The following is a 225179-nucleotide window of genomic DNA, read 5'->3' on the forward strand; positions in this document are numbered from 1 at the left end:
CACGTCGATCGGCGCGCGCTCCACGGCCAGCAGCTCGCCCAGCAGCGTCGCCAGCTCGCCCAACGGGCCGCCGAAGCGGCCGCTGAAAGCGCCGGCCATGGCGCTGGCCTGGGCGTCGCTGGCTTCGTCGCCGACGAAGATCATCACGCGCTGGTGCCCGTTGTCGCGGTGGCCCTGATGGGTCGAGACGCTCACGGCGCGCTGGCCGGCCACGTCCACGCCGTCGATCTGGCCGGCTTCGATGACCCAGGCGAAGACGCCGGTGCACACGTCTTCTTCCGGCGCGCGGCCGGTCCAGCAGGGGCAGATGGTGTGGCAGTCGCACACCTCCAGAAACTGGCCACGCAGCGCGTAGGGCGCCAGGCGTGCGGCCGGGGCCTGCGGGCCGGGGCCGGGAGGGGACGTGTGCTCATTCATGGCGGTCTCCGCTTGCCGGTGGCGTCGGCGTTGCCGGCTGGTCCGGTGTCTTGCCCTCGGCACGCTTGTCTTCGGGGCTCAGCTCGAACATGGGCGCGCCGGGTGGGTGCATGTCCGGCATGTCCTTGCGGCGCCGCACCGGCTCGCTCGATGGCGCCTCCACCAGCGTGGCGATCTTGGGCGCCGGCAGGTCCGCCTTGGGCGCGCGCACCGGCAACGCGCGTTCGATGGCGCGGCGCTTGGGTCTAGGCCGGCAGAAGGTCGGCAGGCACTTGCGCAGCGCATCGGCATCGATGCCGGCACCTTCGGTCTTGCCCTCGCCCTTGCCGTGGTCCAGCAGGCAGTGCAGCAGCTTGCACAGGCGCTCGTCGCGCTCTTCCAGCCATTCGCCCAGCGGGTCGCCGGAGCGGGGCGGCTCGTGGCGCATGGCGCTCAGGCTCAGCGCGCGTTCGCGGGTGAACGGCACGCCCGACAGCGTGCGGCCGCGGGCCCGGCAGCGCAGCGCGTACAGGCCGGGCACGGGCGCGTGGATCTCGCCGCTGAACACGCCGGGTTCCACCTCGTCCAGCCGCACCTGGCGCGTGGCCGTGCCGCGCGGGCCGGTCACGTCCACCCACACGGCGGCGCGGCCCTCTACCGGCACGCCGTATTCGTCCAGCGTGGCGGTGACCAGCGCCGCATCGCCGGGCAGCAGCGGCCCGCCCTGGCAGGCGCAGTCGAAGCGCAGCGTGGAATAGGCGTGGACCAGGAAGTTGTAGGCCACGCTGCCACTGCGCAGTTCGCGGATCAGCGCCGCCTGGTCCTGCTTCTCGGTGCCGCGCAGCAGCTTGTCCACGCGCTTTTCGTCCAGCCGCAGCAGCGCGTGCCAGCGACCGGCGTGCACCTGCTTGCCCGGGTCGCCCAGGGGCAGCGGCAGGCGGTAGTAGCTCTCTTGCCGGCGCTCGACGAAGCTGCCCAGGGCTGCGGGCAGGTTCGGCGTCAACACGCTGCCGTCGGGCGCCTCCAGCCGCAGGTCGATGGCCGGGGCCAACGCGCTGGTGAGGATGGCGTCCAGCCCGTAGTCGGCCAGGCCGATGTCGAATGCGATGCGGTGCGTGGGGCCGAAGACCAGGTGGCCTACCGGGTCCAGCACCACCTGCGCGTTGCTGACGCCAGCCAGGATCTGCAGGAAGAATTTGGACAGGCGAAAGCGCTGGTCATCGTTCAGCGCGCCGGTCACCAGCAGGTAGTTGCCCGTGCCCTCGGCCAGCGCGTCGAGTGCCGATGTGCTGATTCCGCCGGGCATGCCCAGGCCCACGGCGTAGGTGGGGGCGGTGATGCCGGGCGCCACGGTGGCGATCATCGGCGCGACGTTCTCGATACCGTCGGTCAGCACCACGATGGCCTGCACGTCGTAGGGCGGCACGGCGGCGGCCTGGGCGTCGTCCAGCACCTCCTGCGCCTCGACCAGCGCGGCGCCGATGCCGGTGGCGCCGCGTGGCAGCAGGTCCGGGCCGGCCAGGATGGTGGCGGCCTGCGCCCGGCCCGATCCAGCCACCGGCGGCATGGGGCCGACGTCGGTCACGTCCATCAGCCTATCGACGAGGTGGTCGTAACCCACCAGGCCCAGGCCGTCGCCTTCGAGCATGGTGTCGACGAAGACCTCCACCGCCTCGACCAGCTTCTGGTGCTTGGTGGTGCCGTCGCCGGCGTTGCTGCTCATGCTGCCCGAGCGGTCCAGCGCCAGCGCCACGGCGGCCTTGGGCCGTGCGATGGTGTTGGCCGACAGGGCGATCACCCATTGCTCTGGCGTGCCCTGCTGCGCAATGGTGACGCTGCCAGCGGCCACGTCGCCGGGGGTGGTCGAGGTGTAGGCGATCCACACGCGGCCGATGGCGGGCGCATCGCCATGCTCGGCCGGCACGACCACGCTGGTGCCCAGCAGCGTGGTGGTGAATCCGCCCGAGGGGCCGGCGATGATCTCCAGGGTGACGGGCGCGCAGGCCCGCACCTCGAACACCACGGCGCGGTAGGTGGTGCGGCCGGCGCCGCCCATGCCTTCGGGCACATCCTGGAAGTTCAGCGACGGTGTCGTGAGCGTGACCTCGGGCGGGTCGCTGTCATACCAGAAGCCCATGCCGTGGTGGTCCAGCGTGCCGGCCACGGTGGTGGTGCCGCCCCAGGGCTGCATCGAGTCGTTGAGGTTGTGGCCGGCCGGGCCGCTGTCGCCCACCACGCCTTGCGGGTGGTAGGCCTCGGCCGGGTGCTCGCGCTGCCACTGCGCCCACAGGCGGTCGATGTTGCAGTGGTGCAGGAAGAACACCGGGTCGTTCGGAGACGAGGCCGGCAGCATCGAGCCGCCCACCCACAGGTGCACGCGGTTGTGGATCGAGCCCAGGCCCACCCAGCCCTCCAGACGGTTGCGGAACGAGGCGGCGGGCGAGGTGTTCCAGGGGCTGGTGTCGTAAGGCGTCTGGTCCAGGCAATCGGCCACCTGCGTGGGCGTGGGCAGCGCGCTGGCGTTCGACCCGAAGTCGCGCTGCAGGTAGGCCGGCCCGCCGCCCAGCGTGATGTCCCAATCGCCGGCGGCGTGCGCGAAGGGGCCGGTCATCACCGCGTTGTCGGCGCCGGTGCCGTCGCCACCCATGAAGTCGGCGCCCCAGATCGTGGCGGCAGCGCTGTTGTCCACCGTCCAGTCCCAATAGGGCAGCGTGACGCTGGCGTCGTGCTCCTGCAAGGCCAGTTCGTAGCGGCGCAGGTATTCGCGGTGCCACGGCAGGAACGCTGGCTGGCGGTGCGCCCAGCTGTTGCCGCCGGTCATCGAGTCGATGTGCTCCTGGATGAAGTCGTCATAGCGGCTGGGGGTGCCGGCAATGCTGGGCGCGGCTTTCAAGGCCAGCACGGCGTTGACGAACGCGGTGCGTTCGGCCGGCGTCAGCGACGCCTGGTTCTTGCGACAGCCCATGGTGTCTCCTGTTCCAGCGGGCACGTTCCGGCGGCCACCGTGCGGTGGTCGGCCCAGCGCCGCTGCTCGGTTCAATATAGGTCGCAGGCACCGTGGCGCAGGCCGCGCGTCATCGCTTTGGTGGATGCGCGCGCAGCCTGCATCTGCCCCCGGCCGGCCGCCGATCGCTCCGGCCTCCTACAGCGCGGCGCTGCCCTGGCGCCCACACTGCGGCAGCACCATTTCATTCTCAGGAGCACCCCCCATGGACCTCGCAACCCCCACGATGCACGACCTGTTTGCCCAGCTCGGCCTGCCCAACGAAGAAGCGGACGTTCAGGCATTCGTTGCCAAGCACCGCCCGCTGCCGGAGGGCATGGCGCTGGCCGACGCACCGTTCTGGACAGAGGCGCAATCGCAGTTCCTGCGCGAGCAGCTGCAGGGCGATGCCGACTGGGCCGAGGTGGTCGACCAGCTCAACGTGAGCTTGCACGTCTGACGCGCTGCAGCGGCTGAGCCCGCTGAGATGACGCGCTGACCTGCATCCGGGACCACCTGGCCGGTGTGCCCGGCGCCGCAATGGCACAGCCGTTGCTTGCACCAATTCCATGCACGCCGACGCACTGGATCTGGTCACCACCCCGCTCGAAGCAGCTGTGCATCCGCTATGGCAGCGCCAGCTGGGCCTGCTGCTGCAGTCCACCGGCGATGGCATCTTCGGCATCGATCTGGCGGGTCATTGCATGTTCATCAACCGGGCCGGCGCGCGTCTGATCGGCTACACGCCCGACGAGGTGCTGGGCCGCAACATGCATGAGTTGACGCACCACTCGCACGCCGATGGCACGCACTATGCCGACGAGGCCTGCCCGATCTTCAACGCCTTCCGCCAGGGCCTGCCGTGCCGCATCGACACCGAGGTGTTCTGGCACCGGGACGGCAGTGCGTTCGCGGTCGAATACTCCAGCTACCCGATCATGGATGGCGATGCCGTGCGCGGTGCCGTTGTCACCTTCGTCGACATCACCGAACGCAAGCGCGCCGCCGCCGCACTGCAGCGGGCGCACCATGAGCTTGAGCTGCGCGTGGCCGAGCGCACGCGCGAACTGTCGGCCGCGCTGGCGCGACAGCGCGAGCTGTCGGCCTATCTGGACGAGGTGCGCGAGCAGGAGCGCACGCGCATTGCACGCGAGGTGCACGACGAGCTGGGCAGCCTGCTGGTGGCGCTGAAGATGGACGTGAACTGGCTCGACAAGCGCCTGGCCGAGCAGCAGGCGCGAACCGCGAACGAAGCCGAGGCCATGCGCACGCGGCTGCGCAGCAAGTGCAGCAGCATGAGCCGGCAGATCGAGGTGGCGGTGGACAACGTGGGCCGCATCATCACGGACCTGCGCCCCAGCATCCTGGACCACCAGGGCCTGTGGGCCGCACTCGAATGGCAGGCGCAGGAGTTCGTGGCCTCGGCCGAGCTGCGGCTGGACTGGCACATGGACGTGGCCGCCGCGCCCGAGCCCGATGGCCCGCTGGCGATGGCCGTGTTCCGCATCTTTCAGGAGATGCTGTCCAACGTGGGCCGCCACGCGCAGGCACGCGCGCTGGCCGTGGTGGTGCAGGGCGATGCGCAGCAACTGACGCTGCTGGTGCGCGACGACGGCATCGGCGCGCCAGCGGCTGCGTTCGAGGCGGCCACGGCCTATGGCGTGATGGGCATGCGCGAGCGTGCGCTGCACTTCGGCGGGCACATCGCGATTGCCAGCACGCCGGGGCAGGGCGCCACCTTCGCGCTGGTGCTGCCGTTGCCGGCAGCGATGACTGCAGCGGGCAGAACATGAGCGTCACACCAAGCCGCCCCAGGCACGCGCGTGCGGCGCGCAACGCGGTGCGCCTGCCATGACCATCCGCCTGCTGATCGGCGACGACCACCGCATCGTGCGCGAGGGCTTGAAGCAGGTGCTGGCCGATGCGCCGGAGATGATGGTCGCGGCCGAGGCCGCCAGCGGCGCTGCGGTGCTCGCCGCCGTGCGCGCGGCCGGCGGGCGCGACGGGCTCGACGTGGTGCTGCTGGACATCGCCATGCCCGATGGCGACGGCCTGGGCGTGCTGCAGGCGCTGCGCGCCGAGTTCCCCGCGCTGCCGGTGCTGATGCTCAGCACCTACCCCGAGAACCAGTACGCCGTGCGCTGCATCCGCCTGGGCGCGGCAGGCTATCTGAACAAGAGCGCCGACCCGGACGCGATGCTGGCCGCCGTGCGCAAGGTGGCCGGCGGCGGCATCTACGTGAGCGCGGCCACGGCCGAGGCGCTGGCAGCCGCTGTGGGCAGCCGCAGCGCGCGCGCCGGCACCGATGCGCTGTCGCACCGCGAGCACCAGGTCTACCGCCTGCTCAGCGCCGGGCACAGCGTGAGCGAGATTGGTGCACAGCTGGGCCTGGCGGCCAACACCGTGAGCACCTACCGGGCGCGCATCCTGGAAAAGACCGGCACGCGCAACGACGTGGAGCTGGCGCTGTACGCGCAGAACCAGGGTCGCGGCGGCTGAGGCAGCGTTCGACGGCGCCGCCGCTGACACGCGTGTAGGGCTGGCACTACACGGCATGGTGCCGGCGTCTGCGATCTGGCGACGTGGCGGCTCCCGGACCGCCTGGCGGCGCAGATTGGCAAAGAGCTTGCAATGCGCTGTGCATCTTCGTTCGAAAGGTGCGCCATGCCGTTTGACTCCGACCCCTACGATGCCGACCGCCCGCTGCGCCTGTCTTGCGGCTGCGGCCGCGACCACAGCGCCGCCGAGCACGCGGCCGAAGCGGCTGAGGCCGCCGTGCAGGCCAGCGCCACCAGTGCCGCACGCGAGCTGCGCGAACGCAGCCGCGCGCCCGATGTGGAGCGCGAATCGCGCGCGTTCGTCGAGGCCGCGCTGATCAAGGCGCTGTTCCCGCAGGACGCGGTGCGCCGCCGCTTCATCCGCGCTGTGGGCAAGGGCACGGCCATGGCCGCCATCGGCAGCGTGCTGCCGATTGCCAGCCTGCAGGCCATGGCGCAGGACAAGGGCGCGCTGGAGAAGAAGGACTTGAAGATCGGCTTCATCCCGATTACCTGCGCCACGCCGCTGATCATGGCCCACCCGCTCGGCTTCTACCAGAAGCAGGGGCTGAATGTGGAGGTGACCAAGACAGCAGGATGGGCGCTGATCCGCGACAAGATGATGAACCGCGAGTACGACGCGACGCACTTCCTCTCGCCGATGCCGCTGGCCATCTCGCTGGGCCTGGGCAGCAACGCCATGCCGATGAACGTGGCCACCATCCAGAACGTGAACGGCCAGGCCATCACGCTGGCGATGAAGCACAAGAACAACCGCGACCCGAAGAACTGGAAGGGCTTCAAGTTCGCGATCCCGTTCGAGTTCAGCATGCACAACTTCCTGCTGCGCTACTACCTGGCGGAAGCGGGCCTGAACCCGGACACCGACGTGCAGCTGCGCGTGGTGCCGCCGGCCGAGATGGTGGCCAACCTGCGCGCCGGCAACATCGACGGCTTCCTCGGGCCGGACCCGTTCAACCAGCGGGCCGTGTACGAGGAGGCCGGCTTCATCCACGTGCTGACGCGCGACCTGTGGAACGGCCACCCCTGCTGTGCCTTCGGCACCAGCACCGAGTTCATCCAGAAAAATCCGAACAGCTTCATCGCGCTGTACCGCGCTGTGTTGACGGCTGCCGCCATGGCGCGCGACGCAAAGAACCGCGAACTGATCGCCAAGGTGATCGCCCCCGCGCAGTACCTGAACCAGCCCGAGGCCGTGCTGCAGCAGGTGCTGACCGGCAAGTTCGCCGACGGCCTGGGCAAGGTGCAGACGGTGCCCGACCGCGCCGACTTCGACCCCATGCCATGGCAGAGCATGGCGGTGTGGATGCTGACGCAGATGCAGCGCTGGGGCTACCTGAAAGGTGACGTCAACTACAAGCAGATCGCCGAACGCGTGTTCCTGCTCACCGACGCCAAGAAGCAGATGGCCGCTCTGGACCAGCCAGTGCCCGAGGGCGCCTACCCCAAGTTCAAGATCATGGGCAAGGAGTTCGACGCGGACAAGGCAGCGGCCTATGCGAAGAGTTTCGCGATCAGCAAGGCTTGACGTGAACTCGCTCACCGTGCGCGCGGGCCTGCTGTCCGCGCTGATCCTCTGCGTGCTGCTTGGCATCTGGCACCTGGCCACCACCGGGCCCAGCATCGGTGGCCCGTCGGCCGGCATGACGGCCGAGCAGATCGAGTACGCCAAGATGATGGGCCAGGACCCGGGCGCGTCCAAGAGCGGCGGCTTTCCCACGCTGGCGCAGATGGGCGCCACGGTGTGGGGCCACCTGGCCAACCCGTTCTACGACAACGGGCCGAACGACAAGGGCATCGCCATCCAGCTCGGGCATTCGCTGGGGCGTGTGGCGCTGGGCTTTGGCCTCGCTTGCCTGGTCGCCATTCCACTCGGATTCGTGATCGGCATGTCGCCGCTGATCTACCGCGCGCTCGACCCGTTCATCCAGGTCTTGAAGCCGATCAGCCCGCTGGCCTGGATGCCGCTGGCGCTCTACACCATCAAGGATTCGGCCATCAGCGGCATCTTCGTCATCTTCATCTGCTCGGTGTGGCCGATGCTGGTGAACACGGCGTTTGGCGTGGCCTCGGTGCGGCGCGACTGGTTGAACGTGGCCAGCACGCTGGAGGTGGCGCCACTGCGCAAGGCGTTCCAGGTGATCCTGCCGGCGGCCGCGCCCACCATCCTCACGGGCATGCGCATCAGCATGGGCATCGCCTGGCTGGTCATCGTGGCGGCCGAAATGCTGGTGGGCGGCACCGGGATCGGCTACTTCGTCTGGAACGAGTGGAACAACCTCTCGCTGACCAACGTGATCTTCGCGATCTTGTTGATCGGCATCGTCGGCATGCTGCTGGACCTGGCGTTCGGCCGGCTGCAGAAGGCGGTGACTTATGTGGAGTGACGTGCCCGTGTCTGTCGGCACGCCCGCGCTCCGCGCCACGCAACGAAAGGCGCAGCCCGTGGATGCTTTCCTGAAGATCGAGGGGCTGGCCAAGGCCTACGTGCCGGCGCGGCCGGTGTTCGCCGATGTGTCGTTCCAGCTGGCGCGTGGCGAGTTCGTCTGCATCATCGGCCACAGCGGCTGCGGCAAGACCACCATCCTCAATGTGCTGGCGGGGCTGGACACGGCCAGCGCCGGCCATGTGTTCATGGACGGGCGCGAGCTCGCAGGGCCCAGCCTGGAGCGCGGCGTGGTGTTCCAGGGCCACGCGCTGATGCCGTGGCTGACGGTGCGCCAGAACATCGCGTTCGCGGTGAAGTCGCGCTGGCCGGATTGGAAGCGCGACGCGGTGGATGCGCATGTGCAGAAGTTCGTCGCGCTGGTCGGCCTGCTGCCGGCCATCGACAAGAAGCCGAGCCAGCTCTCGGGCGGCATGAAGCAGCGCGTGGGCATTGCGCGGGCGTTCTCCATCCAGCCCAAGATGCTGCTGCTGGACGAGCCCTTCGGCGCGCTGGACGCATTGACGCGCGGCACGATCCAGGACGAACTGCTGGCCATCGTGCGGCAGACGCAGCAGACCGTCTTCATGATCACGCACGACGTGGACGAGGCCATCCTGCTGGCCGACCGCATCCTCCTGATGGGCAACGGCGCGGACACGCCCAGCAGCTACAAGCCCGGCGGCATCGCCGAGGTGGTGGTCAACCCGCTGGCGCGCGAACGCACGCGTGTAGGGCTGCACCACCTGGATGGCTACTACGAGGTGCGCAACCACATCGTCGACTTTCTGGTCAGCCGCGCCGTGGCGCACTGACCACTTTTTATCTCAACAACGGAGCCAACATGAACCGTCTCGAAGTCACCGAAAAGATCATCTCGACCAAGGTCGCCAAGAGCATCCAGTGGGCCGACGTGGCCAAGAAGGTCGGCCAGTCCAAGGAGTGGACGACCGCCTTGTGCCTGGGCCAGATGACGGCCACGCCCGAGCAGGCCAAGATCGTCGGCAAGATCTTCGGCCTGAGCGCGGACGAGCAGAAGTGGCTGCAGGTCGTGCCGTACAAGGGCTCGCTGCCCACGGCCGTGCCGACGGACCCGCTGATCTACCGCTGGTACGAGCTGGTCAACGTGTACGGCACCACGATCAAGGAGCTGATCCACGAGGAATTCGGCGACGGCATCATGAGCGCGATCGACTTCTCGATGGACATCGTGCGCCAGCCGGACCCAAAGGGCGACCGCGTGAACGTGGTGCTGTCGGGCAAGTTCCTGCCCTACAAGATGTACTGAGGACCAGCCTCAGGGGGGCGGTGTGGGAGGCCGGGTGCTGCGCCGGGGCGCTGGCTCCAGCGCGAGCAGATCCACCGGCAGCCCGTCGTTCCAGACGTCACGAAAGTAGGCGCGGTCACTGCTCACCAGGCCCGGCAGGGCCTCGCGCAGCGCTGCCAGTGCGCCAGCAGCGGTGCGCAGATCGCCGCTGTGTGCGGCGTACCAGGCTTGCTCCAGCAGCAGGCTGGCGTACTGCAGCCCGGGGTAGCGGCGCTGGCCGCCGCGGTGCTCGGCCAGCCGCGTGGAAGTCACCTGCACCCAGTCGGTCGCCCAGCCGGCGTCGGTGAAGCTGGCGTTCAACGGGCCCGCCAGGCCGGCGATGTCGGCCAGCGTCAGCGGTGCCAATGCGCGGAACTGCGCCAGCGTGGCGCGCGGTGGCGGCTGGCAACCACCGCGCGCGATGCGCATCAAGTAGATCGCATTCCAGGCCGAGCGGCCCTGCACGTCGGACAGGCTGCAGAGCCATTCGCTGAACGCGATCCACTGCACGGCGCGCGGAATCGGGTCGGCACCGCCCGCCACGTCCAGCCCGACCCGCTCGAACAGCCAGACCGCCATGCCCATGTTGGCGGCCACGTGCTGCGCCGCGTCGAAGGAATGTGATTCGAACGCGGCGGCCAGCGCACGGCCGAAGTGCTGAAGCGACTCCTGCGCCTGGGCCGTGGCCTCCACCGGTGCCTGTTCTGCGTACCCCAGCGCCTGTGAGCGGCAGGCCAATGCCCACAGGTTGCTCCACTCAAAGCGCACCTGCGGATGGTGGCGCAGCAAGGCGCCCTGGCCGGCGTCGGCCGCGATCCGCTGCAACTGCGCACGCGCCTCGGGCAGGTCGCGCGCCGTGTAGTGACACCACGCAGTCACGATGCCGGCCATCGCGCCCAGATAGTCGTGGCCGGCCACGTGCCGGGCCAGGCGTTGCCGCGCCAGAGCCTGCACACGTTTGCGCGCCTGCGCGTCGTCGCCGATGCGGCGCCACAGCAGCGCTTCGTTCAAGGTGACCAGGGCGCGCTGGAAATCGCTGCCGGCCAGTTGCGCGGCACGGCGCATGGCTTCGAGCGCGTTGGGCTGGCCGGCCGCTGCGTCGGCCGTGAGCGATGCGCTCCAGCGCCCCTGGCGCATGGCCTGCTGCGCCACGACCAGCTGCTGCCAGAAGCCGGCGTCTTGCAGGTGCACGGCATCGGGTGGCGCAGTCGCCGCGGCGTTGCGGGCCATGCGCATCGACCCCGCAGCCTGGGCCGGTGGTGCCGGATCGAGGCCCAGGAACGCGGCGTGTTCCGTCTGCGTGGCGGGCCGTCCCCCAACGACCAGGCGCAGCCGCCGGGCCTCGGCCTGCGGCAGCCAGAACGGCCCCTGGCTGCGCCGCTCGGCGTTCAGGAATCGAGGGTCGCGCGTACGGTCTTCGCCCCAGCCGACCTGCACGCCCCAGGCGCGGAAATCGCGGAACGCTCGGCTCACCAGCATGCGCACGGTGCGGGCGGCCGAAACCTGGCCGCGCAATGCTTCCAGCCGCAGCGGCTGGCCTTGCGCATGCGCATGCAGCAAGCGCACCAGCAGCCATAAAGACTGGTAGGCGGCGGTGCGGCCGTCCACCGTCTGCGGGGAGCACAGTTCAATCGTGACGCTAGGGTTTGACACGTGACAGAGGTTACACCTGTGCGCCAATGTCGCCCGCGCAAGCTTGGGGCTGCACAAGACGGTGTCTAGGATGGGCAGCGTCGCGACGGACTTTCCCTTTTCACCCTTCGTTCAAGAGACCTTTCATGTACGCCACTTTCTCTCATGCGCGGCGCGCGCTGCTGTGGGCTGCGGCCTGTGCCCCGTTCGTCCGCGCCGCTGGTGCGGCGCCCGCAGGCACCCTGCCGCAAGCGCAGGCCGAAGCGCAACTCGCGGCCCTGGAACACGGCTTCGCGGGCCGCATCGGCGTCTGTGTCATCGACACGGCCAGCGGCACGCAGCTCGGCCAGCGTGCAGACGAGCGCTTTCCGATGTGCAGCAGCTTCAAGGCGGTGCTGGCTGCCGCCGTGCTGGAGCGCAGCCGGTCCGATCCCGCGTTGCTGCAACAACGCGTGCGCTACACCCGTGCCGATCTGCTGGCGCATTCGCCGGTCACCGAACGCCATGTGGAGCAGGGCATGACCGTGGCTGCACTGTGCGAGGCCACCATTCAGACCAGCGACAACGCCGCTGCCAATCTGCTGCTGCAGCGCGTCGGCGGCCCGGCCGGGTTGACGGCCTACATGCGCGGGATTGGCGACGCACAGTTCCGGCCCGACCGGGATGAGCCGACGCTGAACACGTCGTTGCCGGGCGACCTGCGCGACACGACCACTCCGCAGGCCATGGCAGAGAGCTTGCGCCGACTGGTGCTGGGCGAAGCGCTGGATGCAGCCGGGCGCGCGCAGCTGGCCACCTGGATGCGTGGCACCACGACGGGGGCCACGCGCATCCGGGCCGGCATGCCGGCCGGCTGGGCGGTGGGCAACAAGACCGGCACCAGCGGCGCTGGCGCATACGGCTCCGCCATCGACGTGGCCGTGGTCTGGCCTCCCGCCCGCGCGCCGTTGGTGCTGACGGTCTTCACGACGCGCCTTGCAGCCAGTGCGCCGGCGCTCGACGCGCCGATTGCCGCTGCCGCGCGCATCGCTGTGCAATGGGCTACGGCGGCGTGACTGCGTAGCGCACGGCCCCGCTGCGCCCAAGCACGCCGGTGGGGCCGGCTTGCACCTGTGCAGGTGCGGCGCCCTCGGGGCGCAGTGTCATGCCGCGACGGCGAAACTTGACGAAGGTCAGGTACCAGAGCAACGTTCCCTAACACAAATGTTGCAGCTGCGCTGTAAGAGTTCGGGTATCGTCAAAACTTCTGCCCCAAAGCGGTTTGGAGCGGAAGAACCTATATCTATTCACCTAGAGTTTTGAAAGACAGCAGTATGAAAAAACTAGTTCTCTCGCTTGGCGTTGTAGCCGCCCAACTGTTCGCCGTTGGCGCATTCGCGCAGGGCGAAGTTGGCGGGGTCAAGCCCCCGCCTGCGGCCAAGAAGGTGCCGGCCGAGGAAAAGGCGGCAGCGCGCGCAGAGCGCAAGGTCGAAGGTGCTGCGGCTCTGAAGGAGCAGCCCCCCGGTGAGGTAGGTGCGGCCGACAAGCCCGTGACGGCTAAGAGGGTGTCGGCCGAAGAAAAGAGCGCTGCGCGCGCAGTACGGAAAGTCGAGGGCGCCGCTGCCCTGAAGAACGCCCCTCCGGGCGAAGTCGGCCCAACCAAGTAAGCCGTCGTTTCCGCAGGCGGTCCGCAGACCATGCGGACCCGCCGCAGCGGGGCATCGGCCGATACCGCCGAGGCGCATGCCAGGCGGCAGCGTCCCGCCGGTCAGGTGCGGTAGCCCGTGTCCACCCGGTCCAGCTTGCGCAGCAGCGACGGCCACACGAACTGCCCGCCGATGCCACCCGTCTGCACCTTCATCGCGTGGCCCACGCCCTCCAGGATGCGCGGGTCCACCTGCACCAGCGGCCCGCCGCCCGCCTGCGCGGCGATCTGGATCTGGCAGGTGTTCTCGAACGTGTACATCGACAAGAACGCGTCCGCAATCGTCTTGCCCACGGTCAGCAGGCCATGGTTGCGCAGCATCAGGTACGTGGCGCTGCCCATGTCGGCCTGCAGACGCGCCTTCTCGTCGTCGCGGATCGCCACCCCCTCGTAGCCGTGGTAGGCCAGCGAGGCCAGCACGAAAGTCGACTGCTGGCTGATCGGCAGCACGCCACCCTGCTGCGCGCTGACGGCGATGCCCGCGCGCGTGTGGGTGTGCAGCACGCACACCACGTCGTCGCGCACGGCATGGATGGCGCTGTGGATCACGAAGCCGGCGGGGTTGACCGGGTAGGGCGAGTCGATGATCTTGTTGCAGGCCTGGTCCACCTTGACCAGGCTGGAGGCGGTGATCTCGTCGAACATCAGCCCATAAGGGTTGATCAGGAAGTGGTGCTCAGGCCCCGGCACGCGGGCGGTGATGTGCGTGAAGATCAGGTCGCTCCAGCCATGCAGCGCGACGAGGCGGTAGCAGGCGGCGAGATCCACGCGCAGCTGCCATTCCTCGTCGCTGACGAGGCTGCGGACGTCGGTCGGGTGGGGGGCGTTCATGGCGGGTCTCCAGGGGTTGTTGTCCCCCCACTGTAGGCGCACATGAGAAGGCCGCGTGTCCGGCATTGGACACGCGGCCTCGGTACCCCCGGCCCTCTGGGCAAGCCCTGGGAAAGCAGTGTCAGGCGGCGACGGCCTGTGCTTGCGGCGCCGGCAGCAGCAGTGCGGCGGCGATGTCCGCCTCGCCCTGTTGCAGGGCCTTGGCGCGGGCCTCCGGACCCATGGCGATGCCCTCGGCCCGCACGAAGCGCAGGTCGGTGATGCCGATGAAGCCGAGCACCGTCTGCAGGTAGCTCTCTTGATGCTCCAGTGCACGGCCTTGCTCGCTGGTGGAGTAAACGCCGCCACGGCCCAGCACCGCGATCACGGTCTTGCCCTTGGCCAGGCCTTCGGGGCCGGCCGCGGTGTAGCGGAAGGTGCGGCCGGGCTGGGCCAGGCGGTCGATCCAGGCCTTGAGCTGGGTCGGCACGGTGAAGTTGTACAGCGGGGCGCCGATCACGACCACGTCGGCCGCCAGGAACTGGGCCAGATAGGCCTCGGTCACGGCGTTCTCGCGCTTTTGTGCGTCGGTCAGCGAAGCGTCCGTCAGCCCCAGGCGAAAGCCCATGGCGTCGGCGCCGAAGTGGGCCGGTGCGTCGGCTGCCAGGTCCAGATGCTGCACCTGGGTGTTCGGGTGGGCCGCGCGCCAGGCTTGCACCGCGCTGGCTGTGAGTTGGCGGGTGACGGAGGCATCGCCGAGGATGCTGGAGTCGATGTGGAGCAGTTGCATGGCGGGCTTTCGAGGTCGTGATGGGTGAATGGATTGATTGTCCCAGTGCTTCCTTTGTGCGATAAGTCGGCTAAATCGCAATGCATCGTTTCACCAGCAGGACAATGCCGCCATGCAAGACCTCAACGACATGCTGTATTTCGCCGAGGTGGCCGAGCGCGGCAGCTTTGCCGAGGCCGGGCGCGTGCTCGGCCTGCCCAAATCGCGCCTGTCACGCCGCGTGGCCGCGCTGGAAGAGCGCCTGGGCGTGCGGCTGCTGCAGCGCACCACGCGCAAGCTGTCGCTGACGGAGGTCGGCTCGCTCTACCTGCGCCACTGCCTGGCCATGCGCAGCGAGGCGATCGCCGCCGGCGAGGCGGTGCAGCGCATCTCGGCGGCGCCGCGCGGCACCGTGCGCGTGACGTGTCCCGTGACGCTGGCGCAGTCGGTGGTGGGTGACATCGTGCCGCGCTTCTTGCTGGACTACCCGCAGGTGCGCATCGAGATGGAAGTCAACAACCGCGTGGTCGACCCTGTGGAAGACGGGGTGGACGTGGCGCTGCGTGTGCGCCCCACGCTGCAGGACAGCGCCAGCCTGGTCGTCAAGCGGCTGGGTGTGGCGCACACGCTGCTGGTGGCCAGCCCGGCGCAGCTGGCGCGCCAGGGCGTGCCAAGCCAGCCGGCCGATCTGCAGCGGCTGGACAGTGTGGCCATGTCGGCCATCGACGGCCGCGCGCCGGTCACGCTGTATGGCCCGGGTGGTGCCGAGTTCGTGTGGCAGCGCCAACCGCGCTACGTGGCCGACGACATGGAGACGCTGCTGCGCGCCGCGCTGCAAGGCGTGGGCGTGGGTTTATTGCCCGACTACATGTGCCGCGAGGCGGTCGACTCCGGCCGCTTGCTGCCGCTGCTGCCTGACTGGTGCCCGCCCACCGGCATCGTGCACGCCGTGTTTGCGTCACGTCGCGGCCTGGTGCCGGCAGTACGGGCGTTTCTGGACCACCTGGGGCAAGCGCAGGTCTACTGAGCTTGGTGATGCCTTATAACTTTTTGATTGAAAGCAAACAAGAAAACAATCGTTTGTGCATAGCAGCAAGATCAGGACAATGCGCGGCTCTGTTCTGGGACCTGACATGACTTCTTTGCGCTTCTCCGCTGGCCGCACGGCCCGCACCCTGCTTGCCACTGCCTTGCTGGTCGCCGCTGGCGCCGCTTCGGCCCAGACTCAGCTGCTCAACGCCTCCTACGACGTGGCGCGCGAGTTCTACAAGGACATCAATGCCGCCTTCGTGCCGGTCTACAAGAAGGCCACCGGCAAGGATCTGAAGATCGACCAGGCGCATGGCGGCTCCAGCGCCCAGGCGCGCGCCGTGAACGACGGCCTGGCCGCCGATGTGGTCACCTTCAACACCACCACGGATGTCGACTTCCTCGCCTCCACCGGCGCCGTCGCCAAGGACTGGAACAAGCGCTTCCCGAACAACGCTGCGCCCACCACCTCGACCATGTTGTTCCTGGTGCGCAACGGCAACCCCAAGGGCATCAAGGATTGGGACGACCTCATCAAGCCCGGCGTGCAGGTGATCGTCGTCAACCCCAAGACCGGCGGCAATGGCCGCATGGCCTACCTGGCGGCCTGGGGTTATGTGCGCAGCAAGGGCGGCACGGACGCGCAGGCGGCCGAGTTCGTCGCCAAGCTCTACAAGAACGTGCCGGTGCTGGCCAAGGGCGGGCGCGACGCGACCACCATCTTCCTGCAGCGCAACACGGGTGATGTGGTGGTGACCTTCGAATCCGAAGTGGTCTCCGTCGACAACGAATTCGGCAAGGGCAAGGTCCACGCGGTGCATCCCTCGGTCAGCATCGTGGCCGAGAACCCGGTCGCCATCGTCGAGCGCACGGTTGCCAAGAAGGGCACGCAAGAGGTGGCCAAGGCTTACCTGGACTTTCTGTACACCGACGAGGCGCAGGAGATCGCCGCCAAGCACGCCATCCGCCCGACCTCGGCCGCCGTGTTGAAGAAGCACGCCGACGTGTTCAAGCCCGTGCGCATGTTCCGCGTCGAAGAGTATTTCGGCTCGCTGGCCGAAGCGCAGAAGGTGCACTTCAACGACGGCGGCCAGTTCGACAAGCTCTACACCGTTCGCTGAGCCGGCAGTAGCCCCCTCGACATGACTGCGGCAAGCCTGGCTTCCCCGGTGCCGGCGATGGCACCGGCGCGCGCCCGTGGAAGCAAACGTGTGCTGCCCGGGTTCAACCTGACCCTCGGGTACACCGTGCTGTACCTGAGCCTGATCGTGCTGATCCCGCTCTCGGCGCTGGTGTTCAAGACCTTCACGATGAGCTGGGACCAGTTCTGGGTCGCCATCAGTTCGCCCCGCGTGGTGGCGTCCTACAAGCTGACCTTCGGCGCCTCGCTGATCGCAGCGCTGGTCAACGTGGTGTTCGGCCTGCTGGTGGCCTGGGTGCTGGTGCGCTACAGCTTTCCCGGCAAGAAGATCGTCGACGCGCTGGTCGACCTGCCGTTCGCGCTGCCGACCGCTGTGGCCGGCATCGCGCTCACGGCGCTCTTGGCCGGCAACGGCTGGATCGGCCAGTACCTGGAGCCGCTGGGCATCCAGCTGGCGTTCAATCGCAACGGCATCGTCATCGCGCTGATCTTCATCGGCCTGCCGTTCGTGGTGCGCACGGTGCAGCCGGTGCTGGAAGACACCGAGAAAGAACTCGAAGAGGCGGCGATGTGCCTGGGCGCCACGCGCTGGCAGACGTTTCGCCATGTGCTGTTTCCGGCCATCGCGCCGGCGCTGCTGACGGGCTTTGCCATGGCCTTTGCGCGCGCGGTGGGTGAGTACGGCTCGGTCATCTTCATCGCCGGCAACATGCCGATGGTCTCGGAGATCACGCCACTGATCATCATCGGCAAGCTGGAGCAGTACGACTACGCCGGCGCCACGGCGGTGGCCGTTGTCATGCTGGTGATTTCGTTCGTGCTGCTGCTGGTCATCAACGCGCTGCAGGGTTGGCAACGCAAGAGGTCCGGCGCATGAACTCCAGCAACCTGACAACCAGACGCATCAGCACCACCGAGTCACCCTGGGTGCGGCGCACGCTGCTGGGCATCGCGCTGGTGTTCCTGGGGCTGTTCCTGGTGCTGCCGCTGGCGGCGGTGTTCACCGAGGCGCTGCGCAAGGGGCTGGACGCGTACATCGAAGCTTTGAGAGAACCCGACGCCTGGTCCGCGATCCGCCTGACGCTGATCGTCGCGGCGATTGCCGTGCCGCTGAACCTGGTGTTCGGCGTGGCGGCGGCCTGGTGCATCGCCAAGTACGAGTTCCGCGGCAAGGCCTTCTTGACGACGCTGGTCGATCTGCCGTTCTCGGTCTCGCCCGTGGTGGCCGGCCTGGTGTACGTGCTGCTGTTCGGCGCGCATGGCTGGATGGGGCCGTGGCTGGCCGAGCACGACATCAAGATCGTGTTTGCCGTGCCCGGCATCGTGTTGGCCACGGTGTTCGTGACATTTCCGTTCATCGCGCGCGAACTGATCCCGCTGATGCAGGCCCAGGGCAGCGACGAAGAGCAGGCCGCCATCGTGCTGGGCGCAAGCGGCTGGCAGACCTTCTGGCACGTGACGCTGCCCAACATCAAGTGGGGCTTGATCTACGGCGTGATCCTGTGCAATGCGCGGGCCATGGGCGAGTTCGGCGCGGTGTCGGTGGTGTCGGGCCATATCCGCGGCCAGACCAACACCATGCCGCTGCACGTGGAAATTCTCTACAACGAGTACCAGAGCGTGGCGGCGTTCGCCGTCGCCTCGCTGCTGGCCTTGCTGGCGCTGGTGACGCTGGTCATCAAGAGCATCGTCGAGTGGCGACACGAGCGCGAGATGCGCGCCTCCGCCGACGGCCCGCCCGAGCGGCCCCCTTCTGCCGCCGGCGCCGCCGCCTGAGCCCCATTTCCCAAGGTTGATCCATGAGCACCGCCGGGCCGCCCCCGAGGTGCTCGCTCCGAAGCCGTAGGCGAAGGTATCTAAATGAGCATCGAAATCCGCAACGTCAGCAAGCACTTCGGCGAATTCCGCGCGCTGAACGACGTCAGCCTGGACATCGAGTCCGGTGAACTGGTCGCGCTGCTGGGCCCATCGGGCTGCGGCAAGACCACGCTGCTGCGCATCATCGCGGGGCTGGAGACGGCCGACGCCGGCAACATCCTGTTCGCCGGTGAAGACACGACCGACGTGCACGTGCGCGAGCGCCAGGTCGGCTTCGTGTTCCAGCACTACGCGCTGTTTCGCCACATGACGGTGTTCGACAACGTCGCCTTCGGCCTGCGCATGAAGCCGCGCGGTGTGCGGCCCAGCGACGCGCAGATCAAGCAGAAGGTGCATGACCTGCTGGGCCTGGTGCAGCTCGACTGGCTGGCCGATCGTTTTCCTTCGCAGCTCTCCGGTGGCCAGCGCCAGCGCATCGCCCTGGCGCGCGCACTGGCGGTGGAGCCCAAGGTGCTGTTGCTCGACGAGCCCTTCGGCGCGCTGGACGCCAAGGTGCGCAAGGAGCTGCGCCGCTGGCTGCGCCGCCTGCACGACGACCTGCACGTGACCAGCATCTTCGTGACGCACGACCAGGAAGAAGCGCTCGAAGTGGCCGACCGCGTCGTCGTCATGAACAAGGGCCAGGTCGAGCAGATCGGCTCGCCGCAGCAGGTGTGGGACCACCCGGCCAGCCCGTTCGTCTATGGCTTTTTGGGTGATGTGAACCTGTTCCACGGGCGCGCCCACCAGGGCGAGCTGCTGGTCGAGGGCATGAAGATCGACGCGCCCGAGCACCACGCAGCCGACGACGCCAAGGCCTTCGCCTATGTGCGCCCGCACGACCTGGAGGTGGAGCGTTATGCGCCCGGTGCCACCGGCATCGTGGCCAAGCTGTCACGCGCCATCGTGGTCGGGCCGATCGCCCGGCTGGAGCTGACGCCTGAGCAGGGGAAGGGCGGCGACCAGATCATCGAGGCGCAGATGACCTCGGCCGAATACAAGGAGCGCGGCTACCGCGAAGGCGAGACGCTGGTCGTCACGCCGCGCCGCGCCAAGGTGTTCGTGGACCATGGGGCGGGGGTGTGAGGCGCACTCGGGTACCGTCGGAGCGCGTTCGCTTGGGGCGGCCCGGCGCTGCGCTCAGGCGAGCAGTTCGGCCTTCGGCAGCTTGGCTGCGCCCGCATCGAATGTCATGAACCGGGTCCTGCCCAGCTGGGCAGCACGTGCCAGCATCAGGCAGTCGGCGAAATCTGCTGCTGCGTGTTGGGCCCACACATACAGCGCTTCTTCCACCGTGGGTTCGTGCTCGAACGCCATGCCGCGCGTCTCCAGCAGTTGCGCGAATGCGGCCGCGATCGACGGTTTGTCGAGCTTGTAGCGGCTGCGCAATACCCATTCGGTTTCCAGCAGTACACACAAGACGATCAGCAAGCTTGTCGCCTGAAGTCAGCCCCAACCGTTCGCGGATTTCCCGCGGGACGGTGACTTGGCCCTTGCTCGTCAATGTGGTTTCAGGCATGGAATTTCCTTACGATTTTGAGTACCGTAATACCAACGCGCAAACGCGCAAGCACGGGTCGGTTGCCTCCAGGTCAAAAGGGGCCATCAGCCCCTTTGTCCGGTCCGGCCCAAGCCGGATCACATGAACATCACTTCTGATAAATCTGGTCGAAGCTGCCCCCGTCCGCAAAGTGCTCCTTGTCGGCCTTGGTCCAGCCGCCGAACGCCTGGTCGATCGTGAACAGGTTCAGCTTGGGCAGTTGCTTAGCGTACTTGGCCTGCGCCTTGGCGGAAATCGGGCGGTAGAAGTTCTTGCCGATGATGTCCTGCGCCTCTTCGCTGTAGAGGTACTTCAGGTATTCCTCGGCCACGGCGCGCGTGCCCTTGCGGTCGACGTTCCTGTCGACCAGCGTCACCGGCGGCTCGGCCAGGATGCTGAGCGAGGGGTAGACGAAGTCGACCTTGCTGCCGAATTCCTTCTCGAGCAGATAGGCCTCGTTCTCCCAGGAGATGAACACGTCGCCTTGGTTGCGCTGCGCAAAGCTGATCGACGAGCCGCGCGCGCCGGTGTCCAGCACAGGCACGTTGGCGTACAGCTTGGCCACGAACTCCTTGGCCTTCGCATCGCTGCCGTACTTGCGCTTGGCGAACTCCCAGGCGGCCAGGTAGTTCCAACGCGCGCCGCCGGAGGTCTTGGGGTTGGGGGTGATCACCTTCACGCCGGGCTTGACGAGGTCGTCCCAGTCCTTGATGCCCTTGGGGTTGCCGGCGCGCACCACCAGCACGACGGTGGAGGTGTAGGGCGCCGCGTTCTGCGGCAGCCGCTTCTGCCAGTCAGCAGGCACCCAGCCGCCGTTCTTGTGCAGCGCGTCGAGGTCACCGGCCAATGCCAGCGTGGCCACGTCGGCCTCCAGCCCGTCGATGATCGAGCGCGCCTGCTTGCCCGAGCCGCCGTGCGACTGGCGGATCGTCACGTCCTGGCCGGTCTTGGCCTTCCAGTGCGTGATGAATGCCTTGTTGAATTCCACGTACAGCTCGCGCGTGGGGTCGTAGGAGACGTTGAGCAGCGTGACGGGCGGTGGCGTCTGGGCGAAGGCAGCGGTGCCAGTGGTGAGTGCCAGCGCGGCGGTGGCGAGACGGGTGAGAACGTGGCGGCGGGTGCGCATGGGGGTCAGCTTTCGGTCGAAATCGGAAAGCGCCGATTCTGAAAGCCGCTCCTTCAAACAGGAACGATTGATTTCGCTTCTGCTTATGCCTCGCGGGTCTAAGGCGTGGCGAGGCGACGCGACGTCAGGCCACGACCCTGGCCATCTCCGGTGCGTGCAGCGCTTCTTCCAGATGCATGACAGCGGTCGAGGAGAGGTGCAGGCGCAGCACCCGCAGATCGTCGGAGGGGTCTTGCGAAGCGCGGTACGTCGCCAGGTCCACCAGCTCCCCACGTGCAATGCGTTCGCCCAGCACGGCGCTGATGGCGCACACGGCCATGCGCGTGGCGTGCATCGCGTCTGCAGCGGGCGCCGGCACGAAGCTGATCTGGCCGATGCCCCGGGTGTCGGCGATCGTCGCCTCGGGCAGGCCCCATTCCTGCATCAGCAGGCCGCCCAGCTCGCCGGAGGACAGGCCCAGCCGCTCTTGCTCGGCCAGTGCGCGTTGGGCCAGGCCCAGGCCGTCGGGCAGGGCAGTGACCGCGCGCTCGGCCTGGCGCCGCTGCAGCAGCGCGGCAGCGGCCAGGCGGCCCACGAACGAGAGCACCAGCTGCGTGGCCATGCCGGCAGCATCGGGCAGCCGCAGCTGTTTGCCCAGGTGCAGACACAGTTCGCTGGCGATGGCGCTGGCCTTCCACAGCGTGTCGAACTCGCGGCGCAGGGCCGGGTCCTTGGCCGAGATGGTCTCGCTCAACATGTACTGCACGCACAGGTTGCGCACCGTGTACAACCCCAGGAACGTGGTGGCCTGGCCGACGCTGGTGACGGCCTTGCGCAGGCCGTACAGCGGCGAGTTGACGGCGGCCATGACACGGGCGGCTACCACTGGCTCGCTCATGACCAGCTCGCCCAACTCTTGTGATGAGGCGCGGGCGATGAACTCGGGCGACAGCAGCTGGCGCAGGGCGCGCGGCGGGCGCGGGATGGTGCGCAACTCGCACAGCAAGGCCTCGCGCACGGGCGTCGGCAGCGTCTCGGGCCGTTCAAGGCGGGCGTCGACCGGCACAGACGCGCCGGACGCTACAACGAGGTTGGGCTGTGTACGTTCCGGAACGTTGGTGTACACGGGTTGCGTGTCGGAAAAGTCGGCGAGCGCTCTGACCCGCGCTCGCGGCGCCGGTGCCTGTGGCCGGCGCATCCACCACAGACCTATTGCTCCCAACACCACCACCACGGTGAGGACCACTTCAAGCATTTTGTGTTTTCTTTCTTGTCGCATGCCTCAAGGTGTGACCCTGGCGGGTCACGGCAGGCGCTAACGAATGTACACAACGAGGCGTGAAGCGTCGAGCGCAACGGGTGGGCGTGTCGCGCTGATAGCAACGCTGGGCTATGCGACGTGCAAGGCTGGCAGCGTGAGGGGCAGTGAGCCGGTTTTGACGCGCACGGTCGCGGTGCGGACGTCGTACGGCACCGGTGCACGGCCCAGGATGTGCGCCGCCACGGTGCGCACCTGCCGCGCGATGGGCTCGATGTAGCGGCTGGCCTGCCCGCCGATGCTGATGCAGTCGCCCAGTGCGTGGATGCGTGCATCGCTGGTGCGCAGGGTGATCGGGTCCACGGCGATGCCGCCATCCCACGCCAGGCCGGCGCTGTGGGCCAGCCGCCCCGGCGTGGCCAGGCCGGCGGCGGCCACCACATGGTCGGCGGCGAAGCGCTGGCCGCAGGCGGTGCTGACGCGCAGGCGCGTGCCCACGGCCTCGACCCCGCGCACCGACACGCCTCCGACGAAGCGGATCGGCAGGTCGCGCCAGGCCTGCAGCAGCGGTGTGCCGGCGAGCGCGGCGTCCCACCGGGCCAGTGGCGTGGCCTGCAGATCGAGCAGCGTGATGCGGTGACCGCCCAGGGCCAGGTCGTTCGCCAGTTCGCTGCCGACCAAGCCGGCGCCGGCGATCAACACTTCACGCGGGCCGGTGGCGTGCGCATCGCCCAGGGCGGCGCGCAACCGTTGGTAGGCGCTCAAGTGGTTGATGCGCCAGCACAGCGCCGCGGGCAGGGCCGGCGGCAGAGCGGCCTGCGCGCCGTGGGCCAGCACGAGGGTGTCGTAACGCAGCGGTCCGCGCGTGCTGCGCAGCGTGCGCGTGCCGGTGCAGATGCGCACGGCCTGCGTGTGGGCCAGCAGCCGCACGCGCAGGCGCTGCGCGGCGTCAGGCCCGCGCTCCTTCACCAGCGCATCGGGCGCGATGCCGCGCGCCATGGCGACCGAGAGCATGGGCTTGTCATAGCGGTCGCCGGCGCAGGCCGTGACGAGGGTGATCGGCAGACGTGCATCGGCCGCGCGCAGCTGCTCGGCCAGGGCCCAGCCGGCGCGGCCGGCACCGACGATCAGCACCCCGGGTGCGGCACGGCGGGCTGGTGCTGCGCGCGTGGCCGACGTGGGAACTGTCGCCCCCGTGCCGGCGGCGTTCACCGTGTCGGCTATCTGGGCCTGCGGCGCTATGTACGGTGAGAAATCTGACTTCGTCACGCCGCACAGCGGGCACGACCAATCGTCGGGAATGTCATCGAAACGCGTGCCGGCCACCAGCCCGCTGTCCGGGTCGCCCGTGGCCTCGTCGTACACATAGCCGCAGGCGTGGCAGATGTACTGGCGCCATGGGGCCAGCGCCTGCACCGCCTGGGCCACGGCGCTGTGTGGGCTGAGGGGCGTCGAAGTGGACTCGCTTTCGGCTGGTACTGCGGCTGCAGCGTGCGCTTGCGCCGTTCTGGCCGACGCGCCACTCTCTGGAATACCTTCGCTCTGCGTGCTGCGGTGCTGAGCGCCTTCGGGCGGCCGGGCGGCGCTCACGGCATCTCCTCGGCCGACAGCCGCGCGATCTCGCTGCGCAGGTGCTTGATGGCCGGCGTGACGATGGCCACGAAATGCGATTCGCGCACGCGGCGCTGCACCTCGGAGCTCAACAGGTAGCCACGCGCACCCTGGTGCAGCAGGGCAGATTGCGCAGCGCGCAGGCTCAACTCGGCGCCGTGCGCGCGGGCGTCGGCCACATCGATGAAGAACTCTTTGGAGCCATCGAACGGCGTGCGCGCCAGCGCCATCACGCGCGCCGTCAGTTCGTCCAGCTCGGCTTGCAGATCGCAGGGCCGCTCATCCAGGTACTGGTTCACGTGGCCCAGCTGCGGCTCGACCGCGCGCATGGAATCGATGGCGCCCTGCACCACGCCGATGGCCATGCCGCACTGGAGCATCACAAAGGCCGCGCGGATGCCGACGACCCAGGGCTTGGCCGGGTCGGCAATCACTTCGTCGGCGCTGATGAAGCAGTCCTTCAGCCGCAGCCCCCAGGTGCCCGTGCCCTCCATGGCCGAGAAGCTGGGGCAGTCGCGCAGCTCGACGCCCGGCGCGTCGCAGCGCAGCAGGAACATCACGTCGCGAGCGCTGCTGCCATCCGATTCGACCACCTGCGCAAGGGCACCGCAGTAGTGGCCCGGCCCCAGGTTGCTGACCCACGGCAGTGAGCCGTTCACCACGAACCCGCCCGCCACCGGCGTGGCCTTCAGCGCCATCGGTTCGATCAGCGCGTAGCTCTTCATCGGATTCGACATGGCGGTGCCGCCCAGGCCCGTGCCGCTGGCGTGGCGCTGCAGCACATCGCCCACCAGCGCCGGGTTGCCCGACTGCTCCAGGTACAGGCCGCACACCGCCTGGCACCACACCATGAAGCCGGTGGCGCCGCAGACGCGCGAGACCTCGGCCATGGCCTGGATCGCCAGGCCGTAGTCGCCGCTGCCGTGCGGCGCCTGCAGGTGGGCGCTCATCGCGCCGATGGCGCCGAGCTGGCGCAGCACGGCCTCGGGGTAGTGGCCTTGCCGGTCGATGGCGTCGGCCTGCGCAGCCAGCGGGCCGTGCGCGATGGCCCGCACGGCTGCCAGCAGCGCATCGGGGGGCAGCGCCTCGCGGGCGATGCCGGGGGGCAGGTCGGCGCGGTTCATCGCATCAGGCCAGTGCGATCTCGAACGGGATCGGGTTGCGCATGGAATTGGCCACCGGCGAATAGAAGTTGGCGTGCTGCACGATCTCGTCCAGCACTTCGCGTGGCGCATCGCCCTCGACCAGCACCTTCACGCGGATGGCCTGAAAGCCCATCTCCGGCGCCGTCTTCTGCAGCGCGCCACCGGCGCCCCAGGCGGCTGGGTTGCCGATGTCGCCTTCGAGAAAGATCTCCAGCCTGGTGAGCTTCACCTGCTTCCAGGTGGCCACCGCCGTGATGCCGACTGCCAGGCAGCCGCCCAGGCCCGACAGCACGATCTCGCCGGGTGCCGGCGCCGTGTCCTGCCCGAAGAGGTGCAGCGGCTCGTCCACCACCACCGGCGCGTGGTGGCCGACGGTGCTGAGCGAGCGGTACTGCCCCTCCATCACCGTGTGGACCTTGTTGGTGCCGCGCGAAGCGGGGTTGTGGCGGCCCTTGTCGGCAAAGGCGGCCAGGCCCTCGGCGTCGATCGGGCGCAAATAAGTCTTGACGGTCTGCACGGGGTCCAGGGTGGCGGTGGTCATGGGGAATCGGTCCTTGTGAGCGGTGAGGTAGCGGGTGAGATAGCGGGTGAATGCAGGGGTCAGGCGGCCAGCGCCAGCTTGGGTTTGGCTGTGGCGAACGGCAGGCCGCTCTCGATCGGCAAGCTGTCGATGCGCGACCACTCGTTCCACGAGCCGAAGTACATGCGCACGTCGGCAAAGCCGGCCTGCTTCAGTGCCAGGAAAGTGTTGGACGCACGCGCGCCCTTGAAGCAATACAGGTAGATCGTGTCGTCGGGGCTCACGCCCACGCTCGCGCATTCGGCCTTCACCTCGTCGGGCGACTTGAACACCGGGCCTTGCGCCGAGGGCTTCATGAAGCGGTACCACTCGACCCATCGGGCACCGGGCAGCCGGCCCTTGCGCGGCGCGAAGTCGCGGCCGTAGGGGCTGGAGCTGTCGCCGATCCACTCGTCCACATCGCGCACGTCGAGCAGCACCGTGTCGGTGTGCAGCGCGGCGGCCACGTCTTCCTTGGTCAGCATCACGTCGGCCATCGGCAGGTCGCTGGGGAAGGTGGCGGGGACGGCCACCGTCGGCGTGGTGGAGACAGGCAGGCCGGCCGCCTTCCACGTCGAAAAGCCGCCATTCAGCACCTTCACGCCGGGGTAGCCCAGCCAGGTCAGCAGGTAGTAGCCGCGGCAGGACTGGCCGTAGCCGCTGTTCATCGCGTCCTCGTAGAACACGGCCGTCTCCTGGCCTGAAAGGCCGGCCGCGCCGAGGCTGGCGGTGAAGCTGTCCTTCAGCTCCTGCAGGCCCTCGGGGGTCGACGTGGCGAGGAAGGTGAAGACCTCGCGCAGGTTGACCGCGCCCTCGATGTGGCCGGCCGCATAGGCGTCGGCGTCGCGCGTGTCGATGATGACCACGGGGCCGGCCTGCTGCAGGGCGAGCAGTTGGGCGGGCGTGATCAGAACGGAAGCGTCGGTGGCGGTGCTCATGGTGTCCTCTCGCAAAGGGGTGGAAGGCAATGTGCCTGCAGAGCCATTTGCAACCGCCGTGCCATGCCGCATGCGTGCGCTAGAGATCTCTGGAGAAGCCTTTCAGGGCTGGACTCGTCGCTATCAAGTCGAGAGCATCTGAAGGGCGGCGCGGCGAGGCCGATCGGCTGCGCCCCGCCACTGTGTCGACACAATGTCGACGTCGTGTCTGCATCGGGAGCTTGCGGTATCGTGGCTGCATGAAGACCACCCCACCGCCCACCGTGCCCCAGACGCCTGCGGCCGAGAACCCACCCAAACCAGCCAAGTCAGCCAAGTCAGCCAAGGGCGCCAAGCCGCCCAAGCCGGCCAACGGCACCAGCGTGCTGACCGACCGCCAGCTGTCCGCCCTGCAGCATGCCGACCCCAAAGCCAAGTTCAAGTTGGCGGACATTGATCCATCTGCCAAGCCGTACTCCAGTGGCGACAAGGTGAGCGACAAGGCCGCCGTCGAGGCGCTTGCCATTGAACTGGACACGCTGCAAAACCTCTTCTATGCCGACAAGCGCTTCAAGTTGCTGGTGGTGCTGCAGGGCATCGACACCAGCGGCAAGGACGGCACGCTGCGCGGCGTGTTCGGCCGCATGAGCCCGCTGGGCGTGCGCACCGTCGGCTGGAAGGCGCCGAACGACGAGGAGAAGGCGCACGACGTGCTGTGGCGCATCCACCGCCAGGTGCCGCGCACCGGCGACATCGTGGTCTTCAACCGCAGCCACTACGAAGACGTGCTGGTGCCTGTGGTGCACGGCTGGATCACACCCGAGCAGCAGCGCCAGCGCTACGCCCACATCAACGACTTCGAGCGCATGCTGGTGGATACCGGCACCATCGTCTGCAAGTTCATGCTGCACATCGGCAAGGACGAGCAGCGCGAGCGCCTGCAGTCGCGGCTGGACGACCCGGCCAAGCGCTGGAAATTCCAGCCCGAAGACCTGACCGTGCGCGCCCAGTGGGACGACTACCAGCGCGCCTACCAGGACGCGATCGCCGCCACCGGCACGCCCTGGGCGCCGTGGACCATCGTGCCGGCCAATTCCAAGACCCACCGCAACCTGATGATCGCCACGCTGCTGCAGCAGAAACTGCAAGGGTTGAAGCTCGCCTACCCGACTGGCGACCCGGCGCTGGTGGGCCGCAAGATCGACTGAGGCGCGCACCGGTGGACTGGACACGCTGGCGCGCGCGGCTGGTGCCGGTGGTCGTCGCCTGCCCGCTGTTCCTGCAGAACCTGGACACCTCCATCATGGCCACGGCGCTGCCCAGCATCGCCCGCGCCATGCAGGTCGAGCCGCTGCGGCTGAACCTGGCCATCACCGCCTACCTGCTGAGCCTGGCCGTGTTCCTGCCGCTGTCGGGCTGGTGCGCCGAGCGCTTCGGCGCGCGCCGTGTGTTCTGCTGGGCGATCGCCTTCTTCGCGGCCGGCTCGGCGCTGTGCGGGCTGGCAGATTCGCTGCATGAGCTGGTGGCCTTTCGCATCCTGCAGGGCCTGGGCGGCGCGATGATGGTGCCGGTGGGCCGGTTGATTCTGTTGCGCAGCGTGCCGGCTGCGCTGATGGTCAGCGCCATGGTCTGGTTCACCGTGCCGCCCACCATCGGCCGCATGCTGGGGCCGGTGGTCGGCGGGGCCATCGTCAGCTTCACCTCGTGGCGCTGGATCTTCTTGATCAACGTGCCGTTCGGCCTGCTGGCGATTGCGTTGGCGCTGGTGTTCATCGCGCCCGAGACCGAGCCGCGCGAGCCGCGCCCGTTCGACGCCATCGGCTTCGCGCTGATGGCGCTGGGCCTCACGTCGCTGCTGGGTGCGGTCGAGACGGCCGGCAAGGCCCTGGTGGCCGATGGCATCGGCTGGGCGGCGGCCGCCATCGGCGCGGCATCGCTGGCGCTGTACGTGTGGCGCAGCCGGCGTGTGGCGTACCCGCTGATCGACCTCTCCATCCTGCGGCACCGTACCTACCGCGCCTCCATCGTCGGCGGCACGCCGCTGCGCATTGCGATCGGCGCTTCGCCGTTTCTGCTGCCGCTGATGCTGCAGCTGGGGTTTGGCCTGTCCGCGCTGGAATCGGGCCTGCTCACGGTGGCCACGGCCATCGGCTCGCTCGCCACGCGCGTGGTCATGACACGCGTGATCCGCAACTTCGGTTTTCGTCAGCTGCTGACGGGCACCACCGTGGCGACCGGCCTGTGCTACGCCAGCTACAGCCTGTTCACGCCCGCCACGCCGCACCCGCTGATCTTTGCCACGCTGATGCTGGGCGGGCTGGTCAACTCGATGGGCATGGTGGCGCTGCAGACGCTGGGCTTCAGCGAGATTCCCCGGCCGCGCATGAGCCACGCCACCACGCTCAACAGCATGGCGCAGCAGTTGTCGCTGTCGCTGGGCGTGCTGCTGGGCGCCGGGCTGGTGAGCGCCACGGCGCGGTGGCATGGTGGGGATGCGGCGCATCTGACGGCACGCGATTTCTCGCCGGCGTTTCTCTGCGTGGGGCTGGTGACGCTGTTGTCGCTGCTGTGGTTCACGCGGCTGGGGGCGGACGCGGGGGCGGAGCTGCGGGGCAAAGGGTGAGCGCTGCGCTGCGATGTGGCGACCGCAGGCGAATCACTTGCCTGGGCGCCCGAGGAAGCGAGAAGGAGCTGGAGAGGCGCGGTCGCTGGCGACGGCGCCCCACCTCATTTCAGCGCGAGCCCTTCACGCACCCGCAGGGACAGTGCAGGCTCCACGCGCGCTGCGAAGGCGCGGGGTGTCGCGGAGCCTGATGGCGTCCAGCGCAGGCTGTGGCTGCCCAGGTCCAGCCGGCCCAGCGGCCGGCCGCCGTCGTGCAGCAGCACGATCTGCAGCAACACGGGGTCGTCCGCCGGCACAGCCGTGGGGCCCGTGTTCAGCATGAGATCGATGGCCTGGGCGACTGCTGCCGGCACATCGCTGCGGATGCGCGCCGGCCCGGCGCCGGGCAGCACCTGCAGCGCGGCCCAGCTGGCGGCTGCCAGTGCGGCTGCAGGCTCCTGCGCTGCTGCTGCTGCTGCTGTTGCGGGCGCCGCGCTGCGACTGCTCGCCAAATCGCTCTCGCCGAGTTGACCGCGTGGCGCTGCCGACGGCGGCGCGCCGGGTGTGGTCGTTGCTTGCGCGATGCGCGAAGACCGCACGTCGCCTTCCGGCCGGGGCACAGCCGCGCCGCGCAGCGCCGCAGGCTCGGGTGGCGGGCGCGTGGCGTCGGTGGCCGTGGCGTCCGATGCTCCGGCTGCGGACTGCTTGGCGCGGCTGCGTTCTTGCGTGGCGATGGGTGGCGGCGCCGGCATGTCGTCCGATGCCGCCGCCTTCGATTCTTCCCGGCGCATCGGCGCAGGTGTTGGCGGCCGGGGCTGCGCGGCGTCGCGCGCATCAGTGCGTCCGGTTGCGGGCGTGGGTGCACGAGCAAGGGGAGGAGCAGGAGCAGGAGCAGGAGCAGGAGCAGGAGCAGGAGCAGGAGCAGGAGCAGGAGCAGGAGCAGGCGGCCGTAACGGCGCAGCGGATGGAGCCGGTGCGACGGACACGGGCGGCGGCATGGCCGCCGGCAGGTCGCGTGTGCTGGCATCGGGTTGCGGGCCAGGCACCTCGCGGTCCCACCACAGGCCCACGACCACACCGGCCAGCAGCAACGAGGCGAAGGCGGTGTTCCAAGGCCGGCGTGCGCGCGGGGGCGATCCGAGCATCCGCTTCCACCAGGGCGATGGCGATACAGCCGTGGCCGCTGCTGCGACCGGCGCGGCGGCTTGGCGGGCCTGGCGCAGGATGGCCTCGCGAATGGCCGCCGGCGCGGCGGCGTGCGCGTCGGGCGCATGTTCCAGCGCCTTGCGCAATCGCGCGTCGCGCAGGTGCGTCGCCTCGGGCGCGGGCTTCGTCACCACGGTGCTCCCGGTGGCGCCAGGTAGTGCTGCATGCAGCCGCGCAGCTTGGCCAGCGCGTAGCGCAAACGGCTCTTGGCGGTCTCGAAACCCAGGCCCAGGCGTGCGGCCAGGTCTTCCACGCTGCTGCCGTCTTCGTGGTGCAACAGGAACACGGCGCGCTGCGCCGCAGGCAGCGCATCCAGGCACTCCAGCAGTTGCCGTCCGGCCGCGCGCCAGTGGGCCAGGTCGTCGGTGGCCGGGTGGGCCAGGTCCAGCGCCTCCTGCAGCCAATCCAGAGGGTCGGTGTCCGTGTCACCGTGCGGCGCGGCATCGTCGATGCTGTGTTCGCGGCCACTCGTGCGCAGCCGGTCCATGGCTAGATTGTGGGCGATGGTGAAGGCCCAGGTGCGCCACTGCGCACGCCCGGCGTCGAATGAGGCACGGGCCGCGATGATGCGCATCCAGGTGTCCTGAAACACCTCGTCCGCCTGCGCGGCGAGCCGCGTGCCGAGCAGCCGGCGCACGAAGCGCAACAAGGCCGCCTCGTGGCGCGCGTACAGCCGTTCGAAAGCGGCTTCGTCACCGCCTGCGTAGGCCTGCATCAACGCCTCGTCGGGCATGTCGTCTGTGGGGCGCGGCGGCATCGATGGATTCTCACACCACGTTCTACGGCGATCGGGCGCGCCTGGGGTTAACGACGGCGAGATTTTTCAACCCCGCACGGCGTGCCCGGCCGTACAGACATCCATCGCCACCACCGGAGCCATCGATGCCCACGCCCTTGTCCCTCGTCCTGCAACGTCGCCTGGCGGCCGTGCTGTGCACCCAGCTGGCGCTTTCGGCCTGCGCCGCGCAGCCCGGCCGCGAACTCTGGCCAGACCCGGCGCCGCAGCCTGTCGCCACCGTGCCGGTGCCAGACCTCGCGCCGCCCGGGGGCTTCGCGCCCCTGCGCCAACGGCCCAACTTCCAGGCGCCCAGCGCCGAGCACTGCGCCCGGCCGCCCCAGACGCGCGAGGTGCCCGGCCGTGCCGCGGGGCAGCGAGAGGAACTGCGCGGGGAACCGCGCGAGGCAATGCCCGGGGAAGCGCGCGCAGACATGTCGAGCGCGCGCTCGTCGCGCGTGCCTGCGCCGGCCGGAGCGGCACCGGCACCGGCATCGCCGGAGTCGAGCACCGCCGACCGAGATCGGACAGCGCGCGACGATGCGCTGTTCTCGCGCAAGCAGGCCCCAACCGAGGCCGGCATGGCACCCCAACGGCAGGCCGCGCCCGTGCCGGGGCCGGTGACCGCCGGTGTCGTCAACGACAACGCCGGCTTCGCCGAGTACCTGGCCTTTCGCGACCGCACCCAGGTGCCGCACCGCGCGCGCGACATCCGCGAGCGCACCTTGCTGCAAGTGCGCGATGCGCAAAGCCGCGGCGTGGCCGATGCCGAGGTGCTGGTGCGGTCTCCGCAGGGCCAGGCGGCCTGGGCGCGTACCGATGCGGCCGGCCAGGTGTGGCTGCACCCGGACGCATTCGACACCCAGCGTTCCCGCGTCTACGAGGTGACGGCGCGCCAGAACGGGTTGCAGACGCGCGGTTACCTGCAGCGCGGCCAGAAAAGCGCCATGGAACTGCGGTTGGACGGCGCCTCGCGCCCCGCCCGTGCGCGGCTGGACCTGGTCTTTCTGATCGACGCCACCGGCTCCATGGCCGATGAAATCCACAAGCTCAAGGCCAGCCTGCGCAGCATCGCCGACGAGGTGGCCGGCCTGCCGAGCCAGCCCGACCTGTGCTTCGCGCTGGTGGCCTACCGCGACCACGGCGACGCCTTCGTGCTGCGCAGCCACGATTTCACGAACGACCTGGGTGCCTTCCAGGGCGTGCTGAACCGGCTGCAGGCGGCAGGCGGCGGCGACTACCCCGAGGCCATGAACGAGGCGCTGCACGAGACCGTCCACCAACTCAGCTGGCGTGGTGATGGCGCGACCCGCATGGTGCTGCTGCTGGCCGATGCGCCGCCGCACCTGAACGCAGGCGGCCCGCAGTACGACGAAGACATGCAGGCCGCGCTGGGCAAGGGCATCAAGGTGTTCAGCGTGGGCGCCAGCGGCCTGGACCGGCAGGGCGAATACATCCAGCGCCAGATCGCGCAGTACACCGGCGGGCGATTTGTGTTCCTGACCTATGCCGATGCCCGGCGCCCCGCCAGCGGCCCTGGCCGGGAGACCGTGCACGACGTGCGCAACTACTCTGTCGACACGCTGGACCGCCTGATCGTGCGGCTGGTGCGCGACGAACTGGCGGCCTTGCAGACCACCGAGTGAGGTGTGCGCCAGTCTGTCAGGGCGCCGTGCAGGTGTAGTTCGCCGCCAGAGCCGCCGCTGCGGCACTGTTCGCCGGCCCGGTGTAGCGCGGGTACTGCGGATAGCGGCACAGCGGGCGTGTGAACTGTGCGTTGCCGCCCACCAGCTTGCTGGCCGTCAGCGTGCCTGGCGCCGTGCCGTCGCTGGCCCAGGCGTCCAGCGCGCTTAGCAGGTTGGCATCGTCGGCGCCCGGGCCACCCGCGCAGTGGCCCACGCCCGGCGCGATGTAGTAACGGGCGAAGCCGTCCATCGCCGCCTGGCCGCCCACGGCGGCGGTCGCGGCCTGGTAGTAGGCCGTGGTCGCCTTGTGGCTCAGCGCCGCGTCATTGCCGCCGTGCCACAGGATCAGCTTGGCGTTGCTGTTCATCAAGGGCCGTAGGTCGGTGTTGGTCGCGTCGTTCAGCGCTGCCAGCGCGTAGACGGCGTTCAGGTTGCTGTCCCAGGTGTAGGTCAGCGAATCCTGCGCCGGGTCGCGCGCCAGGTAGTTCTTGACTGTCGTGTCCTGGAACAGGAACTGCAGCGCGCCCTGCACGTTGCCACCGGGGCCGGTGACCCAGGCGGCCCAGGCACCGGGGTCGTCCTCGTTGCCGGTCAGCGCCCAGCCGGCGTTGGTGTAGGCGCCGCCGGCCCACGAGGCGGTGCCCGTCCATGAGGTGACGGCCGCCAGTTGCGCATCCGACAGGCAGCTGTCCCCGGTGTCCGCGCCACCGGCGCAGCGCAGCACCGCCGGGTCGAACGTGCAGGCCTGCGGGTTGGCCACCACGCCGTCGACGATGCCGTCGCCCGCATCGCAGGCGTTGCGCACCGCAGCGGCCAGCGTGGCCACCTTGGCCGCGCTGAAGCTGCCGCCCGGCGCCGCCAGCGCCTTGGCCGTGCGGTTGAACTGGCCCATGAAGCCGACCCAGTTGTAGGCCGGTGCGCGCGCGATGATGCCGTCGAACAGATTGGGGTTGCGCTGCGCCGCCATCAGCCCTTCGCGCCCGCCGTTCGAGCAGCCCTCGAAGTACGACTTGTCCGGCGCCTTGCCGTAGGCTGACTGCACCATCTCGCGCGCCGACGACAGCACCGTGGGCACCGAGAGCGAGCCGAACAGGTTGGCCGCGTAGGTGTCGTTCAGCGCGAATGCGGCCGACAGCAGGTTGCCGCTATGGCCCGAGTCGCTGCTCACGGTGGCATAGCCCTGCATGAGCGCACTCAGGTTGGGGCCCGCGAGGGCCGGAATGGCGCCGTTGTAGCCCCCGCCCCCGCCGTAGTGCAGCTTGCCGTTCCAGGTTTCGGGCAGGCGCAGTTCAAGGTTGAGCTGCGGCGCGATGGTGGCGTTGACCTTGCAGTACAGCGGCGTCGCGCCACTGGCAGCCACGGTGGCGGCCGTGGCCACGGTGGCGCCGCCCAGGGTTTTGCCGGCCAGCAGCGTGCAGGCTTGGGCGGCCGTCACGTCGCTGCCGGTGGGTGGGTCGTCGTCGTCACCGCCGCAGCCGACCAGGGCGGCGGCGGCGAGGGTGGCCAGGGTGAGTCGGAAAAGCGGTCGTGCTGAGGGGCTCGGCATGTCGTCTCCTGTGGTGATTTGTACGCGTACTGATGCAAATGGCACGCGGGGCTGATGGCACCGCAAAGGGCAGTCGCTGTGCAGCGGGGTTTTCCCGCGTAGTCCGCACTCGAACATTTGCTTACTTTTTGCGCGTCGGCTTGCCTGCTGCAAGCGACCACAGGAGGGCACTTGAGGCAGTGAATGAAAACTGGGAAGCGGCAGCGGAAGTGAGAGGAAACGCGAGGTCAGCGCTACGGCGCACTTGGGCCAAAATGAACGAAAAATGAGATTCGACCCAGATAATGAAAGAAAACGTGGCTCGCTGAAGGAAATATGGACGTCGTTGGCTACGCGTGGCTGCTGCAGCATCTGTCACTCACCGCATTCGAGATCGAGCGGCCGGCACGGGTGCGCCTGGTCACGCGTGTGATGCCCGCCGAAGGTCTGTTGGCTGTGCCCGCGCACGTGGCGCCTGCCGCAGGCGACGTGCTGGACCACCTGCTGTTCGCCCTCAAGCACGAGGGCACCAACCTGCAGGTGCTGTCCCAGGCCATCCCGCATGTCCCCTCGGACCGCATGCGCGCCGCCGTGGCGCAGACGCCAAACGGCCGCTACGTGCGCGTACTGGCCCACCTGTGGGAATCGTTCATGGGCCAGCCGCTGGTCGAGCAGCCACAGGTAGCGGGTCGCTATGTCGACGTGTTCGCGCCCGAAGAGTACGTGACCGGCCCGCCGCAGCGCGATCCCCGGTGGCGCGTCAACTTCAACGGCCTCGGCACGCCACGCTACTGCGCCACCGTGCGGCGCACGCCGGACATCGAGCGTGGCATGGCCGCCAACGTGCTGGTCCGTACCGACGCCTTCCTGCAGGGCCTGGGGCCGGCCCTGCTCGACCGCGCGCTGGAGTGGGCCTACCTGCACGAGACCGAGGATTCCTACGCCATCGAGCACGAGAAGCCGAGCGAAGACAAGGCCAGGGCCTTCGTGCAGCTGCTCCGGATGGCCCATCAGGCGCGACCGCTGACGGAGGATTACCTCGCGGAGCTGCAATCGGCCACCGTGATCAATCCACTCGACAAGGCCGTGCAGTTCCGCACCGAGCAGAACTGGCTGCGCGGCGCGGGCCGGGGCGCGGCCGGCGTCACCTACGTGCCGCCCTGGCCGGCCTTGCTGCCGGCGCTGATGGACGAGTGGATGCAGTTCGCCACCGAGGCGCCGCGCCATGTGGACCCCATCGTGGCGGCCAGCGTCGCCTCGTTCGGATTCGTGTTCCTGCACCCGTTCATGGATGGCAACGGGCGCTTGTCGCGCTTTCTGTTCCACCAGGCTTTGTGCGCGTCCGGTCGGCTTGCCCAGGGGCAGTTGCTGCCGGTGTCGGTGGCCATGAAGCGCCACGAGGCGGAGTATCTGGCCGTGCTGCAAAGCTACTCCAGGCCAGCACGCGAGCGGGTACAGGTGACCTGGATCGACGAGGGCGACTACCGGTTCGAGTTCAAGACCGACGAGGCCATCTTTCGCTACTGGGACGCGACACGCTGCGTCGAGTTCGGCTTCCAGATGGCCGAGCAGGCGCTGGATGTGGAACTGAAGCAGGAGACGATTTTCCTGGCGCGGTTCGACGCGGTGACGCGCCGTGTGGATGCGCAGATCGACATCCGCAACAACGACCTGGCCACGCTGGCCATCATCTGCCTGGATGGTGGCGGTGTGATCTCGAACAAGAAGCGCAAGCGCTTTGCCGAGCGTGTGCCGGCAAGCGTGTTTGACTTGTTGGAGGCTGCGGTCCGGGATGTGCTGGCTGCCGCCGGGGATGGCTCTGCAGCAGGGACCGCATAACGGTGGGCTGAACCCCGCACGCGCTCGTCATTCCACCCGCGCCACCACCCCCGCCGCCGCCAGCACGGCCACCTGCGCCTGCCCGCCCGCCACCATCACCACCCGGTCTGCCGACGCAATCGTCTCCGGCCGGTGCGCTACGATGATCCGCGTCAGTGCCAGGCTCTGCACCGCCTCGTTCACACTGCGCTCGCGTGCGATGTCCAGGTGGCTGGTGGCCTCGTCCAGGATCAGCACGCGCGGCCGGCGGTACAGCGCGCGGGCCAGCAGGATGCGCTGCTTCTGCCCGCCCGACAGGACGGTGCCCATGTCGCCCACCAGCGTGTTGTATTGCATCGGCATGGCGGCGATGTCCTCGTGCACGGCGGCCAGCCGCGCGCAGGCTTCGATGTGCGCGTGGTCGGGCGCGGGCTCGAAGAAGCTGATGTTCTCGCCGACGGAGCCTGCGAACAGCTGGTCGTCCTGCATCACGCTGGCCACCGCGCCGCGCCACGCCGCCAGGCCCACGTGCGCCAGCGGCCGCCCGCCGATCTCGATGTGGCCGGCGGTGGGCTGCAGCAGGCCCAGCATCAACTTGACCAGCGTGGTCTTGCCGCAGCCGGAAGGCCCGACGATGGCGACCGACTCGCCTGCCTGCACGCGCAGATTGAAGTCCTGCAGCACCCAGGGCTCGTTGTCGCCATGTCGGAACGACACGTTCTTGAGTTCGATGCTGACGTCGCCCAGCGTTGCGTCACCCGGGTCGGTGCCGGCGGCCTGCTCGGCCGGCGCCATCGCGATGTCGCCCACGCGGTCGGTGTGCAGGCCCAGCATGCGCAGCTGCAGCAGGTTTTCCACCAGCGCGGCGGTGCGCTGCATGAACTGCGATTTGTAGGAAACGAAGGCGTACAGCATGCCGACCGAGAACGCCGAGCCCTGCGCCACGTCCAGCACCAGCAACGCGCCCAGCCACAGCGTGACGGCGTTCTCGATGCCGAACAGCGCGCCCTGGCCGGTCTGGTAGATGAGGGCCAGGCGCTTGGCACGGATGCCGGCGTTGAACTCGTCCACCACCAGGTTCTGCCAGGTGGAGCCACGCTGCTCCTCGCGGCCCAGCAGCTTGATGCTCTGCATGCCGCGCACGCTTTCCAGCAGGTGGCTGTGCTGGCGCGCGCCGCGCACGATCTGCTCTTCGGTGGCCAGCCGCACCGGCGCATACAAGGCCACGCGCAGCGAGGTGTAGAGCACGGCCGCCCCCACGGCCACGGCCGCCAGCTGCGGGCTGTAGACCAGCATCATGGCCAGCGTGGTCAGCGCCATCACACCGTCGATCAGCGCCTCCAGAAAGCTGGTGGTCAGCGTGCGCTGCAGCACGCCGAGTGATTCGAAGCGCGACATCACATCGCCCACGTGGCGCTTCTCGAACCAGGCCATCGGCAGGCGCAGCAGGTGGCGCAGCAGCCGCGTCATCAGCTGCAGGTTCAGCTGCGTGCCCAGCACGATCAGCAGCCAGGCACGCAGGGCTGTCACGCCCGTCTGCAGCAGCGCCAGCAGCACGAAGCCGACGCCCAGCACGGCCACGAGGTCGCGGTCGTGCGCCACCAGCGCCTGGTCCACCACCCACTGCATGTGGAACGGGCCGGCGATGGCCAGCACCTGCAGCACGATGGCCAGCAGCAGCACCTGGCCCAGCGCGCCGCCCAGCCCGGGCAGGCTGCCGACCAGCGCCATCAGCCGCACGCGCTGCCGCTCGATGCGCGGCTGGAAGGCGGGCGTGGGCCGCGCCTCCAGCGCCACGCCGGTGAAGTGGCGCGAAAACTCCTGCAGCGGCAGCACGCGGCGGCCCACGGCCGGGTCGTGCACGACCAGCTGGTCACCATGGATACGCACGAGCACCACGAAATGGTTGAAATCCCAGTGCAGCACGCAGGGCAGCTGCAGCTGGGCCAAGTGGTCCAGGTCCAGCCGCAAGGGCCGCGGTGCCAGGTCCATCGCGCCGGCCACGCGCATCAGGTCGGAGAGCGTCGAGCCCTTGAGCGAGACCGCGTGGCGGCTGCGCAAAGTCGGCAGGTCGACGCGGTGGCCGTGGTGCGCGGCCAGCATGGCCAGGCACGCCAGGCCGCACTCCGCGGCTTCGGTCTGCACGATCACGGGGGTGTCGTGGCGCAGCGAGAAGTTCAGCAAGCCCATGGAATATCTCCGTGCTGCGCGCCCTGGGGCGGCACTGCGGTGGTCACACCCGGCCGGTCACCGAATAGAGGGGATCGAACAGCCACTCGACGATGCGGCGCCGGTCGATCCACACGTCCGCGTCGAACACCATGCCGGCGCGCAGCGCCATGCCTTCGCCGTAGGCCTGCACCTGCTGCGCCGGCAGGCGCACAGTCACGCGGTACATGGGCTCGGCCAGGGTCAGCGGCAGGCTCGTCTCGCCGGGTTGGATCACCGAGCGGCCCACCTGCAACACCTCTCCCACGTGGTGGCCGAAGCGCTGGTAGGGGAAGGCCTGGTAGCGCAGCGCGACCGACTGGCCGGTGCGGATGAAGCCGGCGGCGCGCGTGGGCATCAACAGCTGCGCCTGCAGCTCGGCCCCCGCCGGCAGGATGGACAGCAACGGCGCGCCGGGCTCGGCCTGCTGGCCAGGCACGACCAGCAGCGCGGTGACGGTGCCGTCGAGCGGCGCGGTGACGACCACGCTGCGGCGCACGTCGGCCTCGGTCAGTTGCTGGTCCAGCTCGGAAATCTGGCGGTCCAGCCCCGCTGCGTGGTTGCCGTGGCGCAGCGTGCTGGCGCTCAGGTCACTGCGCGCCGATGCCAGCTCGCTGGCCAGTGCGGTGGCGTTGCGCCGCAGGCTGGAGAGCTGCGCGCGTAGGTCGATCAACGCCTCCTGCTTCAGCTGCAGCGCGGCCTCGGACAAGAACTTCTCGGCCACCAGCGTCTCGTCGCGGCGCAGGCTGCGCTCGGCGCTGGCGATGCGGCTGGCGTGCAGGTCGAGCTGGTCCTTCGCCTGCGCCTGCTGCGTCTCCAGGCTGCGCACGCGCTGGGCGAGTGTGCTGGCGTTCAGCGCGTCGATCTCGGCCTGCTTCGCCTGTTCGCGGCGCAGGCTGTCGCGGCGCTGGGCCACGGCCTGGCGCACCGCCGTCTGCGTGTCGCGCTGGCCGGTGGTGGCGCGTTCGCTGGAGACGACCAGCAGCACCTCGCCCTGGCGCACGGCCTGGCCCTCGGCCACGCGCAGGCTGGCGATCTGCCCGGCCTGCGGCGTGAACACCTTGACCAGCCCCGCCGCCGGCGCCAAGTAGCCGGTCACGTGTTCCTTGCGTGTGTACTGGCCCCAGAAGCCGAAGGCCACGAGCAGCAGTGCGGCCGCCACGGCGCAGGCCACCAGCAGCCGGTGGCTGGGCAATGGCGCCAGCAGCACCTCGCCGGTCAATCGGCTGTGCTGGTGGCGCAGGGCTTCGAGGCGGAACATGGGAATCTCCTGGTCGGATCGGGCGCTGGGGCCCCGGGCCACTGTGTGGCGGCCCGGGGCCCCAGGCGCATCGTCGTTACGGGTTCAAGTAGCCCCAAAACACGCCGTCGACGTACAGCGCAGGGCCCGTGAAGCTGGTGGGGTAGAGCCTCATCGGCAGCTTGCCGCCGCTGACTTCCACCACTTGCTGTTCATTGAGCTCGACCATGGTCATCTCCCCTGCCTGGCGGTCACGGATGAGGAAGCTGCCGCGCGGCGTGACCGCCGTGACCGCACGGCAGCCTTGTGGCTAGAGCGAGACGGCCGGGTCGGCCGCCGCGCGCATCGCGTCACCGGGCGTGAAATTGAGCGTCGCCACCTGCGGGCAGCGCCGGCAGGCCGAGACGCCTTCCTGCGCCCACCAGCGGCATGTCGGCCGGATGGCGCAGCGCGGCAGGCGCTCCACCACGATGGGTGCCAGCGTGGCCGTCTTGCGCGCCAGACGGCAGATTTGCTCGCCACCGTCGAAGTGTTGGCAGGCGCCCTGCACGCAGGGCGAGGCGACGCGGAACACCTCGGCCGGATCCACCGGCTGCGCCAGCGCACGCACCTCGTCGGTCAGCGGCACGGCGTGCTCCAGGTAGTCGGCGCGCGGCGCGTCGGCCGTGCCGCCGACGACGGCAAACACGCGCGCGCCGGCCATGTCCGGGTGCGCGCTCGGGCACAGCAGCGATGGATCGGAGGCCATGGTGTTCGCCGCCTCAGAACCGCTGCATGCCGCCGACGTTGATCACCGGGGTCTGCAGCATCTGGCTGGCCTGTGCCAGCAGAGGGCCGGCCCAGTCACCGGGCTTGATCGTGAACACGGGCACCTGCAGCAACGGGCCGCGCATCGTCAGTGCGCCGCCGACCTGGTCGGCTTCCTCAGCGCTCAGTTCGGTCAGGGTCTGGCGTGCGGCCAGCGCGCGGTCCACGGCAGCGCCTGCCAATTGCGGCAGGTCTTGTTCTCTCAGCTTCTGTGATGTCGTCATGACGTACTCCTGTGGGTGGTGGTTGCAATCCGGTCACCGGTCCGGCCGCGCCGTGCGCCGGTCACCGTGAAGCAAGACTAGGTGCCACCCTGCGAAGCCACATCGTTAAAAGGCCGTAGTGAGATCGCCCTCGGCCGCGTCGGCACGCCGACTTCATCAGTTCTGACAACGCATCGGCGTCGGCACTCTTGCGGCGGCGCGCACTTGCGCTCAAGCTCAGGCTGTGGCCGGGCCGTCGTCTGGCCCGCACTCCGAGGAATGCCATGTCCAGCTCCCCCATTGCCGTGGCCCTGGTCGAAGACGAAGCCGATGTGCGCGAACGCTTCGTGCAGGCCATCGGCGCCAACCCTCAACTGCAGTTGCTGCAGGCCTGCAGCACGGCCCGCGACATGCAGCGCTGGCTGGACCAGAACCCCGTCGACGTGCTGCTGGTCGACCTGGGCCTGCCCGATCTGCCGGGGCTGGAGGTGATCCGCCACGCACGGCGCGTGCGGCCCGATTGCAACGTGATGGTCATCTCGTCGTACGCCGACGCCGCACACATGGTGCAGGCGTTCGAGGCCGGCGCCTGCGGCTACCTGGTGAAGGACGGCACGCAGGACGAGCTGACCCGCCACGTGCTGGACCTGCAGGCCGGCGGCTCGCCGATGTCGCCGATCATCGCGCGCCAGTTGCTGGCCCGCTGGCAGGCGCAGTCGCCGCGGCCCGCCCGCGCAGCACGTGCGCCGGTCGCCGTCGACGCGCTGACGCCGCGCGAGATGGAGGTGCTGCGCCTCGTGGCGCGCGGCTGCAGCTACCAGGAGACCGGCGCCTGCCTGGGCATCACCACGACCACGGTGCAGGCCCACGTGCGCAACCTGTACGGCAAGCTGGACGTGCATAGCAAGACCGAGGCTGTCTACGAGGCGCGGCAGCTTGGGCTGCTGGATTGGGCATGAGCGACGCGCCGGGCCGCCCCAAGCAAGCTCGCTCCCCCTCGGGGGGCAGCGAACCTCGCGCAGCGGGGAGCGTGGGGGCCACGTGCGAAGCGCCGGGCCGCCCCAAGCAAGCTCACGCCCCCTCGGGGGGCAGCGAACCTCGCGCAGCGGGGAGCGTGGGGGTGTTCGAATGAACCCTGGGCCGCTTCCTTACCCCGTCTCGGCCTGGGAGCGGCGCAAGGCGCGCGGCGCGCAGGGGCGTGCGGCCCTTGCCACGCGTGCCGGCATGGTGGCGCTCTGGTGCCTGCTGCTGTGGGCGCTGGCGGCGTGGCTGCCGGGCGGCGCGGCCGACACGGATGCGCGGACCGCATCCATCTCGCAGGCGCGCTTCGTGCTGCAGGGCGACGCCACGCCGCCACCCGACAGCGCCGACTGGGCAGAGGTCCCACTGCCCGACAACTGGTCGGCCACGCGGCGTGAGGCGCAAGGCATCGGCTGGTACCGCATGAGCTTCACCCACCACCCCGCCGCGCCTGGTGCGCAGGAGGGCGTCGGCATTCTGATCCGCCGCCTGTCGATGAACGGCGAGCTCTTCGTCAACGGCGTGCGCGTGCTGTCCGGCGGGCGCATGGCCGAGCCGGTCACGCGCAACTGGAACCACCCGTTCTTCGTCGAGGTGCCGGCCGCGCTGCTGCACGCCGGGCCCAACGTGCTGCATGTGCGCCTGTACGCGCTGCGCAATGCCAACGGCGGGCTGGGCACGGTGGAGGTGGGCGACGCGCCGTTGCTGCGCGAGCAGCATGCCAACGTGTTTGCGCTGCACGTGCAGGGCGCGCTGGTGTCGTGCGCAGTGGCGCTGGTGGCCGCGTTCATCGGCATCGTCTGCTGGTGGCGCATGGGACGCGAGGCGATCTACGGCCTGTTCGGCCTGGCCATGCTGGCCTGGGCCGTGCGCTATGCCAACTACTTCGTGCAGGACGTGCCGCTGCCGCCCACCACCTACGCGCTGGTCGTCTATTCGGCACAGGGCTGGTTCTTCATCTGCTTCACGCCCTTTCTGCTGCGCCTCACGCAGCTGCGCTGGCCGCGTGTGGAACTGGCGCTGGTGGCCATGGGGGTGCTGGGCACGCTGGGCATTTTTGCGGCCTTCCAGGGCTGGGTACCGCTGGCCTGGGTGATCGCGATCTGGCTGGCCATCTGGCTGCCGGGCTCGGCCGCGCTGCTGATCGTCTCCACGCGCCACGCGCTGCGGGCGCGCTCGGTGCCGGCGGTGCTGGCCGCGCTGGTGGCCTGGCTGTATGTGCCGCTGACGGTGCGCGAGCTGCTGATCACGGCCAACATCGTGCCGTTCGACGCCAGCTACATCGCGCACACCATGGGCATCCCGCTGGTGCTGCTGATCACCTGGATGCTGGTCGACCGCGTGGTCGCTTCGGCCGGTGCGGCGGCGCAGGCCGAGCTGGCACGCGCGCGTGCCGCCTTCGACGAGCGCCAGCGCATCACGCAGGACATGCACGACGGCCTGGGCCTGCAGATCGGTGCGGCGCTGCGCATGGCCGAGCGCGGCGTGGTCGACGGCCCCACGTTCGCCAGCGCGCTGCGCGCCTGCGCCGACGAGCTCCGGCTGATCGTGGACGCATCCGCCTCGGGCACCGGCGAGTTCGTCTCGCTTCTGGGCAATCTGCGCTTTCGCCTGCAGCCGCGGCTGGAGGCCATCGGCCTGCGCCTGCACTGGAACATGGACGCGCTGCCCGACACGCTGGCCCTGCCGCCGGCCATGGCGCTGCAGGTGCTGCGCATCGTGCAGGAGGCGATCCACAACGCCGTGCGCCATGCGCACGCCAGTGCCATTTATGTCGAGACCGCGCCCAGCCGGCGGCCCGGCCACATCGTGCTGGTCGTGCGCGATGACGGCCACGGGTACGAGCCCGCGGCCATCAAGCCGGGCCGTGGCCTGTCCGGCATGCAGCGGCGCGCCGACGAGTTGGGCCTGCGCCTGCGCCTGCGCAGCAGCCCCGAGGGCACGGCCGTGCAGATCGACATTCCCTTGGCGGGCGCAGGCATGCCTTCAGCCCCACCGCCCACCCCTGGAGACGCACCATGACCGCGTTCACACGCTGCCTGGCCGCCCTGTGCCTGGTGCTGGCCGCAAGCCCGGCCCCGGCTGCGGACGAACCCGCGCTGGAGCGCTTCACGCAGGTTCACCTGCTGACTGACAACGACGAGGCCTGGCAGGCCAAGCGCGCGCTGATCGCCAGCGCGCGCGGGACGTTGGACCTGGCCTACTTCATCGTCGAGGACGACGCCAGCACGCAGGCGCTGCTGCAGGACCTGGTCGACGCCGGGCGGCGGCAGCCGGCCGTGCGCGTGCGGCTGCTGGTCGACTGGTTCCAGACCTACCGGCAAACCGCGATGCTGCAGGCCCTGGCCGCGCACCCCGGCATCGAGGTGCGGCGCCGCGGCGCGCCCACCCCGGGCCTGCGCGCCGCGTTGCATGCGGCCGGCATCGACGGGCCGCGCTTCATCGCTGGGCTGACCAGCGCCAACCCGCATCTGGTGATGGCGGCGCTGACAGGCAGCCCGCTGTTTCCACCACAAGTCGCCACCGCGCTGGCCAGCCTGCAGCAGCAGCCGGCCGAAGCCCTGGGCGCCAGCGCCATGCGCATGCTGCCTGCGCTGACGCCGGCCGAGGGTGCGCCCTGGGCGCCGCAGGTGCGCCACCTGCTGGCCGAGCTGCACGGCTTCATGCACTGGACGCACCACAAGCTGCTGCTGGCCGATGGGCACTGCTTCATCATGGGCGGCCGCAATCTGGCCGACGCCTACCACCGCAATGCGCCTGGCAAGGCGCGCCCGTTCCAGGACACGGACGTGCACGCCTGCGACGCCAGCGGCACCAGCCACGCCCAGCGCACGGCCTTCGAGGCGTTGTGGGCCGAGGGTGTGGATGTGCAGCAGGCCGACCCGCTGGTGCTGGCGCAACTGCCGCAGCTGACGCAGCTGACGCAGCTGCCGCAGCCGGAGGCGCCGACGCCAACGAAGGAGCCCACGCAGCCCTCGCAGCCGGCGCAGCCGACCCCGGCCGAGGCGCAGCCGCAGGACGCGCCGCCCACCCCCGAGCCGCTGCGCGCCGACGCCTTCGTGCGCGTGCCCGGTCCGCTGCCCATGCTGCAGGGCTACCTGGTCAACAACCTGGGCGCGCCAGGCGGCGACACGGCCATCACCCAGGCCTATGTGCAGCGCATCCGTGCGCAGACCGCACGCGGCCGGGGTGTGATCGACATCGTCAACGCCTACCTGTTCCTGTCCGGCGAGAGCGAGAGCCTGGCCGCGCTGCGGGGCAGCCTGCTGGACGCCGCGCGCGCCGGGCTCACCGTCAACATCTACACCAACTCGCTGGCCTCCACCGACCTGCGGCCGGTCAACGTGGCCGCGTTCCAGACGCTGGGCGCGCTGATCGCCGGCGGTGTCCACGTCTACGAACTGCAGAGCGGCCTGGGTTCGCTGCACACCAAAGCGGCGGTCATCGGTGAGGAGTGGCTGTTGATCGGCTCCTACAACCTGGACCCGCGCAGCGAGCTGTACGACAGCAACAACCTGCTGGTGCTGCGCGACCCCGGCGGCCAGGCCACCACGGCCTTTCGCCAGGCGCGGGTGCATTGCGATTGCTGGACACGGCTGTCGCCAGAGGCGGCGCAGGAATGGCAGCGCCAGACCGAGCCCGCCGCGCGCATGTGGCGGCTGGTGCAGCGCTTGCTGTAGCGGCTGTGGGGGATCCGTGGTGGGGCAGGCCGGGGCGGCAGTCCGAGGCCGATGGCAGCGCCCCTACCGGCGCGCCTTGCGCAGCCGGTACCCGAACTGCCGCACCGTCAGCCCCAGCGCCTGCGCCGCGCGCGACTGGTTGCCGTTGTGCAACGCCAGCGCCTGTTCCAGCTGCTCGGCAGTGTGCGAATGCGCGGGCAGGTAGTCGCGCACCAGCGGGCCGAGCGGGGTGCGGGCGGCGCGCACGGACGGGTAGGGCGGCGCCGGCGGCACGAAGAGGGCGGCAGCGCCCGGCAGGAAGCGGCGCATCTCTGCCGTCGAGACATGGGCGCTGTCGGTCAGCAGCACCAGCCGCTCCACCACATTGGACAGCTCGCGGATGTTGCCCGGCCAGTCCTGCTGCTGCAGCAGGTCCAGCGCCGACGGCGTGAGGTGCACGTTGCGCTGGTGGGTCTGGTTGGCGCGGTTCAGGAAATGCAGCGCCAGCAGGCGGATGTCCTCGGGCCGTTCGCGCAGCGCGGGCAGGCGGATCGGGATCACGTTGAGCCGGTAGAACAAGTCTTGCCGAAAGCCCCCCTGCTGCGTGGCCAGGGCCAGGTCGCGGTGCGTGGCGGCCACCAGCCGCACGTCCACCCGGATCTCGCGCGTGCCGCCCAGGCGCACCACGGTGCCCTCCTGCAGCGTGCGCAGCAGCTTGGTCTGCATGGCCAGCGGCATGTCGCCGATCTCGTCGAGAAAGACGCTGCCGCCGTCGGCCTGCTCGAACCAGCCGGCGCGCGCAGCCACGGCGCCAGTGAAGGCGCCTTTCTCGTGGCCGAACAACTCCGACTCCATCAGCGCCTCGGGAATCGCCGCGCAGTTGACCTTGATGAACGGCGCATCGCGGCGCTGGCTGGCCAGGTGCAGCGCGCGGGCGAACAGCTCCTTGCCGGTGCCCGATTCGCCCAGCAGCAGCACACTGGCCTGCGATTGCGACACGCGCTCCAGCTCGTCCAGCGCGCGCAGCAGCGCGGTGGAGCTGCCAACGATGCCGTAGCGCGCCGCGGCCGAATCGAGCGCGTGCGTCAGCAGCGCGTTGCGCGTCTCCAGTGCGCGTGTCTTCTCCTGCATCAGATCCTGCAGCTGCAGCACCTGGCCGGCCAGGGTGGACAGGATGCGCAGCAGCGCCAGGTCGTCGTTCAGATGCCGCATGCGGCTGCGGATGCGGTGGCAGGCCAGCACACCCACGGTGCGGTGGCCGACCTCGATCGGCAGCGCCAGAAAGGCCACCGTCTCGGGCGGCAGCTGGGCACGCACCACGGCCCGCGCCAGGAACAGCGGCTCGGCGTCGATGTCCTGCACCACCATGGGTTGGCCGGCGGCCAACACGTGGCCGGTGATGCCCTCGCCTGCGGCGTAGACACCGCGCTCCATCTCCGCGCGCGTGAGGCCATAGGCGTAGCGGATGCGGGCCGGCCTGGCGCCGTCGCGGCCGGGCGTGCTGCCTGGCTCGGCCAGCACGATGCGCCCGCGGTTCAGGCCCAGCAGCTCGGACATCAGGTGCAGCATCTCGCGCAGCACGATTTCGGGCGCCAGGCTGCGCCCGATCAGGCGCACGACCTCGCCCATCAGCAGCAGCTCCTGCGCGCGCCAGGGCGGCTCGGGGTCTGCGGGCTTGGGCGAAAGGGCCATGGCCGGTCGGTGCAAGGACCGTGCCGTGTACCGTGGCGGTAGCGGTAGCGGTAGCGGTAGCGGTAGCTGCGGCTAGCGCCTTGCGGGTGGCTGCGGCGCGGGCACGGCGTTGACGACCGGCGGCTGGGCCATGAGATGGCTGAAGATGGCCAGCAGGTCGGCCTCATCGAGCTGGCCGATGGCGTGCCAGGGCATCGGCGGCAGGATCGGCCGGCCGCTGCCGGCGTGCTGGCCGCGGCGCAGCGCCTGCACGAAGTTCTGCGGTGTCCAGGAGCCCAGGCCGGTGGCGGGGTCGGGCGTGAGGTTGCTGGCGTAGCTGACGCCCCATGGCCCCCAGAACGCGGTGTTCACGTCCGCGCCGCCCCACAGCCAGCGCCCGCGCGCCACCGGTGGTGGCGGCATCTGCAGGTCATGCGGGTGGCCGGACAGGCCGCGCGCCAGGTCGGGCTGTGGGCCCTTGGGGCCGGCCGTGTGTGGTGCGTGGCAGTCGACGCAGCCGAAGGCCTTGACCAGATAGGCGCCGCGCAGCAGCGGTGAATCCGGCGGGGCGGCGTGGCTGACCGTCGACAGCGCGGCCAGCAGGGCGGCCACTGCGGCGGTCAGCATGGGCAACGAGGGCAACGAGGGCAACGAGGGCAGCACGGCCGGACGGCTTGCGCGGGGCGGGCGGTGGGGCATGGTGGGTTCGTCCTCGTAGGAGTGGCTGTACAGCGGTGGCGGCAGGGGCCGCGTCCTGCCGGCCTGGCCAGCGCGCATGGCGTGCTGGCCGTGGATGGGGGCTGCGCCACTACAGCGGCGGCAACCGGATGTCGGCGCTGCCGGGCCGCACAGCGCGGGGCTGCTCGCGCGTGGCATCGATGCAGCCGCCTTCGGCGTACACGCCCTTGGGGTCACGCAGGCGCAGCATGCGCTGCAGGATGGCGGCGACGGCGGCCGGGTCTTCCAGCGAGGCGGCCACGCGCCGGGCCACCAGCTTCTCGTCCATCGCCGGCGTGCCGTCGGCCCCGGGCACCACACCATGGCGCCAGTGGAAGATCTCCAGCGCCTTGCTGGTCAACGTGAAGGGCCGCCCACGCTGCCAGAAGTTGCTGAACAGCCCGCCGCCCATGTAGAGCACCCACGATCCCTCGTAGCCGGTGACTTCGGCCGAGCGTTCGTCGGGGTTGCGGAACCACAGCCGGTCGCCCGGCACGCAATAGCGCGGCGGCAGCGGCTGGGCCGCACTGCCGTATTCGTGCAGGAAGACGTCGCGAAAGCGCGCCGAGCGGATCGCGTCGTGCTGGCAATGGTCCTGCAGCCGGTCCAGCAGTGCGGGGTGGCATTCGCGCAGCTCTTCGGCGATGCCGAGCAGCAGCACGTACTCGGTGGCGCGGTAGCACGAGAACGAGAACAGCCGGCCCGAGACCTCAGGCTGCGTGGCGGTGCGCAGCGCGGCGATCAGGTCGCGGCCCGGGCGCAGCAGGAAGCCGCGCGGCGCGTCGTAGACCCAGTCTTCCTCGGGCCGCTCGATCGCCTTGGTGTCGAAGGACAGCGCCGTGCGGCTGGCGGCCTGGGCAATGCGCCGGCGCATGCGCACGGCCGAGATCAGCTCGTCCACGCTGGCAAACGCAAAGCACACTGGCGCGGCGAGCATGGCGACCAGCACTTCGCGCTCCAGGTCGTCGGCATCGGCGGGGGTGTCCAGGCCCAGCGTCTCGGCCAGGCCCAGCGTGTCGTGCTCCGGTGTCCACAGCGCGGCCAGCGCGCCGTTCAGGTGCAGCTGCAACGAAGAGGCGTCGGCTGAAAAGTTGCAGGCGTCGACCAGGCCGTGCTGGTGCAGCAGCTGCTGCACGGTGGCCTGGGCTGCGGGGTCGTGGATGCGGATGCCGGGCTGATCGGGCGAGGTCACCGGCCCATTGTCACGCTGGACAGCCTGCACCATGCAAGCCCGCTGCGCTAGAAACAACGCGCCCAGGCCAGAGCACCCGCGGAACTGGCTCTGCCAGGCCGCTGGGTGCGCGCCCCTTCGCGCAGCAGAAGGGGGGAGCGGCGCAGCCGCCTGGGGGGATGTTCTCCATCTACGCGAAGGTGATCCAGTCCGCGTGGTCCGGGTGGTCCAGATGCGGCAGCGTGTTGTAGGTCATCAACACATGCCGGCTCGGCGTGTAGACGAACTCGCTGACCGCGCTGTTGCGGATGCGCATGTTCAGGTCGATCGTCGTCTGCGGCGTGGTGCCGAGCACCATGCCCACGGCGGTGGAGATCGGCCCGCCGCTGGAGACCAGCAGCACGTTGCCCGTGCACTGCGTGCGCACGTGGTCCAGCACGGCGGCGATGCCGGCGCGAAAGTCAGCGTACGTGGGCATGCCGGCTGGCTGGCCCTGGCCCGCCATCCAATGCGCCAGGCCCTTGCGCAGCAGGCGAAAGTGGTGCTTGTAGAGCTCGGGCGTGTTGGCCTTGCCCAGCGGCTCGGGGTGCACGGTGGCGATCACGGCGGCGCTGTCGTATTCGTTCAGCCCAGGCCAGGCCGTGGGCGCGGGCGCGGGCGACAGGCCAGCTGCCTGCAGGCCCTGCTGGATGCCGTCCAGCGTCTGCGCATGGCGCCGCAGCGTGCCCATCAGCGTGGCCTCGAAGGCGATGCCCTTGAACGCGAAGTACTCGCCCAGTCGCACCGCCTGGCGCTGGCCCTGTTCGCTGAGCTGGTCGTAATCATCCGCGCCAAACGAGGCCTGGCCATGGCGCACAAGGTAGAGGGTTCCCATGCGACGCACTGTACGGGAGCGCGCCGGGCCGGTTTGTCCCGGCAGCGACGGGCCGCTTCAGTGGCGCCCCGCCCGGTGCTGGTGCGACAGCGGGTGCACCTTGTGGATCGGCGCTTTGGCCACGTCGTGCCGCGCTACTTCGCGCACCTCGTCCATCAGCGCGCGGGCGTCCCAGTCCACCGGCCAGCCCTTCCACAGCCGCAGCTGGCCGGCCACCAGCACGGCTTCGATCTGGTCGCGTGCGGCCAGGCGCACCAGCTCCCAGCCCAGGTCCCACGACGGGCACAGCTCGGGCACATCCAGATCCAGCACCAGCAGGTCGGCGGCAAGACCGGGCGCGATGCGACCGGTCACCTTCGACAAGCCGGCTGCATCTGCCCCGCCCGCGGTTGCGTGCTGCGGCCACAGCCAGCCGCCGCCGCAGGACGAGTCGCCGGTGGCCAGACCTTGCGTCAAGCGTTGCGCGGTCTCGCCTGCGTCCATCAACCGAAAGCCATCGCTGCGCGTGCCGTCGGTGCCCAAGCCGAAGCGGATGCCCAGCGCGGCCATCAGCGGCGCGTTGGCGACGGCGTTGCCTTTCCAGCTGCTGGCCACGGGGTTGTAGGCCACGGCGGTGTTGGAGTCGCGCATCAGCATCAGCTCGTGCGGCGTGACCAGCGTGGCGTGCGCCACCAGCGTCTGCGGGCCGAGCGCGCCGACGGCGGCCAGGTGCTCCATCGGCCGCTGGCCGCGCGCCACCAGCGAGCGTTCGACCGAAGCCAGGTGCTCGTTGACGTGGATCTGGAACACCACGCCGGCCTCGCCCGAGAGTTGGGCGATGGCGTGCAACTGCGCATCGCTGGCGGCCTCTGGCGTGGAGATGGCCAGTGAGGGGTGCAGCAGCGGCTGGCCGGGGAAGGCCGCCAGGTGTGCCTCGGCCTTCGCCAGCAGCGCAAGGCGGCCAGCCTCGTCGCCACCGGCGTCGTTGCAGGTCAGCGCCAGCACGCAGCGGATGCCGGCCTCGCGCGTGGCCTGGGTGATCGCGTCCAGCCCCTCCTTCGCGCGGGTGCCGGCATCGCAGACGGTGGTGAAGCCGCCGCGCAGCGCTTCGAGCGAGGCCAGCTTGGCCGCCAGGTGCAGGCTGCGCGCGTCCAGGCTGCCCTCCAGCGGCACCCAGATGCGGCGGAAGATCTCGGACGGCTCGCCGAACGCCAGCGCCTTGCCGAACGACTGCGTGAGATGGTGGTGCACGTCGATGAAACCGGGCATCAGCAGCCGCTGCGGCAGCACCAGCGGCACCAGCTGCGGGTGGCGCTCGCGCAGCGTGGCCAGCGGCGCCACAGCCGTGATGGTGCCGGCGGCGATGTGCAGCGCCTGGCCCTGCACCGGGCCCTCGTCCAGCAGCATCCATTCGGGGGCCAGCAGCAGCGCGTCGGCCTGCAGCGCCTGGCGCAACGTGTCGGGGTTCATGTCGTTCTCCGTCAGTTCAGAACTTGAGAGGCGATTGCTCAAGCGATTGCCTCTCAAACGTTCAATGTGTGAAGGGCGTACCAAAGGCCCAGCAGCACAAGCAGCCAGCCCAGGATGCGGCGCAGCTGCGCGATGGGCATGCGCGCCGCCAGCCGGTCGCCGGCCAGCCAGCCGACCACCAGCACAGCCCCCAACAGCACGCCCAGCGCGATGTCCAGCTGACCGGTCCACCAGTTCACCGCGGTGGCCGCCAGCGCGATCGGCAGCTGCACCGCCTGTGCCATGGCGATGGCCTCGCGCGTGGGCATCGCCAGCACCATCAGCACCGGCAACAGCAGGATCGGCCCGCCGGTGCCCGACCAGGCCGAGCCCAGGCCGACGGCCAGGCCGATGCCGGCCATCGCCATGGGGGAGAGCCGGCGCACCGCCGTCTCCGGCACCACGCGCCCGAGCAGGCTTTGCAACCCGCTGCCCAGCGCCAGCGCCGCCAGCGCCAGGTGCATGCCGGTGCCCGACACCCAACGCAGGCTGAGCGCGCCGAGCGCAGCCCCCAGCAGCGCCGTGGCCATCAATGCCAACAGCGCGCGGCGGTCTTGAACGGCAGTGCTGATCGGCGGCGCCACACGGCGGGCGGCCTGCAGCTTCCAGGTGGCGATCACGCCGGTGAACAAAAAGGCCAGCGTGGACGCAGGCACCGCCCGCGTCAGCGGCATGCCCTCCAGCGCGCTGAGGCCCGGCACGACCAGCACGCCGCCGATGCCCGTGAGGCCCACGCACAGGCCGGCGAACAGCGTGAGGGCGATGACGGCGATGCTCATGGGTGCACCCTTCGGCCTGCGGCCTGTCCCGCCAGGCGGGAGCGAGCTTGCTTGGGGCGGCCCGGCGCGGCGCTCATGACGGCGGGGCCTTGCGCGCAAGCGTCATCAGTCCAGCTTGATCCCGGCAGCAGAGACCACCGGCGCCAGCGCCTGTTTCTCCTTCGCCAGATACGCGGCGAACTGCGCCGGCGTCAGCGAGAACGGCTTCAGCCCCGCATCGCCCAGCTTGCGCTGGATCTCGGGCTCGGCCAGCACGGCGGCGGTCTCGACCGCCAGGCGCTCGACGATGGCGCGGTCGACCTGCGCAGGGGCCAAGAGGCCATACCACGATTCGATCTCCACGCCCTTCAGGTCGGCCGTCTCGGCCAGCGCCGGCACATCGGGCAACGAAGCCCAGCGCTGGCGCGAGCTGACACCGTAGGCCTTGACCTTGCCGTCCTTGATGAACGGCTGCGCCAGCGTCACCGGCAACACAGCCAGCTCGATCTGGTTGCCGGCCAGCTCGGTCAGCACCTGCGTGCCGGCCTTGTACGGCACATGCACCAGGTCCAGCTTGGCGCTCTGCTTGATCAGCTCGGCCGTCACGTGCATGGATGTGCCCACGCCGTCCGTGCCGTAGTTCAGCTTGCCGGGTTCCTTGCGGATCAGCGCCAGCAGTTCGGCCGTGGTCCTGGGCTCCATGGCTGGCTTGCCCACCAGCACGAAGGGCGAGACGGCCACCGGCGAGATCGGCACCAGATCCTTCAGCGCGTCGTACTTGACGGTGCCCGGTGAGACCAGCGGCGCCACGCTGATCGGGCTGGCCACGGCGAACAGCAGGGTCTGCCCATCCGGCTTGGCGCGCGCCGCCCGCAGCGTGCCGATGGTGCCGGCCGCGCCGGCGGTGTTCTCGATCACGAAGGGCTGCTTGAGCCGCTCGGCCAGGCGCGGCAGCACGATGCGGGCCGCCACGTCCACGCTGCCGCCGGCCGGGAAGGGCACCACCACCGTGACCGGCCCGCTGGGCCACGACCCCTGCGCGATACTCGTCGCCGCCGTGGCAGCCAGCACGGCGGTGAGGGCCGCCTTCATCCAGAACTTCGGTTGTTTCATGATCCACTCCAGAGCTGTCGAACAAAGAACGCACCACCATGGCGCGAATTTAACTTGTTATGACAAGTTAGAACAAGTAGTGCAAACACCATGCCAGGCCTGAAGCCGCGTGCCGCGCCGGTTGCGCGCTCGGGATTGGTGCATTCCGCCCAATCTTTGTATGCGCAGCTGCGCGACCGCCTGAAGGCTGAGATCCTGGACGGCCGCCGCCCGCCCGGCGACCGGCTACCGTCCGAGGCCGAGCTGACGGCGCAGTACGGTGTCAGCCGCATCACCGTGCGCCAGGCATTGAACGACCTGCAGAAGGAGGGCCTGGTGGTCAAGGCCCACGGCAAGGGCAGCTTCGTGGCGCAGCCGGCCGTGGCGCAGGACCTGACCCGCCTGCGCGGCTTGTCGGAATCGTTGGCCGGCGAGGGGCGCAACGTGCACGGCCGGGTGCTGGCCTTCAAGCCTGGCAAGGCCAGCGCCGAGGTGGCGTCGCATCTGGGTCTGGCGAAGGGCGCTGGCGTGATGCAGTTGCAGACGCTGCGCTATTTGAACCGCGAGCCGCTGTCGCTGAACCACTCGTGGATGCCGCTGGCCATCGGCGAGCGCCTGGCGCGCGCCGATCTGGCCAACCGCGACATCCTGTCGATCTACGAGAACGAATTGGGCCTGGCCGTGCACCACGCCGACCTGTCGATCGGCGCCGCGCTGGCCACACCGGCCCAGGCCCGGCAACTGGCCGTGGCGCCGGGCAGTGCCGTGTTGCAGGTCGAGCGTGTGGTGCATGCGGCCGATGGCGCGGCGCTGCATTACGAGCACACGGTCTACCGCAGCGACCTGTTCCGCTACCAGTTGACGACGGCGCGCAGCGGGGGCTGAGGGGGTGGTGATTGTTGGCAGATCCGGAGCCAGACGCCGGGGCGAGCCGACGTAGACTCGCCGCGGCATTTTCCGCGGCCCCCGGCCCCGTGTCGGCAGGCCATCCCATCCGGTTCCTGGTTGAGGAGACAAACCCATGCTGACCCGTCGCCACCTTTTGGCCTCATCCCTGGCCGTCGCCGCCTGCCCCATGGCTGCGCGGGCGGCCATGGGGCCGACCGACAAATTCGACCTGCTGATCCGCAACGCCAACCTGCTGGACCCGAGCCAGAACCTCAGCGGCCGGCGCGACATCGGCATCCGCTTCGGCCAGATCGAGGCGGTCGAGGCCGCCATTGCACCCGAGCGCGCGCAGCGCGTGCTCGACGCAGCAGGCAAGCTGGTCACACCGGGGCTGATCGACCTGCACGCGCACAGCTACCCCTACGGCTCGGCCATCGGCATCCCGGCGGACGAGCTGGTGGCGCTGCAGAGCACCACCACGGTCGTGTCGGCAGGCGATGCGGGGGCCAACAACTTCGCCGCCTTCCGGCGCTTCGTGGCGCCGGGCTCACGCACGCGGCAGTTCGCGTTCGTGCACATCGGCCTGGTCGGGCTGGCGGGCTTTCCGGTGCCCGAGCTGATCAACATCGACTACGCGCGACCCGAGCCTGCGGCCCGCGTCATCGCTGAGAACGCCGACATGGTGCTGGGCGTGAAGGTGCGCATGAGCGAGAACGTGATCGCGCGCCATGGGCTGGAGCCACTCAAACGCGCCATCACCGCCTGCGAGATGTCGGGCGTCCCGGCCAAGCTGATGGTGCACATCGGCGGGGTGTCCGAGCGGGCGTTGATGTCCCAGATCCTGGACCTGATGCGCCCGGGCGATGTGCTCACGCATTGCTATTCCGGCGCGCGCAACAACGCGGGTGACGGCACGAACATCGTGCAGGACGGCCAGCTGCTGCCGGCCGCGCTGGCGGCCAAGCGGCGCGGTGTCGTCTTCGACATCGGCCACGGCGGCGGCAGTTTCGATTACACGATCGCCGAGGCCGCCATCGCCCAGGGCTGCCCGCCGGACACGATCTCCTCGGACATCCACGTCTTCTCGGGCAACACGCCGGGCATGCCGTTCATGCCCTGGGTCATGAGCAAGCTGATCGGCCTGGGCTTCTCGTTGCCCGAGGTGGTGGGCATGGCCACCGCCGCGCCGGCCCGCGTGATCGGCCGCCTGCCGCGCCACGGCACGCTGCAGATCGGCGCGCCGGCCGATCTGTCGCTGCTGGATGTGGTGGAAGGCCCGGTCGAGTTCGTCGACACGATGGGCAACAAGCGGCAGGGCAAGCTGCACTTGAAGCCGGCCGGCACGGTGGTGGCGGGGGTGGCGTTCGGGCGGCCGTTCCAGTCGCCGTTCAGTGTGCGGTAGGCAGGGGCACAGGCGAACCAGGCCAGGTCGTGCTGGGGGCCGTTCAGTGTCCCTGGGCTGCCAGCACGCCGGCAAAAACATTGGCGTCCACATTGCCGCCGCTCATCACGGTGCCGACCACCTGGCCGCGCAGCGTCGCACGCTCTTGCAGCGCCGCCGCGAAGCCGGCCGCACCGGCGCCTTCGGCCAGGTTGTGCGTGTCCGCGTACAGCGCGCGCATCGCCCCGGCGACCTCGTCATCGCTGACCTGCACAACGTGGTCCAGCCCATCGGCCAGGATGACCAGCGCCTCGGCGTCGGCGACGCGGCAGGCCATGCCGTCGGCCAGCTGCGTGGTGACGGGTGCCTCGACCACGCGGCCGGCCGCCAGCGAGTCGGCATACGTCGTGGCGTGCGCGCTGACCACGCCGACGATGCGCACCGCGTGGCCCAGCGCGCGCTTGGCCGTGATGGCTGCGCAGGCACCCGAGCCCTGGCCGATGGGCACGTAGATCACATCGAGCTGCGGCACGGCGCGCAGGAACTCCCACCAGTACGTGGCCACGCCCTGCACCAGTGCCGGGTGGAAGCTGGGCACCATGTGCGCGCCGCGTGCGGTGGCCAGGCCGATGGCGTGCTCGCGGCTTTCCTGGAAGTCGTGGCCGTGCTCGATCAGCGTGACGCCCAGTGCGCGCATGGCGGCGTTCTTCTCGACGGAGTTGCCGTGCGGCACGACGATGGTGCAGGCCACGCCGTATGCGCGGGCGGCCCAACCGATGCTCTGGCCGTGGTTGCCGCGTGTGGCGCTGACGACCTCGACCGGCAGCGGGCCAGCGGCCGCCAGCTGCGCGAAGTAGTTCAGTCCGCCGCGGATCTTGAAGGCGCCGACCGGCGTGTGGTTCTCGTGCTTGATCCAGCAGTCGGTGCCCAGGCGCTGACTGGACAGGGCCCAGCGGTACTGTGGCGTGGCCGGGAAGGCCGCGTACACGTGTGCCGCTGCGGCTTCGATCTCGGCGCGCGTGGGCAAGGCGGAATTCACCGTGGCACTGTCGTGCAAAGCATTGCGTGGCCCCATGCCGGCGTGCGGCCTGGCATCGCTCACAGCTGCACCTGGCCTTCGATGCAGACCACCGAGCTGCCGCCGACCCACACCTGGCCTTGCGCATCGCGGCTGACGTGCACCACGCCGTCGCGGCCCAGGCAGGCGCCTTGCGAGGCGGTGTAGGGCGCGGTGAGGTGTTCGTCTTCCAGCAGCCACTGCGCCAGGCCGGCGTTCAGGCTGCCGGTGACCGGGTCTTCGTTGACGCCGATGGTGGTGGCAAAGGCGCGCACGACCAGTGCGGGCGCAGCCGGCTTGGGCGCCCCGCCGCCACCCGCAAAGGCGCGTGCCTCGCGGTTGGAGCGGCCGATCAGCGCCGGCGCGTCGTCGCTGGTCAGCGCCGCCACGCCGACCTTGTGCCCCAGAGTCTTGAGCATCAGATGGTTCGGCTCCAGACCCAGCACGGTGCTGGCGTCGGTCAGCAGCAGCGAGAACCAGACCGGCCCGTTGTCCAGCACCTGCGCGCTGACGATCTGCTGCGACTTCAGGCCCAGGGCTGCAGCCACTTGCGCCAACGCTGCGGGCGGTGGCGCACTGCGCTTGAGCGGCGGCGCAGCAAACGCCAGGCGCTCGCTGGCGCGCTGGATGCGCACCAGGCCGGCGCCGCACTGCTGCACCACCAGGCCTTCCTGGCGCGGCTGGTTGCCGGCGTGCAGCCAGGCGTGGCAGCTGCCCAGCGTGGGGTGGCCGGCGAACGGCAGCTCGCCACCGGGCGTGAAGATGCGCACCTGGTAGTCCGCGCCCGGGTCGGTGGGCGGCAGCAGGAAAGTGGTCTCCGACAGGTTGGTCCACTGCGCGAAGCGCTGCATCTCGGCGTAGGAGAGGTCGGCGCCATCCAGCACCACGGCCAGCGGGTTGCCGAAGTACGGTTGGTCGGTGAAGACGTCGACCTGGCGGAAGGGGCGGGTTTTCATGTCATGACAACGGTTGGTCCAGCACGCCGACTGCGCCGGGGCGTTCGGCCACGGCCTGGTACCAGCGGTCCAGGTGCGGGCGCGCCGTGCGGGTGAAGGGCAGGCCGATCCACCGGTGAACCTCGCAGGCCGCCGGGATGTCGGCCATGGTGAAGCTGTCGCCGGCCAGGTAGGTGCGTTGGGCGAGCTGCGCGTCCAGCAGGTCGAGCAGCGCCTCGGTCGCGTGGTAGGAGCGCGTGATGGCGGCATCGTCGCGTTGCTCGGCCGGCGTGCGGATCAACTGCACGAACGCGTCGCGCCCGGCCGGGTTCAGGGTGGTCTGCTGCCAGTCCATCCACATCTCGGCGGTGAAGCGTGCGGCCAGCGGCTCGGGGTAGAGCGTGCCGGCGGCGTGGCGCGCGCACAGGTAGCGCACGATCACGTTGGATTCCCACAGCGTGACGTCGCCATCTTCCAGCAGCGGCACCATGCCATTGGGATTCATGGCGCGGTATTCGGGCTCGGTCACCAGGCCGAAGTGGCCCCCGGCGTCGGTGCGCTGCGCGGACAGGCCCAACTCCTGCACCGTCCACACCACCTTGCGGACGTTGATGGAACTCATGCGGCCCCAGATGCGCAACGGCGTGCTCACAGCTGCACCGCCGCTGCCGGCTGGCCGCTGTGTTGTGCGTCCATGGCTTCGCGGATGGTGAGTGCCAGCGCGGCCATGCCGGTGTCGATCTGGCCGTGGCTGGCCGTCACGAACGACAGACGCATGGTGTTGGCTTCGGGCGCGTCGGCGTAGAACGCGGCGCCGGGCACGAAGGCGACGTTGCGCTCGACGGCGCGCGGCAGCAACGCCACCGCGTCCAGACCTTGCGGCAGGCGCACCCACAGGAACATGCCACCGGCCGGCCGGTTCCACTGCACGCCCGCGGGCATCTCGCGCTCCAGCGCGGCCAGCATGTGGTCGCGCTGGCTCTTGTAGAGCGCGCGGATGGTCGGCACGTGGCGGTCCAGGAAGCCGTCCTGCATCACCTGCGCGACCATGCGCTGGTTGAAGCTGGGGCTGTGCAGGTCGGCCGCCTGCTTGGCCTGCAGCAGTTTGGGATACAGCGCGGCCGGCGCCACCAGAAAGCCCAGCCGCAGGCCGGGCGCCAGCACCTTGGAGAACGAGCCCAGGTACACGCCGCCCTCGGGGTTGCGCGCGGTCAGCGGCGCCGGGGGTGCCTGGTCGAACCACAGGTCGCCATACGGGTTGTCTTCGACCAGCGGCACGCCGGCCTGCTGCGCTGCGGCAACGACGGCGGCGCGGCGTGCCTCTGTCATGCTGCGGCCCGTGGGGTTCTGGAAGTTCGGCAGCAGGTAGGCAAAGCGCGCTCTGTCTGCACCCTGCCCGGCCTTGGCGGCAAAGTCGTCGGCACGCACGCCCTCATCGTCGCTGGCCACGGCGACGGCGCGCGGCTCCATCGGGGTGAAGGCCTGCAGCGCGCCCAGGTAGGTCGGCGTCTCCACGAGGATGCGGCTGCCCTGGTCGATCAGGATCTTGGCGATCAGGTCCAGGCCCTGTTGCGAGCCGGTGGTGATCAGCACCTGTGAGGGCGACACGTCCCACGGCAGGCCGGCGGCCACCATCTCGCGCAGCGGGCCGTAGCCTTCGCTGGCGGCGTATTGCAGCGAGGCGGGGCCGTCTTCGGTCAGCACGCGTTCGCAGGCGGCGCGGAACTCCGCCACCGGGAAGGTCTTGGGCGAGGGCAGGCCACCAGCGAAGCTGATGATGCCGGGCTTCTCGGTGACCTTGAGGATCTCGCGGATCACCGAGGGGTTCATCTTCTCGGCGCGGGCGGCCAGGGTCCAGTTCATGTCGACGTCCTTGCAGCCTCTTGCTGCGCTTGTGGTGAAACAGGGGGTGCGGCGACGGCCGGGGGCCGGCCACTCGGCGCGAAATTCTTGCCCAGAACCACCGTGGCGACCACCGCGGCGGCAAAGCCCAGGGTCGTCAGGTCCAGCGGTTCGCCCAGCAGCGGCACCGCCGCCAGGATCGACAGGAAGGGCTGCAGCAATTGTGTCTGACTGACACGCAGCGCACCACCCAGCGCCAGGCCGCGGTACCAAGCGAAAAAGCCGATCCACATCGAGAACATGCCCACGTAGACGAAGCCTGCCCAGGCCGAGGTGGCGACAGGTTGCTGTGGCCACAGCAGCCAGGTGGCCGGCAGGCTGACCGGCAGCAGCAGCACGCAGACCCAGCAGATCACGCGCTCGGCCCCCAGCGCCGGTGTGGCCTGCGCGCCGTAGATGTAGCCAAAGGATGCGGCCAGCACGGCGCCTACCAGCAGCAGGTCGGCCCACTCCAGGCCGAAACCCCCGTGCTGCTGTGCGCGCAGGATGGAAAAGCCCACCACCAGCACGCTGCCCGCCACCGCGCAGACCCAGAAGCCACGCGCCGCGCGCTGGTGCAGCACCCACGCTGCGACTGCAGCCGACACCAGGGGCAGCAACGCCGTGACCACGGCCGCATGGCTGGCCGTGACCGTGCGCAGCGCGAAGGCCAGCAGCAGCGGGTAGCCGATGGCGTTGCCCAGCACCGCCATGCCCAGCGGCTTCCAGTGCTGGCGCGCGGGCACCGGTGAACGGCTGCACAGCAGGAACGCGGCCGACAGCACGCCGGCCAGCGCGGCCCGCCCCAGCGTGACGAACCAGGGCGACAGTTGCGGCGCTTCGGCGGTGCCGGTGGCCAGCCGTGTCATCGGCAGCGTGACGGCGAAGATCGCAACACCGAGCACGCCGAGCCACAGGCCCAGGGTTTCGTTCTGGACCGTCGTAGCCCCCACGCTCCCCGCTGCGCGAGGTTCGCTGCCCCCCGAGGGGGCGCGATCTTGCTTGGGGCGGCCCGGCGCGTCGCTCATGCCTGCAACATCCACAAGGCCGTCAGCACCAGCACGCCGGCCATCGCGCGGTTGAACCACAGCAGCCGCCGGCCCTGCGCCAGCCAGCCGCGCAGCAGTGCGCCCATCAGCGCGTAGGCCAGGTTGCTGAAGAACGCGAAGCACAGCATCAGCGGCAGCACCTGGGCCAGGCGCAGCCACAAATCGTCGCGCCCGGCGATCCAGCCGGCGACGATGGCCAGCGCCAGCATCCAGGCCTTGATGTTGACGAACTGCAGCGCGATGCCCTGCATGAAGCCCACGTTCAGCCGGCGCGCATCGGCCTCGCCCAGCTGCGCGCTGCGCGCCAGCTTGGTGGCCAGCCACAGCAGGTAGGCCACGCCGAGCAGTTTGATCGCCAGCGCCAGCGCCGGTTGTGCCACGACCAGCGCGCCGACACCGGCCGTGCACAGCAGCAGCACCAGGCCCCAGCCGGCCGGCACGGACCAGATGAAGGGCATGGCGTGGCGCAGGCCGTGGTTGGCGGCCAGGGCGGACGACAGGGTCGTGTTGGGGCCGGGCGAGAAACTCATCGCCGTGGCCAGCAACAACAGGGTACTCAGTTCGCTTGCATTCATGGGGAAGCAGACTCTATAGTCTGGACCAACACACTACCAATACAGTTGACCAGCGCAGCGGCGTAACTGTATTGCCCGCCAAGCCGGTACAACGCATGTTCTGAAAGGGCGCGCCATGCTGATGCGCACCGCCTCGCAATCGCTGACCGAACAGTTGGCGGCCCATTTTGCCGAGCGCATCGGCGACCGTCTGCTGGCCGCCGGCACGCGGCTGCCTTCGGTGCGCCAGTGTGCCGAGCAGCACCAGGTCAGCCCGGCCACCGTGGTGGCGGCCTACGACCGGTTGCTGGCGCAGGGCCTGGTCGAGGCGCAGCGCAACCGCGGTTTCTTCGTGCGCGAACAGCGCCCGGCGCTGCCCACCGTTGCGGCTGCTTCAGCGGCTTCGGCCAGCCCGCCCTGGCGGCGCCAGGTCGACGCGGCGGCGTTGATGCGCGGCATGTTCCAGGGCGGCAGCCAGCTGCCGCAGCCGGGCATCGGCGTGTTCCCCATCGACTGGCTGGCCGGCGACATCGTGTCTGCGGCCGTGCGCCGTGTGACGACGGGGCAGGGGCTGCAGGCGCTGTCGCTGCAATACGGTGACCCGGCCGGCGACCCGGGGCTGCGGCGCGCGCTCTCGCACAAGCTGGCGGGGCTGAACGTGCCGGCGGCGCCGGAGCAGATCGTCACCACGGTGGGTGCCACGCATGCGCTGGACATCGTGAGCCGCACGCTGCTGCGCGCCGGCGACCATGTGATGGTGGAAGAGCCCGGCTGGGCCATCGAGTTCGCGCGCCTGCAGTCGCTCGGCGCGGTGATCCTGCCCGTGCCGCGCCGCGCCGACGGGCCGGATCTGGAAGTCATGGCACGCTACTGCGAGGCGCATGCGCCCAAGCTGTTCGTCAGCGTCAGCGTGCTGCACAACCCCACGGGCTATTGCCTGTCGCCCGGCAGCGCGCACCGGGTGCTGACGCTGGCGAACACGCACGGCTTCCACATCGTCGAAGACGACACCTACAGCCATCTGGCGCCCGATCACGCCACACGGCTCAGCGCGCTCGATGGCCTCACGCGCACCATCTACGTCAGCGGCTTCGCCAAAATCCTGGCGCCCGGCTGGCGCGTGGGCTACCTGGCCGCGCCGACCGATCTGGTGGAGCGATTGCGCGACACCAAGATGCTGGCCACGCTCACCACGCCTGCGCTGTTGGAGCAGGCCATGGCCTGGTGCATCGAGCAGGGCCAGCTGCGCCGCCACGCGCAGCGGGTGCGCACGCGGCTCGACCAAGCCCGCGCCCGCAGTGTGAAGCTGGCGCGCGCGGCCGGCTGCAGCTTCGTCAGCGAGCCGGCCGGCCTGTTCGGCTGGGTCGACACTGGCGTGGACACCGAGGCCCTGGCCCAGCGCATGCTGGACGAGGGCTATTTGCTGGCGCCCGGTGCGCTGTTCCACGCCGGCCGCAAGCCCGGCACGCTGATGCGCATCAACTTCGCGACCACGCAGGCGCAGGCGGTGTGGAAGGTGTTCGAGCGGGTGCGGGGGGCGATGCCGTGAAGGCGGCTGGCGAATTCAGTTCCGTACGATCGTCATCACCTCTTTGCCGCGCGTGCCGCTCATGTTGTTCTCGTCCACTTTGCGCAGGTGCAGCTGCACATCCTTGCAGCCGGCGATGACTTCGGAAAACTTGAGCAACAGCGTGGCCTGATCCCCTTCGATCTTCTCGAAGACCATCGGGACCTTGCGGCCGGCACACAGGTTGTTCCGACTCGTGAACAGGGACTGCCAGCTTCCGCCAGTGGGCGTGATCTCCAGGTCCGACTGGATGGGGCCGACGTTCGCCACGTTCCAGGTCGCTTTCCAGCTGCCCACGAACGCGTCGGGCGACTGCGCCAGAGCGCAGGCGCATGCCAGCTGGGCCAACGCGAGCAACAGGATGCGGTGGATGGTCTTCATGGGCGGCTCCTCGTGGCGGTCGGCTGGCGCGACAAACGTGGGGCGCTTGAGCGACCGGAGCGCAGTGTGCTGCTGTGCAGGGCGGGGCGCATCCACTGTTTGCAGGACGAGGGGGCGCTCGCTCGGGGCATGGGCTGCGGATCTGGGACGGGTGGCCAACCCATTTGCAGCCCGGCCCGCGTTCTGTTGGCAGAGTACGGCCCTAGCGCCCCGCGTTGCCCCGCTTGCGCCAGTAGACGAACTCGTCCTCGTGCACTTCGAGATCCAGCTCTGAGACACGCGCCTGCAGCCGCTCCTGCACATCCGTCACGGCACGGTTGTAGAGGCTGGGACCGATCTCCTGAACGAAGAAGTCCAGCAGCGCGGCGGCCGCGATGTTGCCGATGCGCTCGTCGCGCTCTTCCTGGAAGTAGCGCTCGATCGAGGTGATGGCCTGCTGGCGCAGATCCTTGGGGAGGGCGATGGTCATGGTGGGCGGGAGGGAGTGCGGCCCGGATTGTCTGCCCGCTGTGTTGCGTCGACGCGGCCACGCGGGGCGCGCCGGGGATGGATGCGCCTGCAAGAGAGATTTTTCCGCCGTGGCCAAACCGCGTGCGGTCGATCAGCAATCTATTCACCGCAGATTTTGCGGCGAATAGACGCCACAATCGCCGCATGGACGACGCCGACGCGCTCTACATCCGGCAGGCCACCGACTGGCCGCACTGGCGCTACGACCTGGCGTCGCTGGCTGGTGCGCTGACGCGCGTCAGCCGCGCCCAGGGGCTGCTGTTGGGCCGGCTGGCCGATGCCGGCATGGCCCAGCGCGACCAAGCCAGCCTCGCGGCGCTGACGGACGACGTGCTCAAAACCAGCGAGATCGAAGGCGAGTTGCTGGACGTGGTGTCCGTGCGCTCGTCGGTGGCACGCCGCCTGGGCGTGGACATTGGCGCCCTCGCGCCGGTGGATCGGGGCGTGGAGGGCGTGGTGGACATGGTTCTCGACGCCACCGGCCACTGCGATACGCCTTTGAGCCGAGAGCGCCTGTTCGGCTGGCATGCGGCCCTGTTTCCCGAGGGCTACAGCGGCTTGTCGCGCATCAGCGTCGGCACTTGGCGCGACGACGCATCGGGGCCGATGCAGGTCGTCTCCGGGCCCATCCAGCGCCGCAGGGTCCATTTCGAGGCGCCCCCGGCGCAGAGGCTGGAGCCAGAGATGCAGCGCTTTCTGAGCTGGGCCGAGCGCGACAGCGGCGAGCCGGCGCTGCTGAAAGCGGCACTGGCGCATCTGTGGTTCGTCACGCTGCACCCATTCGACGATGGCAACGGCCGCATCGCGCGGGCCGTTGGCGATCTGTTTCTGGCGCGTGCCGATGGTGGCGCGCAGCGCTTCTACAGCCTCTCGGCGCAAATCCAGCGTCGGCGGCGCGACTATTACGACGTGCTGGAGCGCACCCAGAAGGGGACGCTGGACGTCACGATCTGGCTGGCCTGGTTCCTAGACGCGCTGCAGCAGGCACTGGACAGCGCACAGGCCGCGTTGGACGCAGTGCTGCTGAAGGCACGCTTCTGGCGCCGCTGGGGCGACACGCCGATGAACCCTCGCCAGGCCAAGCTGCTGAACCGCCTGCTCGACGGTTTCGACGGCAAATTGACGAGTGGCAAATGGGCAGCGATCGCCAAATGCTCGGCCGGCACGGCGCTGCGCGACCTCGGCGAGCTGGTGGCCCTGGGAGTGCTGCAGCGCACGCCCGGTGGGGGGCGCAGTACCGGCTATGAACTGGCGCCGCTCTGAGCGGCCGGCCTATCGCGCCTGATACGCCAAGCGCCAAGGCACGATTCCCCCCGGGCTGGTGCGCTCAGCCCGCCGCGTCCGCGCAGGCCACGGCCTGCGGTGGGCGCGAACCCGCCCGCGCATGCTGCAGCGCCCACGCGAACACCGCCAGCCCGGCCAGCGCCAGCAGCGCGCCGACCCAGCCGGTAGACGTCCAGCCCAGCCCGGCGCTGATCGCCACGCCGCCCAGCCAGGCGCCCAGCGCATTGGCCACGTTGAAGGCCGAGTGGTTCAGCGCCGCAGCCAGCGTCTGGGCGTCGCCGGCCACGTCCATCAGCCGCACCTGCAGCGCCGGGCCGATGGCCACCGTGGTGCCGATCAGGAAGATGTTGATGGCCGCCAGCACCGGGTGGTGCGCGGTGAACGTGAACAGCGCCAGCACCACGGCCGCCCACACCAGCATGCCGCCGATGGTGCGCATCAACGAACGATCCGCCAGGCGCGAGCCGACCAGGTTGCCCACCACCATGCCCAGCCCGAACAGCGCCAGCACCGCCGGCACCCAACCGATCGGCATGCCCGAGACTTCCAGCAGCGTCGGCTTCACATAGCTGAACACCGAGAACATGCCGCCGAAACCGATGGCCGCGATGCCCAGCGTCAGCCAGACCTGCGGTTTGGCCAGCGCGCTCAGTTCGCGCCAGGGGCTGGTGTTGGCCGGCACCGGCATGTGCGGCACCCACCGGTAGATCAGCACGATGGACAGCAGCGCGATGGCGCCCACCAGCACAAACGCCGCGCGCCAGCCGAACACCTGGCCCAGCGCGGCCGCGATCGGCACGCCGAGCAGCGTGGCGCCGGTCAGGCCCAGCATCACAAGGCCCACCGCCTGGGCGCGCCGGCCGGGCGGTGCCAGCGCAGCGGCCACCAGGGCCGCCACGCCAAAGTACGTGCCGTGCGGCAGGCCGGCGGCAAAGCGCAGCAGGTTCATCGACCAGTAGCCGGGGGCGGCAGCGCTGGCGAAATTGCCCAGCGCGAACACCGCCATCAGCGCCATCAACAGCGCGCGGCGGCCCATGCCGGAGGCCATCACGGCCAGCACCGGCGCGCCGATGACCACGCCCAGCGCGTAGGCACTGATCACATGGCCGGCCTTGGGAATGCTGACGCCGATGTCGGCCGCGACTTCGGGCAGCAGGCCCATGATGACGAATTCACCGGTGCCGATGGCGAAGCCGCCAACACCCAGCGCCCAGATGGCGCGTGCGAAACCAGGGGCGGCCACGCCGGGCGCAGTGGGGGCCAGATCCTCGGCCATAGGGGGTGCGGTACTCACGACGAAAAACTCCTGCGCGGCGCGCCGCCGGCTGGCGGCGGGGCCTGGGATAAGGGATAACCCGATGCTTTGAACTTACCACGGCTGCCGTTTTTGTGCAGCGCAGCAATGTTTCAGGATGGCTCTCGGGCCGCCCAGTGCACGCGTGTCCAGCGCCAGGGGTTCCAGCCCGGATGGCGCGCGAGGTGCAGCCTGCCGCCTGGCAATTCCCACCCGATGCTGGGCGGGCCGGCCCCCTCGGCGCCGGTGCTGGCGAAGGCCGGGGCGCCCAGATCGGCGACCAGCTGGCGTGCGGCGCTGTGGTGTTCCCACCACGGCACCCAGACCTCGACGGCGCGCAGTCGGCCGTCGGCCAGCATGGCCTGCAGGCGGGCGGCCGGCACGCCATCGGCGTGTGACAGTGGGGCTGCGCACAGGCGGTCGCCGTCTTCCACATCGTTGCAGCGCAGCGCTGCGCCGACGAAATGGCGCTGCAGCGCGGCCTCGTCCATGGCGGGCGACAACGCGCGGTAGCGGGCGGCCAGATCGGCGCCGGCCGGGCCCGACCACCAGGCGCGGTGGCTGTCGAACTGCCCGCGCCCGGCCCACAGCAAAGCTGCCAGCGCCAAGGCCAGCGCCAGCAGCGTCAGTACCAACGTGCGGCGCGGGCCTGTGCCGGCGGCGGCAGGGGAGGTGACGTCAGGGCTTGGGTGCCGGGCCACGTGGGCCTCCTGTCGCGCTCGCGCGGTGGGCGGTGGAGGCCAGCTGGCGCAGCGCATCCTCCATTTGCGCCGACAGCCTGGCCAGTTGTGCATCGGCGTCCGGCGGCAGATCGGGCTGGCGCTGCAGCACGGCAATCTCCAGCCGCAGCGACTGGGTCGAGGCGCTGCAGATGCGCTGGTACAGATCGACCAGCCGGCCGTTGAGGTCCCAACGCGGCACGCGCAGCGGCGCCAGCTCGGCCATGATGGCGTCGCACACCGGCACGATGGTCTGCGCCGCGTTCTGCAGAAAGACCGGCTTGCGGATCTCGCCGCGCTGCAGACGCTGGCTGTCCAGCGCCACGCGGCGGTAGGCCTGCTCGAAGCGGCGCGCGATGTCGGGCAGCATCTCCTGCGCCGCGTAGTTCTGCGCGTGCCAGACCAGTGGCAGCGGTGTGGCCGCCACGGAATAGGCCACGCCCGCAGCCGCTGCAACGCCCGCCAGCGTGGCCCGGCCGAGCCGCCGCCGGGCCGGCGCTTGCGGGTCGAACGGCGCCAGCAGCACCAGCCCCAGCAGCCCACCGCAGACCAGGCCGCCCACATGCGCGGCGTTGTCCACGTTCTGCTGGCTGAAGCCATGCAGCAGCGAATACGTGACGAAAAAGCCCAGCCCCATCCACAGCCGCCGGCGGCTCGCTGCCGGCACGTGCGCGCGGTAGTGCCAGCTGGCCGCCAGTAGTGCACCCAGCACCCCGAACACCGCACCCGAGGCGCCCACCGAGACAGAGGTCTGCGCCGCGTAGTGCAGGCTGGCCGCGCTGCCGGCCAGCGCCGACGCGAGGTAGATCAGCGCGAACTGGCCATTGCCCAGCAGCCGGCACAGCTGCTTGCCGGCCTCCCACAGGCCCAGCATGTTGAAGGCCAGGTGCACGATGCCGCCATGCAGGAAGGCGGCCGTCAGCAGCCGCCACCACTGCCCGTCCAGCACCACGGCGGAAGCGGCATTGGCGCCCCAGGCGAACAGCTGGGGCGACAGCGGGCGCGTCGGGCTCAGGCCCGAGGCCAGGTTCATGCCCCAGGTCAGCACATTGGCCGCCACCACGGCGTACAGCGCCCAGGGTGTGGGCGTCAGCGCGTCCAGCTGTTCTTCGAACGCGGCCTCGACGCGGGCTTCGCGGCGGCTGGCCGATTCGCCGGTGCCGGCGCGGAAGCGCATCAGGTCCAGCCGCGCGTGGATGGCGTCGAAGGCGATGTCCTGCTGGCGCGCGCTCAGCAGGTGCAGGCTGAGCCGCGGGCGCGCGGGGTTGCGGCCGTCCCAGAAGCGGGTGGTGTCCGGGTGCGCGGCATCGGGCGTGCGGTGCAACCGCAGGATGCCGCCGCGCTCCAGCGTCACATCCTCCAGCACCGCCCAGGGCACCGGCGGCTGCAGCGCCGCGCCGGAGATGCCGCGCCCGTCCAGCCGCAGCACCGGCTTGCCGCTCAGGGCGTGCCGCACCAGCGTGCGCGCCAGCCACACCACCGGCAGCGCCACGGCGCAGGCCGCCAACACCCGCCAGACGAGGCCGAATGGCTCCACGAAATCATCGACCGCAGTCATGATCAGCAGGCCGAAGCCCAGCAGCATGGCGGCCAGCAGCACGCTCTGGCGCCGGCGCGTGGGTGCAAATTCGAGGGGCGAATGCAGGCCCGTGTCGGGCGGCTCGGCCGGTGCCGGCGGGGCGGACATCAAGCGCTCACGCGAACAGGTCCGGCGCGGCCTGCGGCGGCGCAACGCCCAGGTGGCGGTACGCGGCTTGCGTGGCGATGCGCCCGCGCGGCGTGCGCTGCAGAAAGCCTTGCTGGATCAAGTAGGGCTCGATCACATCCTCGATGGTGCCGGACTCCTCGCCGATGCTGGCGGCGATGTTGTCCAGCCCCACCGGCCCGCCGTCGAAGCGCAGGATCACCGCCTCCAGCAGCTTGCGGTCCATCACATCGAAACCCAGCGGGTCCACGTCCAACATGGCCAGCGCACGGTGGGCGATGTCCTGCGTGATGGTGCCGTCGCCCTTCACGTCGGCATAGTCGCGCACGCGGCGCAGCAGCCGGTTGGCGATGCGCGGTGTGCCCCGCGCGCGGCGGGCGATCTCCTGCGCGCCATCGGGCACCGTCGGCACCGCCAGCAGGCCGGCGCTGCGGGTGACGATGCGGGTCAGCTCCTCCACCGTGTAGAACTCCAGCCGCGCCACGATGCCGAAGCGGTCGCGCAGCGGGTTGGTCAGCATGCCGGCGCGCGTGGTGGCGCCGACCAGCGTGAACGGCTGCAGATCGAGCTTGATGCTGCGCGCCGCCGGGCCCTCGCCGATCATGATGTCGATCTGGTAGTCCTCCAGCGCGGGGTAGAGGATTTCTTCGACCACCGGGCTCAGGCGGTGGATCTCGTCGATGAACAGCACGTCGTTCTTCTCGAGATTGGTCAAGAGCGCCGCCAGGTCCTTGGGCTTCTCCAGCACCGGGCCGCTGGTCTGGCGCATGTTCACGCCCAGCTCGTGCGCGATGATGTGCGACAGCGTGGTCTTGCCCAGGCCGGGGGGGCCGAACAGCAGCACATGGTCCATCGCCTCGCCGCGCTTTTTGGCGGCGCCGATGAAGATCTCCAACTGCTCGCGCGCCTTGGCCTGGCCCACGTACTCGTCCAGCAGCTTGGGCCGCAGCGCGCGCTCGATCGCCTCCTCGTTGGGCGAGGCCGGCGCGGCCGACACCACGCGGTGCGACGGTGGCATGGCGAAATCGTCAGTCTGGATGGACACGGAGGGCGGCGCTCTGGGCAAAGCGGGCACTATAGCCGGCTGGTTGTAACGCCAGTGGCGGGCGCTCAAGTCCGAGGCTGGGGCGCCGATAGTCTGGAGACTGCGGTCCCTGCCGCCGATCGATCCATGGCCCATCTTCGAACGCTCTCCATCTCTGTGCGCCACGCTCTCCTAGGGCTGGCGCTGCCACTGGCCGGCGCTGTGCTGTGGCCGGCACTGGCACAGGCGCAGGCACCCGCCGCCAACGATCGCCTGGCCCAGCAGCTGCGCGAGGCGGTCGACCGTGTGAACGCCAGTCCACCGCGCCCGATGGTGAGCAGCCGGTCCGGCGGCGCCGCCAGCGCCCCGGTGGTCGAGCCAGCCAGCATCACACTGAACATCGGCAAGGCCGGTGACGCCCGCGTGGCGCCGACCGCATCCGCGTCGGCTGCTCCTCCTGCCCGGGCTGCCGTCGCTCCCCGGGCCGCCGCATCTGCCGGGGCTGCCGCTTTCGACCCGGCTGCTGCGCCTGCGGCGCGGCCGCCCACGCCAGCGGCCCCGGCGATGCGAGCGGCCCCGGCCACCATGGTTCGCCCTGCGGCTGCTCAGGCAACGGCCACTGCCGGCCCAGGCGCTGCCAGCCTGGCCCCGGCGCGCGCCACGCCAGCCCTGGCGCCGCGCACCATCGCCGCAGGGCCCGCGGACCGCAGCGCCGATGAGCAGATCCGCCGCCAATACGAACGGGCCCGCGCCATCGCCAACGGCTTGCCGATCCCGCCTTCGGCCCGCCTGCCGCGTGACGCTCAGGCCGGCCCCAGCACCGCAGACGGGCGCGCGCCCGCCATGCCGCGCGAGCCGGTCGAGTGGTCCTACCAGGGCGCGGGCGGGCCGGCCGCCTGGGCCAGCCTCAAGCCCGAGTACGCGCTGTGCGGCAACGGCCTGCGACAGTCGCCGATCCACATCGAGCCCGGCGCCGCGCTGCAAGGCCCGAACGAGGCGCTGGGCTTTGACTACCGCACCAGCAGCGGCACGGTGCTGCACGATGGCCGCACCATCCGCGTCGAGGTCGAGGGCGACAACCTGCTGCAGGTGCGCGGCGCGACCTACCGGCTGGTGGCGTTCGACTTTCAGCACCCGGCCGAGGAGATGGTCGGTCACCAGGGCTTTGCCATGGGCATGCACCTGGTGCACCGCGACGCGCAGGGCCGCACCGCCGTCGTCGCCGTGCTGCTGCAGCCGGGCGAGGCGCACCCGTTCATCGACAAGGTGTGGACCTACATTCCGCTGGACGTGGGCGACCGCGTGCGCATGCCGGCCGGCGCGCTGGACATGCCGTCCCTGCTGCCCGCCGACCAGCGCTACTACCAGTTCTTCGGCTCGATGACCACGCCGCCCTGCGAGGAGGGCGTGCTGTGGATGGTGCTCAAGCAACCGGTGAGCGTGAGCGCTGCCCAGCTGCGCCTGTTCGCCCAGATGTTCCCGGCCAACGCGCGGCCGGTGCAGGCGCTGAACGGGCGCATCGTGCGCGACGCGCAGTAACTTCTTTCGCCCTCAGCCCAGCGTGTCGGCCCAGATGTTGCGGGCCCAGTGCATCGCGTAGGTGCCTTCGAGCTCCGTCGGCTCCACGCTGAGGCCGCCCGATCCCGCGATCGTTTTGAACGTCTTCTCCGCCGGCACGTACGCGTGGACGCTGGCGACATGAACGACCCTGCGGTCGTCGACGAAGCTGTAGCACGTGTTCGTCAGCATCGGCGCCGGGTTGGCGGCCCAGCCCGACAACTGCGCCACGATGGCGGCCGCCGCCACCTTGCCGTGGCTGTTGGCCATGTGGCCGCTCTTGGGCATGGCGGGGGCGATCTGGATCGAATCGCCGATCACGTGCACGTCCTTCGCGGCGGTCGATTCGAACGTCAGATAGTCCACGCCGCACCAGCGGTTGTTGGCCTGGTTGTTCAGCCCGGTCTGCACGGCGATGGCGCCCGCCCGCATGCCGGGCAGCACGTTGAGCACCTGGGCTTTGACGTCGTCGTGCACCTCGAACTTGACCACGCCCGTGCCCGCATCCACGGCGATGGCCCTGTGCTGCGGACGGTATTCGACGATGCCCTTGTACTGCTCGGCCCAGACCTTCTTGAACAGCGCCCCCTTGGACGTGACGTCGGGGTTGGCATCGAGGACCAGCACCTTGCTGCGTGGCTTGGCCGTCTTGAAGTACCAGGCCACCTGGCAGGCGCGCTCGTACGGGCCGGGCGGGCAGCGGTAGGGCTGCTCTGGAATGGTGATCGCGTAGACGCCGCCGTCGGGCATGCTTTCCAGCTGGCGCCGCAGGGCTTGTGTTTCGGGGCCGGCCTTCCAGGCCTGCAGAATCCTGCCGGACGAGGTCGCCGCCTGCAGGCCTTCGATGGTGTTGAACTGCAAATCCACGCCGGGGGAAAGCACCAGCTTGTCATAGCGGATCTGCGCGCCGCCCCGCAGCGTGACCGTCTTGGCCCGCGTGTCGATGGCGCTGGCCGCATCGCGCACGACCGTGATGCCGTGGTGGCGCGACAGCCCGCTGTAGGGCGTCGTGATCTCGGCCATCTGCCTGCTGCCGCCGATGACCAGGTTGGACAGCGGGCACGAGACAAACGCGTCGTTCGGCTCGATCAGCACCACGTCGATCTTGTGGTCCGACAGCAGCCGCACGTACTTGGCCGCCGTGGCGCCGCCGTAGCCGCCACCGACCACGACCACGCGGGCACTGGTCGGAATCGACGTCGTCGCACAGCCCGCCAGACCCAGAAGCCCGGCCGCCGTCGACGATTGCAGGAAGGTGCGTCGTTGCATGCGAATCTTCTCCTTCACTTGCGGGCCGCGAAGTAGTCGGCCAGCTGCGCAATCTGGGCATCGGAATAGCCCTTGCTGAGCTGGTGCATGATCGTCGCTGGGCGGGTGCCGCCGCGAAACGCCATGAGCTGTGACACCATCTGATCGCGCGGCATGCCGGCGATACGCGGCACGGCCGAGCCATCGACGGGCCGACCGTCGGTGCCATGGCAGTTGGCGCACGTGGCGGCCAGGCTGGCCACATACAGCGCTTGGGGGGACTGCGCGGCGGCCAAGGCCGGCAGTGCCGCCAACAGGGCGGCGGCGATAGATCGATGGATCACCGTGGAGTCTCCTTCTGCGATCGGCTGGGCAGGTTGTGGCGCCGATTACATCAGCAATCGGCGCTACCCGATGGCAGCCGAAACGGCGCACCAGCTGGGAAACGGCGCCAGCATGGTCGTTCCGCGACAAGCCCACCCGACCAAGCGGTTGTGCTCCACTCACGGGTCATCTGGAGCCGACATGCCGACACGACGAGACACTTTGCATCAATCCCTGGCGGTGGCCGGTCTGCTGGCGGCCACCGGCTTGTTCCCGCGCGATGCGGCGGCCTTCAACAAGGCGGCGTTTCAGGCGCGCAGCGTGGCCGACGCCACCAAGGCCTACGGTGGCGCGGCGCCTGTCGAGAGCAAGGAGGTCCTGCTCACCGCCCCCGAAATAGCCGAGAACGGCGCCGTGGTGCAGATGGCCGTGACCACGACGCTGCCCAACGCCCGGCACCTGCTGCTGCTGGTCGAGCGCAACCCCAATGCCCTCGTGGCCAAGTTCGACGTGACCGACGCCGTCGAGCCGAGCTTTGCAACGCGCGCCAAGATGGACCAGAGCTCGTACGTGTACGCCGTGGCCATCACGGCGGACGGCAAGGCCCTGTACGCCAGGAAAGACGTCAAGGTGACGCTCGGCGGCTGCGGCTGATCTACCGCGCCCACCGTACCCACCCGACACCAAGGAGTTCACCATGGCAGACCCCATGCGCATCCGGGCCCAGGCCAGCGGCAGCAACGCGATCGTGCGCGTCCTCATGAGCCACGAGATGGAGAGCGGCCAGCGCAAGGACACTGCCGGCAAGCCCATCCCGGCCTGGCACATCACCGATGTGACGGCGTCCCTCAACGGCAGGAAAGTGATGAGCGCCGAGTGGGGCCCCGCAGTCTCCAAGAACCCGTTCCTGCAGTTCACCGTCAGGGGCGCCAAGGCCGGCGACAAGGTCGCGGTGACCTGGAAAGACAACATGGGCGACACGCGTACCGACGAAGCCACGGTCGCGTGATGCATCGCCCGTCATGACGGCCCGCACGGCCTGCACGGCGCTCGCCGCGCAAGCCCCGGCGCTTGCCGCTCAAGCGCGGATGTGCGGCAACGCCCCCGGCAGCAGCAGGCCCTCGTGCAGCGCCACGTGCTCCAGGGCGCCCTCGAACTGCGCGCGGCAGCCGGCTGCCACCTGCCGCAGATGGTCGTGCAACGCGGCATCGGCCGGGCTGCGGTGCGCGCACTCGGCGCTGTAGGCCTCGAACTGCGACAACTGCACCAGCAGCTCGGCGACGTGGCGCGGGCATTCGCAGGCGATCGTCGAGGACTGGCCCGCAAACTCGGCCAAGGCGGCGTCGTCCCAGCGTCGTGGCGGCACGGTCTCTGGCAGGGGCGGCGGCGTCGCCGCGGACCCGTTCACCACCGGGTGCGCCGTGGTGGACAGTTGGCCCAGCCACGCAGCCAGCACCGCATCGGGTTGCGGCTCGCGCAGCAGGGCGGTGCCGGTGGCTGCCAGCGCGTCGCACACGGCGTTCGAACCGAAGCCGTACAGCACCGCCTTCGCGCCCGAGGCCAGCCCGGGCGACGCGTCCACGGCATCCAGCACGCCTGTGTGCAGCCGTGGCGCGTGGACCAGCACGGCGTCGATGGGCAATGCACCCGATGCGGCGGCGGCCTGCTGCGCATCGTCGAACGGCCCCAGCAGCTCCAACGGCCGGCCCAGCCGGCGCAACATGCCCGGCTGGCGCAGGCGCGCACCCAGCGCACGGCCGATCACCACCACGCGCCAGGGCCGTCCCAGCGCCGGCGCGGCCGTGGCCAGGCCTGCCTGCGTGGCGGCCAGCGCGCCGGCATGCGTGGCCGCCACGTGCTGCAGTTGCGGCAGATCCAACGGCGCCAGGCTGCCGATGGCGTGGCCCAGGTCCGTCAGCTGCTTGATCAGCGCGAGCCGCTGCACGTCCTCGGCCGCATACAGGCGCTGGCCGCTCGGCGACAGCTCGGCCTGCGTCAGCGCGTAGCGGCGCTCCCAGACCCGCAATGTGGCCACCGGCATGCGCAGCATGCGGGCGACCGCGCCACTGCGGTGCCGGGTGTCGGCGGCAGGCTGGCCGGGTGGCAGGGCAGGTCCGTTGGGGTTCATGCGAAAAAGGAATGAATCGTATTTGACCTGGAGTATCCGACAAATTTGATGGAATGAAGCGTGAATGACGCGCGCGCGCCCGGGTTGTGCGTAGGATGCGCCCCAGGTCAAGAAGCCGCCCCGTTGCTTCCGCCCCCAACAGGAGATTTCCATGCAGTTGCCCCTCGATCGCCGTGTGTTCATGATGACGCTTGCCGCCACCGGCGCCGCACTTGCCACCCAGGCCCAGGCCCAGACCCCGGCCATGGTCGACGAAAAAGATCCCCAGGCCGTCGCGCTCGGCTATGTCACCGACGCCAAACGCGTCGACACCAAGAAATTCCCCAAGTACGCCGCAGGCCAGAACTGCGCCAACTGCGCGCTCTACACGGGCAAGCCGGCAGACAAGGCCGGCGGTTGCCCGCTGTTCGCGGGCAAGCAGGTGGCTGCCGCCGGTTGGTGCAGCGCCTGGGTCAAGAAGGCTTGATGCGCGCTTGAACGCCCCACCAGCACGCCGCGCAGCTGACCCGGTCAGCGGCGCGCGCTGGTGGTGGCTTCACCCTGGTGCGGCCGCTGCGTGAGCGGCGCCACCGCAGCGGTGCCGGGAAGGCGCCGCTCGCTGGTCTGACCCAGCACCAGGCCTAGAGCCATTCCAGAACTCACGTCGGATCAGGCTCACGCCTCGCGCTCTGCGCGCGAGCGCATCCCCCAAGCCCACAGCTTCTCGCTGGGTAGCGGCAACACCATGAACCAGTGCTCCAACACCGCCAGGCTCAGCAGCGTGGCCACCAGGGCCGCGCCGATGGTGTCGAACGGGCTGGCCGCCGGCTGCAGCGCTGCCTGCCAGACCGCACCGGCCGCCAGCGTGCCGGCAATCACGGAGCTGGCGAACAGCGCATTGCTGGGCCGCTGGCGAAAGTAACTGTGCATGTAGCGCAGGTGCTCGGGCAGGAATTGCTCGTTCAGGTTGCGCACGCCCAGGAACACGTTCAGCTTGGCCGACAGGCGCATCACCCACAGCGCGAGAAAGGTCCACAGCGCCACCTGGTTGGGCTGGCCCCAGGTCAGCCAGAGGATCATGGCGCCCAGTGCCAGCAGCGCCAGCTCGTGCCACAGGATGGCCATGATCGCGTGGCCCACGCGGCGCCAGCCGCGCGCCTGCGGCGGGCAGGGGCTGCGGCGCGGGCCGGTCACGTAGCCCAGCAGAAAGCCCAGCTCCTGCCAGCCCCACACGGCGATGGCCGCCGTGAACGCCAGGTAGGCACCGGCCGTGCGGGTGTCGGCGGCGGTGGCCGCCACGCCGCACAGCGCCACACCCAGCAGCACCGTGGCCACACCCATCAACGCGCCATGCCAACGGCGCGGCAGGCCGTTCAGGTAGAGGATCACGCCCGTGCTGGCCCACCAGACGAGCAAGGTGTAGAGCAGCGGGGCAAGAAGCCGCATGGCGATTCGGATGGGGCGACGGTGGTGGTCTTGCGCGTGTCGGCGGGCGCGGGGCCTACCAGCTCGGCGCCACGCGCATGTCGGCCGGCAGTGCGTGCTGCTTGACCGGCCGCAGGTACAGGCGCAGGAAGCAGGCGCCTGCGCCCAGTGTTCCCCAGGCCTGTTGCAACTTGCCCACCACACCGCCGCGCTGCTTGGCCGCATCGATGCGGCGCGAGCAGTCCAGCAGCCGCTCCAGCCCGGCACGAAAGGCCGGGTGGTCGGTGTCCAGGCTGATCGGGAACACCTGCTGGCTGATCTCGGTCGTGATGTCGAACACCTTGTAGTCGTAGGTGGTCGGGTCCATGCCCAGCGCCTCGGCCAGCCAGGGACGGGTGTGGTCACGCACGTACATGGTGGCGTAGACGGCCAGCAGGAAGAAGCGCACCCACAGCAGGTTGGCGCCCTGCAGCAGGTGGGGCTGCGCACGCATCAGCAGCGCAAACGATTCGCCGTGCCGAAACTCGTCGTTGCACCAGCGCTCAAACCAACGAAAGATCGGGTGGAAGCGGCGCTCCGGGTGGCGCTCCAGCTGGCGAAAGATCGTGATGTAGCGCGCGTAGCCGATCTTCTCGCTCAGGTAGGTGGCGTAGAAGATGTACTTGGGCTTGAAGAAGGTGTAGGCCTTGGTGCGCTTGAGGTTCACCAGGTCCACGCCCAGGCCGAAGTCTTTCAGCGACTGGTTCAGGAAGTTCGCGTGCCGCGATTCGTCGCGCGTCATGTAGCGCATGAGCTGCTTGATCTCGGGGTTGTCCACGTGCTTGGCGATCTCGGCGTAGAGCACGCAGCCGCTGTATTCGCTGGTCAGCGAGCTGACGAGGAACTCCTGGAAATCGCGGCGCAGTTGCGGCGACCACTGCGCCGATGCGGCGGCCACTTCTGCAGCAAAAGCGGCGTCGCGCTGGAAGTGGTCGTGGTTGTTGTCGCCCTCGTACTCGGCCATCATGGTGTCCCACTCGGCGCGCACCGGGCTCACGTCCAGCTTGTTCATCGCCGCGTAGTCGGTGGTGTAGAAGCGCGGCGTCAGCACTGTCTCCTGCTTGGCCAGGCGGGCGGCGTCTTCGGGGGTGTGCAGCTCGGCTTGCATGGTGGGTCCTTGGCGTTCTACAGCAGTCGCGCGAACACGGCGGAGTTCACCGGTCCGAAGGATTCGAGGTCGACGCGGCGTTGTGTGGCCGGGTCGATCAGCGTCAACCGGCCATCGCTGCGGCCGATCAACTCGAAGGGAATCTCCGGGCCGATGCCCTGGCGCTTGCGCTCACGCACCAGGCCGCGCATGGTGCTGCGGATGAAGCCGCCGGTGCCGGCGACCACCGTGTCCAGCACCTGCCCGCTGCGGTCGTCGATGACCTGCAGGCTGCCGTCGGGCACATCGGCGAAGCGCAGGGCACGTTGCGCGACCGCAGCGGCGTCGGCCTGCTGGGTGATGTCGATGCCGGTGAGCCGCACGGCCGCCGTGGCCGCCAGGGCGCACAGCACCAGCACGACCATCGCCAGCAGCGGTAGTGGGGCCAGTCGTTGGGTGTTCATGGTGGCCTCTCAGGCGTGGGCGTGCAAACCGGGGACGGAGGAAGTGGGGGCGGTCGGTGTCGCCGGCGTCGCCGTCTCGCGCACCGGGCGGCGCGGCAACGGGTGTGCCTCGTCGCCCAGGGAAGCGCCCACCGGTGCAGCGACCGGTGCCGTTGCGCAAGCGCTGGCCTGCGCATGCGCCGCGCGCAAGGCCTGCGACAACTGCGCTGCGACGGCAGCCGCCTGCGCCTCGGGCAGCGCGCGCAGCATCGGCTGCGGCTGGCGCAGGTGCCAGGGGCGGGCATGCGGCCACAGATGCGGGTAGGCGATGCGGTCGTCACCGGCCAGGGTCAGCGCGATCTCGCCGCTGCCGGTGCGCTGGCGCAGGCTCGCGGCGGCGATGCGCTTGAGCGGCAGGTTGAAGGTGATGGACAGCACCACCCCGATGCGCATCACGACGCGCGCGCTGGTCAGCGTGTAGACGCTGGTGCGCGCCAGCAGCCAGGCCATGCCGGCGATCAGGCCCAACCCCAGGCTGATCGGCGCCAGCATGCCCAGGCAGCCCAGCAGCGCCGCGCCCAGGCCGGCGCCGTCGTACAGATCGCTCACCAGGCGCCACACCAGCAGCAGCGCGAAGTACAGCGCCACCTTGCGGATGTGCAGCACCTGTACGGCCAGCAACTTCGCATCGGGGCTGCCTTGCCACAGCAAGGTTTCGCCAGCCGGCAGCTCTTCCGGCAGGCCGTGCGTCGCCTCGAACTCGTGTTCGTGCGCGGGCTCCAGAATGTTGACGGCCTTCACAGCAGCGGCTCCTGCCGCTCGGCCGTGGCGTACAGCGTGCCGGCGCCGTAGTAGGCCATCACCTTTTCTTCTTCCAGCATGGTGACCTGCTCCGGGTTGCGCGTGCCGGGCACGTCGGCGAACTGGTGGCCGAGGATGGAGCGCACCAGCACGCGGCGCCGCTGCACCCGCGCGAAGTTGATCGGCAGCAGCACGCGGCGCCCGCCGGCCGTCTGCACCTCGACGTAGCGGAACAGCATCTCGGCGCGGTCGACCCACAGGTCCACCACCGTGCCGCCTTCCATCATGTCGGCGCCATAGACCGGCAGGCCGCGCGGGTCCACGTCCTCGCGCGCCACGCCGAAACCGCCAGCCGCGCGCAGCGGCACGATGCGGGCGTCGCCTTCGACCGTGCGGTCGGGCACGTCGGCCCGGTCAGCCCAGGCGCCGGGGCCTACGCCGGCCAGCAAGGGGTTGCCCGTCGGCTCCAGCGGCAGCCCGCGGTACACGCCTTCGTGCATCGGCGGCTGGTTGTCGCGCCGCGCGTTGGGTGCCTGCACGGTGCTGCCATCGGCCATGCGGTAGGTCTTCGGTTTGGGCACCGAAGGCCAGCCCTGGTGCGTAATCGACCCGGAGCGGTCCGACTCCAGCGGGTAACCCTCGCGCTTGTTCTCGCGGTGCAGGTAGTAGATGAGCCCCGCGAAGAACACCCAGAAGGCGTAGAGCACGATTTGGGCAACGTCGATGTAGCCCGTGATGGCACCAGTTTCCATGGAAAGCTCCTTCAGCCTGGGAATTCCGCCAGGCCGAAGCGCCTGGCAGGGGGGGAGGGGTCGGTGCGCGCCGCGCGGCGGCTGCGCACCAGGGGACCAATGGCGACCAGCGTGGCGAACAGCAACGCGATCTCCAGGTGGTAGACGGTGCTGTAGGGCACCGAGATATCGGTCATTGCAGGGCCCAGCAGCCCATGGGCACTGAGCCAGCCGAACAGGTCGCGCAGCAGTCCGCCGGCGGCCGTCGCCAGGCCGGCGCAACCAGCCTGCACGGCGCCCCAGGCGCCCAGTGCCAGGCCGGCATGGCCGTCGACCTTCAGGCCCATGGCGACGATCAGCATGCAGACGGCGAAGAGGCCGCCGCCCAGACCGATGCCGAAACTGCCGACACGGAACAATGCGGCCGACTGCAGCGGCGCGGCGAACACCACGGCCGCGAATGCGAAGATGCCGACCAGCGAGCCCAGCGCTGCCAAGCGATATGGATCGGCGCCCTGTTGCAGCTTGCGGCCCGCAAAGGCAAAGGCCAGCAGCGAGCCCAGTGCCAGCCCGGCCGTCAGCAGGCTGGTGGCCGCGACCGACAGCCCCAGCACCGTGGCGCCGTAGGGCTCCAGCACCACGTCCTGCATCGCGAATCCTGCTGTGCCCAGGCCCAGCGCCACCAGGAAGCGTTTGGCCTGCGGCTGCGCCACGAAGCGGCCCCAGGCGTGGCGGAAAGGCGCCTCGGCCGGAGCGGTGCTGCGCGTCGGGCTGCGGGCCTCCTGCTTCCACAGCGCGATGCCGTTCAGCACCACGGTAAGAATGGCCGCGCCCTGCACCACACCGACCAGCCGCGTCGGCGTGAAGGTCATCAGCACCAGGCTGAACACCACACTGCCCACCAGCATGCCGGCCAGCAGCATCACGTACATCAGCGCCACCACACGCGGGCGCTTCTCAGTGGGCGAGAGGTCGGTGGCCAGCGCCAGGCCAGCGGTCTGGGTCGTCTGCATGCCCAGCCCCACCAGCAGGAAACCGAGCGCCGCGGCTGCCTGCGGCACGCCGGGAATCTCGATGGCCGCCTGGCCAATGACACCGGCCGGCGCCATCAGCAGCAGCGCAAACGGCAGGATGCACAGGCCCCCGAACTGCAGCAGCGTGCCGATCCACAGATAGGGCACACGCCGCCAGCCGAGTGCCGAGCGGTGCGTGTCGGAGCGGTAGCCGACGAAGGCGCGCAGGGGCGCCACCAGCATGGGCAGCGCCACCATCAGCGCGACCAGCCCGGCCGCCATGCCCATCTCCACGATCATCACGCGGTTCAGCGTGCCCACCAGCAGGGCCGCCGCCATGCCCACCGAAACCTGGAACAGCGCGAGGCGCAGCAGGCGCGCCAACGGCAGGTCGGTACTGGCCGCATCGGCAAACGGCAGCAGCTGCGGGGACATGCGCGTCCACAGCTTGATCAAGGGGGCAGGCGCGAGGTTCATGGCTCAGCGTGCACGTGCCATCTCGCAGGCCTGCGAGGTGTAGAAGCCACTGGCAATGCGCTGCGTGCGGGCCTGTTGCCAGCCTGGCACGTTGCGTGACAGCTGCGTGCGCAGGCCGTGCACGCCCACGGGCACGATGGCCGGCGCGCGGTCGCCGCGCGGGAACAGCCGGCCGACGTTGTGCATGACGGTGAGCAGCGGCGTGCGCGGCGCCACCGTGAACACGATGCTGTGCCGCACGCGGCCCGACCAGCCGTGGACCAGCGCGGCGGCGTCATCGGGCTGGTAGTGGATCAGCGAGTCCATCGCCACCACATGGTCGAAGTCGCCATCGTCGGGCGCGCGCATGTCGCCGCTGCGCCAGGTGATGCGCTCGCGTAGCAGCTCCGCATCCGCCTCGGCATCACAACGTTCGCGGCCGAGCTGCACCAGCGTGGGCGAGAGGTCGATGGCCAGCACCTGGGCGCCGCGCCGTGCCGCTTCCACAGCCAGTGCGCCGGTGCCGCAGCCGGCGTCCAGCAGGCGCAAGCCGGTCATGTCCGTGGGCAACCACGACAGCAGCGTGCTGCGCATGCGGTCACGGCCCGCACGCACCGTGGCGCGGATGCCGCTGACCGGCGCGTTCGATGTCAGGCGCGCCCAGGTGGCGGCGGCCGTGCGGTCGAAGTAGGTTTCGATCTCGCCGCGGCGCTGCAGGTAGGCGTTCGCCGGGCCGCCCCTAGAACGCAGCGCCCCCTCGGGGGGTGGCGAGCGCAGGGAGACTGGGGGCGATGTATTTGGGGTGCTCATGATCAGTCGAATCCCAGCAGGTCGAACAAATCGCGGTCCTTGAGCGGAATGGCTTCGAGCGGCGCACCACCCAGATACAGGGCAGCCGCCAACCGCATGTACTCGGCCTTCACCTTCTCCAGCTCGGGGCTGGGCTCCATCTCGAACAGCGTGCTCTTCTTCAGCCGGCTGCGGCGGATCACGTCCAGGTCGGGGAAGTGCGCGGCCAGCGTCAGCCCGGTGCGCGCGTTGTACTTGTCGATCTGGTCTGTGTCCGTGCTGCGGTTGGCAATCACGCCGCCCAGGCGCACCTTGTAGTTCTTGGCCTTGGCGCCGATGGCCTGCACGATGCGGTTCATCGCGAAGATCGAATCGAAGTCGTTGGCGGTGACGATCAGCGCGCGGTCCGCGTGTTGCAGCGGCGCGGCGAAGCCACCACACACCACGTCGCCCAGCACGTCGAAGATCACCACGTCGGTGTCTTCCAGCAAGTGGTGCTCCTTGAGCAGCTTGACCGTCTGGCCGACCACGTAGCCGCCGCAGCCGGTGCCGGCCGGCGGGCCGCCCGCTTCGACGCACTGCACGCCGTTGTAGCCTTCGAACATGAAGTCTTCGGGCCGCAACTCTTCGGCGTGGAAGTCCACCGTCTCCAGCACGTCGATGACGGTGGGCAGCATCTTCTTGGTCAGCGTGAAGGTGCTGTCGTGCTTGGGGTCGCAGCCGATCTGCAGCACCCGCTTGCCCAGCCGCGAGAACGCGGCCGAGAGGTTCGACGAGGTCGTGCTCTTGCCGATGCCGCCCTTGCCGTAGATGGCGAACACCTTGGCGGTGCCGATGCTCACGTTCGGGTCCAGCTGCACCTGCAGGCTGCCCTCGCCGTCCAGCCGGCGTTTGCTGATGGTGCGGATCGGAAACTCTTCGACTGCGTTCATGCCGCTGCCCTTTCGACGAAGACACCTTCCAGGCGGTCTTCGAGTTCATCGCCGGCCTGGCGCAGGGCTTCGAGCGTTTCGGCGTCCGGCTGCCAGTACTGCCTGTCGCAGGCTTCCAGCAGACGGTTCGCCAGCCGCGCCGATGCGGTGGGATTGAGTTGGGCCAGGCGATCACGCATGGCCGCATCGAGCACGAAGGTTTCGCTCAGACGCTGGTAGACCCAGGGCTGCACCTGGCCCGTGGTGGCCGACCAGCCCAGCGTGTTGGTCAGGTGCACCTCGATCTGGCGCACGCCCTCGTAGCCGTGTTCCAGCATGCCCTCGTACCACTTTGGGTTGAGCATGCGCGTGTGGGTTTCGAGCGAGACCTGTTCGGACAGCGTGCGCACCACGCCGGCATCGCCCACCGTCTGGTCGCCGATGTAGACGGGCAGCGGCACGGCGGCGCCACCCGGCGCGCGCTTGGCGCGTTGCACCGCGCGGCTGATGCCGCCCAGGGTGTCGAAATACGTGTCGACCGTGGTCACGCCGAGTTCTACCGAGTCCAGGTTCTGGTAGGCCAGCTCGACGTTGCGGAGCACGCTGGCGAGCAACGCGGCCTTCTGCACGGGGCGACCGCTGCGGCCATACGCAAAGCCTTTGCGGCGCGTGTAGGTTTCGGCCAGTTCGTCTTCTTCGCTCCAGGCGCCGTTGTCGATGAGGCTGCCGACGTTGGCACCGTACGCGCCCTCGGCATTGCCGAACACGCGCAGCGCTGCCGTTTCCATGTCGCAGCCCTGTTCGCGCTGGTAGGCCAGCGCATGCTTGCGCACGAAGTTCAGGTGCTCGGGCTCGTCGGCCGATGCGGCGAGGAACGAGGCCTCGGCCAGCAGCTTGATCTGCGCGGGCAGCAGGTCACGGAAGATGCCCGAGAGCGTGACCATCACGTCCACACGCGGGCGCCCGAGTTGCTCGAGTGGCACCAGCTCCGCACCGGCCAGCCGGCCGTAACTGTCGAAGCGCGGCGTGGCGCCGATGAGGGCCAGCGCCTGCGCGATGGGGGCGCCTTCGCTCTTCAGGTTGTCGGTGCCCCACAGCACGAGTGCGATGGATTCGGGAAAGCCATGGCCGTCCTGCGCATGGCGCTCCAGCAGGCGCGTGGCCTGGATGGCGCCGTCCAGCACGGCGAAGCGGCTGGGGATGCGCGTGGGGTCGAAGCCGTGCAGGTTGCGGCCCGTGGGCAGGATGTCGGGGTTGCGCAGCAGGTCGCCACCGGGGGCCGGGCGCAGGTAGCCGCCGTCCAGCGCGTGGACCACGGCAGAGAGCTCGGTATCGACGGCCAGCAGGCGCGCCGTGTGGGCCAGCGACTCCATGTGCGCGCGGCGTTCGGGCTCGGCGGAGCGGCCTTCGGCCAGCAGCAGTGCGGCGGCGCTGGCGCCTGCGACCAGGCGTTCGATCAGGGCCTCTGCAGGGGCCTGGCCTGTCGGGAAGCTGGCCTCGGCGCAGGCCATCAGCATGCCGACGCGTTCGCTGGGCCTGGGCACTTCGCCCAGCACATGCAGGCCGTGCGGAATGAGGGTCAGCTCCAGCTCCTGCAGTTCTTCGCCGAGGTGCTGGGCCAGGGCTTCGGCCGTGGCATCCCACAGCGCGGCGCCCGCCGGCAGCAGGTTCATGGCCTGGCCTTGCGACTGCAGCAGCGGCGCCAGTGCGGCGCGCTCGGCCTGCGCCTCGGGTGGCAACGCGCGCCAACGCAGCAGGGATGCCTTCAGATCGACCAGTCCCTTGTACAGCCCGGCCTGCGCAACCGGCGGCGTGAGGTAACTGATCAAGGTGGCGGCACTGCGGCGCTTGGCCAGCATGCCTTCGGAGGGGTTGTTGGCCGCGTAGAGATAGAGGTTGGGCAGGTCGCCGATCAACCGATCGGGCCAGCAGTCGCCCGAGAGTCCCGCCTGCTTGCCGGGCATGAATTCCAGCGCGCCGTGTGTGCCGAAATGCAGCACGGCATGCGCGCCGAAGTCCTCGCGCAGCCAGCGGTAGAAGGCCGAGAAGGCATGCGTGGGCGCAAAGCCGCGTTCGAACAGCAGCCGCATGGGGTCGCCCTCGTAGCCGAAGGCGGGCTGGATGCCGACGAACACGTTGCCGAAGCGCTCTCCCAGCACCTGGATGTGCTGGCCGTCGCTCTGCTGGCGGCCCGGCGCGGGACCCCATTGCGCCTCGATCTCGGCCAGCCAGCGCTCGCGGCGCACATGCTCGTTGGCGGGGATGCGTGCGTGCACATTCGCCATGGCGCCGTGGCGTGCGGCATTGCCGACCAGCAGGCGCTCGCGCAGGTCATCCACGCTGGCCGGCATCTCCACCGTGTAGCCCTCGCGCTGCAGCGCCTGCAGCGTGTTGAAGAGCGAGGCGAACACACCGAGGTAGGCGGCGGTGCCGGTGTTGCCGGCATTGGGCGGGAAGTTGAACAGCACGGCGGCGATGCGACGCTCGGCCCGCTCGCTGCGCTTCAAGACCACCAGCCGGGCCACGCGCGCGGCGAGCATCTCGGCGCGGTCGGGGCAGGTGTGCATGTCGTTGTGGCCTTCGCTCTTCTCGAAGGTGCAGTGCCGGCTGCAGCCGGTGCAGGCGGTGCCGTTGGCGTCGCTGCGGCCGCCGTAAATCATCGGGCCGGTCGATCCATCCAGCTCGGGGATGGCGACCATCATGGTGGACTCCAGCGGCAGCAGGCCGCGCTCGGAACCACCCCAGGCCTCCAGCGTCTGGAACTCCACCGGCATCACCGAGAGGTAGGGCACGTCGAGCTGCGCGAGCAGCGTTTCGGCGGCCTTGGCATCGTTGTAGGCGGGGCCGCCGACCAAAGAAAAGCCCGTCAGCGACACCAGCGCATCGACGGTGACGCGGCCATCCTGAATGAAGAACTTCTCGACTGCAGGCCGCGCGTCCAGCCCGGTGGCAAAGGCCGGCAGCACCTGCAGGCCGCGCGCTTCCAGTGCGGTGATCACACCGTCGTAGTGGGCGGTGTTGCCCGCCAGCAGGTAGGAGCGCAGCATCAGCAGGCCGACCGTGCCGCGCGGCGGCTGGCCCGCCAGGGTGATCGGGCGCGGCAGACTCGCTGCGTTCTCGCTGATGCGCTGCGCCATGCGCGGGTGGTAGACGCCCAGCTCGGGGTATTCGGTGGGTTCGGCCGGCTTGGTCTGGCCGCGCAGGGCGGCGCGCGGGCCGCTGGCATAGCGGTCCACCAGCATGTGGACCAGCGCGGCGATGTTCTCCTGCGAGCCGGCCAGCCAGTACTGCAGCACCAGGAAGTACACGCGCACGTCCTGCGCGGTGCCGGGGATGAAGCGCAGGATCTTGGGCAGGCGGCGCAGCATCTTCATCTGCTGCGCGCCGGCACTGGCCTTGGACTTGTCGTCCCCGCTGGTGGCGGACTTGCCGCGCAGGCGCTTGAGCAGGGCCATCGGCCCGCTGACCTTGCCGTCCATCGAGAACTTGCCCATGCGCGTGAGCTTCATCACCTCGCCCGAGGACATGGCGCAGACCATCGCGTCGCAGGCCTCGCGGCGTGCGCGCAGCGCCTCGATGACAGGCAGGAAGTGCTCTTCCATGAAGAGCATGGTGACCAGCACGATGTCGCCGCGTGCGATGTCGTCGATGCAGCAGCGCAGGGCTTCTTCGTCGGTGGCCCAGTCTGCCGCCGCGTGCACCGAGAGGCTGACGCCGGGCAGCGAGCGCGCCAGCACGCCATGGGCACGCTCGGCGGCGCTGCGCAGGTGGCTGTCCATGGTGATCAGCACGACCCGCATCGGCACAGCCACCGCCACCGGCGCGCGGGCCGAGGCCACTGTCCTAACGACTGAAATGGGCTTTGGCATCGTAGAGGGTCTCGATGGTGATCAGGGGCAAGCCCTGGTCGATGGCATAACGCTCGGTGTTGCGCCGGGCCTTGCCCCGCACGAAGAAAGGAATCTTGCCCAGCTCGCGCTCGGCATCGGGGGCCCAGCGGGCGACGACGATGGGTTCTGAAGCCGGCGCGGGCATCGGGGGCGCGGCAGTGGCGGGAACAGGCTTCAGCGCAGCGCGCGGCATGTGTTCGGCTGCGACCGGCATCTGTTGGGCTGCGGCCAGGGGCGCCGGGACTGCCGGGAGCGCAAGCTCCGCAGCGGATGCAAGTTCTGCGACCGGAGCAGGCTCTGCGACCGGTGCCACTGCGGCCAGCTGCGCAGGCGCCGGGTTGTTGCGCGTGAGGTGCGAAGGCGCGGCATCTTCGTGGAATTCGAAGTCGCCCTTGAACATGTGCAGCAGGTGCTCTTCCAGGCCCATCATCAGCGGCTGCACCCAGGTGTCGAAGATGACGTTGGCGCCTTCAAAACCCATCTGCGGTGCGTAGCGCGCCGGGAAGTCCTGCACATGCACGGGCGCGGAGATCACGGCGCAGGGCAGGCCCAGCCGCTTGGCGATGTGGCGCTCCATCTGCGTGCCCAGCACCAGCTCGGGTGCTGCGGCGGTGATGGCGGCCTCCACATCGAGGTAGTCGTCGCAAATCAAAGGCTCCACGCCGTACAGGGCGGCGGCCTCGCGCAGGTCGCGGGCGAACTCGCGGCTGTAGGTGCCCAGGCCCACGACCTGCAGGCCCAGCTCCTGGCTTGCCACGCGCGCTGCGGCGATGGCGTGCGTGGCGTCACCGAACACGAAGACGCGCTTGCCGGTGAGGTAGTTGGCGTCCACCGAGCCGGCGTACCAGGGGCTGTGCGAGGCGGTGGCATCGACGCGTTCCATGGCTTCTTGCGGATCGATCCCGGCCAGGCCCGCCACTTCGGCGATGAACTCGCGCGTGGCCAGCACACCGATGGGCACCGTGCGTGTGTGCGGCTGGCCCAGCGTGCGTTGCAGCCAGGCGGCTGCCAGCTGGCCGGTCTCGGGGTACAGCACCACGTTGAAATCGGCGTGGCCCAATTGCGTCAGGTCGTGTGGGCTGGCGCCCAGCGGCGCGACCACGTTGACCTCGATGCCGATCTGCGCCAGCAGGCCGCGGATCTCCTTCAGGTCGTCGCGATGGCGAAAGCCCAGAGCCGTGGGGCCGAGGATGTTGCAGCGTGGTGCCGCACCGGCGACGCGTTCTACGCGTGTCTTGGGCACCAGGTTGCGCACCAGTTGGTAGAAGGTCTCCGACGCGCCCCAGTTTTCCTTCTTCTGGTAGGAGGGCAGCTCCAGCGCCACGACGGGGATCGGCAGCGCCAGCGCATGCGCCAGACCACCCGGGTCGTCCTGGATCAGCTCGGCGGTGCACGATGCGCCCACCAGCATGGCCTGGGGCTGAAAGCGCTCGTAGGCATTGCGCACGGCGTCCTTGAACAGCTGCGCCGTGTCGCTGCCCAGGTCGCGCGCCTGGAAGCTGGTGTAGCTCACCGGCGGGCGCGTGGCCTTGCGCTCGATCATCGTGAACAGCAGGTCGGCGTAGGTGTCGCCCTGCGGCGCATGCAGCACGTAGTGCAGGTCGCGCATGCCGGTGGCCACGCGCATGGCTCCCACGTGCGGGGGGCCTTCGTAGGTCCAGAGCGTGAGTTGCATGCTGTTGTGCTCTATGCGGCCAGCAACTGGCGGCGGTGCAGGGGGCGGCTGAACAGGCCGGCCAGATCGGCCGCCTGCTCGAAACCCTGGATCGGGCTGAACACCAGCTCGATGGACCACTTGGTGGTGTAGCCCTCGGCCTCCAGCGGGTTCGCCAGGCCCAGGCCGCAGACGATCAGGTCGGGGTTGGCGGCGCGGCAGCGGTCCAGCTGGCGCTCCACGTCCTGGCCCTCGCTCAGCACGGTGCCGGCCGGCAGCCAGGCCAGTTCCTGCGCCATGTGCTGGCGGTGCAGGTAGGGCGTGCCGACTTCGGTGAGCTGCATGCCCATCTCGCGCGCCAGGAAGCGGGCCAGTGGCAATTCGAGCTGCGAATCGGGGAAGAAGAAGATGCGCTTGCCGGCAAGCTGGCGGCGGTGCACGGCCAGGGCTGCTTCGGCACGCTGGCGGGCCGGGGCCATGGCGGCGAGCGCACGCTCCGGCGGCACGCCCATGGCGGTGGCGGCGGCCAGCAACCAGGCGCTGCTGCCTTCCACGCCGAGCGGAAAGGGCGCGGCCACGCGCTGGGCACCACGGGCCTCCAGCAGTCGCGCCGTCTCGGCCAGAAAGGGCTGGGCCAGCAGCATGTGCGTGTGCAGGCCGACGGCCGGCATGCTGCCTGCGCGCCGTGCGGGAAGGAAGTCCACACGGGTGATGCCCATGGCGGCGAGCAGGCGGCGGAACTGGTCCTCCACCACATCGGCCAGCGCGCCGACGATCAGCAGCGAGGGCGCCGTGTCCTGCGCCTCGTCCAGTTGTGGCACCAGGGCGGCGAGGCAGGCGTCCTCGCCCTGCGTGAAGGTGGTCTCGATGCCGCTGCCCGAGTAGTTCAGGACCCGCACGGCCCCGTGTTGCTGCGACAGGCGCTGCGCGGCGCGCGACAGGTCCAGCTTGATGACTTCGGAGGGGCAGGAACCGACCAGGAACAGCAGCTTGATGTCGGGCCGGCGCTGCAACAGCCGCGAGACGACCTTGTCCAGCTCCTCGTTCGCGTCCGCCAGGCCCGCCAGGTCACGCTCGTCGATGATGGCCGTGGCGAAGCGCGGTTCGGCAAAGATCATCACGCCGGCGGCGGACTGGATGAGGTGCGCGCAGGTGCGCGAGCCAACCACGAGGAAGAACGCGTCCTGGATCTTGCGGTGCAGCCAGATGATGCCGGTCAGTCCACAGAACACTTCGCGCTGGCCGCGCTCGCGCAGGATCTCGGTGTCGGTGCAGCCGGCCTCCACCTGGATGGGGATGACGGGGCTCACGGGGCGCAGTTCCGTCTTTGCGACTGCCGGCGCAAACGCCGTCGAGAACGCGGCTGCCGTAGCGGTAGCGGTCGTCATTGAGAGGGTTGCGGCGGCATTCATGCGGCCGCTCCCGCCGCCATGTCCAGCCGCGCCGCGCGCAGCTTCAGCAAGAACTGCGTGGCGTTGATCGCATACGCGGCATAGGCCGCCAGTGCCAGCACCATCTGCTGGTTGGCCGTTCCCCAGCCGTTCCACCAGGCCAGCAGGTAGGCCGTGTGCAGGGCTAGCACCAGCATGCTGAACACGTCCTCCCAGTAAAACGCCGGGGCGAACAGCCAGCGGTCGAAGACCACCTTTTCCCAGATGCAGCCGGTGACCATGATCAGGTAGAGCAGCGAGGTCTTGGCCAGCACGCTCCAGGCGGCCACTTCCTCGCCTTGCCCGGTCCACAGAAACCGCAGCACCAGGCCCAGGCTCACCAGGAACACCAGGAACTGCACGGGGGCCAGCAGGCCCTGCACGAGGGTCCAGCGGGTGGCATCGCGGCGCACGCGCTCGGCCGGCGTGTAGAGCGGCGCACGCCTGCTCGGATGGCGCGTAGGTGTGGCGGACTGCGATGCGGTAGGTGGCATGTGGCGAATCTAGGCTGCAAGCCAGCAAGTGTCAACTTGTATTGACGTTAAACAAAGTGGACACTTCCTAGGGTTTGCCCGCAGCTGGCGAAAATTCATTCAGAAAGTGCTTGACGGCACGCTTTGCTCCGAACGACATTGCACGCCGGGCGAACGAATCTGCTGAATCGGACGGCGCCCAGCCACCCGTTGTCAATCGCGGTTGACGCTGCGGGGCTGTTCATAGGCTTGATTGGCAGTGGCACTCTCTCGTGCACTGATGCACGGGGCGTCCGTTTTCGAACGGATGTCGGCGAGTCCGCAGAGCGCTGCTGTGAGTCCACCCGAGGAGACACGAGGTGGGTGCATTGAATCCTGATCGTTCCGGGCGCCGCAGCTCAGCGTCGCCTGGCTTCACTCGCGCAGACACAGCGGCGAGCCCTCCCACCACTTCGGGGGCGGCGCGTGCGCGTGCTGGCCCGCAGCTGGTGTCCGACAACAGCGGGCATGAGCAGCAACTGTCGCGGATCGTGGAGCTGGAGATCATCCCGCGCCTCTTGCTGATGCATGCCCACGCGGCGGCTGCGTCACGGCGTGTCGGCGTCACGATCACGTCCGCTCACGTGTCCACGCTGGCCGAACTGGCGGTGGACGATGACCCCTTGAGCGTGCCGCGCTTCGTACAGGCGCTGACGCAGGCCGGTGCCACGCCGCAGCAGGTTCTTCTGGAGCTGCTGGGCCCCTGTGCGGCGCTGATGGGCAGTTGGTGGTGCAGCGACGTGTTCGATTTCGCCGATGTGACGATCGGCATGTGCCGGCTCCAGCAGGCGCTGCACGAGCACGTCTCTCAGGCGCGGCCCGCCCTGCGCAGTGACGCGGCGCGCATCCTCTTGGCGGCACCGCCCGAGTCGCAGCACACGTTTGGCGCCGCGATCGCTGCCGAGTGTTTTGCCCATGCGGGCTGGGACGCGCAGTACAGCCCCGGGCTCAGCTGGCGTGCGCTCAGCGACCTGCTCAAGGGTGAGTTCTTCGACGTAATGGCACTTTCGTTGTCATGTGATGCGCAGGTGGCAAGTGTCAGATCTGGTATCGTCAAACTGCGTCAATCTTCTTGCAACCAGTCCATTGCCGTGTTGGTCGGCGGGCCGTTGGCCCTTGCCAGCGACGATCTGGATGCGCGATGTGGCGCGGACGGCATGGCGATCAGCGCCGGCGCTGCGGTTGAATTGGCCGAGCGCTGGCAAGCGCGCTTGGGCCGCGATCGTCATACAGCGGGCATCGGCTGAACTGGCGTTTACTTGTCAACCCCTGCGCGGCACACGTGTTGCCGCATGCCGGTGCACCGAAAGCGTTAGATGTACAACCGGAGCTCTTCCACTGCCACTGTGCCCGCTGCGCAGGCCCTGCACCTGACCGACGCGGACGCCGGCATGATGACGGCAGTGGTGGCTGCGGCGTCCGACATTGCCCTGGTGATCGATTCGCAGGGCGTGATCCGCGAGGTGGCGCTGGGCGCCGAGGCCGCGCAAGACCTTGCCGAAACACAACTGTGGGTGGGCCGGCGTTGGTCGGAAACCGTGACGGTGGAGAGCCGGCCCAAGGTCATGGCGCTGATGGCCGGCACGCACGGCGACGATTCGGACTTTGCCAGCCAGGCGGTGACCCGGCAGGTCAACCATCCCATCGGCGGCGGCCTGGATCTGCCGGTGGCGTACCGCGTCGTGCCGCTGCGCAGCGGCGGTCGTGTGCTGGCACTCGGGCGCAACCTGCGCACCCTGGCCGTCGTGCAGCAACGTCTGGTCGACGCCCAGCAATCGATGGAGCGCGACTATCTGCGCCTGCGCCATGCCGAGGCCCGCTACCGGCTGCTGTTCGAGGCTGTGGAAGAAGCGCTGGTGGTCGTCGATGTCGCGACGCTGAATGTCGTCGAGCACAACGCCGCTGCGGCGCGTCTGGTGGGGGATACGGCCCGGCGCATGGTCTCGCGGCCGGCGCCCGATCTGTTCGAACTCGAATCGCAAGCTGCCGTGCAGGCGCTGTTCTCGCAGACGCGCAATGCCGGCCGCGGGGAGGCGCATGGCCTGCGGCTGACCGCAGGCACGGAGGTGCGCATGGTCGGCTCCCTGTTCAAGCAGGACGGCGTCACGCTGCTGCTGCTGCGGCTGGTGCCGTCCAGCCCGGCGCAGGCGCGTGGCCAGGGCAGCCCTTCGCTGCTCGACATGGTCAACGCCATGCCCGATGCCTTCGTGCTGTCCGACATGGTCGGCCGTGTGCTGAGTGCCAACCAGGCGTTCGTCGACATGCTGCAGCTGCCTGCCGGCGAGCCCGTGCTCGGCCAGATGCTGGACCGCTGGCTCGGCCGCTCGACGGTGGACCTCAACGTGTTGATCGGCAACCTGCGCCAGCACGGTGTGCTGCGTCTGTTCCCGACCACGCTGCGGGCCGGTGACGGCCAGGCGACAGCGGTCGAGATCTCGGCCGTCGCCGTGGTCGACGGCCCGCAACCCTGCCTGGGCTTCACCATCCGTGACGTGGCCCGCCGGCTGCCGGCCGAGGGCCGCAGCCAGCGCCAGTTGCCACGCTCTACCGAGCAGTTGACCGGCCTGGTCGGGCGGCTGCCGCTGCGTGACATCGTGGGTGAAACCACCGACCTGATCGAACGCCTGTGCATCGAGGCGGCGCTCGAACTCACGCGCGACAACCGTGCTTCGGCCGCCGAGATGCTGGGCCTGTCGCGCCAGAGCCTGTACGTCAAGCTGCGCCGCTACGGCATCCACGACACGGCCGGCCGCGCCGAGTGATGTGTCTCGCCCGCGTTGCCGGGCCAGTGTAAATATCAGTTGACATTGAGAGGTGTCAGTCCAGAATGGACTGATGGCCCTGCCCAGCCCCTCTGCCGTCGCCGAGCTGCTCAAGCCGATCACCTGGTTCCCGCCGATGTGGGCTTTCGGCTGCGGGGTGGTGGCCTCGGGCATGCCGACCGAAGGGCGCTGGACCCTCATCGTGGCCGGTGTCCTGCTCGCCGGCCCCTTCGTGTGTGCCAGCAGCCAGGCCGTGAACGACTGGTTCGACCGGCACGTCGATGCGATCAACGAGCCGAACCGTCCGATTCCCTCTGGCCGTCTGCCGGGCCGCTGGGGTCTGTACATCGCCATCATCTGGACCGTCCTTTCGCTGCTGCTGGGCAGCCTGCTCGGGCCGGTCGCACTGCTGGCTGCCGGCGTGGGACTGCTGCTTGCCTGGGCCTACAGCGCCCCCCCATTGCGACTCAAGCGCAACGGCTGGTGGGGCAACAGTGCCTGCGCCCTGTGCTACGAAGGCCTGGCCTGGATCACCGGCGCGGCGGTCATGGCGGCAGGCGCGCTGCCCGATGGCCGTTCGCTGGGGCTTGCGCTGCTCTACAGCCTGGGCGCCCACGGGATCATGACGCTGAACGACTTCAAGTCCATCGAAGGGGATCGGCAGATGGGCATCGCCTCATTGCCGGTGCAGCTCGGCGTGCAGGGTGCGGCGCGTGCTGCGTGTCTGGCGATGGCGCTGCCGCAGGTGGTGGTCGTGGGCCTGTTGTGGCATTGGGATGCACCGGCGCACGCGGCGGGCGTGGCCGCGCTGCTGGCGGTCCAACTGGTGCTGATGCGCCGTTTCCTCGCGGCGCCGCTGCAGCGCGCCACTTGGTACAGCGCGCTCGGCATCAACTTCTTCGTCATCGGCATGCTGGTCAGCGCCTTTGCGCTGCGTGCAGGCGCCTAGCCCATGCCGCCTGTCATGTTCGGTTGGAGCGGCATCCTGCGGCTGGGCCTGGTCCAGATGGCGCTGGGGGCTGTGGTGGTGTTGACCACCTCGACGCTGAACCGCGTGATGGTGGTCGAGCTGGCGCTGCCGGCGCTGCTGCCCGGCGTGCTGCTGGCGCTGCACTACCTGGTGCAGGTCAGCCGCCCGCGCATGGGCCATGGCTCGGACCGGACGGGCCGGCGCACGCCCTGGATCCTCGGCGGCATGGTGCTGTTGGCGGTCGGAGGTTTCGCAGCGGCCCTGGCCACGGCCTGGATGGCCACCGCCCCGGCGGCCGGCATGCTGCTCGCAGCCTGTGCATTCGTGTCGATCGGCCTGGGCGTCGCAGCGGCCGGCACCTCGCTGCTGGCCTTGCTGGCCAGCCGGGTGCCGCAGCAGCGCCGCGCCGCTGCGGCCACCACCGTGTGGGCCATGATGATCGCCGGCTTCGTGGTCACAGCCGGCACGGCCGGGGCTTTTCTCGACCCCTACACCCCGCAGCGCCTGGTCGCGGTGGCAGGCGTGGTCGCGCTTCTTGCGCTGGCACTGACGGTGGTCGCGCTCTGGGGTCTGGAGGGGCCGGCGGCAGCAACCGGCGCACGCGCGGCACACGCCAGCGGCGGCTTTCGGATGGCGCTGCGCGAGGTCTGGCGCGAGTCGGACGCGCGGCGCTTCACCATCTTCGTGTTCGTCGCCATGCTGGCCTTCAGTGCGCAGGATCTGATCCTCGAACCCTTCGCGGGCGCGGTGTTCGGCTACTCCCCCGGCGCCTCGACGCAGCTGGCTGGCGTGCAGCATGCCGGCACCTTGCTCGGCATGGTGCTGGCTGCCGTGGCCGGTCGGCGCGGCTTCGGTTCACTGCGCCACTGGGTGCTGGGCGGGTGCGTCGCGTCGGCTGTGGCATTGCTCGGCCTGGCGGCTGGCGGGCTGGCCGGCGCCGGTTGGCCGCTCAAGGCCAATGTGTTCCTGCTGGGCGTGGCCACCGGCACGTTTTCGATCGCAGCCATCGGCTCCATGATGCGGTTGGCCGGGCAGGGGCGCGGCGGCACCGAGGGCCTTCGCATGGGTCTGTGGGGCGCGGCCCAGGCGCTGGCCTTCGCGCTCGGTGGCCTGCTCGGCACGGGGGCCAGTGATCTGGCACGGGGGCTGCTGGCCGATGTCGGCAGCGCCTATGCCATCGTGTTTGGCCTGGAGGCGCTGATGTTCCTGGCCGCAGCGCAACTGGCGGCCGGCGTTGATCCAGGCGCGCGCGCGGCAGCCGACGGCGCCGCCAACGGCGTCGGGCTGCGCGCCCTGGTGCAGCCTGCATCACAGAGGGCCATGTCATGAGCTTGCGCGCGGCCGCTCCGAAGCGCGCCCGCTCTGCATCCGTTGCCCAAGCGCCAATGCGCGTTGCGCCAAACCGCCCGAGCCAGCGCGCTCCACAACCGAAGGGACACCCATGAACGCCTCCCAGGACTGCGATGTCGTGGTGATCGGTGGCGGGCCGGCAGGCGCCACCGCAGCCGACGATCTCGCGTGCGCCGGCCATCGCGTGGTGCTGCTCGACCGCGCTGGTCGCATCAAGCCCTGTGGCGGCGCCATTCCGCCGCGGCTGATGGCCGATTTCGCAATCCCGCAGTCGATGCTGGTCGCGCGTGCCGATGCGGCTCGCATGGTCTCCCCGCGCAGCCAGAAGGTCGACATTCCGATCGAAGGCGGCTGCGTCGGCATGGTGGACCGCGAGCATTTCGACGAATGGCTGCGCCAGCGTGCGGTCGAGCACGGGGCCGAGCGCGTCGAGGGTCGCTTCGAGCAGATCGAGCGTGACAGCGACGGCCGCGCGGTCGTCCTCTACACCGATGCACAGGGCCTGCCGCAGCGCCTGCGCACGCGCGCCGTGGTCGGCGCCGATGGGGCCCGCTCCCGCGTGGCGCAGCAGACCGTGCGGGGTGCGGACCAGGGCCGCTGCGTGTTCGCGTACCACGAGATCGTGGCCACACCCGCCATCACGCCGCCAGACTTTCAGCCCAGCCGCTGCGAGGTGCACTACAACGGCGCGCTGTCGCCCGATTTCTACGGTTGGGTGTTCCCGCACGGCGCCACCATCAGCATCGGCACCGGCAGCGCCGACAAGGGTTTCTCTCTGCGCCAGGGCGTGCAGAAGCTGCGCGAACAGGTCGGCCTGCAGGACGCGCGCACCATCCGCCGCGAGGGCGCACCGATCCCCATGAAGCCGCTGCCACGCTGGGACAACGGCCGCGACGTGGTGCTGGCCGGGGACGCGGCCGGCGTGGTCGCCCCCGCCTCGGGCGAAGGCATCTACTACGCGATGGTCGGCGGCCGGCTGGCGGGCGAGGCCTGTGCCGAGTTGCTGCGCACCGGCCAGGGCCGAGCGCTGGCACAGGCACGCAAGCGCTTCATGCGCGAGCACGGAAAAGTGTTCTGGGTGCTCGGGATGATGCAGCGCTTCTGGTACGTGAGCGACCGCCGCCGCGAGCGCTTCGTCAGCATCTGCCGCGACCGCGACGTGCAGCAACTGACCTTCGATGCCTACATGCACAAGCGCCTGGTGCGCGCCCGGCCCATGGCGCACGTGCGCATCTTCTTCAAGGACTTGGCGCACCTGCTGGGGCTGGTTCGTGCATGAGCTTGGCGGGCCGTCTTTTCGCAGGCCGTGGGCAGGCCGCCGCGTGGGCGGCGGGCGCGGCCATCGTCACCGCCGGGCTGGGCGGCCTGGCCACCGATCTGTCGCCCTGGTACTACGCGCTGCGCCAGCCGCCCTGGAAGCCGCCGGACTGGCTGTTCGGCCCGGCCTGGACGCTGATCTACACGCTCACGGCCAGCACGGCGGTGCTCGCGTGGGAAGCCTGCCCGGCCGGCGCGCAGCGGCGCTGGCTGCTGGTGGCGTTTGTGTCGAACGCGCTGCTGAACATCGTGTGGAGCTGGCTGTTCTTCACGCTGCGCCGGCCCGATTGGGCGCGCATCGAGGTGCTGCTGCTGCTGGCATCGGTGGTGCTGTTGATCGTGCTGGCTGGCCGCCTGCGACCCTGGGCCGGCTGGCTGCTGCTGCCCTACCTGCTGTGGACCGCATTCGCCGGCTGGCTCAACTGCTCGGTGGTGCGGCTGAATGCCTGAACTGACGCCCGTGCTGCTGGTCGATCTGGTGCTGGCGGTCGGTGTGCTGGAGTTGCTGGCCCTGCTGCTGCTGCGGCGGCCCGCGTTGGTCATCACCTTGCTCGCCGGCCTGGCCTTGATGCTGGCGCTTCGGCTGACTGTCGCCGGCCTGGCGCTGCCCTACATTGCCCTGGCGCTGGCGGCCAGCGGCTTGCTGCATGCCATCGATTTGCGGCGGCGCTGGTCGGCCACCGCCAGCCGCCACGCGTTGACGTCTGTGCCCACTACTTCCCACGAAAGAAGACCATGAACAACCGTCGTCAATTCATTCGCATCGTGCCGGTGGCCGGTGCCGCCGCGCTCTTGGCGCGCACCGCCTGGTCCCAGGCGATGGTGGACGAGAAAGATCCCCAGGCCGCAGCGTTGGGCTACGTGGCCGATGCAAGTAAGGTCGACAAGGCCAAGTACAAGAACTACGTGGCCGGCAGCCAGTGCGGCAACTGCGCCCTGTTCCAGGGCAAGGCGGATGCCGCCAGCGGCCCGTGCCCGCTGTTTCCTGGCAAGCTGGTGGCCACCAAGGGCTGGAGCAGCGCCTACGTCAAGAAGCCTTGAGCCTATGAGATTCCCGCACCGCCCGTTACCTAATCCGCTCTGGCCCTGATGCCCGCACCGTTCCCCTTCTCCGCCATCGTCGGCCAGGACGAGATGAAGATCGCGGTGCTGGTCGCCGCCGTCGAGCCGGCCATCGGCGGTGTGCTGGTGCTCGGCGACCGTGGCACCGGCAAGAGCACCGCCGTGCGTGCGCTGGCGGCGCTGCTGCCGCCCATGCGCGCCGTCGAGGGCTGCCCCTACCACTGCGACCCGTCGCAACGCTGCGGCCACTGCGCTCCCGGCGCCAAGTCCACGCAGCTGCCGGTGCCGGTGGTCGACCTGCCGCTGGGCGCCAGCGAGGACCGCATCGTCGGTGCGCTCGACCTGGAACGTGCCCTGTCCAGCGGCCAGAAGGTGTTCGAGCCCGGCCTGCTGGCGCGCGCGCACCGCGGCTTTCTCTACATCGACGAGGTCAATCTGCTCGAAGACCATCTGGTCGACCTGTTGATCGACGTGGCGGCCTCGGGCGAGAACGTGGTCGAGCGTGAAGGGCTGTCCGTGCGGCACCCGGCGCGCTTCGTGCTGATCGGCAGCGGGAATCCGGAGGAGGGCGAACTGCGCCCGCAATTGCTCGACCGCTTCGGCCTGTCGGTCGAGGTGCGCACGCCAGACGACCTGCTGCAGCGCGTGGAGATCGTCAAGCGCCGCGATGCCTACGAGCGCGACCCCGAGGCCTTCCACGCGCACTGGGCCAAGGCCGATGCCAAGGTGCGCCGGCAGATCGGCCGCGCCCGCGAGCGCCTGCCCGATGTCGTGGTGGACGACGCACTCCTGCTGCGCTGTGCCGAGCTGTGCCAGCGCCTGGGCAGCGACGGGCTGCGTGGTGAGCTGACCATGATGCGCGCCGCACGGGCCATGGCTGCGCTGCAGGGCGAGGGCGCCGTGCAGGAGTCGCACCTGCGCCAGGTCGCCGCACCTGCGCTGCGCCACCGCTTGCGCCGCAATCCGCTGGACGACACCGGCTCGGCCGAGCGCATCACGCGCGCCGTGGCCGAGCTTTGGGGCTGAAATGGCGCGACTCCGTTTGGATGTCTCACTGCGTGTAGACATCCCATCCACCTCCAGGGGCGCCGCCAGCGGCCGGGCAGAGCCCGTTCCGCGGCGTCGGCGGACATGGCCTGCTCCGCAGCGACTCGAACAGCGGCTTGCGACCCGGCTTCGTGGGCTGCGGATGGCGCGCGGCGCTATGGAAAACTGAGATGTCTGCGGGTGCCTGGGCTGCCCGCCTGCTGGCGCTGGACCCGGCGGGTCTGGGTGGCATCGTGCTGCGTGGCGGGCCGGGCCCGGCGCGCGATGCGTTGGTGGCCGAGCTGCAATCCCTGGTCGCACCGGGCACGCCGTGGCGGCGCTGCCCGCTGCAGATCGACGATGCACGGCTGCTCGGCGGCCTGGACCTCGGTCTCAGCGTGGCCGCCGGCCGGCCGATGGCGCAGGCCGGTCTGCTGGCCGAGGTGCACGGCGGCGTGCTGGTCCTGCCAATGGCCGAGCGGGCACCGATGGCGCTGGCCGGTCGGCTGGCGCAGGCGCTCGATGGTGGCGGCTTCGCGCTGCTGGCGTTGGACGAAGGCGTGACGCTCGATGAGCAGATCGCCACCTGCCTGGGGGAGCGTCTCGGTGTGGTGGTGGACACCAGCCTGTCTGGCGCCGCCGAGTGGCCGGCGCCACCCCCGGCGGCCCGCCTGGACGATGCGCGTCTGCAGCTGCGCACGCTGCCTTTCGACGCCGAGGGGGTCGAGGCGCTGTGCGCGTGTGCCCGGGCCTTGGGCATCGTGGGGCTGCGCGCACCCTGGCAGGCCTGGCGTGCCGCGTGTGCGGTGGCCGCCTGGCAGGGCCACAACGCCGTCCTGCAGGAGGACGCCGAACTGGCCGCGCGGCTGGTGCTGGCGCCGCGCGCGCGCTCGCTGCCGCCGGCCGAACAGGCCGAGCGGACCGAAGAGGCCGATGCCGAACCACCGGCGGACGAGCCGCCCGCTGGCGACGACGCCGCCGATCAGCCTCCCGGAGACGCCACCCCTGCACCCGATGGCGCGGAGTCGCCTACGCCCAACCCACCGCCGCCAGAGCCCGAAGGCACTCGCGGGGAACGAACCCCGCCGCAGGCGCCCAGCGACAACGAAGAGTCGCTGCAAGACCGCCTCATCGCGGCCGCCCAGGCTGCCATTCCGCCCGGTCTGCTGGCACTCCTCGCGGCGGGCCTGGCACCCCGGCGTGGCACAGCCGCCGGCCGCCAGGGCGAGGCCACGCGCATCGCCAGCAGCGGCCGACCGATGCCGCCGCGCCGGGGCCTGCCGCGGGGCGCGCAACGGCTGGATCTGCTGGCCACGCTGCGCGCAGCCTTGCCGTGGCAGGTGCTGCGCCGGCAGGAACGCGAACGGCTGGCCCTGCCGCCGTCCAACGCGCGCTGGCTGATCCGCCGCGACGACTTCCATTGCCGCCGACACCGGCGGCCGGCCGAGACCACCACGGTCTTCGTCGTCGATGCGTCGGGCTCGCAGGCCCTGAATCGCCTGGCCGAAGCCAAGGGGGCCGTGGAGTTGCTGCTGGCCGACTGTTACGTGCGCCGCGACCGCGTGGCGCTGATCGCCTTTCGCGGCACCGCTGCCGAGCTGCTGCTGCCACCCACCCGGTCGCTCGTGCGGGCCAAGCGCGCGCTGTCCGAGCTGCCCGGCGGCGGCGGCACGCCGCTGGCCGCCGGCATCGAAGCCGGCTGGCAACTGGCGGCCGGCCTGCAGGCGCGCGAAGGGGCCCGGGCTCAGCTGGTGTTCTTGACCGATGGCCGCGCCAACATCGATCGACAGGGCCGTGGCGGGCGGCCTGCGGCCATGGCCGATGCGCAAGCGATGGCGCGACGGCTGGCCGGTGCCGGCATCAGCAGTCTGTTGATCGACACCTCGGTGCGGCCGCAGCCCGAATCGGCTACGCTGGCGCGGCAGATGGGGGCGCGCTATCTGGCACTGCCGCAGGGGCGGGCGGAGTTGCTGCACCGGGCGATCGGCGCGGTGCTGTGAAATGGAACGCAGTCGGCTTGCAGGCTGACTTGTCTGTGCTCAAGCGACCTAGCGCGTCCGTGTAGTCGAAATTTCGCGGATTGCACGAAACGTACTCAAAACATCAGCCTTCTAGTCGTTCGTTGGGCGAGAGCCCGGTTCTAGCTGACGGATGGAGTCGGTTAGCGCAGGTTGGCCCAGTGCAACGCCGGCCATGTGATCGCCACGAGATGACAGCGGCACTTCATGGCAGCCCGAGCTCTGTCAACAGCTCCGCCACCACCCCCGGCGCCTCCTCATGCGCCAAGTGCCCCAACCCGGCCAGCATCCGAAACCGCGCGCCCGTCAGTTGCTGCGCCACGCGTTGCGACTGCGCAGGCGCGACCGTCGTGTCCGCACTGCCGGCGGCCAGCAGCAACGCCATCGGTTGCTGCGCCATGCGCCTGCGCAGCGCAGGCACCAGCGGGCCGACCTGCCAACTGGCCATCATCTGCAGTGCGCCGGCCACGTGATCCGGCCGGCGCAGCAGGTCGCGGTAGTGCGCCACCTCGGGTTCGGCCAACCGTGAGCCGGTCGAGGCCACCAGATGGTGCAGCGAGCGAGGCCGCGATGCAGCCTGCGCCGCCAGCCAAGGCACGACGGGCAGGGCCGCCATGGCGCGCGCCAGGGGGGGAAACACGGCGCCAGCCAGGCCCGACAGCGGCTGCAACGCCCCATTGAGCGACAGCAGCCCGCGCGCCGCAGGTAAAGCCCCGTCCAGCCAGAGCTGCAGCATCAGCGCCGCACCGGCCGAGTGGCCGACCACGCCGACGGGCGCCGCGCCCAGTTCGCGCAACAGCGCTGCCAACGCCTGCGCCATGCGCGGCAGGCTGGCCACGCCGTCCGCGAACGCGCGGCTGCCGCCATGGCCAGGCAGGTCAGGTGCGAGCAGCGTGAAGCGCTCGGCGAGCCGGGCCGCGCTGCCAGCCCACGAGCGGCCCGACGAGCCGGTGCCGTGCAACAGCAGCAGCAACGGCCGGCTTGGTTCGGAAACCGGCGAGCGCCGCAGGTGCCAGCGCAAGCCGGCGGCCGTCACGTCGGCTTCTTCGAGCGGGTCAGGGTCCAGGAGCATGCAGGCCCTATTGTCAACTAAACATGACACTACTACTATCTGTCTCATGTTGACACCCCCGCGTCGCAGCGATTCCCGGCCCAATGCGGTGGTCATCGGCAGCGGCTTCGGTGGCCTGGCTGCTGCGGTGCGGCTTGGCGCGCGCGGCTACCGCGTGACGGTACTCGAACGGCTGGACGCCCCCGGCGGCCGCGCGTACGTTTACCGGCAAGACGGCTTTGTCTTCGACGCCGGCCCCACCGTCATCACGGCGCCCTTTCTGTTCGAGGAGCTTTGGCAGCTTTGCGGCAAACGCCTGGCCGACGACGTGGACCTGCGCCCGGTCAGCCCCTACTACCGCGTGCGCTTCGACGATGGCACCGTCTTCGACTACAGCGGCGACCCCGACGCCATGCGCGCAGAGGTCGCACGCATCGCGCCAGAGGATGTGGAAGGCTACGAGCGCTTTCTTGCCGCCAGCAAGGCGATCTACGCGGTCGGTTTCGAACAATTGGGCGACCAGCCTTTCGACCGTTTCGCCGACATGGCCGCCGCGCTGCCGCAACTGCTCAAGCTGCAGGGCTACCGCAGCGTGTACGGCCTGGCCTGCCAGCACGTACGGCACGAAAAGCTGCGTGTGTTGCTGACTTTCCAGTCGCTGCTGGTGGGCGGCAACCCGTTCCAGACGACCTCGGTCTACTGCCTGATTGCGCACCTGGAGCGGCGCTTCGGCGTGCACTTCGCGATGGGTGGCGCCGGCCGGCTGGTGCAGGGCCTCGTCGGCTTGATCGAAGGGCAGGGCGGGCGCGTGGTCTGCAACGCCACGGTCGAAGAAATTTTGACCGAAGACGGCGCCGCCAGCGGTGTGCGGCTGTCCGGCGGCGAACGCGTCGACGCGGCGGTCGTGGTGTCCAACGCCGATGCAGCCTTCACCTACAGCCGCCTGCTGCCCAGCGTGGCGCGCAAGCGCTGGACCGACCGCAAGCTGGCCCGCGCGCGCTATTCGATGAGCCTGTTCGTCTGGTACTTCGGCACGCGGCGGCAGTACCCCGACGTGGCCCACCACAGCATCGTGCTCGGCCCGCGCTACCGCGGCCTGCTCGACGACATCTTCGTGCGCAAGCACCTGGCCGACGACTTCAGCCTGTACCTGCACCGGCCCACCGCCACCGACACCAGCCTGGCCCCGCCCGGCTGCGACACCTTCTACGTGCTGGCGCCCGTGCCGCATCTGGACAGTGGTGTGGACTGGCAGAAGCGCGCCGAGCCCTACCGCCAGGCGATTGCGGCCCGGCTTTCGGCCACCGTGTTGCCCGGTCTCGAGGATCAGATCGTCAGCTCGCACATGCTCACGCCGCAGGACTTTCAGGACCGGCTGCTCTCCGTCAAGGGCGCGGCTTTCTCGTTCGAGCCCCTGCTCACGCAAAGCGCCTGGTTCCGCCCGCACAACCGCAGCGAGGAGCTGCGCGGCCTGTACCTGGTCGGTGCCGGCACCCATCCGGGTGCGGGCCTGCCGGGCGTGCTGACTTCCGCCAAAGTGCTGGACCGCGTGGTCCCGCATGCCGACACCCTGCGCGGTCCGCGCGCCGCCCCATTGGAGATGCCGCATGTCCGTCGCGCCCACCGTCCTGCTTGAGCCGCATCTGGCCCGCCATTGGGCCGCTGATGTTGCTGCCTGCCGCGCCAGCTTGCAGCACAACAGCAAGACCTTCCACGCCGCCTCGCTGCTGCTGCCGCCGCGCGTACGCGAGCCGGCCACCGTGCTCTATGGCTTTTGCCGGCTGGCCGACGACACCGTGGACGAGCAGGGCGGGCGCTCCGAGGCCATCGCCCGGCTGCGCGAGCGGCTCGATCGCGTCTACGCCGGCCATCCGCTGACAGTGCCCAGCGACCGCGCACTGGCCGCCGTGGTGGCTGCCTATGGCGTGCCGCGCGCGCTGCCCGACATGCTGATCGAAGGCCTGGCCTGGGACGTGGAGGGCCGCACCTACGAGACGCTGGAGCAACTACACGACTACGCAGCCCGGGTGGCCGGAGCTGTTGGCGCCATGATGAGTTTGCTGATGGAGACCCGCAGCCCAGCCGCACTGGCCCGCGCCTGCGATCTGGGCGTGGCCATGCAGCTGTCCAACATCGCGCGCGACGTGGGTGAGGACGCACGCAACGGTCGGCTCTACCTGCCGCGCGCCTGGCTGCGCGAGGCCGGGGTCGATCCGCAGGCCTGGCTGGCCGATCCAGTGCCCGATGCGCGTGTCGATGCCGTGGTGCTGCGTCTGCTGGCCGAAGCCGACCGCCTGTACACGCGTGCCACCGCAGGTGTGGGCAGCCTGCCGCTGGACTGCCGGCCCGGCATCAACGCCGCGCGGCTGCTGTATGCCGGCATCGGCCACGAAGTTCGCCGCGCCGGTGGCGACGGCGTGCGCCAGCGGGCCCGCGTACCCGGTTGGCGCAAGGCCCTGTTGCTGGCGCGCGCCAGCGTGTACCTGTGGCCGTCGCAATCAGCGCTGACCGCACCGGCATTGGCCGCCAACCAGCCGTTGCTCGATGCCGTCGCGGCAGCGCCGCAGCCCGGCCGCCAGGGCGCCGCCGAGTTCGTCGTCGACCTGTTCACCCGGCTCGCGCACGACGACCGGCTGCTGCGGCGCGGGCCGGCGGGCGCCTTGCTGCGTGGAGAGGTTCGATGAGCGCCGCGCCGGGCCGCCCCAAGCAAGCTCGCTCCCCCTCGGGGGGCAGCGAACCTCGCGCAGCGGGGAGCGTGGGGGCCACGTCCGCCGCGCCGGGCCGCCCCAAGCAAGCTCGGCCTTGCAGGCCGCGCCGTGGCTTGCGCCCCGGCCCCTCCCCAGGCACGACAGGTCCACTGGACCTTTCGTGTCCGGGCTCGGCCCCCTCGGGGGGACAGGCCGCAGGCCGCAGGGGGCAGCCATGAGCTTGATGGCCCTGGGTCTGAACCACGCCAGCGCGCCGCTCGATCTGCGCGGCCGCTTCGCCTTCCCCATGGAGCGCCTGGGGCACAGCCTGCAGGCCTTGCGCGGCCACCTGGCCGCCGTGCAGTCGCCCGCCAGCGGGTTGACCATCCTGTCCACCTGCAACCGCACCGAGCTGTACCTGGGGCTGGCGCCCGAGGTGGAGCCTTCGCCCGAACTGCTGCAGCCCGTCATCCACTGGCTGGCAGAGCAGGGCGGCAGCAGCCCGCAGGCGCTATGCGATCACAGCTACCTGCTGCAGGGCGAAGCGGTGGCACGGCACGCCTTTCGCGTGGCCTCCGGGCTGGACTCGATGGTGCTGGGCGAGCCGCAGATCCTCGGCCAGCTCAAGCAGGCCGTGCGCGAGGCCGACGACATCGGCGTGCTCGGGCCGACGCTGCAGCAACTCTTTCAACGCAGCTTCTCGGTGGCCAAGGCGGTGCGCACCGGTACCGAGATCGGCGCCCACGCGGTCAGCATGGCGGCAGCGGCGCTGCGGCTGGCGCAGCAACTGTTCGGCGACCTGACGCAAAGGCGCGTGCTGTTCGTCGGTGCCGGCGAAATGATCGAGCTGGTCGCCACGCACTTCGCGGCCCGCGCGCCGCGCATGATGGCGGTGGCCAACCGCAGCGCCGAACGCGGCCAGGCGCTGGCCAACCGGCTCGGCGCGCAGGTGCTGCCGCTGCTGGGGCTGGACCAGCGGCTGGGCGAGTTCGACATCGTCATCAGCTGCACGGCCAGCAGCCTGCCGCTGATCGGCCTGGGCGCAGTGCAGCGTGCGCGCGTGGCACGCAAGCGCGAACCGATGCTGATGATCGACCTGGCCGTGCCGCGCGACATCGAGGCCGATGTCGGCCGGCTCGAAGACGTGTACCTCTACACCGTGGACGATCTGGCCCAGCGTGTGCAGCAGGGCGGCGAGCGCCGCCAGGCCGCAGTGGAGCAGGCTGAAGCCCTGGTCGATGCCGGCGTGCACCGCTTCAGCCAGTGGCTGGAGCAGCGCTGCAGCGTGCCGTTGATCATGGAGCTGCGACAGCGCAGCGACCACTGGCGCCAGCTGGAACTGGAGCGTGCACGGCGTTCTCTGGCGCGTGGCGAGGATGTCGAGCAGGTCCTCGAACAACTGGCCGGCAGCTTGAGCGCCAAGCTGCTGCATGGCACGCTGGCCGGCCTGCACGCCAGCCGCGGCACGGAGCACCGTGACTGGGCGGCGGCGGCGCGCCGCTGCTTCCTGCACGAAGGCTCCCACGAGCGGCATTGACCCCACCATGCGGGAGCGCCTCGGCCTGATCGAGATGCTGCTGTTCTTCGGCGTGGTGTTCGGCTGGGCGTTCTGGCAGTGGTGGGACTGGCGCAAGTGGAAGCGTCGGCAGAAGGACGAGGAGCCGCCGCCATGAGCGCCGCCCAGCCGCCCGAAGGCGCTCGCTCCGCAGCCGAAGGCGGTACCCCAATGAGCGCCGCCACATCCTGCCGGCGCGTGCTGCTGCTCGGCGCCAGCGGCACCATCGGGCGGGCCACGGCGAGCGCGCTGCGGGCACGCGGCTACGCAGTGGTGTGCGTGATGCGCCCGCGTGCCGACGCGACGCAGGTCGCCCGGTCATGGGCCGGCGCGACGCTGCACTTCGGCGATGTGGCCGATGCGAGCTGGCTGTCGCAGCAGGTGTTCGCCCCAGGCGAGCGATTCGGTGCCGTGCTCTCGTGCATGGCCTCGCGCAGCGGTGTGCCGGCCGACGCCTGGGCCGTCGACCACCGGGCGCACAGCCAGGTGCTGGCGGCGGCGCAGCGGGCCGGCGTGCCGCAGTTCGTGCTGCTGTCGGCCTTGTGCGTGCAAAAGCCCCGGCTCGCGTTCCAGCAGGCCAAGCAGGCTTTCGAGCAGGAGCTGATCGCCTCCGGTCTGCGCTATTCGATCGTGCGGCCCACGGCGTTCTTCAAGTCGCTGTCTGGCCAGGTTGAGCGCGTGCGGCGCGGCAAGCCTTACCTGGTGTTCGGCGACGGCCGGCTCACCGCCTGCAAACCGATCAGCGATGCGGACCTGGCCGATTACCTGGTGGGTTGCCTGCACGACCCGTTGCGCTGGAACCGTGTGTTACCCATCGGCGGCCCCGGCGCGGCCATCACGCCGCGCGAGCAGGGCGAGGCACTGTTCGCGCTGCTGGGCCAGCCGCCGCGCTTTCGCAGCGTGCCGCTCGGTCTGCTGGACACGATCATCGGTGGCCTGTCGACGGCGGCACGGCTGTGGCCGGCCCTGGCGGCCAAGGCCGAGCTGGCGCGCATCGGGCGGTACTACGCGAGCGAATCGATGCTGGTGTGGGACGCTCAAGGCGCGCGCTACGACGCCGAGGCCACGCCTTCGACCGGGCGCGACACGCTGCTGTCGCACTACGCGGCGCTGCTGGGCGGCGAGGCCTTGCACGAGCGGGGCGAGCACACGGTGTTTTGACCGCCAGGCGTCAACGCCTCCCGAACGGCAGCTGCCCGCGCCAGTAGCGCATCACCAGCCAGCCGCCCAGCAGCCCGCCCAGGTGGGCGAAATGCGCCACGCCGCTGGCGCTGCCGGTCACGCCCAGCGTCAGTTCGATGGCGCCGTAGAGCATGACGAAGACCCAGGCCGGCATCGGAATGGGCGGCAGCAGCGGCGTGATGCGGCGTTGCGGGAACACCATCGCAAAGCCCATCAGCAGGCCGAACAGGCCTCCCGAGGCGCCCACGGTGGGGGCCGTGCTGCCGCTCATGCCCGTGACCACCAGCTGTGCCAAGGCGGCCGTGACGACGCTGGCGGCATAGAACATGCCGAGCCGGCGCGCACCCCACACACGTTCGAGTTCGCCGCCGAACATCCAGACGCCGTACATGTTGAAGGCCAGGTGCATCAGCCCGCCATGCAGGAAGGCGTAGGTGCCGAGCTGCCAGGGCATGAACAGGCCCGAGTCCAGCGGCCACAGCGCGAACCAGGTAGCGAAGCCGCCGCCCAGCAGCATCTGGAGAACGAACACGCCGATGTTGGCGACAAGCAAAGCCTGGGTCAGTGGTGGCATGGCGCCATGCTATGCGAGCCGGTCTGCCCGTCCGCCGGCTACGGGATAGGCGTGCTCGGCAGCCTTCGGATGGGGTTCACTCGATGCGGATGCTGGCGGCCTCGACGACCTTGCTCCATATCGCGACCTCGTCGTCCACGAAGCGCCGGGCGTCTGCCGGGCTGCCGGGCACGGCGGTGTTGCCGGTGGCGGCGAAACGCTCGCGCACCTCGGGCAGCAGGGTCTTGTCTGAACGCACCACCGATGTGAAGCGGGTGAGTGTTGCCAGCAATAGGCCCCAACGGACCGACCCCGTCGCCGACCGACAGTCTTGAGCGCCAAGCTTGCGCGCAGGCACACCATCGCTCTGCGCTGCCCTGGTTCGGGAGTACTTGACAATATTTCGCCATATTGCAAATATCGCAAATATGACAAAAGAAGCCAACTTGCCTGTGACACTGCGCACCTTGCGCGCCAGCCTCGATCTGACCCAGGAACAATTGGCCGACCGGCTCGGCGTGTCTTTCGCCACCGTCAACCGCTGGGAAGGTGGCACCTCCAAGCCACAAAAGGCTGCGGCCGAAGCGATCCAAGCACTGGCTGTGGAGGCTGGCATCGCCACCGAAGAGCTCAGTTCCCAATCCGCAGCCGTGGAGGTCAGTCGCCGCCGGGCGCGCACGCCAAGGTCTGCCGACCAGGCCATGACCACCAAGCCGATGGAGCAGATGCTGTGGGACGCCGCCTGCTCCATCCGCGGCGAGAAAGATGCGGCCAAGTTCAAGGACTACCTGCTGCCGCTGGTCTTTCTCAAGCGCCTGTCCGATGTGTTCGACGACGAGGTGAGCCGCCTGGCCGAGGACTACGGCGACAAGGCCACGGCGCTGGAGATCGCCGAGACCGACCACTCCCTGCTGCGCTTCTACCTGCCGCCCGAGGCCCGGTGGGCGGTGATCAGCGGGCGCGAGAAGGACGGTGAGCGCTACGTCTGGCCGTTGGACGAGAAGGGCCGCAGCACCGCCCCCAAGGACGCTGGCGAGCACCTGACCCGCGCCTTGCGCGGCGTGGTCAAGCACAACCCCAGCCTGTCCGGCGTGATCGATGTTGTGGACTTCGCCGCCGAACGCAACGGCGAGCGCGACATCAACCCCGCCAAGCTGCGCGCCGTGATCGAGACCTTCTCCGACCCGCGCTACCGGCTGGGCCTGGCCGATGTGCAGCCCGACTTTTTGGGCCGCGCCTACGAATACCTGCTGCGCAAGTTCGCCGAAGGCTCTGGCCAGAGCGCGGGCGAATTCTTCACCCCCACCGAGGCGGGCTTTCTGATGGCGCACATCCTGCGGCCGCGCCCCGGCGAAACCTGCCACGACTACGCCTGTGGCTCCGGCGGCCTGTTGATCAAGCTGCAGCTGGTCTCGCGCGAACTCGACCCGATGGCCAAGGTGCCGCTCAAGCTGTTCGGCCAGGAACTGGAGGGCGCCAGCTACGCCGTGGCGCACATGAACGCCAAGATCCACGATATGGACATGGAACTGGCGCGCGGCAACAGCATGCTGAACCCCAAGTTCCGCACCGCCGACGGCCGCATCCAGCGCCACGACATCGTGATCGCCAACCCGATGTGGAACCAGCCGTTCGACGCCGAAACGACTTTCGCCAACGACCCGTACGACCGCTTCCGTACCACCGGCGGCATCACCAGCGGCAAGGGCGACTGGGCCTGGTTGCAGCACACGCTGGCCTGCCTGAACGACCACGGCCGCGCGGCCGTGGTGCTGGACACCGGCGCCGTCACGCGCGGCTCGGGCGCGAAGAACGAAGACAAGGAACGCAACATCCGCAAGTGGTTCGTCGACCAGGACCTGATCGACGGCGTGATCCTGCTGCCCGACAACCTGTTCTACAACACCACCGCGGCCGGCGTGATCGTGGTGCTGAACCGGCGCAAGCCAGCGGCGCGGCAGGGGCGCATCGTGCTGCTCAACGCGAGCAAGCGGTTTCGCAAGGGCAAGCCGAAGAACTATCTGCCCGAGGAAGACATCCGGCCGTTGGCGGCGATGTTCCTGAAGGGGGAGGCGGTGGAGGGAGAGGTCGCGGTGGTGACGCGCACGCAGGTTGTGGAGGCGGACTACAACTTGAGTCCGAGTCGGTGGGTGGGGCAGACCGACGCATCGGCCCATCGCCCGATCAGGACAATTCTGTCTGAGTTGAATGCGCTAACCGGCACCGCGGCGCGCATCGATGCGGCTTTGATCGCTGCATTGAAGGGTCTGTGAGCGCTATGCAGTGGCCCACGCAGACGATTGGCGAGCTTTTCGAGATTGGGTCGGGCAAGACGATGTCTGCCAAGGCTCGCAACGGTGCCAAGCGCACGCCTTTCCTTCGGACAGCCAACGTCTTCTGGGATGAGATTGACTTGACGACGGTCGATGAGATGGAAATCTCTGACGGTGAGCTTCAAAGCAAATCTCTTGAAGCCGGAGACCTTTTGGTTTGCGAAGGCGGTGATATCGGTCGCGCAGCAGTCTGGGAAGGGCAGCGTGGTGTGATGTCTTTTCAGAACCATTTGCATCGGCTCCGCCCAAAGACAGACCTCACCGATTCACGGTTTTACGTCTACTACTTGCAGTGCGGGTTCACTCAGCTAGGCATCTTCGAAGGCGCAGGAAACAAGACCACGATTCCGAATCTCTCCAAGAACAGGTTAGCTGCACTCAACGTGCCAGTGCCCTCGCGAAATGAGCAAGACGCCATCGTGAGCGTTCTGCGCCGGATTCGGGAAGCCAGCAAGGCGCATTTCAGAGCAGCTCAACTATCGCAAGAACTGAAATTCGCATGTATGACTGACCTTTTCTCGCGAGGGTTGCGCGGCGAAGCACAGAAGGAAACCGAAACCGAAATCGGCCCAGTGCCGATGGGTTGGAATGTCTGCTCCTTCAGCGCGGTGCGCGAATGGCTCCAGTACGGCACATCCGCCCGTTGTGACGTGAAGGAGGCGTGCTATCCCGTTCTTCGCATACCCAACATCGGGGCAGGAAAAGTCGAGCCTAACAACCTCAAGTATTGCGACTTGCCAGATGTCGAGGCTGGCAAGTACATGCTCGAACGCGGCGACTTGATCTTCATTCGTACCAACGGTGTCCTTGAACGCTTAGGGTCATGTGCTGTTTACGATGACCAGCCCCCCAGGGCGCTCTTTGCGTCCTACTTGATCAGGGCACGTCTGAAGGCTGAACTGGTGTCTCCGAGATTCGTTGCGCACTTTTACGGATCGGCTCTGGGCACGTCGCTCGTTGCTGGCAGAGCAACCCCGGCATCGGATGGCAAATACAACCTGAACACCGGGACCATCGACGCGCTGCCTCTTCCCTTGCCGCCCTCTTTAGATGAACAGAACGAGATTGCAGACGTTCTCGACGCCATCGACCGCAAGATCGAACTGCACCAGCGAAAGCGCGCCGTGCTTGACGAACTCTTCAAAACCCTGCTGCACAAGCTCATGACCGGCGAGATCGACGTGAACGACCTGGTCCTGCAAGCACTGGCCACCATGGAACGGAGCCCCTCATGAAGAAGGAACTCATCCACCAGCTCCACCAGAGCTTCGAAAGCTGCGCCCACCAGAACGAGGGTGTGGAGTACTGGCTGGCGCGCGAGCTGCAGCCGCTGCTGGGCTACAAGGAGTGGCGCAACTTCGGGATGGTGATCGACAAGGCCCGCATCGCCTGCGAGAACGCAGGCCAACTGGCCACCGATCATTTTGTTGACGTCAACACAATGATCGGGCTGGGCAAGGGCGCCGAGCGCGAGGTCGACGACATTGCCCTCACGCGCTACGCCTGCTACCTCATCGCCCAGAACGGCGACCCGCGCAAGGATGCCATCGCCTTCGCCATGACCTACTTCGCCGTGCAGACGCGCAAGCAGGAACTGATCGAGGCGCGCATCGCCGAGACGGAGCGCCTGCGCGCGCGGGACAAGCTCACGCTGTCGCAAAAGGAACTCTCCGGTGTGCTCTACGAGCGCGGCATCGACAGCCAGGGCTTCGGCCGCATCCTGAGCAAGGGCGACGCGGCGCTGTTCGGTGGCATGACGACGCAGAACATGAAGACCCGGCTGGCCGTGCCCGAAGGCCGGCCGCTGGCTGACTTTCTGCCCACCATCACCATCAAGGCCAAGGACTTCGCCAACGAGATCACCAACACCCAGGTCAAGCAGCAGGACCTGCGTGGCGAGCCCAGCATCACGCAAGAGCATGTGAAGAACAACCGCGACGTGCGCAAGCTGCTGACCGACCGCAACATCGTGCCCGAGCAGCTGCCGGCGGCAGAAGACGCGAAGAAGCTGGAACGGCGGCTGAAGTCCGAAGAGAAGAAGCTGCCGCGCCAGGTGCCCAAGCTGGGAAACAAGCCATGAGCACCGCGCCGGGCCGCCCCAAGCAAGCTCGCACCGAAGGCGGAGCCGAAGGTAGTCCAGAGAGCGCCGCTCGGCCGCCCGCGCCGCTGCACCCGCCCCCGACGCTGAAGATCAGCGAAGCCGGCAGCGTGCAATTCACGATGGTGGACCACGCGGTGGAGATCGGCTGGCAGCCGCTGAACCCTTTGGAGGCCGTGTACCACCGGGGCGGCGAGGCCGGCAACTTTCTGCGCGGCCTGCTGGCCAAGAAGCTGGCGCACTTCAATCCATGGCTCAGCGACGAGGGCGTGCGCGGCGTGCTCGATGCGCTAGACGCGCTGCCGCCCAGCATCGAAGGCAACCGCGCGCTGCTGGCCTGGATGCGCGGCGAGCATGCCTGGTACGACGAGGCCGAGAAGCGGCACCGCCGTGTCACGCTGATCGACTACGAGCATGTGGCCGAGAACGCCTTCCATGTCAGTTGGGAGTGGAAGATCAAGCCGCCCGCGCGCAAGGGCAACCGGGCCGATGTGATGTTCCTGGTGAATGGCATGCCGGTGTGCATCGTCGAGCACAAGAACCCCAAGGACGGCGGCGCGATCGAGCGCGGCATCCAGCAGCTGCGCCGCTACGAGTTGGAAACGCCGGAGCTGTTGGGCAGCGCGCAGCTGTTCAACGTCACCCACCTGCTGGACTACTGGTATGGCGTGACCTGGAACGTGACGCGGCGCGACATGGCGCGCTGGAAGCAGGTGCCGGAGGAGACCTACCGCTTTGCCGTGCAATCGTTCTTCGAGCCCACGGACTTTCTGCGGACCTTGCAGCACTGGATCCTGTTCTACGTGCAGGACGGCGAGACCCGCAAGTCGGTGCTGCGCCAACACCAGCAGCGCGCCATCGAGGCTGTGCTGGACCGCTGCGCGGACCCTGGCAAGACGCGCGGCCTGGTCTGGCATACGCAGGGCTCAGGCAAGACCTTCACGCTGCTCACGGCGGCCCGCCGCATCCTGGAGGACAAGGCACGCTTTCAGAACGCCACGGTGATCCTGGTGGTGGACCGCACGGAACTGGAGGGGCAACTCAAAGGCTGGGTCGAGCGTCTGTTGGGCGAGATGCAGAAGCACGACATCGCCACGCGCCGGGCCAACAGCAAGCCCGACTTGCAGGCGCTGCTGGATGGGGATTTCCGGGGGCTGGTGATCGCGATGATCCACAAGTTCGAGGGCATCGCTAAGGAAAGCTGTGTGCGCGACAACGTCTATGTGTTCATCGACGAGGCCCATCGCTCGGTGGCCAAAGACCTGGGCACGTACCTGATGGCCGCAGTGCCCAAGGCCACGATCATCGGCTTCACGGGCACACCGATCGCCAACAACACCCAGGGTGAGGGCACGTTCAAGATCTTCGGCGCGCAGGACGATCGCGGCTACCTGGACAAGTACGCCATCGCCGAATCCATCGACGACGAAACCACGCTGCCCATCAAGCATCTGATGGCGCCGTCTGAGATGACGGTGCCTGCGGAGCGGCTGGACAAGGAGTTCTTCGCGCTGGCCGAGTCAGAGGGCGTGACCGATGTGGAGGAACTCAACAAGGTGCTGGACCGCGCCGTGGGCCTGCGCACCTTTCTGACGGCGGACGACCGCATCGAGAAGGTGGCCGCCTTCGTGGCGCAGCACTTCCAGGAGAACGTGATGCCGCTGGGCTACAAGGCCTTCGTGGTGGCCGTGAATCGGGACGCCTGCGCCAAGTACAAGAAGGCGCTCGACAAGCTGCTGCCACCCGAGTGGACGCAGCCGGTGTATTCCGAGAACGCGGCGGACGTCATCGAGCGGCCGCTGGTGGCGCAACTGCAGATCAGCCCGGAGCGCGAGGAGGATGTGCGCCTGCTGTTCAAGAAGGCCGACCGCGAGCCCAGGATCCTGATCGTCACCGACAAGTTGCTGACCGGCTATGACGCGCCGCCGCTGTACTGCCTGTATCTGGACAAACCCATGCGCGACCATGTGCTGCTGCAAAGCATTGCGCGCGTGAACCGGCCCTATGTGGACGCCCAGGGCGTCAGCAAGAAGGTCGGCCTGGTGGTGGACTTCGTGGGCGTTTTGCGCGAGCTGAAGAAGGCGCTGAAGTTCGACTCCGACGATGTGAGCGGCGTGATCGAAGACCTGGACGTGCTGATGCTGGACTTCCAGCAGAAGATCGTGCAGGTGAAGGCCGACTACCTGGACGACACGAGTGGCGATGCCGCTGGCTTGGGTGCGGACGAAAAGTTGGAACGGGTCGTGTACGGCCGCTTCCTGTCGGTGGAGGCCCGCAAGACCTTCTTCGAGCGCTACAAGGAGGTCGAGGCACTGTGGGAGATCCTGTCGCCATCGCCCGAGTTGCGGGACCACATCGGCACCTACAAGCAGCTTTGCCATCTGTATGCCGCAGTGCGCAATGCCTACGCCAGCAAGGTGGGCTTCGTCGCCGACCTGGCCTACAAAACGCGCCGATTGATCGAAGAGAGTGCGACACAGCAAGGTCTGGGACGGCTGACGAAGAGCATCACCTTCGACACTAGGACGCTGCAGTCGCTGCGCGGCCATGCCGGCACCGACGAAGGCAAGGTCTTCAACCTGGTACGTGGCCTGCAAGAGGAGATCGACGACGATGCCAACGCGGCGCCCGTGCTGCAGCCGCTGAAGGACCGCGCCGAGCGCATCCTCAAGGACATGGAGGACCGCCGCACGACAGGTCTGGCAGCCATGGACCAACTCGCGGCCCTGGCTGCGGAGAAGGAGGCGGCCATGCAGGCGGCCAAGGCCAGCGGCCTGTCCGGCCGCGCCTTTGGGGTGTACTGGACCCTCCGGGCCGATGCTGACCTTCAGGAAGCCAGCATCGACCCCATGGCCCTGGCGCGGGAGGCCGAAGCCCAACTGGCCAAGTTTCCCAATGCAGCCGTGAACTCGGACGAGAAGCGCCGCTTGCGCGCGTCGCTGTATCAGCCCTTGCTCACGCTCTCGGCGACAGCACGGGCGCGCGTCGTGGACGCCATGATTGCGGTGCTGCTGCAGCACTCGGACGCCTGAACATGGCAGTTGCGCATCATCAGCCAGTCGCGCAGCGTCGGCGCAGAGGTTCGGGCTATCCGGTGCAGGACCTGCGGCAACGCGCGCTGGCCTGGGCCGTGAAGCTGCGCGTGAACCCGCGCGTGATTCGCGTCCAGGACATGCGCGCCAAATGGGGCTCTTGCACTTCACTGGGCACCGTGACGCTGGCGCATGACCTGTTGGATCGCGCAGAGGATTTCCAGGACTACGTGATCGTCCATGAGCTTCTCCACTTGCGCTACGCCCACCACGGGCGTGTGTTCAAGGCGCTGATGAGCGCCTACGTGCCGGGGTGGCAGCGCATGGACAACCAGCGGTCGCGGTAGTCATCCAACGGCCCGCCGCGGCATGCGAAACGGCAGCATGGCCTGCACCAACGGCCGGTCGAAGCGTGCCAGGTCCAGGCTCTCATGCATCCACGGCGCGCCCCCCTGCGCATCGGCCAGCAGGCTGCGGCAGTAGAAGGGGCCTGACTCCAGCGTCGCCGCCACGGTCGGTGCGGCCTGTGACATGGCGCGGGTCTGGCGGGTCAGGCCCCAGCGGCTGGCGGGCAGCGGGCAGCAGGGTGGCGCGTCGTGCACGTCCACCCCGCCATCGGCCGCGATGCGCAGATCCAGTGCCTGCGCACCGCCCGCGCGGGGCTCGCATGCATACAGCACGCGGCAGCCGCCGGCCGGCAGCTGCTGGCGCGACCAGTGCCAGCGAGCGAAATCGCGCGCCAGTGGGCGCCGGCCCCAGTTGGTGTCCAGGTAGGCGTCGCCCTGCCAGCGTGCGGCTGGTGCGTCCAGCGCCACGTCGATGCGCGCGACGGGGGCGATCGGCTGCCAGTGGTGCAGGCCGGCGCCGTCCAGCGCGAACTGGCGGGCCGGCTGGGTCTGCAACTGCACGGCCAGGCTGCCACGCACGCGTTGCGGCCATGGCGCGGCCCATTCGTCCAGGTCGATCAGCAGCCGGTCGTCGCCCGCCCACTGCAGGCGGCTCGGGCCGATGGCCAGCGCTTGCCTGCTGCGGCGCAGATCGCGGTGGCCGCGTTCGGTCATGGTCCACCACTTGGCGTAGTGCGGCCGACCGGGCGCGCGCCGGTACAGCGACACGTTGACCGCCACATGCTCCTCGGCCAGCGCCTGGTCGTCGCCCCAGCGGCGTCGCTTCCACGCGTAGTACGGCGAGAAGACGCTGCCGACGAAGGCGATCAGCGTCAACGCCCAGGCGCTGCCGTCGGGCTGCGGGTCGCTCAGCGCGTCGAGGTACCACCAGGCATAGCCACCGGGTGGAACCGCGAGGTCGAAGCCAGGTCCGCCAGCATCTGCCGCGCGGCCAACTGGCCCGACAGCGACGCCATCGGCAGCCCCGGCCCCGGGTGCGCCGTGCCGCCCGCCAGGTACAGGCCCGGCACCGCGCTGCGCTGGGCCGGCCGCTGGAAGCTCGCCTGCCAGCCGTGGCTGGCCTGCCCGTACAGCGCACCGGCCGAGCCCGGGTAGGCCGCCGCGAACTGCGTCGGCGTCGTGCGCTGCGCCGGCCAGGGGCCAGGCCGCAGCACCAGGCCCATGCGGGCCAGTTGCGTCAGTGTCTGCTGTTCGCATCGTTGCAACTCCTCCTCGACAGGCGGTCGGGTGTCGGCGCGGGCCGGTGCGTTGACCAGCAGCATCAGCCGCTCGGGGCCAACCGGCACATCGGGGTTCAGTGCTGCCGCGCTGCGGTCCTGCGCGCACAGGTAGACGGTGGGCGAGGGCGGCAGCTGGCCCTGCTGCAGCGCGTCAAATTCCTTGCGGTAGCCGTCATGCGCCGGGGCGCAGAAAAACACGTTGTGGTGCGACAGCGCAAAGCCTTCGGGCGTGGCGACCTGGTGCCATGTCAGCGCAGACAGCGAGCGCTGCGCCTGCGCCAGCGGCTGCATGCCCAGGCCGGCCTGCACGGGGCTGCCCAGCAGGCCCTGCGCCAGTGCATCGGCGTCGCCGTTGAACAGCACGGCGTCGGCCTGCAGCACTTCGCCGCTGGCCAGCACAACACCGCTGGCGCGGCCCCGCGTGAGGCGGATCTCGCGCACGGCGCTGGCGTAGTGCAGGGTGGCGCCCTGGCGCTCGGCCGCGCCGGCCAGGGCCTGCGCCAGGCGGTGCAGGCCGCCCTCCACCTGCCAGACGGCGTCGCGCTCCACATGGGCCACCAGCATCAACGTGGCCGGTGCGCTGAAGGGCGAAGAGCCGCAGTAGGTGGCGTAGCGGCCGAACAGCTGGCGCAGGCGCGGGTCGTGGAAGTGCCGGCCCAGCGCCTGCCACATGCTCTGGAATGGCTGGATATGGGCCAGCCCGCGCGCCCCCTGCAGGCCCTGGCGCAGCACGCGCGCCGTGAGGCTCAGCGGGTTGTTCGGGCGGCTGGCGGTGATGAAAGACGCCTCCAGCGTCTCATACACCGCCTGGGCGTGCTGGCAGAAGCCGCGGTAGCGCTGCGCCTCGGCCGGGCTGCTGAAGGCGGCGATGGCGTCCACGCTCGCATCCAGATCGGCCAGCAGATCGAGCCGATCGGTGGCGGCTGGCCCCCAGGCATGACGGGCCAGCACCGCGCAGGGCTTGAGCTGCAGCTGCTGCGCAAGCGACAGGCCGAGCGCATCGAACAGCTGCTCGAACACCCAGCGCATCGTCAGCACCGTGGGCCCCGCATCCAGCCGGTGCGGGCCGACCTGACGCGTGCAGGCCTTGCCGCCGGGCCCTGCGGCCTGTTCCAGCACGGTGACATCCAACCCGGCGTGGGCCAGCAACGCCGCCGCGCTCAGGCCGCCGATGCCGGCACCCACGACCAGTACGCGTGGTGTGTGCGGCGTGGGTGGCGAGCGGGGCAAGGGAATGTCGGGAGGCATGCGCATTGACGGCTGGAGGCGATGTGTCTAATCTACGTGACAGTGTCAAATGTATTGCAAAGATGACGAATGGTGGTGGGGCAGTGGCCGCACACCGCGCCACTGGATGCAAAGCCTCTTCACGCCGGACCCAAAGGACCACCCATGCCCAAGCCCGACCGCATCGAACGCGCACTGCGCGCCAGCCTTGACCGTTGCCTGGCGCCCGGCCATCCGCCGCGGCTGGCGGCGGCCATGCAGCACGCGGTGTTTCCCGGTGGGGCGCGCGTGCGCCCGAAGCTGGTGCTTGCGGTGGCCTATGCCTGCGGCGATGACGATCCAGCCTTGGCCGACGCGGCGGCGGCCGCCGTCGAACTGCTGCACTGCGCCTCGCTGGTCCACGACGACCTGCCGTGTTTCGACAACGCCGCCACGCGGCGCGGCCTGCCGTCGGTGCACAGCGCCTACGGCGAGCGGCTGGCGGTGCTGGCGGGTGACGCGCTGATCGTGCTGGCGTTCGAGTGCGTGGGCGCTGCGGCCCGCAAGCACCTGTCGCGGCTGCCGGGTCTGCTGCAGACCGTCTGCCAGGGGGTGGGCATGCCGCACGGCATCAGCGCCGGGCAGAGCTGGGAGTGCGAAACCCAGGTGGTGCTGAGCGACTACCAACAGGCCAAGACCGGTGCGTTGTTCGCGGCCGCCACCATGGCCGGCGCGCAGGCCGCCGGGGCCGACCCCGCGCCCTGGCGCGCGCTGGGCCAGCAGCTCGGGCAGGCCTACCAGGTGGCCGATGACATCCGCGACGTGCTCGGCGATGCGCAGGCGCTCGGCAAGCCCGTGGGGCAAGACTTGTTGCTCGACCGGCCCAGCGTGGCGCGCGAACTGGGCCTGGAAGGCGCACTGGCCGAGTTCGACCGGCTCGTCGCCGCCACCCAGGCCCGCGTGCCGTCCTGCCCCGGCGCCATGGCGTTCCGCAGCTTGATCGCGCTGGAGGCCGAGCGCCTGTTGCCCGTCGGGCTGGTCGGTGCGCGCAGCGCGCCGATTGCTGTCCACGCATGACATCACCCCACGCAGCCGTCGCGGCGCCCCTGCATTGGAGCGATGCCTGGCTGCGCTGGCGTGACCGGCTGCTGTCCAGCCCGCGCTTTCGGCGCTGGGCTGAAAGCTTCCCGCCGGCGCGCTGGGTCGCGCGGCGGCGTGCCGCGCAGCTGTTCGATCTGCTGGCCGGCTTCGTCTACAGCCAGGTCCTGCTGGCCTGCGTGCGATTGGGCGTGTTCGAGCGCTTGGCCCGAGACGGCCCGCAGAGCCTGGCGGCGCTGGCCGTCGTGTTGCCGCTGCCCGAACCGGCGCTGGACCGGCTGCTGCAGGCCGCCTGCGCGCTGCGCCTGCTGGAGCGCCGCCCGCACGCGCGTTTCGGTCTGGGCCCGCTGGGTGCGCCGCTGGTTGGCAACGCCGGGCTGACCGCCATGGTCGAACACCACGAGGCGCTGTACCGCGACCTGGTCGATCCCTTGGCGCTGCTGCGTGCAGCGCCGGGGCAGGGCACGGGCACGGGCGGTGCCCTGTCGGACTTCTGGCCCTACGCACGCGCGGCGCAACCGGCGCAGCTGGACGCGCAGCAGGTGGCCGCGTACTCGCAACTGATGGCCGCCTCGGTGCCCTGGGTGGCCGAGCAACTGCTGCACGCCTACCCGGTGCACCGGCATGCCCGGCTGCTGGACGTGGGCGGCGGCGAAGGCGCGCTGGCCGCGTGCCTGGCGCGCGCCGTGCCGCACCTGCAGGTGCAGGTGTTCGACCTGCCCGAGGTGGTGCTCCGCGCCGAGGCGCGCTTCGCACGCGAAGGCCTGGCCGGGCGTTGCACGGCCAGTGGCGGTGACTTTCTGCGCGCCACGCTGCCGTCCGGATTCGACGCGATCAGCCTGGTGCGCGTGCTGCACGACCACGACGACGCGGCCGTGCTGCGCCTGCTGGCCGCCGTGCACGCCGCGCTGCCGGCCGGTGGACGCCTGTTGATCGCCGAGCCGCTGGCCGACGCGCCTGGCGCACCGGCGATGGGCGCGGCGTATTTCGGCCTGTACCTGTGGGCCATGGGCAGCGGCCGCGCACGCACCGTGGCGCAGTTGCGCGCCCTGCTAGAACGCAGCGGCTTCGTCGATGTCCAGGCCCGGCCCACGCCCATGCCGCTGCACGCCGGAGTGCTCGTGGCCGCAGCCGGCAAAGCCCCGACAAAACCAAGTGTAAATTTGAATTGACATTGTGTGGTGTCTTCATAAGATTACGCCATGACCTCTTCGCCTCCCACTTCTCACCTCGACGGAGTACACACATGAACACGCAGGCCGTCGTGCTGGAGGCTCCCGAGCAATTGCGCCTGCGCCCCTTGCACCTGCCGGCCCTGCAAGGTGACGATGTAGTGGTCGAGGTCGAATGGAGTGGCATCAGCACCGGCACCGAGCGCCTGCTCTGGACCGGCCAGATGCCGATGTTCCCGGGCATGGGCTACCCGCTGGTGCCCGGCTACGAGGCCGTAGGCCGCGTGCTGGAAGTCGGCAAAGCAGGTAGCCGCCGCGTCGGCCAGCGCGTCTTCGTGCCCGGTGCCCGCTGCTACGGCGATGTGCGCGGCCTGTTCGGCGCCTCGGCCTCCAGGCTGGTGGTGCCGGGCGCCAAGGCGATCCCGGTGGCCGAGCGGCTGGGCGCGCAGGCCGTGCTGCTGGCGCTCGCGGCAACGGCCTACCACACGGTCGCCGATGGTGGACGGGGCGCGCCCCACACGCCGCCCGATCTGATCGTCGGCCATGGCGTGCTGGGCCGCCTGCTGGCGCGGCTGAACGTGGCGGCCGGCTACACCAACTTCCGCGTCTGGGAGACCAACGCGCAGCGCGCCCAGGGGGCGGTCGGCTACGAGGTGCTGCACCCCGAGGCCGACACACGGCGCGACTACCGCGCCATCTACGACGTGAGTGGCGACGCCGGCCTGCTCGACAGCCTGATCGCCCGCCTGGCGCCGGGCGGCGAGGTGGTGCTGGCCGGCTTCTATTCCAAGCCGCTGAGCTTGAACTTCGCGCCGGCCTTCATGCGCGAGGCGCGCATCCGCGTCGCCGCCGAATGGAAGCCGGCCGACCTGGCGGCCGTGAACATGCTGCTGGACGACGGGCGCCTGTCGCTGGACGGCCTGATCACCCACACCGAGCCGGCCGCCCTGGCGCACGAGGCCTACGGCCAGGCGTTCGGCGATGCGAGCTGCCTGAAGATGGTCCTGGACTGGAGAGCCCACCAATGAACACCGCCCGGCCGCCCAAAGTCGTTCAGCACCGCAGTGCGCAGCACGGAGGTATCCGATGAATTCCACGATTCCGGCCGAGGCGACGGTTCGCTTCCAGTCCCGCACCGAGCTGCTGCGCGCCGAGGCCGCCATCGAGCCCGACCCCGTGGCCAGTTCAGCCACCAGCCCTGCCGCCAAGACCACGCAGATCATCGCGATCTACGGCAAGGGCGGCATCGGCAAGAGCTTCACGCTGGCCAACCTCAGCTACATGATGGCCCAGCAGGGCAAGAAGGTGCTGCTGATCGGCTGCGACCCCAAGAGCGACACCACCAGCCTGCTGTTCGGCGGCAAGGCCTGCCCCACCATCATCGAGACCAGCAGCAGGAAGAAGCTGGCCGGCGAGGCGGTCGCCATCGGCGATGTGTGCTTCAAGCGCGATGGTGTCTATGCGATGGAACTCGGCGGCCCCGAAGTCGGCCGCGGCTGCGGCGGGCGCGGCATCATCCACGGCTTCGAGACGCTGGAGAAGCTGGGCTTTCACGACTGGGGTTTCGACTTCGTGCTGCTCGACTTCCTGGGCGACGTGGTGTGCGGCGGCTTCGGCCTGCCGATTGCGCGCGACATGTGCCAGAAGGTGATCGTCGTGGCGAGCAACGATCTGCAGTCGCTCTACGTGGCGAACAACGTCTGCAGCGCGGTGGAGTACTTCCGCAAGCTCGGTGGCAATGTCGGCGTGGCCGGCATGGTGATCAACAAGGACGACGGCACGGGCGAGGCGACAGCCTTTGCCGAACGCGCCGGCATCCCGGTGCTGGCCGCGATTCCGGCCAATGAAGACATTCGCAGGAAGAGCGCCAGCTACGAAATCATCGGCCGCCCCGACACGCAATGGGCTTCGCTGTTCGAGACCCTGGCCACCAACGTTGCCGAGGCGCCGCCGGTGCGGCCCAAGCCGCAGACCCAGGACCAGCTGCTGAGCCTGTTCAGCGCCGAAGTCACAGGGCGCGATTTCAAGATGGAGCCGGCCACGCTGTTCGACATGGTCGGCAAGACCGAGCTGGTCAAGCCGACGCTCGAAGTGGTCTACGACGCATCATGAGTAGCTGCCACGCGACCCCCGAGCAGGCCCAGGCCCTGGCCTCCGCCATGCCCGAGGCCACGCAGCAAACCCTGGCCACCTACGCCAAGGACTATCCCAAGGGCCCGCACGACCAGCCGCAGAGCATGTGCCCGGCCTTCGGCGCGCTGCGGGTGGGCCTGCGCATGAAGCGCACGGCCACCATCCTCAGTGGCTCGGCTTGCTGTGTGTATGGCCTGACGTTCACCTCACATTTCTACGGTGCCCGGCGCAGCGTCGGCTACGTGCCCTTCAACAGCGAATCGCTGGTGACAGGCAAGCTGTTCGAAGACATCCGCGAGGCGGTGCACGCGCAGGCGGACCCTGCGCTGCTCGACGCGCTGGTCGTCATCAACCTGTGTGTGCCCTCGGCCAGCGGCGTGCCGCTGCAACTGCTGCCCAAGGCCATCAACGGCGTGCGCATCATCGGCGTGGATGTGCCGGGCTTCGGCGTGCCGACCCATGCCGAGGCCAAGGACGTGCTGGCCGGCGCGATGCTGAAATACGCACGCGCCGAGGCCGAGACCGGCCCGGTGTCCGCCCCGCGCGGCTGGCGCGAGCAGGGCCTGGACAGCGCCAAGACCGTGAGCCTGCTGGGCGAACTGTTCCCGGCCGACCCGATGGTGATCGGCATGCTGCTGGCGCCCCTGGGCCTGAAGGCCGGCCCCACCGTGCCGACACGCGAATGGCGCGAGCTGTATGCGGCGCTGGACTGCACGGTCGCCGCCGCCATCCACCCCTTTTACACGGCCAGCGTGCGCGAGCTGCAGGCGGCCGGACGGCCCGTGGTGGCGTCCGCGCCCGTCGGTGCCGAAGGCACAGCCGCCTGGTTGCGCGCCATCGGTGAAGCGGCCCAGGTGCCCACGGCGCAGGTCGAGGCCGCCATTGCCGGCATCGTGCCCGCCATCCGCGGTGCGCTGGCCAAGTCGCCGATCAACGCCAAGGTCACGGTCAGTGGCTACGAGGGCTCTGAACTGCTGGTCGCAAGGTTGCTGATCGAAAGCGGCGCCACCGTGCCCTATGTCGGCACCGCCTGCCCGCGCACACCTTGGTCCGAGCCGGACCGCGTGTGGCTGGAATCGCGCGGCGTGGAGATCCAGTACCGCGCCTCGCTGGAGCAAGACCTCGCCGCCGTCGAGCGCCACCGCCCGAACCTCGCCATCGGCACCACACCCCTGGTGCAGGCCTGCAAGGAGCGCGCGATCCCCTCGCTGTACTTCACGAACCTAATCTCGGCCCGCCCGCTGATGGGCCCGGCAGGAGCCGGCTCACTGGCCCAGGTGGTCAACGGCGCGATTGCGAACCAGACCCGCTTCGACACCATGCGCGAATTCTTCGGCGAGACCGGCAAGGGCGACCGCGCCGGCATCTGGAGCGAGACGCCGGTACTGCGCCCCGAGTACCGCGCCGAAACCCGCCGCCAGGTCATCAAGATCATGAAGCGCCGCAAGGCCGAGGAGATGGTCTGATGGCCTTCGTCCTCGACCACGACCGCGCCGGTGGCTACTGGGGCGCCGTCTACGTGTTCACCGCCATCAAGGGCCTGCAGGTCATCATCGACGGCCCGGTGGGCTGCGAGAACCTGCCGGTCACCTCCGTCCTGCACTACACCGACGCATTGCCGCCGCACGAGCTGCCCATCGTCGTGACGGGCCTGGCCGAAGAGCAACTGGGCCGCGAGGGCACCGAAGGCGCGATGAAGCGCGCCCATGCCGTGCTCGACCCCGACCTGCCATCCGTGGTCGTCACCGGATCGATTGCCGAGATGATCGGCGGCGGCGTGACCCCTGAGGGCACGACGATCGCGCGCTTTCTGCCCCGCACCATCGACGAAGACCAGTGGCAGTGCGCCAACCGCGCCATCTACTGGTTGTGGACCGAACACGGCCTGCGCAAGGTGCCGGCGCGCACACCCATCGCAGACCGCCCGGCGGGCGAAAAGCCGCGCGTGAACCTCATCGGCCCCAGCTACGGCGTGTTCAACAGCGCCAGCGATCTGCACGAGATCCGTCGCCTGGTCGAAGGCATCGGCGCAGAGATCAACATGGTGTTCCCGCTCGGCAGCCACGTGGCCGATGTGGCGAATCTTGCGGACGCCGATGTGAACGTCTGCCTGTACCGCGAGTTCGGCCGCATGCTGTGCGAGGCGCTGGAGCGCCCCTACCTGCAGGCGCCCATCGGGCTGCACAGCACCACCGCCTTTCTGCGTGAACTCGGAAGGCTGCTGCACCTCGACCCCGAGCCCTTCATCGAGCGCGAGAAGCACACCACGATCAAGCCGATCTGGGACCTGTGGCGCTCGGTCACGCAGGACTTTTTTGCCACCGCCTCGTTCGGCATCGTGGCCAGCGAGACCTACAGCCGCGGCGTGCGCCACTTCCTTGAAGACGAGCTGGGCCTGCCCTGCCAGTTCGCTGTGGCACGCAAGCCCGGCGACAAGACCGACAACGCGGCGGTGCGCGCGCTCATCAAGACCAAGGCGCCGCTGGTGATGTTCGGCAGCGTGAACGAACGCATGTACCTGGCCGAGGCCGCCTCGCAAGGGCCGATGCGGCCCAGCTTCATCGCGGCGAGTTTTCCCGGCGCCATCATCCGCCGCGCCACGGGCACGCCCTTCATGGGCTACGCCGGCGCGACCTGGCTGGTGCAGGAGGTGTGCAACGCGCTGTTCGACGCGCTGTTCCACATCCTGCCACTCGGAACCGACATGGACCGCGTCGACCCGACGCCAGCCCGCGCGCTGCCCGAGCTGGTCTGGTCCATTGACGCACGTGAGCTGCTCGACGAGTTGCTGGAGGCGCAGCCCGTGCTGGTGCGCATCTCGGCGGCCAAGCGGCTGCGCGACCAGGCCGAGGCGCGTGCCCGTGAAGCGGGCAGCGCAGCGGTCCATCCCGAACACCTGGAAGGGCAGGCACGACAGATCGTCACCGCCGCGCTCGGAGCACTTGCATGAGTTACGCCATGCACGGGCCGAGCCCCCTGATGACGCCCGCAGGCCTGCCGCCTGGGTGTGCCTTGCCGCGCGGGAGCTGCGCGGTGCTGGCCGCAAGGCCGATGTTGAGGAGTGATCCAAATGGTTGAAGACAGGAGAGGCTCGTTATCCGGGCTGACCGAAGGCGAAGCCAGGGAGTTCCACGGCATCTTCATGGGCAGTTTCATGGGGTTCACGGCGATTGCCGTGGTGGCCCATGTGCTCGTGTGGATGTGGCGGCCCTGGCTCTGAGCTGACGCGACAACTGCGCGAGGAGGCATCTGCCATGACTGAAAACGCGACCGTTTCGACGGCCCCCCAACTACTGCAGAACAAGGGCGATGGCGCTCTGTTTCTGATCGGCATCGTGTTCGTGCTGCTGGTGGCGCTGGTCGGTCAGGTCCTGTTCCTGAATTGGCGCGATTGGTTCCCCGGCGCAGAGAGCGAAACATCGTTGTTCAAGAGTGTGCGGGCGGGGGTCTACACCTTCATGTCCCACCTCAACTAGGAGAGATAAGCATGTGGAAAATCTGGTTGTTGTTCGATCCCCGGCGCGCGCTGGTGGCCCTTGCGGCCTTCCTGTTCGTGCTGGCGCTGATCATCCATTTCATCTTGCTGAGTACCAACAAGTTCAACTGGCTCGACGGTCCCCGCACCGCCGTGGTCGGCCAGAACACTTCGATGCCGGCGCCCGCGACGGCCCCGACGAAATAGCGCCGATCGGGGCGGGCCGGCGCTGCCGGCGCGTTGCCCCTGCGCATCCCAACCCGGGCTCCGCGTCACGCGGGTGCCCCTTCATTTTTCGGTCCCGGAGGTGGCGGCCATGGCCATGTTGAACTTCGAACGCAAGTACCGCGTACGTGGAGGTACGCTGCTGGGAGGCGATCTGTTCGACTTCTGGGTCGGTCCCTTCTATGTCGGCTTCTTCGGCGTCACCACCGCGTTCTTTTCGCTGGTCGGCACGCTGCTGATCGTCTGGGGCGCATCGCAGGGGCCGACCTGGAACCTCTGGCAGATCAACATCGCGCCGCCCGACCTGAGCTACGGCCTCAGCCTGGCGCCGCTGAGCGAAGGCGGGCTCTGGCAGATCATCACGTTCTGCGCGACCGGCTCGTTCATCAGCTGGGCACTGCGCGAGGTGGAGATCTGCAAGAAGCTGGGCATCGGCTACCACGTGCCCGTGGCCTTCGGCTTCGCGATCCTGGCCTACGTCACGCTGGTGATCGTCCGCCCGCTGCTGATGGGCGCCTGGGGGCATGGCTTTCCGTACGGGATCATGAGCCATCTGGACTGGGTGTCCAACACCGGCTACCAGTATCTGCACTTTCACTACAACCCGGCGCACATGCTGGCGGTGAGCTTCTTCTTCGCCACCACCTTCGCGTTGTCGCTGCACGGGGCACTGGTGCTGTCGGCCACCAACCCGGGCAAGGGCCAGGTCGTGAAAACCGCAGAGCACGAGAACACCTTCTTCCGCGATGCCATCGGCTACTCGATCGGCACGCTGGGCATTCACCGCCTGGGCCTGTTCCTGGCGCTGTCGGCCTCCTTCTGGAGCGCCATCTGCATCGTCATCAGCGGACCGTTCTGGACCAAGGGCTGGCCGGAATGGTGGGGTTGGTGGCTGAAGCTGCCGGTCTGGAACTGACAAGGATGCACCATGGCTGAATACCAAAATCTTTTCACCAGCGTGCAGGTTGCCGCACCCTCGTACCCGGGCGTCTCGCTCGGGCGCAAAGACGGCGAGCGCTTCGGCAAGCCGAGCCACGTGCATCTGTTCGGCCGCCTGGGCGATGCGCAGATCGGCCCCATCTACCTGGGCTACCTGGGCCTGCTGTCGCTGCTGTGCGGCTTCATCGCCATCGAGATCATCGGCCTGAACATGCTGGCCTCGGTGGGCTGGGACCCGATCCAGTTCGTGCGCCAGCTGCCCTGGCTGGCGCTGGAGCCGCCGCCGCCCGGCTATGGCCTTTCCCTGCCGCCGCTCAATGAGGGTGGCTGGTGGCTGATGGCCGGCCTGTTCCTCACCACCTCCATCCTGCTGTGGTGGGCGCGCATGTACCGCCGCGCCCGCAAGCTGGGCATGGGCACGCACGTGGCCTGGGCCTTTGCCGCCGCCATCTGGCTCTACCTGGTGCTGGGCTTCATCCGCCCGCTGCTGATGGGCAGCTGGGGCGAGGCGGTGCCATTCGGGATCTTCCCGCACCTGGACTGGACGGCCGCGTTCTCGCTGCGCTATGGCAACCTGTTCTACAACCCGTTCCACATGCTGAGCATCGCGTTCCTGTACGGCTCGACGCTGCTGTTCGCCATGCACGGCGCCACCATCCTGGCGGTCAGCCGCTTCGGTGGCGAGCGCGAGATCGAGCAGATCACCGACCGTGGCACGGCCAGCGAGCGGGCCGCCCTGTTCTGGCGCTGGACCATGGGCTTCAACGCCACGATGGAATCGATCCACCGCTGGGCCTGGTGGTTCGCCGTGCTCTGCCCGCTGACCGGCGGCATCGGCATCCTGCTCACCGGCACGGTGGTGGACAACTGGTTCCTCTGGGCCGTCAAGCACGGCGTGGCGCCGACCTATGCGCCGGCCTTCGCGCCGGTGATCGACCCGCTGATCGGCGGTGTGCGATGACCCGCCCGCTGCCGACCCCGGCCCACCCACCCTTGCCAGCAGGGAGCCAGCGCATGCGATCCATCCGAAGCTTTGTCGCCGCCATGGCCGCCGTGCTGTCCCTCGCCGCCTGCGAGCTGCCGCCGCCCGAGAGCGTGCAGCGCGGGCCGCGCGGCACAGGCATGGTGCAGGTCTACAGCCCCGAGACGCTGGCCGAACAGGCGCCCAACAACGTGGCGCCCGAGCCCCTGCCCGCGGCCTCGCCCGACGGCCCCAAGGCCGGGCAGGTCTACCAGAACGTCAAGGTGCTGGGCCACCTGAGCGTGGCCGAGTTCGCCCGCACCATGGTGGCGATGACCAACTGGGTGGCGCCGGGCCAGGGCTGCGTGCACTGCCACAACCCGACCAACTTCGCCGACGACACGATCTACACCAAGGTCGTGTCGCGCCGCATGTTGCTCATGACGCAGAAGATCAACGAGCAGTGGAAGCCGCACGTGGCCAACACCGGCGTGACCTGCTTCACCTGCCACCGCGGGCAGAACGTGCCGGCCGAGGTCTGGTTCAAGCCGCTGCAGGACGCGCGGGCCAACACCTTCGCAGGCAACAAGGCCGGCCAGAACGCGCCCGAACCGGCGGTGGGGCTGAGCTCGCTGCCGTTCGACCCGTTCACGCCGTTCCTGCTGGAGGACCAGAACATCCGCGTGGCCGGGACGACGGCCCTGCCAACGGGCAATCGTCAATCGACCAAGCAGGCCGAGTGGACCTACGGGCTGATGATGCACATGAGCAAGTCGCTCGGCGTCAACTGCACCCAGTGCCACAACACGCGCAGCCTGTCCAGCTGGGATGGCGAAGCCTCGCCGCCGCGCCTGGCCGCCTACCACGGCATCCGCATGACGCGCGCGCTGAACCTGGAGTACATGGTGCCGTTGACGCAGGACTTCCCGGTCAACCGCCTGGGCCCGGGCGGCGATGTGGCCAAGGTCAACTGCGCCACCTGCCACCAGGGCGCGCACAAGCCGCTGTATGGCGCGCAGATGGCGCAGCACTATCCGGAGCTGCTGAAGTCGACGGTACCTGCGGCCGCACCGACCGCGCAGATCTCGGCCGACGACGTGCGGCTGGTGGCGCCGCTGGGCCAGGGCACGGCGCCGGCAGTTGCCGCCGTGGCAGGCGCGCAGTAGGCCCGGCGTGGGTCGGGCCGCCCGGCCTGGGGTGCCCGCCGTGGCCGCCCGGTGGACGCGTCCCTCGCCCAGGGGCTCGGGCAGCCTGCGGTGCTCGGCCTGCGGGCGCATTGCACAACTCGCACCACTCACTGCGTTCGTTCACCTCGAACAGGTGCAATGGATCAGTCAACGAGGCGTGCTGCGCCGCCGCCCGCAGTCCTGCGCTCCTCGGCGCGGCCACAGGTTGGCCACGGCGGTCACCCCAGGCCGGGCTACGTGGTGGGTGGCTGAAGCGCTGCCGGGGGACCGGCTCGCGTCACGCGGGCGCATTCTTCTCGGCGGCTTTCCAGCGCGCACCGATCGCGTGACGCTTGCGCTCTCCTCGGCCTACCAGTAGGCACTGCGCACCGGTATCAGCCGCACGGAGCCCAACATGGATTTCTCGACGGCCTGCCAGCAAGCACCGCACATCGGAGTCAGCCGCACCGAGCCCGGCATGGGGTGCCCCCAGGGCCGGCCCTGCAGATGCGCCGAGGAGCGCAGTGGCATGGGCGGCGGCGAAGCGCGCTTCGTGAACTGATCCATTGCACCTGTCCGAGGTGAACGAACGCAGTGAGTGATGCGAGTTGTGCAATGCGCCCATGCCGGGAGCACCGCAGGGGACCCCGAGCCCCTGGGCGAGGGGCGCTGAGCCGGGCCGGCCCTGGGGGTGTCCCATGCCGGGCGGCCCCCAGCACACCCAGCACACCCAGCACACCGGGCACAAACGGCACAAACGGCACAAACGGCAAACCCGGCAATCGGCGAGGTACCAGCGCCGAGACCTTGAAAGATGTGCCCCTCAGGCCTTGGACAGCGAGCGCAGCGCGAGCTTGATGCCGTCGCTGACGCCCATGTCCTTCGGCAGTGCCTTCAGCGCCGCAGCGGCCTCACGGTCGCTGTAGCCCAGCGCCAGCAGCGCCTGCAGGATGTCGGCCTGGTGGTCGTTGGCCACGGCCGTGTGCGGGCCGATGTCGGCGCCCAGCTTGCCCTTCAGTTCCAGCAGCAGGCGCTCGGCCGTCTTCTTGCCGATGCCCGGCACCTTGATGAGCCGGCCCGCCTCCTGCAGCGTGATGGCCTGCGCCAGATCGGCCACGCCCATGCCCGACAGCACCGACAGCGCGGTGCGCGGCCCCACACCGGCAATCTTGATCAACTGGCGGAAGGCATCGCGCTCGGCCGTGGTGCCGAAGCCGTAGAGCAGCTGCGCGTCCTCGCGCACCACGAAGTGCGTCAGCAGCGTCACGCGCTCGCCGATGGCCGGCAGGTTGTAGAAGGTGCTCATCGGCACGTCCACCTCGTAGCCCACGCCCTGGCAATCCAGCAGCACCTGGGGAGGGTTCTTTTCGGCCAAAAGGCCTTGCAGTCGTCCGATCATGGTGGGCGATGGTAGCGGGCGACAATCGCGCCCATGATCTTTCGCCACAACTTCACGCCCCCCAACAACACCCGGCTGGACCATGTGTGTGGCCCGATGGACGCGCACCTGCGCACCATCGAGACGGCGCTGACCGTCAAGATCGCGCACCGCCACGAGCAGTTCAAGATCGACGGCCCCAAGGCCAAGGCCCAGCGCGCGCTCGAAGTGCTGCAGGCCATGTACGAGATCGCGCAGCGCCCGCTGTCCACCGACACCGTGCAGCTGATGCTGGCCGGCGATGCCGAGATGGTGAAGAGCGACGGTGGCCCCTCGCTGATGACACGCCGGGGCGACGTGAAGGCGCGCACGCTGAACCAGGCGACCTACCTGGACAACATCGCCAGCCACGACATCACCTTCGGCATCGGCCCGGCCGGCACCGGCAAGACCTACCTGGCCGTGGCCTGCGCCGTCGACGCGCTGGAACGCAGCGCCGTGCAGCGCATCGTGCTGACCCGACCGGCCGTGGAGGCGGGCGAGCGCCTGGGCTTTCTGCCCGGCGACCTGGCGCAGAAGATCGACCCGTATCTGCGCCCGCTGTACGACGCGCTGTACGAGCTGATGGGCGCCGACAAAGTGCAGAAGTGCTTCGAACGCAACGCGCTGGAGATCGCGCCGCTGGCCTTCATGCGCGGGCGCACGCTGAACAACGCTTTCGTCATCCTGGACGAAGCCCAGAACACCACGCCCGAGCAGATGAAGATGTTCTTGACGCGCATCGGCTTCGGCGCCAAGGCCGTGGTGACGGGCGACGTCAGCCAGATCGATCTGCCCAAGGATCAGCTGTCCGGCCTGATCGACGCCGAGCGGGTGCTCAAGCGCGTCGACGGCATCGCGATCACACGCCTGACCAGTGCCGATGTGGTGCGCCACCCGCTGGTGGCCCGCATCGTCGACGCTTACGACGCGCGCGGCGTGGGCCGCATCGTGGATGCCGACGACGCGCGCGTGGACGCGACGGCCAAGGTGGTGCGTGCCCGCCGCACGGTGCGATGAAGGCCTTGCAGCTGTCCTTGCAGTTCGCGGCGTTCGAGGGCGCAGCCGAACACCGCGCCGCGCTGCCGCGCCACAAGGTCGCCCGCTGGGTCCGCCATGCGCTGGAGTCGGATGCCGAGATCACCGTGCGCATCGTCGGCCTGGACGAAGGCCAGGCGCTGAACCGCGACTACCGCCAGCGCGACTACGCCACCAATGTGCTGACCTTCGACTACACGCAGGAGCCCGTGGTCACGGCCGACCTGGTGCTGTGCGCGCCGGTCGTCGCGCAAGAGGCGCAGGACGCCGGCAAGACGCTGCAGGCCCACTACGCGCACCTGCTGGTGCACGGCACGCTGCACGCGCAGGGCTGGGACCATGAGACCGGTGAGGAAGACGCCGAGGCGATGGAGGCGCGGGAGATCGCCATCCTGGCCGGGCTGGGCATCGCGAATCCGTACGCCTGAGCGCGGCCCGGTTCACCCGGGCGCGCCAGCGTGCGCTGCTCCACCGCGCAAGTCTGCTGCATGGTCCGCCGCATATTGCGCCAGTGTGCGGGGCGGTTGGCCGGTCAAACGTTGGACCCCGTCGCTACACGCTGCCGTGTCGCCCCGCCGCACGGCGGCAAACAGCGCGGCCAGCATGCGGCCGTTGGCTTCGGGCAGGCCTGCCGCTTGGAGCTGTGCTACGAATGCGTCGTCGCCGACAGGCCGGTAGGCGATGGGCCGGCCCGCGGCGCGTGACAGCAGCGCCGCTGCTTCACCGTAGCTCAGGGCCTGCGGCCCCGTCAGCGTGAAGGCCTGGTGGTCAAATCGCGCGCTGGTCAGCGCGGCCGCAGCGCTGGCTGCGATATCGCGTGCATCCACGAAGCTGGAACGACCTTCGCCGGCCGGCAGCGCAATCTCGCCACGCGCGACAGCCGGCGCCCACAAGCCGTGGAAGTTGTCCGCGAACCAGTTGGGGCGCAGCACGACCCACGCGGGCACTGCAGCCTGCAGCGCGAGTTCCACCTGGCGATAGGGGTTCGCCGGCTCGTTCTCCACGCCCATCACGGACTGCATCACCACCTTCACTCCGCGTCGGGCCGCCAGGGCAATGGCGGGCAGCAGGAAGGCCTGGACCTGCAGGCTGTCCGCCGGCATCACGAGGTACAGGCGATCGATGCCGTCGAACGCCGGCGCGTGGGTGGTGGGGTCTGCGTAGTCGAAGCGCACGCCCGGTGAGCCGCCCCGGGCCCGCCCGCTGCGCGAGGCTGCCTTGACGCGCATGCCCTGCGCGACCAGCGTGTCGACCAGCAGGCTGCCGACGGTGCCCGAGGCACCCGTGACCAGAATATCGTGCATGGGTGTGGGCCTTTCTTTGTGAAGCCATGTTGAACGAGCGTCCACGATATAAAGCTGTCAACAGAATAGGAAGTCTGCGTGTCGTGCAATCACTGTTAAGCGGAACTTCACAATGGACGATCTGAAGCATTTCGCGCTGTTCGCCGAGGTCGTGCGTGCCGGCTCGCTGAGCGCTGCGGCGCGGTACCTGGGCATCAGCACCTCGGCCGTGAGCCAGCAGCTGCGCGCGCTCGAGCAGCGTTACGGCGTCACGCTGGTGCACCGTTCGACGCGCAAGCTCACGTTGACGGAGTCGGGTGGCAACCTAGCGGAGCATTGCGCGTCGCTGGTGGCCACCGCAACGCGCGCGCGCCAGCAGCTGGCACTGGCGCGCGATGCACCCGAGGGTGAACTGCGCATGTCGGCGCCGGTCGGCTTTGCGCGCTGTGTGGCGCCTGCGCTGGCGCCGTTGCTGGCCGATCATGCCGCGCTTACCTTGCACCTGGAGATCGACGACCGGATGATCGACCTGATCGATGCGCGCATCGATCTGGCGATCCGTGCGGGTGAACTGGCTGATTCGGGTTGGAGCGCGCAGCGCCTGTGCAACGTCCACTACCTGTTGTGTGCGGCCCCGGCCTACCTGGCGCGGGCCGGCATGGCGCAGTCGCCGCGCGATCTGCAAGGTCACCAGTGGCTGGCACCGCCGCGTGGTGGGCGCGCCCTGCCTTTGCAGATGGCGGGACCGGGTGGTGCGCTGGAGGCCATCGAGATTGCGCCGCGCATCACGAGCAACAGCCAGATCTCGCTGCAGCAGATGTGCGCGGCGGGCCTCGGCCTGACGTTCGTCGTCAGCACGGAAGCGCGGGACGATCTGCTGGCGGGCCGGCTGGTCCGCGTGCTGCCCGACTGGCAGGTTCCACCCTTGCCGTTGTGGGCGTTGACACCGCAGCGCGGCGTCAAGCCGGCCAAGGTGCGGCATGCCATCGCTGCGCTGCGTGACTATTTGCGCGCGACCGCCGGGGTCACCGACGCTGCGCCGGGCTGAGCGCGGGCGCGGCCTCCGCGTCCAGGCCAGTGCGCTCACCCGGCGCTCGGCGCCCCTCACCCCCCCATCTCATCGCCCGTCTTCGCCAGCCGCTCGGCCGCCATGAGGCCTGCGATGCGCCGGAATTCCGCCAGCGGGTAGCGTTGCCCCGGCACCAGCGGCGCGATCGGGCCGTCGCTCGGGATCACCACGTCGTCGTCGTCGCCGGCCGCGCCCTTGAGCCACAGGGCTGTCAGGTGCAGGGCCGGCACGCGGATCAGCGCCAGCTCCTGCTGCGGGCTGCTGGCCGCCGAGCGCGCGCGCGTCAGCGTGCCGATGCGCCGGGCCAGCGCCTTGACCTCGGGCCCTTCGGAGACGGAGGTGAGCTTGCCCTTCTTCTGGTCGACCTCGGCCATGGCGCGGTCCGTGCCCTGGGCGGGCAGCAGTTGCACCCACAGGCTGGCCTTGGTCTTGCGCGGGTTGATGCCATCGGCCAGCTGGTCCAGGCCGAGCACGGTGACGGGCGCGCCGACGCCGGGGTCGGCGTCCGGGGCCAGCGCGGCCGTGACCGATCGCGAGATGCTGCGCCCGCTGCGCGCCAGGCTGGGGCGGGTGCTGCGTGCGGTGGTGGCGTCAGGCGTCGGTGCACTGGCCGCCACAGCGAAGCGGGGCAGACCGGTGGCCAGTGCAGCAGCCACGGCGGCGGGCATGGTGGGCAGGGCGATGGGCACGGCGGTTCTCCTCGGTGCGCCTCAGGCGCGGGTGAAATAGCTGTGGGTCCACGTGCCCGAGCCCCGGTAGGCCGTGCGCAGCGTGTCGTAGGCCACCAGGGCCAGGGTGCCGCCTCCGGGGTCGCTGACCCAGACGAAGCCATCGTCTTCGGTGCCCGAGGCGACGATGAAGTGCCCGCCACCGCCGGCCCAGCCCACGCGGATGCACAGCGGCCGCCCGGCCACGACTTCGTTCTCCACCGTCTGCAGCGACTCCTGCACCCCGGTCTGGCGGTCCAGATGGCCCACGGTGGTCAGCGCCGTGCCCAGCACGGACGGGTTGTTGCACGCGCCCCCGGCGCCGGTGCCGCAGCAATCTGTGCGGCCCCACTGCACATTGGCCACGCGGCATTGGGTCCAGGTGGTGGCCGGCACGTAGAAGCGCGAGACGCTGGCGGACACGGCGGCCCAGCACCACTGGCTCTGCGTCTGCGCCTGGATCGGAAAGCGCAGCACGACGTCCACCGGGTCTTCACCTGCGTAGCCTGCGACGAAGGTCGGCCGCCAGCCGCTGGCCTGCATGTCGTCGAACTTGAGCTGCCAGGTCGGCCCCGTCATGCCGTGGTGCATCACGCTGGCGGCGGCGCGCTTTTCCCACAGCGCGGCATAGCTGTCCTGGCCGCCCAGCGTAGCGGCGTTGCCGCAGACCAGGTCGTAACCCTGGGCCGCATAGCCTTGCGCGGCGGTGCGAAAGGCGGCCTCCTCCAGACCGTGCCGCGCCACCCAGGCCGGCCCGCTCGATTTCTCCCACAGCGCCGCGTAGCGCAGCTGGGCGCCATGCGCATACGTGGACACCCAGCGCAACCGGTAGCCCTTGGCGACCAGCTCGTCGAAGGTCTGCTGGTATTGCGCGCTGCTCAGGCCGTGGCGTGCCGTCCAGGCGGGGGCACCGGCTTTCTTCTCCCACACCGCCGCAAAGCGCGGCGAGGCGCCGACCGCGTAGCCGTTGACCATCTTCAGCCGGTAGCCCTGGGCCGCGTACTGGTCGAAGGCCTTCTGGTATTGCGTGGCCGTCAGCCCATGGCGTGCCGCCCAGGCCGGGCCGGCCACCTTGTCGAAGATCGCCGCGTAGCGGGTGCTCGTGCCGACCCGGTAGCCGCTGACGGTGCGCAGCCGGTAACCCTGGGCCACGTACTGGTCGAACGCCTTCTGGTACTGCGTGGATGTCAGGCCGTGGCGCGCCACCCAGGTGCCGCCAGCGCGCTCCCAGGACGCCATGAACAAGGCTCGAACGGTCATCGCGGTCTCCTCGGTCGGGTCGATGCGCCATTGTGGGCAGCGCGTCGGCGGGATGCATCCGCAAGTTCGATGAAGGCGCTAACACCTTTGAGCGGCTGCGCCGTGGTGATGTGACCACTGCGTTTTGTGACGCAGTTACTTGAGCCCGATCATGCGCGGGGTCAATTTCAAACCGGCGCGCGGCATGCAAAATGCAACCGAACGTTACATATTGCTCAACCTGAAGGGCGCGGGTGCTCGGTATTCCTGTTGCTATTTCTTCGAATCTGCCTTCTGCGTCCTTGGTCATCTGCCTGGCCATCGTGGCGCTGGTCTCTGCGGCGCTTGCGTTCAGCACCGCGCGCGGCATGCCGGCGTTCCAGCCCGCGTTGCGGCGCTGGGGCGGGGCCATGCTGTGCCTCGTCGGGACGGCGCTCGCCCTGCTGGTGCGGCCCGTGCTGCCCGAATCGCTGATGGTGGCCCTGCCCAATCTGCTGGCGTTTGCCGCGGCGGCATTGCTGGCGTCGGCCGCCGGCGCGTTGGAGGGCGCGCGCAGAGGCGGCGCGCGCTGGGTCTGGTGGGTGGCCGGCGTGTCGTCGGCCGCGTTGGTGGCGGCGCAGGCCTGGGGGGCGCCGTTCACCGTCGCCATGGCCATCGGCTCGGGCGGCCTGGCGTTGGCCTTTGTGCTGCAGGTCTGGCTGCTGTCGCCGCAACTGCGGCAGGCGCCGCGCAGCCTGCCGGAGTGGGTGCTGTGCACCGCCAGCCTGGCCATGGCGACGGCTTTCGCACTGCGCGCGTTGCTGGCCGGGCTGGACGCCTTCGGCGCGATCACCATGCCGGCGTGGCTGTCAGGCCACCCGCTGCTGGTCGTCAGCGTGACCTTCGTGGCCATCGGCTCGCAAGCGTTCTTCTCGATGCTGCACGAGCGCCAGCGCGTCGCGCTGCGCGACGTCTACCAGCGCGACAGCCTGACCGGCCTGTACATCCGTGGCGAGTTTTTCCGCCGCGCCCAGGCCATGCTGCAGGAAGCCCGCCCCGGCGATGCGTTTGCCGTGGTGATGGTCGACCTTGACCATTTCAAGCGCATCAACGACACCTATGGGCACATCGTGGGCGACAAGGTGATTGCCCACGCGGCCCGGCTGTTGCTGGCCAGCACCCGGTTGCACGACGTGGCGGGGCGCTACGGAGGCGAAGAGTTCTGCCTGTTGTTGCGTGAGTGCGACGCCGAGCGTGCCAAGACCTTCGCCCGCCGCCTGCTGCGCGTGGCCGAGCAGCCGGTGAGCCTGCGCGACGGGCGCAGCATCGCCGTCACGCTGTCGGTCGGCTACCTGGCCTTCCGCGTGGAAGACCAGGCGCCTCTTCTGGAGTTGATGGTCGATCGCGCCGACCAGGCTTTGCTGCGCGCCAAGGCCCAGGGGCGCAACCGTGCGGTGGATGCGCACGCGCTGGGCGGCGAGGTCTGTGGACTGCAGCCCCTGGGATGAACCTGGCGGCTGAGCGCAGGAACCCGGCCCCGTTCCCGGCCCCGGTGCGGGCCCGGGGCCCGTCGACTTACAGCCGTTCCACGGCAATGTTGGACACGATGGCGCGGCCCTGCACGCCCACGAAGTCCAGCGTGAGCTTGCCGTCCGTCACATTGACGGTGAAGTTGCGCGCCATCACTGTCCGGATGGCACCCGTGTTCTGGAAGATGTCCAGACTGGAGATCGCTGCCGCGCCCTCAGCGTTGACGTTGAACACGCGCGCACCGATGGCCGTGGCCGTCGGTTCCAGGAAGCCGAGCGTCACCTTGTACGTGCCGTTGGCCACCGGCACGTCGTAGGTGAAGTTGCTGCCCTCGCGCCACATGTCCCACACGCGGCCGGTTTCGGGAATCACCGACGTGCCCAGCCCGTTGATGGCGACGGCACCCGACAGGCCCACCGTGCTGCGGCCGGACAACGGCGGAAGATCACCGTTCAGGAAGTAGTTGTCCGAGCCATACACGTTGTTGCCGAGCAGCGGATCGTTGGACACGAAGCCGCTGGTCAACTGACCCGCGGCGATGTAGACGTTGGCCGCGTGCTTAGCCGACAGGTTCCAGTTGACGAAGTCCGTCACGCTCTGGCCGCCGTGGTCGCCCACGGCCGAGATCGTGTTGACCCCGGCGGCGAGCGGCACGTCGCCGAAATTGCACACCTTGACGGGGCACTCGGCGGCAGACTTTCTCGCGACCTCGGCGCCGTTGACCCGCAGCGAGACCGAGGCAGCATTGCTGTAGACCTTGACCTGCGCCGTCTTGTAGACCCGCTCCGTATGGCGCCGCTCGGCGATGTAGGTCACCGGTGCCTGCGACCAGTTCGCCTTGTAGAAGAAGAAGACGTCCTTCTTCACATCCCGGCCAAAGGTCACGATGCCCTTGGTGTTGGTCTGGCCGATGTCGCCCTCGTGGCGATTGCCGGAACCGAAGTCGAACATGTTCCAGATCCACGTGCCCATCAGGTAGGGGCGCTGCACCATCTGTTCGTAGGCCTTCTCGTGCACGTAGTTGGCATAGCCTTCGGGCTGGTAGCACAGCCGGGTGGAGCCGCTGGTGTCGCTCGAGCACACACGACCGCCACGCACGTTGTCCGTGTGCTGCGAGAGGCCGCTGCCGGCGCCGTATTCGGTGACGCCGATGGGCTGTGTGGGGCTGGCGGCGTGGATCTGGTCCAGGTTGTCGCCCAGCTGGGTTTCGGACTGGCCGTAGTACCACTGGAAGTAGCGGTTCACGCTGAAGCTGTCGGTCACGCCGGTCAGCGTGATGGCGTCGGGGCGGATCACATCGCCGCTGCGGTTGATCTGGTTGGCCAGCGTGGTGATGCGGCTCGGGTCTTCCGCCTTGGTCACGTCGTGCAGGCTCTTGAACATGGCCTTGACGTTGTTCTGGTTGTCGTCGCCACCCTGCACTTCGTTGCCGACCGACCAGATACCGAGCGAGGCGTTGTTGAACTTCTGGCGGATCAGCTCGCGCATCTGCATGCGGGCGTTCTCGGCAAAGCCGGTCGACTCAGGGTCCACCGTGCGGCCACCCACCGCGGCCGAGTTGACGAAGGGCAGCTCGGCCATCACCACCAGCCCGAGCTTGTCGGCCTGCTGCACGGCGTAGTCCGAATGCGGGTAGTGCGCCATGCGCAGCGTGTTCGCGCCGACTTCCTTGATCAGCTCGAACGAGCGGTCGATGTCTTCGTGCGAGACGGCCCACGCCTTGCCCAGCGTGTCCTGGTGCATGTTGACGCCATGCAGCGGCACGCTGCGCCCGTTGAGGAAGAAGCCCAGGTTCGGATCGAACCGCATTTCGCGGATGCCGAAGTCCTGCACCACCTTGTCGACCGACGTGCCGGTGCTGTCCTTCAACTCCACCACCAGCTTGTACAGATACGGGTCGGCCAAACCCTGCCACAGCCGCGCGTCGGTGACGCTCAAGTCCTGGGAGATGGAGGTGGCCTCGCCGGGCTTGAGGTCGACGGTGGTACCCACCGATTGCTTGACCGTCTGGCCCTGTGCATCCAGCAGCGACGCCGTGACCCGGTAGGTGCCGGCGGTCTGCACCGCGTTCTCCAGCTTGGCCACCACATTCACGACGGCCGCGGTGCCGTTGACCGAAGCCGTCTGGGCGTACACGCCAGGCCCGCCCAGATCACCCAGCGCGATGTGTGCCTTGTGCGGCGTGGTGACCAGTGAGACGCCACGGTACAGCCCGCCGGACATGTTGAAGTCGCCGCTCAACGGTGCGATGGCATTGGCGTCGCCATCGCGCAGCGCCCGGCGGTTGTCGGTCTTGACGACGAGGACGTTCTTGCCGGGCTTCACGAGGTCCGTGACCTGAAAGCGGAATGCCGTGAATGCGCCGCGGTGCTGGCCCAGCTTGACGCCGTTGAGCCAGACGTCGGCGGTGATGCTGGCCGCGTCGAACTGCAGCCATTTCGTGCCGGCCGATTGCGCGCCGCCATCGAACTCCAGCTGGTACCAGCCCACACCGCGTTCGTACAGCGGTGTGGACGGTGTCGATTGCGCAGTGGTCGCCGCGTCGATCGCATTCCACGTGTGCGGCAGCGTGACCGCAGACCAGTTCGAGGTGTTGGCGCCCAGCACCTGCTCCTCCGTGAGGTTCTCGTCGAAGACGAAGCGCCAGTTCTGGTTCAGCGACGTGACGGCGCGCACCTGGTCGACAGTGACGGCCGTGCTGCCGCTGTCATCGCTGCCGCCGCCGCAACCAGCGGCCAGGGCGGTGGTCAGGGCGACGACGAGTACGGCGCGGACGATGCTGTTCAAGGGAAGTTGTGGCATGTTGGCTTCTCCGATGGGTTCATGTGGGGCGGGTGGGGTGCTCTTCGGCGAGCGGGGTCGGCTCGTTGGGCCAGCGCGCAGGCGTGGCCGTGCCGCGCGCAGCCCTTGCGGGCTGCGCGGCGCTCGACGCGCTATCGCTGCGGGTGGTTCAGTACGTCAGACCGAAGCGGAACGGGAACAGCGTGTCCGCCGCCGGGTAGCCCGGTGCGTCGGGCTGGTTGTTGACGATGGCCAGTGAGTTGTTGGCCAGTGCGAACGGCAGCTTGCCCTGCGGCTTGAAGGCCGCGCCCGTCGCCAGCACCTTGCCGCCCAGCACGTCCAGCAAGGCCGTGTTGCTGACGCCGAAGCCGGCCACGATGGCGCCTGCGTTCTTCAGGCCGCTCGCATCGTCCAGCACATACGGCTGGCGGAAGTAGATGGCCAGCACCGTCTTCTTGGCGCCCACTTCGTTCATCACGGCCTGGATCTGGTCCAGCGAGGGTGAAACCAGCCAGGACTCGGCCGCCGCCATCTCGGTGAACGACATCTTGCCGTTCTCCCAGGGGAACGAACCACCGAAGTTGAGCCGGTTGTCCAGGCAGCCGAGCGCCGCGTCTGCCGCCGAATACAGCGCCGTGCCCGCAACGCAGCGGTCGTCCGCGCCCCAGGTGCGGCCGGTGGCGGGGTTGATGCGCCCACCGGTGGCCGGGTCGTCGCTGCGGTAGGTCGTGGTGGCGCGCGTGTTGGTGCCGGGCACCAGCTTGTTGTTCGACACCTCGACGCGGATCACCGCGTAGTCATGGCCGGCAGCACTCGGCCGCACGCCGCCGACCAGGGCTTCGCCATCGGTCACGGTGTAGCCGTACTTGTCGGTGTCGGTCTTGGCCAGGCCCATGGTGTAGACCTTGGCGCCCGCCTTCAGCGGCAGCGTTTTGCCGCCGGTGTCGGCGTCCTGGTTCTGCAGCAGCACGACGGACTTGCGCTGGATGTCCATGCCGGTGGCGCGGTGCGCGTCCTTGCCGATGGTGCCGTTGGCCTGCGCGGCATCGACATACGGGTTCTCGAACAGGCCGAGCTGGAACTGCTCTTTCAGCAGGCGCTTGGCGGCCTCGGTCACGCGGGCTTCGGTGACCAGGCCGGCCGCGACCAGATCGGTGATGGTCTTGTTGTCGCTGAAGCCGGACAAGGTCTCCGTGCCGCCGTTGATGGCGGCCGCCACGCGCTCGGGCACCGACTTCATCTCCAGGCCCCAGGCGCGGTCGTTGATGATGCCGGTGTCCGAGTTCACGTAGCCCTTGAACCCCAGCTTGCCGCGCAGCAGGTCGGTCACGATCTGCTTGGAGAACGCCATGCCGGTCTGCTCGTAGGTCACGCCCTCATAGGTCACGTTGATCGGCACGCCGTAGTAGGGCATCAAGGCCGAAACACCGGCGTCCATCGCGGCGACGAAGGGCTTCAAGTGGTAGCCGAAGTTGCCGGCCGGGTAGACCTGGTTCTTGCCGTGCGCGTAGTGCGGGTCCAGGCCCATCTCCTGCGGGCCGCCACCGGGAAAGTGCTTCAGCGTCAGCGCCACCGCCGAGGTCGGCGAGACCGAGGTGCCGTCCTTGATCTGCGTGCCCTGCAACGTCTGCACCAGGGTGCGCATGATGTCGGCGTTCAGGTCGGCGTCTTCGGTGAAGGTCTCGTGCACGCGGTACCAGCGCGGCTCGGTCGACAGGTCGGCCATGTAGCCGTACATGCCGCGCAGGCCGATGGATTTCCACTCGTCGCCCATGACGGTGGCGAAGTCCTTGATCAGCGACATGTCGCCCGCGCCCAGCGAGGCGGCGGCCAGGCCGGCCTCTTTCGGGAATTCGGTGAACGCACCGGACGCCTCGTTGATGCCGACGCGCGGGTCCTTCTCGTAGTGGTTGCGCGCATTCGACTTGAACACCGCCGGAATGCCCAGGCGCGTGGCTTCGCTCATCTCCTGCACAGCATTCAACGACGTGGCGGCCTGCTCGGGCGTGACCTGCGAGCCGGTGGCCGGAATCGTCACCACGCTGCGGAACACGAAGCGGCTCATCTTCTGCGTCTGCACCATGTTGGTTGCCGCGGCCGGCAACGCGCCGCCGGCACCGGCGTTCAGCGTGTTGATCAGCATCAGGCCGGCTTTTTCCTCCAGCGTCATCAGCGAGACCAGGTGGTCGATGCGCTCGTCAACCGACAGGCGCCAGTCTTCGTAGCGGTCGAGCTGGCCATTGCCGTTGGCATCCTTGAACTGCTTGCTGTCCACGGTCAACACGGCCTTGGAGCGGGCACCGATGATGGGTTGCACGGGCTCGTCATCGCCGCCGCCGCAGGCCGCGATGCCGGCCGTCAGGACGATGGTGGTGGCCAGCGCGATGGCGGTTCGGCGGTGGTGGTGGGGGCGGTTCATCGAAGTCTCCTGTCGGGGTGGTTGGGGCAACTGGTGCCGTCTAAAAACCGGTTTACTGCGAATGCTGTCAGCTTCTTATAGGACAGAATTCCCGGAAAGAGTGCTGAACTCAAATTTCAGTTAACCGTTTAACTAACGCATTCAAAAAAAGGCCGCGAGGCCTGGGTTGGATGTTGATCGATAACATTTCGAGGGTCAAGCGCTGCGGCTTCAGTGTTTACCCTTGGCCTCGCACCGTCGTCGACTCCCTCACCACCAGCCGGCTGGTCAGCACGTCGTCCTGCTGCGAGGCCACACCCTGGATCACTTCGGCCAAGCGGCGCAGGGCCATTTCGCCCACGGCCTCGCTCATCATGTCCACGCTGGTGAGCGAGGGGCTGACGAGGCGCCCGTAGGCGATGTTGTCGAAGCCGGCCAGCGCCACCTGCTCGGGCACGCGGATGCCCAGCGCCCGGGCCTCGGCCAGGATGCCCATGGCCAGCAGGTCGTTGAAAGCGACCACAGCGTCCGGCATGGCGCCGGACAGCAGCACCATCGACGCCAGCCGCTCGCCCTCGTCCGTCACCGGCGCCGTCGCCTCGAACTGCTGGAAGCTGGCGTCCACCCCCTCGAATGCCCCTTGCAGCCCGCGCCAGCGTTCGTTGCTCCACAGCGCCGTTGGAAAGCCCACGTAGCTGATCCTGCGGAACCCCCGGTCGCGCAGGTGGCGGCCCAGCATGCGGCCGGCCAGTGCGTTGTCGCAGCACACGCTGTGGTAGGCCGGGTGCGGCGGCGGCCCGCCGTAGAAGACGACCGGCGTGCCGCTGTCGAACAGCGCCTCGATCACCGGCGCGGGCAGGCGCGCGCTGACGATCAGGCCGTCGACACGGCGCGACAGGGCCTTGAGCACCGCCAGCTCAGGCTCGCGGCTTTCGGCGGCGTCGGCAAAGATCAGGTTCAGCCCGGCCGCCGCCGCCGCCCGTGCCGCGCCCTTCACCATGCTGGTGAAGTGCGGGTTGCGGATGTCCAGGATCACGATGCCCACGTTGCCCGTGCGCCCGGTGGTGATGCCGCGCGCCATGGGGTTCAGCGACCAGCCCAGCTCCTTGACGGCGCGCGTGACGCGGGCCTCCACATCGGCCGTGAAGCGCTGCCCGCCATTGACGAACTTGGACACCGTGGCGGTGGAGACGCCTGCGGCCTGGGCGACATCACGGATCGTGGCGACGCGCTTGCGCGTGGGGGTCATGGGGGTCCAGTCGAAGGGCGGGGTGGTGGGGCGTGGGCACTATATTCGCCCGGCCGCGCACCGCCGCTCCACACACTGCCACCCCATGCTCCGCTACCAGACCATCCCCGTCACCCGCTTCCAGCAGAACTGCTCGCTCGTCTGGTGCGACGCCACGCGCCAGGCCGCCGTCATCGACCCGGGTGGCGACCTGGACGTTCTGCTGGCGCAGGTCGACGAGCGGCATCTGCAGCTGGAACAGATCTGGCTGACCCACGCCCACATCGACCATGCTGGCGGCACCGGCGAGCTGGCCGGGCGGCTGGGCCTGCCCATCGTCGGCCCGCACCCAGGCGATCAGTTCTGGATCGATGGCTTGGCCGAGCAGAGCCGGATGTTCGGCTTCCCTGCGGCCGAGCCCTTCACGCCCACGCGCTGGCTGTACGATGGCGACACGGTGACGCTTGGCGCGCACACGCTGCAGGTGCGCCATTGCCCGGGGCACACGCCGGGGCATGTGGTCTTCTACGCGCCCGAGATCCAGCGCGCCTTTGTCGGCGATGTGCTGTTCGCCGGCTCCATCGGCCGCACGGACTTTCCGCAGGGCGACCACGACCAACTGATCGACAGCATCGTCCAGCGGCTGTGGCCCATGGGCGAGGAGACGGTGTTCATTCCCGGTCACGGGCCCGAAAGCAGCTTCGGCCACGAGCGGCGGCACAACCCCTACGTGCGCGACCGGCGCTAGGCCGAGGTGCGCGACAGGCGGTGGGCCTTCTTGCGCGCGAGGCGCCGGGGCGACCCGCTCAACCAGGCCGCCGGGCCACGACCAGCTTGGGCGTGAAGCTCTGCAGCAGCTCGCCGCGCTGGTTCAGCGTGCGGCAACGCATCTGCACCATGGCGCGGCCGGGTTTGGAGCGCGAGGGCACGATCTCCATCACCTCGCTCTCGACGTGCAACACGTCGTCCGGCCGCGTGGGCTGCGCCCAGTGCAGCTCGCCGCCCGAGCCGATGACGCCCTCGGCCAACGGCATACCACTGTCCACCAGCAGGCGCATGGTGATGGCGGCCGTGTGCCAGCCACTGGCGGCCAGGCCCTGGAAGAGGCTGGCCTTGGCGGCCTCTTCGTCGGTGTGGAAGGGCTGGGGGTCGAACTGCTGGGCGAAGGTCTTGATCTGCGCGGCGTCCAGCGCGTGCTCGCCGCTCGTGAAGCGGTCGCCGACCGCGAGATCGTCAAGGTAGAGGGCGCGTCGTGCGCCGGGTTGCTGGGGCTCGGCCATGGGACTCCTTGCAGGTGCTGCCTGCGAAGGCAGGCGGCGCGCACATTCTGGCGCGCGGCGGCCCGGCGCGCGTACGGCTTAATAGCCGACGGTGAAGCGCTGGCGCGAGTGCTGCGGTGTCTCGATCTCATTGACCAGCGCGATCGCATAGTCCTCCATCGAGATGTGGCTGTGGCCGGCGGCATCGGCCAGCAACTGGTCGCCGCCGAGGCGGAAGCTGCCCGTCCGCTCACCGGGCTCGAACAGGGCCGATGGCGAAAGGAAGCTCCAGTCCAACGTGGGCTCGGCGCGCAGCGCGTCAAGGAACACGCGGCCCGCCAGCGCCTCGGGCTTGTAGGCGGCGGGGAACTGCGGCGTGTCCACCAACGCCGTGCCGGGCGCGACTTCCAGGCTGCCGGCCCCGCCGACCACCAGCAGGCGCTTGACGCCAGCCTGCCGGGCGGCGGCGATCAAGGTCGCGGCATCGCTGCCGCCGTCAAAGCGCGTTGCGCTCACGAGCACGTCATGGCCGCGCAGCAGCGGCACCAGTGCGTCCACACGGGTCCCGTCTGCGGACTGCAGCGTGAGGCCCGGCTGGGGCTGGGCCTTGGTCGCATCGCGGGCGATGCCGGTCACGGTATGGCCGCGCTGCAGCAGCTCGGTGGCGATGCGGGAACCGGCGCGGCCGGTGATGCCGAGAAGGGCGATTCGGGTCATGGTTGCTCCTTGAAAAAAGCGGGTGGGAAACACGGAAACCGGAGAGTCAGATCGCGCATGCATCGGGGCTGCAGGCCGGGCTGGCGCTGCCGCCCGGCTCCGAGGGCAGGGCATGCCCGAGCAGCGCCTGCAGATGCGCGCGCCAGGGCGCGGGCCTGCCCAGCCAGGGGCCGATGTCCAGCAGCACGAGCGGTGCGTCGGCCCGGTCGCCCTGCTGCAGCGCAAAGGTCGGAAAGCCATGCCCACCCGCGCGCGCCAGCCACTGGCGGCTTTCGGCGATGTGCTGTTGCGTGGGCACACCCGCCAGGCGTTCGAACGCACCGGCGAACGCGGGCGCGTCCAGCCCCAGATCCTCTGCCAGCGCCTGCAGCACGGCGGTGTCGGCGATGCGCCGGCCCTCCACGTACTGCGCGCGCTGCAGCCGGTGCGCCATGTCCAGGCCACGCCCCGCGATGTCTTCTGCGGCCAGCACGGCGGTGGTCGGCGGCGCCGAATCCAGTACGGCGCTGGTGTCGCGCAGCAGGCCGTCGGCATACGCATCGCCGAAAGGCTGGCCCGTCAGCTGGGCGATGCGCCGGTCGTGTGGCAACACGTAGTCGCGCCACTGCAGCGTGACGGGCCGGCGGTTGGCGCCGGTCATCATGCCGCCGCCGTGGAACTGCACGCGCAGCCCAGGCACAGCGCGGGCTGCCTCGACCAGCGGCGCGGCCGCATAGCACCAGCCGCACAGCGGGTCGAAGATGTAATGCAGCGTGGCTGCGGCACCGTTCATTGCGGCCATTTCATGTCTCCCTTGATGACCTTGGCGCTGAGCTCCAGCGACGAGGCTTCGCCCAGGTTCGGGTACCGCCCGGTCATGGCGGCGATCAGCGCGGCGGAGTTGGGGGCCTTGGCCGCCTCCTGTTCGAAGGCCCGCAGGTAGTCGCGTGTGAAGCGCACGCTGGCCAGCGTGTCGGGCGCCTTGCCGTCTGCGCCCACCAGGTAGTGGCCTGGCACCACGGCGCGCGGCTTGAGCGCGTCGATGGCGTCCAGCGTCGTGCGCCAGTTCTTGCGCGAGGCAGCGGTCTGCGTATCGGCCACCCAGACGTGCACGTTGGCCATCACGGGGATGCCGCCGGCCACGGTCTTCAGCGCGGGGATCCACACGAAACTGCGGGCCGCCTCGGGGCCGCGGATCTGCAGCGTCTGGCCGTCCACCGTCAGCCGGCGTTGCGCCAACGGTGCGGGCACGACGAGCTCCTTCGGTGCGTTGTCCTTGAGGATGGGGCCCCAGTGCGCGAGCTTGCCGTCTTTGCTGGCCTGGATCTTGGCCACCGTCTCGGGCGTGGCGACGATCTTGGCGTCCGGGAAGGCGGCGCGGACCACGTCCAGGCCGAAGTAGAAGTCTGGATCGCTGTGGCTCACGTACACGGTGGTCAGCTTCTTGCCGGTGGCCTGGATCTTCTGCACCAGGGCCTGTGCGTCGTTGCGCTGGAACTGGGCGTCGATCAACACGGCCTCGGTGGGGCCCGTCACGATGACGGATGACACCGGGAACATCGACTTGTCGCCGGGGTTGTAAACCTGCAGTTGCAGCGCGTCGGCGGCCAGCGTGCTGGTGGCGAAACCCAGGCTCAGGGCGCTGGCGATCAGCGTGCGGCGGGACAGGAGATGCGACATGGAAAAACCCTCGGAGTGGAAGCGATGACGAATCGTAGATTGCTTCGATCGATGGAAATACGCCATAACATGCAAGTCTTTGTTGCATCAATCGATTTAATATGGACCGCATCACGGCTGCCGAGGTGTTCGTGCAGATCGCCGAGCGCGGCAGCATGGCGGCGGCGGCCGATGCGCTGGACATGTCGCGCGCGATGGTCACGCGCTACCTGGCGCAGATGGAGCGCTGGGCCGGCGCGCGGCTGCTGCACCGTACGACGCGGCGGCTGAGCCTGACCCCTGCAGGCGAACAGACGCTGGCGCGCTGCCGCCGCATGCTGGACATCGCGGGCGAACTGGTGCTGCCGCCGCAGGACGAGGCCGACCCTGTGCGCGGACTGTTGCGCGTGGCCTGCTCGCAATCGCTGGCGCAGGAGGTGCTGATGCGCCCCGTGGCCACGTTCCTGCGCGCGCACCCGCAGGCTGCGGTCGACCTGCGCATCGACGCCCGGCCCGTGAACCTGGTGGAAGAGCGCATCGACCTGGCGATCCGCATCACGAACGAGTTGGACCCGAACCTCATCGCGCGCCGGCTGGGCGATTGCGCGTCGGTGGTCTGCGCCGCGCCGGCCTACCTGGCCACCCACGGCACGCCGCAGCGCGTGCAGGACCTGGCCGTGCACAACTGCCTGACGTATTCGTACTTCGGCCGCAGCCTGTGGGCGTTCACGGACGCTGCGGGCGAGCCGGCCAGCGTGCCCGTGGGCGGCAACCTGAGCGCCAACGAAACGCAGGTGTTGCTGGCCGCCGCCATCGAGGGCGTGGGCATCGCGCTGCAGCCGCTCTATGCAGCAGCCGGCCCGCTGGCCCGGGGCGAGCTGGTGGCGCTGCTGCCGGGCCATGCGGTGCAGCCGCTGGGCATCCACGGCATCTACGCGTCACGGCGGCAGATGTCGGCCGTGCTGCGCGCCATGCTCGATGCGTTGGCCGCGCATTTCGCCGACCCGCAGTGCTGGCCGCCCGTGGCCGTGATGCCGGCCCGGGCGGTAAAGCCGCCTCGACCAGCGCAAGCTCTTCCTGCAGCGTGATATCGCCGCGATCTTGTCCCACACGCGAACGCGCGCGGCCGGTGTAACTTGCGTCTGCATCGCGTCGACCGTGCGACGCTACAGGAGCTTGTCATGCCCGAACCGGTCACCACACCCGCCAGTTCCGAATCGGCCGGTGCCGAGCCATCGTTGCACCGCGTCATGGGCCCGTGGCTGCTGTTGCTGTTCATCGTCGGCGACATCCTGGGCACCGGCATCTACGCGCTGACGGGGCAGGTGGCCAAGCAGGTCGGCGGCGTGGTCTGGCTGCCCTTCGTCGTGGCCTTCGTCGTGGCGCTGGTCACCGCGTTCAGCTATCTGGAACTGGTCACCAAGTACCCACGCGCGGCCGGTGCGGCGCTGTATGCGCACAAGGCCTTCGGCATCCATTTCGTGACCTTCATCGTGGCCTTTGCGGTGATGTGCTCGGGCATCACCTCGGCGTCCACCGCGTCGCGTGCGTTCGCGGCCAACCTGTCGGGCGCGTTCGATCTGGGGATCGCCGGCGGCATCGGCATCACCGCCATCGGCTTGCTGTTCATGGCGCTGGTGGCGGCCATCAACCTGCGTGGCGTGGGAGAGAGCGTCAAGTTCAACGTGGTGCTGACCTGTGTGGAACTGACAGGCCTGCTCATCATCATCTTCATCGGCATGTCGGCCATCTTCGGCGGCGAGGGCGATTTCTCGCGCGTGACGCAGTTCAGCGCGGCGGGCGACCGGGGTGCGTTCTGGTCCGTGATCGGTGCCACCACGCTGGCCTTCTTCGCCATGGTGGGCTTCGAGGATTCCGTGAACATGGCCGAGGAATGCAAGGACCCGGTGCGCCACTTCCCCAAGGTGCTGCTGGCCGGGCTGTTCATCACCGGGACCATCTACGTGCTGGTGTCGATCTCGGCCATCACGCTGGTGTCGCCCGAGGAACTGAGCGAGGGCGAGACGCCGTTGCTCAAGGTGATCGAGGCTGGCGCGCCGAACTTCCCCGTCGGCGTGTTCGGCCTCATCACCATGTTCGCCGTGGCCAACAGCGCGCTCATCAACATGCTGATGGCCAGCCGCCTGGTCTACGGCATGAGCCGCGAGGGTGTGCTGCCGGCCGCGCTGGGCAAGGTGCATGCCAAGCGGCGCACGCCCTATATCGCGATCGGCTTCACGACGCTGCTGGCCTTCGGGCTGATCACCTTCGTGGGTGAGGTGCCGGCCCTGGGCGGCACCACGGCGCTGCTGCTGCTGTGCGTGTTCACGGTGGTCAACGTGGCAGTACTCATCCTGCGGCGCGACCCGGTGGAGCACAAGCATTTCAAGACGCCCACGGTGCTGCCAGTGCTGGGCGCGCTGTCGTGCGCCTTCCTGGCGGGGCCATGGACGGGGCGCGACATGGCCCAGTACAAGATCGCCGGCATCCTGCTGGCGATCGGGGTCGTGCTGTGGGGGCTCAACACGGTGTTCCACCGCGCGCCGAAGACGGCGACGGCGGCGACCTGAGTTGGGCGCGCGCCGAGTGCGCGGCGCAAGGTGCGCACGCGTTGGAAGTCTTTGGTTGTCCGCGTGCTGGCGTTGCGCGATGCGTTCAGACAGGCGGGTGCAGCACCACGCGCCCGATGGTCTCGCGCTGCTGCGCCAGCGCGAACGCCTCGGCCGCGCGGTCGAACGGAAAGCTGGCGGCCACGTGCGGCCGGATGCTGCCGACCGCGTGCAGTCCCGCCACGTCGCGCAGCAGCGCCTGAAACGCCTGCGGCTGGCGCTCGCGGAACTGACGCACGTCCACGCCGATCAGCGAGGCGCCTTTCACGATGGCCAGGTTGCCGCGCAGGCTGCCGATGGCTCCGCTGGCAAATCCTGCGACCAAATGCCGGCCGCCCCAGCCCAGCGTGCGAAACGCCGCGTCCATGAACGCGCCGCCGATCGGGTCCAGCACCACGTCGACGCCGCGCGGGCCGGCGAGCGCCTTGACCTGGTCCTTCCAGTCGTCGGCCTGCAGATCGATCACCGCGTCGGCGCCTGCGGCCTGCGCGGCGGCCAGCTTGGCCGCGCCTGTGGCACCGGCGATCACGCGCGCCCCGAGCGCCTTGGCCAGTTGCACGCCAGCCGCGCCGATGCTGCCGGTCGCGCCCAGCACCAGCACCGTCTCGCCCGGCTGCAGCTCGCCGCGTGCGCGCAGCGCATACAGCGCCGTGCCGTAGGGCATGTGCAGCACGGCGGCCTCGTCGATGGAGGCGTGCGGTGCCACGGTTTGCAACATCTCGGCCGGCATGCACAGCAGGCTGGACCACGCGCCGATGGAGGTGGAACCGCAGACCCGGTCGCCCACCGTCAGGTGCGTGACGCCCTCACCCAGCGCATCGACGACGCCGGCGAATTCGCTGCCGACGGTGAACGGCAGATCGGGCCGCCACTGGTAGCCGCCGCGTGCGATCAACAGGTCGAAGAACGAGATGCCGCAGGCCTGCACGCGCACGCGCACCTCGCCCGGCGCGGGGGTCGGGTCGGGCAGGGTGTCGAGCCGTGGCGGCTGGTCGAAGGCGTGGACGCGCAGGGCTTGCATGGGGAGTCCTGGAGGGTTGGGGGCGCGGCCGTTGTAGCACGGGGCGAAGCCGGTCGCGTTGGCTACTGGCAGATGTACTGGCAGGGGGCCAGTGCCCCACCTACCTCTTGGCCAGGTGATAGGCCACCAGGGCGTTGGCGTGACCGTGACCAAGGCCGTGCTCGGACTTGAGCAGGCTCACCAGCTCCATGTGCTTGAGGTTGCCGGCACTTCGCAACATGCCGAGCCAGTGCTCAACCGGCTGGCCGTATTTCTTCTCGATCGACGGGAAGTAAGACGCGGGTCCTTTGGCTTTCTCTGTGGGTTCCATGGATCGACCTTGGCGACAAATGATCTGCACGGGGGGTGGCGGCTGGAGTTTGGAAGTGGGAGCCGGAAATTTGCGGCTGCCCGATGCGGCCTTGCTGTGCGCGCCACTATGCCGCCTCCAGCATGAACTCAACCTTCACAGCCTCAAAGGGGAACACCACACCACCTTCTGGTGCCCGACTGAGAACACCAGCATCCAACAAGGCCGTCACATCCCCGTGTACCGCCTTCACATCACGACCGACGCGTCTCGCCGCCTCGCGGATCGACATGCCACCAGCCCCGCACATCGCTTTGAGCAACTGCCAACGTTTGGCCGTCAGCACCTGCCACAACAACTCGGGCGTCGCAAAGCCGATGCGAGCTTCGCGCTCAGCGCGGCCAGAGTGCATCGCGCGGGCTGCATCTGCAAGAGTGTCAGCCAGGGAACGGACCTCAAGAATGACCGTGTTCATGATTCCACCTCGTAATGTCAGCGTTGAAGTCGAGCATCAACTGCTCCGGTGTCGAGAAGACATAGTCAACTTCCTGCTCGCCGACGTGCCGGTGGTCACCTTTGCCTCGTTCGTTGTCATACCTCAGCACGCATTTGCCACGGACCACATAGGCAAGCCGATACTTGAAAGGATGCTCAGAAGGTGGGACAGGTTCAGGGACTCGCCACACGGCAACCTCTGCGAACGCGTCGGGTGCAAGGACAATGCGACGACGAACCAGCGGGACAGCCTGCATGTTGGACATTGTGACAACACGCAAACACTGTTGTCAACAAGTCCAACAAATTAAAGGTTCCCGCGAGGCTGGACTTTTGACACGAGGAGTGACCCAAAGGCGTAGGCTTTTGGGCATCCCCTCGATGGAAGGGTAGGCCGCACCGCGCGCTGGACCTCAGTAGTCCCTCCTGCCTTGGGCGCTGGCAGCCACGAGTGCGCTGAATCGTTTCGCCCGCGTAGCTTCCTTCTTGGCGCTGATGATCAACCAGTTGACCTTCCGTCGGTAGCTTGGCGGCAGTGCTTCGTAGAACGCCCAGGCCTTCTCGTTCGTCCTGAACTCGGCCGTCTCAGCTGCTGAGAGTTCAGGGAACTCCTTCTGCTCGTATGAACCGAGCCTGGACCTTTCCTCCGTGCGAAGAGCAAAGGCAGCGAGACCTGCCTTGGTCATTCTTCCCTCAGCCTCAAGCTCAGGCACTCGCTTGATGTTGACCGCACTCCACCTGGAGCCTGGCTTGCGGGGAGAGAAGCGAATGTTGTAGTGGTTCTCGTCGATGCTGGTGCGAACGCCATCAATCCAGCCAAAGCAGAGAGCCTCGTCGACGGCATGCGGCCAGGTGAGCGTGGCTCTTCCCGTGTGGGTCTTGACGAAGCCGACGATCAGTTCGGATGCGTGCGCGCCATGCTCTTCGAGCCAGGCGCGCAGACCTGCGGCGTCTCTAAAGAAAGTCGGATCGGCGCACACGTTCGTTTGGTGCGGCCTAACGGAAAGCGTTTATCTGACGCCAATCCCAAGGCCGGCAAACACGAGCAACGTTCATAGCGTCAGATCAACCTCGTTGGACTGAACCGCGGGCTACAGGGCGCGTGGCCCGCGCGCCATAGGGGAATGCTTCGGCGAGAAGCCGCGCACAGCGCTGGCCATTATGGGCAAGACGGCTGCGCCCGGCATCCCCCACCTGGCGCATGGCGCACGCGGGGCCCGCAGGCGTTGCGGCCAGCGCACAGTGATCGCGTCGTACGGGTCCGGGCGTGCGCGCGGGCAACACCTGGCCCGCACCGCCGTGGCGGCGCATTGCCTCGCATCGACGCCGCGCTGCTCAAGGCGGTCCCCGGTTGTGCTGCCCCGGTGCGGCCGTGGGGCCGGGCAGCGACTTCGGCCCGGCCAGCGTCTGCACGCAGCGCAGCGTGCCCGTCTTGCAGCACGGGCACTGTTGCGCGTCGATGCGCGCCACGCGCTGCAGGAACTCCCGCGCCAACTCCATGGCCCGCGGGTTGGGCGTCGGCATCCGCAGGTCCGTGCGCGCCGCGTCCAGCTTCTTGCCCTTGCAGGCCGCCGCCAGCACACCGTAGTGGCGGATGCGCTTGATCCCCGTGGGCAGCACGTGCAGCAGCACGCGGCGCACGAACTCGGCGCCGCTCAGGTGGATCGTCTTATTGCCGCCCTGGTCATCGGCCCGCACCGTGAAGACGACGGCGCTGTCGGTCACGGCGCGGATGCGCTCGTTGCCGATCGCCGTGCGGTGCGTGTAGCGGCTGAGGTATTCCAACGCCTGCGAGCGCACCTGTTACAAATCGGCCGAGGTTGCCTCACTGGTCAACATGCCCGCAGTGGCGGGCTTCAGTGCCGTGCGTCTGCCGATCCTGCGTGGCGCCGCTGCTGCGCCGCCGCAAACGCGCATATGACGTGTCCGCCACATCAACGCGCCGGCACACTGGCACCGGATCGTCGCGTTTGCGGGCGCTGCGCTCGATCGTGCTCGGCAAAAATGAGCGGCACGGCCAGACCACCGGCGCAGCTGGGGATGCACCGCAGCCGCGCCCCGCGATCAGCTCTCGCTGCAGCTGAAATTCGCCGCATCCTCGATGCTCCCCGTGCCCTTGTACTTGGCGAATTTGGGGTACGCGCACAGCGGCCGCGTGCGGTTGGGGTAGTAGGCGTTGGTCGCCGTCGCCCGTGCCGCAATCGTGTCGGGCGCGATGCCCTTCTCGACCCAGTCCACCATGGCCTGCAGCGAATCGTACGTGTCCGTCGCCGGGCCGCCCGAGCAGTGCGCCATGCCGGGCACCAGGAAGTTGCGCGCGAAGCTCTGCGTGGCCGCAATGCCGCCGTTGTTGGCGGCCAGCCGCTCGTAGTAGTCCACCGTGTCGGTCGCCGAGAAGATCGGGTCGGCCATGCCGTGGATGAACAAGAGCTTGCCGCCGCGCGCCTTGAAGGCCGCAAGCGTCGTGTCGCGATACGTGTCGTAGACGGCCGAGAACGCCTCCATGCGCGCCGGGTCGGTGTCGAAGTTGAAGGCCAGCGCGTCGAAGGCCGGCTCGGGCGGCGTGAAGAACTCGTTGCGCAGCGCGTCCAGCATCAGCACGTTGTAGCGCGAGTTGGGCACGGCGGTGGTCGAGGTGCCCAGCGTCCAGGCGCGCCAGCCGGCGTCGCGGATGCCCGGGTCCCACGGCTGGCCAGCGTAGAGCTGCTGGCCGCCCGAGTTTTTCGGGCCGCCGAACACGTCCTTCAGCGCGCCGACTTGGGCTGCGGTGATGCAGCTGTCGGTCTTGGCGCCTGTGCATTGCAGCACCACGGGGTCGAACGTGCAGGCCTTGGTGTTCGCCACCAGCCCGTCCACCGCGCCGTCGGCGGCGTCGCAGGCGTTGGCGATGGCGCCGGCCACCAGGTTCAGATCGCCATTGCTCAAAGCCTGCGACAGGATGCGGTTGCCGCTGCCGTCCTGCGGCGCGATGTCGGTGAACTTCTTGTTGTTCCACATCGCCGCCACGGTGGCGCCGCTGGACACGCGCATGGCCGGCGCGCCCGCCGTGATGCCGTCGAAGTAACTGGGAAAGCGCTGCGAGAACATCATGCCCTGGCGCCCGCCGCCCGAGCAGCCCGAGAAGTACGAGTACGCCGGGGCGCGGCCGTAGCGCTGGCGGATCAACTCCTTCGCGCTGGTCGCGGTCTTGTCGTGCGATGCATACGCGTGGTCGATGCGGGCCTGCGGATCCAGGCCAAAGCTGGCGCTGGTGCCGCTGTGGCCGGCGTCGGTGCTGACCACCGCATAGCCCTGGCCCAGCGGCGAGGGCGTGCCCACCGAGATGCTGGAGGACAGCGAGGTGTCGCGCAGCGTGCCGTCGTTGCCGCCACCGCCCAGGTACAGGAAGCGGCCGTTCCAGTTGTCCGGCATGCTGAGCTGAAAGCCCGTGGCGTACGGCTTGCCGTCGACACCGGTGCGCGCGCCGATGGCGCCGGTCACCACACAGTGGCCGGGCAAAAACTCACCGGTCGTCTGCGTGCCGGGGCGCTTGGTGCCATCGGCCACGTAGGCCGTGGTCAACGTGGTGGCGGCCAGGCCGGCGCTGGTGGCCAGTTCGGCGCAGCGGGCCTGCGAGGCCTGGGCGCCGAGCTGGATCCATTCGTCGCTGCTGCCGCAGCCGGCAAGCAGGGCCAGCGCGACGGCGGACAAGGGTGTGGCCAGGGTGATGCGGTGCATGGGGTTGTCTCCTCCGGGGTGTTGTCGTTCAGTCTGCTTTGAAGCCGGTCGCGGCAACGGCCTTGCCCCAGGTCACCGTGTCGGCGGCGATGGTGTTGGCAAAGTCCTGCTGGCTGGTGCCGGTCACGCGGAAGCCCGCGTCTTCCATCTTCTTCTGGCCGTCCGGCGAGCGCATGGCGCGCACGATGTCGGCGTTCAGCTTGGCAATGACCTCTGGCGGTGTCTTGGCCGGCGCGACGATGCCGAACCACGAGTTGAATTCCAGCGTGTTGTAGCCCTGCTCCTTGAACGTCGGCACCTCGGGCAGCGCGGCCGTGCGCTGGCCGCCGGTGCTGGCCAGCGCGACCAGCTTGCCCGATTTGACGTTCGGCGCGGCCAGGCCGACGCTGGCGAACACGCCCGACACGTCGCCGCCGAAGATGCCGGTCATGGCGTCGCCGGTACTCTTGTAGTGCACCGGCTCGGGCTTGACGTTGATGGCCTCGCCGAACATGTAGGCGCCGAAGTGACCCGGCGTGCCGGCGCCGAACGTGGCCATGAACAAGCCCTTTTGCTGGCGCGTCCAGTCCACGAATTCCTTGACGTTCTTGGCCGGCACCTTCGCGGGGTTCACCAGCAGCACGAAGTCGGCGGTCACGACCTGCGAGACGGGGATGAAATCCTTCGCCGGGTCGTAGGGCAGCTTGTTGTAGCTGCTGGGTGCGATGCTGAGCTGGCCGGTCTCGCCGAGCATCAGCGTGTAGCCGTCGGGCGTGGCGCGGGCGGCTTCTGACGCGGCGATCAGGCCGGCGGCGCCGGGCTTGTTGTCCACGATCACGGCCTGGTTGCCCCAGCCTTCTGAGAGCTTTTGCGCCAGCAGACGGGCCACGATGTCCGGGCCGGTGCCGGCCGGGAAGCCGACGATGATGCGCACCGGCTTGTTGGGGTAGGCGGGCGTCTGGGCCTGGGCGGCCAGGGGCAGGGTCAGGACGAAGGATGCAAGCACGGCGGCGTGGCGGCGGTTCAGGTTCATGGTGGGTCTCCGATGCAGGTGGGGAAAAGTCAGGCCAGTTCAAAAAAGCGCATCACGACCTTGTCGGGATGCCGCGCGCCGCTGCCGACGAACAGGCGCTCGTTGATCCAGCCGAGCGCAGGCGAGGCGGTCTCGAAGCGCGGCAGGCAGCGAAAGTAGATCTGGGACGGGTCCACCGGCTCGCCGCGGGCGATGCGTTCCATCTGCTCGGGCGCACCGCAGCGGATGGCGTGGTTCTGCACGTAGATCAGGTCGCCGCCATCGGTCTCGACGACATAGCGCGCGTCCAGTTCGGCGTAGCCCGGGTTCACGATCAGCTGGAAGTCGGCGCCGCCGGGCAGCACGCGGGCCGACCAGCCGTCGCCCCGCACCTGGCCGCCGACGATGGGGATCACACGGCGCGTGCCGCGCACGGCGGCGCCGACCTGCTGGGGCGTGCCGACCTCGACCGACAGGTCGGCGAAGAAGCGCAGCAGGGGAGGGGCGAGCGGGGTGACTTCCATGACAATCGGTTCCGAAGTAAGAGCCAACGGAGCGTAATGCGCCGGCAAGGGGTCGCTGTCATCCCAAAGGTTGACGGGCGTACCCTGAGCCCAGGGCTGAGGAGACACGCATGAGGAAATGGGCACCAGCCGCATGGCGGCACGATACCGGGGCAAGGGCAGCCGTGGCACCGGCCGAGGCCATGGGCCGCATGATCGCCAGCCTGGGTGAGCAGGGTTTCGAATCCAGCCTGTTGGAGCAGTTGCAGCCGGTGTTGCCGGCCGCCTCATGGTCGGTCTACCGGGTCGGCCCGCACTGCGCGCCCACGCTGTTCATGTCCGCCAGCCGTGGCATCCCGGACACCACGCGTGCCTGCTGGGGCGCGTACCTGGACGGCCCCTACCGGGAAGACGCGACGCTGCGCTTTGACACCGCCACGGCACGCAGCAGCACGCAGCTGTGCCACATCACCGCGCAGGAGGTGGCCAGCGAGCACCGGGTGCGCGTGTACGACGCCCACGGCATGGCCGAGCGTGTCTCGGTGGTGCGCCATGCCGACGACGACAGCCTGTTTGCCGTCAACTTCTACCGCCACGCGCACCAGCGCGCACTGACGGACGCGCAGATCGCCTGGTTCGAACAGATGGCGCCGGCCTTGCTGGCGCTGGCGCAAAAGCATGTGGCGCTCTGTGGCGGCGCTGCAGTGGTGGAGCGCTCACCCGCAGCGCTGCGCGAGCGGCTGCTGCAACGTTGCGCCGAGTTGACCGCGCGCGAGCTGGATGTGTGCACGCGCCTGCTGCGCGGCATGACGCAGGACGGCATTGCCGCCGACCTGCAGCTGTCGCTGCCGACCGTGAAGACCTACCGCAACCGTGCGTTCACGCGGCTGGGCATCCACTTTCGGAACGAGCTGTTTGCGCTGGTGATGCCGGGCGGGTGAGGACTGCGGGCGGGGGCGCCCGGGCGTTCAGGCGCACGAACGGTGCGCCGGGGTGCCCGGCATGGCCGCTGGGGCTGCCTGCGTTGCGGCCCGTCAGCGGTGGGGCTGGTCAGCCCCGTGCGGCGTATTCGTGGCGGTCGGCTGGGGCGTACAGCTCTTGGGCGAACATCGGGTCCGACGCCAGCAGCTTGTCGGCCTTGGCGCGCACGCGGTCGGCTTGCTCCAGGGCGGTCAACGGGCGGGCTGCCACGGTGGTGCGCATGGCGGACCACAGGGTGTGTGCGCCGTCCAACCCGCTCTTCAGCAGGGCGCCGATGGGGTTGGCGATGGACGTAGCGGTGTGGGTCAGGATGATCGACATGGCAGCTTCCGGGCAGTTATGTTGCAGTGCAGTATAGGGTTAGCCCTAGTTTTGCGCTGAGCAGTACTGTCGCATGCCCTGCCTATGGTCGGGATTGCGTCCGCGCCCGCTTTAGTGGAGCCCGGCAGCATTCATTTGCTGCTGCACGTACTGATAGACGACACCGGCCCGTGCCTCGATGTCCTCATTAGAAAACAGCTCGGGCATGCCCTCCAGCAGACGGTCGATGATCGCGGCCTTCATCTGGGCTTGCACGGAAGCCCGCTCGCTCAGATCTCCCCATTCACGCAGTCGGTGCTCAACCGTCGCTGTCAGTTCTTGCGCGACCTTTTTCAACCTGGTGATGTCAGCCTTGGTGATGTCGGCCTTGTCCTTGGACAGCAGGTCGAACACCGCGAGCTCTTTCTCGCTGTGGAAGCCTTCGCGCAAATAGCGCTTCGCTTCATGGTCCAGTGCGTCATGCAGCTTGATCAGTTCATCGAAGACACGTTGGATCTCGGCGTCGTCCTTGTCGTGGTTGTATTCCGCAATGATGTCCAGATAGCGCTGGTACAGGTCGACGCGCCCGGGGTTGAGCTTCAGCATCAATTCCAGCCGGGAATCGATCCGCTCTTGCAAGGTCAGCACCGCCGTCTCCCGGTACGGCGACTTGGCGAACTCGGCTCGCAATCGCTCGAAGTCGATGCCGGACAAGTCGTACTGCCTGGAGGGTGCCCGTGCGCCGCCCTTGGGCGCCACGTCCAGTGACGTGTCGATGACGCCACGAATCTCTTGCATGATCGCCGTGATATCCACCCGGGGCTTGGGTTGCTGCAGCAGGTTGTAGAGCGCGGTGATCGCGTTCTCCTGCGGCTCGTACTGGAACACGCCAGGATGCGGGAACAGACCGCGAAACCGGTCGAACACGTCTTCTGCTAAGACCTGGAAAGCCTTCTTGTCCTCAGGCGATCGGCTCACGGCATTGCGCGCCGTCAACAGCTCCGACCAAGTCTCTTCGCCTTCCTCCGCTCGCACCAGCGCCCCCAAGTCGTAGCCGAGCTGCATGAGATGGGTCTGCAGCGAGTCGATGGACGATGCGTAGTCGGCCAGTGCCTGTACCTCGTCGACCAGCGGGTCTACCGCCATGTTCTTGTCGCTCTGCCCATAGGTGGCCAGCGCCTTGCGCAGGCTTTTCAGCATGCCGTTGTAGTCCACCACGAGCCCGTTCGGTTTGTTGGGCGCCACGCGGTTGACACGGGCAATCGCTTGCATCAGCGTGTGCCCCTTCATCGGTTTGTCCAGGTACAGCGTAGCCAGCGACTTCACATCGAATCCGGTCAGCCACATCGCGCAGACCACCGCCACGCGGAACGGGTTCCTTCCGTCCTTGAAGCACTCATCCAGGCTCTTGCCACCGATGCCATCGGCCATCACCTGGCGCAGCGGGCGCACGTCGATGCCCTCGGCCGCGAAATCCTTGACCTCGTTCTGCTCGGGGCTGAACACCGGGTGGATCTGCGTGTCGGCCATCCAGGCAATCTGTGCGCGCAGCCGGGCCACCGACGGTGGCTCCGGTTTGCCCGACCGAGCGAACGCCGCCTCCTCCTGCTGCAACTTGACTTGCAGAGCGAGCCGCTTGGCGCTCCACCGCGTCTTGATGCGTTCGGCCATCTTGGCGCAGGTGAGTTTGTCGATGCAGACCAGAAGTGCCTTGGCGTTGCCTCCGTAGCGGATGGGCTGGCCAGCTGGGGTCGGCGCTTCCATCAACCGCCAACGCTGGTGATAGTGCTCGACGAAATCGGTGGCCACATCGTTCAAGTGCGTGTCTGACGTGAACACCGGATAGTCACGAGCCAATTCGCGGTACAGCTTTGCCTCCTGGTCCTCGGTCAGCTCGCCACCCGCTCTGGCAGCGTCAATGTGGTCCTCGATCCTCTGGTTCAGCGTGGAGTCCACCAGCCGCAGCTTGTCGCCACGGTTCTCGTAGTGCAGGGGCAAGGTCGCGCCGTCCGCTACCGCGCGCTGGAAGTCATACACCGACACATACGAGCCAAACACCTTTTCGGTCTCGTGCCGCTCCTTGCCGTCGATCAGCGGCGTGCCGGTGAATGCCATGAACGTCGCCGAGCGCAAGGCCATGCGCATCTGCGTCGCCAGCCGGCCGTACTGCGTGCGGTGAGCTTCGTCCGACAAGACGATGATGTCGCGGCGCGTGGTCCACGGGTCGGTGACGCGCTTGCGGAACTTATGGATCAGGCTGAAAACGTAGCGACGGTCCTGGTCGCGCAGCAAGCGCTCCAGGCCGTCCGCCCCCGTCGCCTTGTCCCCCTTATGGGTCGAGACGCCGCAGCCCACGAAGGTGGTGTAAATCTGATCATCCAGCTCCTTGCGGTCCGTCAGGAGCACGAAGGTATAGCTGGCCGACACCCTGCGGTGCACCTTCTGGCAGAAAAACACCATGGAATAGCTCTTGCCGCTGCCCTGCGTGTGCCAGAACACGCCCAGTTTGCCCGCCAGCACCTCGGCGTCGCCCGACTGCAGCTTGGCCAGCGCCCGGTTCACGCCGATGACCTGGTGGTTCCGGGCCACCACTTTCACCGTCACATCCTCGCTGTTGTCGAAGAGGATGAAGTTCTCCACGATGTCCAGCAGCGCGCCCTTGGCGCACATGCCGCGCAGCAAGATCGGCAGCAACGGCTGCAGCGGGTGCTCGTTGTGCTTGGGTGCGGGGTCCAGGTCATCCTCGCGCAGGCGCTTCCAGCGGTAGAAGTGGTCCCAGCTGCTGGTGATGGAGCCGAAGCGCGCGTCCAGCCCGTTCGACACGACGACCAGCGCGTTGTAGTGGAACAGGTGCGGGATTGTGTCCTTGTAGTCGCTGTAGTTGTCGTCGAAGGCGGCCTTCAAGCCCTTGTCGTGGCGCTTGAGTTCGATGAAGACCAGTGGCAGACCGTTGACGAAGCCCACCAGGTCGCAGCGACGCCGGAATGGGCCGCTTTGCACCCACAGTTCGCGCACCAACAGGAAGTCGTTGTTTCCATGGTTGGTGAAGTCGATCACGGTGACGTGCACGTCATCTGCCGACTGGCCGGCGGGCGACGTCACGGTGATGCCATCGCGCAGCTGCTTCCACTTGTTCTGGTTGTGCTGCAGCAGGCTTTTGCTGGGGTCGGCGTCCAGCAGTTGGTCGCGTGCCACGCCCAGCTTGGCGCGGCCTTCGGGCGTGGCCGCCAGCTTGGGGTTGAGCCTCGTCAGCGCGGCGTCCAGATCCCGCGTCAGCACCACATCGCTGGCATCGCGGCGTCCCAGCAACGAGGCCGGGCCGAAAGTCTCGGCGTTGAAGGCATAGAGCGAGCGCCAACCCAACACATCCTCGAACAGCCGGGCGGCGGGTTCCTGGATGTTGCGGTCTTCCGAGTAGTCGGCGCGGGGCATGCTGTTTGTCTTTCTTGTGGGTCAGACGGCGAGTTCGCCGGACATGAGCTTGGGGAGCAGGGCGTCGCGGGCTTCCTGCAGGTGCGTGTTCTGGCGCGTTAACTTGTTTTGCAGCTCGAGCATGGGAAGACATCTCTCATCGAAGCTCTGCAGAACCTCCGCACTTGGGAGCAATAGCGGCGCTTCCTCAAAATCCTTGGCGCTGACCGCAGGGTAGGCCGCGCCGGTAGCTCGGCTGGTCAGATATGCGACGAACGCATCGGAGGTAGTTGCCACACTGAGGTAAGAGAACGGCACGCCAATCGCGGTGAGAACCGCAAATCCTGTCGAAACCACCACATCGTTGTCTGGCTCCCACAGCAGCGCAAAAGAGCGTCGATTGGGGCGGACGCACGACCAGATAACGTCTCCATGTTGCACGAGGCGTCGAGCACGACTAGGCGCATCGACAAAGCGCAGTCTGGTTGTACCTAAGACGATGCCTGTCTCCACGGCCGCGATATCGATGTACTGGATGTGCTCGGGCGGGTTCTTTGCGCTGACGTTGGCTTTGTTGACCTTGACCAACTCGGCCATCGGACAATTTCTCCAGCCGACCGGCAGCCCGGACGAGGATTTGACGACAAGATCGGGATAGCGAAAATCCACGAACCACTCGCGGTACAGCAGCCGCGCCGATTCCTCCAGCAGAGCGATGCGGCGGCGGTTGGCTTCGATCAAGGAATCGAAGTTCCGCACTTGCTCGGACACGTGTAGCTGCGTGTCCATATCCGGAACGCGGATGGAGAACGACTGGAGCCGTTCCAACTCGAGCTTCTTCGTGCCATGCGCCGCCTCTGTGGCGAGATCACGTATTGCCGATTCGTTGGCGCGCAGGGCACAGAACAGGAAGTAGGCGTCAACGCCAGCTTTTGGAGTCAAGGCCTTCAAGTCCTGGTTAAAGGCCATCTGCCTGGTGGCATAGGAAACCCGAAACTCGGTCGCGAGCGACATACCCCTGACCACGGCAAAGATCGTTCCAGCGGGCACCAGTCGGCTCCCCGCGATTGCGCCCGCCTCGGTGATGTGCAGGGATGTGTTTGAAAGCAACTTCTCTGACATCTCGCCCGAGCTGACCCAGGGAATATCGCCGCCCCAATAGTCGGGTCTGCCCTTGTTGGGGGTTCCACCCGATTTGAAGGATGCGCAATCTGCCAGCGTCCGTTTTTGCCAGTTCATTCGAGCAAGCCCGTGATCGTCTCTTGAATCTTGCTCGCCAAGGTTGTGGAGAGCTCGTTCAGTTCCGCAAGCTCACTGTGTATTTCACGCATCCGATTGACAAACGCCTCGCCGTCGTGGTCGTCCTGAGCTCCGATAGATGCCCCCACATACCGCCCCGGTGTCAGCGAGTAGTCGTTGTCCTTGATCTCTCCCCTGCTCACGATCCTGCACAAGCCGGGTACATCCACGTAGTGGCCCTCGGAAAACCGGCCCAGCAGCCAGTGGCCCTGGGCGACGAAATAGCTGGTGCGCTTGAACACCTCCACGCCAAGGTCCCGCACGGTCGGTCGCTCACGCTTTTTGGCATCGCGTGGCAGCAAAGCCTGCTTCGCCGCGCGTGTCGCGTCGCCATCGAATGCTGGCCATTGGCGGGCACGCAGGGTCTTCTCTGCTTGCTCCAGCAGCCGCAACCAGGCTTTGTGGCGGGCTTCCAGGGCGGTAAGTCCTGCCTTCAAGGCGGGTTGCAGGGCATCGGCCAAACGTTGCACCTCCTTGCGCTGCTGGAATGTGCTGCGCGCCGTCTGCGTGGCCACTTGGTCCAGCAGCTTGCCGGCTTCCCGCTGCGCGGCATCCAAAGCCGGCAGCCACAGGTCGGGCTGCGCGTCCAGCGTCTGCAGGTCGGCGCGGTAGGCATGAAGCGCGTCGTCCGTGATGCCGTGGTCCTCACCCAGCTTGGCGCGCACGGCGGCAACGGCCGCTTCGTCCGCCGTGGTCTTGGCAAAGCCGCGCAACGCCGTGGTCAGCGCGCGCATGTGGTGGGCGTCATCAGCCAGCCGGGCCGCCAGCTGTGCGAGTTGCTGCGCTGCCTGCGTCTGGTAGTGGGCCAGCAGCGCGACGAATCGGTCGTTCTCGCCGCGGTACAGCCAGGTGATGGCGGTGATGTTGGCAAGTTGCTCGTCGGTGAAGACATGCGAGCGCGCCGACACCACGGTGTAGACGTTGCGCGCATCGATCTTAGCACGGTGTCCAGCAGCTCGTCGGGCTTGCCCTTGTCGTAGAACCACAGCGCGCACGGCAGGCTGCGGGTGTAGAAGAACTTGGGGCCGATGGAGACCATGACGTCCACGTGGCCAGTCTCCACCAGCTTCTGGCGAATCTCCTTGTCTTTGTTGCCGGCATCGGAGGCGCTGGACGCCATGACGAACCCGGCGCGGCCTTCGTCGTTCAGGTAGCTGTAGAAGTACTGCAGCCACAGGCTGTTGGCGTTGGAGATGGTCTCGCCGTCGCCGTTGTTCTTACCCTTGGTTTTGGTGGCCACGCCGGGCAGGCCGAATGGCAAGCGCCCGGTTTGCTGGTCACCGACCTGATGCTTGATCTTGGCGGCCTGCACGCCGTCCACATTGAAGGGCGGGTTGGCCATCACAAAGTCGCAGCCGTTCACCAACTGATGGTGGTCTTCGTAGAAGGTGTTGCCGATGCGGATGTTGCCTTCCAGCCCATGCACGGCCAGGTTCATGCGGGCCAGCTTGCTGTTCAGATCGGCCTTCTCTTGCCCGTAGAAGGTGATGTCCACCTCATTGGCGCTCTTGTGCCGCACGTCTTCGATGAAGTGGCCGGTCTGCACGAACATGCCCGCCGAGCCGCAGGCCGGGTCGAGCACCACGCCGTGGTCAGGCTCGATCACGTTGACGATCAGCCGCACCAGGCTGGGCGGCGTGAAGAACTCGCCGCCCTCTTGCGCGCCGCTCTGCGCGAACTGGTTCAGAAAGTATTCGTAGATGCGGCCGAACACGTCGCCCGTGGCGGTCTGCAACGCGGGGCGGTTGAAGATCTTCAACAGCTCGGCCAGCAGGTCTTGCTCCAGGCCCAGGTAGTCCTTGGGCAGCGCGCCCTCCAGCAGCTTCTGGCCCTTCTGGTCGGTCACCGAATCCTCGATGGCAACCATGGCGTCGCGCAGGGCCTCGCCTACATGGGTGCCGGCCGGCAGCGCCGCGAGGTGGTCGTAGCGTGCCGTCTCGGGCAGATAGATGGCGGCCTTGCCTTGAAAGCCGAGCTTGATGCGGTCTTCACGCAGCGTGCCGGTGGCGCGGGCGGGAACGGCTTTGACAACCTCGGGCAGCAGTGCGTGGAAGCGCGTGGTCGCGTGGCGCAGAAAGATCAAGCCCAGCACGGGCATCGAATACTCGCTGGCGGTCAGCTTGGAGTTGGCGCGGAGCTGGTCGGCGGCTTCCCATAGGTCGTCCTCCAGCAGCTTCAGTTCTTGGTAGTCCATCAATCCATTCGACAAGGTTCACATGGCGGCCATCGCAGCGTGCGCTGGCCAGTGGGGCGACGATCTGTGTCGTTGTGCCGCCCGGCTCGATAGTGTCGCGGGATCCGAAGAGGCGGCGATGCGTCGGCGCTCAGCTGCCAGCCTCTGGCAGGGTGATCCCTGGAAAGATCTTGATCACCGCGCTGTCGTCTTCCCCCGCATACCCGGCCGTCGAGGCCTGCATGAACATCTGGTGCGCCGTGGCCGCCAGCGGCAGCGGGAACTTGGTGGCGCGGGCCGTATCCAGCACCAGGCCCAGGTCTTTCACGAAGATGTCTACCGCCGACAACGGCGTGTAGTCGCCCGCCAGCACGTGGGCCATGCGGTTCTCGAACATCCAGCTGTTGCCGGCGCTGTGCGTGATGACCTCGTACAAGGCAGCCGCGTCCACGCCTTCGCGCAGGCCCAGCGCCATGGCCTCGGCTGCGGCGGCAATGTGCACGCCGGCCAGCAGCTGGTTGATGATCTTGACCTTGCTGCCCGCGCCCGCCTTGTCGTCCAGGCGGTAGACCTTGCCGGCCATGTCGTCCAGCACGGCGCCGGCCTTGGCGTAGGCGGCGGGCGTGCCGGCCGTCATCATCGTCATCTCGCCACTGGCGGCCTTGGCAGCGCCGCCGGAGATGGGGGCGTCCAGGTACAACAGGCCCAGCTCGGCCAGGCGCGATTCCATGCGCACGGACCAATTCGGGTCCACCGTCGAGCACATGATGAACACGCTGCCGGGCCGCATCGCCGCAGCGGCGCCGTGCTCGCCGAACAGCACTGCCTCGGTCTGCTGTGCGTTGACGACGACAGACACCACGATCTCGCAGCCCGCAGCCACTTCGGCCGGGTGCGCGCAGGCCGTGCCGCCCGCCTGCGCGAACGCGGCGGCCGACCCGGCCCGCGCATCGCACACGCGCAGCGCATGGCCCCGCGTGCGCAGGGTTGCCGCAATGCCGGCGCCCATCGCGCCCAGGCCGATCACCCCCACCGTCGTTGTCGTCATGTCTGCACTCCTTGGTTCAGCTTTGCATCGGGATGGTGACCGGGCCGTCGTTGACCAGGTGCACCTGCATGTCGGCGGCGAAGCGGCCGGTGGCCACCACCGGATGGGCCGCACGCGCACGCGCCACGAAGTGATCGTAGAGCCGCCGGCCCTCGTCCGGCGCCGCAGCGCCGGAAAATCCCGGGCGGTTGCCGCTGCTGGTGTCGGCCGCCAGCGTGAACTGGCTGACCAGCAGCAGGCCACCGGCCACGTCCTGCACGCTCAGATTCATCTTGCCGGCGGCGTCGCTGAAGATGCCCAGCTTGAGCAGCTTGAGCAGCAGCTTGTCGGCCTGGACTTCGCCGTCGCCGCGTTCGGCGCAGACCAGCACCAGCAGGCCGGGACCGATGGCGCCGATGACCTCACCGTCGACCTCGACGCGGGCTTCGCGTACCCGTTGCAGCAGCAGCTTCATCGCCGTGGGCCGTGGGTGGGCACCAACCCTCTTGCCACTGGCGCCGGCGAGGGGCCGCGGCCACTGTGGATCGCACAAGAGGCAGGGCGGGTGGCCGCAAGTCGGTGGCAGATCGCCTCGCGCGTTCGGGCCATGGACATACGAGACAGCCTTTTCGAAACAACAGTTGGACAATGCCGGCGAACCACCTGCCAGAGCCGGCGACGGCGGCACTTTACGTCAACCTTCACCCAACGAGGATCTATGACAGGCACTGCTCCGAGAACCCACGCCCATCTGCGCGCAGTCGCGACCGATGACGGCATCCGGCAAGCGCGCGTGCACCTCGCGGCCGCCAACCGGCTCGCGGTACACGATGGCCTGGAGGAAGGCATCGACAACCACTTCACGATGGTCGTGCCGGGCACCACCGACCGCTTTTTGGTGCTGCCCTTCGGACTGCACTGGTCCGAGGCCAGGGCGAGCGACCTGATCGTGTTCAACGAAGCGGGCGAGGTTCTGGAGGGAAGCGGCAGCGTCGAGCTCAGTGCGCTGAGCATCCACGCCCCGCTGCACAGGATCACCGGCGCCAAGGTGGTGCTGCATACCCACCAGACCTGGGCGCTGGCGCTGAACATGCTGCAGGACAACCGGCTCCTGCCCGGCAGCCAGACCGCAGCGTTTTTCACGAAGAACATCGCCTACGACGACGGCTACACCGGCCTGGCGGCAGGCCTCAGCGAAGGCGAGCGCCTGGCAGGCGTCATCGGTGACAAGCATGTGCTGTTCATGAAGAACCACGGTGTCGTGGCCGTGGGCGATTCCGTCGCCCAGGCTTATCGCCGGCTTTACCGGCTCGAGCGGGTCTGCAAGGCGCAGATGCTGGCGATGGCGACCGGCAGGCCGTTGTCGCTGCTGTCGGACGATCTCGTCGCCAAGGTGGACACGCCGAACCCGCACGACAGCCATTCGCGTGCCGAGCGCGAGGCCCTGTATTTCGCCGCCATGATGCGGGTGCTGGACCGGCAGATGCCCGGCTACGCGGACTGAAGCGGGCGGTGGGTCTCAGGTCTCGCCCACCTCGCGCAGCACCTGCTGAATGATCGCCGCGCTGATGCGAAAGTCCGTCGCGTGCAGGCGGGCAAAGCGAGGCTTTGCCGCGTCGATGAGTCCACGCCTTTTCGCAAGGCCGATCAAAGCGGCAGTGCCCGCCACGCGGACCCCCAACTCGTTCGCCACGGCCCGGCCGGCGCGCTCGTCCATCAGCACCAGCGCGTGGTCCCGTCCAACCGCCAAGGCGATGTGCAGGCACTCGGTTTGGCCTGCATCCAGATCGGGCACATCCACCGCCGGGGTGGCAATCGCCTTCTTCCAAGGGCGCAGCAGCTTGCGTCGCAAGGCAGCGGTGATCTCTGCTTTTCCACGTGCGCCGACCCCCGGCAGCACCTCCTGCTGAACCGCTGGCGGCACCCACACTTCGCCGAACAGCGCAGGCAGCCAGGCCAGCCCGTCGACGATGGCCAGCCCGATCAGCGGGCTGGCGTCCGTCAGGACGATGCGAGCCATTCGTCCAGCGTCTGCAGATCCCGGGCGACATCGCCCGCGTCATGGTCCACCACGGAGATGCCCAGCCGCGACACATGGGCAATGAACGTCGCTAGCGGCATCTGCGCCATGCGAGCGCTGCGCGCCAGCGACAACCCGCCATCGCGAAACAAGGCCGTGGCCAGCGCGGCCCGCGCACCCGGCTCGGACAGCAGCTTGCCCGATTGCAGGCCGATCATCACGGCATCGGGCTGGTCACGGTTCATGACCACGACCATCTCGTCCCGCGCTGTGCGCAAGGCTTCGCTGGGGTTGTTCTTCAAACCGGAAACATTGACGACCTGCATGAAAATGCCCTTTCGACATGGGAATGTCTAATGGGAAGATTTTAGGGGAATCAGTGCCCAGCCCGACGGCTACCGCCCCGCTGGCCCGTCTGTCGCCTGCTTCCACTGGTGGATGAAGTCGCGGTAGTTCTGGTTGTTCAGGTACCCGATCAGCGCAGGCCCCACCGCGATGGCGCGCAGGCTGCTGCCCAGCGTCTGCGTGAGGCCCGCAGCCGTCGCGGGGCCACTCACATCGGCGCGCACCGCGTACAGGCCGGACTGGTTGGCGATCACCGACTGGCCGCGCCGCGACAGCAGGTAGTCCACCCACAAGCGCGCGGCATTCGGGTGCGCGGCCCGTCTGTTGATGAGCAGCAGGCGCGACATCACCAGCGTGTAGTCGCTTGGGAACACATAGCCGATGCCGGCATCCGCGCGCGCTGCCGTCACGGCGTAGGAGCCCAGCACGTTATAGGCCAGGGTCACCCTGCCCGATGCCACCTGCTGCAGCATGCCCCCGGTGGTTGCGGCATAGCGCGTGCCGGCCTTGCCCAGGCCGCTGGCGATGTCCCAGAACGTCTGCGCAACTGCCACGTCCTGCGTCGCCAGGAAGAAGCCCAGGCCGGATTTCTCGATGTCGTAGGTGATCACCTTGCCCCTGAAACGCGCGGGGTCGGCGTGCAGCAGCCGGGCCAGATCGGCATGCGTGCGCGGTACTTCGGCCGCAGGCAGCTGGGCCTTGTTGTAGGCAATGGCCACGGGCTCGAAGGTGGTGGCCCAGGCCTGGTCCTTCCACTTCGCCCAGTCCGGCAGGCCGGCGCTCTCGGGCGACGCGTAAGTGGCGGCATAGCCGTTGCTGACCAGGCTGGCCTGCAGGTCCATGGCCGAGCTCCAGACCACATCGGCCGAGCCACCGCCCAGCTGGGTCTCGGCCACGAAGCGGTGGTGCAGCTCGGTGCTGGTGAGGTCTTCGTATTCGACGTTGATGCGCGGGTACATCGCCTTGAAGTCGGCCAGCAGCGGCCGGGCCACGGCGGTATCCGTGGTGGCGTAGAGCACCAGCCGGCCTTCGTCCTCGGCGGCCCGCACCATCGCGGCGTAGGCGGCCGGGTATGCCGCAGGCGCTTGGCCGCGCGGCGCATAGCCCATCAGTTCGTCGGCATCCTGCGACCAGGCCGGCGCGGCGAGCCCGGCCAGCGCCCAGGCCAGCGCCGAGCGGCGCTTCATGGCGCCTCCGGCGCATCGGCCGGCACGGCCACGTCGCGGCCCACCGGCACCAGCAGCAGCGGCACGCGGATCTTGCGCGTCACCTCCTGCACCACCGAGCCGAACAGCAGGCCCATCAGCACGCCTTCGCCGTGCGAGCCCATGAGCACGAGGTCGACCGCGTGGTTGTGCACTTCGTCCAGGATCAGCTGGGCCACATCGTCGCCCTCCTTCACGTCGATCCTGGCGAGTGCCTGCTGGGGCGCCTCGCCGGGCCGCAGTGCGTAGAAGGCCGCCAGCTGCGCCTCGATGTGCCGCTGCACGCCCAGCGCGCGCGCATCGTGGTACTGGTCCAGCGCCGCCTGCGGCACATGGCGGTCGGCCTCGACCAGCGATTTTTCGCGCTGCTCGGGGATCACGCTCAGCACCTGCAGCGTGGCGCCCAGGCGGTTGGCCAGGTCGACGGCGTAGGCCAGCACGGTCTCGCAGTCCTCGCACAGGTCGGCGGCGTACAGCACGGATCGGATGGGGTGGCGCATGGTGATCTCCTAGCCTGGCAGGCTGGCCGTGATGGGGACGACGCCGAGCACGATGCAGGCCACCAGCATGACGACCGCCGCCGACATGGCCCACAGCAGCGTGTAGCGCTGGTGGTCGCCGAACTCCACGCCGGCCAGCCCCACCAGCAGGTAGGTGGAGGCGACCAGCGGGCTCAGCAAGTGCACCTGCTGGCCGATCAGCGAGGCGCGCCCGATCTCGGCGGGGCTGAAGCCATAGACCGCTGCGGCCTTGGCCAGGATCGGCAGGATGCCGAAGTAGAACGCGTCGTTGGAGATGAAGAACGTGAACGGCACGCTCAGCACCGCCGTCACGATGGCCATGTAGGGCCCCAGCCACTGCGGCACGCCGCTGATCACGCTGGCGGCGATGGCGTCCACCATCTTGGTGCCCGACAACACGCCGACGAAGATGCCCGCCGCGAAGATCAGCGAGACCACCGGCAGGATGTTGGCCGCGTGCTCTGCGATGCGCTCCTTTTGCTGCTGCAGGCCGGGGTAGTTGATCATCAGCGCCAGCGCCGAGGCCACCATGAACAGCACCTGCAAGGGCACGGTGCCCAGCACCAGCAGCACCATCAGCGCCGCCGTCATCGCGAAGTTGACCCACAGCAGCCGGGGCCGCTTCAGGCCGCCGTCGGCCTCGCCGGCCGCCGGGTCCAGGGTGTCCGGCAGGGCCGACAGCGCCACGCTGCCCCCCAGCCGGCGGCTCTCGCGCCGCCCCAGGATGAAGGCCACGAACACGCCCCAGGCACCGGTCACCACCATCGGCAGGATCATCGGCACGAACAGCTGGCCCATGTCCAGCCCCAGCGCACTGCCGACGCGGGCGGTCGGCCCGCCCCAGGGCAGCACGTTCATGAGCCCGCCTGCCATCATGATCACGCAGGCCAGCACCAGCCGGCTGAGGCCCAGCCGCTTGTACAGCGGCAGCATGGCCGCGCAGGTGATCATGTAGGTGGTGGAACCGTCGCCATCCAGCGAGACGAACACGGCCAGCACGTAGGTGCCGACCACGATCTTCGTCGGGTTGTTGCCCACCACCTTCAGCACGCCGCGCACCACGGGGTCGAACAGGCCGGCGTCGATCATCACGCCGAAGTACAGGATGGCGAACATCAGCATGACGCCGGTGGGCGCCAGCTTCTTGATGCCGTCCAGCATCATCGGCCCGAGTTCCAGGCCGAAGCCTGCGAGCACGCCGAACACGATGGGTACCAGGATCAGCGCGATCATCGCGGACAGCCGCTTGGTCATGATCAGCGCCATGAAGACGATGATCATCAGATAGGCCAGAACGGTCAGCATGGGGTGTGTCTCCGATTCCCATGCTCAGGCCACGAACTTGCACACCGACGCCACGGTGCGCGTGTCCATGTTGCGCCCGCGGTTCAGATGGTCGTCCACCTCGGCCGCACAGCCCAGCATGCGCGGGTACAGGAAGATCGTGAACGCGGCCGTCTCCAGCTCACGTTCGCCGATCTCGCCGGCCTGCAGCGGCTTCCACAGCATCTTGAGCAGCAGCGCGGCGATCACCGCGTCGATGTTCACGCAGTAGACGTTGCGCGAGACGCCGGCATCGAACAGCTGGCGCACCAGCGCACGGTAGAACTGGTGGAACACGTTGCTCTCGCCGCGCTCGTCGAACAGCTTGGCGATGAACACCTCGCGCGGGTCGTGGTTGACCGGCTTGTCCTTGAACACGGGGTGGTTCACGCCCGGCAGCTTGGCGATGTCCAGGCTGCCCAGCGTCTTCTTCTGCGTCTTGTACTGCGCGTACTGCGTGACCGCCTTGGCGGCGATCGCCTGCAGGTCGATGCCGTGGTCCCTGGCGCTCGGGTCTTTCAAGCCGCTGTCCTTGAACTGCTCGACCAGGTAGGCGATGCCCTCGTAGCCGTTGCCGCCGTGCGCGTAGCCGGTGTGCGTGAGAAAACCGATCAGCGCCTTGTTGAGCTGCACACGCTCGGGCTGCTCTGGCCCGTCGGCCGAGACCGCGCCCTTGGCGCCCTGGGCCGAGATCGCGCCCGGGCCGTTGGTCAGCAACAGGCCCACCAGCGTCTGGAATGCGAACAGGTCGTCGGCCCCCGGCGTGTGGCCCAGCAGCGCGGCGAACGCCGTCTCGCCCAGGCTCAGCTCACCCAGCAACCGCGCCTGTGTGATGCCGCAGAAATATCCCGGCTCATGCCGCGCCGCGTCGGCCGAGGCGCCGATCAACGTGCCGAACAGCTGCAGCCACCACGGGAAGCTCTCGGCCGTGGCGCGCGAGATGCGCTTGCGCGACAGCGGGCCCCAGGCCAGCGTGGCCGAGATGGCGGCCAGCACGGCCGCCTCGGTCGGATGGCCCGGCTGGGCCGCGAGCCAGCGCAGGAAGACTGAGCGGCCACCCCGTGCTGCCACCCCGTCGAGCAGCGCCTGCGCGCGCGCATCGGGCGTGGCCGTGGTCAGGCCGGCGTGGCTGCCGGCGTCCACCAGCGACATGTCGAAGCTGTCGCTCAGCGAGGCGCCGAACTCCATGCCCAGCCCCGCCGCGTGGAAGCGCTCGATCATGAACTTGAGCGCATCGCGCGCCGCCTGCTGCCGCTTGGGGCCGACGATGGCCGCAGCCGCCGCCAGCACCGCATTGGGCGCGTTGCCGGCCTCGCGGCTGGCCTGGGCTGCCGCCAGCTCGGGCCGGCCGTGCAGGTTGATGTAGGCAGCAATCGCTGGGGCGATCAGCTTGCGGTCGTTCTCGCCACCGGCATCGTGCAGCAGCGCCAGCGCCACGTTCGATTCGAGCGAGAAGGTGGCAGCCGTCAGCATGCTGGTGCCGTGCAGGCTGCTGACCTGGGTCTTGGCATCCATCTGCGAGGCGCCCGAAGCATCCTTCATGGTCTGGCGCGGCACCACGCCGCCGATCTGCGTGTTGAGCAGCGCGACCTGCTCGTTGTAGGGCGCCAGCGCTTCGACGACCGGCAGGCGCAGGGTCTCCGGCAGATCCAGCCCTTCGTCCGAGCCGAACCAGGGCTTGAGCGCCAGGTTGCCTTCGGCCGGGAAGTCCGGCAGCGTGGCGTTGGCACGCATCACCGCGCTCAAGGCCGCCGGGATGTGGGCGATGTTGGTCACCACCGCGCCCTTGGCCGAGCAGACCGGGTTCTCGGGCGTGAACAGCTCGGTCACGCCGAACTTCTGCATGAACCAGCGCTCCTTGGCCTGCGCGTCGTCATGGCCACCGGCCATGGCGCCGGCATGGCCCACGGCGCGCGTGAGCATGCTCTTCCAGCGGCCGACCACGCAGGCCACCACGGGCTTGGTGAAAGTGGCGTCGTGCTCGTAGTAGCCACCGGGCTCGCAATACAGCACGGCCGCCTTGCTGCGCGCGTCGTTGGCCAGCGCGAACGCGAACTCGGGCGCGGCGTAGTGGATGTAGACATCCTTGCCGCTGCTGATGACGGTGGTCGTGCCCCAGCCGCCCATGCGCAGGTATTGCGCAATCGTGGTGGAGAAGCCGCCCGAGTTGGAGAAGATCGCGATCGAGCCCGGCCGCAGCGAATCGCTGGGCTTGTCGCCACCTAGCGCGCCGCCGATGCGCACCTGGTTCCACGAATCGGCCACGCCCAGGCCGTTGGCGCCGAAGATGTCGATGCCGTGCTGCTGGCCCATGGCGCGGATCTCGCGCGCGTCGTGCACCGAGATCTTCTCGGTGATGATGAAGATCTTGCGCAGCTCGGGGTTCACGCGGATCAGCTCGGCCACGCCGTCGCGTGCCGCCGAGGGCGGCAGGTAGACCACGCCGCAGTTGAAGCGGTGGCCGGCGGCCAGCGCGTCGCGCACGTTGTTGTAGACCGGGATGTTGCCGATCGACGTCTCCAGCACGGCGCCGCCCTTGCCGGGGGCCGTGCCACAGACCACGTTGCCGCCCGAATACACGTGGCTGACGGGCGTGACCTCGCTGGACTCGCCGCCCAGGATGTTGAGCACGCAGACGCGGTCGTCGCGCGAGGCGACCTGGGTCAGCGAGCTGATGCCGACGTGGTACTTGAAGCCGCCCACGCTGTGGCGTTGGAAGGTAGTTTGCATGGCGTGTGTCTCCTCAGGCGTTGGCGGTGGCAGCAGCGGCGGGGGCGGCGGCAGGGGCTGCGATGCCGAGCCGTTCAGCGACCTGCGCCCGGCCCCCATCGCGCATCCACAGGTCGATCTTCTTGGCGAACTGGATCACCTCGCTCATGTCCGAGTCGAAGCCGAACAGCCGGTACGGCAGGCCCAGCGCATCACATGTGTCGCGCAGCGCGCCCATGCCGCGCACGAGGTTCGGGCCGCCCCGGCCCAGCACCACGTAGAGCGGGGTGGGCCCGTGCGCGCTGAAGTGCTCGCGCAGCGCATCGGCCATGGCGCGCAGGGTCTCGAAGATGTCGGTGTTGTTGCTCTTGCCGCCGATGATGAACAGCACGTTCGATTGGCGGAGCCAGTGCTTGAAGCAGATGCGCGCCACCTCCTTCATCTTCTCGTAGGGCGGGTTGCCGCCGAAGTCCGAGCTGATGATGGCCGCGTCGCCCAGCATCTCGGTCACCAGCGAATTGGCACCGCCGCCGAAGGTGGGCGCCAGCACCGTGCCCTTGTCGTTGATCACATACACATCGCTTTGGCCCTGGTGCGTGCGCAGGGTGTTGATCTCTTGCTCGAAGGGCGAGTAGTCGGCGGCGAACAGGTGCGGCGGCAGTTTGAGGCGCAGCCAGCGCGGGTCGTCCCGGTCGAAGCCGCACTTGAAGTCGCAGGCCACGGGCGTGAGCCGGCCCTTCTTGTCCTGGCGCATGCGGATCGGGTTCAGCTCCAGCGTGGTCATGCCGAAGTTGTGGAACAGCTCCCACAGCTTGGGCAGTTGCTGCACCAGCGGCGAGATGATCTCTTTGGGCGCGCCGATCTCGGTCAGCGCGTTGGCCACGACGAAGGCCTTCAGCCCGGTGAGCGGGTCGAACGGCACCATCGCCACCTGGGTCTTGTCCAGCTCCTCGATGTCCATGCCGCCCATGTGCGTGAGCGTCATGGTCGGCGCGCGGAACTGGGTGGAATCGCTGATCGAGAAATAGATCTCGTGCTCGGCGGGCACGCCGGCCTCGAACGTCACGCCGTTGGCCTTGGCCTTCACATGGCCGACCTGGTGCTCGGCGAAGTACAGCCGTTCCTTCTCGGCCAATGCGGTCTGCAGATCCTTGGCGCGGCCCAGCAGGCCGGCCTTGCCCTTCTTGCCGATGCCACCCTTGAACACAGGCTTGATGAAGATGAGGCCGTGCTTGTCCAGCATGGCCTTGATCTCTTCTTCACTGGCGGCCGGGCCCAGCACCTCGGTGGTGGGAAAGCCGGCGAATTCGAGCAGGCGGGCGCCGTGCAACATTCCGGTGATCTGCATGTCGTTGTCTCCTGGGGTTGACGCAATGGGGATGCGGTCAATGTAGGAAACAGCGGCTTTCGGCCACCTTTCATTGCGGGGGGAATCGGCTTGGGGGTTGTCCTAGGGTCGGACGAAAGGTGAATGAAAGGCGGGGGCTGGGCGCATGCCGGTGCGCCGCTGCGACAGGGCGCACCCGCCGGGTGTACGAGGCGCGTTGCACGCCCCGCAGAACAGGAGCGTCGCGCGATAGGCGACGCCCGGATCGGTGCGTTAGTGCTGCTGGATCAAGGCCGAATGCATCGCGGTGCCGATCAGGCCGTGAATTTGCGTGGTGGGGTGCAGCACATCCCAGAACAGGAAGGGCGGCAGGAAGGCCGACATATCCACGTCGAGACACATCCTGGGGTTCTGGAACAGGCAGCCGGCCAGTTCCTTGCCCGGCGCGAGGAATTCCAGTGCCGGGATGTCGATCGACACCTGCCCACTCGCGACCAGACTGGCACCCAGACTGAACACATCGACGCTGACAATGCGCAGGCTGGGGATCTCCCTCGCCAGGGCGGTCAGAGCCGAGGCCAGCAAAGCGTTGTGCGCTGTGGTCAGCTCAGTGAAAGCACTGCCGGCGCCCTGGATTCGGACGAATGGCGCCAGACCCATGTCCGGAAGGTTGGGGATCAAGAAGCTTCTCGCCCCGAGAGCATGCAGCTGCCGGACCGACTGCACGATGTTGCCAACCACCACGTAAGGGTCGCTGGTCAAACGTTGCAGGTAGTCATTGGAGCCACTCCACACGACGTACAAGGCATTGGTGGGCGCTTTGCGGCCGCCCAGGCCGGTGTTGAACAGCTGCACCTGCCCCAGCAATCCGGGGACCGTGAAACCCAGCGGGGTGGGCGTGCTCAGACCGGTTGCAGAACCGCCAAAGGCGTAGCTGATGCCGCCCTTGGCAGCCAGAGGTTGCGTCGTCAGAGACGGGGCCACCTCAGAGCCAGCCTTGCGCTGCATCAGATCCCAGAGGTATTCCACGGCCACCGGGCCGTTGGTGAACCGCCCCTTCCAGTAGGTCGCGTGCGGCGTGACCGATGGCGGAATCGCCGGAACAAAGCCCTGGGCACTGGTGGCAACGAAGTCATTCCCGGTGTCGGACAAGCTGTCGCCGAACACATACATGGTCTTGTAGTTGGCCTGGCCGGCCCAGGCGGCGGTGCCGACGCACAGAGACGCGAAGAACAAGAAGCTGCATAACAGCCTGTGGAGACGTAGGAGCATGGGTACTTTCAAAAAATGAGGTGGACGGTGCGGTGCCAAAGAAAAGTAAGCGGCCCGACGTGTGGGCAAGCTCCGGTCGTGGAGATCCCCGCGACGCCGGGTGACGGCGGCGCGAGAGGCGCGACTGAACGGCATGTTTGGAGGTCTGCGTCCACCAACGCGTAGGCGAATGCACGCGTCGGACGTAGGCGTAGAGCAAATCCCCTACGGCGGTGCGAGCCTTTGCAGGGACGGCGCCCCACGCCCTCGGGGATGAGCGGTCGGTGACGACCGTGGAGGATCAGCGGCGGCCCACGCGACGGCGCGTGGCGCCGACGACTGCGAGCAGACCCAGCCCCAGCAGGGCCAGCGAGGTTGGCTCCGGCACGGGCCGCACGCCGACGCCCACCGCCAGGTTGTCGACCTCGACCGCCACGCCCCAGGTGGTCAGGCGCAGGCTCTGGAAAGTCTCGCCGTTGTCCAGGAGCAGGTTGACGTATTGGTTGGTGCCTTCGGCGGTCTGGTCGCCCGACGCGCAGGCAGGGGCGCACATATCGATGATCTCCTGGCCGTACACGACGTCGACTAGCGCGCCCCCTTCGTCGAAAAACTCGATCATGTTGTAGGCATCGATCGAGCCGTAGTAGAGGCCGAAGTAGTTCAGGAAGGCGCCGCCGGCCAGCGTGCTGACCAGGCCGGCGTAGTCGATCGTCACGGACGCCAGAACCTGGCCCGGCGAGACGGTGCCGGGCAGGGGCACGGTGGAGATGTCCGGCAGGCTGCCGATGCCCTGGCCGATGGGCGCCGGGCCAAATGCATAGCAGGTGCTGTCACCCAGCGGTGGTGCAGCGATCTGGCCCAACGCACCTTTGCGGATGCCGTAGCTGCCGCCGCTGATGGTGGCGCCGGTTTGCGTCAGGCCGCAGCTGCCGTCCGCGCGGTCCAGCGTTTCGACGAAGACATTGGAGGCGCCGAGGAAGGGAGTCGTCTTGCCAGACAGCGCATCGGGCGTGAAGTCGAACGTGATGGTGGCAGATTGAGCCGGCACAGACAGCAGGCTGCAGGTGGCCAGAATCGAGCTGAGCAAAATCTTTTGCATGGGATAAAACTCCGAGGGTGATGCTTACGTATCGCAACATTGGTGCCAATGTGTCGGATGCATTTCGAATCAAGGGCTTACGAGCCGAAACGTAAATCCCTTAAAAATCATGCGTCAAATGCGCTGACACCCCTCTTTTTTTGACTGCGCGCAGGCCGACAAAGGGTGTAGGTATTGGCTGACATGAGAACGCGTGTTGCACTGCCATGCCGCCGAACGCAGGGCCTTGTAAGCATGGCACTCCCAGAGTTTTCGATGGTTGAAACTCCCATCGCCGTGTGACTTCGCGGCAGCAGCGCTGCGTTGCAGGGCCTCTCGAGCTCTCAGTCCTTGGGGGCCGTGAGCGCGCGCCTCCATTCCTGCAGAAAATCGGCGCGCTTGGCTCGGTCCAGGTAGACCATCAGGCTGGGGCCGATGGCGATCGGCTTGAGGCTGGGGCCGAGCGCACGTGTCAGCGTCGCGGCCGTCTGGCCACCCTGCACGTCGCTGCGCAGCGCGAACAGGTCGGATTGCAGCGCCATGACGCTCTGGCCGCGCAGCGAGAGCAGATAGTCCAGCCACAGCCGCGCCGCATTGGGGTGTGGCGCGCGCCGGTTGATGAACGCGATGCGCGAGACCACCAGCGTGTAGTCGCGTGGGTAGGCAAAGCCGACGGTCGGGTCCTGGTGCGCACGGCCACTGGCATACGAGCTGAGGACGTTGTAGGCCAGCACGGTCTTGCCCGAGGCCACGCTCTCCAGCATGTCGCCGGTGCTGGTCTGCAGCCGCGTGTCGTTGCGGCCCAGGGCGCGGGCCACGTCCCAGAACATGGTGGAGGTCTTGGCGTCCTGCGTGGCGAACAGAAAGCCCAGGCCGGAGCTTTCCAGGTCGTAGGTGGTCACGCGGACTTGAAGCGACCGCCCGGCGCGGCCAGCAGCCGGACCAGCTCGCCATGGGTGCGCGGCACCTCGTCCTCGGCCAGATGCTGCTTGTTGTAGGCAAAGCCGATGGGCTCGAAGGTCGTGCCGTAGGCCTCGGCCTTCCAGACGGCCCAGGCCGGCAGGTGCAGCGTCTCTGGCGACACATAGCGCCGGCCGTGCCCGTCGTTGACCAGCTTGACCTGCAGGTCCATGGCGGAACTCCAGAGCACATCCGCCACCGGGGTGCCGGCTGCGGCCTCCTTCAAAAAGCGCTGGTAGATGTCGGCCGACTCGAGATCGCGGTAGTCCACGCGCACGCCCGGGTACAGCGCCATGAAGTCCTGCACCAGGTGGCGTGCCACCGCCATGTCGGTGTTGCCATAGACCACCACCGTGCCCTCGCGCCGGGCGCTGGCGATGGTGCTGTCGTAGTCCCAGGGATACCCCGCCGGCTGCTGCGCCATGGCAAGGCTGGCCCACGCGAGCGCGATGGTGCCCGCCATCGCCCGTAGCATCTTGTTCATGTTGTCTCCGTTGTCGCTGGCATTATTGCGACGCCCCGCAGGGGCCTTTTTGAAGGACACGATGCGTCATGCGTTTGCTGCTGGTTGAAGACAACGCCCGGCTGGTGCGCTCGCTCGCCGCCTGGCTGGGCGAGGCGGGCATGGTGGCCGATGCCGTGGGCGACGGCCTGCATGCCGAGCAGCTGCTTGCGCACGAGGACTATGACGCCGTCATCCTGGATCTGGAATTGCCCCGCATGGGCGGCATGGAGCTGCTGCGCCTGCTGCGCGCACGCGGCAACGCCGTGCCGGTGCTGATCCTCACCGCCAGCGGCGAGACGGCCGACCGCGTGCGCGGCCTGAACGCCGGCGCCGACGACTACCTGGCCAAGCCGTTCGACCCCGAAGAGCTGGTGGCCCGCGTGCGCGCCATCGCCCGGCGCCGGGCCGGGCGGGCGCATTCGGTGTTCGAGCTCGGCCGTTTGCGCTATGACACGGTGAGCCGCTTGTTCAGCGTGGATGGCCAGTCGCTGCTGCTGCCGCCGCGCGAGCACGCTGTGCTGGAGGCGCTGATGGCCCGCCCGGGCAGCCCGGTGGACAAGAAGGCGCTCATCGACCAGCTCTGCTCGCTCGACGAGGCCATCAGCCCCGAGGCCATCGAGCTGTATGTGCACCGCCTGCGCAAGCGGATCGAGCACTCGGGCACCCGCATCCGTACGCTGCGCGGCCTGGGCTATCTGCTGGAGCGCGCCGACGATGCGCCTGCGTAACCACCTGCTGCGCTGGCTGCTGCTGCCGCTGGCGGTGGTGTGGACGATAGGCTTTCATCTGGACTACGCGCGCAGCATCGCGCAGGCCAACGAAGCCTACGACCGCACGCTGGCCGGCTCGGCGCTGGCGATTGCCGAGCGGGTGATGGTGCGCGACGGCGCGTTCTCGGTGGACTTGCCCTATGCCGCTTTGGAGATGCTGGAGACGCGCGCGCAGGACCGCGTGTTCTACAAGGTTTCCAGCGCACGCCCGGCCATGGTCGTGACCGGCCATGAAGACCTGCCCGGGCCCGCAGCGCCGCCAGCGGGCGACCAGCCGGTGTTCGAGGACGCGCGCTACCAGGGTGAGTCCATCCGCATGGTGGCCGTGCGCAGGCCGCTGTACGACGAGCGTGGGCTGGGGCCGCTGCTCGTCCAGGTGGCAGAGACCACCGCCGCGCGGCGCGCCATGTCCAACCGCATCCTGCTCGACTCGGCGTTGACCCAGATCACACTGATCGCAGCGGCCGCTTTGCTCATCACCTTCGGCGTGCGGCGCGGGCTGGAGCCGCTGCGGCGCATCCGCAACGAGATCGCCAGCCGCGACGAATTCGACCTGACGCCCATCGACGCCCAGGCCGTACCGCGCGAGGTGGCACCGCTGATCGAGGCGCTGAACCTGCACACCGAACGCCAGCGCCAGCTCAACGAGGCGCACCGTCAGTTCATCGCCGATGCCTCGCACCAGCTGAAGACGCCGCTGACCGTGCTCAAGACCCAGGCGGCCCTGGCGCTGCAGCAGCCCGACGTGGCGCACATGCGCGCCATCGTGGGCGAGATCCACGACGCCACCGACCTCACCGCCCGCACCATCAACCAGCTGCTGGCGCTGGCGCGCAGCGAACCCGGCCACTTGATGCCCATGGAGAGCGTGGACCTGGTGGAGATCGCCCGCGCCGCCACCTTCGACCTGCTGCCCCAGGCGCTGCACAAGGACATCGAACTCGGCTTCGAAGACGATGGCCAAGCAGTGCCGGTGCAGGGCCAGCCGCTGCTGCTGCGCGAACTCGTCAGCAACCTCACGGACAACGCCATCCGCTACACGCCGCGCGGCGGCTGCATCACGGTGTCGGTGCGCTGCGGCCCTGACGGCAAGGCCCTGCTGCAGGTGGAGGACAACGGCCCCGGCATCGCGCTGGAACACCGGCACCAGGTGTTCGACCGCTTCTACCGCGTGCACGGCGCGTCGAGCGATGGCTGTGGGCTGGGGCTGGCCATCGTGCGGCAGATCTGCGAGCGGCATGGCGCAAAGGCCGAACTGCACACGCCTGCCAGTGGCCAGGGTCTGCGCGTGGCGGTGCGTTTCCCCTGACCGGCCCTGTGCCCCTGGCACAGACGATGGTTTGTATGATCCTCATCAAGCCAGGCCCGGCAGACCGCCTGGCCAGCCCGTGCCGGCCACCAGAGGAACAAAAACACCATGAACAGCCCTGCACACAAGCACCGCATCGTCATCGTCGGTGGCGGCGCCGGCGGCCTGGAATTGGCCACGCGCCTGGGCGACAAGCTGGGCAAGCGGGGCCGGGCCGAGGTCACCCTCGTGGACAAGAACCGCACCCACATCTGGAAGCCCAAGCTGCACGAGATTGCCGCCGGCAGCATGGACATGAGCGCCCACGAGGTCGACTACCTGGCGCAGGCGCACTGGCACCATTTCCGCTTCCGCATGGGCGAGCTGACCGGCATCGACCGCGACAGGCGCGAGGTGCAGGTGGCCCCGTTCCTGGACGACGAGGGCACGCTCGTCACGCCGGCGCGCAGCATCGGCTACGACACGCTGGTGATGGCGATCGGCAGCCTGTCGAACGATTTCGGAACGCCGGGCGTGCGCGAACACGCGCTGCGGCTGGAGACCAAGGCCGACGCGCAACGCTTTCATGCACGCATGGTCAACGCCTGCATCCGCGCCAATGCGCAGACCGCACCGCTGGCGCCAGAGCAACTGCACGTGGCCATCATCGGCGCCGGGGCCACGGGGGTGGAGCTGGCGGCCGAGTTGCACCGCACCACGCGTGAAGTCGTGGCCTACGGGCTGGACCAACTGGACGCCGAGCGGGACATCAAGGTCAGCGTGATCGAGGCGGCGCCACGCGTGCTGCCGGCGTTGCCGGCGCGCATTTCGACCGCCACCGAGCGGCTGCTGAGCGAGCTGGGCGTGGACGTGCACACCAATGCCAAGGTAGCGTCGGTCGAGGCGACCGGCGTGCGACTGGCCGACGGGCGCTTTCTGCCGGCCGAGCTGATCGTGTGGGCCGCGGGCGTGAAGGCGGCCGATTTTCTGCAGGGCATTGCCGGCCTGGAAACCAACCGCATCAATCAGCTGGCCGTGCTGCCCACGCTGCAGACCACACGCGACGAGCACATCTTTGCGCTGGGTGACTGCGCACAGTGCCCCTGGCCGGAGGCCAATGGCGGCAAGGGCGGCTTCGTGCCGCCACGCGCGCAGGCGGCGCACCAGCAGGCCTCGCACATGCTGGCCCAGATCAAGCGCCGCATGGCCGGCCAGCCGCTCACGCCCTACCGCTACCGCGACTTCGGCTCGCTGGTGTCACTGGGCGAGTTCAGCACCGTGGGCAACATGATGGGCGGCCTGGTCGGCGGCAGCCTGATGGTGGAGGGCGCGTTCGCCAAGCTGATGTATGTGTCGCTCTACAAGATGCATGAGCTGGCGCTGCACGGCTACGCGAAGGTGGCGCTGGACACGCTGGCCCGGTTGATCACGCGGCGCACCGAGCCGCATGTGAAGCTGCACTGAGCATAGACCCGCCCGTTGTGGCGGCTCGGTGCGCTGCAGCCGCTACCCCTCCAACCCCGGCGCCTGCGCGATCTCGCTCCCCCGGTACAACTTGTGGTGCGTCGCCGCTCCGATCGGGTCGGTCACCACCACCAGGCGCCAGGGGTCGCCCTGCTGCGCGCAGGCGCGCTCCTTCTCGCTCAGCTGGAAGCTGGTGATGCCGGCGCCCACACCCTTGACGGCCAGCTTCAAGAGCGTCTTGCCCTTCTTGTCCGACACCTCGATGTCATAGCCCAGCTGCTGCTCGCCAACGCTCTCGGTCTTGTAGCCATAGCCGCCGAAATGGCGCACCAGGTAGTCGAAGGCGGCGGCCTGCACCTCGTCGCGCGAGGCGAAGATGGGCGCGACGACCGGCGGTGGTGGCGGCAGACCGCCGCGCGCGCGGGCCGCTGCCAGCTCCTCAGCGCTCGGCTCCCAGCCGCGCTCGCCGCGCACCAGCACGGCGAACTTGTCGTCGACGTTCCATGCGGCCACATGCCATTGCTGCTCGTCCGGCACGCGCACCGACACCCTGGCGGCCTTGTCGGTCTCCAGGTCGGCAATCGCCACGCGGTTGGTCTGCAGCACGGTGCGAAAGCCCTGGCCAGCGTCCAGCGTGCGCTTGAGCAGCGCGATGCGGTCTGTGGCGCGTTGGGCCTGCAGGCCGGTGCGCTCACCGCCGTTCAAGCGGCGCGGCGCGTCCAGCGACTCCAGGCAGAACCAGCGGCCACCGGCACCGACGTGCACGAACTCGGCCCAGATGGTGGCGATCACGTGCTCGCCAGTGGCCAGCCAGGCGTGGTCGGAGGCTTTGTCGCGCGCGTCCACCACACCCAGACGCGTGATGATGTCCACCGGCGTGCGTTTGTCGCCGGCCAGGCGCTTTTCATTGATGACTGCCAGCACAGCGGGCGCGACTTCTTTGTCCATGTGGGAAAACTCTGTGCAAGGGATGACGGCGCGCAGTATGCCGCGAAGCGACCAGCCATCGCCCTCAGCGCGAAGTGAATCACCGGCCCTGGATCACCGGCCCGGCGGCTGCACGACACTTGGCAAGCAAAGAGAGGAACCCGATGCACTCTGAAGACCTTGTGAAGCTCACGACCATGGCCATGCCGTTCGGCAAGCACAAGGGCACGCTGATCGCCGAGTTGCCGGGCCACTACCTGGCCTGGTTCGCGCGCGAGGGCTTCCCCAAGGGCGAGCTTGGCCGGCTGCTGGCGTTGATGCTGGAGATCGACCACAACGGGCTGCGCGAGCTGCTGCGACCACTGCGCCAGCACGACGGGCAGCCCGGCGGCGGCTGATCATTTTGGGCCGCTCAAAAACTCGCGGTCGATACATCAGGTAACAATCGGTCCGCTAGGACATCGTTACGATTCGGTACGACCAGATGGCCGTCCTTCACACAACCGCGCGGTGAGTTGCACCCACCGATCAGGAGCCCACGATGGCACATACCGCACTCAGATCACTGGCGCTGACCGTGCAAGAGCCACGCGCCGGCGAGTTTCGCTGGTGCATCCTCGAACGCTTCGAGGAGGATGAGCCTTTCGACGTCCTGATCGCAGCAGAGGAAAGCTGCCGCACCTATGGCGAAGCCCTGGGCAACGGCACCTCGGTGCTCAGCGCGCTGGCCGATGGCAACATGAAGATCGGCCCGCGCGTGGCGCCGAGCGACATGCCGAACTTCGTGCAGACCGACCGCCCTGGGCTGTACGACCTGGTCGACGACTGAGCATTCTTCGGCGCCTGGCGGTCGGGGCAGAATCGGCGGCTTTGCCGGGCCGACCGACCATGGACTTTCAAGCCGTTCTCGACGACATCGCCGCCACGCTCAAGCCCGAGGCCGGCCAGGCCGGGCAGGTGGCCCGCTACATCCCGGCGCTGGCACGCATCGATGCCCGGCATTTCGGCATCGCGCTCAATGCCGGCCACGCGAGTGCCGTGGCCGGCGACGGCGCGCTGCCCTTTTCGATCCAGAGTGTCTCCAAGGTTTTCACGTTGACGCTGGCCATGCAGCACCTGGGTGAGCGCCTGTGGGAGCGCATCGGCCGCGAGCCGTCCGGCGACCCGTTCAATTCGCTGGTGCAGCTCGAACACGAGCAGGGCAAGCCGCGCAACCCCTTCATCAATGCCGGCGCCATCGCCGTGGCCGACCGGCTGGTCACGGTGTTCGGCCGCAGCGCCAAGGCTGAGCTGCTCGCCTTCATGAGCAGCCTGGCCGGCGAGCCCATCGCCTTCGACAAGGAGGTTGCCGCGTCCGAGGCCGACACCGGCTTTCGCAACGTTGCAGTGGCGAACTTCATGAAGAGCTTCGGCAAGCTGGACAACCCGGTCGACGAGGTGCTGGACCTGTACTTTCACCAGTGCGCGCTGCGCATGAGCTGCGTGCAACTGGCGCGCGCAACGGCGTATCTGAGCCGCGACGGCGCCCACCCCGACCGGCCCGGCGCAGCGGTCTGCACAGAGCGGCAGACGCGCCGCATCAACGCGCTGATGCTGACCTGCGGCACCTACGACGCGGCCGGCGAATTCGCCTTTCGCATCGGTCTGCCGTGCAAGAGCGGCGTGGGCGGCGGCATCGTCGCCGTGGTGCCCGACCGGCTGACGCTGGCCGTGTGGTCGCCCGCGCTGGACGCGACCGGCAACTCGCTGTTGGGCATGCGCGCGCTGGAGGCGTTCGTGGCGCGCACGGGGTTGTCGGTGTTCTGATCAGCGCGCAAATCTGCGCATTTCCAAGTTGTCACTCGCGCGACATTCGGGCTAATCCCATTGCTGCCAAGCGGCCGATCGCATGTGATGGCGCGCCGGCTGTCGGCGCCTTCTCCTCGATGTCGTGTGCGCAGCCCGGCGGGCTCACGTTCACGACGATCACAACGAAGGAGACACGCATGCGCAATCGAGCTTCCTCCAGACCGGGCCTTGCAGGCACGGGCTGTTTCACCATCGGGCTGCTGGCCGCAGCGGTATTGGCCGGCTGCGGCGGCTCAGACGACCCGGCACCCGAGATCAAGCTGGTCCTGTTGTCATCGCCCAAGGCCGAATGGGTCAGCGCTGGCGATGCGCTGGTGCAGGTGCAGGGCCAGGTGCCGGGTGACATGACGGTCGTCGTCACGCTCAATGGCGCTGACGTGAGCAGCGCCTTTCGCCCGGGGGCCGATGGGCAACTCGTCGGCCTGGTGAGCGGCCTGGCGGTCGGCACGAACCAGCTGCAGGCCGAGACGCGCAAGGGCACCGGCGGCATACTGCGCGGCACCACCACGCTGGAGCTGCGCAACTACCCGCGCATCGGCCCGATGTTCTCGGGCCCGCACGAAACCCCCTACACCTGCCAGACCGGAGCCTTCGTGCTGGCCGATGGCGTGACCCGGCTGGGCGCGCCGCTGGACACGTCCTGCTCCGTCGCCACGCGGGTCGACTACGTCTACCGCAATACCGCCACGCCGGCCGCCTTCGTGGCCCTGGCCTCGCCCACGGCGCTGCCGGGCGACGTGGCCACCACCACCACCAGCGATGGCCGCAGCGTGCCCTATGTGGTGCGCGTGGAGACCGGCACGCTGAACCGTGCGGTCTACCAGACCGCCATGCTGCACAACCCTGCCGCAGAGCCTGCGCCCACGTTCACCAGCCGGCCGGCCGGCTGGAACGGGCGGCTCGTCTACACCTTCGGCGGCGGCTGCACGGGTGGCTGGTACCGCCAGGGCAGCAACACCGGCGGCGTGCTGGACCACAACATCCTCAAGCAGGGCTATGCGATGGCCTCGTCGTCGCTGAACGTGTTCGGCAACAACTGCCAGGACCTGACGGCCGCCGAATCCATGGCCATGGTGAAAGAGCGCTTCATCGAGGCCTATGGCCCGCCGCGCTACACCATCGGCTGGGGCTGCTCGGGCGGCTCCTACCAGCAGCACCAGATCGCCGACAACTACCCCGGCCTGCTCGACGGCATCCTGCCGGGCTGCAGCTTCCCCGAGGTGGGCTTCGCCACGGTCTACTCCATCACCGACCAGCGGCTGCTTGGCCACTATTTCCGCGACATCGTGCCCGGCCAGTTCAGCGACGCGCAGCAAGAGGCGGTGGCCGGCGTGCAGACGGTCAAGACCATCTACACCGGCACCGTGTACGACGGCGCCATGCGCATCGCGCCCGATGCCTACTGCCCCGCCACGCTGCCGGTGGGGCAGCGCTACCACCCGCAGACCAACCCGACCGGCGTGCGCTGCAGCATCTACGACCACACGGTCAACGTGTTCGGCAAGGACCCTTCCACCGGCTTTGCGCGCCGGCCGATCGACAACGTGGGCGTGCAGTACGGCCTGAAGGCGCTGAACGATGGCGTCATCACGCCGGAGCAGTTCCTCGCCATCAACCAGGCCGTGGGCGGCTATGACCAGGATGCGCGCTTCAACCCGGCGCGTACGGTAGCCGACAACTCGGCGATGGTGCAGGCCTACCAGACCGGGCGGCTGACCTCGGGCGGTGGTGGCTTGAAGGACGTGGCCATCATCGACCACCGGGCCTATTCCGACGATTCCGCCGTCGGTGACATCCACCTGCGCTACCACTCGTTCTCGATGCGCGAGCGACTGATCAAGGCCAACGGCAACGCCGACAACCAGGTCATGCTGGTGGAAGACTTTCGCTACGGCTATTACTCCAGCGCCAGCCCGCTGCTGATGGATGCACTGGCGCAGATGGACCTGTGGCTGGCCAACGTGGCCGAAGATGGGGCCGCCGGCACGCAGCGCGACAAGGTCATCCGCAACAAGCCGGCCTCGCTGCAGGAGGGCTGCCTCACGCGCGATGCCAACCCGGTCAAGATCGTCGAGAAGCAGCAGCGCACCAGCGGCCAGTGTGCGGCGCTGTACCCGGCACCGGCCTCGCCGCGCTTCGTGGCCGGCGCTTCGATCGCATCCGACGTGATCAAGTGCCAGTTGAAGCCGGTCACGGCGAGCGACTACGCGGTGCTGTTCGACGCCGGCCAGCAAGTGCGGCTGAACGCCATCTTCCCGAACGGCGTGTGCGACTGGTCCAAGCCGGGCGTGGAGCAGCAGGGCCTGCGCGGGACCTGGCTGTCGTTCTGAGAGAGCGCGCCTGCAGCCGGCCCCTGAGGCGGCTGCAGCGCGGGGGTGCTCAGCGCCCCTGCAGCGCCGGCTGCCGGGCGAACAGCTCGGCAGCCCAATCCACGAAGGCGCGCACCTTGGCGCTCAGGTGGCGGTTGGGCGGGTAGACCACGTAGACCGGAATCAGCGGGTGCGACCACGCGGGCAGCACGCGCACCAGGCGGTTGTTTTGCAGATGCTGCTCCGCGCCGAAGGTGCCGATCTGCGTGATGCCCAGGCCGGCCAGGGCCGATTCCGTCAGCGCGTTGCTCTCGTTCACGGCCAGGTGGTAGCTGCGGCCGCTCACCTCGATCGAGGTCTCGCCCTGGATGAACACGTGCGGGTAGGGCCGGCCGGTGCGGGCGGAGAAAAAGTTGATCAGCCGGTGCCCGTCGGCTTCCAGCTGGTCCGGGTGGGTCAGCTCGGCAGCGTGCGGGTGGGCCTTCTTGTGCCACGCCAGGTACTCTGGCGAGGCCACCGTCATGAACTCGATGTTGCCGATGCGCCGCGCCACCAGCGATTGCTCCTGCAGCTCGCCGCCGCGGATCACGCAGTCCACGTTGTCGCTGATCAGGTCCACCGGCCGGTCGCTCACGCCCAGGTCGAGCTGGATGTCGGGGTAGCGCTCGAAGAAGGTGTGCAGCGCCGGGATGACCAGCAGCCGCGCGACCGAGGCGCCGATGTCCACCCGCAGCCGCCCGCCAGGCGCGGCCTGGGCGTTGCGCATGCTGGCCTCGATGTCGTCCAGATCGCCCAGCAGGCGGATGGCGCGCTCGTAGTAGGCTGCGCCGTCGGGCGTGACGGTGACACGCCGGGTCGTGCGGTTCAGCAGCTTGATGCGCAGGTCTTCCTCCAGCTGCTGGATCTGCTTGGTGACCGTGCCCTTGGGCAGGTTCAGAGACTCGGCCGCCTTGGTGAAGGTGCCGGCCTCGACGACGCGGGTGAACGCGCGCATGGACTGGATCTTGTCCATTGGAAATGCGCTCCTTGCGGAGCGTGGTGATCTCGGAGAGAAATTGTCACATGTGTATCCCTGGCGATTGTGGGACTTTGGGAAACAGTGAAGCGGTGCGCAGCCGGTTTATCGGACGGCGCGATGGCCCTACATTTACCAGCATCCGTCGTCCATCCGCCCGCCACGTTTACCTGGAATCCGCCATGTCTCCCGCCGCCTCGCCACTGCCTGCCACTCCCGATCCCGCCACCAGCGGGCCGGTGTGGCGTGATGTGACGGTCGATGTGCCCAAGCTGGCCCCAGTGCCCACCCGCATCTACGGCGAACGCCGCCGGGGCCAGGTGTTGCCGCTGGTGGTGCACTTCCACGGCGGGGCCTTCGTGGCCGGCGGGCTGGACAGTGGCCGCAACTTTGCCAGCATGCTGGCCGACGGTGGTGCGGTGGTGGTGTCGATCGCCTACCCGCTGGCGCCGGCCCACCCGTTCCCGCAGGCCATCGAGGTCGGCTACGGCGTGCTGGAGTGGGCCTACAAGCACCGCGCGAAACTGGCCGGCACCGGCGCGCCGGTGTTCCTGGCCGGTGAGGAGGCCGGCGGCAACCTGGCCGCGTCCGTGGCCTCCATCGCCCGGGATCGCGCCCACCCGCCGCTGGCCGGCCAGATCCTGGTCGCGCCGATGCTCGACCCGTGCGTGGGCACGGCCTCGGTGCGCGAGGCCACCGGCAACTCCACGATGTGCAAGTGGGTCGAAGGCTGGAAGAAATACCTGCGCTGCCCGCAGGATGCCACCCACCCGTATGCCGTGCCGGGCGCCTCGTCGCGGCTGGGGGGCATCGCGCCAACGCTGGTGCTGACGTCCAGTGACGACCCGATGCGCGACGAGGCCCGTGCCTACGCCGACAAGCTGCGCGAGGCTGGCGTACAGGTCTCTTTCGAGCAGCTCACGCCCATGGGCTGGCCTGACACGCTGGTGTCCACCAAGCCCGTGGAATGCGCCTGCGCCGCGCTGGTGCGACCCAAGCTGCAGGAATTCTTCGCTGCACACGGCACCGCCAAGCCGGCCAGCGGCGTCAGTTAGCCGCCACCCTTTTCCGTTGACCGCCCGGAACCGGCCGCCCATGCAGCGCGCCGGCGGGGAGCGCTTTTGCCAGTTTTCTTGATCGAACCGAGGGATGCCATGACCACTTCCACTTCTTCTTCTCCCCGCCCGCCACGCAACCGGCTGCTGGCCGTCGGCACGGCGCTGGTGTTGGCGATGGCCATCGCCGGCCTGGCCTTCACGCTGCAGTCGCCCCAGGTGCATGCCGACAGCCTGCCGGCGCAGCCGCAGGCGACGCCGGTGTCGGTTGCCACCGTCGCGCAGACCGAAGTGGCGACCTGGGATGAGTTCTCTGGCCGGCTCGAAGCCGTAGACCGTGTGGACCTGCGCTCGCGCGTGGCCGGCACGGTGCAATCCGTGCACTTTCGCGAAGGCGCGCTGGTGAACAAGGGAGACCTGCTGGTCACCATCGACCCGGCACCCTATGCGAGCGACGTGGAGCGTGCCGAGGCCCAGGTCGTCGCCGCGCAGGCGCGCCAATCGTTCACGCGCAGCGAGCTCGACCGCGCGCAGCGCCTGCTGGACGACCGCGCCATTGCCCAGCGCGAGCATGACGAGCGCGCCAACGCGCTGCGCGAGGCCGACGCCAATCTGCGTGCCGCCCAGGCCGCGTTGCAATCGGCCAAGTTGAGCCTGTCGTACACCCAGGTGCGCGCGCCAGTCGCCGGCCGCGCCGGCAGGATCGAGATCACGGTGGGCAACCTGGTCTCGGCCGGCCCCGGCGCGCCGGTGCTGACGACGCTGGTCTCGGTCAGCCCGATCTACGCCAGCTTCGATGCCGACGAGCAGGTCGTCTCGCGTGCGCTGCGTGAACTGCCCGGCAGCAGCCGCGCGCAGATCGGGCGCATCCCGGTGCAGATGGGCACCGCAGCCCATGAAGATACGCCGCTCGTCGGCCGCCTGCAGTGGGTCGACAACCAGGTCGATCCCAAGAGCGGCACGGTGCGCGTACGCGCGCAGTTCGACAACCAGGACGGCACCTTGATGCCCGGCCAGTTCGCGCGGTTGCGCATGGGCCAGGTCAAGAACAGCGCCGCGCTGCTGGTCAATGAGCGCGCGGTGGGCACCGACCAGGACAAGAAGTTCGTGATCGTCGTCGACGCGCTGAACAAGGCGCAATGGCGGGCCGTCACGCTGGGTGCCAACGTCAACGGCCTGCGCATCGTGACCAGCGGGCTGCAGGCCGGCGAGCGCATCGTCGTGAACGGCCTGCAGCGCGTGCGGCCGGGCATGGAAGTGGCGCCACAAGCCGTGGCGATGGACGCCAAGCCCGACCAGCAGGCCCGCGCGGCCGGCGCCCTCCCGCAGTCGTGACGGCAGTCGTCACAGCTGCCGTCATGGCAGTCGTGATCGCAGACCTGAATGTCATCCTGATCGCCGCCCGGCGCGGCTGACGCCACTGATCCTTTGACGCCACCACACCGTCTGCGCCCCCGGCGCGGCACGGCGGGGGTTGCTGCGCCCGCTCACCACAGAGAACCGCCATGAACCTCTCCAAATTCTTCATCGACCGGCCGATCTTTGCCGGCGTGTTGTCGGTGCTGATCTTTCTCTCGGGCCTGATCGCGCTGCGCTCGCTGCCGATCTCGGAATACCCCGAGGTCGCGCCGCCGCAAGTCGTCGTCAGCGCACGCTACCCGGGCGCCAGCCCCAGCGTGATCGCCGAGACCGTGGCCACGCCGATCGAAGAGCAGATCAACGGTGTCGAGGGCATGCTCTACATGGGCAGCCAGGCCACGACCGATGGCGCCATGACGCTGACCGTCACCTTCCGCCTGGGCACCGACCCCGACAAGGCGCAGCAGCTGGTGCAGAACCGCGTGGCCCAGGCCGAACCGCGCCTGCCCGAGGAGGTGCGCCGCCTCGGCATCACCACCGTGAAAAGCTCGCCCGACCTGACCATGGTGGTCCACCTCGTGTCGCCCAACGGCCGCTACGACGTGAACTACCTGCGCAACTACGTGCTGCTGAACGTGAAGGACCGGCTGGCGCGCATCGAAGGCGTGGGCCAGGTGCAGACCTGGGGCGGCGGCGAGTATTCGATGCGCGTCTGGCTCGACCCGCAGAAGGTCGCGCAGCGCGGCCTGTCGGCCAATGACGTGGTGCAGGCCATCCGCAGCCAGAACGTGCAGGCTGCCGCCGGCGTGGTGGGTGCATCGCCGGGGCTGCCGGGCATCGACGTGCAGCTGTCGGTGAACGCCCAGGGCCGCTTGCAGAACGAGGAAGAGTTCGGTGACATCATCGTCAAGACGGGCAGCGACGGCGCCATCACGCGGCTGCGCGACATCGCGCGCATCGAGCTCGGCGCGGCCGACTATTCGCTGCGCTCGCTGCTGAACAACGATGCGGCCGTGGGCACCGGCGTGTTCCAGGCGCCCGGCTCGAACGCGCTGGAGATCTCGGCTGCCGTGCGCCAGACCATGGACACGCTGGCCAAGACCATGCCCGAGGGCGTGGAGTACCGCATTGCCTACGACCCCACGCAGTTCGTGCGCGCGTCGATTGAATCGGTGGTGCACACGCTGCTGGAGGCCGTGCTGCTGGTCGTGCTGGTCGTGATCCTGTTCCTGCAGACCTGGCGCGCGTCCATCATCCCGCTGCTGGCGGTGCCGGTGTCGGTGGTCGGTACCTTCGCCGTGCTGCACCTGCTGGGCTTCTCGATCAACGCGCTGTCCCTGTTCGGCCTGGTGCTGGCGATCGGCATCGTGGTGGATGACGCCATCGTCGTGGTCGAGAACGTGGAGCGCAACATCGAAGCCGGCCTGTCGCCGCGCGAGGCCACCTACCAGGCCATGCGTGAGGTGTCCGGCCCCATCATCGCCATCGCGCTGGTGCTGGTGGCGGTGTTCGTGCCACTGGCGTTCATGACCGGGTTGACGGGGCAGTTCTACAAGCAGTTCGCGGTGACGATTGCGATCTCGACCGTGATTTCGGCCGTCAATTCTCTGACGCTGTCGCCGGCCCTCGCAGCACTGCTGCTGCGCAGCCATGACGCGCCCAAGGACGCGCTCACGCGCGGCATGGACAAGGCCTTTGGCTGGCTGTTCCGCGGCTTCAACCGCGTGTTCCAGCGCGGCAGCGAAGCGTATGGCGGCGGGGTGCGCAGCGTGCTCAAGCGCAAGGGCCTCTTGATGCTGGTCTACCTCGCGCTGGTGGCGGCCACCTTCGGCCTGTTCAAGGTCGTGCCCAGCGGCTTCGTGCCAACGCAGGACAAGCAGTACCTGATCGGCTTCGCGCAGCTGCCCGACGGCGCCACGCTGGACCGCACCGATGCCGTGGTGCGCCGCATCGGCGAGATCATGGAGAAGAACCCGAACGTGGAAGGCACGCTGGCCTTCCCGGGCCTGTCGATCAACGGCTTCACCAACAGCTCGAACGCCGGCATCGTGTTCGCCACGCTCAAGCCCTTCGATGAGCGCAAGGGCGCTGACCAGAGCGGCGTGGCCGTGGCGCAGCAGCTGAACCAGGCCTTCGGCGGCATCCAGGACGCGTTCATCGTGATGTTCCCGCCGCCACCGGTGGCCGGCCTGGGCACGACCGGCGGCTTCAAGCTGCAGTTGCAGGACCGTGGCGGCCTCGGCTTCGGCCAGATGGATGTGGCCGTCAAGGCCTTCATGGCCAAGGCCTACCAGACGCCCGAGCTGGCCGGCATGTTCACCAGCTGGCAGGTCAACGTGCCGCAGCTGTTCGCCGACATCGACCGCGCCAAGGCGCGCCAACTGGGCGTGGCCGTGACCGACGTGTTCGACACCATGCAGGTCTACCTGGGTTCGCTGTACGTGAACGACTTCAACAAGTTCGGCCGCACCTACACCGTGCGCGTGCAGGCTGATGCGGCCTACCGTGCGCGTGCCGAAGACATCGGCCTGCTGAAGGTGCGCTCGGCCACCGGCGAGATGGTGCCGCTGTCCGCCCTCATGCGGGTGCAGACCGGCGCCGGCCCCGAGCGCGCGATGCGCTACAACGGCTACCTTTCGGCCGACATCAACGGCGCGCCTGCGGCCGGCGTGTCATCGGGCCAGGCGCAGGACGCCATCGAGCGCATCGCCAGGGAAACGCTGCCGCCCGGCATGGGCTTTGAGTGGACGGAGCTGACCTACCAGGAAATTTTGGCCGGCAATTCGGCGCTGCTGATCTTCCCGGTGGCGATCCTGCTGGTCTTCCTGGTGCTGGCCGCGCAGTACGAGAGCCTGACGCTGCCAGCCGCCATCGTGCTGATCGTGCCCATGGGCATCCTCGCGGCGATGACGGGCGTGTGGCTGACCGATGGTGACAACAACGTGTTCACGCAGATCGGGCTGATGGTGCTGGTGGGGCTGAGCGCAAAGAACGCCATCCTGATCGTGGAGTTCGCACGCGAGCTGGAGTTTGCCGGCCGCACGCCCGTGCAGGCCGCCATCGAGGCCAGCCGGCTGCGGCTGCGGCCCATCCTGATGACCTCGCTGGCCTTCGTCATGGGCGTGCTGCCGCTGGTGCTGGCCACCGGCGCCGGCTCGGAGATGCGCAGCGCGATGGGCATCGCCGTGTTCTTCGGAATGATTGGCGTGACCGCGTTCGGCCTGTTCCTGACGCCCGTGTTCTACGTGCTGATGCGCCAGCTGGCGGGCAACCGGCCATTGGCCCACCACGGTGCTGCGCATGCGCCCGTCAGCCCCCCGCACGGCGGTGGCGGCGCGTCGGCCCACGCGCTGCCGGCTGCGCCGCGCCATCCCATCGAATAAGGAGAAACGCCATGCGATTCCACTCTATGACCATGACCGCTTGGGCAGGGCTGCGTCCATCCCGTCCCTCAGCCGGGACAAGCACACTCGGGGCGGCCCGGCGTCTGCTTGCGACGCCCTTGCTGGCGGCGCTGGTGCTCGCCGGCTGTGCCAGCGCGCCGCTGCCGGCCAACCCTGATCACGCGCTGCCGGCCATTCCGACGCAGTTCAAGGAAGGCGGCGCCCGCTTCACCACCGCAGTGCCGGCCGAGCAGGCCGACCGTGGCGCCTGGTGGCTGGCCTTCAACGACCCGGTGTTGAACGACCTCGTGGAACGCGCCGGCTCCCGCAACGCGGGCATCCAGGAGGCCGGCGCACGCCTGGCCCAGGCCCGCGCGCTGCTGCGCGGGGCGGACGCCAACCGCGCGCCGCAGCTCGGCGTTGGCGCGGGGGCCCAGCGCCAGGCCGGCGCCGACACTGCGCAGGGCAGCCGCCCGGGCAGCGTGTTCAATGCGGGCGCCAATTTCTCGTACGAGCTCGACCTGTTCGGCCGCCTGGCCGGGGCCAGCGATGCCGCACGGCTGGACGCCGCCTCGCGCGAGGCGCTGCTGCAGAGCACGCGCCTGTTGGTGCAGGCCGAGACGGCGCAGACCTATCTGAGCCTGCGCGCACTCGACGACGAACGCGCACTGGTGCGCCAGACCGTCGCGGCCTACGACGACACGCTGCGCCTGACGCAACGCCGCTACGACGCCGGCGACATCGCCGAGTTGGATGTGGTGCGCGTGCAGAGCGAGGTGGCCGCCAACGAAGCCGAAGCCCTGGCGCTGGACCGCAACCGCGCCGCGCTGGAAAACGCGCTGGCCGTGCTGGTGGGCGATGCGGCCTCGTCGTTCGTGCTGCCGGTGCAGGCCTGGCAGAGCGCGCTGCCCACGATCCCGGCCGGTGTGCCCGGCACCGTGCTGGCGCGCCGGCCCGATGTGGCCGCCGCGCAAAGCGCGATGCAGGCCGCGCAGGCCCGTGTCGGCGTGGCGCGCACCGCCTGGTTCCCCGACATCGCGCTGACGGGCTCCGGCGGCTTCGCCTCGGCCGACTTGGGCGATCTGTTCAGGTGGTCGGCCCGCGCCTGGGGCATCGGCGCGCTGCTGTCGCTGCCGGTGTTCGACGGCGGCCGGCGCGAGGCCAATCTGCAAGGTGCCGCTGCGCAGCTGAATGCGGCAGCCGCCGGCTACCGCGGCCAGGTGCTGGGCGCGTTCCGCGACGTGGAGGACCAGCTGTCGGCCTTGCGCCTGCTGGGTGAGCAGTCGCAGGCCCAGGGCCGTGCAGTTGCAGCCGCCACCCGTGCATCCGCCTTGTCCGAGACGCGTTGGCGCAACGGCCTGGTCAGCCAGATCGAACTGCTGGACGCCCGCCGCAGCGAGCTGCGCAACCGGCGGCAGGCGCTGCAGGTGAAGGCCGCGCAGTACCAGGCGACGGTGGGGTTGGTGCGGGCGCTGGGTGGGGGGTGGGGCGCGGTGTAACTGCACAAACTATCGGTCGTTGAGGTGACCAATGACGATCAAAGTGTGCAGTTGGTCGAGGTCGCCTGTGACCGCGAACGCGCGGCCGCCCTTAGCGCCGCGCCGCTCAGCGCAGACGGAGACAGCCCTGGCGCGCGCGGAGCAGTTGTAGACATCGGCGGGGCGTCGCTGGCGCCACCTACCGCCCCCACCGCCGCAACCCCAGCCCATCCGCCATGCGCTGGTACTGCCCGATCTGCTCTGCCACATACGCCTCGAGCGCCTGGCCGCTCAGCGCGAATGGGTACAGCCCCTGGCGCTCTCGCAGCGTCGCGAAGCCGGGCGCGGCCGTGGCTTCGCGGAAGGCTGCCGCCCAGGCTTGCACGGCTTCGGGCGGCGCGTCGGCGCTGATGTACAGGCCACGCACCGTCGGCCAGACCAGGTCCACGCCTTGTTCGCGCGCCGTGGGCACGCCCGTTAGTGCGCCGTCCAGCCGCGAGGCCGACAGCACCGCCAGGATGCGGATGGCGGCGCCGCCGGCCAGGGCCTGCAGGGCTTCTGCGGCGTCACCGGGGAACACGTGGACATGCTTGCCCTGCAGCGCGGCCAGCGCGTCGCCACCGCCTTCGAATGCGACAAAGCGCATGGCTTTGGGCTCGCGCCCGGCGGCGCGCACCAGCAGCGCGGCCTTGACCCAGTCCTGGCTGCCGACCGTGCCGCCAGCACCGAACACGACGCGCGCTGGTTGCTGGCGCAGCGCCTCGATGACATCGCGCAGCGTGCGGTAGGGGGCGTCGCGGTGTACGGCGATCACGCCGTAGTCGGTGCCCAGCGTGGCCACCCAACGCACGGCTGTGGGCGCGTGCGGGCCGAAGCGGCCCTGCGCCAGGTTCAGCAGCGAGCCGCTGGAGAAGGCCACCAGCACCGCCGGCCCGCCGATGCGGCCGGTGGCCACACGGTCGAACGCCACCGCGCCGATGCCGCCTGGCAGGTAGCGCTGTGCCAGCGCCGGACGCTGCGGGCGCACCAACTGCAGCGCGTCGCGCGCCAGCGCGCAGGTCAGCGCGAAGCCGCCGCCAGGCTTGGCGGGAATCACGCATTCGGCGGCGCCCAGGCTGGGGTCGGGCACGGCGGCGCGCGCGGCGGGTGACCACAGGCTGCTCGCCGCCAGGGCGAGCACCGTGCGGCGGGCGAGGACGGGGCCGGTGGCGCAGATAGCGGCGCGGCCAGCGGTGTGGGTCATGGCGCGGGTGGGCATGGCGGGCCTCGTGCGGATCATCTCAAGCTGGGGGCCTGGGCCACCACAGGATGGCGTGCAGCCCCGGTGCGTCCGGCCGGGGCCGCAACTCCAGCGTGCCCCGGTGGCGCTCTGCGATCGAGCGGGCAATCGCCAACCCCAGACCGGAGCCGCCGGGGCCGCTGCGCGCGCCGCGCCGAAAGCGCTGGCCCAGCGCGGCGCACTCCTCCGCACTCAGGCCCGGGCCGTCGTCTTCGACGGTGATGCGCCAGCCGTCTGCATCGTCCGTGGCGTGCACGGTGACCGTGCCCCGCGCTGGCGTGTAGGCAATCGCGTTGAACACCAGGTTGCCCAGCGCCTCCCGCAAAAGCCCTTCGTCGGCGATGGCGGTCAGCGGCCGTGTGGCGGGGTTGATGCCCAGGTCCAGGTCCTTCGCGCGCGCCAGCGGCATCAGGCCCACGGCCACCGCGTGCAGCAACCCGGCCAGGTCGATCTCGGCCACGTCCAGCGCGGCGGTGTCGCTGCGGCCCAGGGCCAGCAGCTGCTGGGTGCTGCGCGTCACGCGGCCGATCTCCTGCCCCATGGCCTGCAGCGTCGCGCGCACCTGGCCGGCATCAGGCTCGCGCAGTGCCACGTCCACCTGCATCCGCAGCGTGGTCAGGTGCGTGCGCAGCTGGTGCGAGGCGTCGTCCAGAAACTGCCGCTGCTGCGCCACCAGGTCTTGCGTGCGCCCCATGTGCTGGTTGACTGCGGCCACCAGCGGGCGAATGTCGGCGGGGATGGCGTCTTCCTCGATGCGCGTGAGGTCGTCGCTCTGGCGCGCCTGCACCTCGCGCGCCAGCCGCCGCAGCGGGCGCAGGGCAGCTGCCAGCGCCAACGAGGTGCCACAGACCAGCAGCAGCAGGATGACGCCGTCGCGCAGCGCCGCGCGGCGCACGAAGCGTGCGGTGAACTCCTCACGCGAACGCGTGCTCTCGCCGACCTGCACCAGCACGCTCGTGCCCGGGCTGCCGGCGGGCGTGCCGGCCAGGTTGCGCCGGTAGGCGGCCAGGCGCACGGCCTCGCCGAAATACGTGGCGTCGTAGAACACCGGCACGCCGGTGGCGGTCGGCGTGGGGGGCTCGGGCAGGTCGGCGCTGCCCAGCTCGACCAGGCCGTCCGAGGTGGCCACACGAAAGTGCACCTGCCCGCTGGCGGTCAGCTCGAAGAATTCGAACATGGTGTAGGGCAGCTCGACCGACAGGCCGCCCGAGGCAACAGAGATGTTGGCGTCGATGGAGCGCAGCGCGCCCAGCAGCGAGCGGTCGTAGGCCGCGTTGGCGGCCGCCAGCGCGTCCTGTCGCGTGGCCCACAGCTCGACGGCGGTGGTCAGCAGCAAGGCCGGCAGTAGCAGCAGGGCCAGGCGCTGCCACAGGCTGGCGCGTTGAATCCACTGCACGGCGCGCCGGGCGATGCGCATCGACTCTCAGCCTTCCTCGAGCGCGTAGCCCAGCCCGCGCATGGTGACGATGCGCACGCCGCTGCCCTCCAGCCGCTTGCGCAGGCGGTGCACGAACACTTCCACCGCCTCGGGGTGCACGGCATCGTCGTCGGAGAACACGCGGTCCAGGATCTGCTGCTTGGACTGTGGCTCGCCACTGCGCTGCACCAGCACGCGCAACACGGCCGATTCGCGTGGCGACAGGGCCAGCGGCTCGCCGTGCAGCTGGAATTGGCGGCGCGCGCTGTCGTAGACCAGCGGGCCGCACGCCAGGCGCGGGTGCTCGGTGCCGCGCGCGCGGCGCACCAGCGCGTGCAGCCGCGCTTCCAGTTCCGCCAACGCGAACGGCTTGGCGAGAAAGTCGTCCGCCCCCGCGTTCAATGAGCCGACGCGCTCGGCCAGCGAATCGCGCGCCGTGAGGATCAGCGTGGGCAGGCGCTGGTCACGCTCGCGCAGCCGGGTGAGCACGGTGTGGCCGTCCATGCCGGGCAGGCCCAGGTCCAGCACCAGCGCGTCGTGCTCGCGGCGCTGCAGCGCCAGGTCGGCCAGCCGCCCGTCGTCCACCCACTCCACCTGGATGCCGGCCTGCTCCAGCGCCTTGCACAGCCAGGTGCCCAGCGCGTGCTCGTCTTCGGCGAGCAGGATGCGCATGTCAGGCGGCTGTGCCGTCTTGGCCGGTCGCAGGCGAGCCCGGACCGATGGCCGCGGAGCAGGCCATGCCAGGGCACCCGCGGAACTGGCTCTGCCAGGCCGCTGGGTGCGCCCCCTTTGCGCAGCAGAAGGGGGTGGGCGGAGCGCGCAGCGCGAAGACTGGGGGTTGCGTCATGTCTAGTCCGGCTTGATCCCGGCCCGCGCAATCACCTTCTTCCACCGCTCCTGCTCGATGGCGATGAACTTGGCGAACTCCTCCGGCGTGCCGCCCACGGCCTCGGCCGCATCGCCTTTCAGCTTCTCCAGCACAGTCGTGGTCTTCATGGCTTTCATGGTTTCGGCCGACAGTTTGGCGATGTGCGCCGGCGCCAGCGTGGCGGGGGCCAGCATGCCGTACCACTGCGTCATCTCGAAGCCTGGAAAGCCTTGTTCGGCCACGGTCGCCACATCGGGCAACTGCGCCAGGCGCATCGCCGAGCCGGTGGCGATGCAGCGCAGCTTGCCGGCCTTGATGAACGGCAGGATGGCTGGCGCGCCGATGGCCGAGGCCTCGACACGGCCGGACATCAGGTCCGTCAGCATCGGCCCGGTGCCACGGTAGGGCACGTGCAGCATGAACACGCCCGAGGTCATCTTCAGATACTCGAACGCCAGGTGCCCCGCGCTGCCGTTGCCCGCCGAGCCGTAGCTCAGCTTGCCCGGGTTCTTCTTGGCGTAGGCGATGAACTCGGTGAGGTTCCTGGCCGGCACGTCGGGGTGCACCACGTACAGGCTGGGCACCTTGGCCAGCAGGCTGACGGGTTTGAAATCCTTGTTCGCGTCGAACGGCAGCTTGGCGAAGATGTAGGGGTTGACGGCCAGCGTGCCGATGTGGCCCAGGATGAGGGTGTGCTGATCGTCGCTGCGCGCCACCTCCGACATCGCAATGTTGCCGGCGGCGCCAGGCTTGTTGTCCACAAACACGTTCTGGCCGATGGTGTTGGACAGCTCGCCCGCGCTGGAGCGGGCCACGATCTCCGAGCTGCCGCCCGGCGCAAACGGCACCACGAAGCGGATCGGCTTGCTGGGCCAGGCCGCCTGCGCCCATGCATGGGAAGGCAGCAGGCCGCCGAGGGCCAGGGCGCCGCTGGCTTGCAGCCAGTGGCGACGGGTCGAGGGCAGGGCGTCGTGGGGCAGTGAGGGGTACATGCTGTCTCGCTTTCGAGGGTGTTGGCCGAAGAGTTGAGATCGTGCCCGTCCGAGGCTTTCAGAAGGCTTTCCACCACGGCGGCGGCACTACGGAGTTACCCGGATGACTCGCGCATGCCGGGGTAGCACGCCGGCCCTATCGAGCTGCGCAGCGAAGCGCAGCACGAGCCGCCGCGCCGGGCTGGCAGCGCGGGCACCAGGCCTGAAGGCCGAAGATTGCGGGGTCATGCCGATCGGCGCGACGCTGCGGCTGCCCACGCGGCAAGATGCGGGTCTTCACAGCCCTGCCCACCACGAGCGCCCCATGATCCAAGACGACCTGCATTCCTATGAACCGCGCCTGGGCCACGGCCTGCCGCACGACCCGTTCAACGCCATCGTCGGCCCGCGGCCGATCGGTTGGGTGTCCACGCGCAGCGCGGGCGGGCTGGTGAACCTGGCGCCCTACAGCTTCTTCAACGCGTTCAACTACACGCCCCCGCTGATCGGCTTTTCCAGCATCGGCCGCAAGGATTCTGTGCGCCACATCGAAGAGACGGGCGAGTTCGTCTGGAACCTGGTGACGCGGCCGCTGGCCGAGCCGATGAACGCGTCCTGCGCGGCCGTGCCGCCAGAGGTCAATGAGTTTGCGCTGGCCGGCCTCACGGCCGTGCCCTCGCTGCGCGTGGCGGCGCCGCGCGTGGGCGAGAGCCCGGTGGCCTTCGAGTGCAAGCTGTCGCAGTTGATCCAGCTGCAAGGCGCGGACGGCACGCCGGTGGACACCTGGCTGGTGCTGGGCGAGGTGGTGCAGATCCACATCGCGCGCAAGCTGCTCAAAGACGGCATCTACGACACCGCCGCGGCCCAGCCGGTGCTGCGCGGCGGTGGGCCGGCGGACTACTTCGCGCTGGGTGAGAAGTTCCTGATGCGCCGGCCGCGTTGAGGTGCCGGTCGCCGCGTTTGGCATCCGTTGGATGGCCTGCGTGCACAGAACGCGTCGCTGCATTGATAGGCCGCACTTATGCATTCATGTGATATGTGAATTTGCCACATGAACCTCGTCAAGGCTTAATCGATCGGCTATAGGGGGAGAGGCCTGCGCCGCACCCTGCAACCAGGAGACACCGCATGCGTCGATTTTTGCGTTCCATCGTTTGTTCCAGCGCCGTGCTGATGGCCGGCCAGGCGTTCGCGTGGCCTGACCAGGCCATCACCTTCGTCGTGCCCTACACGCCCGGCACCGGGATCGACCTGATCGCGCGTCAGCTGTCCGTGCATCTGCCGAAAGTGCTGGGGCAGCCGGTCGTCGTCGACAACGTCCCCGGCGCCAGCGGCAACATCGGCAGCGATCGCGTCGCCAGGGCCAAGCCCGATGGCCATACGCTGATGGTGCAGGTCAACACGCTGGTCATGAACAAGAGCCTGTACAAAAGCCTGTCCTACGACCCCGTCGCCGATTTCACGCCGGTGGCCATGACCTCCTGGGGCAGCCTGCTGCTTGTCGCCAACCCCAACACGCAGAAGGCCACCACGCTGGCGCAGGTCGTGTCGGCCGCAAAGGCTGCACCCGGAAAGCTGGCTTACGCGACTCCCGGTGTGGGCACACCCCACCATCTGTCGATGGCGCTGCTCGCCCAGAACAGCGGCATGGAGATGCTGCACGTGCCCTACAAAGGCACTGCCGGTGCGGTGACGGACCTGCTGGGCGGGCGCATCGATTTCATGTTCCTGCCGGTTCACGTGGCCCTGCAGCACATCCAGGCAGGCAAGCTGCGCGCGATCGCCACGGGCAGCCCGAAGCGCCTGCCGCAGCTGCCCGACGTGCCGACGCTGGCCGAAGCGGGTGCCGCCATCGACAACGTGGACATGTGGTACGGCGTGTTGGCGCCCAAGGGCACGCCACAGGCCGTCGTGGATCGCCTGAACCGCGAGATCGCCGCGGTGCTGAAGCAGCCCGACGTGGCCAAGGCATTCGAGGCGCAGGGCATGGTGCCCGCCACGGCCACGCCAGCCGAGTTCGGTGCGCTCATTGCCAAGGACGCCCAGCGCTGGGCCGATGTGGTCCGCCAGGGCAACATCACGGCGGAGTGAAGGGCGCGGCCGGACGTGTTGGCGGCTGCGGTCACAGGCGGCGCCGCCAGCGTGTTCTGGCTTGCAATGTCTAGCGCGACATCTCGGGCAGATGCAGAGCGACCGACGCGTCGAAGGCCTTCATGGTGTCCGTCTCGGCGGCACCCTTGCGTGAGATGCGGTAGAAGCCCAGCTTGACCTGCGGGCTGCCCAGCACGTCGATCTGCACGTGGTGCCGGCGGCAGGCCGCGACCGCAAACGTCGGCATCACCGCATCGCCGAAACCTGCTTCCACCATCGAGATCTGGGTCGCCAGGAAACTCACCGCCAGGCTGGCGCCGTCGTCGCGCTCGATCCCCAACTTGTGCATCTGCGTGTCGATGGCGCGCTGGATCGGATTGTCCGAAGGCAGCGTGATCAGCGAGGCGCCGCGCAGCGATGCCCAGCGCGCGCGCCCTAGCGCTTGCGGCACCGTGTCGGCCGGCGAGACCTTCATCAGCGCAAAGTCGGCGACATGGCGCCGCACGAGGCCGGACGCGACTTTGAAAAAGAAGCCGAAGCCCATGTCCGCAGCGCCGGACTCCACCAGGTCCTGAACGCCCTGCAGGTCGCTGTCCAGCAACTGGATGCGCACGTGGGGATTACCAGCCTTGAAGCGGGCGAGCAGTTGGGGGAGCAGATGGGCCGAGACCAGCGGCGTGGCGGCGATGCGCAGTTGCTGGCGCGCCACCTGGCCGAGCGCGTCCATCTCGGCCGTGGCATCGTCGAGCTGCTGCAGCACCGATTCGGCCACTGCGGCAAAACGGCGACCTGCCTCGGTCATCTGGACGGCGCGCGTCGTGCGGTCGAACAGCCGGGCGCCCAGTTGGCGCTCAACTTCACGCACCAGGATGCTGAGGCCGGCCTGCGTCATGTGCGCGCGTTCGGCCGCACGCGTGAAGCTGCCGGCGCGCGCCACGAACAGGAAGGCCCGGATCTGGCGCGTGGAAAGATTCATCGGCGCAGTGTAGGAGCGCCTGGGCCTGCCGCGCGCGCGGCTAGGCCGTGCCGTTGGCCGTGCGCAGCACCTGCAGGGCTTCGGGCACCGCTGCGCCATCACCGACCCAGGCCACGAAATGGTCGGGCCGCACCAGCACCAGCGGGGCGCCATAGCGGGCGCACTCGCCTGCGGCGGCGTCTTGAACCACCGTCAGGTCCAGCTTCGCGTCACGCGCCGCGTCGACGAACGTCTGCACCTGCGCGGCATCTGCGCCGAGCGCCAGCAAGGTGAACCCTGTCCCCAGACGCTCGTACACATTGCGACCGTCGGCCAGCGTTGCCGGGGCCAGGTGGTGGCCGGCGCGCGCTTCGAAACTGTGCCGTCCGACCGCGCTGCCGCCAGCGCCCTCGGTGCCGGCCACGACCGGAGACCCCTCGTAGTGCGGCTCGAAGGCGTTGACTTCGTCCGCCGCGCCTGCACTGCGGGCGTTCCAGGCTTTCTCGAAAGCGTCCTTGTCGCGCGCGGGATCGTGCGCGTGCAGGAAGGCGCGATCCGTCTCGATGGACTTGGCGATGAAATCGCGCGCCGTGGAATCGAACACCGGCCTGCGTTCCTGATCGTAGGAGTCCAGCAGCGCCTCGCCGCCCCAGCCCTGCAGCCGGGCCGCGAGCTTCCAGCCCAGGTTGCGGGCATCCTCGAAGCCGGTGTTGACGCCGTAGCCGCCGTACGGTGGGTGGCTGTGCGCGGCATCGCCAGCGACGAACACGCGGCCGGCGCGGTACTGGTTGGCGATGGCGAAGCGCAGATCCCAGAAGCCGATGTGCTCGAACTCGACTTCGAACTTGGCGCCGACAGCCTCGTGCAGGTAGGCGGCGAAGTCGAAGTTGTCTTTGGTGGTGCCGGGCGGCACGGGCGCGTGGAAGAACCAGGTCTCACCCAGATCCACACGGCCAAAGAACTTCCAGTAGCCGTTCAACTCGGGCTGCAGCACGTTGTAGTAGGACTTGCCCGGATAGCAGGCGAGCAGATCGTGCAGCTCGCGCGAGCGGAACACCACCAGGGCCATCAGCCGGTCGTGGTCCGACAGCGTCTGCGTGATGCCCGCCTGCTCGCGCACGACCGATCGGCTGCCGTCGCAACCGACCACATAGTCCGCGCGGATCGACTGGCGACCCGCTCCCCCGCGCTCTGACAAAGTGACCTGGACACCGTCGGCATCGGCCACCACCGTTTCCGCCTTCCAGCCATACAGCGCGGTGACCGAGGGAATCTCTGCGGCGCGCTGGCGCAACACCTGCTCGGTCGCGTACTGCGGCAGCCGCTCATTGGCCTGGTAGTAGAACGGCCGCACCAGATCGCGTTGCAGCCAGTCGTAGTGGTAGGGGCTGAGCAGTGTGCCGTGCGCGGCAAGGCCGCCGATGCCGTAGCCGGCCGGAATGGTGCGCGCAGCGCGCAGTGCAGGCTCGGCACCCCAGAAATGGAAGTGCTCCATCGTGCGCTGCGTCAGGTTCTGGCCCTTGGGGATGGGCTGCGGCTCGGCGAATCGTTCCACCACCATGCAGCGCACACCGCGCTGCCCCAGCTCCACCGCCAACCCCATGCCGACCGGGCCACCGCCCACGATGAGCACCTGGGTCCGTGCCGTGTCCTCGCCTGCGTCCATCTCTGTTCTCCTGCTGTTGCTGACGCAGCGTGTGCTGCAGACAACACGCATTGAAACGCGTGGCCATCGATTGGACAAGTTTAGATGTCACATCAATAAATAAGCAGATGAAATGAATTGCACAGGCGGCGGTGCGTTGTGCCGGCGCAGCAATGGCCGGGGCAGGGGGCGCGCGCCCCACCCGCTACACGTCGCGACTGGAGGGCGGGGTGTGGTCCACCGGCACCCGGCCGGTGAGCTGCTGCAGCTCGTCGATGCGGATCGACGCCTGCGCCTTCGACAGCGAGCCGTCGAAGGGCTCCTTGGCTTCTTCACTGAGCGTCTTGAGATAGGAGCGCTGGGCGCCCGTCATGGCCTCATCGCCGGTGACCCAGGTCGAAGGGTCCTTTTCCATGTTGCTGTCTTCGGCCATGGATTGGGTCTGCTTGTCTGTCATGCGGCACCTCGTTGAAGTATGTGATTAACCACAGTAGGTGACGCAGCACGCGCGGGCTGTAGGCCGAGGTGCCTGGGTCGCGCCGGACGTCTGGCTGGCAGCGCTCGCGCTGCAAAGCCGTTGGCCGTGCAGGGCCTCGTGCGTCAGACTGCACGCCGCGACGAGCCGCGCAAAAAAAAGCCCGCCACCTTGCGGTGCGGGCTTTTGGCTGCGCTGCAGAGCAGCGCCTCAGGGGGTCAGACCAGGCCGCCACCCAGTTGGCCGTGCTGCACGGCGTAGGCGGCTTGGGCGCGCACGGCGTCGCGCGTCAGCGTGCTGTTGGTGCTGGCCACGGCGCCAACGTCAGCGCCTTCGCCCGTGATGGCCAGTTGGTCGTTGCGTTGGGCACGCACGTATTCGTGCTGCACCATGGCGCGGGTCAGGTGGCTGGTCGACGCGACAGGTGCGGGCGGCACGTAGCCGACTTCACCGCTGATGTTGTCGGCTGCAAAGCTGGGGGCTGCAACCAAGGTGGCGGCGGCGATCAGGGCGGAGGCAAAAAACTTCGTGTTCATGATGGTGTTCTTTCAGTGTTCGTTCAAATGTGCCGGGGTGCGTGTCGCTCAGACTTCGCCGCCGACGGTCTGGCCATTGCGCACGGCATAGACGGCTTCGGCGCGGACGGTCGCGCGGCTCACGTTGCTGTCGGTGGCGGCCACGGCGCCGAGGTCGGCGGCTTCACCGGCTTGCGGCAGCGCATCGTTGCGCTGGGCTTGCAGGTACTGGCCTTGCACTTGGGCGCGGCTCACGTTGCTGGTGGAGGCGACGGGGGCTGCAGGCACGTAGCCCACTTCACCGCTCATGTTGTCGGCTGCAAAGCTGGGGGCGGCGACGAGCGTGGCGGCAGCGATCAGAGCGGAGGCAAAAAACTTCGTGTTCATGGCAATTTCTTTCGAGACAGGTTTCGACGATCTCTGGCACGGCGGGCTCATTCCCGTCCTGTCCAGTTCGATGAGTCGTTGACTTGTGTGCGTCTCATCGATGGGCTCAACTGTAGAGACCGGGAGGCCAAAGAAAAACCAGCTGCGAAGGAATGCATCGTTTCCAGATCAGCAACAAAGACGGGCTGCAACAGTGAAAACCCCAAGGAAAAAGCCGCCCGAAGGCGGCTTTTTTCGATGCGCTCAGGCCAGCGCTTACGGTGCGCTCTGCAGCGCGGCGATTCGCTTCTCGATAGGCGGGTGCGTCGAAAATAGCTGGCCGATGCCACCGGCGATGCCCAGGGCCGCCACGCTCTTGGGCAGCTCGGCCGGGTGCATGCCACCCAGGCGCGCCAGGGCGTTGATCATGGGCTGCTTGCGGCCCATCAGCGAGGTGGCGCCCGAGTCGGCGCGGAACTCACGGTGCCGCGAGAACCAGGCCACGACGATCGCGGCGGCAAAGCCCAGCACGATGTCCAGCACGATGGTGGTCACCCAGTAGCCAATGCCGGGGCCGGAGTTTTCTTCGTTGCCACGGCGCAGGAAGCTGTCCACCGCATAGCCGATGACGCGCGACAGGAACACGACGAAGGTGTTCATCACGCCCTGGATCAGCGTCATCGTGACCATGTCGCCATTGGCGATGTGGGCGACCTCGTGGGCGAGCACGGCCTCGATCTCTTCGCGCGTCATGCCTTGCAGCAGACCGGTGGAGACGGCGACGAGCGCCGAGTTCTTGAAGGCGCCGGTGGCGAAGGCATTCGGATCACCCGGGAAGACGCCGACCTCGGGCATGCCGATGCCGGCCTTGTCGGCCAGGCGGCGCACGGTCTCGACGATCCACGCTTCATCGGCGTTCTGCGGCTGGTCGATCAACTTCACGCCCGAGGTCCACTTGGCCATGGGCTTGCTGATGAGCAGCGAGATGATCGCGCCGCCAAAACCCATGATCAGCGCGAAGCCGAGCAGCGCGCCCAGGTTCAGGCCGTTGGCCGTGAGATAGCGGTTGACGCCGAGCAGGCTGGCGACGACGCCCAGCACCACCACGACGGCAAGATTGGTGAGGACAAACAAGGCAATGCGTTTCATGGGTTCTCCGGGGGGCCCCCCTGGGTTGTGTAGGGGTCGGCTGCACACATGGGGGCGCTGTGTGCAACATCAAGCCGCGTCGGCCTGCGTCCTTTGCTGTGGTTGGTTTGAACGCGCCGCGGGGCGGAATACGAGCGGGTCATCATAGAAGCAATCGTCCACACTGCTGGCATGCCAGCCCGGTATGCCCAGCACCGGCAGGGGTGTGAAAGGCCTGGCTCGCCAATCGGGGCCACCGACGGCAGTGGCCAGCCAGTGGTCGATGCGTGCTATCGAATCAAGAGCTTGCGGGGCCGGATAGACGTGGGCCGTGATGGGCTTGCGCGGGCGCAGCAGCTTCTCCATCAGGCCATGGCCGAACAGCACGAGCCGCGCCTGCGCCCAGGCCGCGCGGTGCGTCACGAACAGGCCCCGCCAGTCGCGCGCACGCAGGGCATCCCACACAAACGGTGGGGCCAAGAGCAGGGCGCCGTTCTCGTCGAACACGGTCATCGCGTCTCGCAAAGGGCCGCGCCGGCCCCCAGGCGAGGTGGCGGCGATCGCCTGCGCGTGCAGCGCATTCAACCGCCTTTTCGTTTGCGGAAAGTGCAGCCAGACCAGGCCGTTGAAGAAGTCGTGCAGGTTGTGCTGCAACAGCGTCGTGCCGGTGGCACAGACATGCGATTCGTAGGCCGTGCCGGGCGGCAGGCTGCCTTGCGCCGCGAAGCGCGGTGGCGCTGGCCCGGCGGCGCCGGCGCCCGCGTGGTGGCGCACGGCCTGCAGCGCTTGGTGCACCGGCGCGCCGTGCGCCACGTGCCGGGCGACCGTCTCGCCGATGGCACGGTAAGGCTGCAGCCAGGGCTGCGACCAGTCGATCGCCTCGGCCTGCAAGATCAGCGCGCGGCGGCTGGCCAGCGCAGCTTGTGGGGCGAGTCTTCCGGCGTGATCTCGATGCCGGGGACATGCTTCTTCAAGAACTTGCCGGCACTGGCGCTGCGGCTCATCAGCTTGGCGCTGCGCAGGCGCTGGGCGACGTCGCCGAACTCGACCGCCTTGCCTTCCAGGACGCCGGGCATCTCGCGCAGCAGGGCTTGCACCGCGTCGCTGAGCGCGGCCTGCGACTCCGCAGGCGGTGCGGCGCGCCGTGACGGGGAGGGCGCCGGCGAGCGAGCGGGCGCGGGCGATGGCGATGGCAATGGCGAGCGTGCTTGTGATGGCGATGGCGATGGCGATGGCGCGCGTGCGGGTACCGGTGCCGGTGCCGCTGCCACTTCCGCAGTGGGTGCCGGGGCAGGCGCGGCGGCCGACTTGGCTGCCGTCTTGCGCGCGGGGGTCTTGCGCGCCGCTGTCTTGCGGGCCACCGGCGCGGCGGGCTCGGCGTCGGCAGGTGCGCTCCGGCTGCGGCGCAGCGACGAGATCAGCACGACCTCGTCGTAGAAGCCATGCGCGTCGGGCGACATCTTGTTGGCCTGCGAGTAGCACAGCGTGCGCACGCCCAGCTCGCGCAGGCGCAGCACCAGGGGGGCGAAGTCGGCGTCCCCGGTGCCAATGGCCACGACTGCCAGCCGATGCTGCGCGCACAGGTCCATGGCGTCGACCGCCAGCATCATGTCGGTGGTGTTCTTGGCCAGCGGCAGGTTGATGCAGGGGCGAAACGCCAGCTCGCGCAGCACTGGCCCCAGGCCCTTCAGGTTCTCGGCGCTGCCATAGGCGCGGCGGATGGTGACCGGGCCCTCGCTCTGCTGCAGCAGGTGCAGGGCCTGCGCGACGAGCTCGGGCGATGACAGGTTGTCGGCGTCGAGCAGTAGCGCGACGGGGCCGGTGTGCGTTCTCATGCTGCCATCCTCCAGGGCAATTCTTCTCCGCTGCGCAGCGGCTTCAGCTCGGCCTCGCCATAGGCAAAGCTGGGCGGTGGCGTCCAGGCATCGCGCTTCAGGGTGATGCTGCCGGTGTTGCGCGGCAGGCCGTAGAAGTCGGCGCCGTGGAAGCTGGCGAAGCCCTCCAATTGGTCCAGCGCGCCGGCATGGTCGAAGGCCTCGGCATACATCTCCATCGCAGCATGCGCGGTGTAGCAGCCGGCGCAGCCGCTGGCATGCTCTTTGAGGTGCGCGGCATGCGGCGCGCTGTCGGTGCCAAGGAAGAACTTGGCGCTGCCGCTGGTGGCCGCTTCGACCAGCGCCAGGCGGTGCGTCTCACGCTTGAGGACTGGCAGGCAGTAGTAGTGCGGCCGCACGCCGCCGACGAAGATGGCGTTGCGGTTGTACAGGAGGTGGTGCGCGGTGATGGTGGCGGCCGTGTGGGCATCGCTTTGCTTCACGTATTGCGCGGCCTCGCGCGTGGTGATGTGTTCGAACACGATCTTCAGCTCGGGGAAGTCGCGCCGCAGCGGGATCATGTGCTGGTCGATGAACACCGCCTCGCGGTCGAACAGGTCCACGTCGGGCGAAGTGACTTCGCCGTGCACCAGCAGCAGCATGCCGGCGCGCTGCATGGCCTCCAGCGTGCGGTGGATGCGCTGGATGTCCGTCACGCCCGAATCGCTGTTGGTGGTGGCACCGGCCGGGTAGAGCTTGGCGGCGACGACGCCGGCCTCGCGGGCGCGGACGATCTCGTCGGGTGCAAGCTGGTCGGTGAGGTAGAGCGTCATCAACGGCTCGAAGTCCACGCCCTCGGGCACGGCCGCCAGGATGCGGTCGCGGTAGGCCAGGGCCAGCGCGGCCGTGGTGACGGGCGGGCGCAGGTTGGGCATCACGATGGCGCGCGCGAACTGGGCGGCCGTGTGCGGCACCAGCGTGTGCAGGGCCTCGCCGTCGCGCAGGTGCAGGTGCCAGTCGTCGGGACGCGTGATGGTCAGGGTGTCGAGGGGGCGGTTCATGCGCGGGATTCTCCCATCGGCTGTAGAGCAAGTCACCGCATCCATAGAATCGATCATCGATACAACAAATCTCGTGGCGCATGCGATCAGCGTCGCCGCGCAGAAGATGGCCAGAACCTCCGCACCTGCCGAACCGGACGCCCCCGCGCCCGATCCGCTGTTCAACCAATCATTGGAAAAGGGCCTCGCCGTACTGCGCGCCTTCGACGCCTCGCACCGCACCATGACGCTGGGCGAGTTGGCCGAGCAGACGGGCATGAGCAAGGGCTCGGCCCAGCGCACCGTGCACACGCTGCAGGTGCTGGGCTATGTGGGCAAGCACCCGCGCATGCGGCGCTTCCAGCTGCTGCCCAAGGCGATGGAGATCGGCGCGAACTACCTGGTGGGCCACCCGCTGGTGCAGATCGCCCACCCATACTTGGCGCAGCTGTCCAACGCCAGCGGCGAGACGGCCAACGTGACCGAGCCGGTGGGGCACGACATGCTCTACCTGGCGCAGCTCGTCACGTCCAAGTTCATCCCGGTGTTCACGCCGGTGGGCATGCGCATCCCCATGTACTGCAGCAGTTGTGGCCGCGCCTACTTGAGCACGCTGCCCGATGACGCCGTGCGCGCACTGCTGCTGGCCGCGCCCCGGCCGGCGCGCACGCAGTTCACGTTGACGGATGTCGACGACATCCTGGCGAAGATCGCGCAGTGCCGGCAGGTGGGCTATGCGACCAACTGCGAGGAGCTGTTCCTGGGCGACATGGGCCTGGCTGCGCCGCTGGTGGATCGGCAGGGCAACGCGGTCGGCGCGTTGCACCTGTCGCCGCCCACCAGCCGCTGGACGATGGAGGAGGCGCAGAGGAGGCTGGCACCGATGTTGATCGAATGCGCGCGCGCTATATCGAGCACGATCGCGTACTGAGGGGCAGGTCTTTCAAGGTCTTGGCGTCGGTACTTCGCCGAGCAGTGGGTTTGCCGGTTGTGGCGGGTGTGCCGGGTGTGCTGTGTTGGCTGTGTTGGCTGTGTTGGCTGTGTGGGCGGCGGGCCGCCTGGCATGGGGCACCCCCAGGGCCGGCCCGGCTCAGCGCCCCTCGCCCAGGGGCTCGGGGTCCCCTGCGGTGCTCGCGGCATGGGCGCATTGCACAACTCGCACCACTCACTGCGTTCGTTCACCTCGAACAGGTGCAATGAGTCAGTTCACGAAGCGTGCTGCGCCGCCGCCCATGCCACTGCGCTCCTCGGCGCATCTGCAGGGCCGGCCCTGGGGGTGCCCCATGCCGGGCTCGGTGCGGCTGACTCCGACGCGCGGTTCGCGCTGGCAGGCCGTCGAGAAGAGGAGGCCGCGTCACGCGAGCGGTGCGCGCTGGAAAGCCGTTGAGAAGAAAGAGCCCGCGTCACGCGAGCCCGTCCCCTGCGGCGCGTCAGCCACCAGCGACGTAGCCCGGCCTGGGGTGACCGCCGTGGCCAACCTGTGGACGCGCCGAGGAGCGCAGGACTGCGGGCGGCGGCGCAGCACGCCTCAATGACTAGCTCATTGCACCTGTTCGAGGTGAGTGAACGCAGTGAACGGTGCGAGTTGTGCAATGCGCCCGCAGGCCGAGCACCGCAGGCTGCCCGAGCCCCTGGGCCAGGGACGCGTCCACCGGGCGGCCACGGCGGGCACCCCAGGCCGGGCGGCCCGACCGAGGCCGGGCGCCACGCCACGCCACGCCACGCCACGGACAGCACCCTTCATCGCCGAGACCTTGAAAGGCCTGGAACCGAGGGGTGCCCCGCGAGGGGAAGAAAGACAAGCCCGCTCAAGCCACGCGCTTGTCGTTCGCCGCGTCGAACAGGTGGGCGTGCGCCGGGTTCCAGCGCAGGCACACCGCATCACCGGCCTTGCGCCGCAGGTTGCCAGGCACGCGCGCCGTGAGCTTGCCGACGGCCGTGTCGACCGTGGCGTAGGTCTCCGGCCCGGTCGGCTCGATGATGGTGAAGGTGCCCGGCAGGCCCTGGTCGGCCAGCTCGATGTTCTCGGGCCGCACGCCGTAGACCAGTTCCTTGCCGCCCGCCTGCAGGGCAGCGCGCTGCGCGTCGTTGAGGGGCAGGTCCACGCCGTGTGCGCCGACGCCGGCGCCGCTGCGTTGGGCCTGCACCATGTTCATCGACGGCGAGCCGATGAACTCGGCGACGAACTTGGTGGCCGGCCGCTCGTAGATGTCGTCCGGCGTGCCGAACTGCTCGACACGGCCGTCCTTCATCACCGCGATGCGGTCGCCCAGCGTCATGGCCTCGACCTGGTCGTGCGTGACGTAGACCGTGGTGGTGCGCGTGCGCTGGTGCAACAGCTTGATCTCGGCCCGCATCTCGACGCGCAGCTTGGCGTCCAGGTTGGACAGCGGCTCGTCGAACAGGAACAGCTTGGGGTCGCGCGCCAGCGCCCGCCCCATGGCCACGCGCTGGCGCTGGCCGCCCGACAGTTGCCCGGGCTTGCGGTCCAGCAGATGGCCCAGCTGCAGCATCTTGGACACGCGCTGCACCGTCTCCTCGCGCTGTGCCTTGGGCACCTTGCGGATCTCCAGCCCGAACGCGATGTTCTGCGCCACGTTCATCGTGGGGTACAGCGCGTAGCTCTGGAACACCATCGCGATGTCGCGGTCCTTGCTGGGCAGGTAGGTCACGTCGCGGTCGCCGATGTGCACGCTGCCGTGCGTGGGCGTGTCCAGCCCGGCGATCATGTTGAGCAGCGTGCTCTTGCCGCAGCCCGAAGCTCCCACGAGGATGAGGAATTCGCCCTTTTCGATCTCGATGTCGATGCCCTTCAGGATGTGGACATTGCCGTTGAAGATCTTCTCGACGCCCTTGATGGCCAGTGCACCCATGATGTTTATCCTTTCACCGCGCCGGCCGTGAGGCCCCGCACGAAATACTTGCCTGCGACGACATAGACGATGAGCGTGGGCAGGGCTGCGATCAGTGCAGCCGCCATGTCCACGTTGTATTCCTTGACCGTGCTCGAGGTGTTGGCCAGGTTGTTCAGCCCGACCGTGATGGGCTTGCTGTCGGCGCCCGAGAACACCACGCCGTACAGGAAGTCGTTCCAGATGTTGGTGAACTGCCAGATCAGCGTGACGACCAGGATGGGCGTGGACAGCGGCAGCACGATGCGCCAGAAGATCTGCCAGAACGAGGCGCCGTCCAGCATGGCGGCCTTGACCAGCTCATCGGGCAGGCCCACGTAGTAGTTGCGAAAGAACAGCGTGGTCGACGGGATGCCGGCGATCACGTGCACCAGGATCAGCCCCCACAGCGAGCTGGCGATGCCCAGCCAGCCGAGCACCTGGCTCATTGGCAGCAACACCACCTGCATCGGCATGAACACGCCGAACAGCAGGAACGCGAACATGGTCTCGCTGCCGGGGAATTTCCATTTGCTCAGCACGTAGCCGTTGAGCGCGCCGATGGCGGTGGAGCACACCACGGTGGGCAGGATCATCAGCACCGAGTTCATGAAGAACGGCTTCAGGCCGCCGCAGTCCACGCCGGTGCAGGCCGAGCTCCAGGCTTTGGACCAGGCTGCAAAGCTGGGGTTGGTGGGCAGCGACAGCAGGCTGCCGTCGCGGATCTGGTCCATGTCCTTCAGCGAGGTGCTGAGCATCACGTACAGCGGCATCAGGAAGTAGGCCGCGAACAGCAGCAGCACGCTGCCCAGCACGATGCGGTGCACATTGATCAGCGGCGGGCGCGACGCGGCCGCAGCCGGAGCCGCAGGGCGGGGGATGACGGCGCTCATTTCTTGGTCCTCAGTTCTGAGTACAGGTAGGGCACGACGATGGCCGCCACGGTGGCCAGCATCACGGTGGCACTGGCCGCACCCAGGCCGATCTGCCCGCGCGTGAAGGCCATGGCATACATGAAGGTGGCCGGCAGGTCGGTGGCAAAACCGGGGCCGCCGGCGGTGAGTGCCATCACCAGGTCGAAGCTCTTGATCGCCAGGTGGCTCACCACCATCAGGGTGCTGAAGAACACCGGGCGCAGGCTGGGGATGATGATGCTCCAGTAGATGCGCGGCAGGCTGGCGCCATCGACCTGCGCGGCCTTGATGATCGAGTCATCGATGCCGCGCAGCGCTGCCAGAAAGAGCGCCATCACGAAGCCCGCGCTCTGCCAGATGCCCGCGATCGCCACGCAGTAGATCGCCTTGTCCGGGTTCACCAGCCAGTCGAAGGTGAAGCTGGTGAAGCCCCATTGCTGCACCACATGCTCCAGCCCCAGGCCGGGGTTCAGCATCCACTTCCACGCGGTGCCGGTGACGATGAACGAGATCGCCATCGGGTACAGGTAGATGGTGCGCAACACGCCCTCGGCGCGCACCTTCTGGTCGAGCAGGATCGCCAGCAGCAGGCCGATGACCATGGCGCCGCCGACGAACAGCACGCCGAAGACGGCCATGTTGGTCATGGCGACGTGGAAGCGTTCGTTGTCCAGCAGCAGGCGGTACTGCTGCAGGCCGGCGAACTCGTAGTTGGGCAGCAGGCGCGAGGCCGAGACCGACAGATATCCGTTCCAGGCGATCAGCCCGTAGATGAACAGAAAGCTGACGATGAAGCTCGGGGCGACCACGAGCCTCGGTAGCCAGGGTGTGCGCAGCGCGGAGGGTGCGGACATGGTGGGCTTTCGACGGGCCGGCGCTTACTTCGTCTTGGCAGCGGACGCGAACTTGGCCATGGCGTCCTTGGCCGTCATCTTGTCGCTGTTCCAGAACTGGCTGACCACGTCTTTCATGGCGCCTTCAACGGCCGGCGGCACGGCCATGCCGTGGGCCAGGCTGGGCACCAACGCGCCGGTCTTGGCCGTGTCCACGAAGTCTTTGGCCGACAGCTTGGCACAGTCGTCGAACTTGTCCATCTTCATGCCCAGGCGCACCGGCACGCTGCCCTTGTTCAGGTTGAACAGCTCCTGGAAATCGGGCGCCATGATGGCGGCGGCCAGGTCCTTCTGGGCCTTGCCGTCGCCCTTGATCTTGAACATCGCGAACGAGTCGATGTTGAAGGTGTAGGCGTTGGCGCTGCCCGGCGCGGCGGCGCAGACGAAGTCCTTGCCCGGCACCTTGCCGGCGGACACGAACTCGCCCTTGGCCCAGTCGCCCATCAGCTGCATGCCGGCCTCGCCCTTGATGACCATGGCGGTGGACAGGTTCCAGTCGCGACCGTTGGCGTTCTTGTCGGTGTAGCCCTTGATGCGCTTGAAGGTGGTGAGCACGTTCTCCATGGTCGGGCTGCTCAAGGTGGCCGCGTCCAGCTGCACGAAAGCCTTCTTGTAGAACTCGGCACCGCCCAGGCCCAGGGCCACGCTCTCGAACGTGGTGAAGTCTTGCCATGCTTGGCCGCCGTGGGCCACGGGGATGATGCCGGCCTTCTTCAGCGCTTCAGCCGTGGCGAAGAACTCGTCCCAGGTCGTGGGCATCTTGGTGCCGGCCTTCTTTAGCGCCTCAGGGTTGGCCCAGAGCCAGTTGACGCGGTGCACGTTGACCGGCACGGCGACGTAGTTGCCCTTGTATTTCATGATGTCGGACACGGCCTTGGGTAGCAGCGTGTCCCACTTCTCGGCCTTGGCCACATCGTCGATGTTGGCCAGCACGCCCTCTTGCGCCCATTCCTGGATCGACGGGCCCTTGATCTGCGCCGCAGCCGGCGCATTGCCCGAGACCACGCGCGACTTCAGCACCGTCATCGCCGCGTCGCCGCCGCCACCGGCCACGGCGAAATCTTTCCACTGGTGGCCCTTGGCCTGCATGGTGGACTTGAGCGCCGTCGCGGCCTTGGCTTCGCCGCCGCTGGTCCAGTAGTGCAGCACTTCGACTTCACCGGCATGGGCGCCGGCAGCGGCGAGGGTGGCGACGAGAAGGGAGATGGGCAGAGTTTTCATGGCGGTCCTGAATCGGTTCGGTGGGAGGATCCGAAGCTGAACTTCGGATGAACGAAAGATTAATTCCACGTTTAAATATGAACACTGGGTTAAACCCTTAACGCTATGTTCATCTAGCGGGCTATTTCTTAAGAGGCTTGTGAAGGCTTAACAAGGCGTTAAGCTCCCGCACATGCACCTTTTGCTCGCTGAAGACGATGCCCTGCTGGCCGATGCGCTGACCGCGCAGCTGCGCGGGGCTGGCTTCACAGTCGAGCACGCGGCCAACGGGCCGGTCGCCGAGTACCTGCTGCTCAAGCAGGCGTTCGACCTGGCCATCCTCGACCTGGGCCTGCCCATGATGGACGGGCTGACCGTGCTGAAGCACCTGCGCGCAGCCAAGCCGCAGCTGCCCGTGGTGGTGTTGACGGCCATGGACGATCTGGACAGTCGCGTCGCTGTGCTCAACGCCGGTGCCGACGACTACATGACCAAGCCCTTCGACTTTCCCGAACTGGAGGCACGGCTGCGCGCACTGCTGCGGCGCGCCCAGCCGGTGGCCGGCGGCGGTGAGTGGGAGGTCGGCCGGCTGGTGCTGGCACGCGAGGCCCGGCGCGCCAGCATCGAAGGTCAGGCGCTGGATTTGAGCCCGCGCGAATGGACGCTGCTCGATCTGCTGGCGTCCAACCTGGGCCGCGTGGTCAGCAAGGAGCAAATCGCCCAGGCCTGGGGCACCGAAGGCGGCGAGGCGGCCGGCGGCAATTCGACCGAGGTCTACATCCACCGCCTGCGCCGCAAGCTGGAAGGCTCGGCGCTGGCCATCCGCACCGTGCGCGGCATCGGCTACCTGCTGGAGACCGAGGCCCGGTGACCGCGCAGCGCTCCCTGCGGCGCCAATTGCTGCTGTGGCTGGTGCTGCCGCAGCTGGTGCTGTGGCTGGCCGGCGGTGCGGCCACCTACCGGCTGGCAGCGGGGTACGCCAACCAGGCGATCGACGCCAGCTTGTTGCTGGCCTCGCGTGCCCTGGCGCGCCAGGTCAAGCCGCTGGGCAACGGCCTGCTGATCGACTTTCCACGTGCGGCGCAGGACGTGCTGCAGGCCGACCCGGACGATCCGCTGGTCTACATGGTCAGCACGCCGCCGGGCCGCTTCATCCTGGGCAACAACCGGATGCCGCAACCGCCGGCGGCGCTGCGCCCCAGCTTGCGCACGCCGGTGTTCTATGACGGTGAGATGCAGCTGTCTGAACTGCCGGATGCCAAGCTGCAGCGCGTGCGCGTGGCCGCGCTCGCCCTGAACTACGGCGAGCCCGGCTCGCCACCGCAAACCATGATGGTGCAGGTGGCGCGCAGCAGCACCAACCGTGAGCAGCTGGCGCGCAGCATCCTGTTCGACACGCTGCTGCCGTTGTCGGGCCTGGTGGCGCTGATGACCATGATCGTGTGGGCCGGCATCAGCGCCGGGCTGGCGCCGCTCGGCCGGTTGCGCCGCGAGGTGGAGGGCCGGGCGCCGAACGACCTGGCGCCCATCCGGCTGGAAGAAGCGCCCCGCGAACTGCATTCGTTGGCCCTGGCGCTGAACCATCTGCTGGCCGCCGTGCGCTCGAACGTCGAATCGCAAAAGCGCTTCATCGCCGATGCAGCGCACCAGTTGCGCACGCCGCTCGCCGGCCTCAAAGGCCAGACGGAGCTGGCGCTGCAAAGCAACCGCGACCCTGAGATGCAAGCCCGGCTGGAGCGGGTGCACGCCAGCGCCACGCGCAGCGCGCACCTGGTCAACCAGTTGCTGACGCTGGCCCGCGCCGAGCCCGAATCGGCCATCGCGCAGGACCGCACCAGCATCGACCTGCGCCGCTTCGCGCAGGAGCTGGTGGCCGACCAGGTGCCGCGTGCGCTGCGCGCCGGTGTGGACCTGGGCCTGGACGACATCGAGACCGTGCACCCGGTGACGGTGCGCGCCAATGCGCTGCTGCTGCGCGAGGCGCTGCTGAACCTGATCGACAACGCGATCCGATACGCCGGCCGTGGCGCCGAGGTCACGTTGCGCGTGGAGCGCGACGGCACGCACGCCCGGCTCGACGTGGCGGACAACGGCCCCGGCATCGCGCCGCAAGACCGCGTGCGCGTGTTCGAGCGCTTCGTGCGCGCCACCGAGGCCGGCGACGGCTGCGGCCTGGGCCTGGCCATCGTGCAGGAGATCGTGCAGCGGCACGGCGGCAGCGTGGCGCTGGAGGGGGTGCTGCCGCACGGCACGCGCGTGGTGGTGCGGCTGCCGCTGGGGTGAGTGGCGAGCGCTATAGACATACTGGGACCGGGTGGTCGGCATCCTTGATCGGGCGCGGGCCAATGCGGTGTACGCCGTCAACAGCAACATGGTGATCGCCTACTGGTTGATTGGGCGGGAGATCGTCAACGCACTGCAAGGCGGCGAACAACGCGCCGGCTATGGCGCCCAGTTGGTCGAGACCCTGTCGGCCTTCCTGAGCCAGCGCTATGGACGCGGCTTTTCGACCACCAATCTGAAGTACTGTCGGCTGTTTTTCCAGATCTATGCACAGCGCGGCCCCGAGATTCGTCACGTGGTCCGTGACGAATTTACGACCGCGCCGTCAGCGCCGCACGACGCACCGATACGCGACGATTTGGCGCTTGCACTTATGGGACACGAAACCTTGAAAGGGTTTTCGTCTCGCCTGAGTTGGACGCACTACCGCACACTGTGCCGCGTTGAGCAACCAGCTGAACGGCTGTTCTATGAGATTGAAGCCGAACGCAGCGGTTGGAGCCACACTGAGCTCGAACGTCAGATGCACAGCCACCTGTTCCTGCGCCTAGTCAAGAGCCGCGACAAGGTCGGCGTCATGGCACTGGCGATGCAGGGGGAGCGCGTGGAGCGCCCTGTGGACGTCATCAAGCACCCCTACGTGCTGGACTTCCTGGATCTGCCCGAGTCGCCTCGCCTGCACGAGTCCGAGCTGGAGGCCGCGCTGATCGACAAGCTGCAACCCTTCCTTCTGGAACTGGGCAAAGGCTTTGCTTTTGTTGCCCGGCAGATGACTTGCGCCGCAGCGAGACCGACGGACCGACCGTCGGGCCAATCTTGTGCGCCGAGCGAGACGAGGTGGTAGCGCGCTACTCGGTGCTGCATGAGAGCCAGCAGCTATTCGCCTCGAAGTACATGCTGGTACTGCCGTCAGAGGACGAACTGCGCCGCGAGATCGAGCGCGAGCGAGCCATGATTGAACAGGCGCAGCGGCAAGCCGATGGCCAGCACCCAAAAATGGGATAGCCCTCAGCCAGCCCGCTCCAGCATCGCCAGCAGCAGCACGTTGGCCCCGGCCTCGATGTGCTCGGGCAGTGCGTCTTCGATCTCGTTGTGGCTGATGCCGTCCTTGCACGGCACGAAGATCATGCCGGTGGGGGCCACCTCGGCCACGTAGACGGCGTCGTGGCCGGCGCCGCTGACCACGTCCATGTGCGGCAGGCCCAACTGCACGGCCGCGCTGCGCACGCTGGCCACGCAGTCCGCATCGAAATGGCAGGCGGGGAACTGCACCACCTGGCGCAATTCCACCGCCACCTGGGTCTTCTGCGCGATCTGTGCGAACGAGGAGCGCAGCGCGGCCTCCATGCGGTCCAGCCCGTCGCCGGTCAGGTTGCGCAGGTCCACGGTGAACACCACCTTGCCCGGAATCACGTTGCGTGAGTTGGGCACCACCTGCATCTGGCCCACGGTGCCTCGGCCGTGCGGGGCCTCGTCCAGCGCAATGCGGTTCACCGCCTCGACCATGCGTGCCGCGCCCAGCAGGGCATCCTTGCGCAAGGGCATGGGCGTGGGCCCGGCGTGCGCGTCCATGCCGGTCACCGTCACGTCGAACCAGCGCTGGCCAAGGGCACCGCTGACGACGCCGATCGGCAGGCCGGCGTCCTCCAGCACCGGGCCTTGCTCGATGTGGGCTTCGAAATACGCGGCATAACGCCCGCCCGGCACCTCGCCGCAGGGCTGCGCGCCCAGGTAGCCGATGCGGCGCAACTCATCACCCACAGACACGCCTGCACCATCGACTTGCGCGTGCACGAAATCGGGCGCAAACACGCCCGCGAATGCACCGGAACCCATCATCACCGGCGTGAAGCGCGTGCCTTCCTCGTTGGTCCAGACCACGACCTCCAGCGGCGCGCGCGTGGTGACGCCGTGGTCGTTCAAGGTGCGCATGACTTCCAGCCCGGCCAGCACACCGAAGTTGCCATCGAACTTGCCGCCCGAAGGCTGCGTGTCGATGTGGCTGCCGGTGGCCACGGCCGGCGCATCCGGGTCGCTGCCGGCACGGCGCGCGAACATGTTGCCGACCGCATCGACGCGCAGCGTGAGCCCGGCCTCGACGCACCAGGCGGCGAACTGGTCGCGGCCCCGTTTGTCTTCATCGGTCAGCGCGATGCGGCGCACGCCGCCCTTGGGCGTGGCGCCAATGCGGGCCAGCTCCATCAGCGACTGCCAGAGGCGGTCACCGTCCACGCGCAGCTGGGTGCGCGTGGAGGAGGGGGCGGTGGGGGTGGACAGGTCCATGGCGTCGGCTCCGGAATCAGGCAGAGGGTGCATCAACGGGATGCGGGAAAGCGTGGATTGGCAATTCGGCGGCACCAAGCAATAAACGGACCGATATTCCGCCGCTTCAATACCCGCAACTTTAATTTCAATATTGGAGAACGCCAAATACAAGTTCACAAAATCGTTTATCGATAGGCAAGTGGGCGGCTGGCATACCGCTTGCTAACCCACCCAGGCGACCACCTTGTTCCACCCGCTGCCCCACAGGAGATTCCCCGTGAACCATGTCTCACCATCCTTCGCCCTGAAGTCGCTGGCCGCGAGCGCCGCCTTGTGCGCCCTGGCGTTCGCCGGTGGCGCCCATGCCCAAGAGAAGACACTGCGCATCGCGATGACCGCCGCCGACATCCCGCGCACGCTGGGCCAGCCCGACCAGGGCTTCGAGGGCAACCGCTTCACGGGCATCCCGATGTATGACGCGCTGACGCACTGGGACTTGTCCAAGGCCGATGCCGCCAGCGTGCTGATTCCTGGCCTGGCCACCAGCTGGGCGGTAGACGCGAAGGACAAGACCAAGTGGGTGTTTAAACTGCGCCCGGGCGTGAAGTTCCATGACGGCTCGGCCTTCACCGCCGACGCCGTGGTGTGGAACGTGCGCAAGGTGCTGGACAAGGCCGCCCCGCATTTCGACGCCAGCCAGGTCGGCGTGACGGCATCGCGCATGCCCACGCTGGTCTCAGCCCGCAAGGTCGACGACATGACGGTGGAGCTGACCACCAGCGAGCCCGATTCGTTTCTGCCGCTGAACCTGACCAACCTGTTCATGGCCTCGCCTGCGCACTGGGAGGCCAAACTCAAGGCTGTGCCCGCCAGCGTGACGGACGCCGCCGAGCGCGCCAAGCAGGCGTGGACGGCGTTCGCGGCCGACGCCTCGGGCTCGGGCCCGTTCAAGATGACGCGCTTCGTCGCGCGTGAGCGGCTGGAGCTGGCCGCCAACAAGGCCTACTGGGACCCCAAGCGCACGCCCAAGATCGACAAGGTCGTGCTGCTGCCCATGCCCGAGGCGAATGCCCGCACGGCCGCGCTGCTGGGCGGCCAGGTCGACTGGATCGAGGCCCCCTCGCCCGACGCCATGCCGCAGATCACGCAGCGCGGCTACAAGATCTATTCGAACGCCCAGCCCCACGTGTGGCCGTGGCAGCTGTCGTTTGCCGAAGGCTCACCCTGGCTGGACAAGCGCGTGCGCCAGGCCGCCAACCTGTGCGTGGATCGGGGTGGCCTGAAGCAGATGCTGGGCGGCATGATGGCCGAGCCCCGGGGCACGGTGCCCCCCGGCCACCCGTGGTGGGGCAACCCCACGTTCGAGATCAAGTACGACGTGAAGGCCGCGCAGGCGCTCATGACGCAGGCTGGCCACTCGGCCGCCAAGCCGCTGAAGGTGAAGGTGCAGATCTCCGCTTCGGGCTCGGGCCAGATGCAGCCGCTGCCGATGAACGAGTTCGTGCAGCAGTCGCTCAAGGCCTGCTTCTTCGACGTGCAGTTCGACGTGATCGAGTGGAACACGCTGTTCACCAACTGGCGCAAGGGCGTGAAGGACCCGTCGGCCAATGGCGCGAACGCGACCAACGTGAGCTTCGCGGCGATGGACCCGTTCTTCGCCATGGTGCGCTTCTCCAGCACCAAGACCTTTCCGCCGGTGTCCAACAACTGGGGCTACTACGGCAACGCCGAGGTCGACAAGCTGATCGCCGACGCGCGCACCACGTTCGAAGACAAGGGCCGCGATGCCGCGCTCGCCAAGCTGCACGCGCACCTGGTCGATGACGCAGCCTTCGTGTGGATCGCGCACGACGTGGGCCCGCGCGCCATGTCGGCCAAGGTGAAGGGCGTGGTGCAGCCGCGCAGCTGGTTCATCGACATCGCGCCGATGACGATGGACTAGAACTTGCGACCATCCCCGTTTCTTGCTCACTGCGTGTAGCCGAATTCCCCCTCCAGGGGGTGCACCCAGCGGCCCGGCAAAACCGGTGCCGCGGGTGCTCCCGAAGGGGCTTCGATGCGCTCGCCAGGCAGGACGTGCCGAACCGCAAGCCGCCAACCTCGCAACCCGCCAGCTTCAACGCCAGACACGCCCATGCTTGCCTACCTGTTGCGCCGCATCCTCTACGCCCTGCCCATCATGCTGGGCGTGGCCCTGGTCTGTTTCGCGCTGGTGCACCTTGCACCGGGCGACCCACTCGTCTCCATCCTGCCGCCTGACGCCTCGGCCGACCTGCAGGCGCAACTGCGCGAGCTGTACGGTTTCAACCGCAGCCTGCCCGAGCAGTTCGTCAGCTGGGTCTGGCGCGCGCTGCACGGCGACCTGGGCACCTCGATCGCCACCAGCCGCCCGGTCGCGCCCGAGGTGCTGAAGGCGGTCGGCAACACCTTGCGGCTGGCCGTCGTCGCCACCGCCATCGGCTTCGTGTTCGGCTGCCTGTTCGGCTTCGTGGCCGGCTACTTTCGCGGCACCTGGCTGGACCGCGTGGCCTCGATGTTCTCGGTGCTGGGCGTGTCGGTGCCGCACTACTGGCTGGGCATGGTCATGGTGATCGTGTTCTCGTCGCAGCTGGGCTGGCTGCCGGCCACCGGCGCCGGGCCCACCGGGTCGGGCGACTGGAACTGGAACTGGGAGCAGCTGCAGTTCCTGGTGCTGCCGGCCATCACCATGTCGGTGATCCCGATGGGCATCATCGCGCGCACCGTGCGTGCGCTGGTGGCCGACATCCTGGAGCAGGAGTTCGTCGTCGGCCTGCGCGCCAAGGGGCTCACGCACTTCGGCGTGTTCTGCCACATCGTCAAGAACGCCGCGCCCACCGCGCTGGCCGTCATGGGCCTGCAGCTGGGCTATCTGCTGGGCGGCTCGATCCTGATCGAGACCGTGTTCTCGTGGCCAGGCACCGGCTTCCTGCTGAACTCGGCCATCTTCCAGCGCGACCTGCCGCTGCTGCAGGGCGCGATCCTGGTGCTGGCGATGTTCTTCGTGGTGCTCAACCTGCTGGTGGACGTGTTGCAAACGCTGCTGGACCCGCGCATTGCGCGTTCTTGAGGAGCTTGCCCATGTCTGCCGTCCTCGCCACTTCTCCCGCCATCGAACCGCTGCCCGCGCAGCGCTCGCGCGGCTATTGGGCCTCGGTCTGGCTGCGCTTCACGCGCGACCCGGTCGCCGTCGGCGCGGCCATCGTCGTGCTGTTGCTGATCCTGATCGGCATCTTCGGCCCCTGGCTGGCACCTGCCGACCCCTACCAGGCGTCGATGATGAAGCGCCTGAAGCCCATGGGCACCGAGGGCTTTCCGCTGGGCAGCGACGAGCTGGGCCGCGACATGCTCTCGCGCCTGATCGTGGGTGCGCGGCTGTCGCTGTTCATCGGCATCACGCCGGTGCTGGTGGCGTTCGTGATCGGCACGGCCATCGGCATCCTCGCGGGCTATGCGGGCGGGCCGGTCAACACCGTGATCATGCGCACCATCGATGTCTTTTACGCCTTCCCCTCGGTGCTGCTGGCCATCGCGCTGTCGGGCGCGCTCGGCGCCGGCATCTTGAACTCGCTGATCTCGCTGACCATCGTGTTCATCCCGCAGATCGCGCGCGTGGCCGAGGCCGTGACGACCCAGGTGCGCGGGCGCGACTATGTGGAAGCGGCGCGCGCATCGGGCGCCAACGCCTTCACCATCGTGCGCGTGCACGTGCTGGGCAATGTGCTGGGGCCGATCTTCGTGTACGCGACCAGCCTGATTGCGGTGTCCATGATCCTGGCCTCGGGCCTGTCGTTCCTGGGCCTGGGCGTGAAGCCGCCCGAGCCCGAATGGGGGCTGATGCTGAACACGCTGCGCACCGCCATCTACGTGCAGCCCTGGATCGCTGCGTTGCCCGGCGTGATGATCTTCATCACCTCGATCTCGTTCAATCTGCTGTCTGACGGCCTGCGCGCCGCCATGGACAACAAGGGCTGACATGAAACGACCCCCACGCTTCCCCGCTTCGCGCGGTCCGCTGCCCCCC

Annotated in this window: 204 protein-coding genes and 4 pseudogenes (1 of these 208 only partly in view); 91 read left to right on the top strand and 117 right to left on the bottom strand. The window is 68.7% G+C overall.

The genetic code is table 11. The features are described from left to right. Positions 1 to 417: the 5' portion of a DUF1326 domain-containing protein gene (locus AC099J_RS07050; RefSeq protein ID WP_479614523.1), read on the bottom strand. 258 nt of this gene lie to the left of the window's left edge; 417 of the gene's 675 nt are visible here — the first part of the coding sequence; it begins with the start codon at positions 415 to 417; its stop codon lies beyond the left edge, outside the window. Beyond that, positions 410 to 3361, bottom strand: a complete 2952-nt coding sequence (locus AC099J_RS07055; protein ID WP_479614524.1) for a tyrosinase family protein — start codon at positions 3359 to 3361, stop codon at positions 410 to 412. Before AC099J_RS07055 ends, AC099J_RS07050 begins: the two co-directional genes overlap by 8 nt. 244 nt (positions 3362 to 3605) lie before the next feature. On the opposite strand from AC099J_RS07055, the gene AC099J_RS07060 reads away from it, so the two are divergent. From AC099J_RS07060 to cynS, 7 genes are all read left to right on the top strand, one after another. Continuing rightward, positions 3606 to 3839 carry a DUF2789 domain-containing protein gene (locus AC099J_RS07060; protein ID WP_479614525.1) on the top strand — a complete coding sequence of 78 codons (234 nt, stop codon included), beginning with the start codon at positions 3606 to 3608 and terminating at the stop codon, positions 3837 to 3839. Between the two features lie 109 nt (positions 3840 to 3948). Next, a complete protein-coding gene (locus AC099J_RS07065) occupies positions 3949 to 5172 on the top strand; it encodes a PAS domain-containing sensor histidine kinase (protein ID WP_479614526.1) in 1224 nt (407 codons plus the stop codon). A gap of 58 nt (positions 5173 to 5230) precedes the next feature. Then, positions 5231 to 5878: a response regulator gene (locus tag AC099J_RS07070; protein ID WP_479614527.1), complete on the top strand. Its 648-nt coding sequence runs from the start codon at positions 5231 to 5233 to the stop codon at positions 5876 to 5878. Between the two features lie 165 nt (positions 5879 to 6043). After that, positions 6044 to 7465 (top strand): CmpA/NrtA family ABC transporter substrate-binding protein, encoded by a 1422-nt coding sequence (locus tag AC099J_RS07075; RefSeq protein WP_479614528.1) that lies wholly within the window; start codon positions 6044 to 6046, stop codon positions 7463 to 7465. A 1-nt stretch (position 7466) separates the two neighbouring features. Continuing rightward, positions 7467 to 8324 (top strand): nitrate ABC transporter permease, encoded by an 858-nt coding sequence (ntrB, locus tag AC099J_RS07080; RefSeq protein WP_479614529.1) that lies wholly within the window; start codon positions 7467 to 7469, stop codon positions 8322 to 8324. Beyond that, positions 8314 to 9177, top strand: coding sequence for an ABC transporter ATP-binding protein (locus AC099J_RS07085; protein WP_479614530.1), 864 nt, complete (start codon positions 8314 to 8316; stop codon positions 9175 to 9177). Before ntrB ends, AC099J_RS07085 begins: the two co-directional genes overlap by 11 nt. A 29-nt stretch (positions 9178 to 9206) precedes the next feature. Next, complete coding sequence (gene cynS / locus AC099J_RS07090) at positions 9207 to 9650, top strand: cyanase (RefSeq protein WP_479614531.1); 444 nt, start codon at positions 9207 to 9209, stop codon at positions 9648 to 9650. Between the two features lie 9 nt (positions 9651 to 9659). Here the strand turns inward: cynS and AC099J_RS07095 are convergent, their stop codons facing one another. Beyond that, positions 9660 to 11321 (bottom strand): hypothetical protein, encoded by a 1662-nt coding sequence (locus AC099J_RS07095; RefSeq protein WP_479614532.1) that lies wholly within the window; start codon positions 11319 to 11321, stop codon positions 9660 to 9662. 125 nt (positions 11322 to 11446) lie between these two features. On the opposite strand from AC099J_RS07095, the gene bla reads away from it, so the two are divergent. Next, positions 11447 to 12355 (top strand): class A beta-lactamase, encoded by a 909-nt coding sequence (gene bla / locus AC099J_RS07100; protein WP_479614533.1) that lies wholly within the window; start codon positions 11447 to 11449, stop codon positions 12353 to 12355. A 258-nt stretch (positions 12356 to 12613) separates the two neighbouring features. Beyond that, positions 12614 to 12946 (top strand): hypothetical protein, encoded by a 333-nt coding sequence (locus AC099J_RS07105; protein ID WP_479614534.1) that lies wholly within the window; start codon positions 12614 to 12616, stop codon positions 12944 to 12946. Between the two features lie 101 nt (positions 12947 to 13047). Here AC099J_RS07105 and AC099J_RS07110 read toward each other — a convergent pair whose 3' ends face one another. Beyond that, complete coding sequence (locus tag AC099J_RS07110) at positions 13048 to 13815, bottom strand: class II aldolase/adducin family protein (RefSeq protein ID WP_479614535.1); 768 nt, start codon at positions 13813 to 13815, stop codon at positions 13048 to 13050. 121 nt (positions 13816 to 13936) lie between these two features. Continuing rightward, positions 13937 to 14584 carry an FMN-dependent NADH-azoreductase gene (locus AC099J_RS07115; protein ID WP_479614536.1) on the bottom strand — a complete coding sequence of 216 codons (648 nt, stop codon included), beginning with the start codon at positions 14582 to 14584 and terminating at the stop codon, positions 13937 to 13939. A 112-nt stretch (positions 14585 to 14696) separates the two neighbouring features. Here AC099J_RS07115 and AC099J_RS07120 point away from each other — a divergent pair, with 112 nt between their 5' ends. From AC099J_RS07120 to AC099J_RS07140, 5 genes are all read left to right on the top strand, one after another. After that, positions 14697 to 15590: a LysR family transcriptional regulator gene (locus AC099J_RS07120; protein WP_479614537.1), complete on the top strand. Its 894-nt coding sequence runs from the start codon at positions 14697 to 14699 to the stop codon at positions 15588 to 15590. Positions 15591 to 15696: 106 nt separating this feature from the next. Next, positions 15697 to 16713, top strand: a complete 1017-nt coding sequence (locus AC099J_RS07125) for a sulfate ABC transporter substrate-binding protein (protein ID WP_479614538.1) — start codon at positions 15697 to 15699, stop codon at positions 16711 to 16713. Positions 16714 to 16734: 21 nt separating this feature from the next. After that, the gene (cysT, locus tag AC099J_RS07130) at positions 16735 to 17610 is read left to right on the top strand and encodes a sulfate ABC transporter permease subunit CysT (RefSeq protein ID WP_479614539.1); all 876 of its coding nucleotides are present in this window, start codon (positions 16735 to 16737) and stop codon (positions 17608 to 17610) included. Next, the gene (cysW, locus tag AC099J_RS07135) at positions 17607 to 18509 is read left to right on the top strand and encodes a sulfate ABC transporter permease subunit CysW (protein ID WP_479614540.1); all 903 of its coding nucleotides are present in this window, start codon (positions 17607 to 17609) and stop codon (positions 18507 to 18509) included. The genes cysT and cysW overlap by 4 nt, the downstream gene beginning before the upstream one ends. Positions 18510 to 18593: 84 nt before the next feature. Further along, positions 18594 to 19676: a sulfate/molybdate ABC transporter ATP-binding protein gene (locus AC099J_RS07140; protein ID WP_479614541.1), complete on the top strand. Its 1083-nt coding sequence runs from the start codon at positions 18594 to 18596 to the stop codon at positions 19674 to 19676. A 54-nt stretch (positions 19677 to 19730) separates the two neighbouring features. On the opposite strand, the gene AC099J_RS07145 is transcribed toward AC099J_RS07140, so the two are convergent. The 8 genes and pseudogenes from AC099J_RS07145 to AC099J_RS07180 all read right to left on the bottom strand — a co-directional run bounded on the left by AC099J_RS07145 (position 19731) and on the right by AC099J_RS07180 (position 26746). Next, entirely contained in the window at positions 19731 to 20021 is a 291-nt protein-coding gene (locus tag AC099J_RS07145) for a PIN domain-containing protein (RefSeq protein ID WP_479614993.1), read from the bottom strand. 34 nt (positions 20022 to 20055) lie between these two features. Then, positions 20056 to 20109: pseudogene (locus tag AC099J_RS07150) on the bottom strand (hypothetical protein); the annotation flags it as partial. Positions 20110 to 20239: 130 nt separating this feature from the next. Next, complete coding sequence (locus tag AC099J_RS07155; RefSeq protein WP_479614542.1) at positions 20240 to 21256, bottom strand: sulfate ABC transporter substrate-binding protein; 1017 nt, start codon at positions 21254 to 21256, stop codon at positions 20240 to 20242. 124 nt (positions 21257 to 21380) lie between these two features. Further along, positions 21381 to 22361 carry an HDOD domain-containing protein gene (locus tag AC099J_RS07160; RefSeq protein WP_479614543.1) on the bottom strand — a complete coding sequence of 327 codons (981 nt, stop codon included), beginning with the start codon at positions 22359 to 22361 and terminating at the stop codon, positions 21381 to 21383. Between the two features lie 264 nt (positions 22362 to 22625). Continuing rightward, a complete protein-coding gene (locus AC099J_RS07165) occupies positions 22626 to 24083 on the bottom strand; it encodes an FAD-dependent oxidoreductase (RefSeq protein WP_479614544.1) in 1458 nt (485 codons plus the stop codon). Next, entirely contained in the window at positions 24080 to 25228 is a 1149-nt protein-coding gene (locus AC099J_RS07170) for an acyl-CoA dehydrogenase family protein (protein WP_479614545.1), read from the bottom strand. Before AC099J_RS07170 ends, AC099J_RS07165 begins: the two co-directional genes overlap by 4 nt. Before the next feature lie 4 nt (positions 25229 to 25232). Beyond that, complete coding sequence (locus AC099J_RS07175; RefSeq protein ID WP_479614546.1) at positions 25233 to 25790, bottom strand: OsmC family protein; 558 nt, start codon at positions 25788 to 25790, stop codon at positions 25233 to 25235. 59 nt (positions 25791 to 25849) lie between these two features. Beyond that, positions 25850 to 26746, bottom strand: a complete 897-nt coding sequence (locus tag AC099J_RS07180; RefSeq protein ID WP_479614547.1) for a sulfurtransferase — start codon at positions 26744 to 26746, stop codon at positions 25850 to 25852. A 239-nt stretch (positions 26747 to 26985) separates the two neighbouring features. Between AC099J_RS07180 and AC099J_RS07185 the strand changes: the two genes are divergently transcribed. Both AC099J_RS07185 and AC099J_RS07190 read left to right on the top strand, forming a co-directional pair. Further along, complete coding sequence (locus AC099J_RS07185; protein ID WP_479614548.1) at positions 26986 to 27933, top strand: PPK2 family polyphosphate kinase; 948 nt, start codon at positions 26986 to 26988, stop codon at positions 27931 to 27933. Positions 27934 to 27944: 11 nt separating this feature from the next. Then, a complete protein-coding gene (locus tag AC099J_RS07190; protein ID WP_479614549.1) occupies positions 27945 to 29348 on the top strand; it encodes an MFS transporter in 1404 nt (467 codons plus the stop codon). Positions 29349 to 29452: 104 nt separating this feature from the next. Here the strand turns inward: AC099J_RS07190 and AC099J_RS07195 are convergent, their stop codons facing one another. Together AC099J_RS07195 and AC099J_RS07200 are read right to left on the bottom strand one after the other, a co-directional pair. Further along, a complete protein-coding gene (locus AC099J_RS07195; RefSeq protein ID WP_479614550.1) occupies positions 29453 to 30664 on the bottom strand; it encodes a hypothetical protein in 1212 nt (403 codons plus the stop codon). Continuing rightward, entirely contained in the window at positions 30661 to 31290 is a 630-nt protein-coding gene (locus AC099J_RS07200) for a sigma-70 family RNA polymerase sigma factor (RefSeq protein WP_479614551.1), read from the bottom strand. The genes AC099J_RS07195 and AC099J_RS07200 overlap by 4 nt, the downstream gene beginning before the upstream one ends. A gap of 125 nt (positions 31291 to 31415) precedes the next feature. On the opposite strand from AC099J_RS07200, the gene AC099J_RS07205 reads away from it, so the two are divergent. Beyond that, positions 31416 to 32954 carry a vWA domain-containing protein gene (locus AC099J_RS07205; protein WP_479614552.1) on the top strand — a complete coding sequence of 513 codons (1539 nt, stop codon included), beginning with the start codon at positions 31416 to 31418 and terminating at the stop codon, positions 32952 to 32954. A 16-nt stretch (positions 32955 to 32970) separates the two neighbouring features. Here AC099J_RS07205 and AC099J_RS07210 read toward each other — a convergent pair whose 3' ends face one another. Beyond that, positions 32971 to 34539 (bottom strand): tannase/feruloyl esterase family alpha/beta hydrolase, encoded by a 1569-nt coding sequence (locus tag AC099J_RS07210; protein ID WP_479614553.1) that lies wholly within the window; start codon positions 34537 to 34539, stop codon positions 32971 to 32973. Between the two features lie 315 nt (positions 34540 to 34854). Between AC099J_RS07210 and AC099J_RS07215 the strand changes: the two genes are divergently transcribed. After that, positions 34855 to 36357 (top strand): Fic family protein, encoded by a 1503-nt coding sequence (locus tag AC099J_RS07215; RefSeq protein WP_479614554.1) that lies wholly within the window; start codon positions 34855 to 34857, stop codon positions 36355 to 36357. A 27-nt stretch (positions 36358 to 36384) separates the two neighbouring features. On the opposite strand, the gene AC099J_RS07220 is transcribed toward AC099J_RS07215, so the two are convergent. From AC099J_RS07220 to AC099J_RS07240, 5 genes are all read right to left on the bottom strand, one after another. Continuing rightward, entirely contained in the window at positions 36385 to 38526 is a 2142-nt protein-coding gene (locus AC099J_RS07220; RefSeq protein ID WP_479614555.1) for a peptidase domain-containing ABC transporter, read from the bottom strand. A gap of 43 nt (positions 38527 to 38569) precedes the next feature. Further along, complete coding sequence (locus tag AC099J_RS07225; RefSeq protein WP_479614556.1) at positions 38570 to 39805, bottom strand: HlyD family secretion protein; 1236 nt, start codon at positions 39803 to 39805, stop codon at positions 38570 to 38572. A gap of 76 nt (positions 39806 to 39881) precedes the next feature. Continuing rightward, positions 39882 to 40013, bottom strand: coding sequence for a hypothetical protein (locus tag AC099J_RS07230; RefSeq protein WP_479614557.1), 132 nt, complete (start codon positions 40011 to 40013; stop codon positions 39882 to 39884). Between the two features lie 81 nt (positions 40014 to 40094). Continuing rightward, complete coding sequence (locus tag AC099J_RS07235) at positions 40095 to 40532, bottom strand: nitrogen fixation protein (protein ID WP_479614558.1); 438 nt, start codon at positions 40530 to 40532, stop codon at positions 40095 to 40097. A gap of 13 nt (positions 40533 to 40545) precedes the next feature. Then, entirely contained in the window at positions 40546 to 40815 is a 270-nt protein-coding gene (locus tag AC099J_RS07240) for a hypothetical protein (protein WP_479614559.1), read from the bottom strand. Between the two features lie 263 nt (positions 40816 to 41078). Here AC099J_RS07240 and AC099J_RS07245 point away from each other — a divergent pair, with 263 nt between their 5' ends. The 3 genes from AC099J_RS07245 (at position 41079) to AC099J_RS07255 (ending at position 45494) form a co-directional block, all read left to right on the top strand. After that, positions 41079 to 41753, top strand: a complete 675-nt coding sequence (locus AC099J_RS07245; RefSeq protein ID WP_479614560.1) for a response regulator — start codon at positions 41079 to 41081, stop codon at positions 41751 to 41753. A gap of 169 nt (positions 41754 to 41922) precedes the next feature. Beyond that, the gene (locus AC099J_RS07250; RefSeq protein ID WP_479614561.1) at positions 41923 to 43836 is read left to right on the top strand and encodes a sensor histidine kinase; all 1914 of its coding nucleotides are present in this window, start codon (positions 41923 to 41925) and stop codon (positions 43834 to 43836) included. After that, positions 43833 to 45494, top strand: coding sequence for a phospholipase D-like domain-containing protein (locus tag AC099J_RS07255; RefSeq protein WP_479614562.1), 1662 nt, complete (start codon positions 43833 to 43835; stop codon positions 45492 to 45494). The genes AC099J_RS07250 and AC099J_RS07255 overlap by 4 nt, the downstream gene beginning before the upstream one ends. Positions 45495 to 45557: 63 nt before the next feature. Here AC099J_RS07255 and AC099J_RS07260 read toward each other — a convergent pair whose 3' ends face one another. The 7 genes from AC099J_RS07260 to AC099J_RS07290 form a co-directional block, all read right to left on the bottom strand. Then, positions 45558 to 47165: a sigma 54-interacting transcriptional regulator gene (locus AC099J_RS07260; protein WP_479614563.1), complete on the bottom strand. Its 1608-nt coding sequence runs from the start codon at positions 47163 to 47165 to the stop codon at positions 45558 to 45560. A 72-nt stretch (positions 47166 to 47237) separates the two neighbouring features. Then, entirely contained in the window at positions 47238 to 47843 is a 606-nt protein-coding gene (locus AC099J_RS07265; RefSeq protein ID WP_479614564.1) for a diheme cytochrome c-553, read from the bottom strand. 109 nt (positions 47844 to 47952) lie between these two features. Further along, positions 47953 to 49053, bottom strand: a complete 1101-nt coding sequence (locus AC099J_RS07270) for a hypothetical protein (protein ID WP_479614565.1) — start codon at positions 49051 to 49053, stop codon at positions 47953 to 47955. Positions 49054 to 49222: 169 nt separating this feature from the next. Further along, positions 49223 to 49906 carry a histidine phosphatase family protein gene (locus AC099J_RS07275; protein WP_479614566.1) on the bottom strand — a complete coding sequence of 228 codons (684 nt, stop codon included), beginning with the start codon at positions 49904 to 49906 and terminating at the stop codon, positions 49223 to 49225. A gap of 57 nt (positions 49907 to 49963) precedes the next feature. After that, positions 49964 to 51355, bottom strand: coding sequence for an amidohydrolase family protein (locus tag AC099J_RS07280; RefSeq protein WP_479614567.1), 1392 nt, complete (start codon positions 51353 to 51355; stop codon positions 49964 to 49966). Positions 51356 to 51408: 53 nt separating this feature from the next. Continuing rightward, positions 51409 to 52173, bottom strand: coding sequence for a sulfite exporter TauE/SafE family protein (locus AC099J_RS07285; RefSeq protein ID WP_479614568.1), 765 nt, complete (start codon positions 52171 to 52173; stop codon positions 51409 to 51411). A 105-nt stretch (positions 52174 to 52278) separates the two neighbouring features. Then, positions 52279 to 53265, bottom strand: coding sequence for a Bug family tripartite tricarboxylate transporter substrate binding protein (locus AC099J_RS07290; RefSeq protein ID WP_479614569.1), 987 nt, complete (start codon positions 53263 to 53265; stop codon positions 52279 to 52281). 90 nt (positions 53266 to 53355) lie between these two features. Here AC099J_RS07290 and AC099J_RS07295 point away from each other — a divergent pair, with 90 nt between their 5' ends. Together AC099J_RS07295 and AC099J_RS07300 are read left to right on the top strand one after the other, a co-directional pair. After that, entirely contained in the window at positions 53356 to 54129 is a 774-nt protein-coding gene (locus tag AC099J_RS07295; RefSeq protein WP_479614570.1) for a GntR family transcriptional regulator, read from the top strand. A gap of 136 nt (positions 54130 to 54265) precedes the next feature. Then, on the top strand, positions 54266 to 55534 hold the full coding sequence (locus AC099J_RS07300) for an amidohydrolase (protein WP_479614571.1): 1269 nt from the start codon (positions 54266 to 54268) through the stop codon (positions 55532 to 55534). A 43-nt stretch (positions 55535 to 55577) separates the two neighbouring features. Here the strand turns inward: AC099J_RS07300 and AC099J_RS07305 are convergent, their stop codons facing one another. The 6 genes from AC099J_RS07305 to AC099J_RS07330 form a co-directional block, all read right to left on the bottom strand. After that, the gene (locus tag AC099J_RS07305; protein ID WP_479614978.1) at positions 55578 to 56588 is read right to left on the bottom strand and encodes a threonine dehydratase; all 1011 of its coding nucleotides are present in this window, start codon (positions 56586 to 56588) and stop codon (positions 55578 to 55580) included. 23 nt (positions 56589 to 56611) lie between these two features. Continuing rightward, entirely contained in the window at positions 56612 to 57526 is a 915-nt protein-coding gene (locus tag AC099J_RS07310; protein WP_479614572.1) for a PhzF family phenazine biosynthesis protein, read from the bottom strand. Position 57527: 1 nt separating this feature from the next. Continuing rightward, positions 57528 to 58157, bottom strand: coding sequence for a glutathione S-transferase family protein (locus AC099J_RS07315; protein ID WP_479614573.1), 630 nt, complete (start codon positions 58155 to 58157; stop codon positions 57528 to 57530). Continuing rightward, positions 58154 to 59368 carry an aminotransferase-like domain-containing protein gene (locus AC099J_RS07320; RefSeq protein WP_479614574.1) on the bottom strand — a complete coding sequence of 405 codons (1215 nt, stop codon included), beginning with the start codon at positions 59366 to 59368 and terminating at the stop codon, positions 58154 to 58156. Before AC099J_RS07320 ends, AC099J_RS07315 begins: the two co-directional genes overlap by 4 nt. After that, positions 59365 to 60339 (bottom strand): DMT family transporter, encoded by a 975-nt coding sequence (locus AC099J_RS07325; RefSeq protein ID WP_479614575.1) that lies wholly within the window; start codon positions 60337 to 60339, stop codon positions 59365 to 59367. Before AC099J_RS07325 ends, AC099J_RS07320 begins: the two co-directional genes overlap by 4 nt. Before the next feature lie 71 nt (positions 60340 to 60410). Further along, on the bottom strand, positions 60411 to 61010 hold the full coding sequence (locus tag AC099J_RS07330; protein WP_479614576.1) for a LysE family translocator: 600 nt from the start codon (positions 61008 to 61010) through the stop codon (positions 60411 to 60413). Between the two features lie 115 nt (positions 61011 to 61125). Between AC099J_RS07330 and AC099J_RS07335 the strand changes: the two genes are divergently transcribed. Continuing rightward, positions 61126 to 62538, top strand: a complete 1413-nt coding sequence (locus AC099J_RS07335; RefSeq protein WP_479614577.1) for an aminotransferase-like domain-containing protein — start codon at positions 61126 to 61128, stop codon at positions 62536 to 62538. Between the two features lie 15 nt (positions 62539 to 62553). Here the strand turns inward: AC099J_RS07335 and AC099J_RS07340 are convergent, their stop codons facing one another. After that, entirely contained in the window at positions 62554 to 62937 is a 384-nt protein-coding gene (locus AC099J_RS07340) for a hypothetical protein (protein ID WP_479614578.1), read from the bottom strand. A 202-nt stretch (positions 62938 to 63139) separates the two neighbouring features. Further along, positions 63140 to 63406: a DUF2164 domain-containing protein gene (locus tag AC099J_RS07345; RefSeq protein WP_479614579.1), complete on the bottom strand. Its 267-nt coding sequence runs from the start codon at positions 63404 to 63406 to the stop codon at positions 63140 to 63142. Between the two features lie 185 nt (positions 63407 to 63591). Here AC099J_RS07345 and AC099J_RS07350 point away from each other — a divergent pair, with 185 nt between their 5' ends. Then, a complete protein-coding gene (locus AC099J_RS07350) occupies positions 63592 to 64710 on the top strand; it encodes a Fic family protein (RefSeq protein WP_479614580.1) in 1119 nt (372 codons plus the stop codon). 64 nt (positions 64711 to 64774) lie between these two features. On the opposite strand, the gene AC099J_RS07355 is transcribed toward AC099J_RS07350, so the two are convergent. The 4 genes from AC099J_RS07355 to ruvB form a co-directional block, all read right to left on the bottom strand. Further along, on the bottom strand, positions 64775 to 66007 hold the full coding sequence (locus tag AC099J_RS07355; protein ID WP_479614979.1) for an MFS transporter: 1233 nt from the start codon (positions 66005 to 66007) through the stop codon (positions 64775 to 64777). A gap of 131 nt (positions 66008 to 66138) precedes the next feature. After that, positions 66139 to 66726, bottom strand: coding sequence for a hypothetical protein (locus tag AC099J_RS07360; protein ID WP_479614581.1), 588 nt, complete (start codon positions 66724 to 66726; stop codon positions 66139 to 66141). Next, positions 66704 to 68431: a rhomboid family intramembrane serine protease gene (locus AC099J_RS07365; protein WP_479614582.1), complete on the bottom strand. Its 1728-nt coding sequence runs from the start codon at positions 68429 to 68431 to the stop codon at positions 66704 to 66706. The genes AC099J_RS07360 and AC099J_RS07365 overlap by 23 nt, the downstream gene beginning before the upstream one ends. A gap of 7 nt (positions 68432 to 68438) precedes the next feature. Next, a complete protein-coding gene (ruvB, locus tag AC099J_RS07370) occupies positions 68439 to 69494 on the bottom strand; it encodes a Holliday junction branch migration DNA helicase RuvB (RefSeq protein ID WP_479614583.1) in 1056 nt (351 codons plus the stop codon). Between the two features lie 126 nt (positions 69495 to 69620). Between ruvB and AC099J_RS07375 the strand changes: the two genes are divergently transcribed. Next, entirely contained in the window at positions 69621 to 71012 is a 1392-nt protein-coding gene (locus tag AC099J_RS07375) for a carbonic anhydrase (protein WP_479614584.1), read from the top strand. Positions 71013 to 71024: 12 nt separating this feature from the next. On the opposite strand, the gene AC099J_RS07380 is transcribed toward AC099J_RS07375, so the two are convergent. Next, a complete protein-coding gene (locus AC099J_RS07380; RefSeq protein ID WP_479614585.1) occupies positions 71025 to 72299 on the bottom strand; it encodes an FCSD flavin-binding domain-containing protein in 1275 nt (424 codons plus the stop codon). Positions 72300 to 72313: 14 nt separating this feature from the next. Continuing rightward, the gene (locus AC099J_RS07385; protein WP_479614586.1) at positions 72314 to 72622 is read right to left on the bottom strand and encodes a c-type cytochrome; all 309 of its coding nucleotides are present in this window, start codon (positions 72620 to 72622) and stop codon (positions 72314 to 72316) included. A gap of 181 nt (positions 72623 to 72803) precedes the next feature. Between AC099J_RS07385 and soxY the strand changes: the two genes are divergently transcribed. Next, the gene (soxY, locus tag AC099J_RS07390) at positions 72804 to 73256 is read left to right on the top strand and encodes a thiosulfate oxidation carrier protein SoxY (protein WP_479614587.1); all 453 of its coding nucleotides are present in this window, start codon (positions 72804 to 72806) and stop codon (positions 73254 to 73256) included. 43 nt (positions 73257 to 73299) lie between these two features. Further along, complete coding sequence (soxZ, locus tag AC099J_RS07395; RefSeq protein WP_479614588.1) at positions 73300 to 73611, top strand: thiosulfate oxidation carrier complex protein SoxZ; 312 nt, start codon at positions 73300 to 73302, stop codon at positions 73609 to 73611. 69 nt (positions 73612 to 73680) lie between these two features. Here soxZ and AC099J_RS07400 read toward each other — a convergent pair whose 3' ends face one another. Further along, the gene (locus AC099J_RS07400; protein ID WP_479614589.1) at positions 73681 to 74730 is read right to left on the bottom strand and encodes a MerR family transcriptional regulator; all 1050 of its coding nucleotides are present in this window, start codon (positions 74728 to 74730) and stop codon (positions 73681 to 73683) included. A gap of 151 nt (positions 74731 to 74881) precedes the next feature. Here AC099J_RS07400 and AC099J_RS07405 point away from each other — a divergent pair, with 151 nt between their 5' ends. Beyond that, the gene (locus AC099J_RS07405; RefSeq protein WP_479614590.1) at positions 74882 to 75196 is read left to right on the top strand and encodes a high-potential iron-sulfur protein; all 315 of its coding nucleotides are present in this window, start codon (positions 74882 to 74884) and stop codon (positions 75194 to 75196) included. A gap of 188 nt (positions 75197 to 75384) precedes the next feature. Here AC099J_RS07405 and puhE read toward each other — a convergent pair whose 3' ends face one another. The 12 genes from puhE to bchF form a co-directional block, all read right to left on the bottom strand. Continuing rightward, positions 75385 to 76155, bottom strand: a complete 771-nt coding sequence (gene puhE, locus AC099J_RS07410; protein ID WP_479614591.1) for a putative photosynthetic complex assembly protein PuhE — start codon at positions 76153 to 76155, stop codon at positions 75385 to 75387. A gap of 55 nt (positions 76156 to 76210) precedes the next feature. Then, positions 76211 to 77281 carry a magnesium-protoporphyrin IX monomethyl ester (oxidative) cyclase gene (gene acsF, locus AC099J_RS07415; RefSeq protein WP_479614592.1) on the bottom strand — a complete coding sequence of 357 codons (1071 nt, stop codon included), beginning with the start codon at positions 77279 to 77281 and terminating at the stop codon, positions 76211 to 76213. A 17-nt stretch (positions 77282 to 77298) separates the two neighbouring features. After that, positions 77299 to 77724, bottom strand: a complete 426-nt coding sequence (gene puhC, locus AC099J_RS07420) for a photosynthetic complex assembly protein PuhC (protein ID WP_479614593.1) — start codon at positions 77722 to 77724, stop codon at positions 77299 to 77301. Positions 77725 to 77733: 9 nt separating this feature from the next. Next, positions 77734 to 78504, bottom strand: a complete 771-nt coding sequence (gene puhB / locus AC099J_RS07425) for a photosynthetic complex putative assembly protein PuhB (RefSeq protein WP_479614594.1) — start codon at positions 78502 to 78504, stop codon at positions 77734 to 77736. Further along, positions 78501 to 79256 (bottom strand): photosynthetic reaction center subunit H, encoded by a 756-nt coding sequence (gene puhA, locus AC099J_RS07430; RefSeq protein ID WP_479614595.1) that lies wholly within the window; start codon positions 79254 to 79256, stop codon positions 78501 to 78503. The genes puhB and puhA overlap by 4 nt, the downstream gene beginning before the upstream one ends. Before the next feature lie 11 nt (positions 79257 to 79267). Further along, positions 79268 to 80725, bottom strand: coding sequence for a BCD family MFS transporter (locus AC099J_RS07435; protein ID WP_479614596.1), 1458 nt, complete (start codon positions 80723 to 80725; stop codon positions 79268 to 79270). Positions 80726 to 80728: 3 nt separating this feature from the next. Next, complete coding sequence (gene bchM / locus AC099J_RS07440) at positions 80729 to 81514, bottom strand: magnesium protoporphyrin IX methyltransferase (RefSeq protein ID WP_479614597.1); 786 nt, start codon at positions 81512 to 81514, stop codon at positions 80729 to 80731. A 2-nt stretch (positions 81515 to 81516) separates the two neighbouring features. Then, entirely contained in the window at positions 81517 to 82425 is a 909-nt protein-coding gene (gene bchL, locus AC099J_RS07445) for a ferredoxin:protochlorophyllide reductase (ATP-dependent) iron-sulfur ATP-binding protein (protein ID WP_479614598.1), read from the bottom strand. Next, positions 82422 to 86243 carry a magnesium chelatase subunit H gene (locus tag AC099J_RS07450; RefSeq protein WP_479614599.1) on the bottom strand — a complete coding sequence of 1274 codons (3822 nt, stop codon included), beginning with the start codon at positions 86241 to 86243 and terminating at the stop codon, positions 82422 to 82424. The genes bchL and AC099J_RS07450 overlap by 4 nt, the downstream gene beginning before the upstream one ends. A gap of 4 nt (positions 86244 to 86247) precedes the next feature. Continuing rightward, on the bottom strand, positions 86248 to 87969 hold the full coding sequence (bchB, locus tag AC099J_RS07455; RefSeq protein WP_479614600.1) for a ferredoxin:protochlorophyllide reductase (ATP-dependent) subunit B: 1722 nt from the start codon (positions 87967 to 87969) through the stop codon (positions 86248 to 86250). An 11-nt stretch (positions 87970 to 87980) separates the two neighbouring features. Further along, complete coding sequence (locus AC099J_RS07460; protein WP_479614601.1) at positions 87981 to 89258, bottom strand: ferredoxin:protochlorophyllide reductase (ATP-dependent) subunit N; 1278 nt, start codon at positions 89256 to 89258, stop codon at positions 87981 to 87983. A gap of 98 nt (positions 89259 to 89356) precedes the next feature. Beyond that, entirely contained in the window at positions 89357 to 89872 is a 516-nt protein-coding gene (gene bchF / locus AC099J_RS07465; protein WP_479614602.1) for a 2-vinyl bacteriochlorophyllide hydratase, read from the bottom strand. Positions 89873 to 90339: 467 nt separating this feature from the next. Between bchF and AC099J_RS07470 the strand changes: the two genes are divergently transcribed. From AC099J_RS07470 to AC099J_RS07515, 10 genes are all read left to right on the top strand, one after another. Then, positions 90340 to 91137, top strand: a complete 798-nt coding sequence (locus tag AC099J_RS07470) for a cobalamin B12-binding domain-containing protein (protein WP_479614603.1) — start codon at positions 90340 to 90342, stop codon at positions 91135 to 91137. Positions 91138 to 91206: 69 nt separating this feature from the next. Further along, positions 91207 to 92652 (top strand): transcriptional regulator PpsR, encoded by a 1446-nt coding sequence (gene ppsR, locus AC099J_RS07475; protein ID WP_479614604.1) that lies wholly within the window; start codon positions 91207 to 91209, stop codon positions 92650 to 92652. Positions 92653 to 92725: 73 nt separating this feature from the next. Beyond that, positions 92726 to 93601, top strand: coding sequence for a chlorophyll synthase ChlG (gene chlG, locus AC099J_RS07480; RefSeq protein WP_479614605.1), 876 nt, complete (start codon positions 92726 to 92728; stop codon positions 93599 to 93601). A gap of 3 nt (positions 93602 to 93604) precedes the next feature. Next, a complete protein-coding gene (locus AC099J_RS07485) occupies positions 93605 to 94951 on the top strand; it encodes a BCD family MFS transporter (RefSeq protein ID WP_479614606.1) in 1347 nt (448 codons plus the stop codon). Positions 94952 to 95063: 112 nt separating this feature from the next. Beyond that, a complete protein-coding gene (locus tag AC099J_RS07490) occupies positions 95064 to 96251 on the top strand; it encodes a geranylgeranyl diphosphate reductase (RefSeq protein WP_479614607.1) in 1188 nt (395 codons plus the stop codon). Then, the gene (locus tag AC099J_RS07495) at positions 96248 to 96739 is read left to right on the top strand and encodes a TspO/MBR family protein (protein ID WP_479614608.1); all 492 of its coding nucleotides are present in this window, start codon (positions 96248 to 96250) and stop codon (positions 96737 to 96739) included. The genes AC099J_RS07490 and AC099J_RS07495 overlap by 4 nt, the downstream gene beginning before the upstream one ends. Continuing rightward, positions 96732 to 97028, top strand: a complete 297-nt coding sequence (locus AC099J_RS07500; protein ID WP_479614609.1) for a hypothetical protein — start codon at positions 96732 to 96734, stop codon at positions 97026 to 97028. Before AC099J_RS07495 ends, AC099J_RS07500 begins: the two co-directional genes overlap by 8 nt. Further along, a complete protein-coding gene (locus tag AC099J_RS07505; RefSeq protein WP_479614610.1) occupies positions 97025 to 97330 on the top strand; it encodes a high-potential iron-sulfur protein in 306 nt (101 codons plus the stop codon). Before AC099J_RS07500 ends, AC099J_RS07505 begins: the two co-directional genes overlap by 4 nt. A 48-nt stretch (positions 97331 to 97378) precedes the next feature. Continuing rightward, a complete protein-coding gene (gene bchI / locus AC099J_RS07510) occupies positions 97379 to 98377 on the top strand; it encodes a magnesium chelatase ATPase subunit I (RefSeq protein WP_479614611.1) in 999 nt (332 codons plus the stop codon). Positions 98378 to 98568: 191 nt separating this feature from the next. Next, positions 98569 to 100377, top strand: a complete 1809-nt coding sequence (locus tag AC099J_RS07515) for a VWA domain-containing protein (protein WP_479614612.1) — start codon at positions 98569 to 98571, stop codon at positions 100375 to 100377. A 223-nt stretch (positions 100378 to 100600) separates the two neighbouring features. Here the strand turns inward: AC099J_RS07515 and bchO are convergent, their stop codons facing one another. After that, the gene (bchO, locus tag AC099J_RS07520; protein ID WP_479614613.1) at positions 100601 to 101467 is read right to left on the bottom strand and encodes an alpha/beta fold hydrolase BchO; all 867 of its coding nucleotides are present in this window, start codon (positions 101465 to 101467) and stop codon (positions 100601 to 100603) included. A 46-nt stretch (positions 101468 to 101513) separates the two neighbouring features. Here bchO and AC099J_RS07525 point away from each other — a divergent pair, with 46 nt between their 5' ends. The 5 genes from AC099J_RS07525 (at position 101514) to AC099J_RS07545 (ending at position 106849) form a co-directional block, all read left to right on the top strand. Then, positions 101514 to 103082 (top strand): phytoene desaturase, encoded by a 1569-nt coding sequence (locus tag AC099J_RS07525; protein ID WP_479614614.1) that lies wholly within the window; start codon positions 101514 to 101516, stop codon positions 103080 to 103082. Continuing rightward, positions 103054 to 104130, top strand: a complete 1077-nt coding sequence (locus AC099J_RS07530) for a phytoene/squalene synthase family protein (protein WP_479614615.1) — start codon at positions 103054 to 103056, stop codon at positions 104128 to 104130. The genes AC099J_RS07525 and AC099J_RS07530 overlap by 29 nt, the downstream gene beginning before the upstream one ends. A 238-nt stretch (positions 104131 to 104368) precedes the next feature. Then, on the top strand, positions 104369 to 105670 hold the full coding sequence (gene hemA / locus AC099J_RS07535; protein WP_479614616.1) for a glutamyl-tRNA reductase: 1302 nt from the start codon (positions 104369 to 104371) through the stop codon (positions 105668 to 105670). Between the two features lie 7 nt (positions 105671 to 105677). Further along, positions 105678 to 105806, top strand: a complete 129-nt coding sequence (locus AC099J_RS07540) for a hypothetical protein (RefSeq protein WP_479614617.1) — start codon at positions 105678 to 105680, stop codon at positions 105804 to 105806. Further along, positions 105803 to 106849, top strand: coding sequence for an NAD(P)H-binding protein (locus tag AC099J_RS07545; protein WP_479614618.1), 1047 nt, complete (start codon positions 105803 to 105805; stop codon positions 106847 to 106849). Before AC099J_RS07540 ends, AC099J_RS07545 begins: the two co-directional genes overlap by 4 nt. 10 nt (positions 106850 to 106859) lie before the next feature. On the opposite strand, the gene AC099J_RS07550 is transcribed toward AC099J_RS07545, so the two are convergent. Together AC099J_RS07550 and AC099J_RS07555 are read right to left on the bottom strand one after the other, a co-directional pair. Next, positions 106860 to 107444 (bottom strand): rhomboid family intramembrane serine protease, encoded by a 585-nt coding sequence (locus AC099J_RS07550; protein WP_479614619.1) that lies wholly within the window; start codon positions 107442 to 107444, stop codon positions 106860 to 106862. 76 nt (positions 107445 to 107520) lie between these two features. After that, positions 107521 to 107682 carry a hypothetical protein gene (locus tag AC099J_RS07555; protein ID WP_479614620.1) on the bottom strand — a complete coding sequence of 54 codons (162 nt, stop codon included), beginning with the start codon at positions 107680 to 107682 and terminating at the stop codon, positions 107521 to 107523. Positions 107683 to 107851: 169 nt separating this feature from the next. Here AC099J_RS07555 and AC099J_RS07560 point away from each other — a divergent pair, with 169 nt between their 5' ends. The 5 genes from AC099J_RS07560 to AC099J_RS07580 are packed head-to-tail and all read left to right on the top strand — an operon-like array spanning position 107852 to position 115233. After that, on the top strand, positions 107852 to 109696 hold the full coding sequence (locus tag AC099J_RS07560) for an N-6 DNA methylase (RefSeq protein WP_479614621.1): 1845 nt from the start codon (positions 107852 to 107854) through the stop codon (positions 109694 to 109696). Between the two features lie 5 nt (positions 109697 to 109701). Further along, complete coding sequence (locus tag AC099J_RS07565) at positions 109702 to 110991, top strand: restriction endonuclease subunit S (protein WP_479614622.1); 1290 nt, start codon at positions 109702 to 109704, stop codon at positions 110989 to 110991. Further along, positions 110988 to 111836: a DNA damage-inducible protein D gene (dinD, locus tag AC099J_RS07570; protein WP_479614623.1), complete on the top strand. Its 849-nt coding sequence runs from the start codon at positions 110988 to 110990 to the stop codon at positions 111834 to 111836. The genes AC099J_RS07565 and dinD overlap by 4 nt, the downstream gene beginning before the upstream one ends. Then, the gene (locus AC099J_RS07575) at positions 111833 to 114886 is read left to right on the top strand and encodes a type I restriction endonuclease subunit R (protein WP_479614624.1); all 3054 of its coding nucleotides are present in this window, start codon (positions 111833 to 111835) and stop codon (positions 114884 to 114886) included. Before dinD ends, AC099J_RS07575 begins: the two co-directional genes overlap by 4 nt. A 2-nt stretch (positions 114887 to 114888) precedes the next feature. After that, on the top strand, positions 114889 to 115233 hold the full coding sequence (locus tag AC099J_RS07580; protein WP_479614625.1) for a M48 metallopeptidase family protein: 345 nt from the start codon (positions 114889 to 114891) through the stop codon (positions 115231 to 115233). On the opposite strand, the gene AC099J_RS07585 is transcribed toward AC099J_RS07580, so the two are convergent. After that, positions 115234 to 116109 (bottom strand): carotenoid 1,2-hydratase, encoded by an 876-nt coding sequence (locus AC099J_RS07585; protein WP_479614626.1) that lies wholly within the window; start codon positions 116107 to 116109, stop codon positions 115234 to 115236. Positions 116110 to 116141: 32 nt separating this feature from the next. After that, positions 116142 to 117767, bottom strand: coding sequence for a 1-hydroxycarotenoid 3,4-desaturase CrtD (crtD, locus tag AC099J_RS07590; protein ID WP_479614627.1), 1626 nt, complete (start codon positions 117765 to 117767; stop codon positions 116142 to 116144). Between the two features lie 138 nt (positions 117768 to 117905). Between crtD and AC099J_RS07595 the strand changes: the two genes are divergently transcribed. The 13 genes from AC099J_RS07595 (at position 117906) to AC099J_RS07655 (ending at position 129450) form a co-directional block, all read left to right on the top strand. After that, entirely contained in the window at positions 117906 to 118796 is an 891-nt protein-coding gene (locus AC099J_RS07595) for a polyprenyl synthetase family protein (RefSeq protein WP_479614628.1), read from the top strand. Next, complete coding sequence (locus AC099J_RS07600) at positions 118793 to 119989, top strand: methyltransferase (protein ID WP_479614629.1); 1197 nt, start codon at positions 118793 to 118795, stop codon at positions 119987 to 119989. Before AC099J_RS07595 ends, AC099J_RS07600 begins: the two co-directional genes overlap by 4 nt. A gap of 74 nt (positions 119990 to 120063) precedes the next feature. After that, positions 120064 to 121017 carry a chlorophyll synthesis pathway protein BchC gene (bchC, locus tag AC099J_RS07605; RefSeq protein WP_479614630.1) on the top strand — a complete coding sequence of 318 codons (954 nt, stop codon included), beginning with the start codon at positions 120064 to 120066 and terminating at the stop codon, positions 121015 to 121017. A gap of 58 nt (positions 121018 to 121075) precedes the next feature. Beyond that, positions 121076 to 122101, top strand: coding sequence for a chlorophyllide a reductase iron protein subunit X (locus AC099J_RS07610; protein ID WP_479614631.1), 1026 nt, complete (start codon positions 121076 to 121078; stop codon positions 122099 to 122101). Then, entirely contained in the window at positions 122098 to 123588 is a 1491-nt protein-coding gene (gene bchY, locus AC099J_RS07615) for a chlorophyllide a reductase subunit Y (RefSeq protein ID WP_479614632.1), read from the top strand. The genes AC099J_RS07610 and bchY overlap by 4 nt, the downstream gene beginning before the upstream one ends. Further along, entirely contained in the window at positions 123588 to 125072 is a 1485-nt protein-coding gene (gene bchZ, locus AC099J_RS07620; RefSeq protein WP_479614633.1) for a chlorophyllide a reductase subunit Z, read from the top strand. Before bchY ends, bchZ begins: the two co-directional genes overlap by 1 nt. 120 nt (positions 125073 to 125192) lie before the next feature. Then, a complete protein-coding gene (gene pufB, locus AC099J_RS07625) occupies positions 125193 to 125342 on the top strand; it encodes a light-harvesting antenna LH1, beta subunit (protein WP_479614634.1) in 150 nt (49 codons plus the stop codon). Between the two features lie 34 nt (positions 125343 to 125376). Then, positions 125377 to 125598 (top strand): hypothetical protein, encoded by a 222-nt coding sequence (locus AC099J_RS07630; protein WP_479614635.1) that lies wholly within the window; start codon positions 125377 to 125379, stop codon positions 125596 to 125598. Positions 125599 to 125609: 11 nt separating this feature from the next. Beyond that, positions 125610 to 125804: a light-harvesting antenna LH1, alpha subunit gene (gene pufA / locus AC099J_RS07635; RefSeq protein WP_479614636.1), complete on the top strand. Its 195-nt coding sequence runs from the start codon at positions 125610 to 125612 to the stop codon at positions 125802 to 125804. Positions 125805 to 125913: 109 nt separating this feature from the next. Next, positions 125914 to 126738: a photosynthetic reaction center subunit L gene (gene pufL / locus AC099J_RS07640; RefSeq protein ID WP_479614637.1), complete on the top strand. Its 825-nt coding sequence runs from the start codon at positions 125914 to 125916 to the stop codon at positions 126736 to 126738. Between the two features lie 12 nt (positions 126739 to 126750). Next, positions 126751 to 127722, top strand: a complete 972-nt coding sequence (pufM, locus tag AC099J_RS07645; RefSeq protein WP_479614638.1) for a photosynthetic reaction center subunit M — start codon at positions 126751 to 126753, stop codon at positions 127720 to 127722. 53 nt (positions 127723 to 127775) lie between these two features. Beyond that, positions 127776 to 128888, top strand: a complete 1113-nt coding sequence (pufC, locus tag AC099J_RS07650; RefSeq protein WP_479614639.1) for a photosynthetic reaction center cytochrome PufC — start codon at positions 127776 to 127778, stop codon at positions 128886 to 128888. Between the two features lie 415 nt (positions 128889 to 129303). Next, positions 129304 to 129450, top strand: a complete 147-nt coding sequence (locus tag AC099J_RS07655; RefSeq protein WP_479614640.1) for a hypothetical protein — start codon at positions 129304 to 129306, stop codon at positions 129448 to 129450. Positions 129451 to 129711: 261 nt separating this feature from the next. Here AC099J_RS07655 and ruvA read toward each other — a convergent pair whose 3' ends face one another. After that, complete coding sequence (gene ruvA, locus AC099J_RS07660; RefSeq protein WP_479614641.1) at positions 129712 to 130287, bottom strand: Holliday junction branch migration protein RuvA; 576 nt, start codon at positions 130285 to 130287, stop codon at positions 129712 to 129714. 33 nt (positions 130288 to 130320) lie between these two features. Between ruvA and AC099J_RS07665 the strand changes: the two genes are divergently transcribed. Then, positions 130321 to 131325 (top strand): PhoH family protein, encoded by a 1005-nt coding sequence (locus tag AC099J_RS07665; protein ID WP_479614642.1) that lies wholly within the window; start codon positions 130321 to 130323, stop codon positions 131323 to 131325. Continuing rightward, complete coding sequence (gene ybeY / locus AC099J_RS07670; RefSeq protein ID WP_479614643.1) at positions 131322 to 131771, top strand: rRNA maturation RNase YbeY; 450 nt, start codon at positions 131322 to 131324, stop codon at positions 131769 to 131771. Before AC099J_RS07665 ends, ybeY begins: the two co-directional genes overlap by 4 nt. 12 nt (positions 131772 to 131783) lie before the next feature. Here the strand turns inward: ybeY and AC099J_RS07675 are convergent, their stop codons facing one another. Continuing rightward, positions 131784 to 132647, bottom strand: coding sequence for an NmrA family NAD(P)-binding protein (locus tag AC099J_RS07675; RefSeq protein ID WP_479614644.1), 864 nt, complete (start codon positions 132645 to 132647; stop codon positions 131784 to 131786). 112 nt (positions 132648 to 132759) lie between these two features. Here AC099J_RS07675 and AC099J_RS07680 point away from each other — a divergent pair, with 112 nt between their 5' ends. Further along, complete coding sequence (locus AC099J_RS07680) at positions 132760 to 133674, top strand: LysR family transcriptional regulator (protein ID WP_479614645.1); 915 nt, start codon at positions 132760 to 132762, stop codon at positions 133672 to 133674. 56 nt (positions 133675 to 133730) lie between these two features. On the opposite strand, the gene AC099J_RS07685 is transcribed toward AC099J_RS07680, so the two are convergent. Next, positions 133731 to 134384 carry a hypothetical protein gene (locus AC099J_RS07685; RefSeq protein ID WP_479614646.1) on the bottom strand — a complete coding sequence of 218 codons (654 nt, stop codon included), beginning with the start codon at positions 134382 to 134384 and terminating at the stop codon, positions 133731 to 133733. A gap of 21 nt (positions 134385 to 134405) precedes the next feature. Then, positions 134406 to 135662, bottom strand: coding sequence for a papain-like cysteine protease family protein (locus AC099J_RS07690; RefSeq protein ID WP_479614647.1), 1257 nt, complete (start codon positions 135660 to 135662; stop codon positions 134406 to 134408). 281 nt (positions 135663 to 135943) lie between these two features. Between AC099J_RS07690 and AC099J_RS07695 the strand changes: the two genes are divergently transcribed. Then, entirely contained in the window at positions 135944 to 137128 is a 1185-nt protein-coding gene (locus tag AC099J_RS07695; protein ID WP_479614648.1) for a GGDEF domain-containing protein, read from the top strand. A 67-nt stretch (positions 137129 to 137195) separates the two neighbouring features. Here AC099J_RS07695 and AC099J_RS07700 read toward each other — a convergent pair whose 3' ends face one another. The 3 genes from AC099J_RS07700 to AC099J_RS07710 form a co-directional block, all read right to left on the bottom strand. Further along, complete coding sequence (locus AC099J_RS07700) at positions 137196 to 139952, bottom strand: glycoside hydrolase family 2 TIM barrel-domain containing protein (protein WP_479614649.1); 2757 nt, start codon at positions 139950 to 139952, stop codon at positions 137196 to 137198. Between the two features lie 148 nt (positions 139953 to 140100). Continuing rightward, on the bottom strand, positions 140101 to 142350 hold the full coding sequence (locus AC099J_RS07705; protein WP_479614650.1) for a glycoside hydrolase family 3 protein: 2250 nt from the start codon (positions 142348 to 142350) through the stop codon (positions 140101 to 140103). A 217-nt stretch (positions 142351 to 142567) separates the two neighbouring features. Further along, positions 142568 to 143578 (bottom strand): LacI family DNA-binding transcriptional regulator, encoded by a 1011-nt coding sequence (locus AC099J_RS07710; protein ID WP_479614651.1) that lies wholly within the window; start codon positions 143576 to 143578, stop codon positions 142568 to 142570. 85 nt (positions 143579 to 143663) lie between these two features. Here AC099J_RS07710 and AC099J_RS07715 point away from each other — a divergent pair, with 85 nt between their 5' ends. Then, complete coding sequence (locus AC099J_RS07715) at positions 143664 to 144305, top strand: MBL fold metallo-hydrolase (protein ID WP_479614652.1); 642 nt, start codon at positions 143664 to 143666, stop codon at positions 144303 to 144305. Positions 144306 to 144363: 58 nt separating this feature from the next. Here AC099J_RS07715 and AC099J_RS07720 read toward each other — a convergent pair whose 3' ends face one another. The 4 genes from AC099J_RS07720 to AC099J_RS07735 form a co-directional block, all read right to left on the bottom strand. Then, a complete protein-coding gene (locus tag AC099J_RS07720; RefSeq protein WP_479614653.1) occupies positions 144364 to 144837 on the bottom strand; it encodes a MaoC family dehydratase in 474 nt (157 codons plus the stop codon). Positions 144838 to 144915: 78 nt separating this feature from the next. Further along, positions 144916 to 145533 carry an NAD(P)-dependent oxidoreductase gene (locus AC099J_RS07725; protein WP_479614654.1) on the bottom strand — a complete coding sequence of 206 codons (618 nt, stop codon included), beginning with the start codon at positions 145531 to 145533 and terminating at the stop codon, positions 144916 to 144918. A 46-nt stretch (positions 145534 to 145579) separates the two neighbouring features. Further along, on the bottom strand, positions 145580 to 146314 hold the full coding sequence (locus AC099J_RS07730) for a DsbA family protein (protein ID WP_479614655.1): 735 nt from the start codon (positions 146312 to 146314) through the stop codon (positions 145580 to 145582). Further along, a complete protein-coding gene (locus AC099J_RS07735) occupies positions 146302 to 147192 on the bottom strand; it encodes an MBL fold metallo-hydrolase (RefSeq protein ID WP_479614656.1) in 891 nt (296 codons plus the stop codon). Before AC099J_RS07735 ends, AC099J_RS07730 begins: the two co-directional genes overlap by 13 nt. Positions 147193 to 147293: 101 nt before the next feature. Between AC099J_RS07735 and AC099J_RS07740 the strand changes: the two genes are divergently transcribed. Continuing rightward, entirely contained in the window at positions 147294 to 148259 is a 966-nt protein-coding gene (locus AC099J_RS07740) for a LysR family transcriptional regulator (RefSeq protein WP_479614657.1), read from the top strand. Positions 148260 to 148352: 93 nt separating this feature from the next. After that, positions 148353 to 149741 (top strand): APC family permease, encoded by a 1389-nt coding sequence (locus tag AC099J_RS07745; protein ID WP_479614658.1) that lies wholly within the window; start codon positions 148353 to 148355, stop codon positions 149739 to 149741. A gap of 85 nt (positions 149742 to 149826) precedes the next feature. Here AC099J_RS07745 and AC099J_RS07750 read toward each other — a convergent pair whose 3' ends face one another. The 9 genes and pseudogenes from AC099J_RS07750 to AC099J_RS07790 form a co-directional block, all read right to left on the bottom strand. After that, positions 149827 to 150801: an NADPH:quinone oxidoreductase family protein gene (locus AC099J_RS07750; RefSeq protein WP_479614659.1), complete on the bottom strand. Its 975-nt coding sequence runs from the start codon at positions 150799 to 150801 to the stop codon at positions 149827 to 149829. Between the two features lie 100 nt (positions 150802 to 150901). Beyond that, positions 150902 to 151111, bottom strand: coding sequence for a DUF4287 domain-containing protein (locus AC099J_RS07755; RefSeq protein ID WP_479614660.1), 210 nt, complete (start codon positions 151109 to 151111; stop codon positions 150902 to 150904). 106 nt (positions 151112 to 151217) lie between these two features. After that, positions 151218 to 151565 carry an HVO_A0114 family putative DNA-binding protein gene (locus tag AC099J_RS07760; protein ID WP_479614661.1) on the bottom strand — a complete coding sequence of 116 codons (348 nt, stop codon included), beginning with the start codon at positions 151563 to 151565 and terminating at the stop codon, positions 151218 to 151220. After that, positions 151546 to 151842, bottom strand: a complete 297-nt coding sequence (locus AC099J_RS07765) for a toxin-antitoxin system TumE family protein (RefSeq protein ID WP_479614662.1) — start codon at positions 151840 to 151842, stop codon at positions 151546 to 151548. Before AC099J_RS07765 ends, AC099J_RS07760 begins: the two co-directional genes overlap by 20 nt. Positions 151843 to 151998: 156 nt before the next feature. Further along, complete coding sequence (locus AC099J_RS07770) at positions 151999 to 152565, bottom strand: YdeI/OmpD-associated family protein (protein WP_479614663.1); 567 nt, start codon at positions 152563 to 152565, stop codon at positions 151999 to 152001. Positions 152566 to 152920: 355 nt separating this feature from the next. After that, positions 152921 to 153379, bottom strand: a pseudogene (locus tag AC099J_RS07775) (transposase); the annotation flags it as partial. A gap of 270 nt (positions 153380 to 153649) precedes the next feature. After that, positions 153650 to 155302: a DUF6351 family protein gene (locus AC099J_RS07780; RefSeq protein ID WP_479614664.1), complete on the bottom strand. Its 1653-nt coding sequence runs from the start codon at positions 155300 to 155302 to the stop codon at positions 153650 to 153652. A gap of 28 nt (positions 155303 to 155330) precedes the next feature. After that, a complete protein-coding gene (locus AC099J_RS07785; RefSeq protein WP_479614665.1) occupies positions 155331 to 156314 on the bottom strand; it encodes a Bug family tripartite tricarboxylate transporter substrate binding protein in 984 nt (327 codons plus the stop codon). A gap of 29 nt (positions 156315 to 156343) precedes the next feature. After that, on the bottom strand, positions 156344 to 156817 hold the full coding sequence (locus AC099J_RS07790; RefSeq protein WP_479614666.1) for a DUF3237 domain-containing protein: 474 nt from the start codon (positions 156815 to 156817) through the stop codon (positions 156344 to 156346). A gap of 110 nt (positions 156818 to 156927) precedes the next feature. Here AC099J_RS07790 and AC099J_RS07795 point away from each other — a divergent pair, with 110 nt between their 5' ends. Then, positions 156928 to 157737 carry a helix-turn-helix transcriptional regulator gene (locus tag AC099J_RS07795; protein WP_479614667.1) on the top strand — a complete coding sequence of 270 codons (810 nt, stop codon included), beginning with the start codon at positions 156928 to 156930 and terminating at the stop codon, positions 157735 to 157737. A gap of 109 nt (positions 157738 to 157846) precedes the next feature. On the opposite strand, the gene AC099J_RS07800 is transcribed toward AC099J_RS07795, so the two are convergent. The 7 genes from AC099J_RS07800 to dtd form a co-directional block, all read right to left on the bottom strand. After that, on the bottom strand, positions 157847 to 158098 hold the full coding sequence (locus AC099J_RS07800; RefSeq protein ID WP_479614668.1) for a hypothetical protein: 252 nt from the start codon (positions 158096 to 158098) through the stop codon (positions 157847 to 157849). A gap of 111 nt (positions 158099 to 158209) precedes the next feature. Next, complete coding sequence (locus AC099J_RS07805) at positions 158210 to 161509, bottom strand: type I restriction endonuclease subunit R (RefSeq protein ID WP_479614669.1); 3300 nt, start codon at positions 161507 to 161509, stop codon at positions 158210 to 158212. Positions 161510 to 161530: 21 nt separating this feature from the next. Then, positions 161531 to 162727: a restriction endonuclease subunit S gene (locus AC099J_RS07810; protein WP_479614670.1), complete on the bottom strand. Its 1197-nt coding sequence runs from the start codon at positions 162725 to 162727 to the stop codon at positions 161531 to 161533. Continuing rightward, entirely contained in the window at positions 162724 to 163521 is a 798-nt protein-coding gene (locus AC099J_RS07815; protein ID WP_479614671.1) for a hypothetical protein, read from the bottom strand. Before AC099J_RS07815 ends, AC099J_RS07810 begins: the two co-directional genes overlap by 4 nt. Continuing rightward, complete coding sequence (locus AC099J_RS07820) at positions 163509 to 164981, bottom strand: type I restriction-modification system subunit M (protein ID WP_479614672.1); 1473 nt, start codon at positions 164979 to 164981, stop codon at positions 163509 to 163511. Before AC099J_RS07820 ends, AC099J_RS07815 begins: the two co-directional genes overlap by 13 nt. A 130-nt stretch (positions 164982 to 165111) precedes the next feature. Continuing rightward, positions 165112 to 166008, bottom strand: a complete 897-nt coding sequence (ltnD, locus tag AC099J_RS07825) for an L-threonate dehydrogenase (RefSeq protein WP_479614673.1) — start codon at positions 166006 to 166008, stop codon at positions 165112 to 165114. Positions 166009 to 166024: 16 nt separating this feature from the next. Next, positions 166025 to 166462, bottom strand: coding sequence for a D-aminoacyl-tRNA deacylase (gene dtd, locus AC099J_RS07830; protein ID WP_479614674.1), 438 nt, complete (start codon positions 166460 to 166462; stop codon positions 166025 to 166027). 243 nt (positions 166463 to 166705) lie between these two features. On the opposite strand from dtd, the gene AC099J_RS07835 reads away from it, so the two are divergent. After that, the gene (locus tag AC099J_RS07835; RefSeq protein WP_479614675.1) at positions 166706 to 167491 is read left to right on the top strand and encodes a class II aldolase/adducin family protein; all 786 of its coding nucleotides are present in this window, start codon (positions 166706 to 166708) and stop codon (positions 167489 to 167491) included. 15 nt (positions 167492 to 167506) lie between these two features. Here AC099J_RS07835 and AC099J_RS07840 read toward each other — a convergent pair whose 3' ends face one another. The 10 genes and pseudogenes from AC099J_RS07840 to AC099J_RS07885 all read right to left on the bottom strand — a co-directional run bounded on the left by AC099J_RS07840 (position 167507) and on the right by AC099J_RS07885 (position 179210). Continuing rightward, positions 167507 to 168007 carry a PIN domain-containing protein gene (locus AC099J_RS07840; protein WP_479614676.1) on the bottom strand — a complete coding sequence of 167 codons (501 nt, stop codon included), beginning with the start codon at positions 168005 to 168007 and terminating at the stop codon, positions 167507 to 167509. Further along, complete coding sequence (locus tag AC099J_RS07845) at positions 167989 to 168333, bottom strand: UPF0175 family protein (RefSeq protein ID WP_479614677.1); 345 nt, start codon at positions 168331 to 168333, stop codon at positions 167989 to 167991. The genes AC099J_RS07840 and AC099J_RS07845 overlap by 19 nt, the downstream gene beginning before the upstream one ends. 69 nt (positions 168334 to 168402) lie before the next feature. Continuing rightward, the gene (locus tag AC099J_RS07850; protein WP_479614678.1) at positions 168403 to 169539 is read right to left on the bottom strand and encodes an ABC transporter substrate-binding protein; all 1137 of its coding nucleotides are present in this window, start codon (positions 169537 to 169539) and stop codon (positions 168403 to 168405) included. Further along, complete coding sequence (locus tag AC099J_RS07855) at positions 169536 to 170057, bottom strand: universal stress protein (protein WP_479614679.1); 522 nt, start codon at positions 170055 to 170057, stop codon at positions 169536 to 169538. The genes AC099J_RS07850 and AC099J_RS07855 overlap by 4 nt, the downstream gene beginning before the upstream one ends. Before the next feature lie 9 nt (positions 170058 to 170066). After that, positions 170067 to 171383, bottom strand: a complete 1317-nt coding sequence (locus AC099J_RS07860; protein WP_479614680.1) for a CitMHS family transporter — start codon at positions 171381 to 171383, stop codon at positions 170067 to 170069. Between the two features lie 24 nt (positions 171384 to 171407). Continuing rightward, positions 171408 to 174131: a CoA-binding protein gene (locus AC099J_RS07865; RefSeq protein ID WP_479614681.1), complete on the bottom strand. Its 2724-nt coding sequence runs from the start codon at positions 174129 to 174131 to the stop codon at positions 171408 to 171410. A gap of 13 nt (positions 174132 to 174144) precedes the next feature. Beyond that, on the bottom strand, positions 174145 to 175458 hold the full coding sequence (locus tag AC099J_RS07870) for an ATP citrate lyase citrate-binding domain-containing protein (protein WP_479614682.1): 1314 nt from the start codon (positions 175456 to 175458) through the stop codon (positions 174145 to 174147). 252 nt (positions 175459 to 175710) lie between these two features. Then, positions 175711 to 176610: an SGNH/GDSL hydrolase family protein gene (locus AC099J_RS07875; protein ID WP_479614683.1), complete on the bottom strand. Its 900-nt coding sequence runs from the start codon at positions 176608 to 176610 to the stop codon at positions 175711 to 175713. Between the two features lie 379 nt (positions 176611 to 176989). Then, on the bottom strand, positions 176990 to 177787 hold the full coding sequence (locus AC099J_RS07880; protein WP_479614684.1) for an Npun_F0296 family exosortase-dependent surface protein: 798 nt from the start codon (positions 177785 to 177787) through the stop codon (positions 176990 to 176992). A gap of 323 nt (positions 177788 to 178110) precedes the next feature. Continuing rightward, positions 178111 to 179210, bottom strand: a pseudogene (locus AC099J_RS07885) (ABC transporter substrate-binding protein). A 68-nt stretch (positions 179211 to 179278) separates the two neighbouring features. Here AC099J_RS07885 and AC099J_RS07890 point away from each other — a divergent pair. The 3 genes from AC099J_RS07890 (at position 179279) to AC099J_RS07900 (ending at position 182753) form a co-directional block, all read left to right on the top strand. Then, the gene (locus AC099J_RS07890) at positions 179279 to 179959 is read left to right on the top strand and encodes a response regulator (RefSeq protein ID WP_479614685.1); all 681 of its coding nucleotides are present in this window, start codon (positions 179279 to 179281) and stop codon (positions 179957 to 179959) included. Continuing rightward, positions 179946 to 181310, top strand: a complete 1365-nt coding sequence (locus AC099J_RS07895; RefSeq protein WP_479614686.1) for a sensor histidine kinase — start codon at positions 179946 to 179948, stop codon at positions 181308 to 181310. Before AC099J_RS07890 ends, AC099J_RS07895 begins: the two co-directional genes overlap by 14 nt. A gap of 108 nt (positions 181311 to 181418) precedes the next feature. Continuing rightward, a complete protein-coding gene (locus tag AC099J_RS07900; protein ID WP_479614687.1) occupies positions 181419 to 182753 on the top strand; it encodes an NAD(P)/FAD-dependent oxidoreductase in 1335 nt (444 codons plus the stop codon). 42 nt (positions 182754 to 182795) lie between these two features. On the opposite strand, the gene AC099J_RS07905 is transcribed toward AC099J_RS07900, so the two are convergent. After that, positions 182796 to 183701, bottom strand: a complete 906-nt coding sequence (locus AC099J_RS07905) for a protein NO VEIN domain-containing protein (RefSeq protein ID WP_479614688.1) — start codon at positions 183699 to 183701, stop codon at positions 182796 to 182798. A gap of 143 nt (positions 183702 to 183844) precedes the next feature. Here AC099J_RS07905 and AC099J_RS07910 point away from each other — a divergent pair, with 143 nt between their 5' ends. The 4 genes from AC099J_RS07910 to AC099J_RS07925 all read left to right on the top strand — a co-directional run bounded on the left by AC099J_RS07910 (position 183845) and on the right by AC099J_RS07925 (position 187858). After that, a complete protein-coding gene (locus AC099J_RS07910; protein ID WP_479614689.1) occupies positions 183845 to 184078 on the top strand; it encodes a DUF3820 family protein in 234 nt (77 codons plus the stop codon). A 143-nt stretch (positions 184079 to 184221) separates the two neighbouring features. After that, positions 184222 to 184509, top strand: coding sequence for a hypothetical protein (locus AC099J_RS07915; RefSeq protein WP_479614690.1), 288 nt, complete (start codon positions 184222 to 184224; stop codon positions 184507 to 184509). A gap of 59 nt (positions 184510 to 184568) precedes the next feature. After that, entirely contained in the window at positions 184569 to 185486 is a 918-nt protein-coding gene (locus tag AC099J_RS07920; RefSeq protein ID WP_479614691.1) for a glutaminase, read from the top strand. A gap of 179 nt (positions 185487 to 185665) precedes the next feature. Beyond that, positions 185666 to 187858 (top strand): DUF6351 family protein, encoded by a 2193-nt coding sequence (locus AC099J_RS07925; protein WP_479614692.1) that lies wholly within the window; start codon positions 185666 to 185668, stop codon positions 187856 to 187858. Between the two features lie 49 nt (positions 187859 to 187907). Here the strand turns inward: AC099J_RS07925 and AC099J_RS07930 are convergent, their stop codons facing one another. Then, a complete protein-coding gene (locus tag AC099J_RS07930) occupies positions 187908 to 188849 on the bottom strand; it encodes a LysR family transcriptional regulator (RefSeq protein ID WP_479614693.1) in 942 nt (313 codons plus the stop codon). Positions 188850 to 189034: 185 nt separating this feature from the next. Here AC099J_RS07930 and AC099J_RS07935 point away from each other — a divergent pair, with 185 nt between their 5' ends. From AC099J_RS07935 to AC099J_RS07950, 4 genes are all read left to right on the top strand, one after another. Then, on the top strand, positions 189035 to 189907 hold the full coding sequence (locus tag AC099J_RS07935; protein WP_479614694.1) for an alpha/beta hydrolase: 873 nt from the start codon (positions 189035 to 189037) through the stop codon (positions 189905 to 189907). A gap of 99 nt (positions 189908 to 190006) precedes the next feature. Next, positions 190007 to 191242 carry an efflux RND transporter periplasmic adaptor subunit gene (locus AC099J_RS07940; protein ID WP_479614695.1) on the top strand — a complete coding sequence of 412 codons (1236 nt, stop codon included), beginning with the start codon at positions 190007 to 190009 and terminating at the stop codon, positions 191240 to 191242. A gap of 170 nt (positions 191243 to 191412) precedes the next feature. Continuing rightward, positions 191413 to 194649 (top strand): efflux RND transporter permease subunit, encoded by a 3237-nt coding sequence (locus AC099J_RS07945; RefSeq protein ID WP_479614696.1) that lies wholly within the window; start codon positions 191413 to 191415, stop codon positions 194647 to 194649. A gap of 11 nt (positions 194650 to 194660) precedes the next feature. Next, entirely contained in the window at positions 194661 to 196148 is a 1488-nt protein-coding gene (locus AC099J_RS07950) for an efflux transporter outer membrane subunit (protein ID WP_479614697.1), read from the top strand. Positions 196149 to 196326: 178 nt separating this feature from the next. On the opposite strand, the gene AC099J_RS07955 is transcribed toward AC099J_RS07950, so the two are convergent. The 4 genes from AC099J_RS07955 to AC099J_RS07970 all read right to left on the bottom strand — a co-directional run bounded on the left by AC099J_RS07955 (position 196327) and on the right by AC099J_RS07970 (position 200683). Continuing rightward, the gene (locus AC099J_RS07955) at positions 196327 to 197370 is read right to left on the bottom strand and encodes a Bug family tripartite tricarboxylate transporter substrate binding protein (RefSeq protein ID WP_479614980.1); all 1044 of its coding nucleotides are present in this window, start codon (positions 197368 to 197370) and stop codon (positions 196327 to 196329) included. A gap of 37 nt (positions 197371 to 197407) precedes the next feature. Continuing rightward, positions 197408 to 198823: a sensor histidine kinase gene (locus AC099J_RS07960; protein ID WP_479614698.1), complete on the bottom strand. Its 1416-nt coding sequence runs from the start codon at positions 198821 to 198823 to the stop codon at positions 197408 to 197410. A gap of 6 nt (positions 198824 to 198829) precedes the next feature. Further along, positions 198830 to 199495 (bottom strand): response regulator, encoded by a 666-nt coding sequence (locus AC099J_RS07965; protein WP_479614699.1) that lies wholly within the window; start codon positions 199493 to 199495, stop codon positions 198830 to 198832. Between the two features lie 177 nt (positions 199496 to 199672). Further along, entirely contained in the window at positions 199673 to 200683 is a 1011-nt protein-coding gene (locus AC099J_RS07970; protein WP_479614700.1) for a Bug family tripartite tricarboxylate transporter substrate binding protein, read from the bottom strand. A 304-nt stretch (positions 200684 to 200987) separates the two neighbouring features. Here AC099J_RS07970 and AC099J_RS07975 point away from each other — a divergent pair, with 304 nt between their 5' ends. Together AC099J_RS07975 and AC099J_RS07980 are read left to right on the top strand one after the other, a co-directional pair. After that, on the top strand, positions 200988 to 201605 hold the full coding sequence (locus AC099J_RS07975; RefSeq protein ID WP_479614701.1) for a flavin reductase family protein: 618 nt from the start codon (positions 200988 to 200990) through the stop codon (positions 201603 to 201605). Positions 201606 to 201790: 185 nt separating this feature from the next. Beyond that, positions 201791 to 202753 (top strand): Bug family tripartite tricarboxylate transporter substrate binding protein, encoded by a 963-nt coding sequence (locus AC099J_RS07980; RefSeq protein WP_479614702.1) that lies wholly within the window; start codon positions 201791 to 201793, stop codon positions 202751 to 202753. A 70-nt stretch (positions 202754 to 202823) separates the two neighbouring features. Here the strand turns inward: AC099J_RS07980 and AC099J_RS07985 are convergent, their stop codons facing one another. From AC099J_RS07985 to pyrC, 9 genes are all read right to left on the bottom strand, one after another. Then, positions 202824 to 203729 carry a LysR family transcriptional regulator gene (locus AC099J_RS07985; protein ID WP_479614703.1) on the bottom strand — a complete coding sequence of 302 codons (906 nt, stop codon included), beginning with the start codon at positions 203727 to 203729 and terminating at the stop codon, positions 202824 to 202826. A 40-nt stretch (positions 203730 to 203769) separates the two neighbouring features. Further along, the gene (locus AC099J_RS07990) at positions 203770 to 205374 is read right to left on the bottom strand and encodes an FAD-dependent monooxygenase (protein WP_479614704.1); all 1605 of its coding nucleotides are present in this window, start codon (positions 205372 to 205374) and stop codon (positions 203770 to 203772) included. A gap of 184 nt (positions 205375 to 205558) precedes the next feature. Next, complete coding sequence (locus AC099J_RS07995) at positions 205559 to 205810, bottom strand: DUF3072 domain-containing protein (RefSeq protein WP_479614705.1); 252 nt, start codon at positions 205808 to 205810, stop codon at positions 205559 to 205561. A gap of 236 nt (positions 205811 to 206046) precedes the next feature. Further along, a complete protein-coding gene (locus AC099J_RS08000) occupies positions 206047 to 206364 on the bottom strand; it encodes a DUF4148 domain-containing protein (RefSeq protein WP_479614706.1) in 318 nt (105 codons plus the stop codon). Between the two features lie 48 nt (positions 206365 to 206412). Then, positions 206413 to 206730 carry a hypothetical protein gene (locus AC099J_RS08005; RefSeq protein WP_479614707.1) on the bottom strand — a complete coding sequence of 106 codons (318 nt, stop codon included), beginning with the start codon at positions 206728 to 206730 and terminating at the stop codon, positions 206413 to 206415. A gap of 255 nt (positions 206731 to 206985) precedes the next feature. After that, positions 206986 to 207858, bottom strand: a complete 873-nt coding sequence (gene htpX / locus AC099J_RS08010; RefSeq protein WP_479614708.1) for a protease HtpX — start codon at positions 207856 to 207858, stop codon at positions 206986 to 206988. A 69-nt stretch (positions 207859 to 207927) separates the two neighbouring features. Beyond that, entirely contained in the window at positions 207928 to 208728 is an 801-nt protein-coding gene (locus AC099J_RS08015; protein WP_479614709.1) for a DUF3025 domain-containing protein, read from the bottom strand. Between the two features lie 2 nt (positions 208729 to 208730). Beyond that, entirely contained in the window at positions 208731 to 209672 is a 942-nt protein-coding gene (locus tag AC099J_RS08020; RefSeq protein WP_479614710.1) for an NYN domain-containing protein, read from the bottom strand. After that, positions 209669 to 210712 carry a dihydroorotase gene (pyrC, locus tag AC099J_RS08025; protein ID WP_479614711.1) on the bottom strand — a complete coding sequence of 348 codons (1044 nt, stop codon included), beginning with the start codon at positions 210710 to 210712 and terminating at the stop codon, positions 209669 to 209671. The genes AC099J_RS08020 and pyrC overlap by 4 nt, the downstream gene beginning before the upstream one ends. 106 nt (positions 210713 to 210818) lie before the next feature. On the opposite strand from pyrC, the gene AC099J_RS08030 reads away from it, so the two are divergent. Next, positions 210819 to 211622, top strand: a complete 804-nt coding sequence (locus AC099J_RS08030) for an IclR family transcriptional regulator (protein WP_479614712.1) — start codon at positions 210819 to 210821, stop codon at positions 211620 to 211622. Positions 211623 to 212499: 877 nt separating this feature from the next. Here AC099J_RS08030 and AC099J_RS08035 read toward each other — a convergent pair. Genes AC099J_RS08035 through AC099J_RS08050 form a run of 4 tightly spaced genes read right to left on the bottom strand, consistent with a single transcriptional unit; the run spans position 212500 to position 216610 of the window. Next, positions 212500 to 213564 (bottom strand): ABC transporter ATP-binding protein, encoded by a 1065-nt coding sequence (locus AC099J_RS08035; RefSeq protein ID WP_479614713.1) that lies wholly within the window; start codon positions 213562 to 213564, stop codon positions 212500 to 212502. Between the two features lie 5 nt (positions 213565 to 213569). Then, positions 213570 to 214475, bottom strand: a complete 906-nt coding sequence (locus AC099J_RS08040) for a carbohydrate ABC transporter permease (protein ID WP_479614714.1) — start codon at positions 214473 to 214475, stop codon at positions 213570 to 213572. Next, positions 214472 to 215350 carry a carbohydrate ABC transporter permease gene (locus AC099J_RS08045; protein WP_479614715.1) on the bottom strand — a complete coding sequence of 293 codons (879 nt, stop codon included), beginning with the start codon at positions 215348 to 215350 and terminating at the stop codon, positions 214472 to 214474. The genes AC099J_RS08040 and AC099J_RS08045 overlap by 4 nt, the downstream gene beginning before the upstream one ends. Positions 215351 to 215374: 24 nt before the next feature. Beyond that, positions 215375 to 216610: an ABC transporter substrate-binding protein gene (locus tag AC099J_RS08050; RefSeq protein WP_479614716.1), complete on the bottom strand. Its 1236-nt coding sequence runs from the start codon at positions 216608 to 216610 to the stop codon at positions 215375 to 215377. 172 nt (positions 216611 to 216782) lie between these two features. Between AC099J_RS08050 and AC099J_RS08055 the strand changes: the two genes are divergently transcribed. The 3 genes and pseudogenes from AC099J_RS08055 (at position 216783) to AC099J_RS08065 (ending at position 219877) form a co-directional block, all read left to right on the top strand. Further along, positions 216783 to 217460: a response regulator transcription factor gene (locus AC099J_RS08055; protein WP_479614717.1), complete on the top strand. Its 678-nt coding sequence runs from the start codon at positions 216783 to 216785 to the stop codon at positions 217458 to 217460. Beyond that, positions 217457 to 218872, top strand: a complete 1416-nt coding sequence (locus AC099J_RS08060; RefSeq protein WP_479614718.1) for a sensor histidine kinase — start codon at positions 217457 to 217459, stop codon at positions 218870 to 218872. Before AC099J_RS08055 ends, AC099J_RS08060 begins: the two co-directional genes overlap by 4 nt. A gap of 31 nt (positions 218873 to 218903) precedes the next feature. Next, positions 218904 to 219877 (top strand): annotated as a pseudogene (locus AC099J_RS08065) (PDDEXK nuclease domain-containing protein). Positions 219878 to 219880: 3 nt separating this feature from the next. Here AC099J_RS08065 and AC099J_RS08070 read toward each other — a convergent pair. Next, a complete protein-coding gene (locus AC099J_RS08070; protein WP_479614719.1) occupies positions 219881 to 221155 on the bottom strand; it encodes a Zn-dependent hydrolase in 1275 nt (424 codons plus the stop codon). Between the two features lie 373 nt (positions 221156 to 221528). Between AC099J_RS08070 and AC099J_RS08075 the strand changes: the two genes are divergently transcribed. The 3 genes from AC099J_RS08075 to AC099J_RS08085 all read left to right on the top strand — a co-directional run bounded on the left by AC099J_RS08075 (position 221529) and on the right by AC099J_RS08085 (position 225130). After that, positions 221529 to 223079, top strand: coding sequence for an ABC transporter substrate-binding protein (locus tag AC099J_RS08075; protein WP_479614981.1), 1551 nt, complete (start codon positions 221529 to 221531; stop codon positions 223077 to 223079). A gap of 192 nt (positions 223080 to 223271) precedes the next feature. After that, the gene (locus AC099J_RS08080; protein ID WP_479614720.1) at positions 223272 to 224225 is read left to right on the top strand and encodes an ABC transporter permease; all 954 of its coding nucleotides are present in this window, start codon (positions 223272 to 223274) and stop codon (positions 224223 to 224225) included. 11 nt (positions 224226 to 224236) lie between these two features. After that, the gene (locus tag AC099J_RS08085; RefSeq protein WP_479614721.1) at positions 224237 to 225130 is read left to right on the top strand and encodes an ABC transporter permease; all 894 of its coding nucleotides are present in this window, start codon (positions 224237 to 224239) and stop codon (positions 225128 to 225130) included. The last annotated feature ends 49 nt before the right edge of the window (positions 225131 to 225179 follow it).

Source organism: Rhodoferax sp. RT4P68, assembly GCF_056521305.1.

Bases quoted from the DNA above. Each gene is read 5' to 3' on its own strand.
- AC099J_RS07995 (WP_479614705.1), bottom strand. From the start codon at position 205,810: ATGACAGACAAGCAGACCCAATCCATGGCCGAAGACAGCAACATGGAA.
- soxZ (WP_479614588.1), top strand. From the start codon at position 73,300: ATGGCAGACCCCATGCGCATCCGGGCCCAGGCCAGCGGCAGCAACGCG.
- AC099J_RS08030 (WP_479614712.1), top strand. From the start codon at position 210,819: ATGGCCAGAACCTCCGCACCTGCCGAACCGGACGCCCCCGCGCCCGAT.
- AC099J_RS07690 (WP_479614647.1), bottom strand. From the start codon at position 135,662: ATGACCGTTCGAGCCTTGTTCATGGCGTCCTGGGAGCGCGCTGGCGGC.
- AC099J_RS07200 (WP_479614551.1), bottom strand. From the start codon at position 31,290: ATGCCGCCGCGCCCCACAGACGACATGCCCGACGAGGCGTTGATGCAG.
- pyrC (WP_479614711.1), bottom strand. From the start codon at position 210,712: ATGAACCGCCCCCTCGACACCCTGACCATCACGCGTCCCGACGACTGG.
- AC099J_RS07250 (WP_479614561.1), top strand. From the start codon at position 41,923: ATGAACCCTGGGCCGCTTCCTTACCCCGTCTCGGCCTGGGAGCGGCGC.
- AC099J_RS07675 (WP_479614644.1), bottom strand. From the start codon at position 132,647: ATGCACGATATTCTGGTCACGGGTGCCTCGGGCACCGTCGGCAGCCTG.
- AC099J_RS07245 (WP_479614560.1), top strand. From the start codon at position 41,079: ATGTCCAGCTCCCCCATTGCCGTGGCCCTGGTCGAAGACGAAGCCGAT.
- AC099J_RS07805 (WP_479614669.1), bottom strand. From the start codon at position 161,509: ATGCCCCGCGCCGACTACTCGGAAGACCGCAACATCCAGGAACCCGCC.
- AC099J_RS07750 (WP_479614659.1), bottom strand. From the start codon at position 150,801: ATGCAAGCCCTGCGCGTCCACGCCTTCGACCAGCCGCCACGGCTCGAC.
- AC099J_RS07310 (WP_479614572.1), bottom strand. From the start codon at position 57,526: ATGAAAACCCGCCCCTTCCGCCAGGTCGACGTCTTCACCGACCAACCG.
- AC099J_RS07940 (WP_479614695.1), top strand. From the start codon at position 190,007: ATGACCACTTCCACTTCTTCTTCTCCCCGCCCGCCACGCAACCGGCTG.
- bchZ (WP_479614633.1), top strand. From the start codon at position 123,588: ATGGCCTTCGTCCTCGACCACGACCGCGCCGGTGGCTACTGGGGCGCC.
- AC099J_RS08035 (WP_479614713.1), bottom strand. From the start codon at position 213,564: ATGGGTGCACTGGCCATCAAGGGCGTCGAGAAGATCTTCAACGGCAAT.
- crtD (WP_479614627.1), bottom strand. From the start codon at position 117,767: ATGCGCATGCCTCCCGACATTCCCTTGCCCCGCTCGCCACCCACGCCG.
- pufB (WP_479614634.1), top strand. From the start codon at position 125,193: ATGGTTGAAGACAGGAGAGGCTCGTTATCCGGGCTGACCGAAGGCGAA.
- AC099J_RS07530 (WP_479614615.1), top strand. From the start codon at position 103,054: ATGTCCGTCGCGCCCACCGTCCTGCTTGAGCCGCATCTGGCCCGCCAT.
- AC099J_RS07895 (WP_479614686.1), top strand. From the start codon at position 179,946: ATGCGCCTGCGTAACCACCTGCTGCGCTGGCTGCTGCTGCCGCTGGCG.
- AC099J_RS08000 (WP_479614706.1), bottom strand. From the start codon at position 206,364: ATGAACACGAAGTTTTTTGCCTCCGCCCTGATCGCCGCCGCCACCTTG.
- AC099J_RS07840 (WP_479614676.1), bottom strand. From the start codon at position 168,007: ATGGCTCGCATCGTCCTGACGGACGCCAGCCCGCTGATCGGGCTGGCC.
- AC099J_RS07335 (WP_479614577.1), top strand. From the start codon at position 61,126: ATGCTGATGCGCACCGCCTCGCAATCGCTGACCGAACAGTTGGCGGCC.
- pufM (WP_479614638.1), top strand. From the start codon at position 126,751: ATGGCTGAATACCAAAATCTTTTCACCAGCGTGCAGGTTGCCGCACCC.
- AC099J_RS07495 (WP_479614608.1), top strand. From the start codon at position 96,248: ATGAGCTTGGCGGGCCGTCTTTTCGCAGGCCGTGGGCAGGCCGCCGCG.
- AC099J_RS07330 (WP_479614576.1), bottom strand. From the start codon at position 61,010: ATGAATGCAAGCGAACTGAGTACCCTGTTGTTGCTGGCCACGGCGATG.
- bchB (WP_479614600.1), bottom strand. From the start codon at position 87,969: ATGCAACTCACGCTCTGGACCTACGAAGGCCCCCCGCACGTGGGAGCC.
- AC099J_RS07970 (WP_479614700.1), bottom strand. From the start codon at position 200,683: ATGTACCCCTCACTGCCCCACGACGCCCTGCCCTCGACCCGTCGCCAC.
- AC099J_RS07355 (WP_479614979.1), bottom strand. From the start codon at position 66,007: ATGGCCGAGGATCTGGCCCCCACTGCGCCCGGCGTGGCCGCCCCTGGT.
- AC099J_RS07085 (WP_479614530.1), top strand. From the start codon at position 8,314: ATGTGGAGTGACGTGCCCGTGTCTGTCGGCACGCCCGCGCTCCGCGCC.
- AC099J_RS07855 (WP_479614679.1), bottom strand. From the start codon at position 170,057: ATGCGCCACCCCATCCGATCCGTGCTGTACGCCGCCGACCTGTGCGAG.
- bla (WP_479614533.1), top strand. From the start codon at position 11,447: ATGTACGCCACTTTCTCTCATGCGCGGCGCGCGCTGCTGTGGGCTGCG.
- AC099J_RS07345 (WP_479614579.1), bottom strand. From the start codon at position 63,406: ATGACCATCGCCCTCCCCAAGGATCTGCGCCAGCAGGCCATCACCTCG.
- AC099J_RS07365 (WP_479614582.1), bottom strand. From the start codon at position 68,431: ATGTCCGCCCCGCCGGCACCGGCCGAGCCGCCCGACACGGGCCTGCAT.
- AC099J_RS07340 (WP_479614578.1), bottom strand. From the start codon at position 62,937: ATGAAGACCATCCACCGCATCCTGTTGCTCGCGTTGGCCCAGCTGGCA.
- AC099J_RS07170 (WP_479614545.1), bottom strand. From the start codon at position 25,228: ATGAACCGCGCCGACCTGCCCCCCGGCATCGCCCGCGAGGCGCTGCCC.
- AC099J_RS07820 (WP_479614672.1), bottom strand. From the start codon at position 164,981: ATGGACTACCAAGAACTGAAGCTGCTGGAGGACGACCTATGGGAAGCC.
- AC099J_RS07500 (WP_479614609.1), top strand. From the start codon at position 96,732: ATGCCTGAACTGACGCCCGTGCTGCTGGTCGATCTGGTGCTGGCGGTC.
- AC099J_RS07730 (WP_479614655.1), bottom strand. From the start codon at position 146,314: ATGGCCGCAATGAACGGTGCCGCAGCCACGCTGCATTACATCTTCGAC.
- puhA (WP_479614595.1), bottom strand. From the start codon at position 79,256: ATGGAAACTGGTGCCATCACGGGCTACATCGACGTTGCCCAAATCGTG.
- AC099J_RS07575 (WP_479614624.1), top strand. From the start codon at position 111,833: ATGAGCACCGCGCCGGGCCGCCCCAAGCAAGCTCGCACCGAAGGCGGA.
- AC099J_RS07120 (WP_479614537.1), top strand. From the start codon at position 14,697: ATGCAAGACCTCAACGACATGCTGTATTTCGCCGAGGTGGCCGAGCGC.
- AC099J_RS07525 (WP_479614614.1), top strand. From the start codon at position 101,514: ATGTTGACACCCCCGCGTCGCAGCGATTCCCGGCCCAATGCGGTGGTC.
- AC099J_RS07925 (WP_479614692.1), top strand. From the start codon at position 185,666: ATGCGCAATCGAGCTTCCTCCAGACCGGGCCTTGCAGGCACGGGCTGT.
- AC099J_RS07990 (WP_479614704.1), bottom strand. From the start codon at position 205,374: ATGGACGCAGGCGAGGACACGGCACGGACCCAGGTGCTCATCGTGGGC.
- AC099J_RS07630 (WP_479614635.1), top strand. From the start codon at position 125,377: ATGACTGAAAACGCGACCGTTTCGACGGCCCCCCAACTACTGCAGAAC.
- AC099J_RS07950 (WP_479614697.1), top strand. From the start codon at position 194,661: ATGCGATTCCACTCTATGACCATGACCGCTTGGGCAGGGCTGCGTCCA.
- AC099J_RS07350 (WP_479614580.1), top strand. From the start codon at position 63,592: ATGGACGACGCCGACGCGCTCTACATCCGGCAGGCCACCGACTGGCCG.
- AC099J_RS07720 (WP_479614653.1), bottom strand. From the start codon at position 144,837: ATGGCCGAGCCCCAGCAACCCGGCGCACGACGCGCCCTCTACCTTGAC.
- AC099J_RS07295 (WP_479614570.1), top strand. From the start codon at position 53,356: ATGCCAGGCCTGAAGCCGCGTGCCGCGCCGGTTGCGCGCTCGGGATTG.
- AC099J_RS07380 (WP_479614585.1), bottom strand. From the start codon at position 72,299: ATGCAACGACGCACCTTCCTGCAATCGTCGACGGCGGCCGGGCTTCTG.
- AC099J_RS07945 (WP_479614696.1), top strand. From the start codon at position 191,413: ATGAACCTCTCCAAATTCTTCATCGACCGGCCGATCTTTGCCGGCGTG.
- dtd (WP_479614674.1), bottom strand. From the start codon at position 166,462: ATGAAGCTGCTGCTGCAACGGGTACGCGAAGCCCGCGTCGAGGTCGAC.
- pufA (WP_479614636.1), top strand. From the start codon at position 125,610: ATGTGGAAAATCTGGTTGTTGTTCGATCCCCGGCGCGCGCTGGTGGCC.
- AC099J_RS07930 (WP_479614693.1), bottom strand. From the start codon at position 188,849: ATGGACAAGATCCAGTCCATGCGCGCGTTCACCCGCGTCGTCGAGGCC.
- ppsR (WP_479614604.1), top strand. From the start codon at position 91,207: ATGTACAACCGGAGCTCTTCCACTGCCACTGTGCCCGCTGCGCAGGCC.
- bchI (WP_479614611.1), top strand. From the start codon at position 97,379: ATGCCCGCACCGTTCCCCTTCTCCGCCATCGTCGGCCAGGACGAGATG.
- AC099J_RS08020 (WP_479614710.1), bottom strand. From the start codon at position 209,672: ATGAGAACGCACACCGGCCCCGTCGCGCTACTGCTCGACGCCGACAAC.
- AC099J_RS07070 (WP_479614527.1), top strand. From the start codon at position 5,231: ATGACCATCCGCCTGCTGATCGGCGACGACCACCGCATCGTGCGCGAG.
- AC099J_RS07680 (WP_479614645.1), top strand. From the start codon at position 132,760: ATGGACGATCTGAAGCATTTCGCGCTGTTCGCCGAGGTCGTGCGTGCC.
- AC099J_RS07740 (WP_479614657.1), top strand. From the start codon at position 147,294: ATGGACCGCATCACGGCTGCCGAGGTGTTCGTGCAGATCGCCGAGCGC.
- AC099J_RS07865 (WP_479614681.1), bottom strand. From the start codon at position 174,131: ATGCAAACTACCTTCCAACGCCACAGCGTGGGCGGCTTCAAGTACCAC.
- AC099J_RS07180 (WP_479614547.1), bottom strand. From the start codon at position 26,746: ATGAGCACCGCCACCGACGCTTCCGTTCTGATCACGCCCGCCCAACTG.
- AC099J_RS07960 (WP_479614698.1), bottom strand. From the start codon at position 198,823: ATGCGCATCGCCCGGCGCGCCGTGCAGTGGATTCAACGCGCCAGCCTG.
- AC099J_RS07980 (WP_479614702.1), top strand. From the start codon at position 201,791: ATGCGTCGATTTTTGCGTTCCATCGTTTGTTCCAGCGCCGTGCTGATG.
- AC099J_RS08005 (WP_479614707.1), bottom strand. From the start codon at position 206,730: ATGAACACGAAGTTTTTTGCCTCCGCTCTGATCGCTGCCGCCACGCTC.
- AC099J_RS07485 (WP_479614606.1), top strand. From the start codon at position 93,605: ATGCCGCCTGTCATGTTCGGTTGGAGCGGCATCCTGCGGCTGGGCCTG.
- AC099J_RS07155 (WP_479614542.1), bottom strand. From the start codon at position 21,256: ATGCGCACCCGCCGCCACGTTCTCACCCGTCTCGCCACCGCCGCGCTG.
- AC099J_RS07105 (WP_479614534.1), top strand. From the start codon at position 12,614: ATGAAAAAACTAGTTCTCTCGCTTGGCGTTGTAGCCGCCCAACTGTTC.
- AC099J_RS07300 (WP_479614571.1), top strand. From the start codon at position 54,266: ATGCTGACCCGTCGCCACCTTTTGGCCTCATCCCTGGCCGTCGCCGCC.
- AC099J_RS07760 (WP_479614661.1), bottom strand. From the start codon at position 151,565: ATGAACACGGTCATTCTTGAGGTCCGTTCCCTGGCTGACACTCTTGCA.
- ltnD (WP_479614673.1), bottom strand. From the start codon at position 166,008: ATGACGACAACGACGGTGGGGGTGATCGGCCTGGGCGCGATGGGCGCC.
- AC099J_RS07580 (WP_479614625.1), top strand. From the start codon at position 114,889: ATGGCAGTTGCGCATCATCAGCCAGTCGCGCAGCGTCGGCGCAGAGGT.
- AC099J_RS07265 (WP_479614564.1), bottom strand. From the start codon at position 47,843: ATGCCCCACCGCCCGCCCCGCGCAAGCCGTCCGGCCGTGCTGCCCTCG.
- AC099J_RS07400 (WP_479614589.1), bottom strand. From the start codon at position 74,730: ATGAACCCCAACGGACCTGCCCTGCCACCCGGCCAGCCTGCCGCCGAC.
- AC099J_RS07735 (WP_479614656.1), bottom strand. From the start codon at position 147,192: ATGTCGCATCTCCTGTCCCGCCGCACGCTGATCGCCAGCGCCCTGAGC.
- AC099J_RS07560 (WP_479614621.1), top strand. From the start codon at position 107,852: ATGACAAAAGAAGCCAACTTGCCTGTGACACTGCGCACCTTGCGCGCC.
- AC099J_RS07905 (WP_479614688.1), bottom strand. From the start codon at position 183,701: ATGGACAAAGAAGTCGCGCCCGCTGTGCTGGCAGTCATCAATGAAAAG.
- AC099J_RS07725 (WP_479614654.1), bottom strand. From the start codon at position 145,533: ATGACCCGAATCGCCCTTCTCGGCATCACCGGCCGCGCCGGTTCCCGC.
- AC099J_RS07655 (WP_479614640.1), top strand. From the start codon at position 129,304: ATGGATTTCTCGACGGCCTGCCAGCAAGCACCGCACATCGGAGTCAGC.
- AC099J_RS07505 (WP_479614610.1), top strand. From the start codon at position 97,025: ATGAACAACCGTCGTCAATTCATTCGCATCGTGCCGGTGGCCGGTGCC.
- AC099J_RS07780 (WP_479614664.1), bottom strand. From the start codon at position 155,302: ATGCACCGCATCACCCTGGCCACACCCTTGTCCGCCGTCGCGCTGGCC.
- AC099J_RS07810 (WP_479614670.1), bottom strand. From the start codon at position 162,727: ATGAACTGGCAAAAACGGACGCTGGCAGATTGCGCATCCTTCAAATCG.
- bchC (WP_479614630.1), top strand. From the start codon at position 120,064: ATGAACACGCAGGCCGTCGTGCTGGAGGCTCCCGAGCAATTGCGCCTG.
- AC099J_RS07600 (WP_479614629.1), top strand. From the start codon at position 118,793: ATGACATCACCCCACGCAGCCGTCGCGGCGCCCCTGCATTGGAGCGAT.
- AC099J_RS07220 (WP_479614555.1), bottom strand. From the start codon at position 38,526: ATGGGCTTGCTGAACTTCTCGCTGCGCCACGACACCCCCGTGATCGTG.
- AC099J_RS07965 (WP_479614699.1), bottom strand. From the start codon at position 199,495: ATGCGCATCCTGCTCGCCGAAGACGAGCACGCGCTGGGCACCTGGCTG.
- pufC (WP_479614639.1), top strand. From the start codon at position 127,776: ATGCGATCCATCCGAAGCTTTGTCGCCGCCATGGCCGCCGTGCTGTCC.
- AC099J_RS07320 (WP_479614574.1), bottom strand. From the start codon at position 59,368: ATGAACTGGACCCTGGCCGCCCGCGCCGAGAAGATGAACCCCTCGGTG.
- AC099J_RS07715 (WP_479614652.1), top strand. From the start codon at position 143,664: ATGCTCCGCTACCAGACCATCCCCGTCACCCGCTTCCAGCAGAACTGC.
- AC099J_RS07255 (WP_479614562.1), top strand. From the start codon at position 43,833: ATGACCGCGTTCACACGCTGCCTGGCCGCCCTGTGCCTGGTGCTGGCC.
- AC099J_RS07065 (WP_479614526.1), top strand. From the start codon at position 3,949: ATGCACGCCGACGCACTGGATCTGGTCACCACCCCGCTCGAAGCAGCT.
- AC099J_RS08080 (WP_479614720.1), top strand. From the start codon at position 223,272: ATGCTTGCCTACCTGTTGCGCCGCATCCTCTACGCCCTGCCCATCATG.
- bchL (WP_479614598.1), bottom strand. From the start codon at position 82,425: ATGAACGCAGTCGAAGAGTTTCCGATCCGCACCATCAGCAAACGCCGG.
- AC099J_RS07900 (WP_479614687.1), top strand. From the start codon at position 181,419: ATGAACAGCCCTGCACACAAGCACCGCATCGTCATCGTCGGTGGCGGC.
- acsF (WP_479614592.1), bottom strand. From the start codon at position 77,281: ATGCAAGCCGAGCTGCACACCCCCGAAGACGCCGCCCGCCTGGCCAAG.
- hemA (WP_479614616.1), top strand. From the start codon at position 104,369: ATGAGCTTGATGGCCCTGGGTCTGAACCACGCCAGCGCGCCGCTCGAT.
- AC099J_RS07800 (WP_479614668.1), bottom strand. From the start codon at position 158,098: ATGTCGATCATCCTGACCCACACCGCTACGTCCATCGCCAACCCCATC.
- ybeY (WP_479614643.1), top strand. From the start codon at position 131,322: ATGAAGGCCTTGCAGCTGTCCTTGCAGTTCGCGGCGTTCGAGGGCGCA.
- ruvA (WP_479614641.1), bottom strand. From the start codon at position 130,287: ATGATCGGACGACTGCAAGGCCTTTTGGCCGAAAAGAACCCTCCCCAG.
- AC099J_RS07850 (WP_479614678.1), bottom strand. From the start codon at position 169,539: ATGAAGCGCCGCTCGGCGCTGGCCTGGGCGCTGGCCGGGCTCGCCGCG.
- cysW (WP_479614540.1), top strand. From the start codon at position 17,607: ATGAACTCCAGCAACCTGACAACCAGACGCATCAGCACCACCGAGTCA.
- AC099J_RS07060 (WP_479614525.1), top strand. From the start codon at position 3,606: ATGGACCTCGCAACCCCCACGATGCACGACCTGTTTGCCCAGCTCGGC.
- AC099J_RS07835 (WP_479614675.1), top strand. From the start codon at position 166,706: ATGACAGGCACTGCTCCGAGAACCCACGCCCATCTGCGCGCAGTCGCG.
- AC099J_RS07140 (WP_479614541.1), top strand. From the start codon at position 18,594: ATGAGCATCGAAATCCGCAACGTCAGCAAGCACTTCGGCGAATTCCGC.
- AC099J_RS07540 (WP_479614617.1), top strand. From the start codon at position 105,678: ATGCGGGAGCGCCTCGGCCTGATCGAGATGCTGCTGTTCTTCGGCGTG.
- AC099J_RS07610 (WP_479614631.1), top strand. From the start codon at position 121,076: ATGAATTCCACGATTCCGGCCGAGGCGACGGTTCGCTTCCAGTCCCGC.
- AC099J_RS08040 (WP_479614714.1), bottom strand. From the start codon at position 214,475: ATGAGCGCCGTCATCCCCCGCCCTGCGGCTCCGGCTGCGGCCGCGTCG.
- AC099J_RS07910 (WP_479614689.1), top strand. From the start codon at position 183,845: ATGCACTCTGAAGACCTTGTGAAGCTCACGACCATGGCCATGCCGTTC.
- AC099J_RS07125 (WP_479614538.1), top strand. From the start codon at position 15,697: ATGACTTCTTTGCGCTTCTCCGCTGGCCGCACGGCCCGCACCCTGCTT.
- AC099J_RS07285 (WP_479614568.1), bottom strand. From the start codon at position 52,173: ATGAGCATCGCCGTCATCGCCCTCACGCTGTTCGCCGGCCTGTGCGTG.
- AC099J_RS07875 (WP_479614683.1), bottom strand. From the start codon at position 176,610: ATGTATGTGTTCGGCGACAGCTTGTCCGACACCGGGAATGACTTCGTT.
- AC099J_RS07860 (WP_479614680.1), bottom strand. From the start codon at position 171,383: ATGCTGACCGTTCTGGCCTATCTGATGATCATCGTCTTCATGGCGCTG.
- AC099J_RS07595 (WP_479614628.1), top strand. From the start codon at position 117,906: ATGCCCAAGCCCGACCGCATCGAACGCGCACTGCGCGCCAGCCTTGAC.
- AC099J_RS07870 (WP_479614682.1), bottom strand. From the start codon at position 175,458: ATGCAGATCACCGGAATGTTGCACGGCGCCCGCCTGCTCGAATTCGCC.
- htpX (WP_479614708.1), bottom strand. From the start codon at position 207,858: ATGAAACGCATTGCCTTGTTTGTCCTCACCAATCTTGCCGTCGTGGTG.
- AC099J_RS07230 (WP_479614557.1), bottom strand. From the start codon at position 40,013: ATGGTCGAGCTCAATGAACAGCAAGTGGTGGAAGTCAGCGGCGGCAAG.
- chlG (WP_479614605.1), top strand. From the start codon at position 92,726: ATGGCCCTGCCCAGCCCCTCTGCCGTCGCCGAGCTGCTCAAGCCGATC.
- AC099J_RS07115 (WP_479614536.1), bottom strand. From the start codon at position 14,584: ATGCAACTGCTCCACATCGACTCCAGCATCCTCGGCGATGCCTCCGTC.
- AC099J_RS07110 (WP_479614535.1), bottom strand. From the start codon at position 13,815: ATGAACGCCCCCCACCCGACCGACGTCCGCAGCCTCGTCAGCGACGAG.
- AC099J_RS07550 (WP_479614619.1), bottom strand. From the start codon at position 107,444: ATGCCACCACTGACCCAGGCTTTGCTTGTCGCCAACATCGGCGTGTTC.
- AC099J_RS07185 (WP_479614548.1), top strand. From the start codon at position 26,986: ATGAAGACCACCCCACCGCCCACCGTGCCCCAGACGCCTGCGGCCGAG.
- AC099J_RS07710 (WP_479614651.1), bottom strand. From the start codon at position 143,578: ATGACCCCCACGCGCAAGCGCGTCGCCACGATCCGTGATGTCGCCCAG.
- AC099J_RS07235 (WP_479614558.1), bottom strand. From the start codon at position 40,532: ATGGCCTCCGATCCATCGCTGCTGTGCCCGAGCGCGCACCCGGACATG.
- AC099J_RS07075 (WP_479614528.1), top strand. From the start codon at position 6,044: ATGCCGTTTGACTCCGACCCCTACGATGCCGACCGCCCGCTGCGCCTG.
- AC099J_RS07205 (WP_479614552.1), top strand. From the start codon at position 31,416: ATGCCCACGCCCTTGTCCCTCGTCCTGCAACGTCGCCTGGCGGCCGTG.
- AC099J_RS07975 (WP_479614701.1), top strand. From the start codon at position 200,988: ATGATCCAAGACGACCTGCATTCCTATGAACCGCGCCTGGGCCACGGC.
- AC099J_RS07260 (WP_479614563.1), bottom strand. From the start codon at position 47,165: ATGGCCCTTTCGCCCAAGCCCGCAGACCCCGAGCCGCCCTGGCGCGCG.
- AC099J_RS07880 (WP_479614684.1), bottom strand. From the start codon at position 177,787: ATGCAAAAGATTTTGCTCAGCTCGATTCTGGCCACCTGCAGCCTGCTG.
- cynS (WP_479614531.1), top strand. From the start codon at position 9,207: ATGAACCGTCTCGAAGTCACCGAAAAGATCATCTCGACCAAGGTCGCC.
- AC099J_RS07515 (WP_479614612.1), top strand. From the start codon at position 98,569: ATGTCTGCGGGTGCCTGGGCTGCCCGCCTGCTGGCGCTGGACCCGGCG.
- AC099J_RS07665 (WP_479614642.1), top strand. From the start codon at position 130,321: ATGATCTTTCGCCACAACTTCACGCCCCCCAACAACACCCGGCTGGAC.
- bchY (WP_479614632.1), top strand. From the start codon at position 122,098: ATGAGTAGCTGCCACGCGACCCCCGAGCAGGCCCAGGCCCTGGCCTCC.
- AC099J_RS07240 (WP_479614559.1), bottom strand. From the start codon at position 40,815: ATGACGACATCACAGAAGCTGAGAGAACAAGACCTGCCGCAATTGGCA.
- bchO (WP_479614613.1), bottom strand. From the start codon at position 101,467: ATGCTCCTGGACCCTGACCCGCTCGAAGAAGCCGACGTGACGGCCGCC.
- AC099J_RS07845 (WP_479614677.1), bottom strand. From the start codon at position 168,333: ATGCAGGTCGTCAATGTTTCCGGTTTGAAGAACAACCCCAGCGAAGCC.
- puhC (WP_479614593.1), bottom strand. From the start codon at position 77,724: ATGAACACCCAACGACTGGCCCCACTACCGCTGCTGGCGATGGTCGTG.
- cysT (WP_479614539.1), top strand. From the start codon at position 16,735: ATGACTGCGGCAAGCCTGGCTTCCCCGGTGCCGGCGATGGCACCGGCG.
- AC099J_RS08050 (WP_479614716.1), bottom strand. From the start codon at position 216,610: ATGAAAACTCTGCCCATCTCCCTTCTCGTCGCCACCCTCGCCGCTGCC.
- AC099J_RS07935 (WP_479614694.1), top strand. From the start codon at position 189,035: ATGTCTCCCGCCGCCTCGCCACTGCCTGCCACTCCCGATCCCGCCACC.
- AC099J_RS08085 (WP_479614721.1), top strand. From the start codon at position 224,237: ATGTCTGCCGTCCTCGCCACTTCTCCCGCCATCGAACCGCTGCCCGCG.
- pufL (WP_479614637.1), top strand. From the start codon at position 125,914: ATGGCCATGTTGAACTTCGAACGCAAGTACCGCGTACGTGGAGGTACG.
- AC099J_RS07055 (WP_479614524.1), bottom strand. From the start codon at position 3,361: ATGGGCTGTCGCAAGAACCAGGCGTCGCTGACGCCGGCCGAACGCACC.
- AC099J_RS07955 (WP_479614980.1), bottom strand. From the start codon at position 197,370: ATGACCCACACCGCTGGCCGCGCCGCTATCTGCGCCACCGGCCCCGTC.
- AC099J_RS08075 (WP_479614981.1), top strand. From the start codon at position 221,529: ATGACCGCCGCCGACATCCCGCGCACGCTGGGCCAGCCCGACCAGGGC.
- AC099J_RS07755 (WP_479614660.1), bottom strand. From the start codon at position 151,111: ATGGAACCCACAGAGAAAGCCAAAGGACCCGCGTCTTACTTCCCGTCG.
- AC099J_RS07565 (WP_479614622.1), top strand. From the start codon at position 109,702: ATGCAGTGGCCCACGCAGACGATTGGCGAGCTTTTCGAGATTGGGTCG.
- AC099J_RS07700 (WP_479614649.1), bottom strand. From the start codon at position 139,952: ATGCCACAACTTCCCTTGAACAGCATCGTCCGCGCCGTACTCGTCGTC.
- AC099J_RS07795 (WP_479614667.1), top strand. From the start codon at position 156,928: ATGAGGAAATGGGCACCAGCCGCATGGCGGCACGATACCGGGGCAAGG.
- AC099J_RS07920 (WP_479614691.1), top strand. From the start codon at position 184,569: ATGGACTTTCAAGCCGTTCTCGACGACATCGCCGCCACGCTCAAGCCC.
- AC099J_RS08055 (WP_479614717.1), top strand. From the start codon at position 216,783: ATGCACCTTTTGCTCGCTGAAGACGATGCCCTGCTGGCCGATGCGCTG.
- AC099J_RS07215 (WP_479614554.1), top strand. From the start codon at position 34,855: ATGGACGTCGTTGGCTACGCGTGGCTGCTGCAGCATCTGTCACTCACC.
- AC099J_RS07745 (WP_479614658.1), top strand. From the start codon at position 148,353: ATGCCCGAACCGGTCACCACACCCGCCAGTTCCGAATCGGCCGGTGCC.
- AC099J_RS07275 (WP_479614566.1), bottom strand. From the start codon at position 49,906: ATGGGAACCCTCTACCTTGTGCGCCATGGCCAGGCCTCGTTTGGCGCG.
- AC099J_RS07490 (WP_479614607.1), top strand. From the start codon at position 95,064: ATGAACGCCTCCCAGGACTGCGATGTCGTGGTGATCGGTGGCGGGCCG.
- AC099J_RS07405 (WP_479614590.1), top strand. From the start codon at position 74,882: ATGCAGTTGCCCCTCGATCGCCGTGTGTTCATGATGACGCTTGCCGCC.
- dinD (WP_479614623.1), top strand. From the start codon at position 110,988: ATGAAGAAGGAACTCATCCACCAGCTCCACCAGAGCTTCGAAAGCTGC.
- AC099J_RS07545 (WP_479614618.1), top strand. From the start codon at position 105,803: ATGAGCGCCGCCCAGCCGCCCGAAGGCGCTCGCTCCGCAGCCGAAGGC.
- AC099J_RS07280 (WP_479614567.1), bottom strand. From the start codon at position 51,355: ATGAACCCCGACACGTTGCGCCAGGCGCTGCAGGCCGACGCGCTGCTG.
- AC099J_RS07815 (WP_479614671.1), bottom strand. From the start codon at position 163,521: ATGCGCGCGCTGACCACGGCGTTGCGCGGCTTTGCCAAGACCACGGCG.
- AC099J_RS07785 (WP_479614665.1), bottom strand. From the start codon at position 156,314: ATGAACCTGAACCGCCGCCACGCCGCCGTGCTTGCATCCTTCGTCCTG.
- AC099J_RS07705 (WP_479614650.1), bottom strand. From the start codon at position 142,350: ATGAACCGCCCCCACCACCACCGCCGAACCGCCATCGCGCTGGCCACC.
- AC099J_RS07175 (WP_479614546.1), bottom strand. From the start codon at position 25,790: ATGACCACCGCCACCCTGGACCCCGTGCAGACCGTCAAGACTTATTTG.
- bchM (WP_479614597.1), bottom strand. From the start codon at position 81,514: ATGAGCACCCCAAATACATCGCCCCCAGTCTCCCTGCGCTCGCCACCC.
- AC099J_RS08045 (WP_479614715.1), bottom strand. From the start codon at position 215,350: ATGTCCGCACCCTCCGCGCTGCGCACACCCTGGCTACCGAGGCTCGTG.
- puhE (WP_479614591.1), bottom strand. From the start codon at position 76,155: ATGCGGCTTCTTGCCCCGCTGCTCTACACCTTGCTCGTCTGGTGGGCC.
- AC099J_RS07765 (WP_479614662.1), bottom strand. From the start codon at position 151,842: ATGCAGGCTGTCCCGCTGGTTCGTCGTCGCATTGTCCTTGCACCCGAC.
- AC099J_RS07225 (WP_479614556.1), bottom strand. From the start codon at position 39,805: ATGTTCCGCCTCGAAGCCCTGCGCCACCAGCACAGCCGATTGACCGGC.
- AC099J_RS07290 (WP_479614569.1), bottom strand. From the start codon at position 53,265: ATGAAACAACCGAAGTTCTGGATGAAGGCGGCCCTCACCGCCGTGCTG.
- AC099J_RS07790 (WP_479614666.1), bottom strand. From the start codon at position 156,817: ATGGAAGTCACCCCGCTCGCCCCTCCCCTGCTGCGCTTCTTCGCCGAC.
- soxY (WP_479614587.1), top strand. From the start codon at position 72,804: ATGCCGACACGACGAGACACTTTGCATCAATCCCTGGCGGTGGCCGGT.
- bchF (WP_479614602.1), bottom strand. From the start codon at position 89,872: ATGCCACCTACCGCATCGCAGTCCGCCACACCTACGCGCCATCCGAGC.
- AC099J_RS07890 (WP_479614685.1), top strand. From the start codon at position 179,279: ATGCGTTTGCTGCTGGTTGAAGACAACGCCCGGCTGGTGCGCTCGCTC.
- AC099J_RS07435 (WP_479614596.1), bottom strand. From the start codon at position 80,725: ATGAACCTCGCGCCTGCCCCCTTGATCAAGCTGTGGACGCGCATGTCC.
- AC099J_RS07210 (WP_479614553.1), bottom strand. From the start codon at position 34,539: ATGCCGAGCCCCTCAGCACGACCGCTTTTCCGACTCACCCTGGCCACC.
- AC099J_RS07375 (WP_479614584.1), top strand. From the start codon at position 69,621: ATGGCCCATCTTCGAACGCTCTCCATCTCTGTGCGCCACGCTCTCCTA.
- AC099J_RS07985 (WP_479614703.1), bottom strand. From the start codon at position 203,729: ATGAATCTTTCCACGCGCCAGATCCGGGCCTTCCTGTTCGTGGCGCGC.
- AC099J_RS08070 (WP_479614719.1), bottom strand. From the start codon at position 221,155: ATGGACCTGTCCACCCCCACCGCCCCCTCCTCCACGCGCACCCAGCTG.
- AC099J_RS07305 (WP_479614978.1), bottom strand. From the start codon at position 56,588: ATGGGGCCACGCAATGCTTTGCACGACAGTGCCACGGTGAATTCCGCC.
- AC099J_RS07915 (WP_479614690.1), top strand. From the start codon at position 184,222: ATGGCACATACCGCACTCAGATCACTGGCGCTGACCGTGCAAGAGCCA.